This window comes from Sphingomonas immobilis (assembly GCF_030580995.1).
GTDB lineage: Bacteria > Pseudomonadota > Alphaproteobacteria > Sphingomonadales > Sphingomonadaceae > Sphingomonas > Sphingomonas immobilis.
The window spans coordinates 1-230,105 of sequence record NZ_JAUQSZ010000001.1 but is presented as its reverse complement, the minus strand read 5'-3'; the positions used below and the strand labels follow the sequence as shown (position 1 = coordinate 230,105).

203 protein-coding genes, 2 tRNA genes and 1 pseudogene (1 of these 206 running past the window's edge) are annotated in these 230,105 nt (G+C 66.8%); 116 read left to right on the top strand and 90 right to left on the bottom strand.

The window, feature by feature from the left end:
• On the bottom strand, positions 1-43 hold the start of the coding sequence (locus Q5H94_RS01030) for a DUF805 domain-containing protein (protein ID WP_304559220.1). 398 nt of this gene lie to the left of the window's left edge; only the first 43 of its 441 coding nucleotides appear in the window; the start codon lies at positions 41-43; its stop codon lies off the left edge, out of view.
• Between the two features lie 83 nt (positions 44-126).
• Positions 127-1,635, bottom strand: a complete 1,509-nt coding sequence (locus Q5H94_RS01025; protein WP_304559218.1) for a YifB family Mg chelatase-like AAA ATPase — start codon at positions 1,633-1,635, stop codon at positions 127-129.
• 245 nt (positions 1,636-1,880) lie between these two features.
• Between Q5H94_RS01025 and rpmH the strand changes: the two genes are divergently transcribed.
• The 5 genes from rpmH (at position 1,881) to yihA (ending at position 5,090) form a co-directional block, all read left to right on the top strand.
• Complete coding sequence (rpmH, locus tag Q5H94_RS01020) at positions 1,881-2,015, top strand: 50S ribosomal protein L34 (protein WP_083224946.1); 135 nt, start codon at positions 1,881-1,883, stop codon at positions 2,013-2,015.
• The gene (gene rnpA / locus Q5H94_RS01015) at positions 2,015-2,341 is read left to right on the top strand and encodes a ribonuclease P protein component (RefSeq protein ID WP_304559740.1); all 327 of its coding nucleotides are present in this window, start codon (positions 2,015-2,017) and stop codon (positions 2,339-2,341) included. Before rpmH ends, rnpA begins: the two co-directional genes overlap by 1 nt.
• Positions 2,342-2,450: 109 nt before the next feature.
• Positions 2,451-2,663 (top strand): membrane protein insertion efficiency factor YidD, encoded by a 213-nt coding sequence (gene yidD / locus Q5H94_RS01010; RefSeq protein WP_304559216.1) that lies wholly within the window; start codon positions 2,451-2,453, stop codon positions 2,661-2,663.
• 31 nt (positions 2,664-2,694) lie between these two features.
• On the top strand, positions 2,695-4,452 hold the full coding sequence (yidC, locus tag Q5H94_RS01005) for a membrane protein insertase YidC (RefSeq protein WP_304559214.1): 1,758 nt from the start codon (positions 2,695-2,697) through the stop codon (positions 4,450-4,452).
• Positions 4,449-5,090 carry a ribosome biogenesis GTP-binding protein YihA/YsxC gene (yihA, locus tag Q5H94_RS01000; RefSeq protein ID WP_304559212.1) on the top strand — a complete coding sequence of 214 codons (642 nt, stop codon included), beginning with the start codon at positions 4,449-4,451 and terminating at the stop codon, positions 5,088-5,090. Before yidC ends, yihA begins: the two co-directional genes overlap by 4 nt.
• 420 nt (positions 5,091-5,510) lie before the next feature.
• Here the strand turns inward: yihA and Q5H94_RS00995 are convergent, their stop codons facing one another.
• Positions 5,511-5,921 (bottom strand): hypothetical protein, encoded by a 411-nt coding sequence (locus Q5H94_RS00995; protein WP_304559210.1) that lies wholly within the window; start codon positions 5,919-5,921, stop codon positions 5,511-5,513.
• Positions 5,918-6,496 carry a peptidoglycan recognition protein family protein gene (locus tag Q5H94_RS00990; RefSeq protein WP_304559208.1) on the bottom strand — a complete coding sequence of 193 codons (579 nt, stop codon included), beginning with the start codon at positions 6,494-6,496 and terminating at the stop codon, positions 5,918-5,920. The genes Q5H94_RS00995 and Q5H94_RS00990 overlap by 4 nt, the downstream gene beginning before the upstream one ends.
• Before the next feature lie 95 nt (positions 6,497-6,591).
• Here Q5H94_RS00990 and Q5H94_RS00985 point away from each other — a divergent pair, with 95 nt between their 5' ends.
• Positions 6,592-7,254 carry a glutathione S-transferase family protein gene (locus tag Q5H94_RS00985; RefSeq protein WP_304559206.1) on the top strand — a complete coding sequence of 221 codons (663 nt, stop codon included), beginning with the start codon at positions 6,592-6,594 and terminating at the stop codon, positions 7,252-7,254.
• Positions 7,255-7,343: 89 nt separating this feature from the next.
• On the opposite strand, the gene rdgB is transcribed toward Q5H94_RS00985, so the two are convergent.
• Together rdgB and rph are read right to left on the bottom strand one after the other, a co-directional pair.
• The gene (rdgB, locus tag Q5H94_RS00980) at positions 7,344-7,964 is read right to left on the bottom strand and encodes an RdgB/HAM1 family non-canonical purine NTP pyrophosphatase (RefSeq protein ID WP_304559204.1); all 621 of its coding nucleotides are present in this window, start codon (positions 7,962-7,964) and stop codon (positions 7,344-7,346) included.
• Complete coding sequence (gene rph, locus Q5H94_RS00975) at positions 7,961-8,677, bottom strand: ribonuclease PH (protein WP_304559202.1); 717 nt, start codon at positions 8,675-8,677, stop codon at positions 7,961-7,963. Before rph ends, rdgB begins: the two co-directional genes overlap by 4 nt.
• 122 nt (positions 8,678-8,799) lie before the next feature.
• On the opposite strand from rph, the gene hrcA reads away from it, so the two are divergent.
• Genes hrcA through Q5H94_RS00955 form a run of 4 tightly spaced genes read left to right on the top strand, consistent with a single transcriptional unit; the run spans position 8,800 to position 12,020 of the window.
• Positions 8,800-9,843, top strand: a complete 1,044-nt coding sequence (hrcA, locus tag Q5H94_RS00970; protein WP_304559739.1) for a heat-inducible transcriptional repressor HrcA — start codon at positions 8,800-8,802, stop codon at positions 9,841-9,843.
• 18 nt (positions 9,844-9,861) lie between these two features.
• Positions 9,862-10,401 (top strand): nucleotide exchange factor GrpE, encoded by a 540-nt coding sequence (locus Q5H94_RS00965; protein WP_431312126.1) that lies wholly within the window; start codon positions 9,862-9,864, stop codon positions 10,399-10,401.
• A gap of 49 nt (positions 10,402-10,450) precedes the next feature.
• Complete coding sequence (locus Q5H94_RS00960; protein ID WP_304559198.1) at positions 10,451-10,786, top strand: hypothetical protein; 336 nt, start codon at positions 10,451-10,453, stop codon at positions 10,784-10,786.
• A gap of 4 nt (positions 10,787-10,790) precedes the next feature.
• Complete coding sequence (locus tag Q5H94_RS00955) at positions 10,791-12,020, top strand: threonine synthase (protein ID WP_304559196.1); 1,230 nt, start codon at positions 10,791-10,793, stop codon at positions 12,018-12,020.
• Between the two features lie 108 nt (positions 12,021-12,128).
• Here Q5H94_RS00955 and Q5H94_RS00950 read toward each other — a convergent pair whose 3' ends face one another.
• Complete coding sequence (locus Q5H94_RS00950; protein ID WP_304559194.1) at positions 12,129-12,743, bottom strand: PH domain-containing protein; 615 nt, start codon at positions 12,741-12,743, stop codon at positions 12,129-12,131.
• On the opposite strand from Q5H94_RS00950, the gene Q5H94_RS00945 reads away from it, so the two are divergent.
• Both Q5H94_RS00945 and Q5H94_RS00940 read left to right on the top strand, forming a co-directional pair.
• Entirely contained in the window at positions 12,707-16,045 is a 3,339-nt protein-coding gene (locus Q5H94_RS00945) for a PAS domain S-box protein (protein ID WP_304559192.1), read from the top strand. The genes Q5H94_RS00950 and Q5H94_RS00945 overlap by 37 nt on opposite strands.
• 86 nt (positions 16,046-16,131) lie before the next feature.
• Entirely contained in the window at positions 16,132-16,527 is a 396-nt protein-coding gene (locus tag Q5H94_RS00940) for a DoxX family protein (RefSeq protein ID WP_304559190.1), read from the top strand.
• On the opposite strand, the gene dapE is transcribed toward Q5H94_RS00940, so the two are convergent.
• The gene (gene dapE / locus Q5H94_RS00935; protein ID WP_304559188.1) at positions 16,524-17,660 is read right to left on the bottom strand and encodes a succinyl-diaminopimelate desuccinylase; all 1,137 of its coding nucleotides are present in this window, start codon (positions 17,658-17,660) and stop codon (positions 16,524-16,526) included. The genes Q5H94_RS00940 and dapE overlap by 4 nt on opposite strands.
• Positions 17,661-17,671: 11 nt before the next feature.
• On the opposite strand from dapE, the gene Q5H94_RS00930 reads away from it, so the two are divergent.
• On the top strand, positions 17,672-18,121 hold the full coding sequence (locus Q5H94_RS00930; RefSeq protein ID WP_304559186.1) for a cupin domain-containing protein: 450 nt from the start codon (positions 17,672-17,674) through the stop codon (positions 18,119-18,121).
• Here Q5H94_RS00930 and Q5H94_RS00925 read toward each other — a convergent pair.
• Entirely contained in the window at positions 18,118-18,675 is a 558-nt protein-coding gene (locus Q5H94_RS00925) for a CAP domain-containing protein (RefSeq protein WP_304559184.1), read from the bottom strand. The genes Q5H94_RS00930 and Q5H94_RS00925 overlap by 4 nt on opposite strands.
• 55 nt (positions 18,676-18,730) lie before the next feature.
• Here Q5H94_RS00925 and hemW point away from each other — a divergent pair, with 55 nt between their 5' ends.
• Positions 18,731-19,897, top strand: coding sequence for a radical SAM family heme chaperone HemW (gene hemW, locus Q5H94_RS00920; protein ID WP_304559182.1), 1,167 nt, complete (start codon positions 18,731-18,733; stop codon positions 19,895-19,897).
• A gap of 97 nt (positions 19,898-19,994) precedes the next feature.
• Here hemW and Q5H94_RS00915 read toward each other — a convergent pair whose 3' ends face one another.
• The gene (locus tag Q5H94_RS00915; protein ID WP_304559180.1) at positions 19,995-21,188 is read right to left on the bottom strand and encodes a penicillin-binding protein activator; all 1,194 of its coding nucleotides are present in this window, start codon (positions 21,186-21,188) and stop codon (positions 19,995-19,997) included.
• Positions 21,189-21,199: 11 nt separating this feature from the next.
• Here Q5H94_RS00915 and rsmI point away from each other — a divergent pair, with 11 nt between their 5' ends.
• The 9 genes from rsmI to Q5H94_RS00870 all read left to right on the top strand — a co-directional run bounded on the left by rsmI (position 21,200) and on the right by Q5H94_RS00870 (position 25,953).
• Positions 21,200-22,036, top strand: a complete 837-nt coding sequence (rsmI, locus tag Q5H94_RS00910; RefSeq protein ID WP_304559178.1) for a 16S rRNA (cytidine(1402)-2'-O)-methyltransferase — start codon at positions 21,200-21,202, stop codon at positions 22,034-22,036.
• Positions 22,037-22,087: 51 nt separating this feature from the next.
• Positions 22,088-22,360: a type II toxin-antitoxin system ParD family antitoxin gene (locus Q5H94_RS00905; RefSeq protein WP_304559177.1), complete on the top strand. Its 273-nt coding sequence runs from the start codon at positions 22,088-22,090 to the stop codon at positions 22,358-22,360.
• Positions 22,357-22,641: a type II toxin-antitoxin system RelE/ParE family toxin gene (locus Q5H94_RS00900; RefSeq protein ID WP_304559175.1), complete on the top strand. Its 285-nt coding sequence runs from the start codon at positions 22,357-22,359 to the stop codon at positions 22,639-22,641. Before Q5H94_RS00905 ends, Q5H94_RS00900 begins: the two co-directional genes overlap by 4 nt.
• Positions 22,642-22,661: 20 nt before the next feature.
• Complete coding sequence (locus tag Q5H94_RS00895; RefSeq protein WP_304559173.1) at positions 22,662-23,054, top strand: YraN family protein; 393 nt, start codon at positions 22,662-22,664, stop codon at positions 23,052-23,054.
• Between the two features lie 215 nt (positions 23,055-23,269).
• The gene (gene gshB, locus Q5H94_RS00890) at positions 23,270-24,226 is read left to right on the top strand and encodes a glutathione synthase (RefSeq protein WP_304559171.1); all 957 of its coding nucleotides are present in this window, start codon (positions 23,270-23,272) and stop codon (positions 24,224-24,226) included.
• A gap of 29 nt (positions 24,227-24,255) precedes the next feature.
• Positions 24,256-24,525, top strand: a complete 270-nt coding sequence (locus tag Q5H94_RS00885) for a CopG family ribbon-helix-helix protein (RefSeq protein WP_304559169.1) — start codon at positions 24,256-24,258, stop codon at positions 24,523-24,525.
• On the top strand, positions 24,522-24,809 hold the full coding sequence (locus Q5H94_RS00880) for a type II toxin-antitoxin system RelE/ParE family toxin (RefSeq protein WP_304559167.1): 288 nt from the start codon (positions 24,522-24,524) through the stop codon (positions 24,807-24,809). Before Q5H94_RS00885 ends, Q5H94_RS00880 begins: the two co-directional genes overlap by 4 nt.
• Positions 24,806-25,405: a DedA family protein gene (locus Q5H94_RS00875; RefSeq protein WP_304559165.1), complete on the top strand. Its 600-nt coding sequence runs from the start codon at positions 24,806-24,808 to the stop codon at positions 25,403-25,405. Before Q5H94_RS00880 ends, Q5H94_RS00875 begins: the two co-directional genes overlap by 4 nt.
• A gap of 8 nt (positions 25,406-25,413) precedes the next feature.
• A complete protein-coding gene (locus tag Q5H94_RS00870; RefSeq protein WP_304559163.1) occupies positions 25,414-25,953 on the top strand; it encodes an O-acetyl-ADP-ribose deacetylase in 540 nt (179 codons plus the stop codon).
• On the opposite strand, the gene Q5H94_RS00865 is transcribed toward Q5H94_RS00870, so the two are convergent.
• Both Q5H94_RS00865 and Q5H94_RS00860 read right to left on the bottom strand, forming a co-directional pair.
• Positions 25,950-26,816 carry a tyrosine recombinase XerC gene (locus Q5H94_RS00865; RefSeq protein WP_304559162.1) on the bottom strand — a complete coding sequence of 289 codons (867 nt, stop codon included), beginning with the start codon at positions 26,814-26,816 and terminating at the stop codon, positions 25,950-25,952. The two genes, Q5H94_RS00870 and Q5H94_RS00865, sit on opposite strands and share 4 nt — an antisense overlap.
• Before the next feature lie 109 nt (positions 26,817-26,925).
• Positions 26,926-27,369: a hypothetical protein gene (locus tag Q5H94_RS00860; protein ID WP_304559160.1), complete on the bottom strand. Its 444-nt coding sequence runs from the start codon at positions 27,367-27,369 to the stop codon at positions 26,926-26,928.
• 41 nt (positions 27,370-27,410) lie between these two features.
• On the opposite strand from Q5H94_RS00860, the gene Q5H94_RS00855 reads away from it, so the two are divergent.
• From Q5H94_RS00855 to Q5H94_RS00845, 3 genes are all read left to right on the top strand, one after another.
• Positions 27,411-29,579, top strand: coding sequence for a primosomal protein N' (locus Q5H94_RS00855; protein ID WP_304559158.1), 2,169 nt, complete (start codon positions 27,411-27,413; stop codon positions 29,577-29,579).
• A gap of 70 nt (positions 29,580-29,649) precedes the next feature.
• On the top strand, positions 29,650-31,227 hold the full coding sequence (locus Q5H94_RS00850; RefSeq protein ID WP_304559156.1) for a hypothetical protein: 1,578 nt from the start codon (positions 29,650-29,652) through the stop codon (positions 31,225-31,227).
• Positions 31,228-31,305: 78 nt separating this feature from the next.
• Positions 31,306-32,883: a S1C family serine protease gene (locus Q5H94_RS00845; RefSeq protein WP_304559154.1), complete on the top strand. Its 1,578-nt coding sequence runs from the start codon at positions 31,306-31,308 to the stop codon at positions 32,881-32,883.
• 66 nt (positions 32,884-32,949) lie between these two features.
• On the opposite strand, the gene Q5H94_RS00840 is transcribed toward Q5H94_RS00845, so the two are convergent.
• Both Q5H94_RS00840 and ada read right to left on the bottom strand, forming a co-directional pair.
• Positions 32,950-33,420 carry a DUF1203 domain-containing protein gene (locus Q5H94_RS00840; RefSeq protein ID WP_304559152.1) on the bottom strand — a complete coding sequence of 157 codons (471 nt, stop codon included), beginning with the start codon at positions 33,418-33,420 and terminating at the stop codon, positions 32,950-32,952.
• Positions 33,417-34,463 (bottom strand): bifunctional DNA-binding transcriptional regulator/O6-methylguanine-DNA methyltransferase Ada, encoded by a 1,047-nt coding sequence (ada, locus tag Q5H94_RS00835; RefSeq protein ID WP_304559150.1) that lies wholly within the window; start codon positions 34,461-34,463, stop codon positions 33,417-33,419. Before ada ends, Q5H94_RS00840 begins: the two co-directional genes overlap by 4 nt.
• A gap of 247 nt (positions 34,464-34,710) precedes the next feature.
• Between ada and Q5H94_RS00830 the strand changes: the two genes are divergently transcribed.
• From Q5H94_RS00830 to Q5H94_RS00790, 9 genes are all read left to right on the top strand, one after another.
• Positions 34,711-35,367 (top strand): hypothetical protein, encoded by a 657-nt coding sequence (locus Q5H94_RS00830; RefSeq protein WP_304559148.1) that lies wholly within the window; start codon positions 34,711-34,713, stop codon positions 35,365-35,367.
• A gap of 131 nt (positions 35,368-35,498) precedes the next feature.
• Positions 35,499-36,053 (top strand): F0F1 ATP synthase subunit delta, encoded by a 555-nt coding sequence (locus Q5H94_RS00825; protein WP_304559146.1) that lies wholly within the window; start codon positions 35,499-35,501, stop codon positions 36,051-36,053.
• 2 nt (positions 36,054-36,055) lie between these two features.
• Complete coding sequence (atpA, locus tag Q5H94_RS00820) at positions 36,056-37,585, top strand: F0F1 ATP synthase subunit alpha (protein ID WP_304559144.1); 1,530 nt, start codon at positions 36,056-36,058, stop codon at positions 37,583-37,585.
• A 10-nt stretch (positions 37,586-37,595) separates the two neighbouring features.
• Complete coding sequence (locus Q5H94_RS00815) at positions 37,596-38,480, top strand: F0F1 ATP synthase subunit gamma (protein WP_304559142.1); 885 nt, start codon at positions 37,596-37,598, stop codon at positions 38,478-38,480.
• A gap of 24 nt (positions 38,481-38,504) precedes the next feature.
• Positions 38,505-39,965, top strand: a complete 1,461-nt coding sequence (atpD, locus tag Q5H94_RS00810) for a F0F1 ATP synthase subunit beta (RefSeq protein WP_304559140.1) — start codon at positions 38,505-38,507, stop codon at positions 39,963-39,965.
• A 126-nt stretch (positions 39,966-40,091) separates the two neighbouring features.
• Positions 40,092-40,343: an ATP synthase F1 subunit epsilon gene (locus Q5H94_RS00805; protein ID WP_304559138.1), complete on the top strand. Its 252-nt coding sequence runs from the start codon at positions 40,092-40,094 to the stop codon at positions 40,341-40,343.
• 17 nt (positions 40,344-40,360) lie between these two features.
• Positions 40,361-41,854, top strand: coding sequence for a hypothetical protein (locus tag Q5H94_RS00800; protein WP_304559136.1), 1,494 nt, complete (start codon positions 40,361-40,363; stop codon positions 41,852-41,854).
• An 87-nt stretch (positions 41,855-41,941) separates the two neighbouring features.
• Positions 41,942-43,456, top strand: coding sequence for a CpaF family protein (locus Q5H94_RS00795; RefSeq protein WP_304559134.1), 1,515 nt, complete (start codon positions 41,942-41,944; stop codon positions 43,454-43,456).
• 17 nt (positions 43,457-43,473) lie between these two features.
• A complete protein-coding gene (locus Q5H94_RS00790; protein ID WP_304559132.1) occupies positions 43,474-44,631 on the top strand; it encodes a retropepsin-like aspartic protease in 1,158 nt (385 codons plus the stop codon).
• Between the two features lie 18 nt (positions 44,632-44,649).
• On the opposite strand, the gene phaR is transcribed toward Q5H94_RS00790, so the two are convergent.
• The gene (phaR, locus tag Q5H94_RS00785; RefSeq protein ID WP_304559130.1) at positions 44,650-45,210 is read right to left on the bottom strand and encodes a polyhydroxyalkanoate synthesis repressor PhaR; all 561 of its coding nucleotides are present in this window, start codon (positions 45,208-45,210) and stop codon (positions 44,650-44,652) included.
• A 97-nt stretch (positions 45,211-45,307) separates the two neighbouring features.
• Here phaR and Q5H94_RS00780 point away from each other — a divergent pair, with 97 nt between their 5' ends.
• The gene (locus Q5H94_RS00780; protein ID WP_304559128.1) at positions 45,308-46,300 is read left to right on the top strand and encodes an alpha/beta fold hydrolase; all 993 of its coding nucleotides are present in this window, start codon (positions 45,308-45,310) and stop codon (positions 46,298-46,300) included.
• A gap of 56 nt (positions 46,301-46,356) precedes the next feature.
• On the opposite strand, the gene alr is transcribed toward Q5H94_RS00780, so the two are convergent.
• Genes alr through Q5H94_RS00765 form a run of 3 tightly spaced genes read right to left on the bottom strand, consistent with a single transcriptional unit; the run spans position 46,357 to position 51,222 of the window.
• Entirely contained in the window at positions 46,357-47,391 is a 1,035-nt protein-coding gene (gene alr / locus Q5H94_RS00775) for an alanine racemase (RefSeq protein WP_304559126.1), read from the bottom strand.
• Between the two features lie 44 nt (positions 47,392-47,435).
• A complete protein-coding gene (locus Q5H94_RS00770) occupies positions 47,436-48,635 on the bottom strand; it encodes a histidine-type phosphatase (RefSeq protein ID WP_304559124.1) in 1,200 nt (399 codons plus the stop codon).
• 13 nt (positions 48,636-48,648) lie between these two features.
• The gene (locus tag Q5H94_RS00765) at positions 48,649-51,222 is read right to left on the bottom strand and encodes a TonB-dependent receptor (RefSeq protein ID WP_304559122.1); all 2,574 of its coding nucleotides are present in this window, start codon (positions 51,220-51,222) and stop codon (positions 48,649-48,651) included.
• A 191-nt stretch (positions 51,223-51,413) separates the two neighbouring features.
• Here Q5H94_RS00765 and Q5H94_RS00760 point away from each other — a divergent pair, with 191 nt between their 5' ends.
• Positions 51,414-53,789, top strand: coding sequence for an HAD family hydrolase (locus Q5H94_RS00760; RefSeq protein ID WP_304559120.1), 2,376 nt, complete (start codon positions 51,414-51,416; stop codon positions 53,787-53,789).
• On the opposite strand, the gene Q5H94_RS00755 is transcribed toward Q5H94_RS00760, so the two are convergent.
• On the bottom strand, positions 53,786-54,433 hold the full coding sequence (locus Q5H94_RS00755) for a murein L,D-transpeptidase catalytic domain family protein (RefSeq protein WP_304559118.1): 648 nt from the start codon (positions 54,431-54,433) through the stop codon (positions 53,786-53,788). The genes Q5H94_RS00760 and Q5H94_RS00755 overlap by 4 nt on opposite strands.
• A gap of 247 nt (positions 54,434-54,680) precedes the next feature.
• On the opposite strand from Q5H94_RS00755, the gene Q5H94_RS00750 reads away from it, so the two are divergent.
• The 5 genes from Q5H94_RS00750 (at position 54,681) to Q5H94_RS00730 (ending at position 59,835) form a co-directional block, all read left to right on the top strand.
• Positions 54,681-55,292 carry a L,D-transpeptidase family protein gene (locus tag Q5H94_RS00750; protein ID WP_304559116.1) on the top strand — a complete coding sequence of 204 codons (612 nt, stop codon included), beginning with the start codon at positions 54,681-54,683 and terminating at the stop codon, positions 55,290-55,292.
• Positions 55,293-55,458: 166 nt separating this feature from the next.
• Complete coding sequence (locus Q5H94_RS00745; RefSeq protein WP_304559114.1) at positions 55,459-57,645, top strand: TonB-dependent siderophore receptor; 2,187 nt, start codon at positions 55,459-55,461, stop codon at positions 57,643-57,645.
• 38 nt (positions 57,646-57,683) lie between these two features.
• Entirely contained in the window at positions 57,684-57,998 is a 315-nt protein-coding gene (locus tag Q5H94_RS00740; protein ID WP_304559112.1) for a hypothetical protein, read from the top strand.
• Entirely contained in the window at positions 57,995-59,554 is a 1,560-nt protein-coding gene (locus Q5H94_RS00735) for a PepSY-associated TM helix domain-containing protein (RefSeq protein ID WP_304559110.1), read from the top strand. Before Q5H94_RS00740 ends, Q5H94_RS00735 begins: the two co-directional genes overlap by 4 nt.
• The gene (locus Q5H94_RS00730; RefSeq protein ID WP_304559108.1) at positions 59,551-59,835 is read left to right on the top strand and encodes a DUF3325 family protein; all 285 of its coding nucleotides are present in this window, start codon (positions 59,551-59,553) and stop codon (positions 59,833-59,835) included. Before Q5H94_RS00735 ends, Q5H94_RS00730 begins: the two co-directional genes overlap by 4 nt.
• A gap of 29 nt (positions 59,836-59,864) precedes the next feature.
• Here Q5H94_RS00730 and Q5H94_RS00725 read toward each other — a convergent pair whose 3' ends face one another.
• The 3 genes from Q5H94_RS00725 to Q5H94_RS00715 are packed head-to-tail and all read right to left on the bottom strand — an operon-like array spanning position 59,865 to position 63,668.
• Positions 59,865-60,758: an SMP-30/gluconolactonase/LRE family protein gene (locus tag Q5H94_RS00725; RefSeq protein WP_304559106.1), complete on the bottom strand. Its 894-nt coding sequence runs from the start codon at positions 60,756-60,758 to the stop codon at positions 59,865-59,867.
• Position 60,759: 1 nt separating this feature from the next.
• Positions 60,760-62,559 carry an IlvD/Edd family dehydratase gene (locus Q5H94_RS00720; protein WP_304559104.1) on the bottom strand — a complete coding sequence of 600 codons (1,800 nt, stop codon included), beginning with the start codon at positions 62,557-62,559 and terminating at the stop codon, positions 60,760-60,762.
• Positions 62,560-62,573: 14 nt separating this feature from the next.
• A complete protein-coding gene (locus tag Q5H94_RS00715) occupies positions 62,574-63,668 on the bottom strand; it encodes an aldose epimerase family protein (protein WP_304559102.1) in 1,095 nt (364 codons plus the stop codon).
• A 191-nt stretch (positions 63,669-63,859) separates the two neighbouring features.
• Between Q5H94_RS00715 and Q5H94_RS00710 the strand changes: the two genes are divergently transcribed.
• Positions 63,860-65,170, top strand: coding sequence for a sugar MFS transporter (locus Q5H94_RS00710; protein WP_304559100.1), 1,311 nt, complete (start codon positions 63,860-63,862; stop codon positions 65,168-65,170).
• 141 nt (positions 65,171-65,311) lie between these two features.
• Here the strand turns inward: Q5H94_RS00710 and Q5H94_RS00705 are convergent, their stop codons facing one another.
• Complete coding sequence (locus tag Q5H94_RS00705; RefSeq protein WP_304559098.1) at positions 65,312-66,070, bottom strand: FadR/GntR family transcriptional regulator; 759 nt, start codon at positions 66,068-66,070, stop codon at positions 65,312-65,314.
• 102 nt (positions 66,071-66,172) lie between these two features.
• Between Q5H94_RS00705 and Q5H94_RS00700 the strand changes: the two genes are divergently transcribed.
• The 9 genes and pseudogenes from Q5H94_RS00700 (at position 66,173) to Q5H94_RS00660 (ending at position 79,642) form a co-directional block, all read left to right on the top strand.
• Positions 66,173-67,678 carry an aldehyde dehydrogenase (NADP(+)) gene (locus Q5H94_RS00700; RefSeq protein ID WP_304559096.1) on the top strand — a complete coding sequence of 502 codons (1,506 nt, stop codon included), beginning with the start codon at positions 66,173-66,175 and terminating at the stop codon, positions 67,676-67,678.
• Positions 67,679-67,733: 55 nt separating this feature from the next.
• Positions 67,734-68,726: an AraD1 family protein gene (araD1, locus tag Q5H94_RS00695; protein WP_304559094.1), complete on the top strand. Its 993-nt coding sequence runs from the start codon at positions 67,734-67,736 to the stop codon at positions 68,724-68,726.
• 1 nt (position 68,727) lies between these two features.
• On the top strand, positions 68,728-69,654 hold the full coding sequence (locus Q5H94_RS00690) for a Gfo/Idh/MocA family protein (protein WP_304559092.1): 927 nt from the start codon (positions 68,728-68,730) through the stop codon (positions 69,652-69,654).
• 14 nt (positions 69,655-69,668) lie between these two features.
• Positions 69,669-71,228, top strand: a complete 1,560-nt coding sequence (locus tag Q5H94_RS00685) for an alpha-N-arabinofuranosidase (protein ID WP_431312125.1) — start codon at positions 69,669-69,671, stop codon at positions 71,226-71,228.
• A complete protein-coding gene (locus Q5H94_RS00680; RefSeq protein ID WP_304559090.1) occupies positions 71,225-72,211 on the top strand; it encodes an arabinan endo-1,5-alpha-L-arabinosidase in 987 nt (328 codons plus the stop codon). The genes Q5H94_RS00685 and Q5H94_RS00680 overlap by 4 nt, the downstream gene beginning before the upstream one ends.
• 2 nt (positions 72,212-72,213) lie before the next feature.
• Positions 72,214-73,245, top strand: a pseudogene (locus Q5H94_RS00675) (glycoside hydrolase family 43 protein); the annotation flags it as partial.
• Between the two features lie 2 nt (positions 73,246-73,247).
• A complete protein-coding gene (locus Q5H94_RS00670; protein WP_431312124.1) occupies positions 73,248-74,597 on the top strand; it encodes a glycoside hydrolase family 27 protein in 1,350 nt (449 codons plus the stop codon).
• 178 nt (positions 74,598-74,775) lie between these two features.
• Entirely contained in the window at positions 74,776-77,574 is a 2,799-nt protein-coding gene (locus Q5H94_RS00665) for a TonB-dependent receptor (RefSeq protein WP_304559086.1), read from the top strand.
• 103 nt (positions 77,575-77,677) lie between these two features.
• Positions 77,678-79,642, top strand: a complete 1,965-nt coding sequence (locus Q5H94_RS00660) for an MGH1-like glycoside hydrolase domain-containing protein (RefSeq protein WP_304559083.1) — start codon at positions 77,678-77,680, stop codon at positions 79,640-79,642.
• A gap of 49 nt (positions 79,643-79,691) precedes the next feature.
• Here Q5H94_RS00660 and Q5H94_RS00655 read toward each other — a convergent pair.
• Positions 79,692-79,767, bottom strand: a tRNA-Ala gene (locus tag Q5H94_RS00655).
• A gap of 247 nt (positions 79,768-80,014) precedes the next feature.
• On the opposite strand from Q5H94_RS00655, the gene Q5H94_RS00650 reads away from it, so the two are divergent.
• Together Q5H94_RS00650 and Q5H94_RS00645 are read left to right on the top strand one after the other, a co-directional pair.
• The gene (locus tag Q5H94_RS00650; protein ID WP_304559081.1) at positions 80,015-81,010 is read left to right on the top strand and encodes a DUF2171 domain-containing protein; all 996 of its coding nucleotides are present in this window, start codon (positions 80,015-80,017) and stop codon (positions 81,008-81,010) included.
• A 417-nt stretch (positions 81,011-81,427) separates the two neighbouring features.
• A complete protein-coding gene (locus tag Q5H94_RS00645) occupies positions 81,428-81,985 on the top strand; it encodes a hypothetical protein (protein ID WP_304559079.1) in 558 nt (185 codons plus the stop codon).
• Between the two features lie 176 nt (positions 81,986-82,161).
• Here the strand turns inward: Q5H94_RS00645 and ypfJ are convergent, their stop codons facing one another.
• Positions 82,162-83,079 carry a KPN_02809 family neutral zinc metallopeptidase gene (gene ypfJ / locus Q5H94_RS00640; RefSeq protein WP_304559077.1) on the bottom strand — a complete coding sequence of 306 codons (918 nt, stop codon included), beginning with the start codon at positions 83,077-83,079 and terminating at the stop codon, positions 82,162-82,164.
• 143 nt (positions 83,080-83,222) lie between these two features.
• On the opposite strand from ypfJ, the gene Q5H94_RS00635 reads away from it, so the two are divergent.
• From Q5H94_RS00635 to Q5H94_RS00620, 4 genes are all read left to right on the top strand, one after another.
• Entirely contained in the window at positions 83,223-84,380 is a 1,158-nt protein-coding gene (locus Q5H94_RS00635) for a patatin-like phospholipase family protein (protein ID WP_304559076.1), read from the top strand.
• A 14-nt stretch (positions 84,381-84,394) separates the two neighbouring features.
• A complete protein-coding gene (locus Q5H94_RS00630) occupies positions 84,395-85,180 on the top strand; it encodes a 3-hydroxybutyrate dehydrogenase (RefSeq protein ID WP_304559074.1) in 786 nt (261 codons plus the stop codon).
• Between the two features lie 79 nt (positions 85,181-85,259).
• Positions 85,260-85,916, top strand: coding sequence for a DUF4893 domain-containing protein (locus Q5H94_RS00625; protein ID WP_304559072.1), 657 nt, complete (start codon positions 85,260-85,262; stop codon positions 85,914-85,916).
• A gap of 76 nt (positions 85,917-85,992) precedes the next feature.
• Positions 85,993-86,742: a hypothetical protein gene (locus tag Q5H94_RS00620; RefSeq protein WP_304559070.1), complete on the top strand. Its 750-nt coding sequence runs from the start codon at positions 85,993-85,995 to the stop codon at positions 86,740-86,742.
• A gap of 1 nt (position 86,743) precedes the next feature.
• Here the strand turns inward: Q5H94_RS00620 and Q5H94_RS00615 are convergent, their stop codons facing one another.
• Positions 86,744-87,691: a cation diffusion facilitator family transporter gene (locus Q5H94_RS00615; protein WP_304559068.1), complete on the bottom strand. Its 948-nt coding sequence runs from the start codon at positions 87,689-87,691 to the stop codon at positions 86,744-86,746.
• A gap of 93 nt (positions 87,692-87,784) precedes the next feature.
• Entirely contained in the window at positions 87,785-89,224 is a 1,440-nt protein-coding gene (locus tag Q5H94_RS00610) for an amino acid permease (protein ID WP_304559066.1), read from the bottom strand.
• A gap of 57 nt (positions 89,225-89,281) precedes the next feature.
• Between Q5H94_RS00610 and Q5H94_RS00605 the strand changes: the two genes are divergently transcribed.
• The 3 genes from Q5H94_RS00605 to Q5H94_RS00595 are packed head-to-tail and all read left to right on the top strand — an operon-like array spanning position 89,282 to position 92,258.
• Positions 89,282-90,403 (top strand): 8-amino-7-oxononanoate synthase, encoded by a 1,122-nt coding sequence (locus tag Q5H94_RS00605; RefSeq protein WP_304559064.1) that lies wholly within the window; start codon positions 89,282-89,284, stop codon positions 90,401-90,403.
• Positions 90,400-91,014: a dethiobiotin synthase gene (gene bioD, locus Q5H94_RS00600; protein WP_304559062.1), complete on the top strand. Its 615-nt coding sequence runs from the start codon at positions 90,400-90,402 to the stop codon at positions 91,012-91,014. The genes Q5H94_RS00605 and bioD overlap by 4 nt, the downstream gene beginning before the upstream one ends.
• Positions 91,011-92,258, top strand: coding sequence for an adenosylmethionine--8-amino-7-oxononanoate transaminase (locus tag Q5H94_RS00595; protein WP_304559060.1), 1,248 nt, complete (start codon positions 91,011-91,013; stop codon positions 92,256-92,258). Before bioD ends, Q5H94_RS00595 begins: the two co-directional genes overlap by 4 nt.
• A gap of 113 nt (positions 92,259-92,371) precedes the next feature.
• Here the strand turns inward: Q5H94_RS00595 and Q5H94_RS00590 are convergent, their stop codons facing one another.
• Complete coding sequence (locus tag Q5H94_RS00590; protein WP_304559058.1) at positions 92,372-93,241, bottom strand: aldo/keto reductase family oxidoreductase; 870 nt, start codon at positions 93,239-93,241, stop codon at positions 92,372-92,374.
• Between the two features lie 92 nt (positions 93,242-93,333).
• Between Q5H94_RS00590 and Q5H94_RS00585 the strand changes: the two genes are divergently transcribed.
• Complete coding sequence (locus Q5H94_RS00585) at positions 93,334-94,233, top strand: LysR family transcriptional regulator (protein WP_304559056.1); 900 nt, start codon at positions 93,334-93,336, stop codon at positions 94,231-94,233.
• Between the two features lie 7 nt (positions 94,234-94,240).
• On the opposite strand, the gene Q5H94_RS00580 is transcribed toward Q5H94_RS00585, so the two are convergent.
• Positions 94,241-96,613 (bottom strand): TonB-dependent receptor, encoded by a 2,373-nt coding sequence (locus tag Q5H94_RS00580; protein ID WP_304559054.1) that lies wholly within the window; start codon positions 96,611-96,613, stop codon positions 94,241-94,243.
• 228 nt (positions 96,614-96,841) lie between these two features.
• The gene (locus Q5H94_RS00575) at positions 96,842-97,330 is read right to left on the bottom strand and encodes a MarR family transcriptional regulator (RefSeq protein WP_304559052.1); all 489 of its coding nucleotides are present in this window, start codon (positions 97,328-97,330) and stop codon (positions 96,842-96,844) included.
• Positions 97,331-97,401: 71 nt separating this feature from the next.
• Between Q5H94_RS00575 and Q5H94_RS00570 the strand changes: the two genes are divergently transcribed.
• Together Q5H94_RS00570 and Q5H94_RS00565 are read left to right on the top strand one after the other, a co-directional pair.
• Positions 97,402-98,517 carry a branched-chain amino acid aminotransferase gene (locus tag Q5H94_RS00570; RefSeq protein ID WP_304559050.1) on the top strand — a complete coding sequence of 372 codons (1,116 nt, stop codon included), beginning with the start codon at positions 97,402-97,404 and terminating at the stop codon, positions 98,515-98,517.
• A 46-nt stretch (positions 98,518-98,563) separates the two neighbouring features.
• Positions 98,564-98,638: transfer RNA gene (locus tag Q5H94_RS00565), tRNA-Gln, on the top strand.
• Between the two features lie 168 nt (positions 98,639-98,806).
• Here Q5H94_RS00565 and Q5H94_RS00560 read toward each other — a convergent pair.
• Positions 98,807-99,730 carry a LysR family transcriptional regulator gene (locus Q5H94_RS00560; RefSeq protein WP_304559048.1) on the bottom strand — a complete coding sequence of 308 codons (924 nt, stop codon included), beginning with the start codon at positions 99,728-99,730 and terminating at the stop codon, positions 98,807-98,809.
• Positions 99,731-99,858: 128 nt separating this feature from the next.
• On the opposite strand from Q5H94_RS00560, the gene Q5H94_RS00555 reads away from it, so the two are divergent.
• The 3 genes from Q5H94_RS00555 (at position 99,859) to Q5H94_RS00545 (ending at position 101,672) form a co-directional block, all read left to right on the top strand.
• Positions 99,859-100,551 carry an SDR family oxidoreductase gene (locus Q5H94_RS00555; protein ID WP_304559046.1) on the top strand — a complete coding sequence of 231 codons (693 nt, stop codon included), beginning with the start codon at positions 99,859-99,861 and terminating at the stop codon, positions 100,549-100,551.
• A gap of 85 nt (positions 100,552-100,636) precedes the next feature.
• Entirely contained in the window at positions 100,637-101,410 is a 774-nt protein-coding gene (locus Q5H94_RS00550; RefSeq protein WP_304559043.1) for an alpha/beta fold hydrolase, read from the top strand.
• 22 nt (positions 101,411-101,432) lie between these two features.
• Positions 101,433-101,672, top strand: a complete 240-nt coding sequence (locus Q5H94_RS00545) for a hypothetical protein (RefSeq protein WP_304559041.1) — start codon at positions 101,433-101,435, stop codon at positions 101,670-101,672.
• A 62-nt stretch (positions 101,673-101,734) separates the two neighbouring features.
• Here the strand turns inward: Q5H94_RS00545 and Q5H94_RS00540 are convergent, their stop codons facing one another.
• On the bottom strand, positions 101,735-102,847 hold the full coding sequence (locus Q5H94_RS00540) for an S-(hydroxymethyl)glutathione dehydrogenase/class III alcohol dehydrogenase (RefSeq protein WP_304559039.1): 1,113 nt from the start codon (positions 102,845-102,847) through the stop codon (positions 101,735-101,737).
• Between the two features lie 101 nt (positions 102,848-102,948).
• Positions 102,949-105,261, bottom strand: coding sequence for a TonB-dependent receptor (locus tag Q5H94_RS00535; RefSeq protein ID WP_304559036.1), 2,313 nt, complete (start codon positions 105,259-105,261; stop codon positions 102,949-102,951).
• Between the two features lie 273 nt (positions 105,262-105,534).
• On the opposite strand from Q5H94_RS00535, the gene Q5H94_RS00530 reads away from it, so the two are divergent.
• The 4 genes from Q5H94_RS00530 to Q5H94_RS00515 all read left to right on the top strand — a co-directional run bounded on the left by Q5H94_RS00530 (position 105,535) and on the right by Q5H94_RS00515 (position 110,205).
• Positions 105,535-106,779: an FAD-dependent monooxygenase gene (locus Q5H94_RS00530; RefSeq protein WP_304559034.1), complete on the top strand. Its 1,245-nt coding sequence runs from the start codon at positions 105,535-105,537 to the stop codon at positions 106,777-106,779.
• Between the two features lie 8 nt (positions 106,780-106,787).
• A complete protein-coding gene (locus Q5H94_RS00525) occupies positions 106,788-108,095 on the top strand; it encodes an MFS transporter (RefSeq protein WP_304559032.1) in 1,308 nt (435 codons plus the stop codon).
• A gap of 89 nt (positions 108,096-108,184) precedes the next feature.
• Positions 108,185-109,138, top strand: a complete 954-nt coding sequence (locus Q5H94_RS00520) for an amidohydrolase family protein (protein WP_341850077.1) — start codon at positions 108,185-108,187, stop codon at positions 109,136-109,138.
• A 26-nt stretch (positions 109,139-109,164) separates the two neighbouring features.
• Complete coding sequence (locus tag Q5H94_RS00515; protein ID WP_304559031.1) at positions 109,165-110,205, top strand: aromatic ring-hydroxylating dioxygenase subunit alpha; 1,041 nt, start codon at positions 109,165-109,167, stop codon at positions 110,203-110,205.
• Positions 110,206-110,214: 9 nt separating this feature from the next.
• Here Q5H94_RS00515 and Q5H94_RS00510 read toward each other — a convergent pair whose 3' ends face one another.
• Genes Q5H94_RS00510 through Q5H94_RS00500 form a run of 3 tightly spaced genes read right to left on the bottom strand, consistent with a single transcriptional unit; the run spans position 110,215 to position 112,996 of the window.
• Positions 110,215-111,801, bottom strand: coding sequence for a GMC family oxidoreductase (locus Q5H94_RS00510; RefSeq protein ID WP_304559029.1), 1,587 nt, complete (start codon positions 111,799-111,801; stop codon positions 110,215-110,217).
• Entirely contained in the window at positions 111,798-112,235 is a 438-nt protein-coding gene (locus Q5H94_RS00505; protein WP_304559027.1) for a GlcG/HbpS family heme-binding protein, read from the bottom strand. The genes Q5H94_RS00510 and Q5H94_RS00505 overlap by 4 nt, the downstream gene beginning before the upstream one ends.
• Complete coding sequence (locus tag Q5H94_RS00500; RefSeq protein WP_304559024.1) at positions 112,232-112,996, bottom strand: SDR family NAD(P)-dependent oxidoreductase; 765 nt, start codon at positions 112,994-112,996, stop codon at positions 112,232-112,234. Before Q5H94_RS00500 ends, Q5H94_RS00505 begins: the two co-directional genes overlap by 4 nt.
• A gap of 126 nt (positions 112,997-113,122) precedes the next feature.
• Here Q5H94_RS00500 and Q5H94_RS00495 point away from each other — a divergent pair, with 126 nt between their 5' ends.
• The 11 genes from Q5H94_RS00495 to Q5H94_RS00445 all read left to right on the top strand — a co-directional run bounded on the left by Q5H94_RS00495 (position 113,123) and on the right by Q5H94_RS00445 (position 123,514).
• A complete protein-coding gene (locus Q5H94_RS00495; RefSeq protein WP_304559022.1) occupies positions 113,123-114,832 on the top strand; it encodes a thiamine pyrophosphate-dependent enzyme in 1,710 nt (569 codons plus the stop codon).
• On the top strand, positions 114,832-116,325 hold the full coding sequence (locus Q5H94_RS00490) for an aldehyde dehydrogenase family protein (protein WP_304559020.1): 1,494 nt from the start codon (positions 114,832-114,834) through the stop codon (positions 116,323-116,325). Before Q5H94_RS00495 ends, Q5H94_RS00490 begins: the two co-directional genes overlap by 1 nt.
• Before the next feature lie 73 nt (positions 116,326-116,398).
• The gene (locus Q5H94_RS00485; protein ID WP_304559018.1) at positions 116,399-117,145 is read left to right on the top strand and encodes an IclR family transcriptional regulator; all 747 of its coding nucleotides are present in this window, start codon (positions 116,399-116,401) and stop codon (positions 117,143-117,145) included.
• A gap of 127 nt (positions 117,146-117,272) precedes the next feature.
• Complete coding sequence (locus Q5H94_RS00480; RefSeq protein WP_304559735.1) at positions 117,273-117,674, top strand: MarR family winged helix-turn-helix transcriptional regulator; 402 nt, start codon at positions 117,273-117,275, stop codon at positions 117,672-117,674.
• Positions 117,675-117,753: 79 nt separating this feature from the next.
• Positions 117,754-118,086, top strand: a complete 333-nt coding sequence (locus tag Q5H94_RS00475) for a cupin domain-containing protein (RefSeq protein ID WP_304559016.1) — start codon at positions 117,754-117,756, stop codon at positions 118,084-118,086.
• Positions 118,086-119,066, top strand: a complete 981-nt coding sequence (locus Q5H94_RS00470; protein ID WP_304559014.1) for a 3-hydroxyacyl-CoA dehydrogenase family protein — start codon at positions 118,086-118,088, stop codon at positions 119,064-119,066. The genes Q5H94_RS00475 and Q5H94_RS00470 overlap by 1 nt, the downstream gene beginning before the upstream one ends.
• Positions 119,063-119,950, top strand: a complete 888-nt coding sequence (locus Q5H94_RS00465) for a fumarylacetoacetate hydrolase family protein (RefSeq protein ID WP_304559012.1) — start codon at positions 119,063-119,065, stop codon at positions 119,948-119,950. The genes Q5H94_RS00470 and Q5H94_RS00465 overlap by 4 nt, the downstream gene beginning before the upstream one ends.
• An 8-nt stretch (positions 119,951-119,958) precedes the next feature.
• Positions 119,959-120,726 (top strand): SDR family NAD(P)-dependent oxidoreductase, encoded by a 768-nt coding sequence (locus Q5H94_RS00460; RefSeq protein ID WP_304559010.1) that lies wholly within the window; start codon positions 119,959-119,961, stop codon positions 120,724-120,726.
• A gap of 15 nt (positions 120,727-120,741) precedes the next feature.
• Positions 120,742-121,581, top strand: a complete 840-nt coding sequence (locus tag Q5H94_RS00455) for an enoyl-CoA hydratase/isomerase family protein (protein WP_304559008.1) — start codon at positions 120,742-120,744, stop codon at positions 121,579-121,581.
• 91 nt (positions 121,582-121,672) lie between these two features.
• Positions 121,673-122,611 carry a LysR family transcriptional regulator gene (locus tag Q5H94_RS00450; RefSeq protein ID WP_304559006.1) on the top strand — a complete coding sequence of 313 codons (939 nt, stop codon included), beginning with the start codon at positions 121,673-121,675 and terminating at the stop codon, positions 122,609-122,611.
• Between the two features lie 60 nt (positions 122,612-122,671).
• The gene (locus Q5H94_RS00445; RefSeq protein WP_304559003.1) at positions 122,672-123,514 is read left to right on the top strand and encodes a phytanoyl-CoA dioxygenase family protein; all 843 of its coding nucleotides are present in this window, start codon (positions 122,672-122,674) and stop codon (positions 123,512-123,514) included.
• 34 nt (positions 123,515-123,548) lie between these two features.
• On the opposite strand, the gene maiA is transcribed toward Q5H94_RS00445, so the two are convergent.
• The 4 genes from maiA to Q5H94_RS00425 all read right to left on the bottom strand — a co-directional run bounded on the left by maiA (position 123,549) and on the right by Q5H94_RS00425 (position 127,625).
• Entirely contained in the window at positions 123,549-124,196 is a 648-nt protein-coding gene (gene maiA, locus Q5H94_RS00440) for a maleylacetoacetate isomerase (protein WP_304559002.1), read from the bottom strand.
• Positions 124,193-125,491 carry a fumarylacetoacetase gene (gene fahA / locus Q5H94_RS00435; RefSeq protein WP_304559001.1) on the bottom strand — a complete coding sequence of 433 codons (1,299 nt, stop codon included), beginning with the start codon at positions 125,489-125,491 and terminating at the stop codon, positions 124,193-124,195. Before fahA ends, maiA begins: the two co-directional genes overlap by 4 nt.
• Complete coding sequence (gene hmgA / locus Q5H94_RS00430; protein WP_304559000.1) at positions 125,488-126,813, bottom strand: homogentisate 1,2-dioxygenase; 1,326 nt, start codon at positions 126,811-126,813, stop codon at positions 125,488-125,490. Before hmgA ends, fahA begins: the two co-directional genes overlap by 4 nt.
• Before the next feature lie 158 nt (positions 126,814-126,971).
• Positions 126,972-127,625 (bottom strand): TetR/AcrR family transcriptional regulator, encoded by a 654-nt coding sequence (locus Q5H94_RS00425; RefSeq protein WP_304558999.1) that lies wholly within the window; start codon positions 127,623-127,625, stop codon positions 126,972-126,974.
• Positions 127,626-127,735: 110 nt separating this feature from the next.
• Here Q5H94_RS00425 and Q5H94_RS00420 point away from each other — a divergent pair, with 110 nt between their 5' ends.
• Together Q5H94_RS00420 and Q5H94_RS00415 are read left to right on the top strand one after the other, a co-directional pair.
• On the top strand, positions 127,736-128,806 hold the full coding sequence (locus Q5H94_RS00420) for a DUF7064 domain-containing protein (protein WP_304558998.1): 1,071 nt from the start codon (positions 127,736-127,738) through the stop codon (positions 128,804-128,806).
• 28 nt (positions 128,807-128,834) lie between these two features.
• Entirely contained in the window at positions 128,835-129,977 is a 1,143-nt protein-coding gene (locus tag Q5H94_RS00415; protein ID WP_304558996.1) for a sulfotransferase family protein, read from the top strand.
• Positions 129,978-130,058: 81 nt separating this feature from the next.
• Here Q5H94_RS00415 and Q5H94_RS00410 read toward each other — a convergent pair whose 3' ends face one another.
• Both Q5H94_RS00410 and Q5H94_RS00405 read right to left on the bottom strand, forming a co-directional pair.
• Entirely contained in the window at positions 130,059-131,660 is a 1,602-nt protein-coding gene (locus Q5H94_RS00410) for a GMC family oxidoreductase (RefSeq protein ID WP_304558994.1), read from the bottom strand.
• A 407-nt stretch (positions 131,661-132,067) separates the two neighbouring features.
• The gene (locus Q5H94_RS00405) at positions 132,068-132,853 is read right to left on the bottom strand and encodes a FadR/GntR family transcriptional regulator (RefSeq protein WP_304558993.1); all 786 of its coding nucleotides are present in this window, start codon (positions 132,851-132,853) and stop codon (positions 132,068-132,070) included.
• Positions 132,854-133,059: 206 nt separating this feature from the next.
• Between Q5H94_RS00405 and Q5H94_RS00400 the strand changes: the two genes are divergently transcribed.
• Genes Q5H94_RS00400 through Q5H94_RS00385 form a run of 4 tightly spaced genes read left to right on the top strand, consistent with a single transcriptional unit; the run spans position 133,060 to position 139,327 of the window.
• Positions 133,060-135,372, top strand: a complete 2,313-nt coding sequence (locus Q5H94_RS00400; protein WP_304558991.1) for a TonB-dependent receptor — start codon at positions 133,060-133,062, stop codon at positions 135,370-135,372.
• 18 nt (positions 135,373-135,390) lie between these two features.
• On the top strand, positions 135,391-136,956 hold the full coding sequence (locus tag Q5H94_RS00395) for an AMP-binding protein (protein WP_304558989.1): 1,566 nt from the start codon (positions 135,391-135,393) through the stop codon (positions 136,954-136,956).
• A 41-nt stretch (positions 136,957-136,997) separates the two neighbouring features.
• A complete protein-coding gene (locus tag Q5H94_RS00390) occupies positions 136,998-138,230 on the top strand; it encodes a spinster family MFS transporter (RefSeq protein ID WP_304558988.1) in 1,233 nt (410 codons plus the stop codon).
• Positions 138,227-139,327: a CaiB/BaiF CoA transferase family protein gene (locus Q5H94_RS00385; protein ID WP_304558986.1), complete on the top strand. Its 1,101-nt coding sequence runs from the start codon at positions 138,227-138,229 to the stop codon at positions 139,325-139,327. The genes Q5H94_RS00390 and Q5H94_RS00385 overlap by 4 nt, the downstream gene beginning before the upstream one ends.
• 66 nt (positions 139,328-139,393) lie before the next feature.
• Here the strand turns inward: Q5H94_RS00385 and Q5H94_RS00380 are convergent, their stop codons facing one another.
• From Q5H94_RS00380 to Q5H94_RS00370, 3 genes are read right to left on the bottom strand one after another with little or no spacing between them, the layout of a single operon-like run.
• The gene (locus tag Q5H94_RS00380; RefSeq protein ID WP_304558985.1) at positions 139,394-140,020 is read right to left on the bottom strand and encodes a 2-dehydro-3-deoxy-6-phosphogalactonate aldolase; all 627 of its coding nucleotides are present in this window, start codon (positions 140,018-140,020) and stop codon (positions 139,394-139,396) included.
• Positions 140,010-140,897, bottom strand: a complete 888-nt coding sequence (locus Q5H94_RS00375) for a 2-dehydro-3-deoxygalactonokinase (RefSeq protein ID WP_304558984.1) — start codon at positions 140,895-140,897, stop codon at positions 140,010-140,012. The genes Q5H94_RS00380 and Q5H94_RS00375 overlap by 11 nt, the downstream gene beginning before the upstream one ends.
• A complete protein-coding gene (locus Q5H94_RS00370; RefSeq protein WP_304558982.1) occupies positions 140,888-142,465 on the bottom strand; it encodes a sodium/sugar symporter in 1,578 nt (525 codons plus the stop codon). The genes Q5H94_RS00375 and Q5H94_RS00370 overlap by 10 nt, the downstream gene beginning before the upstream one ends.
• A gap of 107 nt (positions 142,466-142,572) precedes the next feature.
• On the opposite strand from Q5H94_RS00370, the gene Q5H94_RS00365 reads away from it, so the two are divergent.
• On the top strand, positions 142,573-143,295 hold the full coding sequence (locus Q5H94_RS00365; protein ID WP_304558981.1) for a FadR/GntR family transcriptional regulator: 723 nt from the start codon (positions 142,573-142,575) through the stop codon (positions 143,293-143,295).
• Between the two features lie 58 nt (positions 143,296-143,353).
• Here the strand turns inward: Q5H94_RS00365 and Q5H94_RS00360 are convergent, their stop codons facing one another.
• From Q5H94_RS00360 to Q5H94_RS00340, 5 genes are all read right to left on the bottom strand, one after another.
• Positions 143,354-146,152, bottom strand: coding sequence for a TonB-dependent receptor (locus Q5H94_RS00360; protein WP_304558980.1), 2,799 nt, complete (start codon positions 146,150-146,152; stop codon positions 143,354-143,356).
• Positions 146,153-146,302: 150 nt separating this feature from the next.
• Complete coding sequence (locus tag Q5H94_RS00355) at positions 146,303-147,439, bottom strand: glycoside hydrolase 5 family protein (protein WP_304558979.1); 1,137 nt, start codon at positions 147,437-147,439, stop codon at positions 146,303-146,305.
• A gap of 19 nt (positions 147,440-147,458) precedes the next feature.
• Complete coding sequence (locus Q5H94_RS00350) at positions 147,459-148,607, bottom strand: aldose epimerase family protein (RefSeq protein ID WP_304558977.1); 1,149 nt, start codon at positions 148,605-148,607, stop codon at positions 147,459-147,461.
• Positions 148,604-149,467, bottom strand: a complete 864-nt coding sequence (locus Q5H94_RS00345) for an SMP-30/gluconolactonase/LRE family protein (protein ID WP_304558975.1) — start codon at positions 149,465-149,467, stop codon at positions 148,604-148,606. The genes Q5H94_RS00350 and Q5H94_RS00345 overlap by 4 nt, the downstream gene beginning before the upstream one ends.
• Positions 149,464-151,254, bottom strand: a complete 1,791-nt coding sequence (locus tag Q5H94_RS00340; RefSeq protein ID WP_304558973.1) for an IlvD/Edd family dehydratase — start codon at positions 151,252-151,254, stop codon at positions 149,464-149,466. The genes Q5H94_RS00345 and Q5H94_RS00340 overlap by 4 nt, the downstream gene beginning before the upstream one ends.
• A gap of 157 nt (positions 151,255-151,411) precedes the next feature.
• Here Q5H94_RS00340 and Q5H94_RS00335 point away from each other — a divergent pair, with 157 nt between their 5' ends.
• The 3 genes from Q5H94_RS00335 to Q5H94_RS00325 all read left to right on the top strand — a co-directional run bounded on the left by Q5H94_RS00335 (position 151,412) and on the right by Q5H94_RS00325 (position 154,480).
• Positions 151,412-152,356, top strand: coding sequence for a Gfo/Idh/MocA family protein (locus Q5H94_RS00335; RefSeq protein WP_304558971.1), 945 nt, complete (start codon positions 151,412-151,414; stop codon positions 152,354-152,356).
• Positions 152,357-152,421: 65 nt separating this feature from the next.
• Positions 152,422-153,453: a glycoside hydrolase family protein gene (locus Q5H94_RS00330; RefSeq protein ID WP_304558970.1), complete on the top strand. Its 1,032-nt coding sequence runs from the start codon at positions 152,422-152,424 to the stop codon at positions 153,451-153,453.
• Between the two features lie 10 nt (positions 153,454-153,463).
• Positions 153,464-154,480, top strand: a complete 1,017-nt coding sequence (locus Q5H94_RS00325; RefSeq protein WP_431312123.1) for a glycoside hydrolase family 43 protein — start codon at positions 153,464-153,466, stop codon at positions 154,478-154,480.
• On the opposite strand, the gene Q5H94_RS00320 is transcribed toward Q5H94_RS00325, so the two are convergent.
• The 4 genes from Q5H94_RS00320 to Q5H94_RS00305 all read right to left on the bottom strand — a co-directional run bounded on the left by Q5H94_RS00320 (position 154,477) and on the right by Q5H94_RS00305 (position 161,011).
• On the bottom strand, positions 154,477-155,313 hold the full coding sequence (locus tag Q5H94_RS00320) for a hypothetical protein (protein ID WP_304558968.1): 837 nt from the start codon (positions 155,311-155,313) through the stop codon (positions 154,477-154,479). The two genes, Q5H94_RS00325 and Q5H94_RS00320, sit on opposite strands and share 4 nt — an antisense overlap.
• Positions 155,313-157,880, bottom strand: a complete 2,568-nt coding sequence (locus Q5H94_RS00315) for a TonB-dependent receptor (RefSeq protein WP_304558967.1) — start codon at positions 157,878-157,880, stop codon at positions 155,313-155,315. Before Q5H94_RS00315 ends, Q5H94_RS00320 begins: the two co-directional genes overlap by 1 nt.
• 145 nt (positions 157,881-158,025) lie before the next feature.
• Positions 158,026-159,573: an alkaline phosphatase D family protein gene (locus Q5H94_RS00310; protein WP_304558966.1), complete on the bottom strand. Its 1,548-nt coding sequence runs from the start codon at positions 159,571-159,573 to the stop codon at positions 158,026-158,028.
• A gap of 73 nt (positions 159,574-159,646) precedes the next feature.
• Positions 159,647-161,011, bottom strand: a complete 1,365-nt coding sequence (locus Q5H94_RS00305; protein ID WP_304558964.1) for an MATE family efflux transporter — start codon at positions 161,009-161,011, stop codon at positions 159,647-159,649.
• A gap of 306 nt (positions 161,012-161,317) precedes the next feature.
• Here Q5H94_RS00305 and Q5H94_RS00300 point away from each other — a divergent pair, with 306 nt between their 5' ends.
• Positions 161,318-162,601: an Hsp70 family protein gene (locus tag Q5H94_RS00300; protein ID WP_304558962.1), complete on the top strand. Its 1,284-nt coding sequence runs from the start codon at positions 161,318-161,320 to the stop codon at positions 162,599-162,601.
• 187 nt (positions 162,602-162,788) lie between these two features.
• On the opposite strand, the gene Q5H94_RS00295 is transcribed toward Q5H94_RS00300, so the two are convergent.
• Positions 162,789-164,117, bottom strand: a complete 1,329-nt coding sequence (locus Q5H94_RS00295) for an MFS transporter (RefSeq protein WP_304558959.1) — start codon at positions 164,115-164,117, stop codon at positions 162,789-162,791.
• 149 nt (positions 164,118-164,266) lie between these two features.
• Between Q5H94_RS00295 and cyoA the strand changes: the two genes are divergently transcribed.
• Genes cyoA through Q5H94_RS00260 form a run of 7 tightly spaced genes read left to right on the top strand, consistent with a single transcriptional unit; the run spans position 164,267 to position 170,856 of the window.
• Positions 164,267-165,415 (top strand): ubiquinol oxidase subunit II, encoded by a 1,149-nt coding sequence (cyoA, locus tag Q5H94_RS00290; RefSeq protein WP_304558957.1) that lies wholly within the window; start codon positions 164,267-164,269, stop codon positions 165,413-165,415.
• 11 nt (positions 165,416-165,426) lie between these two features.
• Entirely contained in the window at positions 165,427-167,403 is a 1,977-nt protein-coding gene (gene cyoB, locus Q5H94_RS00285; protein WP_304558956.1) for a cytochrome o ubiquinol oxidase subunit I, read from the top strand.
• A gap of 1 nt (position 167,404) precedes the next feature.
• Positions 167,405-168,031: a cytochrome o ubiquinol oxidase subunit III gene (gene cyoC, locus Q5H94_RS00280; protein WP_304558954.1), complete on the top strand. Its 627-nt coding sequence runs from the start codon at positions 167,405-167,407 to the stop codon at positions 168,029-168,031.
• The gene (gene cyoD, locus Q5H94_RS00275) at positions 168,028-168,387 is read left to right on the top strand and encodes a cytochrome o ubiquinol oxidase subunit IV (RefSeq protein ID WP_304558953.1); all 360 of its coding nucleotides are present in this window, start codon (positions 168,028-168,030) and stop codon (positions 168,385-168,387) included. The genes cyoC and cyoD overlap by 4 nt, the downstream gene beginning before the upstream one ends.
• Positions 168,384-169,025: an SURF1 family protein gene (locus Q5H94_RS00270; RefSeq protein ID WP_304558951.1), complete on the top strand. Its 642-nt coding sequence runs from the start codon at positions 168,384-168,386 to the stop codon at positions 169,023-169,025. The genes cyoD and Q5H94_RS00270 overlap by 4 nt, the downstream gene beginning before the upstream one ends.
• Positions 169,025-170,323 (top strand): ATP-binding protein, encoded by a 1,299-nt coding sequence (locus tag Q5H94_RS00265; RefSeq protein WP_304558950.1) that lies wholly within the window; start codon positions 169,025-169,027, stop codon positions 170,321-170,323. Before Q5H94_RS00270 ends, Q5H94_RS00265 begins: the two co-directional genes overlap by 1 nt.
• The gene (locus Q5H94_RS00260; protein ID WP_304558948.1) at positions 170,323-170,856 is read left to right on the top strand and encodes a response regulator transcription factor; all 534 of its coding nucleotides are present in this window, start codon (positions 170,323-170,325) and stop codon (positions 170,854-170,856) included. The genes Q5H94_RS00265 and Q5H94_RS00260 overlap by 1 nt, the downstream gene beginning before the upstream one ends.
• On the opposite strand, the gene Q5H94_RS00255 is transcribed toward Q5H94_RS00260, so the two are convergent.
• Positions 170,849-172,066 carry a flavin monoamine oxidase family protein gene (locus tag Q5H94_RS00255; protein ID WP_304558947.1) on the bottom strand — a complete coding sequence of 406 codons (1,218 nt, stop codon included), beginning with the start codon at positions 172,064-172,066 and terminating at the stop codon, positions 170,849-170,851. The two genes, Q5H94_RS00260 and Q5H94_RS00255, sit on opposite strands and share 8 nt — an antisense overlap.
• Before the next feature lie 65 nt (positions 172,067-172,131).
• Between Q5H94_RS00255 and Q5H94_RS00250 the strand changes: the two genes are divergently transcribed.
• Positions 172,132-173,670 carry a cation:proton antiporter gene (locus Q5H94_RS00250; RefSeq protein WP_304558945.1) on the top strand — a complete coding sequence of 513 codons (1,539 nt, stop codon included), beginning with the start codon at positions 172,132-172,134 and terminating at the stop codon, positions 173,668-173,670.
• Here Q5H94_RS00250 and Q5H94_RS00245 read toward each other — a convergent pair.
• Entirely contained in the window at positions 173,667-173,876 is a 210-nt protein-coding gene (locus Q5H94_RS00245; protein WP_304558943.1) for a hypothetical protein, read from the bottom strand. The two genes, Q5H94_RS00250 and Q5H94_RS00245, sit on opposite strands and share 4 nt — an antisense overlap.
• A gap of 48 nt (positions 173,877-173,924) precedes the next feature.
• Here Q5H94_RS00245 and Q5H94_RS00240 point away from each other — a divergent pair, with 48 nt between their 5' ends.
• Entirely contained in the window at positions 173,925-174,668 is a 744-nt protein-coding gene (locus tag Q5H94_RS00240) for a class I SAM-dependent methyltransferase (RefSeq protein ID WP_304558941.1), read from the top strand.
• 52 nt (positions 174,669-174,720) lie between these two features.
• A complete protein-coding gene (locus tag Q5H94_RS00235) occupies positions 174,721-176,022 on the top strand; it encodes a chymotrypsin family serine protease (protein ID WP_431312122.1) in 1,302 nt (433 codons plus the stop codon).
• A gap of 7 nt (positions 176,023-176,029) precedes the next feature.
• On the opposite strand, the gene Q5H94_RS00230 is transcribed toward Q5H94_RS00235, so the two are convergent.
• Positions 176,030-177,613 carry a hypothetical protein gene (locus Q5H94_RS00230; protein WP_304559734.1) on the bottom strand — a complete coding sequence of 528 codons (1,584 nt, stop codon included), beginning with the start codon at positions 177,611-177,613 and terminating at the stop codon, positions 176,030-176,032.
• A 181-nt stretch (positions 177,614-177,794) separates the two neighbouring features.
• Between Q5H94_RS00230 and Q5H94_RS00225 the strand changes: the two genes are divergently transcribed.
• Complete coding sequence (locus Q5H94_RS00225) at positions 177,795-180,185, top strand: serine/threonine-protein kinase (protein ID WP_304558938.1); 2,391 nt, start codon at positions 177,795-177,797, stop codon at positions 180,183-180,185.
• Here the strand turns inward: Q5H94_RS00225 and Q5H94_RS00220 are convergent.
• The 7 genes from Q5H94_RS00220 to Q5H94_RS00190 form a co-directional block, all read right to left on the bottom strand.
• Positions 180,182-180,679 carry an ECF-type sigma factor gene (locus Q5H94_RS00220; RefSeq protein ID WP_304558936.1) on the bottom strand — a complete coding sequence of 166 codons (498 nt, stop codon included), beginning with the start codon at positions 180,677-180,679 and terminating at the stop codon, positions 180,182-180,184. The two genes, Q5H94_RS00225 and Q5H94_RS00220, sit on opposite strands and share 4 nt — an antisense overlap.
• A gap of 72 nt (positions 180,680-180,751) precedes the next feature.
• The gene (locus Q5H94_RS00215; RefSeq protein ID WP_304558934.1) at positions 180,752-181,588 is read right to left on the bottom strand and encodes a PhzF family phenazine biosynthesis protein; all 837 of its coding nucleotides are present in this window, start codon (positions 181,586-181,588) and stop codon (positions 180,752-180,754) included.
• Positions 181,585-182,259, bottom strand: coding sequence for a cytochrome b/b6 domain-containing protein (locus Q5H94_RS00210; RefSeq protein ID WP_304558933.1), 675 nt, complete (start codon positions 182,257-182,259; stop codon positions 181,585-181,587). Before Q5H94_RS00210 ends, Q5H94_RS00215 begins: the two co-directional genes overlap by 4 nt.
• Positions 182,259-182,732 (bottom strand): c-type cytochrome, encoded by a 474-nt coding sequence (locus Q5H94_RS00205; RefSeq protein WP_304558932.1) that lies wholly within the window; start codon positions 182,730-182,732, stop codon positions 182,259-182,261. The genes Q5H94_RS00210 and Q5H94_RS00205 overlap by 1 nt, the downstream gene beginning before the upstream one ends.
• 5 nt (positions 182,733-182,737) lie before the next feature.
• Positions 182,738-184,090 (bottom strand): ankyrin repeat domain-containing protein, encoded by a 1,353-nt coding sequence (locus Q5H94_RS00200; protein ID WP_304558930.1) that lies wholly within the window; start codon positions 184,088-184,090, stop codon positions 182,738-182,740.
• Complete coding sequence (locus tag Q5H94_RS00195; RefSeq protein WP_304558928.1) at positions 184,083-185,423, bottom strand: DUF1552 domain-containing protein; 1,341 nt, start codon at positions 185,421-185,423, stop codon at positions 184,083-184,085. Before Q5H94_RS00195 ends, Q5H94_RS00200 begins: the two co-directional genes overlap by 8 nt.
• A complete protein-coding gene (locus tag Q5H94_RS00190; protein WP_304559733.1) occupies positions 185,420-187,804 on the bottom strand; it encodes a DUF1592 domain-containing protein in 2,385 nt (794 codons plus the stop codon). Before Q5H94_RS00190 ends, Q5H94_RS00195 begins: the two co-directional genes overlap by 4 nt.
• 270 nt (positions 187,805-188,074) lie before the next feature.
• Here Q5H94_RS00190 and Q5H94_RS00185 point away from each other — a divergent pair, with 270 nt between their 5' ends.
• The gene (locus Q5H94_RS00185) at positions 188,075-189,577 is read left to right on the top strand and encodes an adenosine deaminase family protein (RefSeq protein ID WP_304558926.1); all 1,503 of its coding nucleotides are present in this window, start codon (positions 188,075-188,077) and stop codon (positions 189,575-189,577) included.
• A gap of 154 nt (positions 189,578-189,731) precedes the next feature.
• Positions 189,732-191,024, top strand: a complete 1,293-nt coding sequence (locus Q5H94_RS00180) for a glycoside hydrolase family 130 protein (RefSeq protein ID WP_304558925.1) — start codon at positions 189,732-189,734, stop codon at positions 191,022-191,024.
• A gap of 154 nt (positions 191,025-191,178) precedes the next feature.
• On the opposite strand, the gene Q5H94_RS00175 is transcribed toward Q5H94_RS00180, so the two are convergent.
• From Q5H94_RS00175 to Q5H94_RS00155, 5 genes are all read right to left on the bottom strand, one after another.
• Entirely contained in the window at positions 191,179-191,634 is a 456-nt protein-coding gene (locus tag Q5H94_RS00175) for a hypothetical protein (protein ID WP_304558924.1), read from the bottom strand.
• Positions 191,635-191,931: 297 nt separating this feature from the next.
• Positions 191,932-193,323 carry a nucleobase:cation symporter-2 family protein gene (locus Q5H94_RS00170; protein ID WP_304558923.1) on the bottom strand — a complete coding sequence of 464 codons (1,392 nt, stop codon included), beginning with the start codon at positions 193,321-193,323 and terminating at the stop codon, positions 191,932-191,934.
• Positions 193,323-194,672, bottom strand: a complete 1,350-nt coding sequence (locus Q5H94_RS00165; RefSeq protein ID WP_304558922.1) for an 8-oxoguanine deaminase — start codon at positions 194,670-194,672, stop codon at positions 193,323-193,325. Before Q5H94_RS00165 ends, Q5H94_RS00170 begins: the two co-directional genes overlap by 1 nt.
• A 93-nt stretch (positions 194,673-194,765) precedes the next feature.
• Positions 194,766-195,863, bottom strand: coding sequence for a purine nucleoside permease (locus Q5H94_RS00160; protein ID WP_304558921.1), 1,098 nt, complete (start codon positions 195,861-195,863; stop codon positions 194,766-194,768).
• Between the two features lie 55 nt (positions 195,864-195,918).
• Complete coding sequence (locus Q5H94_RS00155) at positions 195,919-198,411, bottom strand: TonB-dependent siderophore receptor (RefSeq protein ID WP_304558919.1); 2,493 nt, start codon at positions 198,409-198,411, stop codon at positions 195,919-195,921.
• 298 nt (positions 198,412-198,709) lie between these two features.
• Here Q5H94_RS00155 and Q5H94_RS00150 point away from each other — a divergent pair, with 298 nt between their 5' ends.
• Together Q5H94_RS00150 and Q5H94_RS00145 are read left to right on the top strand one after the other, a co-directional pair.
• A complete protein-coding gene (locus Q5H94_RS00150) occupies positions 198,710-199,642 on the top strand; it encodes a LysR family transcriptional regulator (protein WP_304558918.1) in 933 nt (310 codons plus the stop codon).
• A gap of 74 nt (positions 199,643-199,716) precedes the next feature.
• Complete coding sequence (locus tag Q5H94_RS00145; protein WP_304558916.1) at positions 199,717-200,244, top strand: phosphoribosyltransferase; 528 nt, start codon at positions 199,717-199,719, stop codon at positions 200,242-200,244.
• On the opposite strand, the gene Q5H94_RS00140 is transcribed toward Q5H94_RS00145, so the two are convergent.
• The 17 genes from Q5H94_RS00140 to Q5H94_RS00060 all read right to left on the bottom strand — a co-directional run bounded on the left by Q5H94_RS00140 (position 200,241) and on the right by Q5H94_RS00060 (position 217,408).
• Complete coding sequence (locus Q5H94_RS00140) at positions 200,241-200,936, bottom strand: HAD family hydrolase (RefSeq protein ID WP_304558915.1); 696 nt, start codon at positions 200,934-200,936, stop codon at positions 200,241-200,243. The genes Q5H94_RS00145 and Q5H94_RS00140 overlap by 4 nt on opposite strands.
• Positions 200,937-200,943: 7 nt before the next feature.
• The gene (locus Q5H94_RS00135; protein WP_304558914.1) at positions 200,944-202,071 is read right to left on the bottom strand and encodes a nucleoside hydrolase; all 1,128 of its coding nucleotides are present in this window, start codon (positions 202,069-202,071) and stop codon (positions 200,944-200,946) included.
• A complete protein-coding gene (guaD, locus tag Q5H94_RS00130; protein ID WP_304558913.1) occupies positions 202,068-203,345 on the bottom strand; it encodes a guanine deaminase in 1,278 nt (425 codons plus the stop codon). The genes Q5H94_RS00135 and guaD overlap by 4 nt, the downstream gene beginning before the upstream one ends.
• A gap of 115 nt (positions 203,346-203,460) precedes the next feature.
• Positions 203,461-204,510, bottom strand: a complete 1,050-nt coding sequence (locus Q5H94_RS00125; protein ID WP_304558912.1) for an aromatic ring-hydroxylating oxygenase subunit alpha — start codon at positions 204,508-204,510, stop codon at positions 203,461-203,463.
• 101 nt (positions 204,511-204,611) lie between these two features.
• Entirely contained in the window at positions 204,612-204,938 is a 327-nt protein-coding gene (gene uraH, locus Q5H94_RS00120; RefSeq protein ID WP_304558911.1) for a hydroxyisourate hydrolase, read from the bottom strand.
• The gene (locus Q5H94_RS00115; RefSeq protein ID WP_304558910.1) at positions 204,935-206,341 is read right to left on the bottom strand and encodes an FAD/NAD(P)-binding protein; all 1,407 of its coding nucleotides are present in this window, start codon (positions 206,339-206,341) and stop codon (positions 204,935-204,937) included. The genes uraH and Q5H94_RS00115 overlap by 4 nt, the downstream gene beginning before the upstream one ends.
• Positions 206,338-206,796 (bottom strand): 2-oxo-4-hydroxy-4-carboxy-5-ureidoimidazoline decarboxylase, encoded by a 459-nt coding sequence (uraD, locus tag Q5H94_RS00110; RefSeq protein WP_304558908.1) that lies wholly within the window; start codon positions 206,794-206,796, stop codon positions 206,338-206,340. Before uraD ends, Q5H94_RS00115 begins: the two co-directional genes overlap by 4 nt.
• Entirely contained in the window at positions 206,793-207,173 is a 381-nt protein-coding gene (hpxZ, locus tag Q5H94_RS00105) for an oxalurate catabolism protein HpxZ (protein WP_304558906.1), read from the bottom strand. The genes uraD and hpxZ overlap by 4 nt, the downstream gene beginning before the upstream one ends.
• A complete protein-coding gene (gene puuE, locus Q5H94_RS00100; RefSeq protein ID WP_304558905.1) occupies positions 207,170-208,045 on the bottom strand; it encodes an allantoinase PuuE in 876 nt (291 codons plus the stop codon). The genes hpxZ and puuE overlap by 4 nt, the downstream gene beginning before the upstream one ends.
• 100 nt (positions 208,046-208,145) lie before the next feature.
• Entirely contained in the window at positions 208,146-209,327 is a 1,182-nt protein-coding gene (locus tag Q5H94_RS00095) for a pyridoxal-phosphate-dependent aminotransferase family protein (protein ID WP_304559732.1), read from the bottom strand.
• 43 nt (positions 209,328-209,370) lie between these two features.
• Positions 209,371-210,663: a Zn-dependent hydrolase gene (locus Q5H94_RS00090; protein WP_431312121.1), complete on the bottom strand. Its 1,293-nt coding sequence runs from the start codon at positions 210,661-210,663 to the stop codon at positions 209,371-209,373.
• A gap of 14 nt (positions 210,664-210,677) precedes the next feature.
• A complete protein-coding gene (locus tag Q5H94_RS00085; RefSeq protein ID WP_304558903.1) occupies positions 210,678-212,264 on the bottom strand; it encodes a gamma-glutamyltransferase family protein in 1,587 nt (528 codons plus the stop codon).
• Between the two features lies 1 nt (position 212,265).
• Positions 212,266-213,615, bottom strand: coding sequence for an NCS2 family permease (locus tag Q5H94_RS00080; RefSeq protein WP_304558902.1), 1,350 nt, complete (start codon positions 213,613-213,615; stop codon positions 212,266-212,268).
• The gene (locus tag Q5H94_RS00075; protein WP_304558901.1) at positions 213,612-214,940 is read right to left on the bottom strand and encodes an AtzE family amidohydrolase; all 1,329 of its coding nucleotides are present in this window, start codon (positions 214,938-214,940) and stop codon (positions 213,612-213,614) included. Before Q5H94_RS00075 ends, Q5H94_RS00080 begins: the two co-directional genes overlap by 4 nt.
• On the bottom strand, positions 214,937-216,076 hold the full coding sequence (locus Q5H94_RS00070; RefSeq protein WP_304558900.1) for a bile acid:sodium symporter family protein: 1,140 nt from the start codon (positions 216,074-216,076) through the stop codon (positions 214,937-214,939). Before Q5H94_RS00070 ends, Q5H94_RS00075 begins: the two co-directional genes overlap by 4 nt.
• A gap of 82 nt (positions 216,077-216,158) precedes the next feature.
• Positions 216,159-216,947, bottom strand: a complete 789-nt coding sequence (locus tag Q5H94_RS00065; RefSeq protein WP_304559731.1) for a ferredoxin--NADP reductase — start codon at positions 216,945-216,947, stop codon at positions 216,159-216,161.
• Positions 216,948-216,958: 11 nt separating this feature from the next.
• The gene (locus tag Q5H94_RS00060; protein ID WP_304558899.1) at positions 216,959-217,408 is read right to left on the bottom strand and encodes a hypothetical protein; all 450 of its coding nucleotides are present in this window, start codon (positions 217,406-217,408) and stop codon (positions 216,959-216,961) included.
• Between the two features lie 171 nt (positions 217,409-217,579).
• Between Q5H94_RS00060 and Q5H94_RS00055 the strand changes: the two genes are divergently transcribed.
• Both Q5H94_RS00055 and Q5H94_RS00050 read left to right on the top strand, forming a co-directional pair.
• Complete coding sequence (locus Q5H94_RS00055; protein ID WP_304558897.1) at positions 217,580-219,835, top strand: TonB-dependent hemoglobin/transferrin/lactoferrin family receptor; 2,256 nt, start codon at positions 217,580-217,582, stop codon at positions 219,833-219,835.
• A 17-nt stretch (positions 219,836-219,852) separates the two neighbouring features.
• Positions 219,853-220,827 carry a DUF6607 family protein gene (locus tag Q5H94_RS00050; RefSeq protein WP_304558895.1) on the top strand — a complete coding sequence of 325 codons (975 nt, stop codon included), beginning with the start codon at positions 219,853-219,855 and terminating at the stop codon, positions 220,825-220,827.
• Between the two features lie 103 nt (positions 220,828-220,930).
• Here the strand turns inward: Q5H94_RS00050 and Q5H94_RS00045 are convergent, their stop codons facing one another.
• A complete protein-coding gene (locus tag Q5H94_RS00045) occupies positions 220,931-221,203 on the bottom strand; it encodes a hypothetical protein (protein ID WP_304558894.1) in 273 nt (90 codons plus the stop codon).
• 201 nt (positions 221,204-221,404) lie between these two features.
• Between Q5H94_RS00045 and Q5H94_RS00040 the strand changes: the two genes are divergently transcribed.
• From Q5H94_RS00040 to Q5H94_RS00015, 6 genes are all read left to right on the top strand, one after another.
• Positions 221,405-222,115: a response regulator transcription factor gene (locus Q5H94_RS00040; protein ID WP_304558893.1), complete on the top strand. Its 711-nt coding sequence runs from the start codon at positions 221,405-221,407 to the stop codon at positions 222,113-222,115.
• 14 nt (positions 222,116-222,129) lie between these two features.
• Positions 222,130-223,425 carry an ATP-binding protein gene (locus Q5H94_RS00035; protein WP_304558891.1) on the top strand — a complete coding sequence of 432 codons (1,296 nt, stop codon included), beginning with the start codon at positions 222,130-222,132 and terminating at the stop codon, positions 223,423-223,425.
• Positions 223,426-223,434: 9 nt separating this feature from the next.
• Complete coding sequence (locus Q5H94_RS00030; RefSeq protein ID WP_341850076.1) at positions 223,435-224,787, top strand: glycosyltransferase; 1,353 nt, start codon at positions 223,435-223,437, stop codon at positions 224,785-224,787.
• Between the two features lie 394 nt (positions 224,788-225,181).
• A complete protein-coding gene (locus tag Q5H94_RS00025; RefSeq protein WP_304558888.1) occupies positions 225,182-225,877 on the top strand; it encodes a carbonic anhydrase in 696 nt (231 codons plus the stop codon).
• A complete protein-coding gene (locus Q5H94_RS00020) occupies positions 225,874-227,394 on the top strand; it encodes a SulP family inorganic anion transporter (protein ID WP_304558887.1) in 1,521 nt (506 codons plus the stop codon). The genes Q5H94_RS00025 and Q5H94_RS00020 overlap by 4 nt, the downstream gene beginning before the upstream one ends.
• Positions 227,395-227,647: 253 nt before the next feature.
• Positions 227,648-228,478: a TorF family putative porin gene (locus Q5H94_RS00015; RefSeq protein WP_304558885.1), complete on the top strand. Its 831-nt coding sequence runs from the start codon at positions 227,648-227,650 to the stop codon at positions 228,476-228,478.
• A 37-nt stretch (positions 228,479-228,515) separates the two neighbouring features.
• Here Q5H94_RS00015 and Q5H94_RS00010 read toward each other — a convergent pair whose 3' ends face one another.
• Positions 228,516-229,370 carry a helix-turn-helix domain-containing protein gene (locus Q5H94_RS00010; protein WP_304558884.1) on the bottom strand — a complete coding sequence of 285 codons (855 nt, stop codon included), beginning with the start codon at positions 229,368-229,370 and terminating at the stop codon, positions 228,516-228,518.
• 160 nt (positions 229,371-229,530) lie between these two features.
• Positions 229,531-230,105: FG-GAP repeat domain-containing protein (locus Q5H94_RS00005; RefSeq protein ID WP_304558882.1), on the bottom strand; the 575-nt coding region annotated here is incomplete at its 5' end.

Sequence of the window (230,105 nt, the reverse complement as noted above, 5' to 3'; positions counted from 1 at the left end):
CGAAATCGGCGTAACGCTTCAACGGCATCAACATATATTCCATCGGACGTCTCCCCCAAAAATCAGGCCGTGCGACTCGTATATTTTGGCGCGATAGTCCGCGAATTGGGCCCCAGCGGCAAGCGATCAATTGCGCGGCGGCTGGCGGCGATAGCTGAGCGCTTCGGCGACGTGAATGCGCCCCACGCCCTCGCTCCCGGCCAGATCGGCGATCGTCCGCGCGACGCGCAGGATACGGGTATAGCCGCGCGCCGACAGCCGCATCGCCTCCGATGCCTGCGCCAGCAGCGCCCGCCCCGCCTCATCCGGCGTCGCCACCGCGTCGAGCAGGCCGCCATCGGCCTCGGCGTTGGTGCGCACCGGGTGATCCTCGTACCGCGCAGCCTGCACGCCCCGCGCCGCCGCGACGCGCGCCCGCACCTCCGCCGATCCCTCGGCCGCCGGCGGCAGGACGAGATCGGCGGCGGACAAGGCCTGCACCTCGACGTGCAGGTCGATGCGGTCGAGCAATGGCCCGGAGACCTTCGCCTGATAATCCGCCGCGCATTTGGGCGCGCGCGAACACGCCAGCGCCGCGTCGCCGAGATGCCCGCAGCGGCACGGGTTCATCGCCGCGACGAGCTGCACCCGCGCCGGAAAGGTGACGTGCGCGTTGGCCCGCGCGACGCTGACCGTGCCCGTCTCCAGCGGCTGGCGCAGCGAATCGAGCACCGCGCGCTGGAATTCGGGCAGCTCGTCGAGGAACAGCACGCCGAGATGCGCGAGGCTCACCTCGCCCGGCTTCACCTTCAGCCCGCCGCCGGTCAGCGCCGCCATCGAGGCCGAATGGTGCGGCGCGCGGAACGGCCGCGTGCGCGTCAGCCGGCCGCCGTTCAGCGTGCCCGCCACACTCGCCACCATCGACACCTCCAGCGCCTCGGCGGCGTCGAGCGGCGGCAATATGCCGGGCAAACACGCCGCCATCAGCGACTTGCCCGCGCCCGGCGGCCCGACCATCATGAGATTGTGGCCACCGGCGGCGGCGATCTCCAGCGCGCGCTTGGCGGTCTCCTGCCCCTTCACCTGCCGCAGATCGGGGCCGTGCGCGCCGTCCTCCGCCTCGCCGGGCGCGGGCGCGCCGATCAGGCCGTGCCCCTTGAAGTGATTGACGAGGCTGAGGATATCCGGCGCGGCCAGCACGCCGATCGATCCTGCCCACGCAGCTTCCGCCCCTTGCGCCGCCGGGCAGATCAGCCCCTTGCCCAGCTCCGACGCATGCAGCGCCGCCAGCAGCACCCCCGGCGACGGCGCGATCCGCGCGTCGAGCCCGAGCTCCCCCACCACGACATAATCGGCGAGCTGCTCGGCATCGACCACCCCCATCGCCGCCAGCAGGCCGAGCGCGATCGGCAGGTCGAAATGCGACCCCTCCTTGGGCAGATCGGCGGGCGACATATTGACGACGATGCGCTTGGGCGGCAGCGCCAGCCCCATCGACGCGATCGCCCCGCGCACGCGCTCGCGGCTTTCCCCCACCGCCTTGTCGGCGAGGCCCACCACGTTGAAATTGGGAAGGCCGGGAATGAGCTGCACCTGCACCTCGACCGCGCGCGCCTCGAGCCCGAGATACGCCACCGTCGATACGCTCGCGACCATTCGATACCCCCCCGGTTGGGAGAACGCTTAGCGAACGGTTATGGGTTGGGGAAGCCTCTTCTCCCCTCCCTGGAAGGGAGAGGAACTTTGTGTCTTGCACACCCAAGACACCTTCCTATCTCCCTCCGCGATGCCGCCCCGCGCCAATCTTCGAATTGACTTCCACGCCACTCCCGCCTATGCGCACCCGCTGCAAGGCCGCCCCTGTGGTGGCCCTTTTCTATTCGACGATCAGGGAATGACTCATGAAGCGGACCTTTCAGCCGAGCAATCTGGTGCGGGCACGCCGGCACGGGTTCCGTGCGCGGATGGAGACGCCGGGCGGCCGCAACGTGATTCGCGCCCGCCGTGCGCGCGGTCGCAAGAAGCTGTCGGCGTAATTGCGACTCTGACTCGCCGCGCGGATTTCCTCGCGGCGAACAGCGGGCGGCGCGCGCCGATGCCGGGCTTCGTCCTGCTGATGCGCCCCCGCGACGATGGCGATCCCATGATGCGGATCGGCTATACCGTCACCAAGAAGATCGGCAACGCGGTGATCCGCAACCGGCTGAAGCGCCGCCTGCGCGCGCTCGCCCGCGCCGCGCTGCCCGAAAGCGGCGTGCGCGGTGCCGATCACGTCCTGATCGGGCGCGGCGACGGCCTGACCCGCGATTTCGCGCAATTGCAGGCCGATCTCGGCAAGGCGCTGGCGAAGGTCGCGCGGTGAGCGAATCGCGCAGCCCGTTCGTGCTGAGCGAAGTCGAAGCACATGCCCCGGCGTTGCCACATGTCCTTCGACTTCGCTCAGGACGAACGGAAGTTGGGGGCATGACCCGATGCTGACCCGCCTCCTCATCGCGCTCGTCCGCGCGTGGCAGATCGGCCCTTCCGCCGTCCTGCCGCCCTCGTGCCGCTTCCAGCCCTCGTGTTCCGCCTATGCAATCACGGCGCTTCGCCGCTATGGCGCGCTGAAGGGCGGCTGGCTCGCGGCAAAGCGGATCGGGCGCTGTCATCCCTGGGGCGGTTTCGGCCCCGACCCGGTGCCGTAAGCACCCACAGACTCACGAACGGGATTTCCTGGTGAAAGACGAAGGCAAGAATTTCCTCCTGTTCGCGGTGTTCGCGGCGCTGATCCTGTTCGGCTGGCAGATCATCGGTGCCAAGTTCTTCCCCACCGCGAACCCGCCCGCGACCAAGATCGTGGACGGCAAGAGCAAGCCCGTCGATACCACCGCCGGCCCGGCCGGTCCTGCCGCCAACAGGCCCGGCCAGATTCGCGACCGCGAGAAGGTGATCGCCGAGAGCCCGCGCGTCCGTATCCAGACGCCGCGCCTCGCCGGCTCGATCAACCTCAAGGGCGCGCGCATCGACGATCTCGTGCTGAGCAAGTACAAGGAAACGATCGCCAAGGATTCCAAGTCGATCCGGCTGTTTTCGCCTTCCGGCGCACAACATGCCTATTTCGCCGGCTTCGGCTGGTCGGGCGACGGCGTGACGACGCCGAACGCCGACACGGTGTTTGCAGCCAGCGCGCCGGTCCTCACCCCGGCGCAGCCCGTCACGCTCGCCTGGACCAATCCGCAGGGCATGCGCTTCGCGATCCGCATCGCGATCGACGAACGCTATATGTTCACCGTCCGCCAGACCGTGACCAACCCGACCGCAGCCCCCGTCACGCTGCGCCCCTATGCGCTCATCTCGCGCACCGGCGTCTCGCCCGATCCCGATACCTGGACCGATCACGTCGGCCCGATCGGCGTGTTCACCAACGGCGCGACCTACGACATCACCTACGGCAACCTGCAGGGGCATGAGGCGACGTTCTTCGGAAAGATCTTCGGCAATATCGGCAAGCCCGGCGACAACACCTTCGATTCGAAGGGCGGCTGGTTCGGCTTCGGCGACAAATACTGGCTCGCCGCGCTGATCCCCGATTCGGGCGCGAAGATGCACGGCGGCTTCCGCGCCGCCGTCGGCGATACCTTCCAGGCCGATTTCGCGCTGGATCCGAAGGTCGTCGCGCCCGGCAAGGCGCTGGTTTCGTCGGTGAAGGTTTTCGCCGGCGCGAAGGAAACCAACACGCTCGACGGCTATGAGGACAAGCTCGGCGTCCACCTGTTCGGCAAGGCGATCGACTGGGGCTGGTTCGAGGTCGTCGAAAAGCCGATCTTCAAATATCTCGACTTCCTGTTCCGCGCGATCGGCAATTTCGGCGTCGCGATCATCGCGCTGACGCTGACGATCCGCGCTTTGCTCTTCCCGATCGCCCAGCGCCAGTTCGCCTCGATGGCGAAGATGCGCGTGATCCAGCCGAAGATGAAGGCGCTGCAGGAACGCTACAAGGACGACAAGGCGCGCGCGCAGCAGGAGGTGATGGCGCTCTACAAGGCGGAGGGTGTCAATCCGCTCGCCGGATGCCTCCCCACCTTCCTGCAGATCCCGATCCTCTATGCACTCTACAAGGTGCTGCTGCTGACGATCGAGATGCGGCACCAGCCGTTCGTGCTGTGGATTCACGATCTGTCGGCACCCGATCCCGCAACGGTGCTCAACCTGTTCGGCTATCTGCCGTTCCAGTTGCCCGCCTTCCTGGCGATCGGTGTGGTGCCGGTGTTCCTCGGCATCTCGATGTACTTCCAGTTCAAGCTCAACCCGCAGCCGATGGACGAGGCGCAGGCGCAGGTCTTCAAGATCATGCCCTGGGTGCTGATGTTCGTGATGGCGCCGTTCGCGGTCGGCCTGCAGGTCTACTGGATCACGTCGAACTGCCTGACGATCCTGCAGCAGCGCCTGCTCTACGCCCGCCATCCCGAGCTCAAGGTGCCGGTGGCGAAGTGAGCGATCCGTTCGAACCAGAAGCGATCGAGGCCGCGCGAAAGACCTTCGCGGGCCCCGTCGCCTTCCTCAAATCGGCGCCTTCGCTCGACTTCATCCCGGACGCGGTGGTGCCCGAAGTGGCGTTCGCGGGGCGTTCGAACGTCGGCAAGTCGTCGCTGCTCAATGCGCTGACCGGCCGCAACGCGCTCGCCCGCACGTCGAACACGCCGGGGCGTACGCAGGAACTCAACTTCTTCGACGTGGGCACCCCGCTCGCCTTCCGGCTGGTCGACATGCCCGGCTACGGCTTCGCGAAGGCGCCCAAGGATATCGTCAAGAAATGGCGTTTCCTGGTGAACGACTTCCTGCGCGGCCGCGACGTGCTGAAGCGCGCGCTGGTGCTGATCGACGCGCGCCACGGCATCAAGGAGGTCGATCGCGAGATCCTGGAGATGCTCGACAAGGCGGCGGTGAGCTACCGCATCGTCCTCACCAAGGCCGACAAGATCAAGCCGACCGAACTCGCCGAAGTGACGGAGGCGACCGCCGCCGAAATCCGCAAGCACCCGGCCGCCCACCCCGATATCCTCGCGACCTCGTCGGAAACCGGCCTGGGCATCCCCGAACTGCGCGCCGCGGTGATCGAGGCGATCGGTTAGCACGAACACGCTGTCATCCCGGACGCTTGCGGTGCTCAGCTTCTCGAAACATGTGTTCCCCGGCGAAGGCCGGGGTCCAGTCGGGAAGGCCCCGGCGACTGGAGCGCGGCGCACTTTACCGGGACATCCGCAACTGGACCCCGGCCTGCGCCGGGGATCCCCCCAAGATGACTGAACGACGAGCGCATGTTAGGCTGTCCTACACGCTGCCGATCTGCGACAGTCGCCACGCTCTTTCTTATCGTCGGCCCGCCCTCACCGATCCCCACACGAGGGGTCCGCGCCAAACCGGCGGATCAGTGTGACCTCAGTGTGACTTTCCGCGCCCGATTGGTGCAATTTTGGAAACGATCGCCCCTTACATTTTCGATTCAGGTGTCAATCTGTCAAGCCAGCTATCACTCTAGCGCGCGGGCAGGTTCACCCGATGAACGGTTCCCCGGCATCGGGCGCATAGAGCAAAAGGCTGCGCTTGCCGATCGTCAGGCGGCCGACCTTATATTGCTCGATCCGCCACTTGCCGGTCTGCCCGTTGGCGAAGGTCACGCGCCCCGCGACATAGCAGGGCGAGCGATCGAGCGTCGCGTCCGCCGCCTGCGGGTTCACCCGCCGTGCGTCGCGGAAATAGCGCCGCACTTCCGGCGCGCTCAGTCGGAAGCTGGAGCAGTCGAGCCGCTCGTCATCCTCGATATGGTCGCCCTTGCCCGATCGCTCGACGATCACCGCGCGGATCGCGGGGATGTTCGCCGGGCACAGCGGCGGCACTTCCTCCGTGCCCTCGGTGCAGGAAGGATGCGCGCCCGCAAGCGCCAGCAGGAGAAATGCACTCACCATGTCGCCGTACTCGCCTCGGTTGCGTTCTTGCGCGAAAGCTGCGGATGCCGGAACACCTCGGTCATCGGCACGTGAAAGGTCATCGCCAGCTCGCTCACCAGCCATTTGAGCGATGCGTTCTGCTCCGCGGTCACATCGACATAGGTGTCGGTGCCGGCCTTCACCTCGCCGACCAGCTCGATGCCGATACTGTCCTTGTTGCCGGGATAGCGATCCGGCGCCGACTTGGCCGATTCGAGCTTGTTCTCGAGGGTCGGGTTGAACTTGGCATAGGTCTTCATCTCGACCGGCGTGCAGCGATGCTCCGCCACGCAGCGCGCACGCAGCTTGCCGACGTGCGAGGTGTAATAGAGCAGCGACGCCGTCTGGTAGATTGTCCCGTCCTTGTCGATCAGGAAATGCGTGCCGTACGGCCGGGCGACATAGCCCGAAAAGGCCGACTGCGCGGTGCTGCCGCCGGTCTGGTGGACGACGATCCCGTTCACGGTGCCGAGCGGTCCCTTGCCCAAAGTCGATACGATATGCTGGGTAATACGGCCGCTGGTGATCAGGCCGTCCTTGTCGATGGTCAACAAAGTGTCTCTCCCGGTCAGGCCCCCGCCCTTTTCCCAAGTAAAGCCTTATCCGGCAGTTGTGGCAATGCGGCGACATGACTAACGCTTCGCCCATGAAACTCATCATCGGCAACAAGGCCTATTCGTCCTGGAGCTTGCGCGGCTGGCTGGCCTGCAAGCAATCCGGCCTTCCCTTCGAGGAAGTGGTGGTGCCGCTTTACGATCAGGACTGGGACAAGCGCCGCGAGGGCGACGAATTTGCCCCTTCCTCCGGCAAGGTGCCGATCCTGTGGGACGGCGACGCCGTGGTGTGGGACAGCCTCGCGATCGTCGAATATCTGGCGGAAAAGACCAGCCGCGACCTGTTCTGGCCCGCCGACCCCGCCGCCCGCGCGATGGCGCGGTCGATGTCGGCGGAAATGCACTCCAGCTTCACCGCGCTGCGCAAGAAGCACAGCATGAACGTCCGCCAGGTCTTCCCGCCAAAGACCCCCGACGACGACGTCGTCGCCGATCTCACCCGCATCATGGAGCTATGGGCGCAGGCACGCGCGCGCTTCGGCGGCGACGGGGAATTCCTGTTCGGCGCGTTTGGCGCGGCCGACATCATGTTCGCGCCGGTGGTGACGCGCATCGTCACCTACAGCCTGCCGATCGCGCGCTTCGCCGGACCCTATATGGACGCGGTGCTGACGCATCCGTTTATGCAGGATTGGATCGCGTCCGCGCAGGAAGAGGAATGGGTGATCGAGCAGTTCGAGCAGCCGGTGGGGTGACACCCTAAATCCGTTCGTGCTGAGCGAAGTCGAAGCACATGGGCAACCCGTGCCCTTCGACTTCGCTCAGGGCGAACGGAGTGCGGGCTCTAGAACACCGCCGCGACCATCTGCCGGAACGCCTCGGCACGGTGGCTGATCGCCTTCTTGGCATCGGGGATTTCCGCAAAGGTCAGCTCGCTGCCGAGTGGCTGGAAGATCGGGTTATAGCCGAACCCGCCCGTCCCGCGCGGCGGCCAGACGAGCGTGCCGTCGACCCGCCCCTCGAACCATTCGACATGGCCGTCGGGCCACGCCAGCGCCAGCACGCAGACGAAATGCGCGTCGCGGCTCGCATCCGGCCCCTTCACCTCGATCGCCTCGTTGACGAGCCGCATCGCCAGCCCGAAATCCTTCTCCGGCCCCGCCCAGCGCGCCGAGAAGATGCCGGGATCGCCGCCCAGCGCATCGACGCACAGCCCGCTGTCGTCGGCGAGCGCGGGCAGCCCGGTGAGGTCCGCCGCCGCGCGCGCCTTCAGCTCGGCATTGGCGAGGAAGGTGGTGCCGGTCTCCTCCGGCTCGGGCAGGTCGAGGTCCGCCGCCGACACAGGTTCCACCCCGTAAGGCCCGAGCATCTCGAGGATTTCCTTGACCTTGCCCTGATTATGGCTGGCGATGACGAGCTTGCCCTTGCCGAGCTTGCGGATCGCCTGCGGCGGCACTTCGCTCACCGACCCACGGCCTTGGCTTGCGCCGCGAAGATATCCGCGCACCCGATCCGCGCGAGGCGAAGCAGACGCAGCAGCGCCTCCTCGTCATAGGTCGCACCCTCGGCGGTGGCCTGCGCCTCGGCGATGTTGCCGTTTTCGAGCAGCACGAAATTGGCGTCGGCATCGGCGTTCGAATCCTCGTCGTAATCGAGATCGAGCACCGGCGTGCCGTTGAAGATGCCGCAGGAGATCGCCGCGACCTTCTGCGTCAGCGGGTCCGCGGTCAGCTTGCCCGATGCGATGAGCCCATCGATCGCGAGCCGCAGCGCCACCCACGCGCCCGAGATCGAGGCGGTACGCGTGCCGCCGTCGGCCTGGATCACGTCGCAATCGAGCACGATCTGGCGCTCGCCGAGCAGCTTCAGGTCTGTGACGGCACGCAAGCTGCGCCCGATAAGCCGCTGGATTTCCTGCGTCCGCCCCGACTGCTTGCCCTTGGCCGCCTCACGCGACCCGCGCGTATGCGTGGCACGCGGAAGCATGCCGTATTCCGCCGTCACCCAGCCCTCGCCACGCCCGCGCATGAACGGCGGCACCTTCTCCTCGACCGACGCCGTCACCAGCACCTTGGTATGGCCGAAGGCGATCAGCACCGATCCTTCGGCGTGCTTGGTGAAATTCGGCGTGATGGTGATTTCGCGCATCTGATCGGGGGTGCGGCCGGATGGGCGCATGGGGTATTCTCCTCGTGAAGTGGCCGCCGCCCTATCCTTGCGGGTGGGTGCTGTCACCCCTTCACACCCAACGCGTGACAATCCCGGTTGAGCCGCGCAAAGTCGCTCCCCACATGACCGTGATGCACGCCCCACCCGTCTCCGAACTCAACGATCGCGCGCGCGACGTGTTTCGCGTGGTGGTGGAATCGTATCTCAACACCGGCGCGCCGATCGGGTCGCGCACGATCGCGCACCTTTCCGGCCTCAACCTCTCGCCCGCCTCGATCCGCAACGTCATGCAGGATCTCGAGGAGCTCGGCCTGCTCGCCGCCCCGCACACCAGCGCCGGGCGGATGCCGACCGAGACGGGCCTGCGCCTGTTCGTCGATGGCATGATGCACGCGCTGGAACCCTCCCCCGCAGAGCGCGCCGCGATCGAATCGCAGGTGCAGCAGGTCGGCCCGGTCGAAGAGGCGCTGGCGGCGACCACGCTCGCACTCTCCGGCCTCTCGGCCTGCGCGGGGCTGGTGATGGTGCCCAAGCGCGAACTGGTGCTGCGCCAGATGAGCTTCGTGCCGCTCTCGGCCGACAAGGCGCTGGCCGTGCTGGTCGCGCAGGACGGATCGGTCGAGAACCGCGTCGTCGATCTGCCCGCCGGCGTGCCGCCCTCCGCCCTCATCGAGGCGGGCAATTACATGACGGCGATGCTCGGCGGCCTCACGCTCGGCCAGGCGCGCGCGCGGCTGGAGCGCGAGATGGCGGAGGAACGCGCCCTCGTCGACGTCACCGCCCGCACCCTCGTCGAACGCGGCCTCGCGGTGTGGAGCGAGGACAGCGACCGCCGCCCCGTCCTCATCGTGCGCGGCCAGGGCCGCCTGCTCGACGCGGCCGCCGCCGCCGATCTCGATAGGATCAGCGATCTGCTCGACGACCTTGAAGGGAAGCAGGAGATCGCCCACTTGCTCGACAGCGCGAGCGCCGGCGACGCTACGCGGATCTTCATCGGCGCGGAGAACAAATTGTTCTCGCTGTCGGGATCGTCCGTCATCGCCAAGCCCTTCCGCGGGACGGACGGGCGCGTGGTCGGCGTGGTGGGGGTGATCGGCCCGACGCGGTTGAACTATGCGCGCGTTGTGCCAATGGTCGATTTCACTGCCGCGACGCTCGCGCGGCTCATGGGTTAAGATTACCGGGACGGAATGATGAACGAAGACAATACCGAAGCCGCCGACCTGCGCGAGGAAACCGCCGAGGCCGCCCCCGAAGTCGCGGAAGCAGACCGCACCGCGAAGCTCGAGGCCGAGCTGGAGGAAGCCAAGAAGGCCGTCCTCTACGCCCATGCCGAGGGCCAGAACATCCGCCGCCGTGCCGAGAAGGAAGCCGCCGATGCGCGCGCCTATGCCGCGACCAGCTTCGCGCGCGACCTGCTCTCGGTCGCCGACAATCTCTCGCGCGGGCTCGACGCGATCCCCGCGGAGCTGCGTGCCGACGACAAGTTCAAGGGCCTTGTCGCAGGGCTGGAAGCGACCGGCCGCGAGCTCGACGCGGTCTTCACGCGCCACGGCATCTCCAAGATCGTGGCGCTCGGCGCCAAGCTCGATCCCAATTTTCACCAGGCGATGCTGGAAATGCCGAGCGACAAGGAGCCGGGCACCGTCGTGCAGGAAATGCAGGTCGGCTACATGATCAAGGACCGCCTGCTGCGGCCCGCGCTGGTGGCGGTGGCCAAGAAAGCCGACTGACCCGCCCGCTTTCGCTTGCGCCCGCGACGGGCGGTTGGGATAGGGTGGCATGCCCGCTTTCCTCTCCATCCTCCTCTTCCTGATCGCGGCGACGGTGCTGGAGGTAAGCGGCGACGCTATCGTTCGCATGGGAATCGCACGCGATGGACTCGTCCGCGGCGGCTTCTTCGCGGCCGGCGCCGTCCTCCTGTTCGCCTATGGCCTGCTGCTCAATCTCGCGCCTTTGCCATTCGAGCGGGTGGTGGGGATCTATATCGCGACTCTGTTCATCGTCTGGCAGGTGATCGCATACATCACCTTCCGGCATGTGCCCGGTGTGCCGGTCTATGTCGGGGGTGCGCTGATCGTCGCGGGCGGACTGACGGTCGCGTTCTGGAAAGGCTGACGGCATGTCCCTGAACCCCAACCTCACCGCCGAACGCCCGACGTTCGTCACGCATCTCGAATGTTCGATGACGGGCGAGCGGTATGAGGCCGATCAGCTTCACGGGCTCTCCAGCGTAGGCCGCCCGCTGCTCGTGCGCTACGATCTCGACGGCGTGCGGGCGATGGCGCCGCGCGCGATGATCGAGGCACGGCCGACCGATCTGTGGCGCTGGCGCGAGTTGCTGCCGGTGCGGCGCACCGCCGACATCGTCAGCCTCGGCGAGATCGAGACGCCGCTGGTGCCGATCCCGAAATCGGGCGGCCCCAACGTGCTGGTGAAGGACGAAGGACGCCTGCCGACCGGCAGCTTCAAGGCGCGCGGTCTCGTCATGGCGGTGGCGATGGCGAAGGCGCTCGGCGTCACGAAGATCGCGATGCCGACCAACGGCAACGCCGGCGCGGCGCTGGCTGCCTACGCGACGCGCTGCGGGATCGAAACGATCGTGCTCTGCCCCGAAGAAACGCCCGAGGTTAACGTCCGCGAGATCGCCGCGCAGGGCGCGCGCGTCTACCGCGTCAATGGCCAGATCGACGATTGCGGCGCGATCGTCGGGCGCGGTGCGGCGGAGGGCCGCTGGTTCGATTTCTCGACCCTCAAGGAGCCGTACCGGATCGAGGGCAAGAAGACGATGGGCCTGGAGCTGGCGGCGCAGTTCCGCTGGAAGCTGCCGCAGGCGATCTTCTACCCGACCGGCGGCGGCACCGGCCTGATCGGCATGTGGAAGGCGTTCGCCGAGATGGAGACGCTCGGCTGGATCGGGCCCGAACGGCCGAAGATGTTCGCGGTGCAGGCAAGCGGCTGCGCCCCCATCGTCCGCGCGTTCGAGGCGGGCGAAGAACACGCCGAGCGCTGGGAGGATGCCGCGACGGTGGCGGCGGGCATCCGCGTGCCCAAGGCAGTCGGCGATTTCCTGATCCTGCGCGCGGTGCGCGAATCGGGCGGCACGGCGATGGCGGTCGGCGATCCCGCGATCCTCAAGGCCGTCGATGATTGCGCACGGCAGGACGGCCTGCTTATGTGCCCCGAGGGCGGCGCGACGCTTGCGGCCTACCGCGAAGCGCTGCGTACCGGCCTCGTCGACGAGGACGACCGCGTGGTGCTGTTCAACTGCGCGACGGGGCTGAAATACCCCATGCCGGAAGCAGGCATAGCGCTCGACCGGCATGGCGAGATCGATCTGGGCGGGCTGTAAACCTTCTCCGTTCGGGCTGAGCTTGTCGAAGCCCTGCCCTTTCTTCGTGCCAAGAAGTGCAGCCCCCTTCGCTCAGGACAGGCTTCGAAAAGCTCAGGGCGAACGGGGTCAAGTCAGGTTCGCCTCCTGCACCATGTCGAACTCGCGCACGCCCCGCGCCCGGCGGGCTGCGTTCACCAGGTCGCGCAGTTCCTCGCGCCGTGCCTGCGCCTTCTCCACGTCGCGGATCGCGAAGGGTTTGCCGGCGGTCGTCTCGTCGCTCGACAAAAGCGTGATCGTGCCGATCCCTGCCCATTGGTTGATCAGGCTGAAATCGATGCGGATGTCTTTGATCCGGTAGAGCTCGATCTCGTCGATCGATTTGCTGAAGATGCCGCGATGCAAGACCAGCCGGTCCTCGGTCACTTCGTATGTCGTGCCGAGATTGGCGATCCACTTCAGCAGGATGATCACGAAACCGACGCCCACCAGGCACAGCAGCAGCGTGCCCCACCCGGCGAGCGTGCCACGCAGCCAGCCCCAGGTCGATGAACGAAACCGGTCGAGCGTCTTGGACATGGCACCCCTTTTCCCGCGCCATTCTATCGGCCCCGCGCCTGCTTCGCCAGCGCGGCTTTTCAAGCGGTTGACACTGCCCCCGCCGTTCCGCAGGCTCGCCTGCGCAACCGCAAGCGAGAACAGCGCCGATGGCGTCCGCGCCAGATACCCCGGAATCGCCCGCAACGCTGCGTTTCCTCGACGGTGGCGGGGAGATGGGCGCGCGGATGCGCGCGTTCGATTGGGCGGCGCATCCGCTTGGGCCGGCGGAGCACTGGCCGCTGGTCCTCAAGATCACCGTCAGCCTGTGTCTGCACTCCAGTATCCCGACCGCGATCTACTGGGGCCCGGATTTCCGGCTGTTATACAACGATGCGTGGATCCCGGTCGGCCGCGGCCATCCCGCTACGCTCGGTGAGACCGGTGCGGTGGCGCGGGCCGATATATGGCCGATATTGGGCCCGCAGCTCGAACGGATCATGACATCGGGCGAAGGCGTCTCCCTGGAGCGGCAGCGGTTGATGTGCGAGCGCGGCGATAGGATCGAGGAAGCGTTCTACACCTACAGCAGCCTGCCGATCCGCGACGAGAGCGGCATGCGTCTGGGCGTGCTCAACACCGGCAACGAGGTCACGTCGCAGGTCCGCGCCGAACAGTCCGTGCGCGCCAGCGAGGAGCGCCTGCAGATGGCGCTCGATGCATCGGGGAATGTCGGCACCTGGGACTGGGATCCGGTGACCAATCATATCATCGCCGATGAACGCGCCGCCCGCCTGTACGGGGTCGATCCGGCGGCCGCGCGGCGGGGCGCACCCGCCGATTTCTACCGCGCCAACGTCCATCCCGATGACATCGGGCGCGTGTCCGCGCTGCAGAAGGCGGTGTTCGGAAAAGGCGGCGAATATTCTGTCGAAGCCCGCATCCTCCCTGCCGAGGGCGCCGAACGTTGGCTCCTGTCGCAGGGCCGCGCTACTCACGAAGCGGGCGTGTTGACGCGCTTTTCCGGCATCGTCCTCGACGTGACCGACGCGCGTCGGCGCGAGGAGGAGTTGCGCCACGCGCGCGACGAACGCGAGTTCCTGCTGATGCTGACCGAGCGGCAACGCGCGCTCTCGTCCTCCGATGATATCATGCAGATGACCGCAACCGCGCTCGGCGAACGGCTCGCGGTCAGCGCTGCCGGATTCTACCGGGTCCACGGCGATGCGCTGCTCCACTACGGCGCGTGCTGGACAGACGGCAGCGTGCCGCCGCTGACCGGGGAGATGCCGGTCGCCGACTTCGGCCCGGAAATCGATGCCATGATGCGCACCGAACGCACGCTCGTCTTCACGGGCGGCGCCGACGACCCCGGCCCGGTGCCGGAAACCGTCCACGGACGCGCCACGCGCGCCGCGATCAGCGTACCGCTGGTGCGCGACGGGCGCTGGCAGGCAGGCTTCTACCTCAGCAATCTGCATCCCCGGTCCTGGTCCCCCGGCGAGGTTGCGCTGGTCGAGGAGGTCGCCGAACTCAGTTGGGATTCGGTCGCGCGGACCGAGGCGATCGCACGGCTGCGCGTGATGAACGACAGCCTGGTCGATCAGGTTGCCGACCGCACCGCCGAACGCGACCGCATCTGGGAGGCGAGCCGCGATCTGCTCGGCATCGCCGATCTCGAGGGCCGCTGGATCAACGTGAACCCGGCGTGGGAGCGGGTGCTGGGCTGGCCGCGCCACATGATCCTGGGGCGCGATTCAAGCTGGCTGCGCCATTCCGACGACCATGAGATCAGCGCACCGCTGCTCGACGAACTCAACGTCAAGGAAAGCCTGTCGGGTTTCGAGACCCGCTATCGCACCAGCGCCGGCGACTATCGCCGCCTCGCCTGGCAAGGCACGCGCATCAACGACCGCGTCTACACCATCGCGCGCGACGTGACCGAGGAGCGCCAGCAGCAGGCCGCGCTGCTCGCCGCCGAGGAACGCACGCGCCTCGTGCTGGAGGCGATGGAGGGCGTCGGTGTGTGGACCTACGACATCGCCGCCGACCGCTTCAGGAGCGACCCCGGCTTCGCGGCGCTGCTCGGCTTCGACGCGGCGACCGATGCGGGCGGCGTGTCGATGATGGAGGTCGCGCAGCGCATTCACCCCGACGATCTGCCGAAGATGCGGATGCTCCGCGATATCCAGCGCGGCCTGTGGGAGGACGGCGAAAGCGAATATCGTATCATCCGTCCCGACGGCGGAATCCGTTGGATCATGGTGCGCAACCGCGTGCTGCAAGACGCGGCGGGCAAGGCGGAATCGATCATGGGCGTCGGCGTCGATCTCACCCGCCAGCGCGAACTGGAGGAGCGCCTGCGCCAGAGCCAGAAGATGGAGGCCGTGGGCCAGCTCACCGGCGGATTGGCACATGATTTCAACAATCTGCTGACCGGTATTTCCGGCGCGTTGGAGATCATGGCAATGCGCCTGAAGCAGGGCCGGATCGACGATCTGCCGCGCTATATCGGCGCTGCGCAGACCGCATCGGGCCGCGCCGCCGCGCTCACGCACCGCCTGCTCGCCTTCTCGCGCAAGCAGCCGCTCGATCCGCGCCCGACCGACGTCGCACGCCTGATCGCCGGGATGGAGGATCTCGTGCGCGGCACGGTCGGGCCCAATATCGCGCTCGGCTTCGATATCGCGGAGGGTGCGTGGCCGGTGCTGGTCGATCCCAACCAGCTCGAAAATGCGCTGCTAAACCTTTGTATCAACGCGCGCGATGCCATGCCCGACGGCGGCAGCCTGACCATCTCCGCGCAGAACCGCGATCTCGATGCGCGCGAGGCGGCGGAGCGCGATGTCGCGCCCGGCGCCTATCTCGTGCTGCTGGTGATCGACACCGGCACCGGCATGAGCGCCGACGTCGTCGCCCGCGCGTTCGATCCGTTCTTCACCACCAAGCCGATGGGCCAGGGCACCGGCCTTGGCCTGTCGATGATCTACGGCTTCGCGCGGCAATCGGGCGGCCAGGTGAAGATCGAGTCGCGCCTCGGCCACGGCACGACGATGGCGCTCTACCTCCCCCGCCACCACGGCGACGTCGCCGCCGACGAAGCGGGTGGAGGCGGCGCACTCGCCCTGCCCGAAGCGCGCGGCGAGCGCGTGCTGGTCGTCGATGACGAGGCCGTGGTGCGGATGCTCGTCGTCGATGTGCTGGAGGAACTCGGCTACGAACCGATCGAGGCGAGCGACGGCGCCGAGGCCGTCGCCGCGCTCGAGGCCGAGGGTCGCATCGACCTGCTCGTCACCGACGTCGGCCTGCCCGGCGGCATGAACGGCCGGCAGGTGGCGGATGCCGCTCGCGCGCTGCGGCCCGACATCCCCGTCCTTTTCATCACCGGCTTCGCGGAGAACGCCGTGGTCGGCGACGGCCCGCTCGATCCGGGGATGCAGCTCGTCGCCAAACCCTTCGCCATCGATGCGCTGGCGGTGCGGATCCGGGATATGGTGACAGGACGGTAACGGGGCCGAAACGGTCCGTTGCCGGACCGCGCCTTCCGCGCGAACGCCATCCGCCCTACCTTCCAGCCACTGTAGAGGAGACGGGAATGACCTTTCTTTCGCGCTGGAGCCCGCAGTTCCTGAGTGTCCTGCGTATCGTCGCGGCGCTGTTGTTTATGGAACACGGGTTGATGAAGCTGTTTCACTTCCCCGTGCCGCAGCCGGGCGCGCCCGATCCGCTGCCTGCGATGCTGATGGTAGCGGCGCTGATCGAGGTGGCCGGCGGTACGTTGCTGGCGCTCGGACTGTTCACCCGCGTCGCGGCGTTCGTCTGCGCGGGACAGATGGCCTTCGCCTATTTCATCGCGCACGCCCCGGTCAGCTTCTGGCCCGCCGTCAACATGGGCGAGGCCGCGGTGCTGTTCTGCTTCATCTTCCTGTATCTGGCGGCCGCCGGCGGCGGTGCGTGGAGCCTCGACGCGGCGCTGCGAAAGAAGGCCTAAAGCTGCGCGATCCGCGCGATGATCTCCGCATAGACCCCGGCAAGCGCGGGCAGATCGGCCACCGCCACCGCCTCGTCGAGCTTGTGCATCGTCGCGTTGCACAGGCCGAACTCGACCACCGGGCACAGCGCCGAGAGGAAGCGCGCGTCCGACGTGCCGCCCGTTGTCGACAATTCCGGCCGCAGCCCGAGCCGCGCCGCGATCGCGTCGCCGATCAGCGTCGAGAACGCCCCTGGCCGCGTCAGGAACGCCTCGCCCGAGATGCGCGCGGTCAGCGTCGCGGTCGGGTCGTGGCGCGCGACGATGCCCCGCATCCGCTCGACCAGATCAGCGCCCGTATGCAGGTCGTTGAAGCGTATCGAGAGCCTTGCGGAGGCGTGCCCCGGAATCACGTTGGTCGCGGGGTTGCCCACCGTGATGTCGGTCGCCTCGATGTTGGACGCCTGAAACCAGTCATTTCCCTCGTCCAGCACGACCGCGTCGATCTCGGCCAGCATCGCCACCAGCTTGGGGATCGGATTGTCGGCAAGATGCGGATAGCCGACATGGCCCTGCCTGCCCGTCACCTCGATCCAGATATTGACCGATCCGCGCCGCCCGATCTTGATCATGTCGCCCAGCCGCGCGACCGAGGTGGGCTCGCCGACGAGGCACAGGTCGGGCCGCACCCCGCGTTCGGCCATACGCTGCATCAGCGCCTTGGTGCCGTAGGTCGCCGGGCCTTCCTCGTCGCCGGTGATGATCAGGCTGAGCGGGATCGTCGGCTCGTCGGGGATCGCCGCGACGAAGGCGGCGATCGCCCCCTTCATGTCGACCGCGCCGCGCCCGTGGAGCAGCCCGCCGCGCTTCTCGGGCACGAAGGCGTCGCTCGCCCAGCCCGCGCCCGGCGGCACGACATCAAGATGCCCCGCGAAGGCGAAATGCTGGCCCTGCCCCCCGCGCGTCGCCAGCAGATTCTCGACCGGCCCGTCCGGCGCCTCGCCCTCCACGAAGCGTTCGACGGTGAAACCGCGCTCGACCAGCGCTTGCTCCAGCACGTCGAACACGGCACCGCGCGCGGGCGTCACGCTCTCGCACGCGATCAGCGCCTTGGTGAGGCCGAGGATCTGGGGCAGGTTCGCTGTGTCAGTCATGGGAGGCGGCATTGCCCAAGCTCGATCTCGATACAATCCCGCAGGTCAATCTCACCGACTACCCGCCGCAATTCGCGCATGTCGTCGCGGGCCGCTGGTATCGCCGCCTCGGCCCGCCCTCGGGCCTCACGCACATGGGCGTCAGTCAGGTCACGCTGAAGCCCGGCGCGCAATCGTCGCAACGCCACTGGCACGCGGCGGAGGACGAGTTCGTCGTGATGCTGTCGGGCGCGGCGGTGCTGATCGACGACGACGGCGAATATCCGATGCGCCCCGGCGACTGCGCGAGCTTCCCCGGCGGCGTGCGCAACGGCCATGTCCTAGTCAATCGCAGCGCGGAGGACTGCGTCTTCATCGCGGTCGGCGCGGGGCCGGACACGGGCGGCGGCTATTCGGATATCGACATGCTGTGGAGGGCGGACGGTCGCTACACGACCAAGACCGGCGAGGAATATCGTTAGAAAGCCGCCTGCCCCACCACGTTTCCGGCCGGGCTGTAGCGACAGACGAGCGTATCGTCGCGGTCGTTGCTGGCGAGTGCGCAACCGACGCGCGTCGTGCCGCGCCACACGATCTGCGTGTAATGCGCGACATCCTGCCACTGCCCGCTCGTGCTGAAGTACGGGGTCGGGCGGTTCACGAACATCCGTTTCTCCGCCACGAAGCTGCCGACCATCTCGTCATAGCGATAGGCGTCGCGCGTGCCCGTCCAGAGGTTTTCGCCCTCGCGCGACGGCCCCATCGGCTGGTGGGCATGTTCGAAGCGGTGTTCGGCGGCGAGCGTGCAGGCATAGGCGAGCGCGTGATCGGCCAGCGTATCGTCCCACGCAAGCGGGGGCAGGCCGACCTCGGCGCGCGCGGCGGCATGGGCGCTCAGCATCGCCCGTTGCAGCAGGCTGGCTCCGCGCGGCGCGGGCCTGTCGCTCGTCCGCAGCTCGACGGATCGCAGCGGCGGCATCACCCGTGGCGCGGGTTCGGTCGGCGCGGGCGTACAACCGAGCAACAGGAGCGCCAAGAACAGTATCCGCATCTTCCCTAGCTCCGCCACGCGGCGCATAGCCGCCCGCATCATGTATGCGTCCTCACCTCCACCGCTAGCCCTCCCCCCGCTAGCGCTCTACGTCCACTGGCCGTTCTGCGTCTCGAAATGCCCCTATTGCGATTTCAACAGCCATGTTCGCGAGAGCGTCGATCAGGCCGCGTGGCGGGCGGCGCTGCTCGCCGATCTCGCCTATGAGGCGGCGGCCTTGCCCGACCGGCAACTGGGCTCGATCTTCTTCGGCGGCGGAACGCCCTCGCTGATGCCGCCCGAGACGGTCGCGGCAGTGATCGCAGCGGCAACCGAAGCCTGGGCGCCGACCGACGATATCGAGATCACGCTGGAGGCCAATCCCAGTTCCGTCGAAGCGGCACGTTTCGCGGACATCGCCGCGGCAGGCGTCAACCGCGTTTCGCTCGGCCTGCAGGCGCTCGATGACGAGGCCTTGCGCTTCCTCGGCCGCGCGCATGGCGTCGCCGAGGGGCTGGCCGCGCTCGACACCGCGCAGGCGTGCTTTGATCGCGTCAGCTTCGACCTGATCTACGCCCGCCCCGGCCAGAGCCTCGCCGACTGGCACGGCGAACTCACCCGCGCGCTGTCGTTCGGCACCGAGCATCTCTCGCTCTACCAACTCACCGTCGAGCAGGGCACGCGCTTCGCCACCGAGGAGCGCGAGGGGCGGCTCACCCTGCCCGATCCCGACTATGCCGCCGACCTGTTCGAACTGACCCGCGAGACGACCGCGCGCGCGGGGCTGCCGGCCTACGAAATCTCCAACCACGCGCGGCCGGGCGCGGAGAGCCGCCACAACCTCGTCTACTGGCGCTACCAGGATTACGCCGGCGTCGGCCCGGGCGCGCATGGCAGGCGCGGCGGCCTCGCGACGGCGCGCCACAAGAAACCCGAGAACTGGATCACGGCGGTGGAGCGCAACGGCCACGGCGCGCAGATCGAGGAAACACTTACCCCGGCGGAGCGCGCGAAGGAGGTGCTGCTGATGGGGCTGCGGTTGCGTGAGGGCGTGGACCTGTCGCGCATCTCGACGCTGGGCGAAGCGCCGGTCGCCGACCTGATCGATGAAGCCGCCACCACCCGCCTCGCCGCGCAGGGCCTGCTCACCCGCGACGGCGACCACCTCGCAGTCGCGGATAGCGGGATGCTCCTGCTGGATGCGATCCTGCCTGAGGTGGTTCGCTAATTCCCGTCGCCCCGGCGGAGGCCGGGGCCGCTAGGTTGCGTGGCGAAGGCAGTGCCACAAACTCGGCGGCCCCGGCCTCCGCCGGGGCGACGTCAGGTTACTCGAACCCCGTCGGCGCCGCCGACACCGTCACCGTCGTTCCGCCCCGTATCTCCTGCACCTCCAGCGCCCGCTCCGCAATGCCGTCGCCGCGGAAGCGGAACGCGCCGTCGATGCCCGCGAAGCCGCCGCGATCGTGCAGCCGCTCCTCCGGGAATGGCGTCCCCACCCGCCAGTCGCGCGCGATGCGGATCGTCAGCAGCACCGCGTCATAGCCGAGGCTCGACAGCCGGAACGGTGCCGCGCCGAAGCGCGCGCGGTATTTGGCGGCGTACTGGCGATACAGATTGTCCGAAACGCTGGCGAACCACGCGCCGTTCAGCGCCGGTTTGGTGGCGATCGCGCTCTCCGAATTCCACAATTCGGTGCCGAGCACGCGCGCCCCGCCATTGCCGATCCGCCGCATCACCGGCACCGCATTGGCGGCGGTATTGCCGCCATCGGCGATCAGCAGCGCCTGATAGGGCGAATCCTTCGCCATGCGCGTCAGCGCCGCCGTGATCGATCCCGGCACGCGCTGATAGGTCTGCAGCGAAACCACCTGCCCGCGCGCATTCTCCACCGCGCGAAGGTACGCGGTCGAGGCGCGCTCGCCGTAGGTGCCGTTGGGGATCAGCCCCGCGAAGCTCGTGATGCCCTGCGCCTTGGCATAATCGACCACGCGCTGGATCGACTGGCCCGGCGCATAGCCCATCAGATACGCGCCCTGCCCGACGGCGGCGGTATCGTTCGAGAAGGACACCACCGGCACGCGCGCCGCGCGCGCGATCGGCGTCACCGCGCGCACGTCCTCGCCGAGCAGCGGCCCCAGGATCAGCCGGTTGCCGTCCGCGATCGCGCGCTGCGCCGCAGCCGACGCGCCGGTCGCGGTGTCATAGGTGGTGATGCGCACGCGCTCGCTGCGCGAATCGAGCAGGGCGAGCTGCGTCGCATTGGCGAGGCTTTGCCCCACGCCCGCATTCGGGCCCGACAGCGGCACCAGCAGCGCGACGCGGTGGCGCTCGGTATCGGTCGGAATACCCGGCTCGACCTGCGGCTGGGTGATGCGCGGAGGGGGCGGCGGCGGCGCAGGGCCACGCGGCACGACCGTGTCGCAGCCCGCGAGAAACAGCGCGCCAAGAACGACGAAAGCCCGGCGCAACCCCCTGCCCCCCAGGATGCCTGGTTGCGGTATCGATGCGGCGTCTGCCATGAACCTCTCCAATGAACGAAACCGATCTCGCGCCCGGCCTCTATATCGTCGCAACCCCGATCGGCAATCTCGGCGATCTCTCGCCGCGCGCCGCGCACATCCTCTCCCACGCCGGCGTCATCGCGGTCGAGGACTCGCGGGTGACGGCCGGGCTGCTCCGCCATATCGGCATCAAGCGACCGATGACACCCTATCACGATCACAATGCGGAGGGCGTGCGACCGGGCCTGATCGCGCGCATGGCGACCGAGGCGGTGGCGCTGGTGTCGGACGCCGGCACGCCGCTCATCTCGGACCCCGGCTTCAAACTCGTCCGCGATGCGCGCGCGGCAGGGCATCTGGTGGTGACGATTCCCGGACCCTGCGCGGCGGTGGCGGCGTTGACGCTGGCGGGTCTGCCGACCGACCGTTTCCTGTTCGTCGGCTTCCTGCCGCCCAAGGCGGGAGCGCGCGCCGCCGCCATCGCCGAAGTGGCGGGCATCCGCGCGACGCTGGTGCTCTACGAATCCGGCCCGCGCCTCGCCGCGACGCTGGCCGCGCTCGCGGAAGGACTGGGAGACCGCGAGGCGGCGGTGACGCGCGAGATCACCAAGCGTTTCGAGGAAGCGGTGACGGGCACGCTGACGTCGCTCGCCGCCCGCTACGCCGACGCCCCGCCCAAAGGCGAGATCGTGGTCGTGGTGGCGCCCCCCGGCGACCCCGAAGCGGCCAGCGACGCCGACGCCGACACTGCGCTCGCCGAAGCCCTCACCCGCCTCTCGACCGGACAGGCGGCAAGTGAGGTCGCCAAGAAACTCGGCCTCGACCGCAAGGCGCTCTATGCCCGCGCGCTGGAGATGAAGGGTTGAGAGTAGGCGGATGAAGTAGTATTTTATACTACTCTCATTGAGGTGCCGATCATGCAAGCCGCCGAAAAACTCTCCATCACCCTCCCCGCCGAAATGGTCCGCGTCATCCGCGCCAAGGTCGAGAGCGGCGGCTATGGCTCCAACAGCGAAGTCATCCGCGAGGCGATGCGCGGCTGGATGGAACGCGAACGCCACTTCGCCACGCTGGAGGCGGCGGTGGAGCGCGGGATCGCCGATGCCGAAGCGGGCCGCGTGTATACCTCCGAAGAGGTGCGCGGATGGCTTCTCGAACAGCTTGAGAATGATCGGCGCTCAGCTTCGTGAAGACGGTGTGGACGCAGGCCGCACGATCCGACCTCAGGGACATCAGCCGCTATATCGGGTCCGACAATCCACAGCGGGCAGTCTCCTTCGTCGATGAGATCGTCAGCGCCGGGGAGAGCATCCTGGACATGCCTCTCGGTTTCCCGCTCGCGCACCGGCTGGAACACTTGGCGATCCGTCGTCGCGTCCATGGATCCTATCTGATCCTTTACCGCGTATTGCCCGAGGCCGTGGAAATCCTCCACGTCGTGCATACGGCTCGTGATATGTCCGCCTCCTGAATCCTGATGCCTGAGCCTGCATGCGCCATTTGAGGCCGAAGCGCCCCAAACCCCTCCCCTCGCCAAAACGCCAGGCCGCCGAGGCCGCAGGCCGGCGCGGCGAGCGGATCGCGGGGTGGTGGCTGCGGCTCAAGGGCTGGCGCATCCTCGCCCGGCGCGTGCGCACGCCGGCCGGCGAGGTCGATATCGTCGCGCGCAAGGGCACCCTCGTCGCCTTCGTCGAGGTCAAGGCGCGGCGCACCGCCGCCGAACTCGACTTCGCGATCGACGAACGCCGCCTCGCCCGCGTCGCGGCGGCGGCGGAATATCTGATGCCGACCTACGCCGGGCCGGGCGACGACATCCGCGTCGACGTCATCCTGCTCGCGCCCGGCACGACTCCTCGGCATATCGAGAACGCTTGGATCGGGTGAGGCGCAGGCGCGTCAACGTGCCGGTGCGCCGAAGGCGCAGCGCCTTACCCGGCCCGCGGGTCGCGCAGCGAACCCGACGGACGACGCGGCTTTGCCGCGGCGTGACTTTGCGCGCCCGCGCCCCTAAATCCCCGTTCGTGCTGAGCGAAGTCGAAGCACGTGCCCAGCACACGCCCTTCGACTTCGCTCAGGGCGAACGGAAGGTTTGAACCCGAATGCCCCTCACCATAGCCGTCCAGATGGACCCGCTCGATGGTATCAACATCGGCGGCGATTCGACCTTCGCGCTGATGCTCTCGGCGCAGGCGCGCGGGCACAGGCTGTTCCACTATCTTGCCGAGGATCTGAACTATTCGGACGGCCGCGTCTGGGCGAAGGCGCACCCGGTCACGGTGCAGCGCGTCCCCGGCGATCACTTCGCGTTCGGCGAGTCCGTCAATCTCGATCTCGGCAACGAGGCCGACGTCGTGCTGATGCGGCAGGATCCGCCGTTCGATCTCGGCTACATCACCGCCACGCACCTGCTCGAACGGATCGCGCACCAGACGCTCATCGTCAACGATCCGGCCTCCGTCCGCAACGCGCCGGAAAAGGTGTTCGTGCTCGATTACGCGCATTTCATGCCGCCGACGCTCGTCACGCGCAGCCTCGACGAAGCACGCGCCTTCCTCGCCAAGCACGGCGAGATCGTCATCAAGCCGCTCCACGGCAACGGTGGCAAGGCGATCTTCAAGGTCGGCAGCGACGGCGCCAACCTCTCCGCGCTGATGGAAGTGTTCAACATGACCTGGCGCGAGCCGCACATGGTACAGGCCTTCCTCCCCGACGTGGCGAAGGGCGACAAGCGCATCGTGCTCGTCGACGGCGAGGTCGCCGGCGCGATCAACCGCCTGCCCGGCGAAGGCGAGATCCGCTCCAACCTCGCGGTCGGCGGCTCCGCGCAACAGACCGTGCTCACCCCCGAGGAAAAGGCGATCTGCGCCGAGCTCGGCCCCGAACTCAAGAAGCGCGGCCTGCTGTTCGTCGGCATCGACGTGATCGGCGGCAAATGGCTGACCGAGATCAACGTGACTTCCCCCACCGGCATCGTCGCGATCGAGAAATTCGACGGCACCGACGTGGCCGCGCTGATCTGGCAGGCGATCGAGGGCAAGGTGGCGGCGCGATTGTGAGCGCGGCGCAAAAAGCGTAGGATCGCACCATGACCGCGCCGACCAAAGCCCTGACCGCCCATGTGCCGCTCGATCTGGCGGATCAGGTCGATGCCCTGGCATCGCGACAGAAGCGGTCTCGGGAATGGGTGATCGAACAGGCGCTCGCGGCCTGGATCGAACGCGAAGAAGAGTGGCACCGCATGACGCTGGAAGGACTGGCGGATGTCGATGCCGGCCGCACTATCGACCATGAGCGCGTCAAGGCCTGGGCCGCCAGCCTTTCCACGGATAACCCGCTGCCGCTGCCGACAGTGTGAGAATTCTCTGGTCGAATGAAGCGTTGGCGGATCTCGCGCGCCTGAGCGCTTTTCTCGAGCCGGTGGCACCAGACACCGCGCTCCGCGTGGTGGAGCGACTTACGAGCGCACCCGATCGTCTGAGCGACTTTCCCCGTCTCGGCGAAAAGCTCGACGACTATGCGCCGCGCGAAGTCCGTCGCCTCCGTGTCGACGCCTATGAAATGCGGTACGAGATCACGAGCGACGCTATCTTCATCGTGAGGGTCTGGCATCATCGTGAGGAACGCTCCTCCGCCCCATGACCCAGTTCATCCTCGATCTCGTCGCCTGGGGCGGCTATTTCGGCATCTTCCTGCTGATGGCGTTCGAGAACGTCTTTCCGCCTTTCCCGTCGGAGGTGGTGATGGGCCTCGGTGGCATTGCCGTCGCGCGCGGGACGATGACGATGGTGCCGCTGATCGTGGCCGGCACGCTCGGCACGACGGCGGGCAATTACTTCTGGTACGCGATCGGCCGCCGCTTCGGCTACGAGCCGCTCAAGCCTTTCGTGGATCGCTGGAGCCGCTGGCTGACGATCGAGTGGCGCGATGTCGAGCGGCTCCACACCTTTTTCCTGCGCCACGGCCAGTGGGTGGTATTCGTGTTCCGCTTCATGCCCGCCTTCCGCACGATGGTGTCGCTGCCGGCGGGCATGGCGGGGATGCCGCGCGGTCGCTTCCTCGTGTGGACGGCGGCGGGCGCGGCGATCTGGAACACCTTCCTCGCCTGGGCCGGCTGGTATCTCGGCGCGAACTTCCGCCAGCTCGATGCGTATTTCGGGCCGGTGACGGTGGTGCTGATCGTCGCGATGGTCGTCTGTTACATCTGGCGCGTCGTCACCTGGAAACCGCGAGGATGATGCCGAAAATGATATTGGGCCGGACTGTTTGGGACGTCATCAAGGGCGATATCAGCGTCCTCGATGTGGATGCGATCGTCAACGCCGCCAATTCGTCACTACTCGGTGGTGGCGGCGTGGATGGCGCCATTCACCGCGCGGCGGGCCCGGATCTGGTTCACGAATGCCGGTTGCTGGGCGGCTGCAAGACCGGCCAGGCAAAGATCACCAAAGGCTATCGCCTCAAGGCGCGGCACATCATCCACACCGTCGGCCCGGTCTGGCGCGGCGGCGAGCATGACGAGCGCGATTTGCTGGCAAGCTGCTATTCCGCGTCCTTCGATCTGGCGGTTCGTCACGGCCTTCGCAGCCTCGCCTTTCCCGCAATCTCGACGGGAATCTTCCGGTTCCCGATCGCCGAAGCCGCGCGCATCGCCTCCCGAACGATCGCCGATCGCATCGTCTTCAAGCCGGAGGCGCTCGACCGGATAGTTTTCGTTTGCTTCGACGCCAATGCGGAAGAAGTCTTTGCCGCCGCGGTCGCCGAGTGTCTGGAAAGCCGCGGCTAAGCCCGGGGATGCGCATTCCGGTACACGTCGAGCAGATGCGCCGCATCGACCGCCGTATAGATCTGCGTCGACCCAAGGCTCGCATGCCCCAGCAATTCCTGCAGCGCACGCAGGTCCGCCCCGCGCCCCAGCAGATGCGTCGCGAAGCTGTGCCGCAGCGCATGCGGAGTCGTCCGCTCCGGCAGGCCGAGCCGCACCCGCGCCGCCTGCACTGCGCGACGGATGATCGCGTCCGATAGCGGCCCGCCCTTCGCGCCGCGAAACAACGCCGCGTCGCGCGCGGTGCCGTACGGCGAGAGGCGCACATAGTCCTCCACCGCCGCGCGCACCTGCGGCAGCAGCGGCACGATCCGCGTCTTGCCGCGCTTGCCCGTCACCGACAGCGTCTCGCCGAGCGGCAGGATCGCACCGGTCAGCCCGGTCGCCTCGCCGATGCGCAGGCCGCTGCCGTAGAGCAGCAGCAGCACCGCGAGATCGCGCGCGCCGATCCACGCCTCGTCGCGGCTCTCCGCCACCTCGTCCGCCAGCGCGACCGCCTCGTCGGGCGAGACCGGGCGCGGCACGCCCTTCTTCACGCGCGGCCCCTTCAGCGCGGGCACGGCGACGCCCGCGAAGCCGAGGAACGCCCGCACCGCCGACAGCTCCCGCGCCGCCGATGCATTGCCGATCCCATCCCCCCGCCGCAGCGCCAGGAACGCGCGCAGATCGGCCGCCGTCAGCTTGTCCAGCGCAGGCTCCCCGCCATGATGCCCGCGCAGGAACGCCACGAGCCGTTCCGCCGTCGCCTGATAGGCCCGCACCGTATGCGCCGACCGCCGCCGGTCGCGGGAGAGGTGATCGGCGAAGGCCTGGGGGTTGGTCATGGCTATCGCCTACCCCAAATCGTCGCCCCGGCGAAGGCCGGGGCCGCAGTGTTTGTGGCACGGGCCTCGCCAAATTACCCAACGGCCCCGGCCTCCGCCGGGGCGACGTTTATGCCCGTCGCGGCCGTTGCTTCGCCGACACCGACTGGATCACCAGCCGCCCCTCCCCGGCCGGATCGATCGGCACCCGCACGTTCGCCGCCGCCGCGTCGAGCAGCGCGTGGACGCGCGCATCGTCCACCAGCGCAGGCGTCAGCTTGATGTGCCGCATCGTCGCGCCCTGCCCTTCCATCAGCCCGTCCGGGTCAGCAAGGTCCGGCCCGTTCGCAAGAAATAGGCTCGCCCAGCGCGGATAGAGCGCCACCGAGCATACCGCCTGGCTCGCCTTGCCGCTGGCCGAGAAGGCGATCGCGAGCGCATTGTAATTGTCGTAGACCAGCACCGTCGCCCCCGGCAGCCGCGCCATCACCATCGCCACCGCCGCCCGCGCAACGCCCGCCACCTCCGGCGTGAAGCGATCGATCATCGCGTCGAGCTGCGCTTGCGGGTTCACAGGGTTCCTCTCGGGGGCCTTCCTATATTAGAGCCACGACCATGTCCCGCGCCCGCGTCCTCGTCATGAACTCCGCACTCGGCCCGCTCGACTACCGCGTGCCGCACGGCATGGTCGTCGAGCCCGGCTCGGTCGTCGTGGCGCCTTTGGGCCCGCGCCAGTTGCTCGGCATCGTGTGGGAGCCCGAACGGATGCCGTCCGATGCGGAGGTCGGCGACAATCGCCTGCGCAATCTGATGGGCGTGCTGCCGGTGCCGCCGCTCGCCGATCCGCTGCGACGGCTGATCGAGTGGACGGCGGATTACTACCTCGCCCCGCCCGCCGCCGTCGCGCGGATGGCGCTCGCCTCCACCTCGGCGCTGGAGGGGGCGAAGCTCGTCACCGAATATCGCGCGACCGGCGAGGTGCCCCCGCGCCTCACCCCGCAGCGCGAGCAGGCGCTGGAGCGCATCGGCATCCACCAGGGCCTCATCCGCGAGCTCGCGACGATCGGCGGCGTGTCCGACGCGGTGGTGCGCGGGCTCGTCAAGGCGGGCGCGTTCGAGGCGGTGGAGGTCGATATCGACGCACCCTTCCCGCTGCCCGATCCCGCGCACGGCGTGCCCGCCCTCTCCGCCGACCAGCGCGCCGCCGCCGCCGCGCTCGTCCGCGACGTCGAGGCCGAGGCGTTCCAGCCGACCCTGCTCGACGGCGTCACCGGATCGGGCAAGACCGAGGTCTATTTCGAGGCGATCGCCGCCGCCATTCGCGCCGGCAAGCAGAGCCTCGTCCTGCTCCCCGAAATCGCGCTGACCGAGCCCTTCCTGAAACGCTTCGCCGCCCGCTTCGGCTGCGCGCCGGTCGCCTGGCACTCGGGCCTGCGCCAGTCGCAACGCAGGCGCGCGTGGCGGCAGATCGCCGAGGGGCAGGCGCTCGTCACGGTCGGCGCGCGCTCCTCGCTGTTCCTGCCCTATCGCGACCTCGGCCTGATCGTCGTCGACGAGGCGCACGAAACCAGCTTCAAGCAGGAGGAGGGCGTCCACTACCACGCCCGCGACGTCGCAGTGATGCGCGGCAAGTTCGAGGGCTGCCCGGTCATCCTCGCCTCCGCCACCCCCGCCATCGAAACGCGCCAGCAGGTCGCCAACGGCCGCTATGCCGAGCTCAAGCTGCCCGGCCGCTGGGGCGCCGCCGAGATGCCCGCGATCCAGCCGATCGACCTCATCGCCGAACCGCCCGAACGCGGCCGCTGGATCGCGCCGCGCCTCGTCACCGCCATCGAGGAGACGCTGGAGCGCAAGGAACAGGTGCTGCTCTTCCTCAACCGCCGCGGCTACGCCCCGCTCACGCTCTGCCGCACCTGCGGGCACCGCTTCCAATGCCCCAATTGCACGTCGTGGATGGTCGAGCATCGCCTGACGCGCCGCCTCGCCTGCCACCATTGCGGCCATGTCGAACCGATCCCGCGCGCCTGCCCGGAATGCGGCGCGGAGAACACGCTGGTGCCCGTCGGTCCCGGCGTCGAACGCATCGCCGACGAGGTGAAGCTGCTCTTTCCCGAGGCGAAGGTCGCGGTCGTCACCTCCGACACGATCTGGTCCCCCGCCAAGGCCGCCGAGTTCGTGGCGCGGATGGAGGCGCACGATATCGACATCATCGTCGGCACGCAACTCGTGACGAAGGGCTATCATTTCCCAAATCTCACGCTCGTCGGGGTGATCGACGCCGATCTCGGCCTCGAAGGCGGCGATCTCCGCGCGTCCGAGCGCACTTTCCAGCAGATCATGCAGGTCGCCGGCCGCGCCGGGCGCGGCGCGAAACCCGGCCATGTCTACCTCCAGACGCACAGCCCGAACGCCGCCGTCATGCGCGCGCTCGTCACCGGCGACGCCGATGCCTTCTACGCCGCCGAGACCGAGAGCCGCCGCGAGGCCGGTGCCCCGCCCTTCGGCCGCTTCGCCGCGATCGTCGTGTCGAGCGAAGACCTGAACGCCGCGCAGGACACGGCCAAGGCCATCGGCCGCGCCGCCCCCGAGATCGAGGCGATGCACGTCTACGGCCCCGCCCCCGCCCCGCTCGCCATGCTGCGTGGCCGCCACCGCTTCCGCCTGCTCGTCCACGCGCGTCGCGCGCTCGACGTGCAGGACGTCATCCGCGACTGGCTCGGCCGCCTGGACTGGCCGTCAAAGGTTCGCGTGGTGGTCGACGTCGATCCCTACAGCTTCCTGTAGAGGAACGCTTTTTCGCTTGCGACACCCCCGCAAGCGCATAGTCTGCCCGCGTGACACAAAGGGGGCTTTCGTGATCCGCAAGATTCTGGCGCTGTACCTGGCCGCGATGCCAGTCGCCGCGCAGGCCGAATGGTATCAGGCCGATTCGAAGCATTTCGTCGTCCTCTCCAACGACGATCCGAAGCATCTGCAAGGCTATGCCGAACAGCTCGAACGCTTCGACAAGGCGATGCGGCTGCTGCGCGGCATCGAGGACCGGCCGATCGCGCCCGTCGCTCGCGTCACCGTTTACATCGTCCGCGACGTCGCCGAGATCGAGAGCCTGTCCGGCCCCGGAATCGCAGGCTTTTATAGGGCGCCGGTCAGCGGCCCTGTCGCGTTTGTGCCGAAGATCGACGATGGGCAATCGCACATTCGCGGTTCACGATTGTTCATCGGCACGACCGGCGGAACCTACGACCTCGACGGCAATTCGGTGCTCCGCCACGAATATTCGCACCATTTCATGTTCGACAATTATCCGCGAACCGCACTGCCTTTCTGGTTCGTGGAGGGTTTTGCGGAATTCCACGCGACCGCGACGTTCGGCGCGGACGGCTCGGTCACGTTCGGGGCCAACCCGGCTTACCGCGCCAGCGCATTGGTCGATCGCAACACGCTGTCCGTCCGTCAGGTACTGACTGCCGATACCCGGCGCCTCACCGGCCCGGAGTGGGAGGAGATGTATGGCCATGGCTGGCTGCTGATCCACTATCTTACCTTCGAGCCGAGCCGGCAGGGCCAGCTCAAAGCCTATCTTCAGGCGCTCAACGAAGGCAAATCGCCGATGGAGGCGGCAAGCGTGTTCGGCGATCTCGATGCGTTCCAGCGCGATATTTCGCGCCAGATCCTGAAGCCGAAGATCGACGTGCTGCCCATTCTCGGCAAGGCGATCACGATCGATCCGGTCACGGTGCGCAAGCTCGCGCCCGGTGAGGCCGCGATCATGCCCGCCCGCATCCGCAGCAAGGCGGGGGTCGACACGTCGGAGGCGCCGCGCGTGCTGGCAATGGCGCGGAAAGTCGCCGAGAAGTTTCCCGAAGATCTCGCCGTACAGCTCGAACTCGCCGAGGCTGCGATCGATGCCAGGGACAATGCGACCGCGTCGGCCGCCGCCGAAAAGGCAATCGCGCTCTCGCCGAACGCCGAGAAGGCCTACATCTTCAAGGCGCGCGCGCGAATGGCGATGGCCAAGGCCGCCAAGGTCACGGACGGGGCGACCTGGTCCGATATCCGCCGCACCTTCGTCAGGGCGAACCGGCTGGAAAACGGCGATGCCGAGCCGCTTATGTACAATTACCTCACTTACGAAAGTGCAGGCCAGGCACCAACCGCCAATGCCAAGGCCGGACTCTACACCGCGCTGGATTTGTTGCCCGACGACCCGAAGCTGCGCATCGCCGTCATCCTGCAACGCGTGGCCGACAACGAATATGCCGAAGCCAAGGTGGCGCTGCGCCCGCTCGCCTTCGCGCCAAGCAAGGCCAACAAACTCGCGCAAGCCTCGGCCGACCTGATCGATGCGCTCGACGCCAAAGACAAGACCAGGATCGACGCCGCCATCGCCCTCATCAAGACCGAGCGCTCGAAAATCGAAAAGGGCAGTTGAGCCGTCGTCCGCTGATTTTCAGCAGCCTGTCTCATTCCCTCTGTCCCGCGGTGCGCAGCACTGGCAGGGTCGCCAGCAATGACTGAGCGCCCTTCCGTCCACCGCACCCCCCGTAGCCACTCGGTTCGTCGCATTTTCGCGCGGACGTCGCGTCACCTCCTCCTCGCGATCCTCGCCGCCTTCGCCCTCGCGACTCCGGCGGGGGCGGACGACATTTCCGCCACCGCGCGCGGCGTCGTGCGCGTCGTCACGATCGCGATGGTCGATAACGAGGTGGTCGGCTTCGGCCACGGCAGCGGCTTCGCGGTCGCGCCCAACCGCATCGTCACCAACGCCCACGTCGTCGAACTGGCGGCGCGCTACCCGCGCAACGTCGTCGTCGGCATCGTCCCGTCGGAGGGGGACAAGAGCTATCAGGGCAAGGTGATCGCGATCGACGCCGTCCACGATCTCGCGCTGATCGAGATCACCGGCGCCAGCGTCCCGCCGGTCGCGCTCTACAGCGGCCCGCTCGACGAGGGCGGGCCGGTCACCGCGCTCGGCTATCCCGGTAACGTCGATCTCGCGACCGCGCGCTCGGCCGCCGACTACATCCACCCGCTCACCCCGATCCGCTCGGAAGGCGTGTTCTCCGGCCGCCGCGCGATGTCGGGGACGCAGGTGCTGCTGCACACGGCCGGCATCGCGCGCGGCAATTCGGGCGGGCCCTTGCTCGATCCGTGCGGGCGCGTGATCGGCGTCAATTCGGCGATCACGCGCGGCGAGGACGGCGATTCGAGCTTCGGCTTCGCCATCGCCGACAGCGAGCTGACCGCCTTCCTCGCCGCCGCCAAACAGCCCTATACGGCGGTCGGCCTGCCCTGCACGAGCATCGCCGAACGCATCAAGCAGGACAGCGACGCCGACGCGCAGACCAGCGCGAAGGCCGCCGCCGCGAAGCAGGACGCCGCCGCCCGCGCCGCCGCCGCGCGCGAGATCGCGCTCGCCAAGGCCCGCGCCGAGATCGAGAAGAACCGCGACGACGTGATGGCGCTCGCCACGCTGATGCTGGTGCTGGGCTCGCTCGCGGTCAGCGGCGGCGGCTTCCTGGAACTGCGCGACGAACGCCGCTGGGCGATCGTCGCGGCCGGCGCGGGCGTGCTGCTGATGGGCGGCGCGGTCGCGGTCTATCTCAACCGCCCATTGCAGGAGCCGGTGCTGCCGCCCGCGATCGTCACGTCCGCGCCGCAGCCGATCGCGCCTGCCGCCGCGCTCGGCAAGCTCGTCTGCACGATCGTGCCGGAGCGCAGCCGCATCGTCTCCTCGACGACCGGCGACGTGACGCTCGACTGGGGTGCCGGCGGCTGCGCGAGCGGCCACGACCAGTTCGCCGAGAGCGGCCCCGAATGGGAGCGCGTGCTGATCCCCGAAAACGAGCAGACCGTATCGGTGACGCGCTTCGATCCCGCGACCAAGACGTACACGGCCTTGCGCTATTTCCTCGGCGCCGCGCAGATGGATACGCTGCGCAAGGGCGCCCAGCAAAAGCCCGCCGCCTGCACCGCCAACCCTGCCCAGCTCACCGCCCTCGCCGCGCGCCAGTCCACCATCCGCGCGACCCTGCCGCCCTACCCGAACGAGAAGTTGGTCTACGCCTGTACGGCAGCGTCCAAATAACAGTCCTGCACGGCCGCACCCAAAACCGTTCGTGCTGAGCGAAGTCGAAGCACGAACGGAAATGGCCTAAGCCCGATCCACCCGCCCCGCGAAACACCCCGGCTTGGCATTGTGGACGTGCAGATACGCCACCGCCGGATCGCCGAACATCCGCGCGATCAGCGGCTCCAGCGCCCGCCCGTCCACCACGTCGGCATCGCGCATCATGCCCGCCGCATCGAACGCCCGCACCGACAGCAGCCGCCGCGCGAACTGCGCGGGCACCGCATCCTCATAGCGCGCGGCCACCTCCGCCCCCTCGCGCACGAAGATCGCATGGGCGGAGCGATACGGCGTCGCGACCGGCAGATGCTCGTAATTGACGAGCAGCAGATCCTCGCCCGGCTCGGCATCCTCCAGCGTGATGCGGCAGGGGAAACCCGGCGTCGCATCGGCGCGCATCCGCACCGCGCCCGCCGCTGCAAGCTCGGCATCGCTCGCGCCATACAGGTGGCGGAACGGCGCGGGATCGAGCCCGGCGATGACGAAGCCGCTCACGCCACGCCCTCCCGCTTCAGAAGCGCCAACTTGCGGTCGACGCCCCACGCATAGCCCCCCATCGATCCGTCCGCCCGCTTCGCGCGGTGGCACGGCACGACGACGCCGACCGGGTTCGCCCCGCACGCGCTGCCCACCGCGCGCACCGCGCCGGGCTTGCCCGTCGCCGCCGCGATCTCGCCGTAACTGCGCGTCTCGCCCGCCGGGATCTCGCGCAGCGCCTGCCACACCGCTTCCTGAAAGGCGGTGCCCTGCACGTCGAGCGGCAGATGCTGGTCGCGCTCCGGCGATTCGACCGACGCCACCACCCGCGCCGCCAGATCGGCCAGCGCCGCCCCGCCCGAGACGATCTCGGCCTTGGGGAAGCGCACCCGCAGCGCATCGTCGTCCTCGTCGAACGCCACGCGGCACAGCCCCTTGTCGGTGGCCGCGACCAGCAGGGCTCCGAGGCTGGTGTCGGCCACGGTCCAGCGGATCGTCACCCCCGCCCCGCCTTTCCGCCAAGCGCTCGGGCTCATGCCCAGCCGCCGCGCGCCATGTTCGTAGAAACGGCTCGGCGCCGAATAGCCCGCCTCGTAGATCGCCTCGGTCACGCTGCCCTCCTCACTCAAAGCCTGTGCCGCCCGCCGCGCCTTCAGTCCGCGCGCGTAAGCGGCCGGCGTCACCCCGGTCGCGCGCTTGAACAGGCGGTGAAAATGATGCGGCGCGTAATCGACCCGCGCCGCCAGCTCTTCCAAACCGATCGGCTCCCCACCTTCTTTGGCGCCCGCCTCCAGCAAGGCCACCGCCCGCGCCACCGCGATCCGGTCGCGCCCCGCCTCGTCGGGCTTGCAGCGCAGGCAGGCGCGAAACCCCGCCGCCCGCGCCTCCGCCCCGTCGCGGTAGAAGGAGATGTTCTCGCGCTTGGGGTGCCGCGCCGGGCAGCTCGGCTTGCAATAGATGCCGGTGGTGTGGACCCCGACGATGAAGCGCCCGTCATGCGCCCGGTCGCGCGCTTCGAAAGCGGCCCAGGCGGCGTCGGCGTCGATGGCGTGCTGTGTCATGCCCTCGATATAAGCGAACGCACCCGCCCCCACATCCCGCGCTTTGCGTTCAAAGCCATGCAATACTCCCCCGCCAGGGGGAGGTGGCGCGCAGCGCCGGAGGGGGCGGACTGGCTGCTCTCCGTAGTGGAGCGAGTCGCTTACCTCCCCCTCCGTCGCCTTCGGCGCCACCTCCCCTTGGCGGGGGAGGATTTTGCCGGACGCGCCCAGACTTTCGCACACGCACAATCGCCGCTAGGACGCCCGCGTGCCGGCGCTTCCTCCCCCCGCTCCCCCGCCGACGATCGCCGCACCCGCCGCGATCGAATGGCCCGACACGCCGGTCGCGCGGTTGCAGGCGCTGGCGATGCTGCAGGCGCTCGAACTCGCGCTGGTGACGCAGGACAGCGCCACGCTCGTGCTCGACGATTGGTGCGCGAAGCATCACCTCGCCCCGCCCGGCAGCAAGGTAATCGCCGAACGCCAGCCCGGCGCGGAGAAACCCGCCCCCGCCGATGTCCGCGCAAGCCTTCACGTCGGCGCGGACGAGCCGATCCGCCATCGCCTCGTCGCGCTGCGCTGCGGCGGCCACACGCTGTCGATCGCCGACAATTGGTACGTGCCCTCCCGCCTCACGCCCGAGATGAACCGCCAGCTCGATTCGAGCGATATCTCGTTCGGCCGCATCGTCCGCCCGCTCGATTTCCGGCGCACCACGCTCAGCTCGCAGATCCTGTGGAAGCCGCTGCCCGACGACTGGGACAGCACCGCGCCGTCGCCGCGTGATACCCGCGCAAAGCTCGCGATTCCGCCGCGCGTCATCGAAAACCGCGCCGTACTCGTGCTGCCCGACGGCACGCCCTTCAGCCACGTCGTCGAAAACTATACGGGCGAGGTGCTGGCGGTCGCGCCACCGGCACGATGAAGCTGGGCCTTTGGTGTGCTTGCACATTCGCGAACCCGATGCTAACCGCCCGCCAACCCATCTGAAGGCGCTTTATTCGCCTTCTTTTCGCATGGGGCCATTCGTTAGACCTTCAAGAGGATTTCAATCGCGTGGAGACATCCGGCGGTATTCAAGCGAGCTTAAGCGGGCGCTACGCCACCGCGCTTTTCGAGCTTGCCCGCGACACGAAGTCGATCGACGCGGTCGAGGCGAGCCTCACCACGGTGCGCCAGGCGCTGGACGAATCGGATGATTTCACGCGCCTGACGCAGAGCCCGCTGCTCGGCCGCAAGGACGCCGCAAAGGCGATCGCGGCGACCGCCGATGCGCTCGGCGTCGATGGCACCACGAAGAATTTTCTCGGCGTCCTCGCCGAAAACCGCCGCCTGTCGCAGCTTCCTGCGATCATGCGCGCCTTCCGCAGCCTCGCCGCGCATCACCGCGGCGAGACGACGGCGGAAGTGGCCTCGGCCCACCCCCTCTCGCCCGATCAGGTCGATGCGCTCAAGCAGCAGCTTCGCACCCGCATCGGCCGTGACGTCGCCGTCGATCTGACGGTGGATCCCTCGCTGCTTGGCGGGCTGGTCGTGAAGATCGGCAGCCAGATGATCGATTCGTCGATCAAGACCCGACTGAACTCCCTCGCGCATGCGATGAAAGGCTGATTATGGACATCCGCGCCGCTGAAATCTCGAAGGTCATCAAGGACCAGATCGCTTCGTTCGGCACCGAAGCAGAAGTCTCCGAAACCGGCTCGGTGCTGTCGGTCGGCGACGGCATCGCGCGCATCCACGGCCTCGACAACGTCCAGGCCGGCGAGATGGTCGAATTCTCGAACGGCGTGCAGGGCATGGCGCTCAACCTGGAGGCCGATAACGTCGGCGTCGTGATCTTCGGCTCGGACAGCCAGATCAAGGAAGGCGACGTCGTCAAGCGGACCGGCACGATCGTCGACGTGCCGATCGGCAAGGGCCTGCTCGGCCGCGTCGTGGACGGCCTCGGCAATCCGATCGACGGCAAGGGCCCGATCGTCAGCGACCAGCGCAGCCGCGTCGAGGTCAAGGCCCCCGGCATCATCCCGCGCACCTCGGTTCACGAGCCCGTGCAGACCGGCCTCAAGGCGATCGACGCGCTCGTCCCCGTCGGCCGCGGCCAGCGCGAGCTCATCATCGGCGATCGCCAGACCGGCAAGTCCGCCGTCGCGATCGACACCTTCATCAACCAGAAGGCCGCCCACCAGGGTGATGACGAAACTCAGAAGCTCTACTGCATCTACGTCGCCGTCGGCCAGAAGCGCTCGACCGTCGCGCAGCTCGTCCGCACGCTGACCGAGAACGGCGCGATGGATTATTCGATCGTCGTCGCCGCGACCGCGTCGGACCCTGCCCCGCTGCAGTTCCTCGCGCCCTACACCGGCACCGCGATGGGCGAATATTTCCGCGACAACGGTATGCACGCGCTGATCGTGTTCGACGATCTCTCCAAGCAGGCAGTCGCCTACCGCCAGATGTCGCTGCTGCTGCGCCGCCCGCCGGGCCGCGAAGCCTATCCCGGCGACGTGTTCTATCTCCACTCGCGCCTGCTTGAGCGCGCCGCGAAGATGAACAAGGACAACGGCTCGGGCTCGCTCACCGCGCTGCCGATCATCGAGACGCAGGCGGGCGACGTGTCGGCCTACATCCCGACCAACGTGATCTCGATCACCGACGGCCAGATATTCCTTGAGACCGACCTGTTCTTCGCGGGCATCCGCCCCGCCATCAACGTCGGCCTGTCGGTGTCGCGCGTCGGCTCGGCCGCGCAGACCAAGGCGATGAAGAAGGTCGCCGGCTCGATCAAGCTGGAGCTCGCGCAGTACCGCGAGATGGCCGCCTTCGCGCAGTTCGGCTCGGATCTCGACGCCTCGACGCAGAAGCTGCTCAACCGCGGCGCACGCCTGACGGAGCTGCTCAAGCAGGCCCAGTTCTCGCCGCTGCCGTTCGAGGAACAAACCGCGTCGATCTTCGCCGGAACCAACGGCTATCTCGATACGGTCGCGGTGCAGGACGTGGTCCGCTACGAAGCGGCGATGCTCGCCGATCTGCGTGCGAACCATGCCGGCGTGCTCACCAAGATCCGCGAGACCAAGGATCTCGGCGACGAAGCCAAGGCCGGCCTCAAGGCCGCGCTCGACAGCTTCGCCAAGACCTTCGCGTAAGGCGTAGACCGTGGCGAGCCTCAAAGCCCTCAAGATCCGCATCAACTCGGTGAAGTCGACGCAGAAGATCACCAAGGCGATGAAGATGGTCGCCGCCGCCAAGTTGCGCCGTGCGCAGGAGGCTGCCATCGCCGCGCGCCCCTACGCGCTGCGTCTGGAGCGCGTGATGGCGAGTCTCGCTTCGAAGGTGACCGTCAGCGAATCCTCGCCGAAGCTGCTCGCCGGCACCGGTAAGGATCAGGTCCACCTGCTGATCGTGGCGACGTCGGAGCGCGGCCTCGCGGGCGCGTTCAACTCGAACATCGTCCGCGCCGCGCGCAAGAAGGCCGAGAGCCTGGAGGCCGCCGGCAAGACCGTGAAGATCTACATTGCCGGCAAGAAGGGCCGCGTGATCCGCCGCTTCTACCCCAGCCAGATCGCGCACGATCACGAGATGGGCCACATCAAATACGTCGCCTTCGCAGATGCCAAGGCGATCACCGACGATATCATCGCGCGCTACGAAGCGGGCGAGTTCGATGTCGCCCACCTGTTCTACGCGCGCTTCCAGTCGGCGCTGGTGCAGGAGCCGATCGGCCGCCAGATCATTCCCGTCGCCCTGCCCGCCAATGACGATGCGCCTGTCAGCGACGGCGGTGCAGCCGTGGAATACGAGCCCGACGAGGAATCGATCCTCGCCGATCTCCTGCCGCGCAACATCGCCATCCAGATCTTCGGCGCGCTGCTGGAAAATGCCGCGTCCGAACAGGGCAGCCGCATGACCGCAATGGACAATGCCACGCGCAACGCCGGCGACATGATCAAGCGTCTCAGCACGCAATACAACCGAGCCCGCCAGGCCGCGATCACGACCGAACTGGTGGAAATCATTTCCGGCGCGGAAGCGCTGAAGTAACCGTAAGAAGGTAGGAACGAACCGATGGCAACCGCCCCCGCAGCAGTCTCCAACAACACCGGCCGCATCAGCCAGGTGATCGGCGCCGTCGTCGACGTTTCGTTCGATCAGGGCACGCTCCCGGCGATCCTGAACGCGCTCGAGACCACCAACAACGGCGCACGCCTCGTCCTCGAGGTCGCCCAGCATCTCGGCGAGAACACCGTCCGCACGATCGCGATGGACGCGACCGAGGGCCTGACGCGCGGCCAGACCGTGACCGACACCGGTACGCAGATTTCGGTGCCGGTCGGCCCCGCGACGCTCGGCCGCATCCTCAACGTCATCGGTGAGCCGATCGACGAGCGCGGCCCGGTTCAGACCGAGCTGCGGTCGCCGATCCACGCAGCCGCGCCGCTGTTCGTCGATCAGTCGACCGACAACGCCATCCTCGTGACCGGCATCAAGGTCATCGATCTGCTCGCCCCTTACGCGAAGGGCGGCAAGATCGGCCTGTTCGGCGGCGCCGGCGTCGGCAAGACCGTGCTCATCCAGGAGTTGATCAACAACATCGCCAAGGGCCACGGCGGCACCTCGGTGTTCGCCGGCGTCGGCGAGCGTACCCGCGAGGGCAACGATCTCTATCACGAGTTCCTCGACGCCAACGTCATCGCCAAGGATGCCGATGGCAACGCCATCAGCGAGGGTTCGAAGGTCGCGCTGGTGTACGGCCAGATGAACGAGCCGCCCGGCGCGCGCGCCCGCGTCGCGCTCTCGGGCCTGACGATCGCCGAATATTTCCGCGATGTCGAAGGCCAGGACGTGCTGTTCTTCGTCGACAACATCTTCCGCTTCACGCAGGCGGGCGCGGAAGTGTCGGCGCTGCTTGGCCGTATTCCTTCGGCCGTGGGCTACCAGCCGACGCTGTCGACCGACATGGGCGCGCTGCAGGAGCGCATCACCTCGACCAACAAGGGCTCGATCACCTCGGTGCAGGCCGTGTACGTCCCGGCCGACGATCTCACCGATCCGGCGCCGGCCACGTCGTTCGCTCACTTGGACGCGACGACCGTGCTCAACCGCGCGATCTCGGAGCTGGGCATCTACCCGGCGGTCGATCCGCTGGACTCCACCTCGCGCGTGCTCGAACCGCGCGTCGTCGGCCAGGATCACTACGAAACCGCCCGCGCCGTGCAGTCGACGCTGCAGAAGTACAAGTCGCTGCAGGACATCATCGCCATCCTCGGCATGGACGAGCTTTCCGAAGAGGATAAGCTCACCGTCAGCCGCGCGCGGAAGATCCAGAAGTTCCTGTCGCAGCCGTTCCACGTCGCCGAGGTCTTCACCGGCATCAGCGGCAAGTTCGTGCAGATCGAGGATACGGTGAAGTCGTTCAAGGCCGTCGTCGAAGGCGAATACGATCACCTGCCCGAGAACGCCTTCTACATGGTCGGCGGCATCGACGACGTGATCGCCAAGGCCGAAAAGCTGGCGCAGGAGGCGTAAGCCATCCTTCTAGCCCCTCCCCTTCAGGGGAGGGGTTGGGGGTGGGGCTGAGTCTCACCGAGACCGTCGCCCGCGGCCCCCACCCCAACCCCTCCCCTGAAGGGGAGGGGCTAAGAGAGAAAAGAAATGCTGCACTTCGAACTCGTCACGCCTGAAAAGCTCATCCGCTCGGAGGAGGTCTATATGGTCGTCGTCCCCGGCACCGAGGGCGATTTCGGCGTGCTCGAAGGGCATGCGCCGGTCATGTCAACGATCCGCGACGGCGCGATCGAGGTCTACGCCACGCAGGGCGCGGTGCCGGAGCACATCATTGTCAGCGGCGGTTTCGCCGAGGTCAACGCGAGCGGCCTGACTGTCCTCGCCGAGCAGGCCGGCTGACACCGCCTACCGCACCCGTGCGCGGGCCCCTCGCGCGCGTTTCCCCCATATCCCTGATCGCCGTCGTCTCCGGCGGCGCTGCGCTCGACCAGATCCTGCTGTGGCGCTTTCTCGGCCTGACCGGCAATGCCGTGACGGCGCTCCTCGCCGCAGCTCTTCTCGCCGCCACCGCCTGGCTGATCGTCCGCGCCCAGCGTAACGCCGCCGCCGGCGTCGGCCTCCGCACACTCGCCGCCGCTACCGCCATAGCCCTCCTGCTCTGCATCCTCGGCGGCGAAGGACGGCTGCTCTACGCGACGACCGACTGGCAGGTGCGCGGTGCGGTGCTGCGCGACCTGACGCTCTATCCCTGGCCGTTCGTCTATGACGAACCCGGCGGGCCGTGGCTGCTGCGCGCGCCGCTCGGCATGTATCTGACGCCGGCGCTGATCGGCAAGGCAGCGGGCGGCGTCCGCGCCGCCGAGTTCGCCCTTCTCGCGCAGAACACCGCAACGCTCGCCTGCCTGTTCGGCCTCGGCGCCTTGCTGTTCGAAGGTGCGAAGGCACGGATCGGCGCGCTCGCGATCTTCGCGGGCTTCAGCGGGATGGACGCGATCGGCCAGCTTCTCGCCGGCCAGCCGCTGACGATGAACGCCGAGCGCTGGAACCTCGCGGTCTATTCCGCGCATCTCGATCAGCTCTACTGGGTGCCGCAGCACGCACTGGTAGGCTGGGGCGGCGCGGTGCTCTACCTGCTGTGGCGCGCGGGCAAGCTGCCGCTGGCGGCCGCGCTCGCGCCGCTACCACTGCTCGCGCTCTGGTCGCCGCTGGCGCTGCTGGGCACCCTTCCCTTCGCCGCGCATGCCGCGATCGCCACGCTCGTCCGGCGAGACATCCGCGCCATCGACCTCCTGCTCCCCACCGCGACAGCGCTCTTCGCGCTGCCCGGCCTGCTCTATCTCGCCTCCGGCAGCGATGCGGTCGGCGGCGGCCTCACGCCGCTCCCGTTCCACCAATATGCTGCCTTCGAAGTGCTGGAGGTCGGCCCGTATCTGCTCGGCCTGTGGTTCCTCGGGCGCAGCACGGCGTTCGCCGGCACGACCTTCGCGATCCTCGCCGCGACGCTGCTGCTGATCCCCTACGGACAGGTCGGCACATCGACCGATTTCACGATGCGCGCCTCGATCCCCGCGCTCGCCATCCTCGCGCTCGGCGTCGCCAGCGTACTACTCAGCCCGCGCCAGCCCGGTGAAGGCCTGTGGCGGGGCGTGCTGACGGTGGCGCTCGCCATCGGCCTCGTAACGCCCGTCATGGAGACATGGCACGCCGTCAGCCTGCCGCGCGCACCCCGCATCCTGTGCAGCTATTTCGGCGTCGTCCCCGGTGGGTTCCCCACCTATGTCGCGCCGCTCGCCCGCGTCTCACCCACAATCGCGCCGCGAGATCCCGCGCGAATCGCACCAGAGCATCTGGCGAAATGCTGGGACGGCCCGTGGCCCGAACCGCTGCTCTACATGGATCAGTTGCACTGAGCCGAACCTCGCCAAGCCTCTTTCGCGGTTAGCAAATTATAAAAACTTAGCCGCTAATCCAATCCTCGACATGAAGGATTGCCTGAAATGAGTGCATTTGGCCGTCGCCCCGGAGCTGCTGGACCGGGTAATCGCCCCGCGTTCGGTGTCGCGCGTCCGATGCAGGGCGGCGCGCGTCCGGCAACCGAAGCCGAATCGAATGCCGAACAGTTCCCGCCGGTCGCCGACATGCCGATGCCCGGCGAATCGGAAGCCCCCGCCACGCAGCAGGACGCGATGCAGCGCCTTGCCGAGCGTCAGTCCGCGTCCGCCGATTCGGGTAGCAGCCGAGTCGAGGGTTTCGAATCCTCGATTCACAAGATCAAGGAGCAGGTGCTTCCGCGCCTGCTCGAGCGCGTCGATCCCGAAGCCGCCGCCACGCTCAACAAGGACGAGCTGGCCGAGGAATTCCGCCCGATCATCGGCGAGGTGCTCGCCGAGCTGAAGCTGACACTCAACCGCCGCGAACAGTTCGCGCTCGAAAAGGTGCTGGTCGACGAGTTGCTCGGCCTCGGGCCGCTCGAAGAGCTGCTCAACGATCCGAACATCTCGGACATCATGGTCAACGGCCCCGACCAGACCTTCATCGAACGCAAGGGCAAGCTCGAGCTCGCGCAGATCCAGTTCCGCGACGAGGAACATCTGTTCCAGATCGCGCAGCGCATCTGCAACTCGGTCGGCCGCCGCGTCGATCAGACCACGCCGCTCGCCGACGCCCGCCTCAAGGACGGCAGCCGCGTCAACGTGATCGTGCCGCCGCTGAGCCTCAAGGGCACGGCGATCTCGATCCGTAAATTCTCCGACAAGCCGATCACGCTCGACATGATGGCGGGCTTCGGCTCGATGTCGGTCAAGATGGCGACCGCGCTGAAGATCGCCGGCGCATGCCGCTTCAACATCGTCATCTCGGGCGGTACGGGCTCGGGCAAGACGACGATGCTCAACGCCCTGTCGAAGATGATCGACCCCGGCGAACGCGTGCTGACGATCGAGGACGCGGCCGAACTCCGCCTGCAGCAGCCGCACTGGCTGCCGCTGGAAACGCGCCCGGCCAACCTCGAAGGCCAGGGCGAAATCAGCATCCGCGATCTGGTCAAGAACTCGCTGCGTATGCGCCCGGATCGCATCATCCTCGGCGAAATTCGTGGCAGCGAGTGTTTCGATCTGCTCGCCGCCATGAACACCGGCCATGACGGCTCGATGTGTACGCTCCACTCCAACTCCCCGCGCGAGTGCCTCGGGCGTATGGAGAACATGGTGATGATGGGCGACATCAAGATGCCCAAGGAAGCCATCAGCCGCCAGATCGCCGATTCGGTCGACATGGTCGTGCAGGTGAAGCGCCTCCGCGACGGTTCGCGCCGCGTGACCAACATCACCGAGGTGATCGGCATGGAAGGCCCGGTGATCGTCACGCAGGAGCTCTTCAAGTTCGAATATATGGACGAGAGCGCCGACGGTAAGATCCTGGGCGAGTATCGCTCGATGGGCCTGCGCCCCTACACGCTCGAAAAGGCGCGGCAGTTCGGGTTCGACCAAGCCTATCTGGAGGCCTGCCTCTAATCTCGCTATCGAGGGCGATGCTTTTCGCTCTGTTCCTGCTGCTCGCGGCACCCGGCACCCCTCCCGCCGCCGCGCCGCCTGTGCTCGCCGCCGATGCCGAAGGACGGTGGGTGCCGTTCGAACTGACATCGGCCAACCAGATTCGCTTCACCGCGCTGGTCAACGGCAGGCGGGTCGTCGCCATCCTGGACACCGGCGTCACCACGTCCGCCGTCTCGCGCCGCTTCGCCAACGCTGCGAAGCTCGTGATGCAGCCTGGCGGCGACGCGCTGACTGTCGGGGGCAGCGTCGCCGCGGGCTGGGCGGAAGCGGCATCGCTTGCCTTCGGCCCTGTCGCGCGCGGGGCGACGCGATTCGCCGTTGCCGATTTCGCCACCGCCGCGACAGGCGGAGCGCCAGTCGATCTGCTGATCGGTGCCGATCTCACGGCACCTTTCGCGCTCGATCTCGATTTCGACAACCGCCGCTTCCGCTTGTTGCGCTCCGGCCGCCTGCCCTTCGCCGGCGCGTCGTCGCGGTTGCGGATCGGAACCGACTGGCCGTTCTACGTTACCGAAGTTTCCATCGGAGACGACAAGATCGACCGGATCGTCATTGATACCGGCGACGGCACCGCGCTCACCCTCGCACAGGACGCCGCCGCGCGCCTGCCCGGCCTGGCACCCGCCACCTCGACGCTCGACTATTCGATCGCGGGCGCCACCGTCGCGGATCTGATCATGCTGCCCGAACTCCACAGCGGCACCACCGCCATCCGCGACGTCGAAATGCGGATCGAAAGCGCGGGCGGCTTTTCAACAAAGACGGGCATGTCCGGGCGAATCGGATCGGGTCTGCTGCGGGGGTATCGCGTGCTGCTCGATCCCGGTGCCGGGCGGATGGTGCTTGCCCCCGGCCGCACCGCCAACACGCCTGCGGTACGCTCGACCAGCGGGTTGCAGTTGGAGGCGCTGCCCGATCGCCTGCGCGTACTGCACGTCATGCGCGGTGGCCCGGCCGAAGCGGCGGGATGGCACGCGGGCGACACGATCTGCGCGGTCGATGGCATGCCCGTCGATGCGCGATACGCCGCCAGCGCCCGTGCGCGCTGGCCGATCGGAGCGGCCGGCCGCTCCGTCGATCTCAGCGATTGCAGCGGCACTTCGCATCCGCTCGTGCTGCGCAACTTCTACTGACGGCGCACGGCCGCCCCGTTAGTCGCCGAGCTTCTCGATCTTCTCGTTGAGGCGGCCGAGTTCGGCCTTCAGCGCGGCGATCTCGTCGTCCTTGCTGCTTGGCGTCGCGGCCGCAGCATCGGCGGGCTTCGCCGCACCCGGCTTGAACGCCTGCGTCGCCGCCTCGAACATAGCCATGTTCTGCTTGGCGAGCTCCGCGAAGGGCGAATTGGCGAACGCACCCTCGACCGCCGATTTGAACTGCAACTGGTTGCGGCGGAAGCTGTCCATCGACGCCTCCAGATAGCCCGGCACCATCGCCCCCATCGAATCGCCATACATCGAGATTAGCTGCCGCAGGAAGTTGACCGGCAGCATTGTCTCGCCGCGCGATTCCTCCTCCATGATGATCTGCGTCAGGATATTGTGGGTGATGTCTTCCTCGGACTTGGCGTCCACCACCTTGAAATCGCGGCCTTCGCGCGTCATCGCGGCGAGGTGCTCCAGCGTGATGTACGAAGAAGTCTCGGTGTTATAGAGACGGCGGTTCGCGTACTTCTTGATGATGGCAGGGCCATCGCCCGCATTGTGCTTCTTCATGCGATAAAGGCTCCGCCCCCCAGTGACTGACCCGCGTCTACCACCTTTCGATACCGCACCGCAACACGGTCCCCGCCCCTTGCCGCTGTTCCTTGAAATGCTGCAAAGCGAAACTGCGGAATCGCCGGATCGCCGCGCTGCGGCACTTGCAGGTCTGCGCGCCTTCCAGACTGCGCCACGCGGACGGATGCGGCGGCTCGGCCCGGTGCGCTTCCGCAAAGGGCGTGTCCGCATTCGCGACTATGGCGGGGATGGCCGGCCGGTGATCTTCGTGCCCTCCCTGATCAATTCCGCCCATATCCTCGACCTCGCGCCCGATGTGTCCTTGCTGCGCTGGCTGAGCGAAAAGGGCGTGCGTCCGCTACTGGTCGATTGGGGCAGTCCCGTGCCCTCCGACCGCGACCTCGACATAACCGCGCATGTCGAACAACTGCTGCTGCCTCTGATCGCGACCGTCACGGCACGGCTCGGCAGGCCGCCGGTGCTGGCGGGCTATTGCCTCGGCGGGACGATGGCGCTTGCCGCCGCCTGCGCCGCGCCGGTGGCGGGGCTGGCGATGATCGCAGCACCTTGGCATTTTGCCGGCTTTGGCCTGTCGCGCGCCGATATCGGCGCGTTGTGGCAAGCGGGCAAACCGGCGTGCGAGGCGATGGGCCTCGTGCCACTCGAACTTCTGCAGACCGGCTTCTGGAAGCTCGATCCCGCCCGCACGATCGCCAAATACGAAGCGTTCGCGCGCATGAAGCCGGCCAGTGCGGCATGGAAATCCTTCATAGCGCTGGAGGATTGGGCGAATACCGGTGCCCCCCTGCCCTATGCGGCCGGCCGGCAACTGATGGAGGAGTTCGTCGCCGAGGATACGCCGGGCCGCGGCGCGTGGAGGATCGGCCGGATCGCGGTCGATCCTGCACGGCTCGCCTGCCCCGCTATCGATTTCGTCTCGCGCCACGACAAGATCGTCCCCGCGGACAGCGCCGCCAACCTCCCCGATCGCCATGACCTGGCGGCCGGACACGTCGGCATGATCGTCGGCGGTTCGCGCCACGTGCAATTGTGGGAACCACTGGCACGGTGGCTGGCGGCGTTATGACGACCTGATTCGCCGAGACCTAGTGTGCGATGTTACTATACCAGTAAAAGATTATATCAGTCGAACCAGCAACGCGCGAACCGCGCGCCCAGCCCCGTCAGCAGCTCGTACTGCGACATGCCCGATGCCGCCGCCGCTTTCGGCAAGGCATAGTCGAGCGCGACCCAGTCGCCCTCTGCCAGCTCCGGCGCGGCATCGACCGCGATCGCGGTCAGATCCATCGACACGCGCCCTAGCACAGGCAGGCGCGCGCCGTCGTGCAGCGCAGCGCCCTTCCCGCCCGAAAAGCCACGCCAATAGCCGTCGGCATAACCGATATTGAGGATCGCCACCTCGACATCGCGATCGGCAATATAGGTCGCGTTATAGCCGATCGTGTCGCCCGCGCGCAGCACGCGCCGTTGCAGGATCTGCGCCTCGGGCGTCACCACCGGCCGGATCACGCCCGCCAATGCCGCGCATGGCACGCCGCCGTACAGCGCCAGCCCCGGCCGCGTCAGGTCGAAGGCATAGTCCGCACCCAGCGCGATCCCGGCCGAATTGGCGAGGCTCATCCGCGCCGCGCCGGTCCGTCCGGCGAGGCTTGCGAAGGCATCGCGCTGGCGGCGGTTCATCGGGCTGTCTTCTTCCGCGCAGGCGAGGTGACTCATCAGCGTACCGATCTCCAATCCGTCGAGCACGCCCTCGCCCACCGCCTCCGCCGACAGGCCGAGCCGGTTCATGCCGGTGTCGATCATCACGTCGCAGCGCCCGCCGCCCGCCGCCCGCCAGCGCGCGACCTGCGCGGGCGTGCTGAGCACCGGCCAGCCGATCCCGGCCTTCGCCGCCGCGACATCCTCCTCGCGTACCCCGTGCAGCACCGCGACCGGCAGACCGAGCGGCGCCAGTGCGTCAGCCTCGGCCCAGCTCGACACGAAGACGTCGCGGCACCCCGCGTCCGCGAGCCGCCGTGCGACCTCGATCGCGCCCAGCCCATAGCCATCGGCCTTCACCGCCGCGCCGCACGCGGCGGCCCCGCTCAGCTTCGCCAGCGCGCGCCAATTGGCGACAAGAGCGGCGGTATCGAGGCGCAGGCGGTGCGGGGCAATCATGCCGCCAGCGGTTAGCCGCCCCGCCCGCCCGGCGCTAGTGCGGCCTATTTCGTGCCCAGCAACGCCGCGAACCGCTCCGCCGGGCAGAGCGTGACCGGCTTGGGCGTGCCGCAACCCGCGATCGTCATCGGCTGCTCGAACGTCCCCGCCCCGCCGGCACGCAGGCGACCGAGCGGCTGCGCACGATATTTCACCCGCACGAAGGCCGCGCCCTTCGCATCGCGCACCCGCTCGATCACGATCGCGCCGCCGGGCGCGGGATCGTCCTCGGCGAAGCCAGGCACGTGCCAGTGCCCGCCGATCAGCCCGCCGAAATTGGCGATCTGCGTGTCGTGCGCGGAAATCATGGTCACGAGCGCGCCGTCCGCAGCATTGAGCGCAGCATCGATCTTGCGGTTGAGCAGCGCCATGTTCGCCCGCGCCACTGGCAGCGGCCGCGCGAGCAGGCGAAATTCGAGCGCGTGGAACTCCGACAGCGCGGTCACGTCGGCGGCGCTCGCGCGGCCCCAGCCGATCTCCGACAGCGGCTTGCCGTCGGCATATTCGAGCAGCAGGATCTGCGCGGCCGTCGATGCCGTATCGAGCGCACCGTCGATCTTCGGCCGACTAGTAGGCGTCGCCGGGACGAGAGTCGTTGGCTCCCCGCTCACGCCGCAACCGGCGCGCGGCTTCCCGCACAGGATCGTGTCGAGCCGCTTCAGCAGCGGCGCATATTTCCGGTCGGCGGCGGCAAGTCCACCCGGCCCGATCGCCGCCTTCACCGCAGCATTTGCGGCATCCGCATCGATCGTCGCGCCATTGCCGAGCGGCCCGAACAAGGGATCGTCCTCGCCCTGCGGCTTCTGCTCACGCGAAGCGGCGCAGCCCGGCGCGACGCCCTTCAGCCAGGCGTCGGCGGTGGCGATGGTGCGCTGGTCGCTATCGGCGATGATCGCGATCGTCCCCGGTTTCGGGCATCCGCCGACCGCCAGCAGGCCGCTGCGCGTCAGCCCGGCACGGTCCGCCACGCCGAGCGCCGTCACCGCGTCCGCGCCATGCGGCGTCAGATATCCTGGTGCGACCGGCCACTCCGGCCAACGCTCGGGCGTCACGCGCGCCGGCATGGCCGGCGCCTTGGTCGGCGGGCGCACGCCGTGCCGCATCAGCAGCACGACGCGCTCCACCGTCAGTTTCGGCGGCGCGGGCGGTTGCGCGTCCGCGGCCCCCGCCAGCAGCACCGCCGCGATCAGACCCGAACGCCACATCGCGCTTGCTCCCTTAGAAATGCACCTGCACACCGCCACGCAGCGAATAGCTGTAGCGCTCGCGCTCGACCAGTTGATCCTTGTTGCCGATGAAGCGCCGCCACGGCGCATCGGTCAGGTTGGTGGCGTCGCCGAACACCGTCACCTGCGGCAAAATCTGGTAGCTGGCATGGAGGTCGAGCTGGCCGTTGTCGTCGGTATATTGGTCGGTCGCCGCGCTCGTGCCGAGCAGATCGAGATATTTCGAACGATAGCTGTAGGCGACGCGCAACGCGAAGCCGTACTTCTCGTAGAACACCTGCGCGGTGCCGCTGTCGCGCGACTGGAAAGCGAGCGGCAGATTGCCCGCGCGGATGCCCGGCGCATTGGCATGGCCCGAGACGTGGGTGTAGTTCACCGACACGCCGAACCCGCCGAAGAAGCCTGGCAGCTGCGTGAACTGATATTGCGCGTTGAACTCGACGCCGGTCAGCGTCTCGTCCTGCGCATTGATCGACTGCGTGACGCTGGCATTGGTGTAGGCCACGTTGCCGAACGTGCCGTTCACCCCGAGCGTCTGGGAAATGTAGATCGGGTTGTCGATCTGCTTCCAGAACACGCCTGCCGAAAACACCGCTTCCGGCGTCGGATAATATTCGATCGATGCGTCGAGGTTGACCGCCTTGTACGGTTTCAGCGCCGGGTTGCCGATCGTGATGAGCGGCGTCGCCGGGGTGCTGGTATCCGTAATCACGTACGGCGCGAGATCGGGATAATTCGGCCGGCCGATCGCGGTCGTCACGGCACCGCGCAGCAGCAGCTCGCGGCTGAACTCGTATTTCGCGTTCAGGCCCGGAAACACGTCGGTGTAGCTCTTCTCGCCGAAGCTGTTGAAGTCGGTCGCGGTGGTCGAGCTGCCGTTGACGATCTTCGCCTTGGTCTTGTCCTGCGTATGCTCGACGCGGATGCCGGGGATCAGCGTCAGCCCGCCGAACTTGAGCGTCGCCATCGCGTAGCCCGAGACGATGCTCTCGCGCACGTCATAGTCGCTCGCCAGCGTGTCGGAGATCGTGCTGGCGGTGGTGATCGAAGCGACGCCGGGATTCGCGGCGAGATAAGCGCGCGCCTTATCGTAGTCTATGCGCGGCCCGAAGGTATAGCGGCCGTCATAGAAATTGGTGTCGGACACGTAGCTGACCGACGGCAACTGGAAGCTCGCCGACCCGGCCGCGCCAGAGACCGTGCCGTAATTCACGCGGTCCTGATTGTTGGTCTTGTGCCGGTCGAGATACTTGCCGCCGATCTTGATGCTCGAACCGTCGCCGATCGCGATCGGGTGGGTGTAGTCGGCGCGAAACTGCCAGAGATCCTCCGCCGCCTGCCGCGTCTCGATGTTCAGCGAGTTGAAGATGTATTTGGTGAGGTCGCTGCCGACGAACGGATTGAAGATATAGGGCTGGTCCGTGGTCAGATCATAGCTACCGGCGACGGCGTTGTTGCCCGTGCGGAAACGGAATTCGGAACGCAGCGGATCGAGCTTCACCGCCCGCGTCCAGCCGCCCGACGCTTCGAGCCGCCCGCCCAACAGATCGGTATCGACGCCCGCCGTCACCGACTTCGTGTTGTCGTCCTCCTGCCGCCGGCGGATCAGCACCGCGCCGCGCCCGGTGAAGGTGCCGGTCGCCGCGCCGGTGAAGGTGATCGCGTCGAGCCGGTTCTGGTCGCGATACTCGTTGTCGGTGAACTTCGAATAGCTCGAGCGGATATAGACCTTGGTGTGGTCGTTCGGCCGCCAATCGAAATTGCCGACGATGCCGAGCCGGGTGCGTACGAGGTTATAGTCGCGCAGGCCGCCCTGGTCGGGCCGGGCCACGCCGCCCACGACGGTATAGGCCGTGGTCGCCTGGAAATTCTCGGACTCGATCGGGCGGCGCGAGTAATTGGCCGAGATCACCGCGCCGAACTGATCCTCCGCGCCGAAACGGCCACCGATCTGGCCGTCGATCTCCCAGGGCGTCTTGCCGTTGAGGTTCGAATAGCCCGCCGACGCGCGCGCATCGAGGAAAAGGCGCTGCTTCCGGTCGAACGCGGTCAGCGTGTTGATGTTGACCTCGCCGCCGATCGCATTGGCGTCCTGGCTGGCGAGCAGGGATTTCGAGACGACGACCGACTGGATCATCGCCGAGGGCAGATCGTCGAGCTTGACCTGACGGCCGCTCGGCTCGGGCGCGGGCAGCGTCTGGCCGTTGAGCGTGACGTTGATGAGATTGGGATCGATGCCGCGAATGATGACGTAGCGGCCCTCGCCCTGATCGTTGGCGACCGTCAGGCCCGGCAGGCGCCGCACCGCTTCCGCGACGTTCTGGTCGGGCAGCTTGCCGACATCGTTGGCATAGAGCGCCTCGACGGTGTTGTCGGCGGTGTGCTTCTCGTTGACCGCCTTGCGCTGGCCCATGCGCGTGCCGGTCACGACGACATCGGTGGACGCGGGTTCCTCGACAGCCGGCGCATCAGCCTGCGCGAACGCCGGAACGGTCGAGAACAGCATACCCGCGGCCAGCGCACAGGTCGCGGCACGCGCCAGCAGCGCGGTTGTCGTCGCTCGCATTGAAAACCCCCAATCTTCGTGAACAGGGGTCGCGCTAGGCGCGGATTGCGACATTTCGGTTGCGCGAGCGTTACGACAGCGTGTCACCGGAAATATTACGTTACACTTGGGCGCGCCGCGTCCGCCCGCGCATTAACCTCTCCTCAACCCATTAAATTTACCCCTGGTTCAGCATAATCCGGGGGACTTTCATGCAATTCGAAGTGCGCGCCTATGAACTGGAGACGCTGCTCGACCGGCTTCCGGCGGGCGTCGAAGTGCTGTCGCTCGACTGTTTCGACACGATCATCTGGCGCACCACGCATGCGCCGATCGACGTTTTCGCCGGCCTCGAATTGCCCGGCAGCGCGATGGACGCGCGCATCATGGCCGAGTCGGCCGCCCGCCGCCACGCCTTCCTCAATGACGGCGCGAAGGAAATCGGCCTCGCCGACGTCTACCGCTATCTCTACCCCGCCGCCGACGATGCGACGCGCGCCGATGCGATCGCGCACGAGCTCGCGCTGGAGGCCCGCCACGCGGTCGCCTTCGCCCCCGCCGTCCGCCTGATCGAGGCCGCGCGCCGCCGCGGTCTGCGCGTTGTCATCGTCTCCGATATGTACCTCACCGAGGAACAGCTCCGCGCGCATATCGCCGCCGCCGCCGGTCCCGAGCTGCTGGCGCAGATCGAACACGTCTTCGTCTCCTCCGCCTACGGCAAGGGCAAGTGCGACGGGCTGTTCGACCATGTCCTCGAAACCCTCGGTATCGCGCCGGACAAGATCCTGCACGTCGGCGACAACCGTTCGGCCGATTATGTCTCCGCCGCGAAGCACGGCCTCCACGCCGTCCATCTCAAGCAGTTCGATCAGGAGAGCGAGCAGCGCCTCCGCCTTGAGGCGACCGCCGCGACCCTGCTCGGCTCGGATCAGGGTGGGCGCATCTTCTGCCAGCCGCACCGCGCGCAGGTTGCGCTGCGCCGCCCGTCCGATGCCGCGTCCGCGCTCGGCCATGACGTGATCGGCCCGGTCATGCACAGCTTCGCGCTATGGCTGAAGGGCGAGCTCGACGAGGCTTCCGCCCGCCTCGGACGCACCGTCAAGCCGCTGTTCGTGATGCGCGACGGCCACCTGCCCTTCCGCGTGTTCGACGCGATGTTTCCCGAGGCGCAAGCCGCGAAGGTCGAACTCAGCCGCTTCGTCGCCTTCCGCGCGTCGATCAAGGATGCCGAGACGCTCGATTTCTACATGGCCGACTGGGCGCACCGTCTGCCGATCGCGATGATCGCGCGCCAGCTCATGCTGTTCGAGCATGAATGGGCGAAGCTCGTGAAGGGCGGCACCGCCGAGGAACAGCGCCTGCGTTTCGTCCGCGCTGTGCGCTCGCGCGACATGCAGGCCAAGATCATCAAGCGCTGCCGCGCCTTCACAGACAAGCTGGTGAAGCACCTCGCCACTGCCGGCGTGGCGGACGGCGACGCGGTGATGCTGGTCGATATCGGCTATAACGGCACCGTCCAGAACGTGCTGACGCCGGTGCTGCGCGAGCGGCTGAATCTCGATGTCTCGGGCCGCTACCTGTTCCTGCGCGAAGGCCAGATCACCGGGCTCGACAAGCGCGGCATGATCGACGGGCGCAACTACGATTTCCGCGCGATCCACGCCATGTCGACCGCTGTCGTGGTAATCGAACAGCTCTGCAACGTGGCCCAGGGCTCGACCATCGACTTTACCGCCGACGGCGCTCCGGTGCGCGAGACGATCGACGCGAAGGGCGCCAACAGCGCCACGCGCGACGCCGTGCAAACCGCGTGCCTGACCTATGTTCATGAGGCCGGTATCGGCATGCTGCGCGTGCCCGGGGCCGTCACGCTCGATGCGCGCTGCCGCGCCGCCGCCGCGTCGCTCGCGCGCCTGTTCTTCCTGCCCAACGCGGCCGAGGTCGATCTGTTCGCGAACTTCGATTTCGACATGAACATGGGCTCGGCCGCGAGCGCGCGGCTGGTCGATCAGGACAAGACCGACGAGGCGCTGCGCCGCTACGGTCTCGGCTTCGGTGCGGATCGCGAACAGACCAGCTTTCTCTCCGCCGAACTTCAGCGGCTCGGCCTGCCGACCGGCCTCGGCATGTTCGCCGCAACGCGCTTCGGCCTCGACCTGCGCGTCAGCGATTATCAGAGCGGCGGCATCGACGTGCCCGTCCTGACGATGACCGCGACCGGCCATGTCGGCAGCACCGAGAGCGCGTGGCAGACGATCGACGGCTATCACCGTCTGCAGATCCCCATCCCGTCGCAGCGCGCGAGCATCGGCATCCAGTTGGGCCAGATCTGCGAATGGGTGCAGGTCGATCACCTCGAAGTCACGCCGATCGCCGATCTCGCGAGCGACGCCGATCAGCGCCGCACCGTTACGGTGAACGCGATCGCCGACGGCATGGAGGAAATGTCCGCCGGTCTCTACCGCGCCGCGCCCGCCGGCCTGCTGTTCGTGCCGCCGACCGCCTTCGCCGAGCCGGTGCTGCTGTCGCTGGTGTTCCGCCCGATCAAGCGGCGCGGGGAAATCGTCGAGCTGCGCGCCGCCGCCTAGATCTTGGCGGAGTAGATCATCCGGCCCTGACCGAGCCGGGCGAACACCTGCTCTAGGTCGCGCTCGCCGACCGCGAAACACCCCTGGCTGCGCCCGAGCTGACCGTGGGTGCGCAGCATATCGGGGTTGGCATACCAGGCCGCATGGACGACCAGCGCGCGCGACAGGGCATTGCTGTTGGTCGGATCGAGCCCGATCAGTCGCTGCGACTTGCCATGCTTGCCGATGTAATAATCCGACGCGAGGAAGGCGCCTTCGCTCGATGCGTTGGAGCCCTGCGCGTTCGAAAAGCGTTGCAGAAAGCCGGTATGCGCCGGATCGCTGCCGCTGCCATGCGCGACCAGCAGCGTCGTCGCCATCCCGCTCGCCATGTCGATCAGGAAGAAGCGCGGCCGCGCGGACGATAGCGCGAAGTCGGCGATGGCGATGCGATCATGCCGCGGAATCCGCCCGCCATGCCGCTGCAGCGCAGCCAGTGCCGCCCGCAACAATTCCGGCCGCACCACCCTGCTCGATGCCAGCGGCTGCACCGTGGCGGGCGCGGTCGCCGCGCGCACCGGCGGCGGCACGGTCGCGACCGCGGCGAGCGCGAGCCCGGCCTTAGCAAAAGAGCGTCGCGACAGCGTGATGTCCCCGTGGTCCATATCCGAATCGATACCCCGTAAAAACGTGCAGAGTCGTTCTAGCGTCCGACGATGAGCGGCTCCTGACCGAAACCGCATCGGTTCCGTGCCGGTCGGGCGCTTGTCCGGCGCCTGGCTCGCTCTATCGCAACGGCTGCGCCCATGCCGATTATCGGATCGAAAATCAAGGCTTTGCGTTCATCACCTCAGACAAGGGCCGGATTCCTGCCACGGCGCGATCCGGCAATGAACGTCGAAAGGTACGCACATGGCTTCGCTGCTGTTGCGCCGTGGCGGATGCGCCGCGGCGGCCATTCTCCTGTCGTCTCTCCCGTTCGCGGCGCACGCCCGCAATGCGGAGCCGACCGCCGAGGCCGTCGCGATGCTGAGCGCGGGCGATTTCGTCTGGAACGCCGCCCACACCATTCCGGCCAAGCCTGCCGCCATGCGCATCGTCATCAGCATCGCCGATCAGAAGCTCTACCTCTATCAGGGCGCGACATTGCTCGCCGTCTCCGCGGTTTCGACCGGCAAGCCCGGCCACGACACCCCGACCGGCGATTTCAAGATCCTGCAGAAGCAGGTCGATCACAAATCCAGCCTCTATGACGATGCGCCGATGCCCTACATGCAGCGGCTCACCTGGGACGGGGTTGCGATCCACGCCGGACGCGATCCCGGCTTCGCCGACTCTCACGGCTGCGTGCGCGTGCCGCTGGCCTTCGCGAAGAAGCTGTTCGCCGTCACCCGGATCGGGGCGCGGGTTTCCGTCGTCGATGAAAGTCTCGCAACCGAGCCCGATCCGCAGATGCCGGATGATCCGCTGGCGCTCGGGCTGGAGGCGCCCGCTCCCGAGGATATTTCGGCCCTGCAACCCTAAACCGTTCGGGCGCGCGCCCGCCGTCTACGCAGAACGACGCCTGTCCACTCTCCTCAAATGCAACATTTTGTTGCTGGATCGACAATTTTCGCACTGCACGCGGCATTGCTATTGATAATGCTTCGCAAATGCCTCAAGGGCGGCCCCGCATAAAAAGGGACCGTTCATGAAGCACTATTTCCTCACCGCCACCATGCTGAGCGCAGCCGTTTTCGCGAGCCCCGCGATCGCCGCGCCGCTGCCGGAAACGGCCCCGGCTGATGCAGCGGCGGCCGCCGCCGACGACCAGTCGGGCGACGACGACAATGTCGTGACCGTCACCGGCGCGCGCCCGCGCACGGAATCCGCCGCCGGCACCAAGATGGCCGCCCCCCTCGCCGAAACGCCGCAGTCGATCAGCGTGATCAGCTCGGCCGATCTCGCCAACCTCGGCCTCGCCAATCTCAACCAGGCGCTGCGCTTCGTGGCCGGCGTCACCACCGAACAGCGCGGTTCGAGCGCCGAGCTCTACGATCAGTTCAAGCTGCGCGGCTTCAACGCGCCGCAGTTCCTCGATGGGCTGAGGATCACCGGCGGCGCGAGCTATCTGACGCCGCAGGTCGATGTGTCGCGCATCGAGCGGATCGAGGTCGTGAAGGGTCCGGCCTCGGTGCTTTATGGCCAGTCGGGTCCGGGCGGTCTCGTCGCCATCTCCAGCAAATTGCCGCTCGATGAGGATTTCTACGGAGCGGTCTCGGCCACCTACGGCACCTACAATCTCTACCGCGTCGATGCCGATGTCGGCGGCCGCGCGGGGGACTCGATCCGCTGGCGCGTCTATGGCAGCGTCAACGGCGCGCATACGCAGCAGACCTTCAGTGGTCGCGAGCGCCAGACGATCTCGGGCGCCGTCACCTTCGATCTCGATCACGCGACGCAACTGACGCTGCTCGGCGCCTATTCGCACGATCCGCAGAACGGCAGCTACGGCGTGTTTCCGGCATCGGGCACCTTCATCGCCAACCCCAACGGCCAGATCCCGACTGACCGCGACTTCGGCGAGCCCGACAATTTCTACATGCGCGATCAGGCGGCGGGCACGTACATCCTGACGCACCAGCTCAATCCCGACTGGAGCATCCGCGCATCGGGCCGCTACCAGCACGGCACCTCGCGCCTCGGCATCATCTATGCCGCCGGTCCGCTCGCGCCTGCGGCCAGCAACCCCGCTTCCACTCTCTTCAACCGCGCCTCCTATTCGACGCGCGAACGCGCCGACGCCTGGGTGTTCGACAATCAGGTTCGCGGCAGCTTCAAGACCGGCGACATCAAGCACGACGTACTGTTCGGCGTGGATTACCAGACCAGCAACGCCAGCGCGACGAGTGCGTTCGGCACCGCGACGCCGCTCAACGGCTATGCGCCGGTCTACGGTACGATGGTCGTGCCGCAGCAGCCCGAACAGGTGACGGGCGCGACCGCGACTACCGCGTTGCCGCGCTTCCATCAGGCCGGCATCTACGCGCAGGACATGATCTCGGCGGGCGGCCTGCGCCTGCTGCTCAGCGCGCGCCAGGATTGGGCGAGCAACCGCTCGAGCCCGACCGTCGCTGCGGTCAGTTCGGAGGCGTTCACCTACCGCGTCGGCCTGCTCTACACGACCTCGTTCGGCCTCGCGCCCTATGCCAGCTATTCGACCTCGTTCGAGCCCAACGGCACCTACCGCGCCGTGCTCAACGGCCCGCTGATCGTCGCCAAGCCGAGCAGCGGTCGCCAGATCGAGGGCGGTGTGAAATTCAGCGTGCCGGGCACCAAGGTGCTGATCACCGGTGCCTATTTCCAGATCGACCAGAGCAACCTCGTGGTATCCAATCCCGTCACCAATATCTCGACGCAGGGCGGCGTGTTCCGCTCGGAAGGCTTCGAGATCGAGGCCAATGCGCCGCTGCCCTACGGCTTCAACGCGCGCGTCGCCTATAGCCGCCAGAAGGTGCAGAAGATCGCCGACGACAATCCGGCCAACATCGGCGTCGGCATTCTCGGCGTCGGGCGCGGCGGCGTTTCCGCCAACCTCGAATGGGCACCGCGCGACGGCGGGCTGAAGGGCTTCGCGATCGGCGGCGCGGTGCGTCACGTCGACAGCATCTATGCCAGCACGGTCACGCGCATCAGCACGCCGGGCTTCACGGTGTTCGACGGTCTGCTGCGCTACGATCTCGGCGGCCTGTCGGACCGTCTGCGGGGCCTGTCGCTGGGGATCAACGCGCAGAACATCCTCGACAAGAAATATGTCACCACCTGCTATCTCGATTTCCAATGGTGCTGGTACGGCAACCGCCGCACCGTGCAGGGCACGATCGGCTGGAAGTTCTGAGCAATGACGCATCGCCTCGCCATCTCCCGGACGATATCGTGAGCCGCACGGTGGCGGGGCGACGCGATGCGTGGCTGCGGCGCGGCGACAATGCGCTGCGCATCCTTGTCGCCATGCCGGGCGGCTATGCCGTCGCGAGCCTGTGGGCGATGGCGCTCGCCCGCATCCTGCCCGGCGGGCCCGCCAATGCGACGATCGCGGCGACGCTCGTCGCCTTCGCGATCTGCGCCGTCACCGCGATGTGGGCGTTCGCCGCGCGCAGCGGCTGGCGCGCGTTCTGGACAATGCTGCTGGCGGGCGCGGCGGCGGGCGCGATCACCGCAATCTCGATTCAGTTGACCGGACGGATATGAGCAAGAGTTTCCGCCAGAGCCAGGCGACGCTTCACACCTGGTCGGGCCTGCTGGTCGGCTGGGTGCTGTTCATCGTCTTCGTCTCGGGCACGACGGCCTATTGGCGCGAGGCGCTCAACCGCTGGGCGCAACCCGAACTGCCGCGCGTCGAGGATCCGGCGCGCGTCGTGCGCGGCTCGCAGGCGTTCCTCGCGAAGAAAGCGCCGGACGCAAAGACGTGGTTCATCACCGCCCCCAGTGACCGCTCGGCGGCGGGCAGCGTGTTCTGGGTGCCCGCCAAGGGCGGCGGACGCGGCCACGGTCGCCGCGACACATCCGCGACGATCGACGCCGAGGGCCAGCCGGTGACGGCGCGGGCGACGCGCGGCGGCGACTTCTTCTACCGCTTCCATTTCGACCTGTTCTACATGCCGGTGATCTGGGCGCGCTGGATCGTCAGCATCTGCGCGATGTTCATGCTCGTCGCGATCCTCAGCGGCATCGTCACGCACAAGAAGATCTTCCGCGATTTCTTCACCTTCCGTGGCGGCAAGGGACAGCGCTCGTGGCTCGACGGGCACAATGCCGTCGCCGTCCTCGGCCTGCCCTTCCACCTGATGATCACCTACACCGGTCTCGTCACGCTGATGGCGATGCTGATGCCGTGGGCGGTGGTCGCCAATTACGCCAAGCCCGGTGCGTTCTTCGATCTCACCTTCCCGCAGGCCCCGCCCGCCGAGCGCGCCGACCGGCCGGCACCGCTCGTCGATATCGCCAGCCTGTGGCGCGACGGCGCGCGGCGGCTGGGCACGCCCGTTGATTTCATCGCGGTGACGAACCCCGGCGATGCCGCCGCGCGCGTCACCATGTCGGCGAGCAACCGCGCAATGCTGTCAAGTTACACGCCGTCGATCACCTATGACGGCGTCACCGGCAAAGTGATCTGGGCCTCACCGCCGAGCGGTGGCGCACAGGTGACGGCGGGCGCGATGATCGGCCTGCACGCGGGCCGCTTCGGCGACTACCCGATGCGCTGGCTCTATTTCCTCTGCGGGATCGGTGGGTCGCTGATGGTGGCGAGCGGGCTCGTACTGTGGACCGTCAAGCGCCGCGAGAAATTGCCCGATCCCGAGCGCCCGCATTTCGGCTTTCATTTGGTCGAGCGGCTCAACGTCGGCGTCGTCGGCGGCTACCCGCTGGCGATCGCGGGGTTCCTGTGGGCCAATCGCCTGCTGCCCGTCGGCCTGGCCGACCGCGCCAATGCCGAGGTCAACACGATGTTCGCGCTGTGGGGCGCGGTGCTGCTGTTCGCCTTTGTCCGCAAGCCGGTGCGCGCCTGGGCGGAACTGCTCGGGCTGACGGGCGCGCTGCTCGTCGCGCTGCCGGTGTTCGACATGATCGCGACGCCCAAGGGCCTGCCCGCGACGATCGCCGCCGGCGACTGGGTGCTGGCCGCAGCCGACCTGACGCTGCTCGCGCTGGGCTTGTGCTTCGGCTGGGCGGCGAACCGCGTGCGCCGCCACCGCCCCTATGTGCGTCGCGCGCGCGACGCCGAGCGCGTGGCGATGACGGTATGATAACGCTCTGCCTGATCGTGGCGGTCGCCGCCTTTGCCTGCTTCGCGCTGGCGACCGACCCGCATCATCGCAAGCGCATCGGTGGCCCGTGCCCGAAGCCGCGCGTAAAGGCGTTGCGCGCGGCCGCCTGGGGCCTGCTCGGCATCGGTTTCGTGCTGGCGATGCTCGCCTGGGGCCCGGTGTTCGGCGCGATCGGCTGGGCCGGGGCGATCATGGCCGGGGCCGCCGCGACCTTCCTGTTCCTCAATTTCGGGCCAGCCTGGAAAATCGGGCCACACTGAGGCACGCTCGGTCCGCGCCGGCTGGCCGCTTACGAGGCCGCCATCGCCCCTCGCGATAGCGGCTCGGCACCGTACAAACCGGGCGGCGTCCCCCGGACACCGGCGTCTATCTCGAACACCGCGCCATCCTCCGCACGCGCATCGTCCAGGCCGATCGCCGCGGACGTGGCGAAAAGCCGGTCGAGCGTCTCCCCGCAAAAGGCGACGTTGGTGATCTGGCGCGCGGGCAGCGGCACGGCGCGGTCGAGCGTGCCGTCGGGTGCGAAGCGGCTGACGCGCCCGCCGCCCCAATGCGCGATCCAGAGATAGCCTTCGCTGTCGGTCGTCATGCCGTCGGGATGACCGTCGGCCTCGGCGAAGCGGATGAAGGGGGCGCGCGCGCCGAGCGACCCGTCCGGCTTGCGGGCAAAGCGAAACACCGTCCGCCGCGCCGTGTCGCTATGATAGAGCCACGCACCGTCGGGCGAGAAAGCGGGACCGTTCGGCACGCGGTAGCCCTCATCCATCCGCTCCCACGCGAAGCCGGGGCCGAGGCGGTAGAGCGCGCCGCAATCGGCCTCCTCCGCCATGTCCATCGTCCCGCACCAGATGTGGCCGGAGGCGTCCGCCTTGCCATCGTTCATGCGGCTGCCGGGCAGGTGCGGCTCGGGGTCGGCGATGTGGCGGATCGCGAACGGGTCGAGCGACAGTTCGGCGAACCCGCTCTGCAACCCGCAAATGAAGCCGCCCTCCGCCCGCTCGACCAGCCAGCCCACCGGCTCGGGCATGGCCCACCGATCGATCCTGCCGTCCGCGAACGACAGCCGGTTGACGGCGGGCGCGAGGATATCGACCCAGAACAGCGCGTCGTAGCGTGCGGACCAGAGCGTACCCTCGCCGAGGGTATCGCGCGTCTCGCGCGCGACGATGCGCCAGTCCGTCATCTCAGTGGTTGTCGCGCGGCAGACCGGCGGTCTGGGCGATGCGCTGGTATTTCTCGGCACCTTCCAGGATCGCGCCGGTTTCCATCTGGCCGACCACCGCGCGCTGCATCTCCTGCCACGGCGTCTGCGATTTGGGATACGGATAGCCGCCCGCCTCGGTCAGCGCGGCGCGGCGCTCCATCAGTTCGGCCTCCGGCAGTTGCACGTCGACCGTCCCCTTGCGCAGATCGATCCGCACGCGGTCGCCGGTGCGGAGCAGCGCGAGCCCGCCCATCGCCGCCGCTTCGGGGCTGGCGTTGAGGATCGACGGCGATCCCGACGTGCCCGATTGCCGCCCGTCGCCGACACACGGCAGCGCATGGACGCCCTCGCGGATCAGATAGGCTGGCGGCCGCATGTTGACGACTTCGGCCGCGCCCGGATAGCCGATCGGCCCCGCCCCGCGCATGAACAACAGGGTGCGGTCGGTGATGCCGAGCGCGGGATCGTCGATGCGGTGGTGGTAATCCTCCGGCCCGTCGAACACCACCGCCGGCCCCTCGAACGCCTCGGGATCTTCCGGGTTGGACAGGTAACGGTCGCGGAACTCGGGGCTGATCACGCTGGTCTTCATGATCGCTGAATCGAACAGATTGCCGCGCAGCACGATGAAGCCGGCCTCTTCCTTCAGCGGCGCGTCGAACGGCTTGATGACGTTCCCGTCCTCGATCGTCGCATCGCGGCAATTGTCGCCGATGCTCTTGCCGTTGGCGGTGATAGCATCCTCACGGATCAGGCCCTGCTTCATCAGCTCGGCCACCACGGCGGGCACGCCGCCCGCCCGGTAATAATCCTCGCCCAGATATTCGCCCGCCGGTTGCAGGTTCACCATCAGCGGCACCTTGTGGCCATAGTCCTGCCAGTCGTCGAGCGACAGCTCCGCGCCGATATGGCGGGCGATGGCGGCAAGGTGGATCGGCGCGTTGGTCGATCCGCCGATCGCCGAATTGACGACGATCGCGTTGAGGAAGGCATCGCGCGTCAGGATGTCCGAGGGCTTCAGATCCTCATGCACCATTTCTACAATGCGGCGGCCGGTCCAATAGGCCGATTCCTGCCGGTCGCGGTACGGCGCGGGGATCGCGGCATTGCCGGGCAGCGACATGCCGAGCGCCTCGGCAAGGCTGTTCATCGTCGTCGCCGTGCCCATCGTATTGCAATAGCCGGTCGACGGCGCGGAGCTCGCGACGAGCTTGATGAAGCCCGCCTCGTCGATCTCCCCCGCCGCCAGCAGCTCGCGCGCCTTCCACACGATCGTGCCGGAACCAGTACGCTCGCCCTTGTGCCAGCCGTTGAGCATCGGGCCGACCGACAGCGCGATCGCCGGGATGTTGACGGTCGCCGCCGCCATCAGGCAGGCGGGCGTCGTCTTGTCGCAGCCGATCGTGAGCACCACGCCGTCGAGCGGATAGCCGTACAGCACCTCGACCAGCGCCAGATACGACAGGTTGCGGTCGAGCCCGGCGGTCGGGCGCTTGCCCGTCTCCTGGATCGGATGGACCGGGAATTCGAGCGGCACGCCGCCCATCTCGCGGATGCCGTCGCGCACGCGCTCGGCCAGCACGAGGTGATGGCGGTTGCAGGGGCTCAGGTCGCTGCCGGTCTGGGCGATGCCGATGATCGGCCGGCCCGAACGCAATTCTTCCAGGCTGATGCCGAAGTTCAGATACCGCTCCAGATAGAGCGAGGTCATGTCGATATTGGCGGGGTTGTCGAACCAGGCGCGGCTGCGCAGCTTCGGCGTCGGCGAAGTGTCGGTCATCGAGAGTCCTTGGTTCAGCCGGTCGTCGACAGGCGGAAGATCATGCGGTGATGATAGGGATGCGCCGGATCGACCCGCGCGGAGCCGAACGCGGGTTGGTTGGGCGTATCCGGGAAAAGCTGCGGCTCGAGCGCGATGCCGTCGCCCATGCGGTAGAGGTGGCCCTGCTTGCCGATCAGCGTGCCGTCGAGGAAATTGCCGGTGTAGACCTGCACGCCGGGCTGATCGCTCCACACCTCCAGCACGCGGCCCGATGCCGGATCCTCCAGTCGTGCGGCGAGCTTGGGCTCTTTGGTCGCCCCGGCATCGAGCGCGAAATTGTGATCGACGCCGCGTCCCGCGACGATCTGCGGATCGCGCCCGTCGCGCAAAGACCCCTCGATGATCTTGCCCTTCGTGAAATCGAACACCGTGCCCGCGACCGGCTTCAGCTCGCCGGTCGGGATCAGCGCGGCATCGACCGGCGTGTAGCGGCTGGCGGGGATCGTCAGCCGGTGACCGCCCACGCCGCCCGGCGCGCCCTCGCCCGCCAGATTGAAGATGGCGTGATTGGTCAGGTTGACGATCGTCGCCGCGTCGCTGGTCGCGCCGTAATCGATCGTCAGGTCGCCCGCGTCGTTCAGCGCATAGGTCGCCGTCACCTTGAGCGTGCCGGGATAGCCCTGGTCGCCCGCCTCGCTGGTCAGCGCCAGTGTGACGCTCGCCTGTGCGCCCGATTTCACCGCCACGATCCGCCAGTTGCGCTTGTCGAAGCCCTTCGCGCCGCCGTGCAGCGAATTGGCCTTGTCGTTCTGCGACAGTTGATACGCCTTCCCGTCGAGCGTGAACTTGCCGCCGGCGATACGGTTCGCGTAGCGGCCCACGCTCGCGCCCCAGTAATTGGGATGATCGGCATAGCTCTGGATATCGTCATAACCGAGCTCGATATCGGCGAGCCTGCCCTCGCGATCGGGCGTCATCAGGCTTTGCAGAGTGGCACCGAAACTGATGATCCGAGCCGAAACGCCCTTGCCGTTGGAGAGAGTGACGGCCTCGATCGCGGTGCCGTCCTTCAGCGTGCCCGCCGTCTCGCGCTTCGCCTCGGCCGCGTGCGCCCTCGCCGTCGTCATTCCCGCAATCCCTGCAACCATCGCCACAATCGCGCCCGAGCGCATCGTTCCCCGCATATCCTCGATCCTTGCGTATATGCACGCCCGTTGACGCGTGCTTGCCAGTTATATAGTCCGACAAATGAAAGCAGAGCAAGCCATCTATGTGAGGCTGGAAAATCTGCCATGATGGGTAGCGACAGGAGAATGGGATGGCCGGGCCAGTGAATGTAGCGACGGCGGTGGCCGCGGAACCGCCTGCGCCGGGCACCAATTATCGCCCCGCGCTGACGCTGCTCGCCAGCCTGTTCTTCATGTGGGGGTTCATCACCGTCATCAACAACACGCTGCTGCCGCACCTGCGCAGCGTGTTCGATCTCAACTACACCCAGACGACGTTCATCGAATCGGTGTGGTTCATCGCCTATTTCGTGGCGGCGATCCCCTCCGCCTTTCTGATCCGGCGGATCGGCTACCAGAAGTCGCTGGTCGTCGGCCTGCTGACGATGGCGGCGGGTGCGCTCGGCATGACGCTGGCGGCGAGCATCCCCTCCTACGGCGTCACGCTGACGATGCTGTTCGTCATCGCCAGCGGCATCACCTTGCTGCAGGTCGCCGCCAACCCGTATGTCGCCGTCGTCGGCAGCCCGGAGACGGCGTCGGCGCGGCTCAACCTCGTGCAGGCGCTCAATTCGGCGGGGACGATGCTCGCGCCCGGCTTCGGCGCCTATCTGATCCTCGGTCGCTCCAAGAGCGGCACCGCGCTCGCCGGCACCGTGCTGACCCCGGCCGAACGGCTCGCCGATGCGCAATCGGTGATTCTGCCGTACATCCTGGTGGCCGCCGTGCTGATCGTCCTGGCGGTCGTCATCGCGCGCTTCCCGCTGCCGGCAATGGGCGCCGCCGCGAACCGCGCGACGGCGGCCGAGCGCAAAAATTACTCGCTGCTACGCCATCGCAACCTGGTGTTCGGCGTGCCCGCGATCTTCATCTATCTCATCGCGGAGATCGGCGTCGCGAACCTGTTCGTGAACTTCGTCAGCCAGCCCGACATCGCCAATCTGACGCACGAGCAGGCGGGCCGCTACCTCACCTTCCTGTGGGGCGGAATGATGGTCGGGCGTTTCGCCGGCGCGTTCGTGATGCAGCGGATCGAGGCCGAAAAGGTACTCGCCGTCGCGGCAGTGGGCGCATTCGTGGTGATGACGATCACCACCTTCACGCACGGCGAAGTGGCGATGTGGGCGCTGATTTCGGTCGGGTTGTTCCACTCGATCATGTTCCCGACGATCTTCACGCTCGGTGTCCGCGGCCTCGGCCCGCTGACCGAGGCGGGGTCAGGCCTGCTCATCATGGCAATCGCGGGCGGCGCGCTCGTGATCGTGCAGGGTTGGCTGGCCGACAAGTTCGGCCTGCAGATGTCGTTCCTGCTGACGGTCGCATGCGAACTCTACGTGCTGTTCTACGCTTTGTGGGGATCGAAGCCGACCGGCGAACTCCCGCCGCCAGAGGTGGTGAAGTAACGAGCGACCCCCTCACCGTTCGGGCTGAGCCTGTCGAAGCCCTGCCCTTTCTTCGTGCCAAGAAGTGCAGCTCCCTTCGGCTGGCTGGCAAAGCCAGCTCAGGACAGGCTTCGACAAGCTCATGGCGAACGGTAAGTAGCCTTACTCCGGCATCGCGAAGCGCGTGTCCTCGAACGCCAGGTCGACCAGCACGCGCATCGCGGCGTCGGCCGCGTCGCCGTCACCCGCGGCGATCGCGTCATAGACCTTCGCGTGATCGGGGATCGGGTTGCGCGGCAGGGCGCGAGCGCGCTGCTTGTACTGGGTCGTCCAGCTCACCGCAGCGCCGATGCTCGCACTGAGCACGATCATCGCCTCGTTACGGGTCGCGCGGAGGATGGCGTCGTGGAAATCGCGGTCGGCGGCGCGGCCCGCCTCGGTCGCGAGCGTGTGGCGGCGCATCGCGGCGAGCGAATCCTTCATGATGCGCAATTCCTCGCGGTCGCGCCGTTCCGCCGCGAAGCGCGCCGCGGCCGGCTCCACGACGGCGCGCAATTCGAACAGGTTGCGCACGAAGCCCTTGTCGGGCTCGCCGGCGAAAGCCCAGGCCAGCACGTCGGGATCGAGCAGGTTCCAGCGCAGCCGCGGCAGCACGCGCGTGCCCGCCTTCGGCCGGCTTTCGACCAGCCCCTTGGCGGCGAGCACCTGGATCGCCTCGCGATAGGCGCCGCGCGAGACATCGAGCGCTTCCGAGAAATCGACCTCGCTCGACAGGATATCGCCCGGTGCATATTCGCCCGAGACGATCGCCGTGCCGAGCTTGTGCGCGATCGCGCCGTGCAAGCGCCGGCCCGTGCCGCGCGGCGTGCGCGGCGTCGCCGCCGCCTTGCCGTCCGCACCCGTGTCGCCCCGATCGGTCATCTGCATCCTCCCATGCCGTCCTATCCTTCGTCGCACAACGGTGGAACGAAAGATTGCGTTTCGCATCTGCGCCTATTAAGTCGGAGTAATAAGGAGAAGGCAATGACCGTCGACAGCATCATCGCACCAGAACTGGAAATCCCCGGCGATGGTGCCCCGCTTTCGGTCGAGGACGCCTGCGCGGCGGCCGAATCCGCCTTCGAACCCTACCGCAACACCACCCGCGAGGCGCGCGCCGCGTTTGTCGAGCGAATCGGGCAGGAGATTGTCGCCATCGGCGAACCGCTGATCGAAGCGGCGATGCGCGAATCGGGTCTGCCCCGCGCCCGGCTCGAAGGCGAGCGCGGCCGCACCGTGAGCCAGCTCCAGATGTTCGCCGACGTCGTGCGGCGCGGCGAATGGCTCGGCCTGCGTCACGATCCCGCCCTGCCGGATCGCGCACCCCTGCCCCGCCCCGACCTGCGCCTGCGCATGATCCCGCTCGGCCCCGTCGCGGTGTTCGGCGCGTCCAACTTTCCGCTCGCCTTCTCCACCGCGGGCGGCGACACGGCCTCCGCGCTCGCCGCCGGTTGCCCGGTGGTGGTGAAGGGCCATCCCGCGCATCCCGACACCGGCGCCCTGGTGGCCGGCGCGATCGGCCGCGCGGTCGCGGCATCAGGCCTGCCCGAGGGCGTGTTCCAGCATGTCACCGGCGCGGGCAATGAGATCGGCGCCGCTCTGGTGCAGGATCCGCGCATCACGGCGGTCGGCTTCACCGGATCGCGCGGCGGCGGGCTCGCCCTGCTCAAGCTCGCGCAGAATCGTACCGTCCCGATCCCGGTCTATGCCGAGATGTCGAGCATCAATCCCGTCGTGCTGATGCCCGCCGCGCTCGCCGCGCGCGCCGACGCGCTGGGCATGGCATTCGTCGGTTCGCTGACGATGGGCGCGGGGCAGTTCTGCACCAACCCCGGTCTGCTGCTCGCGATCGAGGGCGACGGACTCGACGCCTTCGTCGCCGCCGCCGGCGCGGCATTGTCGGCCAGCGCCGCCGCACCGATGCTGACCGATGGCATCCACGCCGCCTATGAGAAGGGCGTCGCGACGCTCGCCGAACAGGGCGACGTCGCCCTCGTCGCGCGCGGCCTCGCGGGCGGCACGGCTTGCGGCCAGGCCGCGTTCTTCTCGACCGATGCCGCGACCTTCCTCGCCAACGAGAAGCTCGGCCACGAGGTGTTCGGCGCGTCGGCGATCCTCGTGCGCTGCCGCGACGAGGTCGAACTGGCCGACGTGCTCAAAGCCACCGAGGGCCAGCTCACCGCCACACTGCACATGGACGCGGCGGACGAGCCGTTCGCCGCGCGCCTGCTGCCGATTCTCGAGCGCAAGGCCGGGCGCATCCTCGCCAACGGCTGGCCCACCGGGGTCGAGGTGACGCATGCGATGGTGCATGGCGGCCCCTATCCCGCGACCTCGGACGGGCGGACGACCTCGGTCGGCAGCCTTGCGATCGACCGCTTCCTGCGGCCGGTATCCTACCAGAATATCGCGCAGGGCCTGCTGCCCGCCGACCTGCGCGACGATGCGCTTGCTGCGACCCCGCACCTCACCGACGGCAAGCGCGGCTGACATCAACGGACTGCGCGCGGCCGTAACAGCGGCGCGCTTGAAAGGAGTGGACTGAATGGCTTTGCGCCTGCTGCAGCATCGTGACACCTCCGGCGCGCGCGCCGTCATTGCCGCGTTCGACGGATCGGCCGCTTTCGTGAACGGCGTTTCTTCCGTGCGCGAACTGGCGATGCGGGCGATCGAGGCCGGCACCGATCTCGTCACCGCCGTCGCGGCGTGCGGCACGGGCGACAGCGTGTTGCTCGCCACCGAATATGAGGCCGGACACATCATCGCCCCGATCGACCATGACGACCCGGCACACCTGATCCTCGCGGGCACCGGCCTGACGCATCTCGGCTCCGCGGAAGGGCGCGACAAGATGCACCGCGCCGCCACCGAAGCCACCGCGCAGACCGATTCGATGCGGATGTTCCTGGAAGGCGTCGCGGGCGGCAAGCCCGCCGAGGGTGAGACCGGGCAGCAGCCGGAGTGGTTCTACAAGGGCGACGGATCGGCACTCGTCGCCCCCGGCGCGCCGCTCGCCATGCCGAGCTTTGCCGAGGATGGCGGCGAGGAGCCCGAGCTTGCCGGCATCTACCTCATCGGCCCGGACGGCACGCCCTTCCGGCTCGGCATCTGCCTCGCCAACGAATTCAGCGATCACGTCACCGAGCGGCACAACTACCTCTGGCTCGCCCATTCCAAGCTGCGCCAGGCGGCACTCGGTCCCGAATTGCTGACCGGCGCATTGCCCGATCATGTCGAGGGCGTCAGTCGCATCCGGCGCGGCAACGAGACGGTGTGGGAAAAGCCCTTCCTGTCGGGCGAGGCGAATATGTCGCACAGCTTCGCCAACCTCGAACAGCATCACTTCAAATACGATCTGTTCCGCCGGCCCGGCGACATCCACGTCCACTTCTTCGGCACCGCGACGCTGTCCTTCGCCGACGGCATCCGCACGCAGGAAGGCGACGTGTTCGAGATCGAGGCGGCACCGTTCACGCTGCCGCTGCGCAACTCGCTGGTGCGCGACGTGGCGAAGCCCGTCATCGTGAAGGCGCTGTAGGTTGGACCCGATCCGCATCGCCGTGGTCGGCATGGGCAAGATCGCCCGCGACCAGCATCTGCCCGCCATCGCCGGCGACACCGCCTTCAGCCTCGCCGCGACCGTCAGTCCGCATGACAAGGGCATCGACGGCGTGCCGCACCTCGAAAGCCTTGAGGATCTGCTCGCCAAGGGGCCGGCGGTCGATGCCGTCGCGCTCTGCACCCCGCCGCAGGTGCGCTACGATCTCGCCAAGATGGCGCTGACGCGCGGCGTCCACGTGTTTCTCGAAAAGCCGCCCGGCGCGACGCTCTCGGAAGTCGACGCGCTGACCGAGCGCGCACGGCGCGCGGGCGCGTCGCTGTTCGCGGCGTGGCACTCGCGCTTCGCGGCGGGCGTCGCCCCGGCGCGCGCATGGCTCGCCGATCGCCACGTCACCTCGGTCGCGATCGTCTGGCGCGAGGACGTGCGCGTCTGGCACCCCGGACAGGCGTGGATCTGGGAACCCGGCGGCCTCGGCGTATTCGATCCCGGCATCAACGCGCTGTCGATCGCGACGCATATCCTGCCCCGCCCCTTCTTCCTGCGGCGCGGCGTGCTGCAGCGGCCCGAGAACCGCTCGGCCCCGATCGCCGCCGATCTCGTATTCTGCGACACGGCCGGCACGAAGATCACGATGGATCTCGACTGGCGCCAGACCGGCCCGCAGAGCTGGGACATCACGGTCGAGACCGACGCCGGCACACTCAAGCTGTCGCGCGGCGGCTCCGTGCTGACGCTGCCGAGCGGCACCGAACATAGCGAGGACCGCGAATATGCCGGCCTCTATGCACGCTTCGCCACGCTGATCCGCACGGGCAGGAGCGATGTCGATACCAGCCCGCTGAAGCTGGTCGCCGACGCTTTCCTGCGCGCCAAGCGGGAAATCGTCGAGCCGTTCAACGAATAAAGGGAGAGACGCACGTGAGGAAAGCTCTGGCAGGATTCGCGGCGGCATGGCTGCTGTCCGGTACGGCGATGGCGCAGACGGCCCCCGCTTCCACCCCGGCCGAGGGTGCGGCGACCGCCACGCTGCACGCCGACAAGCCCGGCGCGACGTACGACCGGCGCATCTTCACGCAGTTCGCCGAGCATCTGGGCAACGGCATCTACGGCGGCCTGTGGGTCGGCAAGGGATCGAAGATCCCCAATACACGCGGCTTCCGCAACGACGTGGTCGGCGCGCTGAAGGAATTGGGCGTGCCCGTCGTGCGCTGGCCCGGCGGCTGCTTCGCCGACGAATATCACTGGCGCGAGGGGATCGGCGCGAACCGCCCGGTCAAGATCAACACCCACTGGGGCGGCGTGACCGAACCCAACGCCGTCGGCACGCACGAGTTCATGGATCTGATGGATCAGCTCGGGTCGGAGGCCTATATCGCCGGCAACGTCGGCAACGGCACCCCGCGCGAGATGGCGGAGTGGGTCGAATATATGACCTCGCCCGCCGGCAGCCTTGCCGAGGAGCGCGCGAAGAACGGCCACAAGGCACCGTGGGCGGTCCCCTATTTCGGCGTCGGCAACGAGCTGTGGGGGTGCGGCGGCAACATGCGCCCGGAATTCGCAGCGGACGAGACGCGCCGCTACGCGACCTTCATCAAGGCGCCGAAGGATACGAAGATCCTCAAGATCGCCTCGGGCGCGAACGTCGACGATTACAAATGGACCGAGACGATGATCCGCGAGGCGGCGGATCAGGTCGACGGCCTGTCGCTCCATTACTACACGATTCCGGGAAGCTGGCCGCCGCGCGCCTCCGCCACGCAGTTCGACGAGAGCGGCTGGGCGGAAACGCTGTCCGAGGCGAACCGCATGGACGACCTGATCACGAAGCACAGCGCGATCATGGACAAATACGATCCCAAGAAGCGCATCTTCCTCGCGGTCGACGAATGGGGCACCTGGTATGCCGGCGATCCCGGCACCAACCCCGGCTTCCTGCGCCAGCAGAACACGCTGCGCGACGCTCTGGTCGCGGCGATCCACCTCAACATCTTCGCCAAGCACGCCGACCGGGTGAAGATGTCGGCCATCGCGCAGATGGTCAACGTCCTGCAGGCGATGATCCTGACCGACGGCGCGAAGATGGTGAAAACGCCGACCTATTGGGTGTTCGATCTCTACAAGCCGTGGATGGACGCGACGGTGCTGCCGATCGACGTGCAGTCGCCCGGCTACGGCGCCGGCAAATGGTCGATGCCGGCGGTCAGCGCGTCGGCTGTGCGCGACAAGGCGGGGGTGGCGCACGTCGCGCTCGCCAATCTCGACCCGAACCGCGCCAACACCGTCCGCATCGCGCTCGACGGGATCACGGCGGCGACCGTGTCGGGCAAAGTGCTGACGGCGGGCGCGATGAACGCGCTCAACGATTTCGGCGCGCCCGATGCCGTGAAGCCAGCCGCGTTCGACGGCGCGCGGATCGACGGCGGTGCGCTGGTCGTCACCCTCCCCGCCAAGTCGGTCGTGATGCTCGACCTCAAATGAAGCGCCTCGCCGCCCTCGCCGCGCTGTTGCTGAGCGTCTCCGCCGCTTCGGGGGAGACGCTCAACGACCGGCTGGCGGGCGACATCACCCCCGTCCACGATCCCGTCATCGCGCGCGAGGGCGGCACCTATTATGTATTCACCACCGGCGGCGGCGTTCGCACCTCGCCCGATCTCGTCTACTGGAGCGCTGCGCCAAAGGTGATCGAGATGCTTCCCGCCTGGACCAAGCAGGCGGTGCCGGGCAGCGGCGATTATTGGGCGCCCGACATATCTTTCGTGAACGGGCGCTGGCGGCTTTACTATGCCGTCTCGACCTTCGGATCGAACCGCTCGGCGATCGGACTGCTGACCAGTCCGACACTCGACCCCAAGGCGCCCGGCTACGGCTGGCGCGACGACGGGCTCGTGCTGATGTCGACCAAAGAGAGCGATTTCAACGCGATCGATCCCAATCTGATCGTCGATCGCCAAGGCCGCCAATGGCTGTCGCTCGGCAGCTTCTGGAGCGGACTGAAGCTGTTCCGGCTCGATCCCGCAACGGGCAAGCCGCTCGATCCCAAGGCCGCGCCGATTTCCATCGCGCGGCGCCCCGCCCCCGCCGGAGCCCCCGCCCCGGTCGAGGCGCCCTTCATCGTCGATCACGGCGGCTATTACTGGCTGATCGCCTCCTACGACTATTGCTGCAAGGGCGCGCAGAGCACCTATTATACCGTTATCGGCCGTTCGAAGGCGATTACCGGGCCCTATCTCGGCAAGGACGGCAGCAGCATGATGGCTGGCGGCGGCAGCGTGTTCCTGCGCGCCGATCTGCCCGAGAAGGATCGCTTTCGCGGCCCCGGCCACGCCGGCTGGCTGCACGATACGGACGGCACCGATTACGTCGTCTACCATGCCTACGACAAGGACAACAAAGGTACGCCGACGCTCCGCATCGCCCGTGTGCGGTGGGGCGCGGACGGCTGGCCGACAGCGGAGGATTGAGCATGACCGATTTCACCAGACGCGCTTTCGTCGCCGGCGCCACGGCGCTCGCCGCCACCCCCGCGCTCGCGAAAAAGGGCGCGGCCGTACCCGCCATCGTCAACCCGGTGGTGCGTCAGCGCGCCGACGCGCAGGTGTTCCGCCATACCGACGGCTGGTATTACATGACCGGCTCCGTGCCCGAATACGACCGGCTCGTGCTGCGCCGTTCGAAGACGCTCGAGGGGCTCTCCACCGCCACCGAGCGCGTGCTGTGGCGGCACGAGAAATCCGGCCCGATGTCGGGCTTCCTCTGGGCGCCTGAACTGCATCTGATCGACGGGCGCTGGATCATGTACTTCGCGGCGGGGCCGAGCGGCGGCGGCGAGGATGTGTTCCGCATCCGCACCTATGCGGTCGCCTGCGACGGCAAGGATCCGATGACCGGGGCCTGGTCGGTGCTCGGCCAGTTGCAGACGGCGTGGGACAGCTTCACGCTCGACAGCACCAGCTTCGTCCACAAGGGCACACGCTATCTCGCCTGGGCGCAGCGCGAGCCGGGCATCGAGACCAATTCGAATCTCTATCTCGCCCCGCTCGCGACGCCGCTGACGCTGGCGGCAAAGCAGGTGCGCCTCACCGTGCCGACGCTCGACTGGGAAGTGCGCGGCTTCAAGGTCGCAGAGGCACCCGCCGTGCTCGAACGCAACGGCCGCCTGTTCATGACCTATTCGGCGAGCGCGACCGACGATCGCTATTGCATGGGCATGCTGACCGCGCCCGCCGACGGCGACATCATGGATGCCGCCAACTGGACGAAGTCGCCGGTGCCGGTGTTCCAGTCGTCGCCCGCGCATAAAGTGTTCGGCCCCGGCCACAACAGCTTCACCACCGACGAGCGTGGCCGCGACGTGCTGGTCTATCATGCACGCGATTATGCCAAGATCAGCGGCGATCCGCTGTTCGATCCCAACCGCCACACGCGGATGCAGCGCTTCCGCTACGCCGCCGACGGCACGCCCGTATTCGGCGAGCCCGTCGCCAACGGCCGCCTGCTTTGAGCGGCATCGACCGCCGCACGCTGCTCGCAGCGGGCGCGGCAGGCGCGGTGTTGCCCGCGCTTGCCGGCGCGAAAGTCCCTGCGACGGCCGCGCTCGCGCCGACGCCGCCGATGGGCTGGAACAGCTGGAACAGCTTCGCGGTGACGATCACCGAGGCGCAGGCGATCGAGACCGCGCGCATCATGGCGGAAAAGCTGCTGCCGGCGGGCTATTCGATCTTCACGGTCGATCATCAATGGTACGATCCGCGCGCCAAGGGTTATGATTACAACGCCGATATCGTGCCGGTGATGGACGCTTTCGGGCGCTTCCAGCCCGATCCGGTGCGCTTTCCGTCGAGCGCAGGCGGCAAGGGCTTCGCGCCGCTCGCAGCCCAGGTCCACGCGCTGGGATTGAAATTCGGCATCCACCGCATGCGCGGCATCCCGCGCGCGGCGGTCGCCGCCAACCTGCCGCTCGCCGGCACGTCCTACCGCGCGCGCGACATCGCCGACACGAACAGCATCTGCTCGTGGAACGTCGATATGTACGGCGTCGATATGCGCAAGCCCGGCGCGCAGGCCTATTACGACGGCGTGTTCGCCGAATATGCGCGCTGGGGCGTGGATTTCGTCAAGGTCGACGACATGAGCCGCCCCTATGACGCGCACGCGGCGGAGATCGAGGCCATCGCGCTGGCGATCCGCCGCTGCGGCCGGCCGATGATCCTCAGCCTGTCGCCCGGCGAGACGCCGGTCGTGCGCGCCGATCATGTCCGCCGCCATGCCGAGATGTGGCGCATCTCCGACGATTTCTGGGACGACTGGAAACTGCTGGAGGCGCAGTTCACGCGGCTGGAGAACTGGAGCCCGCACATCGGCGGCGGGCACTGGCCCGATGCCGACATGCTGCCGCTCGGCCGCATCGCGATGGGCGCGCGCGACACGAAATTCACGCCCGACGAACAGCGTACGCTGATGACCCTGTGGGCGATCGCCCGGTCGCCGCTGATCATGGGCGGCGATCTGCGCCATCTCGACGCGGCGACACTCGCGCTGCTGACCAACCGCGCGGTGATCTCGGTCAACCAGGCGAGCAGCGGCAACCGCCCGCATTTCGTCGCGGACGGCACGCGCGTGTGGTCTGCGCGGGCCGAGGATGCGGACCGTTATGTCGCCCTCTTCAACACGAGCGACACTATCCGGCGGGTGGCGCTGCCGCTGCGGGAAATCGGGATGCCCGCGTCCGCATCGGCGCGCGATCTGTGGACCGGCGGGCCCGCGATGACGATGCGGGATACCGTCGCGCGCGATCTGCCCCCGCACGGTACGGCGCTGCTGAAGATCACGCCTGAGGTCGCTCTATAACTCTTACTTGTTCAGTGATGATCTGTGCCTTTCTGGCATCGCTCGGCACGAATTTCTGCCAATGCCCGCGCGAACACGGCGGTATCGGCTTGACGCATCGCAGACTCGATGCCAAAGCTGCATTTGATTTGTAGGACTAATAGCCGCACACGAACGGCTAGGAATGGGGATGTTTCTAATGGCGATGAAGCCCGTAATCCTGTGCTCGGTTTCCCTGCTGTCGCTGCTCGCGGCGGCACCGGCGATGGCGCAATCGACTCCTCCGCAGACGGCGGAATCCACCGACGACAACGCGCCGGACATTGTCGTCCACGGCGTCCGCGCCTCGATCGTCGGCGCGCTCAACGTCCGCAAGGATTCGACGCAGATCATCGATTCGATCGTCGCGGAAGACGTCGGCAAGCTGCCCGACAACAACGTCATCGAGGCGCTCCAGCGCGTCACCGGCATCCAGGTGACAAACCGCAGCGGCGGCGAAGCGGCGGGCATCTCGATCCGCGGCCTGCCCGACGCGCTCACCACGCTCAACGGCCGCAACATCTTCACCGCGGCGGGCCAGTCCTTCTCGCTGCAGGATATCTCGGCGAACCTCATCAAGCAGGTCGACGTCTACAAGACGCGCTCGGCCGACCAGATCGAAACCGGCCTCGCCGGCCAGGTCGACGTCAAGACGCGCCGCCCATTCGATTTCAAGGGCTTCGCCATCTCCGGCCTCGCGCGCGGCATCTACAACCAGCAGGCGGATACCTTCAATCCGAACGCCGCCCTGCTCGTCAGCGACCGCTGGGAAACCGGGATCGGCGATATCGGCATCCTGGTGAACGGCAGCTACAGCAAGACCAACTACCGCGACATGACGACGACGGCGGGCGCGCTCGTACCGTTCGCGACGCTGAACCCGCCCGCCGGATCGGGCCTCGCCCCGTTCGAGCGCATCTTCCCTGACGGCAAGAGCCCGCCCAACTGGCAGGTCGGCCTCGATCGCGGCCTGCCGACGGCGGCTGGCTCGACGCTCATCAACAATGGCGTCGCCACGCCCTATTATCTTTCGCGCGACGCGGTGTTCAGCTCGGATCTGTACGGCGAGCGCGTGCGCCCCTCGTTCAACGTCGCCCTGCAATGGGCACCCAACAGCAGCAGCGTCTACACCGCCGAAGTGTTCTACTCGGGCTTCCGCGGCAACACCTTCAACAGCCTGCAGTTCAGCTTCGTCGATTTCTGGGCGAACGCGCAGCAGCCGACGCTGTACGACGGCACCAACATCGTGAAGTCGCGCGTCGCCAACAGCGTGTACGGCTTCAACAGCGGCGACTATACGCAGAACAAGACCGACAGCTTCGTCTACGCGCTGAACGGCAAATGGGACGTCGGCACGCACGGCAAGATCGTCGCCGATCTCGCCTACCAGACCAGCACCTACAATACGTCGTTCATCGCGATGCGTACCGACCGTGTGGCGGACACGATCAACGTCGATTTCAACGCCGGCGGCGGCATCCCCTCCTATCACTTCGCCAACGACGCGCTGCTGGCGGACCCGAGCGTGTGGAACGTCGCCCAGCTCTACGACAACGCCCAGCGCGACAAGGGCAGCGCGATCACCGGCACGATCGACGGCGAATATACGTGGGACGACGGCTTCCTGCGCCGCATCAAGGGCGGCTTCCGCTTCGATGACCGCAAGGCCTCGACGGCGGTACGGTCGCAGGATGCCGGCAACCTCGGCGTCAGCCTCGCCTCGCTCGGTGCGGATGCGGCCTTCACCAACAAGGGCTTCTTCGATGGCCGCGCCGATATCCCGACGAGCTGGGTGCTCGCCAACGGCTATTGGGTCTATGCCAATGCCGACAAGGTGCGCACGCTCTACGGCCTCAAGACCTCGGACCAGCTCACGCTCGGCACGGTGTTCGACATCGATGAGATCACGCTGTCGGCCTATGTGCAGGCCGATGCCGAGATCTCGCTGTTCGGCCGCCCGTTGCAGATGGAGGGCGGCGTGCGCTTCGTGACGGTCGACACCAATTCGAAGTTCTTCGATCGCTACAACAATTTCGCGCAGACCAACGCCTCGAACGGCGCGGAGAAGTTCCTGCCGAGCTTCACCGCCCGCTACGCCATCACCGACAAGCTGCGGCTGCGCTTCAACTACGGCGAGACGCTGCGCCGCCCGAACTTCACCGACGTCAACCCGAACTACACGCTGACGGGCGATCTCACCAACGTCGGCTACGGCAGCGGTTCGGCGGGCACCGGCAACCTCAAACCGACGACGTCGCGCAACTTCGACATCGCGGCAGAATGGTATTTCGACCGCGACAGCGCGATCACGGTGACGGGCTTCCGTCGCGAGATCAACGGGCTGGTCGTGCCGGTCACGCGGCTGGAGACCATCCCCAACAACGGCATCGTCGCGGGCGCCACCAACACCTTCGCGATCACGCGCCCGCTCAACGCATCCAACGGCGTGCTGAAGGGCATCGAGGTCGGCGTCACCTACTTCCCGCATTACCTGCCGAGCCTGCTCGACGGCCTCGGCTTCGTGGGCAGCGCGACCTTCCTCGATTCGAGCCAGAACATCCCGCAGTTCGACTCCGCCGGCAATCTCACCGGGCAGTTCCAGTCGGCGTTCTTCGGCGTCTCCAACTTCTCGTACAATGCCACGCTGGCGTACGATAAGGGCCCGGTCGGCGCGCGCGTCTCCTACGTCTGGCGCAAGGAATTTCTCGCCAACAACGAGGCACGGCTGTTCGCCAATCCGATCGGCGTGTGGCGCGCGCCGGAAAGCAGCCTCGACGTACAGTTGACGTACAACGTCACCGATCGGCTCGGCATCACCTTCGATGCGGTCAACCTGCTTCAGTCGACGCAGCAGACCTATTACAAGTTCGACGATGTCGGCGGGCCGGAGCGCTTCAACCTCGGCACCACCCTCCTCGCCCGGACCTTCGCGATCGGCGTGCGCTACGGCTTCCGCTGATGCTGTTTCCTCGTCCGGCCCCGCTGCTCCTCCCCTTGTGAGCGGACCCGGACACCTCTTGCGGGCGCTGCGCACTCTCCTGTTGTGCGCGGCGCCCGTTTTTTTGGCCGCCGCGGCGCCCGCGCCGCCGACGCGCCTCGACGCGCCGAAGATCCTCGCCGAACGCTACGGCAGCGACGCGGCCTGGTACGTCGACAACATCCCGCTGTTCGAAAGCTCGGACCCGCTGCTCGACCGGGTCTATTACTACCGCTGGCAGGTGTTCCGCGCGCACCAGCGCGATCTCGGCGCGAAGGGCTATATCACCACCGAGTTCCTCGACGATGTCGGCTGGCAGCGCGAGCCCTACGCCAGCCTCAACGACGCGACCGGTTTCCACCTCTACGAAGGACGCTGGTTGCGCGACCGGCGCTTCGCCGACGATTACATCAATTTCCTCTATGACGAAGGCGGCAACGACCGGCATTTCAGCGAGGCCATCGCCGACGCCGTCTGGGCACGCTATCTCGTCGATCACGACCGCGCAGGCGCGCTGCGGCACCTCGGCGCGATGCGGCACGTCTACGGCCTGTGGGACGATCATTTCGACGTCGCGAAGGGCCTCTACTGGATCGAGCCGCTGCTCGACGCGACCGAATATACCGTCTCCTCGATCGACGCCTCGGGCGGCAAGGACGGGTTTCGCGGCGGCGATGCGTTTCGCCCGTCGATCAACAGCTACATGGCGGCCAACGCCCGCGCCATCGCCCGGATCGCGGCGCTGGCCGGCGAAGATGCCGTGGCCGCCGATTATGCCGGCCGCGCGGAGCGGCTGAAGGCGCGGATGCTTGCCGATCTGTGGAGCGCTCCGCTCGGCCATTTCGTCGATCGCTACAAGGTCGGCAACGAGCACGTCCGCTCTTGGGAGCCGATCCGCGCGCGCGAACTTGTCGGCTATCTGCCCTGGACCTTCGGGCTGGTCGACGATCCCCGCTACACCGCCGCGTGGAAACATCTGCTCTCGCCGCGGGGTTTCGCGGGGGCGGCCGGGATGCGCACGGTCGAACCCTCCTACCAATATTACATGCGGCAGTATCGCTACGACAAGGATAGCGGCGGGCGCGAGTGCCAGTGGAACGGGCCCGTCTGGCCGTTCCAGACGACGCAGGTGCTGATGGGCATGGCGAACCTGCTCCACGATGCGCCGCAGGGGGCCGTCACCCGCGCGGACTACATGCGCCTGCTGCGCCAATATGCCCGGCTCCACCTGCAGGGCGACCGGCTCGATCTCGAAGAGGATTACGATCCCGAAACCGGCAAGCCGATCGTCGGGCTGGCGCGCAGCCACCATTATTTCCACAGCGGCTTCGACGATCTGGTGATCACCGGGCTGGTGGGCTTGCGGCCTTCGGACGGCGACGACCTCACCGTCGACCCGCTGATCGCCACTGAGGGCAAGGACCGCATCCGCCACTTCGCGCTGCAGGACGTGCCCTATCACGGGCGGCTGGTATCGGTGTTCTATGACGAGGACGGCAGCCGCTACGGCGCCGGCAGGGGCCTGCGGCTCTATGTGGATGGCGTCCTGGCGGGCCAGCGCGAAACGCCCGGCCGCCTGACCGTCACGGTGCAGCCGCGCACCAATCGCGCGATCGAACGCCCGGTGGATCTGGCGGTGAACCTGGTCCGGTCCGATTTTCCCCGCGCCGATGCGTCGAGCGGGAGAGACCCGGAGAAACTCCATGACGCCATCGACGGACGCCTCTGGTCCTTCCCCGAAAGCCCCAATGGCTGGGACTCCACCGCGAAGGGCGCGACCGAATGGTTCTCGCTCGATCTCGGCAAATCCGTATCGCTGCGCAGCGCGGAACTGTCGTTCTTCGCGGGTGGAACGTTCGCACCACCGAGCGCGTACCGGCTGCAATATTGGGCAAAGGAAGGATGGATCGACCTGTCCTCCACCAGCCTGCGCCACACCGTGACGACATCGGCAAGCGCCTGGCAACCGGTCTCGGCACAGCGGCTTCGCGTCGTGTTCACGAAACGGCCGGGCACGCAGATCAGGCTTTCGGAAGTGAAGCTCTTCTGACAGGTCCGGATGCCGGTCGTAAGATACGGATTTCAGGAGATAAAGTGGCTGGTGGAGCTGAGGGGAATCGAACCCCTGACCTCTGCAGTGCGATTGCAGCGCTCTCCCATCTGAGCTACAGCCCCGCGCCAGCCGCGCGTGCGGGAAGACGCCTGTAACCGCGCTTTTTTCCCGATGCAACCACGCCGCCGCGCTTGCCCGCCATTGCCGCGTTTTTTCCGCTGCGACGGGCCGCTCCGAAGGCGCGGCGACCTGCCAGGTGTGACAGCCAAGTCACGGAACAAACGTCTCTTTCATTCCTTCTTTTCGGGCAATGACCGGGCGAGCGCTCGTGCCGCCGGCATTGCATGACCGTCTCAGGAGGACGCCATCATGGGCTATGAACGCTATCCCCAGAACAGCAATCTGGGCGATTACTACAACCGTCAGGAGCCGCAGGATTACGGTCGCGATTACGGATCGGGCCGCGACTATTCCTATTCCAGCGCGCGCGACTATCAGGCCGCGGGCGCGTATGATCGCGACCGCAACCGTCGCGACATCGGCTACGGCAACGACGGGCGCGGCGGCTATGGCAGCGACTATCGCGCCGGCTACGGCAGTGATCGCAGCTTCAATCAGGAGCGCGGCTACGGACAGCAGGGCTATGGTCGCGATTATTACGGCAGCTATGCCAGCGACGGCCACCGTTTCACCGAGACGGGCCGCAACCGCGACGCCGATCGCGACCGTGGCTACGGCCGCCAGCCACAGGGCTATGATTACGACGATCGCGGCTTCTTCAATCGCGCCGGCGACGAGGTCCGCTCATGGTTCGGCGACGAGGATGCCCAGCGCCGCCGCGAACGCGACGCGCGCGAGGACGAGCGCTACTACCGCCAGCAGGATCGCTTCGGCCGCGACGACGATTACCACCAGTGGCGCCGCACGCAGATCGACGCGCTCGACCGCGACTATGACGAATATCGCCGCGAGAACCATTCGAAGTTCTCGAACGAATTTGGCACGTGGCGCACCGAGCGGCAGGGCCAGCGCGGCTCGCTGTCGCGCGTGAAGGAGCATCAGGACGTGGTCGGCTCCGACGGCCAGCATGTCGGCACGGTCGACAAGGTGCGCGGCGACCGCATCATCCTGACCAAGAACGACGCCGAGGCCGGCGGCCGCCATCACTCGATCCCGTCGCGCTGGATCGAGACGGTCGACGACAATCAGGTCAAGATCCGCAAGACCGCGGATGAGGCCCATGCGCACTGGCGCGACGAGGAACGCAACCAGGCGTTCTTCGGCGAAGATCAGGCACGCGGTGCGGGCAATGCCGACAGCAACGGCCCGCACGTGCTGAACCGCAGCTTCTCGGGAACCTACTGAACACAAAGGTTCTCCCCAAAGTTCTCCCCAAAGTTCTCCCTCGTGTCCGTGCTTCGGCGCGGGCACGGTCGCCCCACCGGGTGATGGGCGGGCGTTCCCCCGGGAACGCCCGCTCTTTTGTTTGGGCGAAGGCGCGGCGACGCCCGCGCCGGTGCGCAAAGCGCATCGCCCGAACCGGCCGGCGGGTCAGGCAGCGCCTGATTCCGGCCGACGGCTTTGCCGTCGGCGCGCTAACTGCCCCGATTACACGACGCTTTCCAAATCAATTCACTCAACATTCCCAATCCGTTACTTGCGCCAACTGCTATGGCCAGCGTCACCGCAAGCTCTCGACTCCCCATCCCGTAACGAAAAATTGCTGTGCAAGTCCGCAGACAGTGTGCGATCAGTCCGCATCCTCTCTCTGGTCGCGCGCGCATGCAGACTCGCAAGTCAACTGACGTACTGGTCCCCGGACGCGACTGCGGTGCCTGCACCGCCTGCTGCACCGATCTTACCATCATGGAAGGCGGCATCGACAAACCCGCCGGTTTAGCTTGCGAACATTGCATCGTCGGCGGCGGCTGCGCGATCTATGAGACCCGTTTTAGCATCTGCCGGGACTATCACTGTGTCTGGCGCAGTATGCCGGGGCTCGACGACAGTTGGCGGCCCGATCGCAGCGGCGTGCTGATCGTGTGGGGCACGCCGCCCTACGGCTACAAGCACGCGGTCGATCTGCTGCTGATCGGGCCGCCGGAGACGCTGGAGAGCGAGCGCTTCATCGGCCTGGCGGCGGCCTTCGTCGAACGCGGCATCCTCGCCGTACTGGCGCTCCCGCGCGGGCCGGGCCTGCTGACGACGAGCGTGCCGATCAACGATCTGCTGCGCCCTGCCATAGAGGCGCGCAACCTGACGCTGGCACAAGACCTGCTGCGTTCGGCCCACGATCAGATGCTCGCGATGCCGGCGGAGGCCGATCCGCGCTACGCTTGAGCAGTAACGTCGCGCGGACTTCTTGCTGTCCTACACGCCACGAACCTGCGAAAGTCGCACCTGCTCTTTCCCATCGTTGGCATTGGTGCATTTTTGGAAACGATCGACCCGGATATTTTCGATTCAGGTGTCAATCTGTCAAGCAAGCTATCACTCTAGCGTCGCATCACCGTCGCCTAGATCGCCCCGCTGAAGGTATCGCACTGGGCGGGATCACCGCTGTCGAGGCCCTTCTGCAACCAGCGCATGCGCTGCGCAGAGGTGCCGTGGGTGAAGCTGTCGGGCACCACGCGGCCCTGCGACTGCTGCTGCAGCGTATCGTCGCCGATCGCGTGCGCGGCGGTCATGCCCTCCTGCACGTCGCCGGGTTCCAGCCGGTCGCGGTTCTGCGCCGCCCAGACGCCGGCATAGCAATCCGCCTGCAGCTCGAGCCGGACGGAGGCGGCATTGCCCTCCACCTGGCTGCCCGAACGCTGGATCTGGTGGACCTTGTCCGACGCGCCGAGCAGATTCTGGATGTGATGGCCGAATTCGTGCGCGATCACGTAATCCTGCGCGAAATCGCCCTTCGCCCCGAAGCGGTTGGCGAGCTCGTCGAAGAAGCTCGTGTCGAGGTAGATGCCCTGGTCGGTCGGGCAGTAGAACGGCCCCATCGCGCTCTGTGCGGCGCCGCAGCCGGAGCGGCCGCTACCGCCGTAGAACACCAGCTTGGGCTTCACGAAACGCTCGCCCGATCGCTGGAACAACGCCGCCCAGGTCCGGTCGGCGGAGCTGAAGGCGTTGCATGCGGACTTGCTGGCCGCATCGACCGTGCAGCTCGATTTGACGTCGGTGCCGCTGCGCTGCGGCTGGCCGATCTGCGTCGGCGCACCGGTCTGCACGCCGCCGCCGCCGAGCCCACCCAGCCCGCCGAACACCGCCATGACGAGCAGCAGCACGACCACGCCGCCGCAGCCGAAACGGCTCATCACCAGCGGCAGCAGCCCGAACAGCAACCCGCCGCCCCCGCCCCCACCGCCGAAACCGAATCCGCCGCCGCCCTGCCCGCGCTGGTCCTCGACATTGATGTTGTCGTCGAAATCGTCGAGGCGCATCGCGTGGGTTCCGGCGTCGTTACGGGTTCCGTCTGAATGCGCGGGCGCACGCGGTGTTGCAAGCCACCGCGATTTTCCGGCGATGACGCCATTTTCATCAAACTGTCGTTGATCGCTGCGCTGCAGCAGCCCATGTCAGGCGCATGGCCGATTCCGCTCCCCGCAATCCCCCCAAGCGCCACGCCAAGGCGCTCCCCCTTCCCGATACCGTCGCGCTGGTCCTGCAGGGCGGCGGCGCGCTCGGCAGTTTTCAGGCCGGGGTTATCGAAGGGCTGGAGGCCGCCGCGATCGAGGTCGATTGGGTCGCGGGCATCTCGATCGGGGCGGCCAATGCCGCCATCGTCGCCGGCAACCCGCCGGAGAAGCGCGTCGCGCAACTGCGCGCCTTCTGGGCCTTGCTGACGAGCGGCCTGCCCAGCTTCCCGATCTATCCCGACGATCGCATCCGCGAATTCCTGCACGAATGGTCGGCCGGCGTGGTTATGGCGGCGGGCGTGCCGGGGTTCTTCCGCCCGCGCCTGCTCTCGCCGCTGTTCGCGATACCGGGCAGTGCCGAGGCGCTCAGCTTCTACGACACCAGCCAGTTCGCCGAGACGCTCGATTCGTTCATCGACTGGGATCTGCTCAATTCCGGCAAGGTCCGCCTCTCGGTCGGCGCGGTCGATATCGAGAGCGGGAATTTCCGCTTCTTCGATACCACGGCGGAACGGATCGATGTGCGTCACATCATGGCCTCCGGTGCGCTGCCGCCGGGGCTGCCGCCGGTCGAGATCGGCGGGAAATTGTGGTGGGACGGCGGCCTCGTCTCGAACACCCCGCTCAGCCATGTCCTCGACAACCAGTTCGCGGAAATGCTGGTGTTCCAGGTCGATCTCTTCTCCTCGGCCGCCGACCGGCCCAAGACGATCATGGACGTCATGGCGCGCGAGAAGGAGATCCGCTTCTCCAGCCGCACCCGCCAGATCTCCGATCAGTTGCTGCGCGTGCGCAAGGACAAGGAACTGGCGCGCAAGGTGCTCGCCAAGCTGCCGCCCGAAGCGCTCGGCGATCCCGACGTCGTCGCGTTCACCGCCCGCGTGCAGGAGGAGGCGGTCAACCTCGTGCAGCTCATCTACCGCGCCAACGCATGGGAAGGCGGCAGCCGCGACTTCGAATTTTCCGCGCGCACCATGAACGAACATTGGCACGCCGGCCTGCAGGCGGTGCGGGAAACGATGGCCAACGCGCAACTCGTCGCCGCCAATATCGAGACCGGCAAGACCGCCGCCTTCGACCTCACCGTCCATCCTTCCAAAGCTTAGAACGGAGACATCCCATGTTCCTGAAGGGCAAGAGCGCCATCATCACCGGCTCCACCTCGGGCATCGGCCTCGCTTATGCCAAGGCCTTCGCGAGCGAGGGGGCCTCGGTCGTCATCAACGGCTTCGGCGATGCCGCCGACATCGAGACGGAGCGTAGCGGCCTGGAGGCGACGAGCGGCGCGAAGGCGCTCTACGATGCCGCCGACATGACCAAGCCCGACGAGATCGCGGCGATGATCAAGCGTTGCCACGACGAGCTCGGCGGCCCGGACATCATCGTCAACAATGCCGGCATCCAGTTCGTCTCGCCGATCGACGAGTTCCCGGCCGAGAAATGGGACGCGATCATCGCGATCAACCTCACCTCCGCCTTCCACATGATGCACCATGCCGTGCCGCTGATGAAGGAGAAGAAATGGGGCCGGATCATCTCGACCGCGTCGGCGCACTCGCTGGTCGCCAGTCCCAACAAGGCGGCCTATGTCGCCGCCAAGCACGGCATCGCGGGCCTGTCCAAGACGGCTGCGCTGGAAACGGCGACCTTCGGCATCACGGTCAACTGCATCTCGCCGGGCTATGTCTGGACCCCGCTGGTCGAGAAGCAGATTCCCGACACGATGAAGGCGCGGAACATGACGCGGGAGCAGGTGATGAACGACGTCCTGCTCGACGCGCAGCCGACCAAGCAGTTCGTGACGGTGGAACAGGTCGCGGCACTGGCGCTATTCCTGTGCCGCGACGAGGCGGCGTCGATCACCGGCGCAAACTATTCGATGGACGGGGGCTGGACCGCCGCCTGAGCGCGCCGCGTCGAAATCGCATCGCCTTGGCAACCCGAATCCCCCGTGGTTAGTTAGACCGCAAAAGGGGTTCGTCAGCTTGAAAACCGTATCGTTCGTTGCTGCCGCCGGGATCGGCCTCGCGCTTGCCGGTTGCGGGCACAAGGCGCCCGCGCCGGAGATCAGCGCGGGGCCGGCGGCGGGCACCAACCTGCCGCGCGTCGCGGACTGGCGGCAGGTTGCGACCGACGACGACCGCGACCGTATCCGCGGCTGGCGCAACAGCTGGACGGCGGCGGTTGCGAAAGCCCGCGCCGGCGGGCGCGGGCCGGCGATCGACGCGCTCGGCCTGCTCGCCGATCCCGACCGTGCGCTCGATGAACCGACGCCCCCGCCCGGCGCCTATCGCTGCCGCACCTACAAGATCGGCGCGAACGGCACCGCAATGGCGGATTTCACCAGCTATCCGGCGACCGAATGCCATATCGAGAACGAGGGCGAGGTCTCCAGCCTCTACAATGTCGGCGGCGCGCAGCGCCCGGTCGGGCTCATCTTCCCCGATACGGTCGCCCGCGCGGTATTCCTCGGCACATTGGTGCTGGGCGACGAAACAAAATCGCTGCAATACGGCAAGGATCCGCGTCGCGACATGGCAGGCTATGTCGAGCGGATCGGTGAGCGGCGCTGGCGGCTCGTGCTGCCCAGTCCGCGCTTCGAATCCTTGCTCGACATCGTCGAGATCACACCGGCGCGCTGATGCGGAAGCGGTCGGTCAGCCAGCAGTCAGGTTAGGCGGAATATTGCGGCACGGGAAAAGGGACTAGGGAAACGGAATGACGACGCGCGGGCTTTCGATCTTGGCCTCGATGCTGCTTGCTGCGGGACTGGCCGGTTGCGCGACAACGCCCCCGGCGGTTCTGCCGCCGCCCGTCGTGGCGACGATCGCGCCGCCCCCGCCAGTGATCCCCTATGGGGGTTATGTCGGAATGGAGATTCCCAAGAAGCGGCCCGACGGCACCTACCCCAATCCGAACCTCAACATGACCGATCAGGCGGCCGTGTGGCATCTGCGCAATGCGCTCAACGTCGCGGCGCTCGGCTGCGACAAGGTCGGCGGTGGCATCGCCGCGCCGTACAACGCCTGGCTCGCCGCGCATGGCCCCGCGCTTGAGGCCTATTACAAACGCTATCTCGCGGAATGGGAGATTACGGGCTGGGGCGACTGGCAGGCCGCGTACGACAACAACCAGACGCGCATCTACAATTTCTACAGCCAGACGACGATGCGCGAGGCCTTCTGCACCGCCGCGCGCGCCGAAGTGAGCAATGTCGCCGTGGTCGCCGATGCGGATCTGCCGGTGTTCGCGCGCGCCGCGCTCGCCCGGCTCGACAAGCCGTTCCTCGATTTCTACCGCGATTACGACGCCTGGCGCGACTATTATCATCCCAAGCCGCCGCCCGTCGTGCCGACCTTGCCGACGACGCCCGCCGCCCCGATCGCGGTGGCGACCCCGAGCCCGGAAGTCGCGATGTCGGGCGCGAAGCCCGAAGCGCCGGAAGACCCTGCCCAGCCGGCGCGCTGAACTACGGCGCGCGCGGCGGGATCGTCGCGGCGTCCTCGCGCTTTTCGGGGCGGATGTAGATCGAGGACAGCATCGGCAGCCGTGTCTTGAGGTCGGTCTCGATCCCTTCGATCACCGTCTCGGCCTCGCCCATTGTCAGCGCGTCGCGGAAATCGGCGCTGATCGCTACGAACACGCTCTGCGGCGCAGTGTGGATGGTGCGGACGTGATTGACGCCGGTGATGTCGGGATGCTTGTCGACGATCGCGCGCACCTCCGCGACGATGGCGGGGTCCGCACCCTCGCCGATCAGCAGACCCTTGGATTCGCGCGCCAGCACCATCGCCACCGCGGCGAGGATGATGCCGATCGCGATCGAGGCGACACCATCGATCCGCGCATCGCCATAGGCATGGCTCGCCCAGACGCCGATGCCGGCGATGACGAGGCCCGCCAGCGCCGCCGAATCCTCGAACAGTACGACGAACCCGGCCGGATCCTTCGATTGCCGGAACGCCTGCCACCAACTCGTGCCGCGATTGTCCGCCGCGAACTCGCGCATCGCCAGGAACCACGATCCGCCCTCCATCGCAAACGCGACGCCCAGGACGATGTAATTGACCAATGGATTGCGCAGTTCCTCGGGGTGGATGATATGCTCCCACCCCTCGTAGACCGACACGCCCGCGCCGACCGCGAAGATCAGGATCGCGACGACGAACGACCAGAAATACAGCTCACGCCCGTAGCCGAAGGGATGATCGTGATCGGGCGGCTTCTTCCCCTGATGCTGGCCGTAGAGCAGCAGCACCTGGTTTAGGCTATCGATCACCGAGTGGAACCCCTCGGTCAGCATCGACGACGAGCCGGTGATCCCCGCCGCGATGAACTTGGCGACCGCGATGCCGAGATTTGCGGCAAGCGCAGCCAGAATGACGAGATTAGATTCGCCCTGTTTGGCAGATGACATGAGGCAGTGTTCCCGGTTGCGCCCTCCGCGATAGCCGATGCGCGGTTGTTGTCCACCGTCACGCGCCTCTGTGAGGCATGCTGATGTCGAAGCCTAGGCGACCTTCGCGCGCGAGCGGGCGTAGGCGAAGTAGACGGCCAGCCCCACGGCGTTCCACGCCAGGAAGGAGACCTGCGTCACGGTCTGCAGGCTGCCGAAGAGATACAGGCAGCCGAGGATCGCTACCGGCACGACCGCCCAGACGAGCGGCGTGCGGAACGGCCGCTTCGCATTCGGATCGCGCCTGCGGGACACGAAGACGCAGGCCGCGACGGCGATGAAGGCGCACAACGTGCCGGCATTGGCGAGGCTCGCGATGACGTCGAGCGGGGTCAGCGCCGCGATCACCGACACGAACACCGCCGTGACGGCCGTGATCCGCGCCGGCGTGCCACGCGCCGAAACCTGCGCCAGCGCCGGCGGCAGGAAGCCGTCGCGCGCCATCACCAGGAAAATGCGACTTTGCCCATAGAGAAAGCCGAGGATCACGGTCGGCAAGGCGATGGCCGCCGCCGCCGCGACGATCGTCGCGATCCCGCCCTGGCCGAGCTGGCGAAGGATCAGCGCCAGCGGCTCCGCGCTCTTGCCGAAGACCGTAAAGGACGTTGCGCCGATCGCCGTTGCCGCGACCACCATATAGATGACGGTGCATGCCGCCATCGATCCGATGATGCCGATCGCCAGATCGCGTTCCGGCCGCTTGGTTTCCTCGGCCGCCGTGGAGATGGCATCGAAGCCGTAGAAGGCGAAGAAGATGATCGCCGCCGCGCCCATCATGCCGTGCTTCACGCCGCACGCGCCGGCGACGCTGCCGTAGCCGAACGGCGCGAACGGTTTCAGGTTCGCCGCATCGAAATGCGGGAGCGCGACGGCGACGAACAGCGCCAGCGTCGCGATCTTGAGCAGAACGAGCATGGTGTTGATCCGCGCGCTTTCCCGCGTGCCGAGCGACAGGAGCGTCGCCACCACCGCGATGATGAGCACGGCCGGCAGGTTGACGCCGAAGCTCGCCGCCTGCGCGGTGCCGTCGCACGCCGTGCCGGCAAGCGTCGGGCCGTGCGTCATCCAGCCGGGCAAATCGATGCCGAGCCCGTGCAGGAAGCCGGTCGCATAGCCCGACCACCCAACGGCGACGGTCGCGACCACCAGCGAATATTCGAGGATCAGGCTCCAACCGACCACCCACGCGATCACCTCGCCCAGCACCGCATAGCTGTAGGTATAGGCGCTGCCCGATGCCGGGATCATCGTCGCCATCTCCGCATAGCAGAGCGCGGCGCACGCGCAGATCGCCCCCGCCACGGCGAAGCTCAGCAGTACCGACGGCCCTGCCCGATCGGCCCCCACGCCGATCAGCGTGAGGATGCCCGTCCCGACGATGGCGCCGACGCCGAGCGCGACGAGGTGCGGCCACGACAGCGTGCGCGCCAGCCGGTGTTCGGGCGGCTGATCCTCGCCGGTGACGATGATCTTCTTGCGGAGGAGGCTCGACATGCGCGCGAGCTTAACGGCGATTGCGCGCCCGGCAAGCGCGCCCTAACGAACCCTGCGATGCCGATACTGGATACGCACGCCGCCGACCTTGCCGATCTCGCCTCGCGCGACCGCCTGCGCGCGCTGACGCCGCGGCGCGGACTGGATTTCTCTTCGAACGACTATCTCGGCCTCGCGACTTCGCCGCGTCTGCGCGACGCCGTGGCCGAGGCGCTGGCGCGGGGCGTTCCGCTCGGATCGGGCGGCTCCCGCCTGCTGCGCGGCAACGATCCCGAGCATGACGTGCTGGAGGCGGAGGCGGCGGCGTTCTTCGGGTGCGAGAGCAGCCTGTGGTTCTCGAGCGGGTTCGCCGCCAATTCGGCCTTGCTGAGCACCTTGCCGCAGCGCGGCGACCTCATCGTCCACGACGAACTCGTCCACGCATCCGCGCACGAGGGCATGCGGATCGGGCGCGCCGAACGGGCCTCGGCGCGGCACAGCGACCCGCAGGCGTTCGACGATGCGATCACGGACTGGCGCGCGCGCGGCGGCACCGGCCGCGTGTGGATCGCCTTCGAGAGCCTCTACAGCATGGATGGCGACCGCGCGCCGATCTCCGAACTGGCGCAGGTCGCTGCGCGGCACGAGGCTTTCCTGTTGATCGACGAGGCGCATGCGACCGGAGTGTTCGGGCCCCAGGGGCGCGGGCTGGCCAGCGAGCTCGACGGCGCGGAGAACGTCATCACGCTGCGAACCTGCGGCAAGGCGATGGGGTGCGAGGGCGCGCTGGTCTGCGCGCCCACCGTCGTCCGCGACTTCATCGTCAATCGCGGGCGCGGCTTCATCTTCTCGACCGCGCCGTCGCCGCTGATGGCGAGCGCGGTGCGTGCCGCCCTGCGCATCCTCGCCGACGAACCCGAGCGGCGCGAACGGCTGCACGCGCTCGCCGCCTATGCCGGGACGGTGCTGTCACCGCACGGCGCGGTCGCGTCGGGGTCGCAGATCCTGCCGCTGATTCTCGGCGACGATGCCACGACGATGCGCGTCGCGGGCGCGGTGCAGGCGGCGGGCTTCGACGTGCGCGGTATTCGCCCACCGACGGTGCCGGCGGGCACGTCGCGGCTGCGCATCTCGATCACGCTCAACATCGGCGAGGCGGAGATCGACGGGCTCGCCGCGGTGATCGGGAAAGCGCTGTGAGCGCGATCGTCGTCACCGGCACAGATACCGACATCGGCAAGACGGTGTTCGCCGCCGGGCTCGCGGGGGCGCTCGGCGCGACATACTGGAAGCCGGTGCAGGCGGGCCTCGACGACGGCTCCGATGCGCAGCGCGTCGCGGTGCTCGGCGTGGAACGGGTGCTGCCCGAGGCTTACCGGCTGACCACGCCCTGTTCCCCGCACCGTGCCGCCGAGATCGACGGCGTCGTCATCGATCCGGCCCGGCTCGCACTGCCCGACGTCGACGGTCCGCTGGTGGTCGAGGGTGCGGGCGGCGTGCTCGTGCCCGTCACGCGCGAATTGCTCTACGCCGATCTGTTCGCGCGCTGGGGCGCGCCGGTCGTGCTGGTGGCGCGAACCGCGCTTGGCACGATCAACCACAGCCTGTTGTCGATCGAGGCGTTGCGCGCGCGCGGCGTGCCGATCCTCGGCGTAGCGTTCATCGGCGACGCGGTCGAGGACAGCGAGGCGACGATCTGCGCGATCGGGCGGGTGAAGCGGCTGGGGCGGTTGCCGAGGCTGGAGCCCCTCGATGCGCGGAGTCTTGGCGAAGCGTTCGCCCGCAATTTCAATTTGGACGATTTCCGATGACCTCCCCCATCTGGCATCCCTTTACGCAGCACGGTCTCGGCGAGCCGATTCCGCGCATCATCCACAACGAGGGTGCGGCGCTGTTCACCGACGACGGGCGGCGGATCATCGATGCGATCTCGTCCTGGTGGGTAACGACGCACGGCCACCGCCACCCGCGCATCATGGCCGCGATCGCCGCGCAGACCGCCAAGCTCGACCAGATCATCTTCGCCGGATATTCGCACGAAGCGGCGGAAGACGTGGCGCGCGGGCTGCTCGAGATCCTGCCGCCGGCGCTGACGCGCGTGTTCTTCTCGGATTCCGGCTCGACCGCGGTCGAGGTCGCGCTGAAGATGGCGCTCGGCTTCTGGGACAATCGGGCTGAGGATCGCAGCCGCATTCTGGTGATGGAGCACAGCTATCACGGCGACACGATCGGCGCGATGTCGGTCGGCGCGCGCGGCGTGTACAACCGCGCCTATTCCCCGCTGCTGTTCGACGTCGGCACGATCCCCTACCCCTCCGACGCGCAGGTCACGCTCGACGCGCTGGAGGCGGCGTGCCGCGAGCATCCGGCCGCGTTCATCGTCGAGCCGCTGGTGCTCGGCGCGGGCGGGATGCTGATCTATCCGGCGAGCGTGCTGGCCGAGATGCGGGCGATCTGCGCGCGATACGACGTGCTGTTCATCGCCGATGAGGTGATGACCGGCTGGGGCCGCACCGGCACGCTGCTGGCCTGCGAGCAGGCGGGCGTCGTGCCCGATATCCTCTGCCTGTCGAAGGGGCTGACCGGGGGCTCCGTGCCGCTCGCGGTGACGCTGGCGAGCGAGCCGATCTACGCGGCGCATCTGTCCGACGACCGGGCGAGGATGTTCTTCCACTCGTCGAGCTACACCGCCAATCCGATCGCCTGCGCGGCCGCTGCCGCCAATCTCGAGATCTGGCGCGAGGAGCCGGTGGCCGCGCGGATCGCCGATCTGTCGGCGCGGCAGGCGGCACGGCTGGCGGCTCTGGATCACCCGCGCGTCGTGGGCAAGCGCCAGCTCGGTACGATCGCCGCGCTCGATATCGCGGTCGAGGACGAAGGGTATCTCTCCGCGCTCGGCCCGCGCCTTTCGGCGAGTTTCCGCGCAGCGAACGTGCTGCTGCGCCCGCTCGGCAACACGATCTACGTCATGCCGCCCTATTGCATCGACGACGCCGATCTCGACGCCGTTTGGGCGGCGATTGCGGCGGCGTGCGACATCGGAAAGTCACACTAAGGTCACACTGCCGAGCCCGTCCCGACCGACCGATTCTCGCGATAGCGGACCCGCATCGGCGATATCCGGGAGCGTTCGCAGCCCTGCCAGATACCCCCGGTGTAGGACAGCGATTATGCGCCGCCGATCGCGTCGAGGGTCGCCACCGCATCGTCGGGCAGTTCGAGCGACGCCGCCGCCAGATTCTCCTCCAGATGCGCGACCGAGGACGTGCCGGGAATGAGCAGGATGTTGGGCGCGCGTCGCAGCAGCCACGCCAGCGCGACCTGCATCGGCGTCGCCCCCAGCGTCCTCGCGACCTCGGTCAGGGCATCCGACTGGAGCGGGCTGAAGCCGCCGAGCGGGAAGAACGGCACATAGGCGATGCCCTGTTCGGCGAGCGCATCGACCAGCGCGTCATCCTCGCGGTGGGCGATATTGTACATATTCTGCACGCAGACGATCTCGGCGATGCCCTGCCCTTCCTTAACCTGCGTGGCGGTTACGTTGCTGAGGCCGATGTGGCTCACCAGCCCCTGCCGCTGGAGATCGGCGATGGCCGTGAGCGGTTCGGCGATCGACCCCTCCGCCGGGCCATGAATGCCGAACATCGCGCGAAAATTGACGACGTCGAGCGCGTCGATGCCGAGGTTGCGGAGATTGTCCTCGACCGCGCGCTTGAGATCGTCCGCGCCGAAGGCCGGGTTCCACGAGGCGTCGTCGCCGCGCGTCGCGCCGATCTTGCTGACGATCAGCAGGTCGTCCGGGAATGGCGACAGCGCCTCGCGGATGATCTGGTTGGTGACGTGGGGGCCGTAGAAATCGCTGGTGTCGATATGGTTGACGCCCGCCGCCACCGCCGCGCGCAGCACCGCGACGGCAGCATCGCGATCCTTCGGCGGGCCGAACACGCCGGGCCCGGCAAGCTGCATCGCGCCGTAGCCGAGCCGGTTCACGCTGCGGCCCGCGAAGTGGAAAGTGCCTGCCTTTTCGATCGTCTGCATGTCGCGTCTCCTTCGGATGACCTACAGATAGGCATTGCGGCGGGTGCCGATAATTCCGCATAATCGGGATAGGCTGTGCGGATATCCGAACAATGAAAACCGATCTCGGCGATCTCAACGCGTTCCTCGCGGTCGCCCGCGCGCGCGGCTTTCGCGAGGCGGCGCGCACCGGCGGCGCGAGCCCGTCGGCGCTGAGCGAGGCGGTGCGGCGGCTGGAGGCGCAGCTCGGCGTGCGCCTGCTCCATCGCACCACGCGCAGCGTCACGCCGACCGAGGCCGGGGCGCGGTTGATCGAGCGGCTCACCCCGGCGCTCGGCGAGGTGGAGACGGCGCTCGACGCGGTCGGCGCGTTTCGCGATTCCCCGGCGGGCAAGCTGCGCCTCAACGTACCGGTCAGCGCGGCGCGGCTGGTGCTGCCCGCGATCCTGCCCGGCTTCCTCGCCGCCTATCCCGACATCAAGCTGGAGATCATCGCCGAGGACGGTTTCGTCGACGTGCTCGCCTCGGGCTGCGACGCGGGCATCCGCTACGAGGAGCGGCTGGAGCAGGACATGATCGCGATGCCGATCGGTCCGCGCATACAGCGCATGGCGACCGCCGCCGCGCCCGCCTATCTCGACCGGCGCGGCCGCCCGCAGCATCCGCGCGACCTGCTCGGCCACGCCTGCCTGCTCGGCCGCTTCGACAGCGGCGCGCTGACCAGCCCGTGGGAGTTCGAGCGCGACGGCGAGATCGTGCGGGTCGAGCCGCAGGGGCCGCTCATCACGCGCGTGACCGCGATCGACCTTGCCATCCACGTGGCGATCGCGGGCGGCGGGATCATCCACATCTTCGAGGACTGGGTGCGCCCGCATCTGGAAAGCGGCGCGCTCGTGCCCATCCTGCCCGACTGGTGGCAGAGTTTTTCCGGCCCGTTCGTCTATTATTCCGGCCGCCGTCTCGTGCCACCGCCGCTTCGCGCTTTCCTCGATTACGTGAAGGCGGCGGGATAGCGCGGGATCAGAACGCCACGCTCAGCGTCCCGAAGAATTGCCGCGGGGCCGAGGAGTGGAAGACGATGATCGTGCCGGTCGGATCGGTCGGCGCGAACACGCTGTTGTCGAAGTTCGACGCATACCGCAGGTTCGTCAGGTTGGTGACGTTGAGCGACAGCTTCGCCGACTTGAGCGGGCCGATGTTGCCGACATCGTAGCTCAGCCCGAGATCCATCGTGAAATAGCCCGGAAAGCCCTGATCGTTGGTGTAGGTGTAGAAGCGTTCACCCGTGTACTTGCCCGACAGCGAGCCGGTGAAGCCCGCGTATTTCGCGGTCAGCACGCTCGACGCCAGCCACTTGGGCGTATCGACCTGCTGCTTGCCCGCGGTCGGATAGAGGATGCACGTCGCGGTGCAGAAGTTGAGATCCTCGTTGTACGTCGACTCATTGTACGAGACCGAATTGTACCACGTCACGAACGGCAGCGGCTTCCACAGCACGCCGAGTTCGACGCCCTTGCTGGTGACGCTGCCGGCGTTGTGGAACGAGTTGCCGCAGCCCGGATTCTGCTGCTGCGCGGTCGGGCACGGGTTGTATTGCAGCAGGCGGTTGTTGAAATCGACCCAATAGCCGGTCAGCGAGACCTGCAGGCCGCGGCTGACGAAGCGATAGCCGCCTTCGAAGCTGCGCGAGGTTTCGGGCTTCAGCGTCTTGCCCTGCACGTCCCACACCGCCTGCGAGACCGACTGCGGCCCGAGCTTGAAGCCGCCCTGATACATGGCGATATTCTCGGCGTAGCTGGCAAACAGCTCATGGCCCTGCGCGACTTCCCAGCGGATGCCGGCCTCGGGCAGGAAATAATCCTCCGCCACCAGCGATCCGGTCGCGAACTGGGTCGAGGCCGGGGGTGCCGCCTTGGCGACGCCCGGAATGGCGCGCGCGTCGGAGCGCGAATAGGTGCCCTTGAAGCCGAAATCGACGCTCAGCGTGTCGTTGAGGAACTTCATCGTGTCCTGAACGAAGAACTGGCGCGTGGTCCACTGGGTTTCCTGCACCCACTGCGCGGTGGCGGGCTGGCCCTGCAGGAACTGGCCGAGATCGATCGGGCCGGTCACGTCGGTGCGGATGTAGCGGGCCGCGCTGCTGGTGTTTTCCTCGACCCAGAAGCCGGCCTCGAAATGGTTGAAGCCGACGTGCCAGCTCACATTGCCGAGCGCGCCGGTGCGATCGATCGTGTAGCGCGTGTCGCGGATCTGCACCGGCAGATCGTCTGCGGTCGAGGCCGTGCCCTGGTTCGACAGGCCGGTGATGAAGTTGTTGCCGGCACCCCCGTCGGTGTGGCGATAGACCTGTGCGCGGGCGCTGAGCGCCTCGGTGATCTTGAAGTCGGCGGCGATGTAGAAGAGATCGTCGCTGCGCAGGATCTGGCCGTTGGTGTAGGTGACGTCGCCGATCTTCTCCGGCAGCGTCGATGGCACGCACGCGACCGGCGTGGTCGTCACGGTGCAGGCGTTGCGCTGCAGGTACGAGGTCCAGTCCGGCGCGTAGCCGCCGAGATCGTAGCCGCGACGCCCGAGGATCTCCTTCGAGATATAGGCGTCGTCCGCCTGGTTGGTGCGCGAGATGTCGGCATAGGCCGTCAGCGTGAAGCCTTCGTTCTCGTACTTGATCTTGGCGTTGATCTGCTCGCCGGTGGAGGTCTTGCCCGTACCCTGGTTCACGAACAGATCCTGCTTCGTATACTGGCCGGAGATATAGGCGGAGAGGCCGCCCATGTCGCCGGTGTCGAGCCGGGCATAGGTGCGCAGGCTGTTCTCGCTGCCGACCGTCTGGCTGACGCGCAGGCCGACTTCCTTGCTCGGGTCGCTGCTGGTGTAGATCACCGCGCCGCCGAGGTTGCTGGTCGAGGCGATGGCGAGCCCGGCGATGCCCGTCGCGAGATCGGCGCGGCCGAGGTTTTCGGAGATCAGCGCGCGGCTGATCGTGAGGCCGTTGTAATTGTTGTACGCGCCGTCGCCGAGCGGCATCCCGTCGAGCGTGTAGCCGAGGTGCGTGGTGTTGAAGCCGCGCACCTGCAGCGACAGCGACTGTTCGTTGACGCCGAGCGCGTCGATCGACTGCGCCATGACGCCGGGCAGGAAATTGAGCGCCTTCTGCACGCTGGTGCCCGGCGGCAGCACGTCGAGGTTCTGCGGCAGCAGCGTCTGCACCGATCGCGTCTCGCCGCTGCCGACGACGACGATGTCCTGGCTCTGGTCGGTGACGTCCGCATCCGCCGGTGCGGCGGCGTCGGCGGGCGCAGGCGCCGCGTGCGCGACGCTCGCGATCAGGCTGGTCGAAAGCAGCAACGCGCCGCCGAGCCGCGACGCGACCCGCGCCGAGAACGAAATTTTCATGTGGAATCTGCCCCTTGGATTGCCCGAACCTGCGCGCGGCATGGCCGCTTGCGGGGCTGTCTCCCGCGCCGATCTGAACCGATCGCCCTGCCCCGAACCGGGGCCGTAAGCGGGTTATGCGTCGCAACAGTTACAGATCGGCAACGATTTCGTTACACTCTGGCAATGTACCTAGAGCTTGTGGCGGCGACGCCACAGCGCGCCCGGAGCGGCCCTTTACGCGGCCGTTCAGTCTCCCAGCCGCGCCATCAGCTTGCGCTCTTCCTCGGGAATCAGCCCCTCCAGCACCGCCCAGAAGCCGCCGACCGCCGCCTGCCCGGCGCTCGCATAGGCGGCCGACAGGCGTTCGCGCAGGGCATCGAACAGCTCGCCCTCCAGCCCCTGCCCCGCCGCGCTCAACCGCAACAGCCGCTGGCGGCGATCGCGCTCCCCCGGCCGCATCTCGACAAGGCCGCGTTCGATCAGCTCGTTGAGCACGCGTCCCAGCGATTGCTTGGTGATCGCCAACAGGGCGAGCAACTGGCTGACCGTCAGATCGGGCTGGCGCGCGATGAAATAGAGCGCGCGGTGGTGCGCCCGGCCCAGCCCCTGATCGTGCAGCCCCTGATCGATGCTGCGCGTGAGGTTGCTGTTCCCGAAATACAACAATTCCAGCCCGCGGCGCAGTTCGGCTTCGCGGAGAAAAAGTGGGGAGGCGGCTGTGGCTTGGCCCGGCATGTTGACCGGAATTGAACCCAACCCTATCAGGGTTCAACCCCCAAATTGTATCAAAATGTACGAAGGTCGCGATGCCCGATACGCTTGCCCGTGAAGCCGATTTGCCGCTGACCTTCGCGTTCGAGCAATCGGCGGCACCGATCGATACCGTCGAGCGCGCGCGCCTGCTCGCCAATCCCGGCTTCGGGCGGGTGTTCACCGATCACATGGCAATCGTGCGCTATAACGAGCAGCAGGGCTGGCACGACGCGAAGATCTGCCCCCGCGCCGCCTTCCAGATGGATGGCGCGTCGGCGGTGCTGCATTACGCGCAGGAGATTTTCGAGGGGCTGAAGGCGTACCGCCTCGCCGACGGCGGCACCGCGCTGTTCCGGCCCGAGGCCAATGCGAAGCGCTTCGCCGAGTCCGCCAGGCGCATGGCGATGGTGCCGCTGCCGGAAGCGATCTTCCTCGATTCCATCCGCGAGCTGGTGCGTGTCGAGAAGGACTGGATCCCGGAGATCGAGGGCGGCTCGCTCTATCTGCGGCCGTTCATGATCGCGAGCGAGGTGTTCCTCGGCGTGAAGCCGTCGTCGGAATATATCTACGCCGTCATCGCCTCCTCGGTCGGGGCTTATTTCAAGGCCGGCGCGGGCGCGGTGACGCTCTGGGTCTCGCAGGATTACACGCGCGCGGCGCCGGGCGGCACCGGTGCGGCCAAGTGCGGCGGCAACTACGCCTCCAGCCTCGTCGCGCAGGCCGAGGCGACGCGGCAGGGCTGCGACCAGGTGCTGTTCCTCGACGCGGTCGAACGCAAGTGGATCGAAGAGTTGGGCGGCATGAACATCTTCTTCGTGATGGACGACGGCAGCCTCGTCACGCCGCCGCTGACCGGCACGATCCTGCCCGGCATCACGCGCGATTCGATCCTGACGATGGCGCGCGCGCAGGGCCTGACCGTGCGCGAGGAGCCCTATGCGATCGACCAGTGCCGTGCCGACGCCGCCTCCGGCCGGCTGGTCGAGGCGTTCGCCTGCGGCACCGCCGCGGTCGTGGCACCGATCGCCGAGATGAAGATGAAGGACGGCGCCTTCACGATCGGCAGCGGCGGCCCCGGCCAGACGACGGTACGCATCCGCGACGCGCTGACCGGCATCCAGTTCGGCAAACTGCCCGATCCGCAGGGCTGGCTCGAACGGCTGGATTAAGTCTTTTCAGGTCGCGAAGCGGCGTCTAAACGCCCGCCTTCGCTGTTGGGGCGTCGCCAAGTGGTAAGGCAGCGGCTTTTGGTGCCGCCATTCGCAGGTTCGAATCCTGCCGCCCCAGCCAGCAAAATCAATTTTGCACGATCGACCGCGGCGACATGTGCTGGAACCCGTCGAGAGTACGCATCCACTTCAGATCGTCCGAAGCGTGGGCGTCTGCGGTATTTGCGTCGGCAAGCTCGGGACGACGAAGTACCGTTTTGGGCAGCGGCTCGGCAAACCGTCGATTGTTCTACAGATAAGCGCGTCTGCACACCGAGGCGAACGTCTCTCTCAGCCAACGATGGGCAGGATCCGCATCGACGCGCGGATGCCACATCGCGCAGACGGTGATGTCAGGGGTCTCGACGGGCAGGTCGAAACCGACCAGCCCGGCCGCCGCCGCCGGCATGCCCGTCGGCGCGTTTCCGAGGCAGGCTTTCGTGATCAGCGCGACCAAGTCCGATTGCTGCGCGACGCGCATCGCGTCCGGAAAGCCCGGCACGACGACGCGGATGGTGCGCCGCAGCTGGCGCTTCCCCAGAGCATCGTCGACCGGCCCGCGAAAGCTGTTCGTGCGGGATGACACGACATGATCGAAGGCGGCGTAGCGTTCCGCCGTCACCGTACCAGACAACAGGGGATGGCCTTCGCGAACCGCGCCGACAAACCGGTCATGGAACAGCGTGGTGGTACGCACTTCGGGGCCAGAATGACCCAGCAGCCCGATATCGAGGTCGATATGGCCTTCGCGCAGCGGCAGCGGATCGGCATTCGGCTTTGGAACGAAATGGAGGCAGATGCGGGGCGCTTCGCGGATCATCGCGGCGGTCAGGTGCGCGGCGAACAGATCGACAAACCCCTCGTTGGCCCGCACGACGAAGGTCCGATCGAGTGTCGTCAGATCGAGTGCCCTGACGACGGGGCGCAAGACGGCGCGCGCGTCGCGGGCGAGATGGTGGACCCGGTCGCGCAATTCGAGTGCTCGGGGCGTCGCGGCCAGTTCCCGTCCGGCGCGGACCAGCAGCGGATCGCCCGTCGCCGCGCGCAGGCGCGCCAGCGTGCGGCTCATCGCCGAGGCGCTCAGCCCGAGGCGGCGCGCGGCACGGGTCACGCTGCCTTCGTCGAGCAACGCATCGAGCGCGACCAACAGGTTCAGATCGACATCGTTCGTCACGCTCGAGCTCTCCGACCCGCCAGCCAGACATGGCGCTTCGTGCAACGTCATAGTGCATGCGATGCGTCTGGCGCCATGTCGAGAGCAGCCCATATGGCGTCCCTGTCCATCATGGAAGGGTTCACGTCATGTCACAGAACACCATTTTGCTCATCGGTGCGTCGCGCGGCCTCGGCTATGCGATGGCGGCCGAATTCCTGAAACGCGGATGGCGCGTCGTCGGCACCGTGCAGGGAACAAGGCGTACCGAACTGCACGATCTGGCGGACCGCAATCCGCAGCTCGAGATCGAGACCGTCGATATCACCGAGCCGGCGCAGATCGCCGCGCTCCGCGACCGTCTGACGGGTCGCAGTTTTGACATCCTGTTCTCGAACGCCGGCACCGCCGACAAAAATCAGAACCAGACGATCGGCGAGGTTTCGACCGAGGAGTTCGTCCATGTCATGACGACCAATGCGCTCGGGCCGATGCGGGTGATCGAGACGCTGCAGGATCTGGTGCCGGCGGACGGCCTGATCGGCATCATGTCGTCGGGACAGGGCAGTATCAGCCAGAACGACAATGGCGGCCATGAAGTCTACCGTGGCAGCAAATCGGCGCTCAACCAGTATATGCGCAGCTACGCGGCACGCCATGCAAACGGACAGCGCGCGCTGGCGCTGATCGCGCCGGGCTGGGTACGGACTGAACTGGGTGGGCCGGACGCGCCCTTGGGCATCGAGGACAGCATTCCCGCGGTAGTCGATACGTTGCTCGCCAAACGTGGGCGGCCCGGTCTCGAATATCTCGATCGCAAGGGCCAGACGGTGCCGTGGTGACCCCCGTCCCCCTGCTATGATGCAACCCGAGGACCGCTTCCGCGTCCTCGTCATTGACGCTTGGTCCAAGACTTTGGAGATCATTATGGAACTGGATCGCCGTACATTCTCCTCCGCGCTGCTGGCGAGCGGTGTGGCCCTGTCCGTGCCGCAAGCGCGGGCGGTCACGCCCGCCGTACCGCGTGCCGACAACGTCGTGCTGGTCCACGGCCTGTTTGCGGACGGCTCGTCGTGGCTCGACGTCATTCCCCATCTGCAGGCGCGCGGCCTGACCGTCACCTCGGTGCAGAATCCGCTGACCAGCCTGCCCGAGGCCGCTGCTGCCTGCACCAGCGTGCTCGATCGGCAGACCGGGCCGACCGTGCTGGTCGGCCATTCCTTTTCGGGCATGATCGTGAGCGAGGCCGGTATTCATCCGAACGTGTCGGCCCTGGTCTATGTCGCCGCCCGCGCGCCTGATGCCGGTGAGGACTACACCGCGCTGGCGGCCCGCTACCCCAAGCCGCCGGCATCCGCCGGGATCGTGTTCGATGGCGATGAAGGCCGGCTGAGCGAAGCGGCATTTCTGCACGACTTCGCGCCCGATCTTCCGCCTGCGAAAGCGCGCGCGCTCTATGCCGCACAGTGGCCGTTCAGGAGGACGCTGACGTCCGAAAAGACCGGCAACGCGGCTTGGCGATCGAAGCAGAGCTTCTACGCGGTCTCGACGCGAGATCGCGTCATCGACCCCGAGCTCCAGCGCTTCATGGCGAAACGCATGAACGCGACGACGATCGAACTGGCCTCCAGCCACGTGTCGCTGCTGTCGCATCCGCAGGAAATTGCCCGGCTCATCATCCAGGCCACCGGGCGAAGCTAGTCCCCAAGCGAAGGAACGAGCGATGCGACTGATCGGCATCGAGGAACACTATCTGACCGAGGAGGTGCGCAACGCCTGGACCGCGATCGCGCTCGAAGCGGCCGATCCGATGGTCGCCGCGCACTCGGCCGATGTCGAGCGGCGCCTCCTCGATCTGGCGGGCGAACGGCTGGCGCTGATGGACGAGACCGGCCTCGACGTGCAGGCCCTGTCGCTGACGACGCCCGCATTGCACGACCTGGGATCCATACATGCTTCTTAGGGGCTGAATGTCACCTGCCGATTTTGCCAGCCGTTTGACTAGATCCGTCTCGATTTGAGGAACTAATAGACGACGACGCTGCGGATACTCTCACCCGCGTGCATCAGGTCGAAGCCCTTGTTGATGTCTTCGAGCGCGAGGACGTGGGTGATCATCGGATCGATCTCGATCTTGCCGTTCATATACCAGTCGACGATCTTCGGCACGTCGGTGCGGCCCTTCGCGCCGCCGAACGCCGTGCCGCGCCAGTTGCGGCCGGTAACGAGTTGGAACGGCCGCGTGGCGATCTCCTTGCCGGCTTCCGCCACGCCGATGATGATCGAGGTGCCCCAGCCGCGATGGCACGCCTCGAGCGCGGTGCGCATCACCTCGGTATTGCCGGTGCAGTCGAACGTATAGTCCGCGCCGCCATCGGTCAGCGCCAGCACGGCGGCGACGGTATCCTCGCGCGACTGGCCGCGCGCGTCGATGAAGTCGGTCATGCCGAAGCGGCGGCCCCATGCCTCGCGGTCGGGATTGATGTCGACGCCGATGATCTTGTTCGCGCCCGCCATCCGCGCGCCCTGCAGCACGTTGAGGCCGATGCCGCCGAGGCCGAACACGACGATATTGTCGCCGACCTGCACCCTGGCGGTGTTGACCACCGCGCCGACGCCCGTCGTCACGCCGCAGCCGACGTAGCATGAAGTCTTGAACGGCGCGTCCTCGCGGATTTTCGCGACCGCGATCTCGGGCAGGACGGTGAAGTTCGAGAAGGTCGAACAGCCCATGTAGTGGAAGATCGGCTGGCCCTTGTACGAGAAGCGCGTGGTCCCGTCGGGCATCAGCCCCTTGCCCTGCGTGGCGCGGATCGCGGTGCAGAGGTTGGTCTTGCCGCTGAGACACGACTTACACTGGCGACATTCGGGGGTGTAGAGCGGGATGACGTGATCGCCGGGTTTCACCGAGGTGACGCCCGCGCCGACCTCGCGCACGATGCCCGCACCTTCGTGACCCAGCACGCTGGGGAACAGCCCCTCGCTGTCGAGGCCGTCGAGCGTGTAGGCGTCGGTGTGGCAGATGCCCGTCGCCATGATCTCGACCAGCACCTCGCCCGCCTTGGGCCCGTCGAGGTCGAGCTCGACGATTTCGAGCGGCTGCTTCGCCTCGAACGCGACGGCGGCGCGGGTTTTCATTCTAACTCCCTCTGAAACAACGATAGATTGGGACGCGAGAGCAGCCGATACGAACCGGCGCGTTCGCATGAGCTGATCGAAATCGGCAACCCGTATCTCCTCTAGAATTTATACTGCACCTGGCCCCCGAAGGTGCGCGGTGGAGCGATGGAGCCCCAAAGCGCGCCGGTCGTCGGCTCACGATCGCCGCCGTTTCCAGAACCGCTCAGCATGTTCGCGGCATTGGCAACGTTGCGGATATATGCCGTAACCGACCAACGGTCGCCCCGGGGACTGTAGGTAAGATCGAGGTCGGCGGTGTTGCGCGCGCCGAGCCTGCTGCCCGGAACGTTATGCGACGGCCCCGTCCACGTCGGCCCCAGATACCGCCAGCGCACGGCACCCGTTATGTTCGCCCCATTCCCAAGCGGAATACGCTGTTCGAGAGCGGCGCTGGCCTGCGTCGCCGGGATGTTGGCGAGACGATTGCCCTTGGCGTTCAACGCGGCATTCAATGGCGAGATGGCGAAGTCCTGATACTCGCTCTTGTTGAGATAGAGGTTTCCGCTGAACGTGGTGGTCGGCGTGATACGCGCCAGCACGTCGATGTCGGCACCGTAGATATAGGCCCGGCCAGCATTGTAGGTGACCAACGCGATGGTCGAGCCGGCCGGCGTCGGCGGATTCGTCGGTACGGCCCCGCAACTGGCGCAATTCACGAAGCCACGCGTCGTGAACAAGAGGTTCTGATACTTCCAGTAGAAAAGCTCGGCGTTGATTTGCAGCCGGTTGCCGAAGAAGCGGTTTTTCGAGCCGATCGCGAATGCGGTCAGCGTCTCGGGATCATAATGGGAGATATAGGGGCCCGTCGGATCGCCCGGAGCGAGACCGCCGGCATGATAACCGCTGCTCACGGACGCATAAATCAGATTGCGAGGGCTGGCATCGAGCTCGACCGCGGCACGATAGTTGACCTTGCTGAAGGTTGCCTGGTTGGCCACCTTCAACGCCGTCGCGTCGGGATACAGACCCTCGACCGGCTGGTTCTGCGTCGCCAGGCCCGTAAAGGCCTTTTCGTCGTGCGAATAGCGCACGCCGCCGGTCACGCGCAGATTGTCGAGCAGCGAATAGGTCGCTTGCCCGAAAACGCCGTAGGACGTGGCGGTGTTGTTGGGCTTGTTGGTCGCGCTGTAGAGCGCCGTGTTGAGTTCGGCCCAGTCAATCTGCGAGCCCGATTCGTTGAAATAATAGAAACCGGCGACCCAGGTGAGCGGGCTGCTGCCATTGGACGCCAGCCGCGTTTCGACGGTCTTTTCCGTGACGTGGCCGATCGTGCGGACGCTGTCCCACCGGAAGAAGTAGCGATAATTGTCATCGCTCTCGCGGATGTTGGCGAGCGTTGTCCATTTTACAGGCCCGAAATCGACCTGCAGGTTGCCCCCGACGGCCCAGGTCTTCTGACGAACGAAGCCCGAGCAGGCCGCGCCGATCGCGACGGGCGACCTGCTCAGGCCGGCCACGGCGGTGCGGACCTGATCGCTGCACGGATCGAGCCAGGGATCGTTGTTGACGAACCCGGCAATATTGACCGCACCGGCAGCCGCACTGTTGGTAGGTCCGTTAATGAGATAGCCCGGCCCGCGGCCCCGGTTCTGCGCATAATCGGCGTTCAATATCAGCCGAACGGCGGAACTCGGCTGCCACAGAAGCTTCACGCGACCCGCCGTCGTATCCTCGTCATTCGCGTGGCTGGACGGCTCGGGTTGCTGCGTGAAGGTGCCGTGATCCAGATAGCCGTCGTGAGTCACGCGGTTGGCGGCGATGCGAATGGCCACGGTCGATGACAGCGGCAGGTTCAACGCACCTTCTGCCTTCACCGCATTGTAATTGCCGTAACCGAGAATTCCGTATCCGCCGATCGCACCAAGGCTCGGGTCACGCGTCAGCAGATTGACGGCGCCGCCAACAGCGTTGCGCCCATAAAGCGTGCCCTGCGGGCCCTTGAGCACCTCGACCCGGTCGACGTCGAAGAACAGCGCGTCCGGGGACGCGCGGCTGTTGAGCGCGATGCCGTCGAGGGTGAAGACGTTCGAAGGGTCCGAACCGATCGTGCGATTCTCGGTGCCGACGCCACGAATGAAGATTGCGACGCCAGCGGTGTTCTGACGAAGCTCAAGACCCGGAATGACGCCGGTCAAGTCGCGCGCGTTGGTAATGCCGGCCTTGGTGAGCGCGCCGCCGTTGATGGCGGTGATGGCGATCGGGGTACGCTGGATGGTCGATTCGCGACGTTCCGCGGTGACGACGATGTCGGCAATGCCGGCATCCGCCTTCGACGGGGCGGCTGGTGCCGCAGCGGGCGCGGCCGATTGCGCGTGCAGCGACGCGGGCCACGCGGTTCCTGCAGCGAGGCTCGCAAGCGCGAGCGCCCTCAATGATTTCTCCCTCCGGTTGACCATCTCTCTCTCCCCTGGGCTCAAAGGCCTCGTTTATTTCCACCCTGATTGAGATCGATTGATATCAATTTCCAGCACGCCGTCGAAATTCCGCCCATGCGGAACCGCCGCTCCGTCGCCCATGCCCCCGTCAAAAAGGCGGTTACAGATTGCGCGGCCGCGATCGCTCAGCTTAATATCGTTTGATACAGATGGTTACGCTCGACACGCATGTCATGCGGGAAATCGAAGCGCCACTCGGGGAGGATCAGGATGGCACGGCTGTTGATTGCGGGCGCGGGGATCGCCGGCCTGACAACGGCGATCGCCGCGCGCCGGTCCGGTCACGAGGTGATCGTCCTGGAGCGTGCGCCGCAGTTGCTGGAGCTTGGCGCGGGTCTTCAGCTCGCCCCGAACGGCACGCGCGTGCTGCTGCACCTGGGTCTCGAAGAGCGGATCCGGCGCGTCGCGTCTGAGACCGACGGCAAGGTCATCCGTCTCTGGAGCACCGGACAGACCTGGAAGCTGTTCGACCTCGGAGCGCAATCGCGCGAGCTGTACGGTGCGCCTTACTGGATGATCCATCGCGGCGATCTCCATCGCGTGCTGCTTGAGGCTGCGGTCGAGTCGGGAGTCGAGATCCGCACGAGCACCGAGGTCTGCGGCGTCGATCAGTCCCCTTCCGGTGTGCGGGTGCATGTCGCGGGAGGAGAAATCGTAGAGGGCGATGCGGCGGTCGGCGCCGACGGCATTCATTCGATCTTTCGCGCCGCCAGGTTCGTCGCCGACGCACCGCGGTTCACAGGGATCCTGGCATGGCGCGGTGTTGCCGAGGCGAGCAAGCTGCCGGCAAGCCTGACCGAGAATGTGGGAACCAACTGGGTCGGCCCAGGCAAGCATGTCATCAGCTATCCGCTGCGCGGTGGCACTCTGGTCAATTTCGTCGGCGTGGTCGAACGCGACGACTGGCTGGTGGAATCCTGGACCGACCGGGGTGATCGCAGCGAATGCCTGGCCGACTTCGCCGGCTGGCATCCCGACGTGCGGGCGCTGATCGAGGGCATCGACGAGCATTTCAAATGGGCGTTGCTGGCGCGCGAGCCGCTGCAGCGCTGCGCCGACGGCAGGATTCTGGTTCTCGGTGACGCCTGCCATCCCACACTCCCCTTCCTGGCCCAGGGTGCGAACATGGCAATCGAGGACGCGCTCGTCGCGGTGCGTTGTCTCGATCGCCACGCGGACCCCGTCACCGCGTTTCGAGCCTTCGAGGAGATGCGGCTCGAGCGGACGGGCCGCATCGTGCAGGGCTCCAGCGATCAGGCCAAGATTTTCCACAACGCCGCCTATGCGGAAGCGGAGACCGCAGCGGCCATCATCGACCGTGAATGGCGGCCTGACAAAGTTCAGATGCGCTACGACTGGTTGTTCCGCTACGATGCGGTGAACGAGACCATTCCCTCCATCCCCGGCGCGCGGGCGGGAGAGCGAACGGCCGGACGGGCTGACGCCCGAAACTAGGATTGAGGATGAGGAAAAACCAGGCGCAAGCCATCGCACCCGCCGATCGCTGGACCAAGATGCAGATGCTCTTCGGGGGGCTGGCGGCTCTCGCGATTCTGGTCGACGGGTACGACAGCCAGCTGATCGCGCTCTGTCTACCCGCGATCGCGCGCGATTGGCACATCGACAAGAGCGCGTTCGCCGGCGTGCTGGCGCTCGGGACGGTCGGGGTCGCGTGTGGTGCCGCCCTCGCCGGGATCGCGCTAGACCGGATCGGCCGGCGGTTGAGCCTGATCGCCACCTTGTCGATCGTCGCCATCGGGAGCATCTCGGTAAGCCAGGCATCCAATCTGATCACTTTCGGCGTGGCGCGCTTCGTCGTGGGGGCGGGCATCGGCGGTGCGCTGGCGGCCGCCACCACCTGCCTCGCCGAATTCACACCGCCACACCGGCGCAGTGCGATGGTGTCGTTCGGCATATTGTGCATGCCGCTCGGCGGGGTGTGCGCAAGCACCAGTTGCGCCGCATTGCTCGACACGTTCGGCTGGCGGACGATGTTCGTTATCGGCGGCGTCGGCCCCGCGCTGCTGGTGGTGGTGCTGGCGCTCGTCTTTCCGGAAACACCGGCCTTTTTGAGCGGACAGGCCAATCGCCGGGAGGAGCTCGAACGTGTGATGGCCCGGACGGGGGCCGGCGCCTGGGCGGTTGACGTGGGCGCGAAAAAGGCGGGCCGGGCGAAACTGAGCGAACTTTTCAACGCGGCTTACCGGCGCGATACGATTCTCATCTGGATCGCGTTGTTCGGTACGCTCTGCACGACCTACCTTGCGGTTTCCTGGATACCGTCGCTGTTCGCCAGCGCCCATGGCTCCTTCAAGCAATCGTCTGCCGCGCTGGCCGCGAACGGCATCGGCGCCATCATCGGCGCGGCCGCCACCGTGCTGATCGTGCAATGGTTCGGCACGAGAAAGCCGATCCTGTTCATCGGGCTGACCGGTGCGGCGGGGCTCCTCGTCCTGTCGATCATGTTCAGCGTCGGCGCTTCTACGCCGATGCTCTTCGCGCTGCTCGCGATCACGTCGGTTGCGGTCGGCTCCACGCAGAGTCTTCTCTATGTGGTCGTCTCCCAGATCTACCCTTCCGAGATGCGCGGGACAGGCGTGGGCTTCGGCATGGCTATCGGAAGAGTGGGGGCCGTCAGCGCAGCCTTCATCGGCGGCTGGGCCCTGCATCTGGGCGGGCAGGCGTTCTTCGTGATCGACGCCGCCATGCTCCTGATCACCACCGTCGCCGGTTTTCTCGTCGGCAGACAGGCTCTGCACTCGAAGCGGTGATTTTTCCGACTTGGCGGAAACGACGCCTCGTCATTGATCGGCGGCGAGAGCCGATCCAGTTGCCGGGGTGATATCAGAGAGTCGAATTCATGCGTAAGATCGCGCTCGAAGAGCATTTCTCATTGCCCTGGTTGCCGAACGACATCGAGGCGATGGAAAGCCGGCTCGATCCGGGTTTCTTTGCGCACATTCACGCACGGATGGGCGAGATCGGCGAGCACCGGCTGGCCGAAATGGATCGCGCGGGGATCGAACGCATGGTCCTGTCGCTCACCGCGCCGGGTGCCCAGTCCGCCATCGGCGCGGACGCCGCGATCGAACTCGCCCGGCGCGCAAACGACGATCTGGCGGCGCACATCGCCTTTGCGCCGGATCGCTTCCTGGGTTTCGCACACCTGCCGATGCAATCGCCGGGTGCCGCGATCCGCGAACTCGACAGAACGATCGGCGATCTCGGATTCCGCGGCGCCCTCGTCAACGGGCATACGCAAGGACGCTATCTGGATGCGGCGGAATACCGCCCCTTCTGGGCGCGGGTGCAGCACCTCGGCTATCCGATATATATTCACCCGGGCGACATGCTCGGCACGCCCGCGGTCTTCGAAGGCTATCCCTGGATGAAAGGGGCGAGCTGGGGCTGGATGAACGAGACGGGCGGCCACGCCCTGCGACTGGTCTACGGCGGCGTGTTCGAGGAATTTCCGGGCCTTACCGTCATTCTCGGCCATATGGGCGAAGCACTGCCCTTCCTGCTGTCCCGGCTTGACAGCCGGTACGCGGTTCGACCCGGCACGCAGCGATTGCCGCTGACGCCGTCCGAATACATTCGCCGCAACATCATGGTGACGACATCGGGGGTCAACGCGCATCCGCCGCTGGTGTGTTCGATCGACTCGATGGGCGCCGACCGCGTGATGTTCTCGGTGGATTACCCGTTCGAGTCTTCGGAACGTTCGGCCGAATTCCTGGAGACGGCCCCGATCGGGGAAAGCGTCAAAAGAGCGGTCGCGTATGAAAATGCCGCCCGGATCCTGAAGCTGTAATGGGCCACTTGGCCCCGGAGATGCCGATGACTTTCCTGTTGCACCGTTGGTACGCGGCGGCCTGGAACGACGAAATTCTGGCCGGCGAGCCGCTCTACCGGCGCATTCTCGGCCACGCCGTCATGCTGTTGCGGGACGCTGATGACACGGTGACGGCGCTGCCCAATCGCTGCCCGCATCGCTTTGCCCCGTTCGATCGCGGCGTCGTGAAGGACGGCACGATTCAGTGTGGCTATCACGGCCTCGAATTCGACTATGCCGGGCGCTGTATCTTCAACCCCCACGGCGACGGCAAGATCGCGCCGAACGCGCACCTCAAACCCTGGCCGCTTGCCGAGCGCTTTGGCATGCAATGGATCTGGATGGGCGATCCGGCGCTGGCCGACCCCTCGCTGATCCCCGACTATGGCAATGTGTTCAATCCCGAGCTGAAGACCATTCGCCGGTACTTGCACACGGAATCCAATTACGAGCTGGTCGCGGACAATCTGCTCGATCTCGGGCACACCGCCTACCTCCATGGCTCCTCGCTGGGCAGTCGCGCGATTATCCAGTCGGAAAGGAAGGTCAAACGCATCGGGGATGACGTTGTCTATGAACTGGACGCTCCCGGCGGTGAAGCACCGCCGCTGTTTCAGGAGGTCATGCCCTGGTACAGGAACGCCAAGGTCGATCACTGGATGACGAGCATCTGGCGCGCACCAGGCCAGATCCAGCAGCAGATCGCGTTCGCGACGGCCGGCGCCAATCGCGAAAACGCCGACATCCTGGAAGGCCTGCACCTCCTGACGCCGGAGACGGAGAAGAGCACGCACTATTTCACCGCGCTCAGCCGTGCCTTTCGCAAGGACGACGAAACGGTGGATCGCACGCTGTACGAGGGCGGCAAGAAGGCCTTTACCGAGGAAGACTTTCCGATGGTCGAAGCCATTCAGCGCGAAATCGGCGATCGGGATTTCTGGGAAATGCGGCCGCTCATCCTTTCCGTGGATGCCGGTGCCGTCATGGCCCGCCGCATTCTCAAGCGGAAGCTCGACGAGGAGCGCGGCGCGACTGAGGCCGCCTAGCCGCTGCGGTCAACCGCCTGCCTTGATCAGGTCGGCACCGCGCTCCGCGATCATCAGCACCGCCGCGTTGATGTTGCCGCCGACGAGATCGGGCATGACGGACGCGTCGATCACCCGCAAATTCTCGGCACCGATAACCCGGAGCGAGGAGTCCACCACCTTGCCGATCGCGCAGGTGCAGGCCGGATGATCGAGCGCGAATGCGGTGCGGCGCAGGAAGGCGTTCATATCCTCGCGGCTCTCCGGTCGAGCCGCGGGCAGGATGCGATCGCCGCGGAAGGGCGCAAGCTCCGGGGCTTCGCAAAGGTCCAGAACTGCCGAAACGCCGCGGCCGAGCGTCTCCATTTCCCAGTCGTGGGCAAAGGCTTTCAACTGGATGCGCGGCTTGCTGGAGGGATCGGCGTCGCGCAGCAGGATGCGGCCGGTCGTTTCCGGGCGCAGGAGCACCGCCCTCATCGAGAACGTGTCGCGGAAGGCATGGCGGAACGGCGGCAACCAGGGCGCCGCATCGAACGAAGTGGGCGAATAGAGGATCTGAACGTCGGGAACCCCCTGCCCCGCCGTGCTGATGAAACCGGAAATGCCGCCCGGAATCGCCGCTGCCGGGCCCGTCCCGAACAACATGGCACGGGCCATCGCCGGCGCGAGACGATCGAGCCTCATGAGTGCCTGGAACGGCCCCGGTTTCGCACGGACATAGCGCACCCCCGCGGAGGGATGATCGCGCAGGTTTCGCCCAACCTCCGGCGCATCGATCTGCGGCGAAATGCCGATGGCGCGAAGGTCGTCGGCGTCGCCGACGCCGGAGCGCAACAGGAGTTGGGGCGAAGCGATCGCGCCAGCCGAGACGATGATTTCCCTGTTGGCCGAGGCCGTTATCTCAGCACCGCGATGGCGGAAACGGACGCCGGTCGCGCGGCGCCCGTCGAAGCAGATCCGCTCGACCAGCACTCCGGTGCGGATTTCGAGGTTCGGCCGTTTTCGGGCAGGCAAGAGCCAGGCCGTCGCGGCGCTCTGCCGCCGTCCTCCGGCAAGGGACAATTGCTGGACCGAGAAGCCCCGCTGTTCGGCGCCGTTGAAATCGGGCGTCGACGGGTATCCGAGGCGCGCCGCGGCTTCGAACACAGCGTCATTCAGCGGATCGCGCCATTTGGACCGCGTGACGCGAAGAGGCCCGGAACCGCCGCGCCACGCATCGCCGCCATCTTCGAAGCTCTCAAGCTTTCGGAAATAGGGAAGGACGTCGGCGAAGCTCCACCCCTCGGCGCCGCTGGCTGCCCAGCGATCGAAGTCGCTATGATGACCTCGCACGAAATTCATGGCGTTGGTTGATGATGAGCCACCAACGACCTTTCCGCGCTGCACCGGCGTTACGCGCCCCTCGAGCGCCGGGTCCGGCTCGCTGTCATATCCCCAATCGTGCTTGCGTGCGCCATGGAGCATGCCGAAGCCCAATGGCAGACGGATCATCGGATCGCGGTCCCAGGCTCCGGCTTCGAGCAGCAGGACACGAACGTCCGCGTCCTCGCTGAGACGAGCGGCAAGGACGCAGCCGGCCGACCCTGCGCCGACGATCACATAGTCCCATGCGCTCACGCCGAACCGCCGGTCGCCGCCGCAAATCCCGCCGCTTCGATGCCCCCGAGCGCGGCCGCCTCGTCCCGGTCGCCGAGATCCCCCGAGACGCCGATCGCACCGGCCACGCGGCCTTCCGCGTCGAGCACCAGCACGCCGCCGGGCGACGGAAAGAGTTCCCCGTCGATCGCAGCGATCATGTTGGCGACGACCTGGGGATTTCGGGCGCTTTGTTCGGCGAAGAAGCGCGTTCCCTTGCCGAAGCCGAGCGCGCCGAAGGCTTTCGCATGCGCCATCTGGTGCCGGAGGAAGCCGGCGCCATCCTCTCGTTTGAGAACGAGGTAATGGGCCCCCGCGTCGAGAATCACGACGGTGAGCGGCTGCAGCCCAAGCTCCCGCGCCTTCGCGATACAGCCATCGGCAATCCGGTCGGCGTCGTTCAGCGTCAGCGTCATAAAAATGATCCTCCGTTGTCGACGAGCAGTTCCTGGCCGGTGATCGCATCGCTCCGCGGCGAGGCGAGAAACAGCAGCACGTCTGCGATCTGGGATGCGGTGATATGCTCGTGAATCGATCTGCCGCCGAGGAGCCCGGCCTCCATTTCGGCGGACATGCGCTCCAGATTGAACGCCGTTCCGGGCAGTCCGGGCGTCAGCGTGTTCACCCGGATACCGTCTCCGCCAAGTTCGCGCGCCATGCTGCGGGTCATGGCGTGAATGGCACCTTTGGTAGCGGCATAGTGGAGTCGCATCGCGGCACCCGTGATCCGCATGGGAGAGCCGAGGTTGACGATCTTGCCATAGCCTTGCCTGGCCATGATGGGCGCGACCGCCCGAACGGCGAGCATCGTGCCGCGTACGTTCACGGCCATCATCTGATCCCAAAGCTCGATGGGAATATCCCCCATGCCGACAGGTGGGATGTTCGATCCGAGGGCAGCGTTGTTGACCAGAATATCGACGCGGCCGAAGTGCCGGACGGCCGCGTTCGCCGCGTCGATCGCGGCCGACGGTTCGGCCAGATCGCAGCGATAGCCTTCCGCCGATCCCCCGCCCTCCTTGATCGATGCGACCGTGGGCTCCACGTCCAAGCGGTCAACGACGAGCACGGAAGCGCCGGCCGCGGCCAGAGTTCGCGCGAAGGTTGCGCCCAGCGCAGCCTTGGGGCCGTCGGCCGCCCCGGTGACGATTGCGCATTTGCCTGCGAAGTCGGACATCATTTGCCTCCCGCAAAACCGTTAGACGCGGCGCCTTCCCCGGCCCAAGCGTGAACGGAACTTCCGCGACAACGGAATAATGTTCGCGCGGTGGAGCCGTTCGCCGCGACGGCCTAGACAGCTTTCATGGAGACTATCACAGACCACGGCACCGGCCGCCGCGCCGATGGCGGAGAGGCCCTCCTTTGCGCTTTCGAGCGGCTTGGTATCGATCTCATGCTCTCGTCGCCCGGCTCCGAATGGAGCGCCTTGTGGGAGGCACTGGCGCGCCGCGCGGAAGAAGGGCGCGACGCCCCGCGCCTTCTCGACGTCTGGCACGAGACGCTGGCCGTCGATATCGCGATGGGACATACGTTGCAGTCGGGCCAGCTGAACGCGGTGCTGCTCCACTCCACGGTCGGCGTCCTCCAGGGCAGTCTGGGACTGATGACCGCCGTGCAGATGGAGGTGCCGATGGTCGTGGCATCCGGCGAGTCGGTCAGCTTCGGCGAGGATCCCGGGATTGCGGTGGAACCGCAATGGTACGGCTATCTCTCGGGCAGCCCGGAACGCATCGCGGCGCCCTTCGTGAAACTGTCGCGCAGCGTGGCGAGCGCGGCGACCTTGACGGGCGCGCTGCTGCGGGCGGGCGAACTGGCGCGGTCGACACCGCAGGGGCCGGTATTCCTCGGATTGCCTGTCGAACATCTCCACGCCAGCCATGATCTCGATGCCGCTGGCGGCACGGTGCCGCCACCATCGCCGGTGCGGCCGGGCGACGCGGCCATCGCCGCGGTCGCGGCGATGCTCGCGGAAGCCCGCAATCCGGTGCTCGTCGTCGAAAGCTCCGGCCGGCACATCGGGGCGTGGGACGCCCTCATCCGCCTTGCCGAAGCGCAGGCGATGCCGGTGCTGATGGGCCGCAGCGCCACATATGCGAACTTTCCGACCGCTCACCCGCTCTATCAGGGTGGTTTCGGCGACTATTCGGCGCTGGCGGATGCCGATCTGGTGCTCCTCGTATCTCCACGCACGCCCTGGTCGCCGCCGCATAAACGCCCGGCCAAGGCGAAGATCGTCGCGATCGGCGAGGCGCTTCACAAGCCGGCGATGAACTATCAGCGCCTCCATGCCGATCTGCACCTGGAGGGGGACGTCGCGCTGACGCTCGACGCATTGACCGCCGCCGCCGAAAAACCGGCCGATCGCGATGCACGCGCCGCGCGTTGGGCGAAGGTCCACCGCGAACGGGAAGACCGGCTCGCCACCGAGCGCGATGAGGCGGTGCGATCAGGCGACCTGACGGCTTTGTCGATCGCGGCGGCGCTGCGGGAGATCGCGACGCCCGACACCATCTGGATCGACGAGACGGTCACCCATTACGGAACGCTCCGGCATCATCTGCCGATCGGGTCGGCGCTCAGCTTTCAGCGTGCGCCGGGCGGGCTCGGCCAGGGAATGGGCCTGGCGATCGGGGCCAAGCTCGCCCGGCCCGGCCAACCCGTCGTGTGCCTGATGGGTGACGGCGGTTTCCTCTACAATCCGGTGGTTCAGGCGCTGGGCGCAGCGCGCGATCTCGATGCGCCCGTACTCTTCGTCGTTTTCGACAACGCCGGATACCGGGCGATGCGCGGCGGCGTGACCAACTTCCACTATCCGCACGGCGCGCTTGCCAGGACCGGTGCAGGCTTCGGCAACGCGATCGCGGGATTCGAATATCACGGCCTGGCCGGGCTGTTCGGAATGACCGGCCTTTCCGTTCGGGAACTTCCGGATCTGCTGCCTGCGCTCAGGGCTGGCCTGGCGAGTTGTCGCGACGGCCGTTCCGCCATCCTGCATCTGACCCTGGAGAAATAATGTCCGCAGCGCCCTCGGTCGACGGCCTGAAGGCCAGTCTCGCTTCCCGCACGTTCGAACTCTACATCGACGGCGCGTGGGTGACGTCGGACGGCAACGAGACGATCACGGTCGATGACCCGTCCACCGGCGAGCCCTTGACGACGATCGCGGCGGCGAGCGCGGCCGATGTCGATCGCGCCGTCGCCGCTGCACGGCGCGCCTTTCGTGCCGGACCCTGGCCGGCCATGCCGGCCGCCCGCCGCGCCGGACTGCTTCATGCCTTCGCCGCCGCGATCGAGGCCGAGATCGATACGCTGGCGCTGCTGGAATCGCTCGACACCGGCAACACGCTCGCTTCGGTAAGGAACGGCGACATCGCCATGGCGCAGCAATTTCTGCGCGAGAATGCCGGCTGGGCCACCAAGCTGGAGGGCGGCGTGCCGATGACCACGAGCGGCACGCAGGGGCTCGGCTACTGGACACGCGAACCCGTCGGCGTCGTCGGCGTGATCACGCCGTGGAATGCGCCCTTCCTGATGATGGTCCAGAAACTGTCGCCGGCACTTGCCGCCGGCTGCACCGTCGTGGTCAAGCCCGCGGAACTGGCGCCGCTTACGGCGCTGCGCCTGGGTGAGATCGCCAAGCAGGTCGGCTTCCCCGACGGCGTCGTCAATATCGTGACGGGGCATGGCCATATCGCAGGCCAGGCGCTGGCGGATCATCCCGACGTCAATATGATCAGCTTCACAGGGTCCACGGCGGTCGGCAAGGCGATCCTCCAGGCTTCGGGCAAGACCAATCTCAAGCGCGTGATTCTGGAGCTTGGCGGCAAATCGCCCATCGTGGTGTTCGCGGATGCCGATCTCGACAAGGCGGCGGCATCGATCACCCGGGAAATCCTCTTCAAGAGCGGGCAATATTGCGCCGCCGGAACCCGGCTGTTCGTACAGGCTTCGGTCTTTGACCCGCTCCTCGTCCGTATCCGCGATCTGATGGATCATGCCAGGCTCGGGCCGGGGCATGATCCCGCGACCGCGATGGGCCCGATGATCTCCGAAAAGCAGCGGCTGCGTGCGGAGAGCATCGTCGATGACAGCGTGGCGCAGGGCGCGCGCGTCATCCGCGGTGCCGCGCGGTGCCAGGGGAAGGGTTTTTTCTACGAACCCACGCTCCTTGCGGACGTGAGCCTCGATATGCGGGTGATGCAGGAAGAGGTGTTCGCGCCGGTGATCGCCGCGCAGGCCTTCGCCGAGGATATCGCGCTGGACGATCTGGCGGCACTCCTCAACGATACGAGCTACGGCCTCTCGTCCAAGATCTGGAGCACTGACCTGGGAACCGTCCACCGTCTTTCGCGCAAGATCGAGGCGGGCCTGGTGGTGGTGAACGGCGGCGGCGGAGAAGGTCCGATGCCGTTCGGCGGCTACAAACAGTCCGGATACGGGCGCGAGAACGGCCGGGTCGGCGTCGAAGCGTTCACCGAGATCAAGCAGATCAGAATGGGCTTCTAAAATCGTTATCATTTGATACAGTATCGGGTACAGGAGCAGCGGCCAACGAAGTGTGGCGCTGGGGAGGTGTCCGATGAAGGAATCAACTGCCAAATCGGCTTTGCGCGTGTTCGCGATTCTGGAACTCTTTCAGATCCGGCAAGAGCCCCTGACGCTCAAGGATCTGGTCGCCGCGCTGGAAATCCCCACGTCGAGCGCCGAAGAACTGCTGAAGTGCCTGTGCCGCGAGGGGTATCTGTGTTTCGACACGGTGACGCGAACCTATATGCCGACCCCCAAAGTGACTCATCTGGGGTCGTGGGTGCCCGATGCGATGCTCATGCATGGCCGGTTGCAGGAATGCGCGCAGCGCCTCGGCATGCTTACCGGCGAGATGATCGCGGTCGCCACGGCCAACGAGCTGTTCATGCAGAATATCGCGTTCATCCCGCCGACGAAGGTTGTCGACATCCGGTTTTCCGAAGACCGGGTCTACCCGCTGGTGACGTCGGCGATGGGCGTGGTCTGGCTGTCGGACAAGGACGAGGCCCGGATCGAACGCCTCTACCGCCTCTCCATTGCGCGTGGGCTGGTGGACCGGACGAATCTTCCGCTCAATCGCCTGCTCTGCCGTGTCGAGGCTGTGCGCGGGCGAGACGTCGCAGTCATCGAATCGTCGCAGCACAGCAGCGCGACCATGGTCGCGGTCGCCGTTCCGGTTTCGGAGGCACGCAGGCGGGTGATCTTGAGCATCGGCGGCCCGTCCCAGCGGGTTCACGGTGATTTGAGCCGTATCAAGGATGCGCTGGCGCAGGAGCGGGAATGGCTGCTTGCCGCCTGATCGATCCCTTTGTCTTGTCCGTTTGAGGTGACGATTGGCGAAGCGGGCAATACCCCCCAATAATACGGACGATGGCATCCGGCTGGCGGATTACGTGCCGTACCGTCTGTCGACAGTTGCCGAATATATGAGCCGAACGCTGGCGCGACGATATCGTCAGCGGCACGGATTGCGGCGCCCGGAATGGAGAGTCATGCACATCCTTCATGAAGGGGGCGTCATGACCACGCAGCAGGTGATCGAGCGGACCAGCCTCGACCGGCTGCGTGTGAGCCGCGCCGCGATCAAGCTCGAGGATCGCGGCCTCATCGCGAGGGTCACGCGGCCGGACGATGCGCGAGGTCATCTGATGCAGTTGACGCCGCGCGGCCAGGGAATGGTGGCGGAGATCCTGCCCGAAGCCCGGGACTTTCAACGCTATCTGCGCGAAATCCTTACGGAGCAGGAATGGCAGGGCCTTGATGGCGCCCTCACGAAGCTCACTGCGGCTTTGTCCCCCGAAGACGGCGCGGCCGACGACGACGACTAGCTTCCGCCATAGCGGAACCACCGCCGATTGATGGAACGGCGTGCGCGCCCCTTCTACCGGAGGAGGCGGAGGCACAATCATGCATGTAACGCGCGCTGGATCGGCTCCAGCATATCAGGCGGTCGCGCATCACGGCGTAGAGGCTTTCCGCCTGCATGGCCGCGACGTCACGCCGCTGAAGGAATTCTGGGTCGGCCTTTCGGACTTTGCGCCGGGTGGCGGCGCGGAAAAGGGTTCGAGCCCGACCGCCAAGGTCTATATCGTCGTCGAAGGCGCGATCACGGTCGTGACCGCGAACGAGACCATAGAGCTGGGGCCGCTCGATTCCTGCCTTATCGAGGCCGATGAGGAGCGCATCGTCGAGAACCGCGGCGGCGCGCACGCGCGCATGCTGGTCGTGTCGCCGTCCTGATGCGCGCGGAGGAAACCCCGTCGGACTGGTCGAATGCGGTGCGCCGCGTTGGTGTCATCGGGGCCGGAACGATGGGCGAAGGCATCGCCCAGGGCTTTGCCGAAGCAGGCATCGCGGTGACGCTCTGCGACACCTCGGGCGCGCAATTGCGCCGCTGCACCGGGGCCATCGCCCGCAACGTCGCGCTGGCGCGGTCCTGCGGGTTGGACGAACGGGAGCCCGCGGCCGTCGCGCGAAATATCGACCCGGTAGAAACCGATGCGCCGGAGCTGGCGCTGGCAGGCTGCGCGCTGGTCATCGAGACGGTGCCGGAGCTGCCCGATCTGAAGCGCCGCATTTTCGCGAGCCTCGCTACGCTGCCGGGCGACGTTCTGATCGCGTCGAACACCAGTTCGATGACGATGGACGCGATCACGGACGGTCTGCTCAGCAGGGAGCGGATGCTCGGCGTCCACTATTTCAATCCGGCCCATCTCATACCCGCAGTCGAATTGCATCGCTGTGCGGAAACCAGCGCCGCCACGGTCGCGAAGGTCCGCGCATTGCTCGATCGCATCGGCAAGGTGCCGCTCGTGATCGAGAAGTCCGTTCCGGGCCTGGTCATCAACCGTCTGACCGCCGCCTTGATGCGCGAGATCGGCTATCTCCTCGACGAAGGCGTCGTCAGTCCGCGCGATCTGGATGCGGGCGTCAAGGCGTCGATCGGGTTCCGCATGGCATGGGTTGGTCCGATGGAGGGATCGGACTTCACCGGGCTCGATACGGGCGCGCGCGTCCAGTCGGCTCTGCTGCCGACTCTTTCCAACCGCGCCGGGCCATTCCAGCAACTGCTCGACCGCGTGGCGCGGGGCGATCTCGGCATCAAGACCGGCCGCGGCTGGTACGATTATACGCCCGACCAGGCCGCATCGATCACGGAGGCGCGCGATCGCGGCCTCATCCAGCAGATGAAACTGTTTCGGGGTGCCAGAAATCCATGAAGCTCGTGACCTATTCTTCGACAAAGGGGGGTATCCCGTCGATCGGTGTCATGGTCGGCGATGGCATCGTCGATCTGCCCGAGGCATCGGGACATCGCCTGCCCGCGACCATGCTGGCGTTCCTCGAAGGCGGCGACGCCTTCATGGACATGGCGCGCGCGGCGGTAGCGGCGGCTGCCCCCCGTCCGCTCGCGGAGATCAGACTGCATGCACCGTTGCCGCGCCCGCAATCGATCCGCGACACGATCAGCTTCGAAGGACACATGCGCTTCTTCAAGGAGCGTACCGGGCGTCCGGTGCCGGATGTCTGGTTCGAACGCCCGATCTATTACAAAGGCAATCCGGCGACGGTGATCGGTCCAGATGACGATATCCGGTGGCCGAACTTCTCCGAAAAGCTCGATTATGAGCTCGAATTCGGGGTTATCATCGGCACGCGCGGATCGGATATCCCGATCGAGAAGGCGCTCGATCACGTGGCCGGCTACGTCATCTTCAACGATATGTCGGCGCGTGAGACGATCACGTACGAAACCGGCGGCAACCTGGGGCCCGCCAAGGGCAAGGATTTCGACACCGGCAACGTCATGGGGCCCTGGCTCGTGACCCGCGACGAGATCGACCCGTCCGACCTGGCACTCGAAGCGCGCATCAACGGCGAGGTCTGGTCGCGCGGACGCAGCTCCGACATGCGCTGGAGCTTCGCGCAGATCATTTCCTTCATTTCCCAGTCGGAAACGCTCCACCCCGGCGACTTCATCGGCTCTGGAACCTGCGAAAAGGGATGCGGCGCCGAACTCGACCGATGGCTCAAGCCGGGCGACGTGATCGAACTCGCCGTCGAAGGGCTCGGCGTGCTCCGCAACACGGTGACGCGAGCATGAGCGCCATGATGGATACGCGCGCGCTTTTCGACCTTTCCGGCAAGTCCGCGCTCGTCACGGGTGCCTCGGGAGCCTTCGGCGCTGCCGCGGCGCGTGCCCTGGCCGCGGCAGGCGCGCACGTCACGCTGAGCGGCGCGAACGAAGCCGCACTCCGCGTGATCGGCGATGAACTGGGCGACCGCGCCTCCATTGCGATTGGCCGCCCGGCGGACGAAGCATCCGCGGGCGCTCTCGTCGCCGCGGCGGCGGAGGCGCGCGGTCTCGATATCCTCGTGGCGGCCAGCGGCACGTCCGTCGTGGCACCGGCGCTGGATCTGACGGTCGAACAGTTCGACCGCGTTCAGGATGCCAACGTCCGGCAATCCTGGCTGATCGCCAGAGCCGCGGGCCGCGTCATGATCGCCCAGGGCCGGGGCGGCCGGATCCTGTTCGTGTCGTCGGTTCGCGCGGCTTTCGCCAGCCCGGCGGGGACGACCGCTTATGGAGCATCGAAGGCGGCCGTCGACATGCTCACGCGCTCGTTCGCGGCGGAATGGGGCAAGCACGGCATCACCGCGAACGCGATCGCGCCCACGATCTTCCGCTCGGAGCTGACCGCCTGGATGTTCAGCGAGGCGGGGGCGCCGCGCCGCGAGAAGGCGCTCGAACGCATCCCGCTCGGGCGTCTGGCCGAACCCGAAGATTTCGCCGGCGCGGTGATTTTCCTCAGCGCCAAGGCCGGCGCGTACGTGACCGGCGAGGTTCTGCGCGTCGACGGCGGTTTCAGCGCGAATTAAACAAGGGACGATTCAATGGCTATCAACACCTACGCCCACGTCGAGACGCTCGAGGAATATGCGAAACGCTTCGCGGAATTTTTCACCTTCCGTCGCGAGAACGGGATTCTCGAGCTGAAGATGCACACGAACGGCGGCCCGGTACATTGGTCCTACCAGTTCCACCACGCCCTCGCGGAGGTGTGGACCGCGATCGGCCACGACAAGGAAAACGAGTGCCTCATCATCACCTCCACCAATCCCTACTGGATCGCGCAGTGGGACACGGAGAGTTTCAAGGAAGTTGAAGACTCCGCCGACGCCGACCAACGCTACAATGTGCAGATCTACGACACGCTCAAGGTCGTGGAGAATTTCCTGAACGACATCGAGATCCCCACGATCGCGGCGGTCAACGGCCGCGGCACGCATTGGGAAACGGCCGTGATGAGCGACATCACGCTGATTTCGCCCGATTTCGTCCTGAAGGACAATCACTATGCGATGGCGAACGGCCATGTTCCGGGCGACGGCATGGGCCTTTCGCTACAGCATCTGCTCGGCCCCAAGCGCGGCAACTACGTTATGATGACCGGAACGGAACTGCCGGCCGAAGAACTCATCAAGCTCGGCATGGCGAACGAGATCGTCGAGAAGGACAAGCTGCTCGACCGCGCCTGGGAGCTTGCCCACTACGTCATGAGCAAGAACCGCTCGTGCCGCCGGTTGACGCACAAGCTCTGCGTCAGGCCGTGGAAGGCGCTCGTCGAACGCGACTTCCGTCTCCACGTCATGGCCGAGATGTATTCGTTCAACCTTTCGGCCTCCAATCATGATTTCAACGCCATCAAATGGAAGAAGGCGGATGAAGGCTGACGCGGGGGAAACGGATTGATGCCCCACGGCGCCGAGCGTGCGTTTAGTGGCGGGCCGCGCGCAGGCGCGGTCGGCACCGTGCGAGCCTAAGGTGCATCTTCGCGGCCTCAATCTGAACCTGCTCGTTGCGTTCGATGCGCTCGCCGGTGCTCCGACGCTCACCGAGGCCGCTCAGCGCCTGTCGCTGACCCAGTCCGCTCTGTCGGGCGCGCTGAAACAGCTGCGGCAGCACTACAACGATCCGCTGATCCTGTTTTCGGCCGCGGGGCCGCGTCTCACGCCCCTCGGCGAGCGGCTGCGACCGATCATTCGGAACATCCTCGTCATTGCCGAGGATACGTCCAAACTCTCGTCGGAATTCGACCCGGCCTCAAGCGCCGCAATATTCGATCTGCGCGCCGCGGACTGGATAGAGCTGATTTTCCTCAAGGACGTGCTTGGCGACATCGCGGCCAAGGCACCCGGCGTGTCGGTGTCGGTTCAGTCAACCGCACCGCGACCCGCCAAAGACATTTTCGCCGAAAACGCCGATCTGGTGCTTACTTCAGAGGCTTTCCTCGATCCGGACCGGCCCAGCGAATATCTCTTCGAGGACGCGTTCGCGTGCATCGCCTGGACCGGAAATACGCACGTGGCAGCCGGCCTCGATGCCGGCACGTTCGAACACTTGTATCACGTCGGCGTCGTGACCGGTGCGGAAGGAGTCAGTGCGGTCGACGAGATGCTCCGGCGTCATTCCGTACGGCGGAATTTGACCGTGCGGACGTCTGCCCACGCCATACTGCCGCAGGTCATCATCGGAACCGATCTGCTCGCGGTGACCTCAAGACGGTTCGCGATGCAGATCGCACCGTCGCTGCCGGTCGCGGTTTTCGATCTTCCCTTCGCGGTGGGCCCCCTGAGGATCGCGATGCAATGGCAAGCCTATAGAGAGAGCGATCCGGCGATGCTCTGGCTGCGAGAGCAGGTCGCCGCGCGCGCGCGCATCATGCCCGCATTGCCGGAATCGATCGGCACATCGGTGCAATAGATTGGAAAAATCAGGCTCTGCGCTGCACATCGAGCGCCGAAAATCATAAGGATGCTCCCTATGGCGACCGCCACGATCGAGAACGACACCTTCCTCTCCGGCCTTGTCAGCCAGGCGGATCTCGACTTCTTTCGCGCGAAAGGGGCGATCTGCATCCGGGGCGTCGTTGACCTGCATACGGTCGAACGGGCGCGCGCGGCATCGGCGGAGGTTATCGAGGCCCGACTCGCGGCGCTGGAGGCACAGGGCCAGCCGCGTCACGCCGGCCCGCAATTTCATCACATGATCCGTGTCGCCGACGAACACCCGGTCCTTCACGACATCCTCGTCAACTCGAAACTTCCGTTGGTCGCGCGCGACCTCATGCAATCGCGCAAGGTCATCGTCTTCGGCGATTCCCTGTTCGACAAGGAGCCGGGCGCGCTGACGAAGACGCCGTGGCACCATGATCAGCCTTACTGGCCCGTCCGCGGTGAACAGGTGTGCTCGACCTGGCTGGCTCTCGACGCCGTGACGCGGGAGAATGGCGGCCTCGAATATGTCGCGGGCTCCCATCGCTGGAATCGCTGGTTCCGCCCGAAGTTCTTCAACGGCACCGAATCATCGGATACCCGGTTTGAAACGATTCCCGATTTCGACGCCGATCGTGACGACTATGAAATCCTGCACTGGGAGCTCGAACCGGGCGACGTGCTCATTCATCAGGGCCTCACCGTTCATGGCGCTGGTGAGAACACGCGCCTCGAATTGAGCCGGCGCGCTTATGCCCCGCGTTATGTCGGCGAGGAAACGTGGTGGGATCCCGAATTCCATTCGAGCAAAGGAAACCCCAAGGCTTCGGTGCTTGAAAAGGGCGATCCGTTGGATCGACACGGCATTCATGAGGTCGCGCTCGAGGTCTAGATCCAGCGGCATTCTCAAGCAGGACGGTGCGCCGTTATCGCTTTGGAGGAGTATCGGCATCCGGCTGGATCGAAGGATCGGCGCGCGCGAATGAATCCAGCGCTGAAGCTCTTGCCACCGCTGCAAGAATGTTGGGAAAGGCTTCTACCGGCACATCGAAGCGTCTGGCAGAATACATCTGGGGTACGAGGTAGACGTCGGCGATGGTCGGCGTCTCCCCGAAAGCAAAACCCCGGCCGTGGCGGCCGACGAGCGCTTCGATCGCTTCGAAACCTTCGGTTACCCAACGGCATATCCATCTGTCGATTTGCGCTTTCGACGCATGAAGCTCATCGCGCAGCTCGTTCAGCACGCGAAGGTTGTTGAGCGGATGGATGTCGCATCCGATGATCGCCGCCATGCCGCGAACGATCGCCCTGCCCGCTGCGTCGGTGGGCAAGAGTGGCGGCGTTGGGTAGCGCTCCTCCAGCCATTCTATGATGGCCGGCGATTGAAACAGCGCTTCGCCGCCAGCTTCGAGCGTCGGCACAAGGCCCTGAGCATTGAGCCTGCGATACGGCGTTGCGGCCTGTTCGCCCTTGCGAAGATCGACCGAGACCTGCTCGAAGGCGATGCCCTTGAGGTTCAGCGCAATCCTGGTGCGATAGGCAGCGGTTGATCGCCAATAGCCGTGCAGTTTCATGACGCCCTCGAAGGCAATATCCGCGCTTTGGCATGGCCGAAGCCTAGTGCAACCCGGCCCGGAGCCATCGCGCGGGCCGTCAATATAATCTCGTCCCCGTCCTCGAGAAACGTTCGCGTCTCGTCGCCCGGCAATGCGATCGGCATCGCGCCTCCCCTCGAGAGTTCCATCAGGCTTCCATAACCTCCTGGATCGGGGGCGGAGATCGTGCCGGTGCCAAGCAGATCACCGGGCTGCAGATCGCAACCGTTTGAGCTGTGATGAGTCACCATCTGGGCGATCGTCCAATACATATTGCTCGCCGAGCCGGTGCTCAGCCGGTGGGGGTCCAGGCCCGATGCACGCATGTGCGCCGTTGTGAGCGATACTTCCAGGTCAATTGCCAACGCGCCTCGAGCTTGGTCCTCCGAATCCAGCAGATAGGGCAGCGGATCGGGATCGCCCGGCGCGCGCCGCGGCTGCGCAATGCGATAGGGAGCAAGCGCTTCCGCGGTGATCACCCATGGCGATACGGTCGTATGGAAATTCTTGGCGAGGAAGGGCCCGAGCGGCTGATATTCCCAAGCCTGGAGGTCACGCGCCGACCAGTCATTGAGAAGGCAGAGCCCAACTATATGCTCGGGTGCCTCGGCAATCGAGATTGGTTCTCCCAACAGATTGCCGCGCCCGATCCAGACCCCCAGCTCCAATTCATAGTCGAGACGCCGGCTGGGGCCGTAGCTTGGGCTTTCCTCGTCGGCGGATTTTCTCTGGCCTTTGGGCCGCACGACGTCGATGCCCGACACGCGTATCGAAGAGGCCCGGCCGTGATAGCCGATCGGGATATGCTTATAATTCGGCAGGAGCGGATTATCGGGGCGGAACTGCTTGCCGATATTGGTCGCGTGATGAATGCCGACATAGAAATCTGTATAGTCGCCGATTGCTGCGGGCGGATGCATCACGCAGTCCACCGTCGCAAGCAGCGCCGGTTCTATTGTGGCGCTGTACTCCGTCCTGGACAACAGGCGTGAGAGGACGTGGCGCAAGGCGCGCCGTTCCGTCGCGGGCAGAGCAAACAAGGCGTTGAGGGTGGAGCCGTCCAGCGTTCGCGCAGCCACAGCGGGAAGCAGGTTGGCGATCTTCTGAAGATCGAGGATGAAGTCGCCGATCGCGACGCCTGGCCGCGGGCGACCGTCCGGCGACGAAAAGATACCAAGCGGAAGGTTCTGGATAGGGAAATCCAAATGACCGTTGGCACTCTCGATCCAGCTCCGAAGCGCGGCATCGTGCGTCTCGTCGATTAAAAACGTCACAGGCTCGGCACCTGGGCCTTGATGAAGTCGTTCCAGCAATCGTCATAGTCGTGCTGCAGCAGGGGCGTATCGCCAGCCCAGCGCGTGGAGCGCAAGACATGGCGGCTCTCGAACATGAAGGCCATGGTATCCTCGATCTTGTGGGGCTTGAGATCGACCGCGACCGCTGCCTCGTAGCTCGCGCGATCGGGGCCGTGGCCCGACATCTGGTTATGCAGCGAAGCGCCGCCCGGCGCGAAGCCGCCGGCCTTGGCGTCGTAGACGCCGCTGATCAGCCCCATGAATTCGCTCATCACGTTCCGGTGAAACCAGGGCGGACGGAATGTATCTTCCGCCACCATCCAGCGCGGCGGAAAGATCACGAAATCGCAATTTGCGGTGCCGGGGGTATCGCTGGGCGAGGTCAGAACCGTGAAGATCGAGGGGTCAGGGTGATCGAAGCTCACCGTGTTGATCGTGTTGAACCGGCGCAGATCGTAACGGCACGGCGCAAGGTTGCCATGCCACGCGACGACATCGAACGGCGAATGATCGAGTTGCGTACTCCATAATCCGCCCTGGAATTTCTGGATGACTTCGCAGCCGGTATCCCGATCGACAAACCACGCCACCGGTGTTTCGAAATCTCGCGCACTGGCCAGTCCGTTAGACCCGATCGGGCCGAGATCCGGCAATCGGAATGGGGCGCCATAATTCTCGCAGAAATAGCCGCGCGCCGTGCCATCAGCCGGATCAACGCGAAAGCGCACGCCACGCGGAATCAGCGCGATTTGAAGCGGCGAGACGTCCATCAACCCAAATTCGGTGGTGAGACGAAGGCTGCCCTGCTGGGGAACAAGCAACAGTTCGCCGTCTGCGTTCTGGAAGGCACGGTCGTGCATCGGGCGGTTAAGCGCGTAAAGATGGACGCCGATGCCGCTGCCCGTCCCGGCATCGCCGTTGCCGCAATAGGTGGTGATGCCATCGACAAAATCAGTCGGCTCGACGGGTATGGGCAGTGGATTCCACCGCATGCGATTCGGCGAAGGCGGCACCTCCTCGAATGGGCCGGAGCGCATCAGCGTTGCGCGCGGATACGGCTTGAAGCGCGCGTGGCTGGCGGTGGGGCGCAGGCGGTAGAGCCAGCTCCGTCGGTTCTCGGCTCTGGGCGCGGTGAATGCAGTGCCGGAAAGTTGCTCCGCATAGAGGCCGAAAGGAACGCGCTGCGGGTTATTTCGCCCGACCGGCAAGGAACCGGGCACCGCTTCGGACGAGAGGTGGTTCAGCAAACCCGTCAGGTAGGAGCACTGGTCACGGGGTGGGACGATCATTTCGGGCTCCATCGGTGTCTCATCGACCTTCCCGGTCGAAGGAGATCATCTCAGGTGATACGGTCTCACTTTCGACGCTAGGTCTGGAGATGATTTCCGGTGTCGCGGATTTGGAACGCGTCTGCTTTCGTCGTCGCGATGGCGTCACCAGGCAGATGAGTTTGGGTTGCTCAGGTGATTTTCAGCAGTCGCAGGATCGCGCCCGGCACGGCTTCCAGCGGAGCAAGAACATTGGCGAGACGCGCGCGGATGAGCGCGCCGGCCAAGACATGATCGACGAGATCTGCAAGCCAATCCGCATCGTCGGCCATGTTCCGTTTTGCCAGAACCGCCTGGACCGATGCCCTTATCCGGGCCGCATGTTCCAGTTGATGCGCCCGCATCGTCTCTCGGATACCGTCGGGAACAGCGACCCCCAACGCCATGTTGAACGTTCCGAGAACGCCGCCATATTCCTCCAGCAACAGCCGCTGCGACGTCACGAACCAATCGAGATGCGCCTTGAACATGGACTCCACGTCGCCATCGCCGGAATATATCTGGCTTATGTCCGACCAGTTGGCGGCCCACACCCGTTCAAGCGTTTCCGCCGCGATCGCCTCTTTCGACGGGAAAGCGTGATACAGACTGCTCTTGCTGACCTTGGCGGCCTTGCAAATCGCATCGGTCGAGACGGCGTGATATCCGTGATGCCAGAACAATTCGGTCGCGGCCTTGATGATGCGATCGCGAGCCGACGCCCGATCGTTTGTTCCGGTCATTCGTCGATCTTCCTTTCCTGCAAATCTTAGCGCCTCTGCCCGCGCATCACCCTGCGCAAGCACTGGACCGATCGGTTCAAAAGAGTCTACAAGGCTATAGAGATCAGAGTCCCACAGAAAAGAATGGGAGCCTGACGCACAAGGTTTTCGGACGATGGAGAGGAAGCGGAACGATGACGCAGCTCGACCTGACCGGCGGCTATGACCCGGAATTCGACTGGCCCTTGCAGAGCCGCCCGGAAAATCCCGAGATGCGGGAAAGTGTTTCCTTCTGGGTGTCGGACAACGCGGGCCGGTTCGGCTTTCCGCGAATGTGCATCGAGGTCGTCGCAAAGACCTGGGAGGATCGCGGCATCGAGGCCAATATCGCCTTCCCGGACGGGCGCGTTCTGATCGGCTCCAACGGATATCCGGCCCGGGAGGCCAAATCGGCGAATGGCAGGATTGTCGAGCTCAACGCAGGGCCGCTGAGCTTCGAACTGGTCGAGCCGCTGAAACACTGGCGGATGGTCTTCGACGGGCCGGCCTACGAAAGCACGGTCGCGCGCTCCATCAACGCACACACGGGCGGTCCGTCCAGAAACGTGCGTATATATGTGGATGCCATCGCCGCGGTCCCGGCCTGGTCGCCGGGCGAACTGGCTGCGCGCAGCGGCGACAAGTCGACGGAGCTGGCGATGGGCGCGGTTGGCGGCCACCGTCACGAGCAACTGTTTCGCTGCACGGGCACCTTCAGCATCGAAGGCGAAACCGAACAGCGGTTCGAAGGGACCGGGCTGAAAATTCGGCGGACGGGCGTGCGCGATATCGGCGCGTTCCCCGGCCATTGCTGGATGTCGGCGGTGTTCCCAAGCGGGAAGGCTTTCGGCATTCAATCCTTCCCGGAACGAGCCGATGGCACGCCTGCCTATAGCGAAGGCTTCGTCTTCGACGGCCAGGAGAAGATCTATGTGAAGGTGCTGCAGATTCCGTGGATGGAGTCGTTCACGCCCCACGGCGGCGATGTCGGCATCGTACTTCAGACCGACGACGGCGAGACGATACGGATCGATGGCAAGACCCACGATTCCACATTTATCGCCTTGGGCAATCCGATGTTCGGAAACTGGCTCCAGCCGCAAGGCGAACCCCCGCACGGCGTTCCGCTGCCGTTTCATCAGGGGGGAGCCCGTTACACCTGGGACGGAGAAACCACCTACGGCATGATCGAGCGATCTTACCCCGCCGACAAGATCAAGGGCTGAAAAAGCCAATCCGAAGGGGGAGGATAAGATGACGAGCGAGAAGGCTCTGCTGGACCGCGCCATCAAGGCGACCGGTCTGTCCGATTTTGGCGATGATGGTTTTCGTGTCGGGCTGCGCGTGCTGTTGCGCTCGCTTGCATCTTCCGGCGTGCCCGCGACGCAGAGCGACGCCATGCTGGCGGCCTGGCAGCGCAATCTCGAAACCCGGTTGAAGCTGGTTGACCACCGCAATCGCCATCCGGAAATCGCCTTTCAGGAGATCGACGGGCCACTCGTCGTGATGGGCTTGCCGCGAACCGGAACGACGGCGCTGGTGGATCTTCTGGCGCAGGATCCCGCAGCCAGGGCCCCGCTCCAGTGGGAAACGGCAAACCTGTTTCCTCTCGCGGAGAGAGCGACGTGGGCGGACGATCCACGGATCGAGGCGCTGGAAGCACGGTTCCGCGCGGAGGCTCCGACGAGCCCGATCGTGGCATCCGGAATGCACATCTTCGGCGCCCGTTTGCCGGACGAATGCAATAGCTTCCTCGGCCTGGATTTCTGGAGTCCCAATCTCGCTGTTGGAACGCTGCTTCCCGAATATGTCGAGTGGTTACGCTTCACGCGGCCAGAGAGGCCTTATCACTTTCATAAATCGATATTGCAGCATCTACAGACGGGCGGGCCGGCGGGCCGGTGGGTTCTTAAATCTCCATTTCACTGTTTCGCAACGGCCGGGCTGGTGGCGGAATATCCCAACGCCATGTTGGTGCAAACGCATCGTGACCCCGTCGAGCAACTGGCGTCGAATGCGGGCATCGTTTCGCTGATCCGGGGCTATGGACCGGATGATCCGAGGCGTGCCGCGACGGGACGCGAGCAAGCCGCGCAATGGGGCACCGGCATGCAGCGCTGCCTGGCAGACCGTGCCGATCCCGTCCTCAACGCACGTATTCTGGATCTCTCGCATCGCGAACTGTTCCGCGATCCGTTGGCCGCGATGCAAAAGGTCTACGATCATTTCGGCCTGCCCTTCACCGCCGAGGCCGAGCAGGCGGCGCGCGCCTGGCTCTCGAACCCGGCGCAACACAAGTCCAGCATTCGCTTCACGCTTGCGGATTTCGGACTGACGGAAGACGAAGTCGATGCGGCTTTCGGACCCTACCGGGAACGCTTTGCCGAATATTTCTAGGAAAGACACCCAACATATATCGCCGAAGCACAGAACCCCTCGGCGGGATTCACGTCCTCATTCGTCAGCAAGCCATGCAGTTCAGCGGTCTTTCCGTATCATCATCGCGACGTTGCGGCCGGCCGCCATCGCCGGGGCGTTGGTGTTGCCCGAGGGCAGCTCGGGGAAGATAGAGGTATCGACGACGCGCAGGCCGGAGACGCCCCGCACCCGCGCCAGAGGATCAACGACGGATGCCGCATCGGATCCCATGCGGCAGGTGCCGGCGACGTGATATGCAGTGCCGCCCCGCGCAAGGTAATCGGCGAGGATCTCGTCGTCGGTTTGGACCGCGCGGCCCGGCATCATTTCCTCGATCATCAACTCCGCGAGGGCCGGCTGAGAGGCGATCTTGCGAATGTAGCGCACCAGCCGCACCGCCGTTGCCTGATCCTCCGGGTCGGTCAGATAATTGGCGAGGATATACGGCGCGGCATCGGGATCGGCCGAGACGATGTGCATCTCGCCCAGCGAGACGGGATGCATCGGATAGCCGCCGATCGTGAGGCCGGGTTCCTTGTCCAGTTCCAGACCCTTGGGGCCCAGTCCCATCGAATATAGCCCCACGCCGATCTGGCAGTCCGGCCGCGAGAGTGCAGGCTCCGTCTTGACGTAGCCGATCAGCTCCTGCGCGGCGTGGGTCATCGGACCGCTGCTGGCGATCACGTACCGCAACACGTTCCACAACAGGCGTGGCCCGGCGAATTCGTGGTTCAGGCTGCCGCGCTTCACCCGGTATTTGGTCTGCAGATAAAAATGCTCGCGCAGGTTGCGCCCGACCTGCGGCTGATCGTGGACCACCGCGATGCCGAGATCCTGCAGCAGCCGGGCCGGGCCGATCCCGGAAAGCTGAAGCAGCTTCGGCGACTGGATCGCGCCCGCCGACACGATGATCTCGCGACGGGCATCGATCCTGCGAACCCCGCTCGCATCGCGGACTTCGACGCCAGAGGCGCGCTGCCCGTCGAAGAGGATACGCAGCACGTCCGTATCGGAAATCACCGTCAGGTTCTTGCGCGCCAGCGCAGGACGCAGGAATGCCTTTGCTGCGCTCTGGCGCTTGCCCTTCCAGATCGTCCGGGCCTGATAGCCGATCCCGCCCTGCGGACTGGCGTTGGTGTCGGCGACGCGCGGCGTGCCGGCCTCCGCGGCCGCGTCGATCACCGCCTCGCACAATTCGTCGCCCGCGACCTTGCGCGGATGTGTGCTGATCCGCAGCGGCCCGCCAACGCCGCGCTCGGGTGTCTCCCCGAGCTCGTGGTCTTCCATGGCCTTGAAGTGCGGCACCATGTCCGCCCAGCCCCAGCCGGTGCAACCTAGCTCGGCCCAGCGATCATAGTCCGAAGCAAAACCGCGCGCGTAGATCATGCCGTTGACGCTGCTCGATCCGCCGATCGCACGGCCTTTGACCCACTTCTCGGTCCCGCGATTGCCGGCTTTTGTGACGTCGTACGACCAGATGTGCGGGTTGCCAGGCGCCATCAGCTTGCCGACGCCACGCGGCATGTCGATCAGGAAATGCCTGTCCGCTGGGCCGCTTTCGACCAGCAGTACGTTGTTGCTGGGATCGCTGGACAATTCCGCGGCGAGGACGCAGCCGGCTGACCCTGCCCCAACGATAATATAGTCTGCGGTGTCGATCACTTCGGCTCCTCGCGTGGGCGGGCCACGGAATAGTGTTGGTTTCGGCCCTGCGTGGCAACCGCATGGCGCGATGTCACCACTCCAGGTGGAGTGCCTCCAGCGCCATGATGTTGCCACCGCGAGTCTCGATATGCCGAATTGATGTCATCCGAAAGGGCGGCATACGATGCAGCCATTCCCGCAGAAATTCCTCGGCAGCACCTCGAATCTGGTGGCGATTTCCTCCGAAGCCGCTGCTGATCTCGCGGATGCTCGGCGAGATGCCACATGACACTGCATTCTTCGCGCGACAGGATGTTGAGACGAAGCGTGTTTGTGAACGAGGTCCAATGGCGACCGCTACCGTAAACCCCAAGACATCGTGATTTGCGACAGTTGTTGGCGACTGTCGCAATGTTGCAGCACGCCTAGCCGCCGTCCCGCGGATAAGCCTCGATCGCATAGTCGCGGCCCACGACGTTGATGAGCCGCCGCAGATACACGCGAATATATACGCGCCACGCTCGCTCCGCACGCAGCACCTCGCCGTCCGCCATCAGCCGCACGAGCAGATGCTTGGCGCGCACCCCGTCCTCCAGGTGCGCGCGTTCATATTCCGGCGTCGGCAGCCATCGCGAGATGTTCTCCATATGCCGGTTGAACACGTCATCTACCATCAGCCCGATTGCGCGGATCACGAGATTGTCGGCATGTTCTATCAACGCGCGACGAAAAATCCGCTCCTGCTCGTTGAATTTGGGGCGATTGCCGATGCTGAACTCCTGCGATGCGGCGCATCGCGCGAGGTGTTCGAGCGCATCGTGATCGCGGCGCGCGGCAATGCCCGCCGCGATCGACGGTTCGTACGTCAGCCTTGCCTCGAAAAGCTGCACCATCGAGATGCTCCGCGTCTGCAGATAGACCCCGAAATGGCTGGTGATCGGATCCATTGAAGGCGTGAGGACGCGCGCCCCGCCGCCGACCCCGCGTTTGACTTCGACCAGTCCTTCCGCCTCGAGCAAGCGGATCGCCTCGCGGTAACTCGGCCGCGAAACGGAATGTTGCGCCATGATCTCCACTTCGGATGGCAGACTGCTTCCGCGGGGCAGGCGGCCGGTGGCGATGTCGCCACGCAGCGCGTCGGCCAGGCGCTCGGCTTTGCTTGCCCCGGCAGCGAAGGCGGAGGGCATCGCCTCGGGATCGTTCGTCGTCATCGAGCCTTGCGTGTTCCTCTCTCGCATCGCGATGCGGTCCCCTCTGTCGATAGGAGGACTCTCGCGGCAACGGAAACATTCTATATTGTTTATAATGCTTGTTCTATAGATTTATATGTATTAGCTCAACCGGACAAGCCGATCGAAGAATCGGATTGGGACGCGCGGAATACATTCGTGCGGCCAAGGGATGAGGAGGAGAGGTTATGGCTGTACAATGGCGGGCCGTAGGGGTTGCCGCACCTATTCTGCTGGCAGCGATGATGCACCCGGCGGCGGCGTTGGCAGCGACACCCCCCGAAGACCCAGCGCCAGAGGGCTCGACGGCTGGCGACCAGTCACCGGCGCCAGATATCGTCGTTACCGCGCGTCGTCGCGCGGAATCGATCCAGACGGTGCCGCTCAGCATCCAGGCGTTCGACAGCACGACGCTTCAGGAGCGACAGATCCTGCGCGTGTCCGATCTCACGCAGGTCGTGCCCGGCTTGACCGCGCAAGCCTCGCCATTCGGCAATTCGGCACTGACGCTGGCGATCCGCGGGCAGCGGCAGGGGCTCGCCAACATCGCCTATGATCCCGCCGTCTCCGTCTATTCGGACGAAGTTGTGCAGGCCCGTTCGCAAGGCCTCAACGATGCCTTCTTCGATTTGGCGAGCGTGCAGGTGCTGAAAGGTCCGCAGGGCACGTTGTTCGGACGCAACACCACCGGCGGCGCAATTCTCATCACGTCGCAGGCACCCAAGGACAGCTTCGGCGGCTATGCGGACGTGACGCTCGGCAACTACGACATGTTCCGCGCCGAGGGTGCGATCAATCTGCCGATCACCCGCTCGCTCTCGCTGCGTTTGGCGGGGGTGCGGACGCGGCGCAGCGGCTATCTCGCCAATCCGCCGAGTGGACGTGCGGTCGATGATCAGCGTACCGAAAGCTGGCGCGCCTCGCTGCGTTTTGCGCCTGCCGGCATCGGTTTCGAAAACCGCCTCGTCGTCAGCGGCTTCAACGAGGCCGACAGCGGCGTCGCCTACAAGCTGATCGAATTGAACCCCGCGAGCTTGACCGCGCCCGCACAGCCGGACCTCGATTTCTACAAGACAGCCGATTTCTACACGACCAACGCAATCGTCCCGGCACAGGGTACGCGGATCAGGACACTGTCCGTTTCCAACATCTCCACGATCGAAGCGGGCGGCATCACGATCAAGAACATCTTCGGTTTCCGCAAGGTCGATTCATCGATCTTCTTCGACCTTGACGGTGCCAGCCCCCTGATCGCGCAGAGCGAGCAAACGACACACGAGCACCAATGGAGCAACGAGACTCAGGTGCTCGGCAGTGCCTTCGAAAAGCAGCTCGACTATGTCTTCGGCGCATATTTCTTCCGCGAGGACGGTGACGAGCAGCAGTCGGTTGCGCTGCTAAACGCGACCAGCGGAACCAACACGCTGACCGATTACAGTATCACCAGCGAGACGGCCGCCGCCTACGGCCAGGCAACCTACAAGCCAGACTTCCTGCCGCATGTCTCGTTCACCGGCGGGTTGCGCTACACTGCGGATCACAGGGATTTTGCGACGCGCTCGCGGCTTTTCAACGGCACCTGCCGGCTCATCAGCGCCGATGTCGGCGGCGTGCCGCTCAATCCCTGCTTTGCCTCGCGTTCGATCGGCTTTGACAAGCTGACGTACACCGCGAGCGCCGACTGGGCATTTGCACCTAACAACCTGCTCTACGTCACGCGCCGTTTTGGCTATCAGGCGGGCGGCTTCACCAATTCGGCGCTGCGCCCGGCCGACTTCGCGCCCTATCGCCCGCAAACGGTGCAGGACTGGGAGGTCGGGCTCAAGACGCGCTGGAAAGCCGGCTTCGTCAGCGGTCGCGCCAACATCGCGCTGTTTCAGGGTGATTATAAGGACATTCAGCGCCTGTTGCGCTTCACGACGACCAACCCGTCGGGTCTCCCGTTTCCGCAGAACTCGATCCTAAACGCGGCGTCGGCGACGACGCGCGGCATCGAGTTCGACGGCACGCTCCGGTTCGGCGCCTGGGTCGAGATAAGCGCCGCCTACACGTATCTCAGCGCCAAATACGACAAATACATCGTCGCCAATGGCGGGACGACGCAGGATTATACCAACTCGCTGTTCGCCGGCTCGCCCGAACATTCGATCAGCGGCGCGGTCCGCGTGAAACTGCCGGTGCCGGAGAGCTTCGCGCGCACGCACATCCAGCTCGACGGCGCATACCAGACCAAGACCGTGTCCGACGATACCACGAATTTCGATCCGGTCACGCAGACGGTGATCCCGCGGGCGATCCTGCCCGGGTTCGGCACGATCAACATGCGGCTCGATCTCGACGAGGTCGGCGGGCGCCCGCTCAAGCTGTCGGTCTTCGTCAAGAACCTGACCAAGGAACGCTATTACACCGCCGGGATCGATAGCTACACCAGCATCGGCGACGTGGTGCGGCTGCTTGGTGCGCCGCGCACTTTCGGCGTCAATGCCCGCTACGAATTCTGATCAGGAGCGTTTGACCGCATGACCGACGCAACGCTGCATCCGTACCGCCACGCGATAGACCACCCCGACCGGCCCGCCTTCGTCGTGGCGGACACCGGCGCGGTGTTGACCTATCGCGCGCTCGACGAAGCGTCGAACCGGGCGGCACAGCTGTTTCGTTCGCTCGGGCTGCGACCTGGCGACCGGATCGGGCTGTTGCTGCGCAATGGCCCCGATTTCCCGATCGCCTATTGGGGCGCGCAGCGCGCCGGGTTGATGACCGCGCCACTATCCACGCATCTCAAGCCCGAAGAGGCCGCGTACATCCTGAAGGATTGCAACGCCCGCGTGCTCGTTACCGGGCGCGACGTCGGCGACAGCGCGGTGGCGCTGGCCGCGGCGCATGCAAGCGGAGAGCTCGGCGTCGACGCGGTGTTCGACGTCTGCGCGCCACCGATGGCGGGCGCGCAGAACTGGCAGGACGCGCTGGCCGCGCAGCCGGCGACGCCGATCGACGACGAGACGGCGGGCTATTACCTCGTCTATTCGAGCGGCACGACGGGTCGACCCAAAGGGATCATCCTCCCTTTCACGCCTGGTCCGATCGGGCAGCTCGGCCAAACCGAACAAGCATCGATCGCCCGGCTGCAGGGGTTCGATCCGCTCGTCACCTTCAACGGTGCGCCGCTGTATCACGCCGCACCGCTTGTCTCGATGATCGTGACGCACCGCGCCGGCGGCACAGCGGTCGTGCTGCGCAAGTTCGGTGCGGAAGCTGCCTTGCGCGCGATCGACCAATGGAAGGTCAAGTCGGCTCAGTTCGTGCCCACTATGTTCGTGCGGATGCTGGCGCTGCCCGACGAGGTTCGCGCCCGCTACGACGTGACTTCCCTCGAAATGGTCGTCCACGCGGCCGCGCCGTGCCCGGTCGATGTAAAGCGCCGGATGATGGACTGGTTCGGTCCGATCATTCACGAATATTACAGCGGCTCGGAAGCGGTAGGACAATGCTATATCACGCCTGAGGAATGGCTGCGAAAGCCCGGTTCGGTCGGACGCGCGGTCTGGGGCATCCTCCACATTTGCGACGATAGCGGAGACGAGGTGCCGACGGGCGAGGATGGCCTCGTCTACTTCGAGAGCGACCGCCCGTTCGAATATCTCAATGATCCCGAAAAGACGGCGAAGTCGCGCCATCCACGCCACCCGACCTGGATCGCGCTTGGCGATATCGGGCACGTCGATGCCGACGGTTATCTGTTCCTGACCGATCGCAAGGATTTCATGATCATATCGGGCGGGGTGAATATCTATCCCCAGGCGGCCGAGAACCGGCTTATCGACCACCCGGATGTCGCCGACGCAGCGGTGATCGGCATCCCCGATCCTGAATATGGAGAGGGTGTACTCGGTATCGTTCAGCCGGCGCCGGGCGTCGAGGCCGGGCCGGCGCTCGAACGTCGCCTTATCGATCACTGCCGCGCCGCAATCTCCAACATCGCGTGCCCGCGCACGATCCGCTTCGTCGAAGAACTCCCGCGGTTGCCGACCGGCAAGCTCGCCAAACACGAACTCCGCCGCCGCTTTTCGACGGTTGATGCATGATCGAGACGACCACCACGATACCGTCGAGGGGCCGGTGGGGGGTGTTGGCGCTGTTGGTTCTGATCACCACCATCAACCTGATGGACCGGCAATTGCCGTTCATCATGGCGGAACCGATCCGCAAGGAATTCGGTCTGAACGATACGCAGCTCGGGCTGCTCGGCGGATTCGCTTTCTCGCTGGTCTATGCGCTCGGCGCGCTGCCGCTGGCGCGGCTTGCCGATCGCACGTCGCGGCGGACGGTCCTGTCGGCCTGCCTCGCGGTGTGGAGTCTGTTTACGGGGCTTGGCGCGCTTGCCACCGGCTTCGGGTTTCTGATGGCGACCCGCGCCGGCGTCGCGATCGGCGAGGCGGGTGCGGCACCGTCGTCGCACTCGATGATCGCCGATCTCTTCCCGGATCGCCGCCGCGCGCTGGCGATGGCTCTCAATACCGCGGGGATACCGCTTGGCGTTCTGTTCGGCATGGCGATCGGCGGCTTCCTGTTGACCAATTTCACCTGGCGGCAGGTGCTCGTGATGGCGGCGGTTCCCGGACTGCTGCTGGCGCTCGTCCTGATGGCGTTCGTGCGTGAGCCCCAGCGGATCGGCGCGGTTGCGGGCGTGGCGGGGCCGGGCTTTGCCGCATCGGTCAGGATTCTGGCTGGCCAGCCGTCGTTTCGCTGGCTGTGCGCAGGCGCGACGCTGGGCGCCTTCTCGACGTCGGCGGGCGCTGCGTTCGGGCCCGCCTTCCTGATCCGCGCGCATGGTCTTTCGATCGGGCAGGCCGGCCTTGCCTTCGGTCTCATGCTTGGTGCGGGCGGCGTAGCCGGGGGCATTTCGGCCGGGTTGCTCGCCAGCCGGATCGCGGCGAAGGATCCGCGCTGGTTGATGCGGATTCCGGCGATCGGCGCGGCGATCCAGATGCCGCTCTATTGCGCGTCCTGGCTGATCCCCGATCTTCGCCTGATGATCGTCATCCAGGCGGCGGGATGGTTGATCGGCAGCAGCTATCTGTCGCTGAGCTATACCGCGACGCAGGCGATCGCCGCGCCCAGGATGCGCGCTTTCTCGTCCGCCGCGATCCAGTTGGTGCTCAATCTTCTCGGCAACGTGCTCGGCCCGATCGTCGCGGGAATGTTAAGCGATCGCATCACTATCGGGCCGGGCGGCGGACTGGGTATCGCGCTATCGGTTTGCGGGCTGGGAATGGGGCTCGCCTGTCTGTCGTTCTGGCGCGCGTCGCGACTGATCGGCGGGGATATCGTTGCGGCCAGGGCGCTGGCGGCAGCATGAGCGGGCCGCTTGCCGGCGTGCGCGTGCTGGAGTTTACCGGCATCGGTCCGGGGCCGTTCGCGACGATGCTGCTCTCCGATCTCGGTTGCGAGGTAACGCGCATCGACCGGCCGGGCGGCGATCCGCGCCTGCCGGTCGATATCACGTCGCGCGGCCGGGTGTCCGTGGAGCTGGACCTCAAGGATGCGAACGCGGTTGCCTTCGCGCTCGACGCGATCGCGCGGGCTGATGTCCTGATCGAAGGCTATCGGCCCGGCGTGATGGAACGGCTCGGCCTTGGCCCCGAAGTCGCCTTGGCCCGAAACCCGCGCCTCGTTTATGGCCGTGTCACTGGCTGGGGGCAGACCGGACCGCTCGCAAACGCCGCCGGACACGATATCAATTACATCGCGCTGACGGGCGCTTTGCACGCCTTGGGCAATCCTGGCACGCCCCCCCCTCCCCCGCTCAACCTGGTAGGGGATTTTGGCGGCGGCGCGCTCTACCTGGCGCTCGGCGTGGTCGCCGCCCTTTACGAGCGCGACCGGTCCGGTCGTGGGCAGGTGATCGACGCGGCGATCGTCGACGGCGTCGCGTCGCTGACGGCGATCCTGCACAGTCTCGCCGCGAGCTTTCCCGGATCGACCGAGCGCGGGCGCCTCGGGCTGGCGGGAGGTGCACCCAACTACCGCTGCTATGAATGTGCCGACGGCGAATATATCGCGGTCGGCGCGCTGGAGCCGCAGTTCCACGCGCTGCTGCTCGAAAGTGTCGGTGTCGGCCTCGACGTACGCGACCGCGAACCCGGAGAGACCGCGGGCTGGGCGGAAGAGATCGCCGCGCTCGACGCAGCCTTTCGTCGCCGGACACGCGACGAATGGGCTGCGCTGCTGGAAAGGAGCGATGCGTGCGTGCAACCAGTATTAGCTCTAGCGGATGCGGCGCAGCACCCGCACCTGGCCGCGCGCCAGACGTACACAGAGGTCGAGGGCGTCACCCAGCCCGCGCCCGCGCCCCGCTTTTCCCGCACGCCGGGCCGCGTCGGTTCGTCAGCGCCGCAGCCCGGTGAGGGCGGCCTCGCCCGGCTCCGTGAGTGGGGCGTTTTGCGCGATCTTTAAGCCGTCAGCCAAAAGATCGGTCATCTCCATCGCCCGGCAAACCTGCCGAGGCGAGATTGCGTTTGCTCAGGCGGTCAGCGCCGATACGAAGGCTTGCGCGCGCCGTCCGGTTTCCGCGGCGTCCATACCCGCACTGTAGAGCGCGGAGCCGAGGCCGAAGCCCTCGCACGCGCCGCGCCAGTCCGCCATCGTCTCGGGCGTGACGCCGCCCACGGCGAGGATCGGCACCGAGCGTGGGATGACCGCGCGCTGCGCCTTCAGGATTTTGGGCGAAGCGGCCTCCGCCGGAAACAGCTTCAGCGCGTGCGCGCCAGCCTTGATCGCGGCGAACGCCTCGCTCGGGGTGAAATAGCCGGGCAACGAGACGAGGCCGAGCCGCGCCGTCTCACCGATCACCTCGACGTCGACATTGGGGGAAATGACGAGCTGCGCGCCCGTTTCCGCGACGCGGCGCGCATCGGCTGCCGACAGGACCGTGCCCGCGCCGATCAGCGCGTCGCCGCCGAAGCGGCCCACCAGCCGTTCGATGCTGTCGAAAGGATCGGGCGAATTGAGCGGCACCTCGATGATATGGATGCCGCCCGCGATCACCGCCTCCGCAATGGCCTCCGCCTCGTCGGGTTTCACCCCGCGCAGGATGGCGACGAGCGGGCAGCGCGCGAACGCATCGGTGAAGCGGGTTTCAGCGGTCATGGATCTTGTCCCAGATTGCGGTGATGCCGGCCAGGAAGGCGGCGTGACTGTCGATGACGATGGGCTGTGCGGCCATCGCCGCGACGGCGCTTGCATAGAGTTGCCCCAGCGCCGGGTCGGCGAGGATGTGGACCGGCTCGCCCGGCCGCAGCGCCTGTTCGCGCACGTCGCTGCCGATCAGCAGGCCACTCACGCGCGAGGCGACGTCGGCCGCGTCGCGCCGCCCCGTCAGCACGGCCGCGCGCTCCCCGAACAGATCCGAGAGCAGGGTGTTCTCGCCCGCCATCGCCACGCCGTCGCGGAACGCCGGCCCGTCGACGACATCCCCCTTCAGGAAATCTCCCAGCAGGCTGTGGTGGCGCAGCAGCGCAAAGACCTCGCCGGTCATGGTCGTGCGGAAATCGGCGATGCGGCCGCCCTCCATCCGCGCCCATTTGCAATGCGTGCCCGGCTGGCAGAGCAGCGCGTCGGGCGGCGCCAGGCCAGCCGCGACCGCGCCGAGCAACTGCACCTCCTCGCCGCGCATCACGTCGGAGCGCGCGCCCCCGGCGGAGACACCCGGCACGATCGCGGTGCGGCCCGGTTCGACCCACAGCGTCTTCGCGACCAGATCGTCGATGCCCGCCGGGCAGGGCACATAGGGCACCTCGGCCCAGCCGCGCGTCGAGCCGACCATGCCCGCGCACAGCACCGGCACGTCGCCCAGCCGCGCGCGCATCGCCGCCACTTCGCCGGCATAGGCATCACGCGCAACGCTCAGCACGCCGTTCGCGTCGCGCACCGTCTCGATCACGCCGCCGTCGTGGCCGATCGCGTAGGCGCGGCGGTTGGTCGTGCCCCAGTCGACGACGATGAAGGCAGCTGCGCTCACCACCATGTCACGTACAGCGCGATGAGGATCAGGACCACGGCGACGGCGCCGACGTTGAAAGTGCTATCGGTGGCGTAGCTGACCGATCTGGTATCGATCGTATCGGTATCGGCGCGCGAGCGCGTCACCAGCGAGACGATCACCGCCAGCGCGAGCGCGATCAGGAACACCAGGCCCATGCGGTTCATGAACGGGATCGTCGGCAACCACGCCTTGAACGCCCAGGACAGGATCACCGAGGCCGCCGCCGCCGTCAGCGCGCCCGCCTCGTTCGCGCGTTTCCAGAACAGGCCGAGCAGGAAGATCACGGTGATGCCGGGCGTGAAGAAGCCGGTGAATTCCTGAATGAACTGGAACGCCTGTTCCGAACTGCCGACGAGCGGCCGCGCGGTCACGATCGCGAGCAGGATCGCGACGACGGCGGCAGCCCGGCCGACGAAGACCAGATGTTTTTCGCGAGCCGCGCCGTCCTCACCGCCGCGACGTTTCGCATAGAGATCGAGCGTGAAGATCGTCGCGATCGAATTGATCTTGGAGGCGGTCGACGCGACGATCGCCGCGATCAGCGCCGCGAAGACGAGGCCGAGCAGCCCGCTCGGCAACAGCCGCATCATCGTCGGATAGGCCTCGTCGGGCTTGGCGAGATCGGGCGCGAGCACCACCGCCGCGATCCCCGGCAGGACGATGACGAGCGGCATCAGCAGCTTCAGGAAGGCCGCGAAGATGATACCCTTCTGCGCCTCCCCGACGCTCTTGGCCGCCAGCGCGCGCTGGATGATATACTGGTTGAACCCCCAATAGCTGAGGTTCGCGATCCACATGCCGCCGATCAGCACCGAAAGGCCCGGCAGATCCATGTAATGCGGATCGCCCGGCTTCAGGATCATGTGGAAATGGTCGGGAATCGCCGCCGTCAGGCGGTGGAAGCCGGCGACCAGCCCGGCGCCCTCGCCGAGTTTCCCGAGCGTCAGCGCGGCGATGATGAGCCCGCCCAGCACCAGCAACGTCACCTGCACGATGTCGGTCAGCGCGACCGCCTTCAGCCCGCCGCGAATCTGGTAGAGCAAGGCGAACGCGCCGAGCAGTACCAGCGCGAGATCCTGGTTGATCCCGGCGACCTTCGTCACCGCGATCGAGCCGAGCCAGATGATCGAGGTCAGGTTCACGAAGACGTACAGCGCCAGCCAGAACACCGCCATCAGCGTGCGGATCGACGGCCCGTACCGCCGCTCCAGGAACTGCGGCATCGTGTAGATTTCGTTCTTCAGGAAGATCGGCAGGAAATATTTGCCGACCAGCAGCAGCGTCAGCGCCGCCATCCATTCGTACGACGCGATCGCGAGGCCGATGGCATAGCCCGAGCCCGACATGCCGACGATCTGTTCCGCCGAGATGTTCGCCGCGATCAGCGACGCGCCGATCGCCCACCAGGGCAGGTTCTTCGAGGCGAGGAAATAGTCGGTGGTGTTCTTCGGGCCAGCGCCCACCCGGTCGCGCGAGACATATTGCGCGAGCCCGAAAATGCAGACGAAATACGTCGCGACCACGACGATATCGATTGTGGCGAGCTGCATCGATGGACCCTTCCCCATGCAAGGCTTGAGCGCTAGGACAGACCTAGCGACTTGCCTATTTATATGATCTATTAGACCTACCAGTTTATCCGCGGGGAGTGCAAGCGATGTCTACCGATCCGAGCGAAATCAGGGTCTCGCTGGGCCGGAACCTGACCTACGGATTGCTCGATCATCTCGGCAAGACGATCGTCACCGGCGGCTATGCCGACCGCCCCTTCCCGACCGAGGCCGAACTGTCGAAACAGCACGGCGTCAGCCGCTCGGTCACGCGCGAGGCGGTCAAGATGCTGACGACCAAGGGCCTGCTCAGCGCGCGGCCGCGGCAGGGCACGATCGTCCAGCCCGACAGCACGTGGAACCTGTTCGATCCCGACGTGCTTCGCTGGCTGCTCGACCGCAAATTCTCGATCGAGTTGCTGCGCGAGTTCAACCAGTTGCGTGTCGCGATTGAGCCCGCTGCCGCATCGCTCGCGGCGCGCTTCGCCGACGAACAGGGGCTCGCGCTGATCCGCGCCGGTTTCGGCCGTATGCAGGTGGCCGATAACGGCGGCGACGATACGCTGGAGGCCGACATCGCCTTTCACGTCGCGATCCTGCGCGCCTCGACCAACCCGTTCTTCGCGCAATTCTGCGACGTGGTGGCGACGGCGCTGCGCACCTCGATCCGCTTCACCAACCGCATCCAGGGCCGCACTGCCGATCTCGCCGCGCATGAAGCCGTGATGCACGCCATCGAAGCACGCGACCCGGAGGCGGCGCGCACGGCGATGATGAACATCATCGACGAGGTGATGGAGCTGATCGTGAAGTCCAGCGCCAGCGAATAAAAAACGGACGTGGCCGGGAAAGGCCACGTCCGCGAAAGGCTTCCGGGAGGAGGAAGCGTCAGAAGCGCATCGCCACGCCGATCGAGTAGGACGAATCGTCGAAGCGGGTGTCGCGCGGCAGCGCGGAGTCGCCGTAGTAGCTCTTGTACTTCGCGTGCGTCAGGTTGGTGCCGTCGATCGAGATCGTCACGCCCTTCTGGAACTCGTAGCCGATGCTGGCGTCGAGGCGTCCGTTCGGGCGCACCTGGTTGAGGATCAGCGTCTGACCGACCGGCCGCACGTTGGTGCCGCCGTAATTCTCGTCATAATAGCCCGAGCGATAGGTGTAGACGACGCGGCCGGTCAGGCCGTTCTTGTCGTACAGGCCGCCGATGTTGTAATTGTACTTCGACACGCCCTGGATGGACTGGCCGAACAGCGGATCGCCAACCGTGTTCACCTTGCTGTCGGCAAGCGTGAAGTTGCCGAACACGCCGAACCCGCTCCACGCGCCGGGCAGGAAATCGAAGAACGTCTGCGCGCTCACCTCGATGCCCTTGAGCGTCACCGCGCCGACGTTGCGCGGGCGCGTGATGTTATAGTCGAAGCCGTTGATCGTCTCGACCTGGCTCTGGCTGATCACGCGGTCCTTGATGTCCTTGTAATAGCCGCCGATCGCGATGAAGCCGTTGCGCGAGAAGTAATATTCCAGCGTGGCGTCGAACGAGTCGGACTTCTGCGGGCGCAGATTGGGGTTGCCGCCCGATCCCGCCGGCAGGATCAGACTGTTTGTCGAGATCAGATAGCTGAGACCGGGGTTGAGATCACCGAAGCTCGGCCGGGCGATCGCGCGCGCATAGGTGAAGCGCGCCTGCAGGCCGCCGCCGAACTTGAGGCGGGCGCTCGCGTTGGGCAGGAAGTTGTCATCGGTCGTTTTGGCGCCGAACGGCGTGAGCACCGCCGCTGGATTGGGCACTGCGGTCGTGGGTGCCGGGGTAACGTATGCCGCGCCGCTGATGGTGCGCTCGGTGTGCGTGAAGCGCCCGCCGATCTGACCGTCGAGTTCGATCGAACCACCGAACGGGATTTTGTAACCCGCCTGCAGATACCCCGAATAGGTTTTCTCACCCGCAGCGAAGGCGCGGTCGGGCGTGAATTCCGGCCAACCGGCCGACAAACCGTACAGCTTGCGCAACTGGTCCTGGATGGCGGGATCACGCAATTGATCCTGGTTCGGCACGATCACGCCGAAATTACCGTTCACGCTCGGAATGCCCGACGAATGGACCAGAAAATCTGCGGGAAGGAACGAGACATTGGAAATCAGCGTGCCGCGCACGCCGTCAGGATTGACGCCGCCGAGCGACTGCTGGTGCGTCGCGCTGTGATCGGCATAGCGCAGGCCGAACTGGATATTGTCGAGGATCGTGCCGACCCGGTAGGTGCCATCGACCTTCGCCGCGAACTCCTTGCCGATGTCGCGGATATTGTCCTGGTTGAGCGGCGACAGCGCGAAGTTGGCGGGATCCCCCAGGCCGTTGGCGGTATCGACGAAATTCGTGCCGCCGTTGACGTTTGTCTGCACGTTGGTCGTGATGCCGTTGCCGGCCTTGAAGATATCCAGAATGAAGTTCTGGTTGCGCACACGCGAATGCTGGTACGAAACGTCCGCCGCCAGATCGAGCGCGCCTGACGTCCACTTCGCGCCGCCCGAGATGATATAGACCTGCGTGCGGTCGAAATGCGCCTGCGTGCTGGTGAAGCCACCGTGGTTGTTCGATGTGAAGCCCGATGCCGTGCAGAGGTTCTGCCGGAACGACGGGATCGGTGTGCCGTCGGGCCTGAATTTCCCCGGCTCCTGATAAAAACCGTCAGAGCCGACGTTATAATCCTGGCACTGGCTGGTCTTGGTCACGTTGCTGAACGACGTGCCGCCGAAGACGTCGTCGATCAGGAAGTTGCTCGCCCAGCGGCTGACATATTCGGTGTAGAGTCCGTTGGCGTAGATCTCGAGGCCCGGCGCCGCCTTCCACTGCAGCGCGAGGTTGCCCTGCTTGCGCTCGTACGTGCCTTCCTGGCTGACGCCGCCGACGCAGGTCGGCGCGATCACGCCGGCCGCACCCGGGGGGCCCTGCGTGCCGCTGCGGAAGTCGCAGTTGAACGCGACCGGCCGGTCGAAGCGGTTGCGGGCGTAGGAGATGTCGCCGAGGATGCCGATCTCGCCGATGCCCGTATCAAAGCGGTCCGACACGAGCAGGCCGAGCACCGGGTTCACTTCCTGGGTGTTGGCGGTGTAGATCGCACGGCCGTTGGCGGCGAGCGTGAAGCCCTTGAAATCGAACGGCTTGTGCAGGCGCAGGTTGATGACGCCGGCGACGCCGCCTTCGATCAGTTCGGCCGACGTCGATTTGTAGACGTCCGCCCCCGCCAGCGCCTCGGCCGGCAGATCCTGATAGGCGAAGCCGCGGCCGGTGCCGGTGAAGATCTCGCGCCCGTCGAGCGTGGTGAGAATGTCGGGCAGGCCGCGCACGATCGGGCCGACGATCTCGTTATTGTCACCCACCGTCACCTGCACGCCCGGCACGCGCTGCAGCGCAGCGGCGACGGTGCGATCGGGGAGCTTGCCGATATCGTCGGCGACGATCGAATCGACCACGTTCAGCGAGTTGCGCTTGATGTCGGCCGCCTTGGCGAGCGAGGCGCGGAAGCCCGTGACGACGACATCCTCGGGCGCACTTTCCTCGACGGCGGATGTGGCGGGAGCCTGGGCCTGATCTTGCGCGGCGGGTGCCGGATCGGCAGCGGCGCAAGCGGGCGTCGCACCGATCAGCATGGCGACCAGCGACACCGACGACAGCACTGCGAATTTCGAAACCATTCAACCCCTCCTGAAAGATCGCGCCGACTTTTCCATTCGACTGATCACGCTGCCTACAGCGCCGGTTGGTATACGACAAGTATTATTTGTCAGACCACGTGAAATGATGGAGCGATGCCGGCGCGAACCATCGGCACCGCCAGTCGTCCCCTATTGCAGCGGCACCACCGATTTCGGCGCGGCCGACAGCCGCCGGATCAGCGCCGCCTCCGCCGGGCGGTACGGCGTGCCGTCGGCGCGGAACACCTCGTGGAACCAGAGCGTCGGCTCATCGACCACATAGGGCTTCTTCCAGCTGTCCCACGGCAGCCGCGTCTGCGTCTTGCCGTCGACGAAGCCCCAGTTGATCATCGCGACATTGTATTTCTTGCCGATCGGCAGCGATCCGTCGAAGGTCGATCCGTTGCCGCGCGCCATGAATTCGGTGCACAGGATCGGGCGGCCATAGCCCTGGAGCTGCTTCACGCGCCCCTCGAACTGCTCGGGCCAGCCGTAATCGTGGAACGAGATCACGTCCGACTGGCTGAGCTGCAGCTTCTCCATCGGCGTCAGCTTGCCCGGCGTCGCCCAGTCGTCGTGCCACCACACGCCGCTGGTCAGCGGCTGCGACGGATCGGCGGCGCGCGCCCATTCGAACACCTGCGCCAGCAGCGCGCGGACCAGCGGCTCCTTGCCGTCCTGGTCCTTATACTGGTCGGCGGGGTTGTCGGGCTCGTTCCACAGATCCCAGCCCATGATCCGGTCGTCCTTGGCGAACGCGCCGATCACGCCTTCGACATAGGCGCGGTACTTGGGATAGCGCGCCTTGTCGCGCAGCCCCGGCAGGCCCGGCGACTGCACCCAGCCCGAATTGTGGACGCCCGGAATCGGCGGGTGCTGCGGCCCGAGCACCGGGTTCGGATCCCAGCAACTGTCGAACAGGACGAACAGCGGCTTGATCTTGTGCTTCGCCGCGATCGTCAGGAACTGGTCCATCCGTTGCTTGAAGCCCTCCGGGTCTTGCTCCCACAATTGATCGTGCAGGAACACGCGCATCGTGTTCATGCCGATGCCCTCGGCCAGCCCCAGCTCATGATCGATCTGCGCCGGGTTCCAGGTCGCGGCCTGCCACATCTCGAGCTGGTTGATGGCGGAGGCCGGCGCGTAATTCGATCCGACCAGCCACGGCTGCCGCCCGTACCAGGCGTTCGCCTGCTTGGCCGTCCAGCGGTCGCGCGCTTCGGCGGGGGTGCCGGCCAGCGTCGCGATCATCGCCGTGCCGAGCAGCAAGGTGCTGAATGTCTTCATGTTTTCTCTCCCGGAAGCCTTAGCGCTTCGCGCCGGTGGTGAATTTGTAGACGATCACGTTGCGATAGGTCTGGCCGGGATCGAGCCGCGCCGAGGGGAATTTCGGCTGGTTCGGCGCATCGGGGAAAAGCTGCGGCTCCATCACGATCGCGTCGCCCATGCGGTAGATCTGCCCGCCCTTGCCGACGACGGTGCCGTCGAAGAAATTGCCCGAATAGAATTGCAGACCCGGCTGGTTCGACCATAGCTCGAACCCCCGGCCGGATACCGGCTCGGTCACCTTGGCCATCAGATGCGTCTGCGCGGTCACGGCGGTGCCGATCACCCAATTGTGATCGTACCCGCGGCCATAGACGATCTGCATGTCGCGCCCGTCGCGCACCCGCGCGCCGACAGCATGGGGGGTACGGAAGTCGAACACCGTGCCCGCCACGCTCGGCAGCGCGCCGGTCGGGATCGCGGTGGCGTCGGTCGGGGTGTAGCGATCCGCCGGGATGGTGACGACATGCCCCATCGCGCCGCCCGCGAAGCCGGGCCCGCCGAGGTTCCAATAGGCATGGTTCGATATGTTGACGAGCGTCGGCTTGTCGGTGGTCGCACGGTATTCGATCGACAGTTCGTTCTTCTCGTTGAGCGCATAGGTCGCGAACGTCGTCAGCGTCCCCGGATAGCCCATGTCGCCGTCCGGGCTGACGTAGCGCAGCGTCACCGACGCGGTCGGGCCGCTCTTGGTCTCGACCACCTCCCACAGCACCTTGTCGAAGCCCTTGGTGCCGCCGTGCAGCGAATTGGGGCCGTTGTTGACCGGCGTCTCATAGGCACGGCCGTCGAACGTGTAGCGTCCCTTGGCGATGCGATTGGCGACGCGGCCGACCGTCGCCCCGAAGAACTCGGGCTTGGTCGCATAACCGTCGAGCGTGTCGTAACCGACCGCGATATCGACGGCCTTGCCGTCCCGGCCCGGCAGCATCATCGACTGGATCGCAGCACCCAGCGCGATGATCCGCGCGGAAACGCCGTGGCCGTTGGTCAGCGTCACCGCCGCCACCGCACGGCCGTCGGGCAGCGTGCCGAACGTCGCCTGCTTCGCCTCGCCCGCGACGGCGGGGGCCGCCAGCATCAGGGCCAGCGCGCTGCCTGCCAGCGCAAGGCCGTTTGCTCGTGTCATCCTGCTCTCCTCATTCGCGATAGGTGGGTCGGCGTGCCGGTGCAGCCGGGATCGATCTCGAACAGCGCGCCCGCCTCGGGCTCGTCGACACCGTCCGATGCCGATGTCACGAACATCCGGTCGAGCGCCTCGCCCGCGAAGATGCAATTGCTGATCTGCGAGGCCGGCAGCGCGATCGATCGGTCGCGCGCGCCCTCGGGCGTGAAGCGCGTGACGCAGCCCGCGCCCCAGCACGCGATCCACAGGCCCCCTTCGGCGTCGAGCGTCATCCCGTCCGGGTCGCCCCAACCGTCCTCGAAACGGATGAACACCTCGCGCGCGCCGAGGCTGCCGTCCGCCGCCACCGCGAAGCGATAGACGATGCGTTCGCCGCTGTCGGTGTGGAAGACCGTGCGGCCATCCTCGGCAATCGCGGGGCCGTTGGCGATGCGATAGCCCGCGTCGACCCGCGCGACGCCGCCGTCGCGATCGAGCCGGTAGAACGCCCCGCTCGGCCGCGCGCCGTCGAGCGCCATCGTGCCGAACCAGATGCGACCGGCGGCATCGGCCTTGGCGTCGTTCATGCGGTTGCCGTCGCGATCGGGGTCGGCGATCGTCTCGATCGTCAGCGGATCGAGCGTGAGCGCGACGACGCGGCGATCGAGCCCGGCGACGAAGCCCGGCGCGTCCGCACGCTCGATCACCCAGCCGATCGTGCCGGGCACCTCCCAGCTATCGACCCGCCCGTCCGCCAGCCGCAGCCGGTTGACGCGCCGGCCCAGGATGTCGGTCCAATAGACCGCATTCTCGCGCGCCGACCACAACAGTCCTTCGCCAAGCACGTCGCGTCGTTCGCGCGGAATGGCGCGCGGCGGCGTCAATGGCTGTCCCGCGGCAGTCCCCGCTGGGCGATCCGCTGATATTTGACCGCAGGCTCCAGCACGGCGCCGGTATCGAACTGGCCGACGATGCCGCGCTGGATTTCCTGCCACGGCGTCTGCGACGGCGGCGCGAGCGTCTGCTCGACCGCCGCGAGTTCGGCCTGACGGTTTGCCATCTCCTCGTCGGACACCAACAGGTCGACGCGGCGCGTGTTGAGGTCGATGCGGATACGGTCGCCGGTGCGCGCGACCGCTAGCCCGCCGCCGACCGCCGCCTCGGGCGCCGCGTTCAGGATCGAGGGCGAGCCGGACGTGCCCGATTGCCGCCCGTCGCCGATGCACGGCAGCGCATGGACGCCCGCGCGGATCAGCGCGGTCGGCGGGCGCATGTTCACCACCTCCGCGCCGCCGGGATAGCCGACCGGCCCCGCCCCGCGCATGATCAGCACGGTATTCTCGTCGATGCCGAGCGCGGCGTCGTCGATGCGGCGGTGATAATCCTCGGGGCCGTCGAACACGACCACCTTGCCCTCGAACGCATCGGGATCGTTCGGATTGCGCAGATAGCGGTCACGGAATTCGTCGGAGATGACGCTCAGCTTCATCACCGCCCCGCCGAACAGATTGCCGCTGAACACCGACAGGCCCGCCGCATGTTTCAGCGGATCGGCGAGCGGGCGGATCACGTCGGCATCCTCGGTCGCCTTGCCGCCGACGTTGTCGGCGACCGTGCGGCCGTTGCAGGTGATCGCGGAGCCGTCGATCTGCCCCGCCTCCAGCAACATGCCCATCACCGCGGGCACGCCGCCCGCGCGGTAGTAGTCCTCGCCGAGATAGGTGCCGGCGGGCTGCAGGTTGACGATCAGCGGCACGTCCGCGCCGGTCTCTTCCCAGTCCGCCAGCGTCAGCTCGACGCCGATATGCCGCGCGATCGCGTTGAGGTGGATCGGCGCATTGGTCGATCCGCCGATCGCTGAATTGACCTTGATCGCGTTAAGGAAGGCAGAGCGCGTCAGGATGTCGGAGGGCTTGCGGTCGGCGCGCACCATCTCGACGATGCGGCGGCCCGTTTCCCACGCGCATTGCTGCCGGTCGCGGTACGGTGCCGGGATCGCCGCCGAACCCGGCAGCGACATGCCGAGCGCCTCGGTCAGCGAGTTCATCGTCGTCGCGGTGCCCATCGTGTTGCAGAAACCGGTCGACGGCGCCGACGAGGCGACCAGCTCGATGAAGCCCTTATAGTCGATCTCCCCGGCGGCGAGCATCTCGCGCGCTTTCCACACGATCGTGCCCGAACCCGTCCGCTCGCCCTTGTGCCAGCCGTTGAGCATCGGCCCGACCGACAGCGCGATCGCCGGGATGTTGACGGTCGCCGCCGCCATCAGCGCGGCGGGCGTGGTCTTGTCGCAGCCGATCGTGAGCACCACGCCGTCGAGCGGATAGCCGAACAGCACCTCGACGAGGCTGAGATACGCGAGGTTGCGGTCGAGCCCGGCGGTCGGGCGCTTGCCGGTTTCCTGCAACGGATGCGTCGGAAATTCGATCGGGATGCCGCCCGCCTCGCGGATTCCGTCGCGCACGCGCTCGGCAAGCACGAGGTGATGGCGGTTGCACGGCACGAGGTCCGATCCCGATTGCGCGATGCCGATGATCGGCCGGTCCGACTGGAGCTCCTCCAGGCTGAGGCCGTAATTCAGATAGCGCTCGATATAGAGCGCGGTCATGTCGGGATTCTCGGGATTGTCGAACCAGGCGCGCGACCGCAAATTCCGTTTCTGATCGGCCACTATGCGACGCCCCGCGCCGTGTGGATGCTGTGCGCGACCATGAACCCCTCCATCTGCCTGCGTGCCGAACCGTCGGCCGAGCTTTCGCGGTTGATAGCGCAGCGACCAATCGATAGAAAGCTTATTTATCAGATAAACGAAAATCGAGGATGCCGCCGTGCCCCAATCTCCCGAAACGCCCCTGCGCCTCGGCATCGTCGGCATCGGCAAGATCGCCCGCGATCAACACCTGCCCTCGATCGCGGCATCGCCCGATTTCACGCTGGTCGCCGCCGCCAGCCGCCACGCCACGGTCGACGGCTGCGCGAACTTCCCGACGATCGAGGCGATGCTGGCTGACGGCCCGACAATCGACGCGGTGTCGATCTGCACCCCGCCGCACGGTCGCGACCGCATGGTGCGCGCGGCGCTGGCGGCGGGAAAGCACGTCATGATCGAGAAGCCCCCCGGCGCCACCGTCGCCGAGATCGCACCGCTACGGCATCACGCAGAGGCGGCCGGCCTGACCCTGTTCGCAAGCTGGCACTCGCGCGAGGCCGCCGGTGTCGATGCCGCCCGCGCATGGTTGGCGGATCGCACCATCCGCCGCGCCGCGATCACCTGGCGCGAGGACATCCGCGTCTGGCATCCCGGACAGGACTGGATCCTCGAAGCCGGCGGCTTCGGCGTGTTCGATCCCGGCATCAACGCGCTGTCGATCGCGACGGCGATCCTGCCGCTCGACCTGTGCGTCGATGGCGGCACGATCGCGGTGCCCGAGAACCGCGCCTCCCCCATCGCCGCGCGGATCGCGATGCGATTGCCCGGCGGCGCGCCGGTCTCGCTCGATCTCGATTTCCTGCAAACCGGCCAGCAAAGCTGGAACATCGAGGTCGAGACCGACGCCGGCACGCTGGTGCTGACCGAAGGCGGCAAGCGCCTGTTCGTCGACGGGGCCGAACAGGCGACCGGCCCCGATGCTGGCGAATACCCACGCCTCTATCGCCGCTTCGCCACGCTCATCCGAGGCGGCCGAAGCGACGTAGATCTGCGCCCGCTACAACTCGTCGCCGATGCCTTCCTCGTATCCCGGCAGGAGCGTGTCGCACCGTTCGATTTCTGATCGACTCACTAGACTTCGCCGATTTTATCGTATTTGTATGATCTAACGATAAGAGGAGGCGGATGATGGCATTGGTTCGATCGATCTTGGGCATAGGCGCGGCGATCGGGCTGGCGCTCGGCACCGCATCATCGGCGCAGGTCGCGCCCGGCGGCCCGGTCACGCCCTATGTGAACCCGGCCAAGGCCTATCTCTTCCTGCACATGATGAAGGGCCATTACGGCGTCCTCTATTACACCGTCAGCCTCGACGGGCTGCACTGGCGGCAGGTCAACGGCGGCAAGCCGGTGTCGGACGATTACCACGGCCATGCCTCGGTCGCGCGCGGCGGCGACGGACGCTACTATCTGGTGGGCAACAAGGGCGACGACGATCCGCTGATCCGCTTCTGGGTGTCGGACGATCTCGTGCGCTGGACGCCCTACGGCACCTATCAGCCCGATCTGAAGGCGGTGCCGGGCTATCCGAACCCGCTTCAGCGGATCGGCGCGCCGAAGCTGTTCTTCGACAAGCCCTCGGGCCAGTTCCTCCTCACCTGGCACACGCCGAGCCTCGAGGGATCGAAGGAGGATCCCGAACGCTATTGGGGCAGCCAGCGCACGCTCTACGTCCAGTCGAAGGATCTCAAGACCTTCGTCGCGCCGCCGAAGCGCCTCTTCGCCTGGAACATGGCGACGATCGACACCATCATCCAGCCCAACCCCAAGGGCGGCTATTGCGCGATCATCAAGGACGAACGCTACCCGTCCTACGCCTGGACGACGGGCAAGACGGTGCGGATCAGCTGCGCCGCCAGGCTGCTGGGCCCCTATCCGCAGCCCGGACCGTCGCTCAGCCCCAATTTCCGCGAAGCGCCGACGATCATCCGCTCGCCCGACGACAAGGACTGGATGCTTTATTACGAGCAATATGCCGGCACGAGCTACGGCCTGTCGATGGCGCCCAAGCTGGAGGGGCCGTGGTTCCAGGTATCGGGCAACAGCGGCGTGCCCGAATGGAACCGCTACGAAATGCCCGAGGGGCTCCGCCACGGATCGATGATCGGCATCACGCGCGCGCAATACGACGCGATCGTCGCCGCCTATCCCGACAAGTGACGTGGGGCGAATGGCTATGATCTCCCGGCTCGCCCTGGCGCTTGCCGTCGTCCTCGGAGCGTCGGCGGCGGTCGCCGACGTTCCGACAACGACCTTCACCAACCCGCTGCTGCCGTCCGGGCCCGATCCGTGGATCGCGCGCTCGGGCGACACCTATTTCTACATGAACACGCTCGGCGACCGGCTCGCGATCCGCAAGACGAAGGATCTCGCGCGGCTGTCCGAAGCGCCCGAGATCACCGTGTGGACCCCGCCCGCCACCGGTCCCAACGCGCAATCGATCTGGGCGCCCGAGCTCCACCGCATCGGCGACGCCTGGTACATCTATTACACCGCCGCCGAGAGCGGCCACGACGACGATGCGCACCGCGGCATCTTCGTGCTGGAGAACACGAACGACGATCCCACAATCGGCACATGGGTCGATCGCGGGCGGCTCAACACCGCGCATACCGGCATCGACGGCACCACGTTCGAACATCGCGGCAAACGCTATTTCGTCTATTCGCCCTATGTCGGCCCGGACAGCGACCTCGCCATTGCCGAGATGGCGAACCCGTGGACCCTCACCGGCCGCGAAGTCATCCTCGCGCGGCCCGACCGCGACTGGGAGCGTCGCGGCGGCCGCCAGATCCTCGAAGGGCCAGAGTTTCTCGCCGGGCCCCGGGGCGATCTCTTCCTCAGCTATTCCGCCAGCGCCTGCTGGTCGGACGATTACGCCATCGGCCTCCTGCACGCGAGGCCGGGCAGCGATCCGCTCGATCCAAAGGCCTGGACGAAGGCACCCCGCCCGGTCCTCGCCAAAGCGCCCGAACAGGGCGTCTACGCGCCCGGCCACAACGGCTTCTTCACCTCGCCGGGCGGGCAGGAGACCTGGATCGTCTATCACGCCAATCCGGGGCCGGACATGAAATGCACCGCCAAACGCTCGCCGCGCATCCAGAAAGTGACGTGGTCGGCGCGCGGCCTGCCGGTATTCGCGAAACCGGCGGGAACGCGAACGGCGCTGCGTCCGCCCGCGCGCTAGCGGACCGCGACCGGCGGGATGCGGCTTTCCACGACGTTGCGCGTCTGCCGGTCGAGCGACCACAGGATGCGCGGCCGCGCGCGGTCCCACGCGAACGCCTGTCCCCCCGTCGGCAGCGGGATCGTCGCGACATGCTCCAGCACTGTCCCCGCCTCGGGCAGGCGCAGCGCGTAGAGCTCGGGCCGGTCATGGCCGGTGACGTAGAGCAGCCCGTCGTCGCCCCACGATCCACCCGAATTGCTCATCGGCGCAAACTGCGCGAGCACGCTGTCGGGGAAGTGCCACGATCCAGTCGGGCGAAATTCGGCATCCAGCCGCACCAGCGTGGTCCAGCGATGGTCATGCCCGGCCTCCCCACCATGATCGGCCGGATAATTGGCGAGGCCCGCCCACCAGTCGTTGCCGCGCCGCTCGATCCAGGTCAGCGATCCCGGCAGCGGCGGCAGCGCGACGCTGCGCAGGTGCTTCAGCGTGGCGGTGTCGAAGATCTCGACCGCGCTCGCCATCGGCACGCGCGGATAGTTGGAGGCGGCGCAGACCAGCTCGCGGGCCACGACGATGCACGAATTCATGTGCGGATAGAGCGCGCGCGGCCCCTCCCACTGCGCCACCCGCTTGCCCGTCGCCTTGTCGTACTTGCCGATGCGGTTGTTGCTCATCGGATAGAAATAGCGCGCGTCGACCGCGACGCCCTGCCGCGCCTCCTCCGCCGTCCAGCGCGCGACGACGGTGGCGGGCGCGAGCTGCGGCACCGCCGGCAGCGGCGCCGCGGCCGGCTCCTGCGCGGACGCCGCCACGGTGGCCAGCACGCCTGCGAGGAGCCACATCCGCATCAGAATTTCGCCGATACGCCCGCGTAGAAGGTGCGGCCGTAGCGTTCGTTCTGAATGAGCCAGTTGGTGTTGCCACCCTGATACTGGCGCGTCGGCTCGTCGGTCAGGTTCTGCGCCTCGAAGAAGATGCGCACCTCCTTCAGGATGCCGAAGCTCGCCTTGGCGTCGAGGCGGCGGAGATCGTCGTTATACTGGTCGTTATAGGCCGGATCGCCCACCGCGAGCAGCGCCTTGCCGGTATTGTGATAGGCGATCGACGCCTCGACCGGGCCCTTCTGATAGAACAGCTCGGCCCCGTAGAGGTAGCGCGACTGATACGGGAAGGTCGAGGTCCGCCCGCTCGGCAGCCGCAGCGACGAGTCGGTCAGCGTGCCCGTCAGCTGGATGCCGAAGCCCGACCAGAAGCCCGGCAGGAACGTGAAGAGCTGCTGGTACTGCGCCTCGATGCCGACGATGTCGCCCTTGTCGGCGTTGAACGGCTGCGCCAGGTTGAAGGTCGGATAGACCGTGCCGCCGTAGCTGTAGTTGGTCACAACCGTCGTGCGCGTGAAGATCGGGTTGCGGATGAACTTCCCGAACACGCCGATCGACAGCAGGCCGCCCTTGGCGAAATACCATTCGGCCGTCGCATCGAGATTGTCGGCGCGGTACGGCTTCAGGTTCGGGTTGCCGAACGACGCGGCGAGGTTGATCGTGTCGACCGATCCGCCGGGATTGAGGCTGGCATATTCGGGCCGGCCGACGCTGCGCGAATAGGCGAGCCGGAACACGGTCTGCGACGACGGCTCGATCCGCACGATCAACGACGGCAGGAAATCGTCGTAGCTGCCCCTGCCCGACTGCGGCACCACCGTCGTCCCGTTCTGCAGCGCGAAGCCGGTGACGCGCGTGTCGGTATGTTCGTAGCGGAGGCCCGGCGTGATCGTCACCACCCCGAACTTCACGTTCGCCATCGCATAGCCGGCGTAGATCTTCTCGTTCAGGCTGAAATCCGACAGCGTCTCGTTGAGCAGCGTCGTCGCGGTGTTGAGCTTGAAGAACGCCGGGTTGTTGAGGTTGGCGGCGGTGAAGGCCAGGCTCGCCGCCGGATCGAGCGACGGGCTGTTGAAATAGCATTGGCCGGTGTTGTTGCTGTTCGGATAGACGCACACGCCCGGCGCGGACACGCCCGCGCTGCCCGCGCTCCACGCGGTCGATCCCACGCCCCAGGTCGGGTTGCTGGCGTCGAAGCCCTGGTCCGTCGTCTGGTATTTCGCGCCGATCTTGATGAAGCCGCGGTCGCCCAGCGCGTAGGTGCCGTCGATCTTGCCCTGCCAGATGTCCTGCTTCGCGACCTGGCGCGAGGCGGTGTAGGAATTGAACGAAAGCTGGTTGGCGGTGCATTCCGTCACCGGCGCGGCCGAATAGACCTTGTCGGTGAAATCGAAGTTCACCTTCCCCGGATTGCAGCGATATTGCCAGATCGGGAATGTATCGAGCAGCTCGTTGTGGCTGTAGCTGCCCTGGTAATTCAGCTTCACCGCATCGAAATCGGTCTCGCCGCCGACGATGCCGGTCGAGAACCACTTCGACTTGTAGTCGAGCCGCAGATCCTCGCGGCGCTGCGTGCCGCTGTTGACGCTGCCGGTCAGGCCGTCGGGGTTGATGACGAAGCCGTTGGCGGCGTTGTTCACGATCGCCGCCGTCGCGAAATCGAGGCGGTAGCGCGGGCGGATCTCGTCCTCGGTGAACTTCGAATAGATGCCGCGCACGAAGAAGGTCTGGCGGTCGCTCGCCTTCCAATCGAACGATCCGGTATAGCCCTGCCGCTGGCGGCGCAGGCTGTACTGCGTGTATTTGATGTTGTCGGGCACGCCGCCGCGCGCGAAGCGGGCGTCGGGGCGCCAGTTGTCGGGGTAGAAGCCTTGCGAATAGAAATCGCGGTCCGAATAGCTGCCGCCGAGCACGATGCCGAACTGCTGGTCCGGGCCGAAGCGCGCCGCCACCGACAGGTCGCCCTGGATCGGCACCTTCTTGTTGAGCTCCTGATAGCCCGCCTGGAACCGGCCCGAGACGTTGAACGCCTTGGGGAAATCGAACGCCGTCATCGTGACGAGGTTGATGTTACCGCCGATGCCCTGCCCGTCCATGTCGGCGGTCTTGACCTTGGCCACCTCGACGCGGGCGAGCAACTGGCCGGAGATGATGTCGAGCGGCAGCGCGCGCGTCGTGCCGTCGGTATTGCCGATCTGCATGCCGTCGAACGTGTAGCCGTTGAGTGCGGAGGGCACGCCGCGGATCGCGACATAGCGGCCCTCGCCCTGATCGTAGGTGACGCCGACACCGGCGAGATGCTCGACCACCTCGGCAACGTTGCGGTCCGGCAGGCGGCCGATGTCGTCGGATGCGGAGACGTCGACCACGCCGATCGCGTCGCGCTTCGCATCGATCGACTTGATCTGGCTGGCGCGCTGGCCGGTGACGACGACCTCGGCCGCATCCGGCGCGTCCTGTGCCTGTGCCGCAGCCGCCACACCCAGCGCCACGAGCGAAACGCCGGCGCGCGCGAAAAACCGAGTCCGAATCATGCGATGCCCCCTGTGTGGCGAAGCGAAATCACGAGGGCCGCCGCTTTTGCGAGCCCGCTTCCTCGTGTTCCTTCGCGAAGGGCTCCCTGACGCTATTTCGTGACCGGCAGGTGACGTGGCGGCTACAGGTCGATGACGGCGCGGGTCACGCCGTCACCAGTCCGGCCTTGCCCGCCTCCACCACGAAGCGCCCGATATCGGCGATGCTCGATCGTTCGTCGCGCGCATCCGCCAGCCCCCGGTACGTCACCTCGCACCGGTCGCGCGTCAGGTCGATGCGGCCGTATCCGCGCTGTTCGATGTTCGAATAGCGGAAGCCCGGATTGATCGCGCTCGGGCTCTGCGGATAGGGCGCGTGGTTGAGCGAGGTGATCGATCCGCCGACGAATTCCGACGCGACGATGCGCTCCGGCCGGTCGGGATCGGCATGGTCGCCCGCGACGAAGGCGTGGATGTCGCCCGACAGGATCACCGGGTTGGGCGTCCTGGCGTCACGCATATGGCGCAAGATGCGCGCGCGCGTCGCCGGGAATCCGTCCCAGCGATCGGTATTGTAGAGCGTCAGCGGCAGGTCCGGCTTGTCGTCGGGGCTGCGCAGCAGCGGCAGCATCAGCGTCTGCTGCGTGAGGAAATTCCACCGCGCCCGCGTCGTCCGCAACCGCCCGGCCAGCCAGTCCTCCTGCTGCCACCCGAGCATCGAGCGGCTGGCGAGATTGCGCTCCGGGCAATCGGGCGCGGCATCGGGCACCGCGAGATGCCGTGCGGTCGCGCCCGGTGCCTGGCACGGCGGGCTGGTGCGATACTGGCGGTCGTCGATCACCTGCAACTGCGCGAGATCGCCCCAGCCGATCGTGCGATAGAGCCGGGCGTGCGATCCGACCGGCCGCGCCGCGCGGCGCACCGGCATATGCTCGTAATAGGCCTTGTAGGCCGCCGCGCGCAGCTTCAGGAAAACCGCGCGGTCGTCGTTATGCTCGCTGAAATCGCCGGTGTAATTGTTCTCGACCTCGTGATCGTCCCAGGTCGACACCCACGGCGCCGCCGCATGCGCCGCCTGCAGCCACGGGTCGAGCTTGTACGTCGCATAGCGCACGCGGTAGCCGGCAAGATCGCGCGGCTTCGCGTTCAGGTGCTTGCGCACGCCCTTGTCGGTCGGATCGCCCTCGTAGATATAATCGCCGAGAAAGACGATCAGATCGGGATCCTCCGCCGCCGCGTGCCGCCACGCCGCATAATATCCAGCCTCGTATTTCTGGCACGATCCGAAGCACAGCCGCAGCCGTTCGGGGCTGGTGCCGGATGCTGGCGCGGTACGGGTGCGGCCGACCGGGCTCACCACGCCGTCGGCGATGAAGCGATACCAATAGGGGCGCCCCGGCCGCAGCCCGGTCAGCTCGACATGCACCGAATGGCCCCAGGCGGGCTCGGCCATCGCCGTGCCGCTGCGGACCGGCGCGAAATGCTCGCTCTCGGAAATCTCCCACCGCACCGGCACCGCCCGCGCGGGCATGCCGCCGTCGGGCGACAGCGGCTCGGGCGCGAGGCGGGTCCACAGCACCATGCCGTCCGGCCAGGGATCGCCCGATGCGACGCCGAGGCTGAACGGGTCGCGCCCCGCCCCGCTCGCCCGCGCGGCCGTCAAGCCGACCAGCACGACGCCGCCCGCAATCGCTTCCCGCCGTGTCAGTATCATCGTCTCTCGCCTTCGATCGGGACCGTCCGGGCAACCATAGCCACCGCTTCGTGTCGGCTCCGTGACGGCGGGATTACGACAGGCGCGTCCGCATCCCCCAGCGTGCCACCATCAGCACCGCCACCGTGCCCAGCCCGGCGGCAAGCCCGATCCACACGCCCACGCCGCCCCAGTGCAGCCAGAACGCCAGCACCACCGCCGTGCCGAGCCCGACCACCCAATAGCCCACCAGCGCGAGCAGCATCGGCACGAACGTATCGTGCAGCCCGCGCAGCATCCCCGCGCCGACCGCCTGCGCGCCGTCGAAGAACTGGAACAGCGCCGCCACCACCAGGAACGACAGCGCCAGCGCCACGACATGCGCCTCCGCCGGCGTGGTGCTGGCGAGGAACAGCGCGACCAACTGGTGCCGGAACAGGGTCAGGATCGTCGCGGTGCAGGCCATCACCGCCATCGTGATGCCCAGCGCCGCGCGCCCGGCGTGCGACACCCCCGCCGCATCGCCGCGCCCGTAGGCGAGGCCGACGCGCACCGTCGCCGCCTGCGCGAGGCCGAGCGGGATCATGAAGCACAAGGCCGCAAGCTGGATCGCCACCGCATGCGCCGCCAGCTCCGCCGCGCCGAGCAGCCCCATCAGGAACACCGCGCAGTTGAAGATCGTCACCTCCAGCCCGATCGTCACCGCGATCGGCAGGCCCAGCCGCCAGATCGCCGCATAGCGCTGCCAGTCGCTCCGCCACCAGTTTCCGAACAGCCGGTAACGGCGGAAGCGGCGGTGCCGCGTCACGACGACGGCCATCCCCACGAACATGAACAGGTTCGACAGCGCACTCCCCAGCCCCGCCCCGAACAGCCCGAGCGCGGGCAGCCCGAAATGCCCGAAGATGAGACCGAAATTGAGCACCGCATTGAGCAGCACCGCAATCACCCCGACGACGAACGCCCAGACCGGCCGCTCCAGCGCCGACACGAACGAGCGCAGCACGTAATAGCCGAGCAGCGGCAGCAGCCCGAACATCATCGGATGCACCAGCCGCACCGCCGCATGCGCCAGTGCCGGCTCCTGCCCGAACAGCAGCAGGATCGGCTCGGCCTGCCACAGCAGCAGCCACATCGGCACGCACAGCGTCGCCGCGACCCACAGCGACTGCCGCACGGTGCGCTGCACGTCGCGCACCGCGTGGCTGCGCTCGCCGAGCGCGCGGGCGATCATCGGCGCGGCGGCGGTGACGAGGCCGGTGCCGAAGAACACGCAGGCGGTGAACAGGTTGACGCCCAGCGCCGCCGCCGCGAGCTTGTCCGCCCCCGCCCAGCCGAGCAGCACCACGTCTGTCGTCGCGATCAGCGCCTGCGCGAGGTTGGTCAGCACGAGCGGATAGGCGAGCGCGACCATCGCGCGCACCTCCGGCCACCACCAATGCTGTGTTTCGCGCCCCATCGCCCGCCGATGGACGGGAGGACGGTTCACGGCAAGGGCAAGTTGCGGCCCGTTCGACTCTCTTCTTCGTCATCCCGGATGTTAGGCTTTCCCCAAAAACCGTCAGGTTTTTGGCTGGAAAGCCTTGCAGTCCGGGATCCATATCTCCGCAGGCGCCTGCCTCGCGATGGATCCCGGACAGCTCGATTTTCTATTCAAATCATAGATTTGAAGAAAATCGGCTTCCGGGATGACGGGTGGCGAGGATGCCGTACTGTCTACCGACCATAGCCCCCCGCACGCGTTTACGGCATAGGCGCGCGTCCCATGTCCGCGACTCAGCCTCCCGCGATCGGTCTCGACTTCGGCACCACCAATTCGGTGGCCGCCGTTGCGCACGCCGACACCGCCGATCTCGTGATGCTTGATGCGCCCGGCGGCACCGACGCGGTGTTCCGCTCGGCCTTGTGCTTCTGGGAGGAGGACGGCATCGCCAGCGAGGCGGGGCCGTGGGCGGTCGAGGAATATCTCGCCTTCCCGCAAGGGTCCCGCTTCCTGCAATCGTTCAAGTCGGTCGCCGCCAATGCGACGTTCGAACATGCCAGCGTGTTCGAACGTCGCTACCGTTTCGAGGAGATCGGGCGGCTGTTCCTGTCGAAACTGGTCGCCCGCTCGCGCGGGACGCTCGCCGGAAGGGCGAAGCGCCTGATCGTCGGCCGCCCCGTCGAATTCGCCGGCAGTCGCCCCGACGAGACGCTCGCCAGGACACGCTACGACGCGATGTTCGGCGCGCTCGCCGAAGAGATCCACTATGTCTACGAACCGATCGGCGCGGCGTTCAGCTACGCCTCACGGATCAGCGATCCCGCGACGATCCTCGTCGCCGATTTCGGCGGCGGCACCAGCGACTTCTCGGTGGTGCGGATCGCCGAGCCGGGTGCCGCGCGCCGCTGCGTCCCGCTCGGCACGGCGGGCGTCGGTATCGCCGGTGATCGCTTCGACGCGCGCATCGTCGACCGGCTCGTCCTGCCGATGCTCGGCAAGGGCGGTTCCTACCGCTCGTTCGACAAAGTCCTCGATATTCCCGGTGGTTACTTCAGCGACTTCGCGGACTGGTCGAAGCTGGCGTTGATGCGCAACCGCAAGACGCTCGCCGATCTCGAGAAGCTGCGCCGCGCCGCGCTCGATCCCGATGCCATCGCGCGGATGATTGCGGTGATCGATCAGGAACTTGGCTATCAGCTCTACGACGCGGTGGGAAAGCTGAAGCGCGCGCTGTCGGCAGCCGAGGGGGCGCATTTCCACTTCGCCGGCGCGGGTTTCGGCATCGAGGCGGACGTGCGCCGCGCCGATTTCGAGGAGTGGATCGCGCCCGACGTCGCGCGTATCGAGGCGGCGGTCGACCGCGCGCTCGCCGCGGCGGAGGTCGCGCCCGCCGCCATCGATCGTGTATTCCTCACCGGCGGCACGTCGCTCACCCCACGCCTGCGCCGCCTCTTCACCGAGCGTTTCGGGGAGGACCGCATCGCCTCGGGCGGCGAGCTCACTTCGATCGCCCACGGCCTCGCGCTGATCGGTGCGCAGGACGACGTCTCGAGCTGGACGGCCTGAATATCGTCTGTCCTACACGCCACCGATCTGCGACAGTCGGTGCCGCTCTTTCCCATCGTCGGCTGCTTCAGGAAAAGGCGGAATCGCGCGATCGCTAAGACCTTCGACGCCCGATCGGTGCAAATTTGGAAACGATCGCGCCTTACATTTTCGATTCAGGCGTCAATCTGTCAAGCGAGCTATCACTCTAGTCCGTCTGCCGCGCCCATTCGCGATTGATGCCGAGCGCGCCGAGCGTGCAGATCACGCCGGAGAGCAAATACAGCCCGACCGACCACAGCCCGACATGGCTGGCGAGGAACAACGCCGCCAGCGGCGCGAAGCCCGCGCCGATCAGCCACGCCGAATTGGCGACGATCGCCGCCCCGGTATAGCGCGTCTGCGGCGGGAAGCGGTCGTTCACCACCCCCGACGACTGGCCGAAGGCGAGGCCGAGCAGCGCGAAGCCCGAGATCATGTAGAGCGACTCGCCCACCCCGCCCGCACCCAGCAACTGCGGCGCGAAGCCGCTATACGCGCCGATCATCACCGCCGACACGCCCAGCACCGCACGCCGCCCGACGCGGTCGGCGATCATCCCCGACGCCAGCATCGCCAGCACGCAGACCAGCGTCCCGCCCGCCTCGATGATGAGGAAGCGCACCGGCTCCTCATGCGCATAGAGCGTCACCCAGGAGAGGGGGAACACCGTGACGAGGTGGAACAAGGCGAAGCTCGCCAGCGGCGCGAACGCCCCCAGCGCGATCGTCCGCCATTCCGTGAAGAGAGTCGCGAAGGCCGGTGACGGCTGCAGCTCGCGGCTTTCGAACAGCTTTTCGAACTCCGGCGTCGCGATCATCCGCAACCGCGCGAACAGCGCGACGACGTTGATCGCCAGCACCACGAAGAACGGATAGCGCCAGCCCCAGCTCAGGAAATCGGCGGGCGACAGGATGCCGAGGAAATAGGCGAACAGCGACGCCGCCACCAGCAGGCCGAGCGGTGCGCCGAGCTGCGGGATCATCGCATACCAGCCGCGCTGCTTCTTGGGGGCGTTGAGCGAGAGGAGCGCCGGCATCCCGTCCCACGCGCCGCCCAGCGCCATGCCCTGCCCGAAGCGGAACAGGCCGAGCATCACCGCCGACCACGTGCCGATCTGTTCGTATCCCGGCAGCAGCGCCATCGCCATCGTCGATCCGCCGAGCAGGAACAGCGCGATCGTCAGCTTCACGCCGCGCCCGTGATTGCGGTCGATCCACATGAAAATGAGCGTACCGAACGGCCGCCCGACAAAGGCGAGCGCGAACAGCGCAAAGGAATAGAGCGTGCCCGTCAGCGCATCGACGTAGGGAAAGACGACGGCCGGAAACACCAGCACCGAGGCGATGGCATAGACGAAGAAGTCGAAAAATTCGGACGTCCGCCCGACGATCACGCCGATCGCAATCTCGCCGGGTGCGACATGGCCGTCGGCGTGCAGCGCGCGGGCGTCGCGCTCCAACTGAGTCGAATCGGGTGTGGCGGTCGATGCGGTCATGCCGTCCATGCTCCTGCGGGCAATCCCGCCGTCCAGTAACCCGGCCCGGAAGCGGGCCGCCATAGTGCCTTGTGCCTAGTATGCGCCGGTTGTGGGATTGGACAAAATGTCCAATGTAGCACCACGCGTAAACGGCCTAGGCGACACTCATGCGCGACCATACGCCCTTCGTTCGAACCGCCGGCCTCGCCGCCGTCGCCCTCTCGCTGGCCGGATGCGGCCACGCGGTGCTCGATCCCGCCGGCGACGTCGCGCTGCAGCAACGCGACATCATCTTCATCTCCACCGGCCTGATGCTGCTCATCATCGTGCCGGTGATGATCCTGATCGTGCTGTTCGCCTGGCGCTATCGCAAGGGCAACGACGCGGCGACCTACGATCCGCATTTCGAACATTCGACCTCGCTGGAACTGGTGATCTGGTCAGCCCCGCTCGCCATCATCATCGCGCTGGGGGCGCTCACCTGGTCGAGCACCCACCTGCTCGATCCGTTCCGCCCGCTCGATCGCGTCTCGGCAGGCAAGCCGGTCGATCACGCGCAAAAACCGCTCCATATCCAGGTCGTCGCGCTCGACTGGAAATGGTTGTTCATTTACCCCGAACAGGGCATCGCGACGGTCAACGAACTGGCGCTGCCGGTCGATCGCCAGGTCCGCTTCGACATCACCTCGTCGAACATGATGAACAGCTTCTACGCCCCCACGCTGGCCGGCATGGTCTATGCGATGCCCGGCATGCAGAGCACGCTCCACGCCGTGCTCAACAAGCCCGGCACCTACGAGGGCATGTCCGCCAATTACAGCGGCGCGGGCTTCTCAGACATGCGTTTCAAGCTGCGCGGATTAAGCGACAAGGATTTCGAAGCCTGGGTCGCGCGCGTGAAGACCAGCAACCGCACCCTCGCCGCCGCCGATTATCTCAAGCTCGAAAAGCCGAGCGAGAAGGTCGCGCCAATCGGCTTCACCAGCGTGCAGGCCGATCTGTTCGACCGCGTCGTCAACCGCTGCGTCGCGCCGGACACGCCCTGCATGCGTGATATCATGGCGCATGACCGCATGGCCGAGGGTCAGTCGCCGCACGCCATGCCCCCGATGCTTCCAATGCCCGCCGCCGGCCACGACACCCCGCCCCCGCCGGGCGGCAAGCCCAAGGGCGCGCTGTTCAAGAACAAGGACGAGATCGCCCCCCAACCCAATATCGACAAACCGCGCGGGCCCGCCCCCGGCAAGACCGATCCCGATTCGCCGCGCAACCGCGATATGTCCCTCCTCCTGCCCGCCGCACCCGCGCGCGGCTGATCGGAAGACCCATGCTCACCACGATCTTCGGCCGCCTCTCGCTCGAGAGTTTCCCGATCCACGAGCCGATCGTGCTCGGCACCTTCATCGGCGTCGCCATCCTCGGCGTCGCGCTGCTCGGTGCCGTCACCTACTTCAGGCTCTGGGGCTATCTCTGGAGCGAGTGGTTCACGAGTGTGGATCACAAGAAGATCGGGATCATGTACATGATCCTCGGCATCGTCATGCTGCTGCGCGGCTTCGCCGACGCGCTGATGATGCGCCTGCAGCAGGCGATCGCCTTCGGCGGCAGCGACGGATATCTCAACGCGCACCACTACGATCAAATTTTCAGCGCGCACGGCACGATCATGATCTTCTTCGTGGCGATTCCGTTGGTCGTTGGCATTATCAATTACGTTATGCCGCTGCAGATCGGTGCGCGCGACGTGGCGTTTCCGTTTCTCAACAACCTCAGCTTCTGGTTGACGGTGGCGGGTGCGGCGCTGGTGATGGTGTCGCTGTTCGTCGGCGAGTTCAGCCGCGCGGGCTGGCTCAACTACGTGCCGGTCGCGAATCTGCAGAACAGCCCCGATACGGGCCCCGACTATTACCTGTGGGCGCTGCAGATAGCGGGCATCGGCACCTTGCTGTCGGGCATCAACATGGTCGTCACGCTGCTGAAGATGCGTGCCCCCGGCATGTCGATGATGAAGATGCCGGTGTTCTGCTGGACGGCCTTGTGCAGCAACGTGCTGGTCATCGCGATCTTCCCGGTGCTGACCGCCGCCTTCGCGATGCTGATGCTCGATCGCTACGTCGGCACCGATTTCTTCACCAACGATCTCGGCGGCAACCCGATGATGTACTGGAACCTGGTGTGGATCTGGGGCCACCCGGAGGTCTATGTCCTCGTCCTGCCGGTGTTCGGCATCTTCTCCGAAATCACCTCGACCTTCTCGGGCAAGCCGCTCTTCGGCTATTCGTCGATGGTCTATGCGACGGTGGTCATCACCATCCTGTCGTTCCTGGTGTGGCTGCACCATTTCTTCACGATGGGATCGGGCGCGAGCGTCAATTCCTTCTTCGGCATCGCGACGATGGTGATCTCGATCCCGACGGGCGCGAAGATCTTCAACTGGCTGTTCACGATGTACCGCGGCCGCATCCGCTTCGAACTGCCGATGATGTGGGTCGTCGCCTTCCTGCTGACCTTCACCGTAGGCGGGATGACCGGCGTGCTGCTGGCGGTGCCGCCGGCCGACTTCGTGCTGCACAACTCGCTGTTCCTGGTCGCGCATTTCCACAACGTCATCATCGGCGGCGTGGTGTTCGGCCTGTTCGCGGGCATGACCTACTGGTTCCCCAAGGCCTTCGGCTTCCGGCTCGATCCGTTCTGGGGCAAGGTCAGCTTCTGGGGCTGGGTGATCGGATACTGGGTCGCGTGGACGCCGATCTACGTCGTCGGCCTGATGGGGACGACGCGCCGCGTACGCCACTTCGACGACCCGAGCCTGCAGATCTGGTTCGTGATCGCGCTGATCGGCGCGGCGATCATCCTGGTCGGCATCCTCGCCTTCATCATCCAGATCGCCGTCAGCATCAAAAACCGCGAGGCGCTGCGCGACACGACCGGCGATCCGTGGGACGCCCGCACGCTGGAATGGTCGATCTCCTCGCCGCCGCCGGCCTATAATTTCGCCTTCACGCCGATCGTCCACACGCTCGATACGTGGCACGACATGAAGGAGCGCGGGGCAAAGACTCCGGCGAGCGGCTACCGCGCGATCCACATGCCGCGCAACACCGGCGCGGGTGTGATCCTGTCCGGCCTCGCGCTCGCGCTCGGCTTCGCGATGGTGTGGTATATCTGGTGGCTGGCGGCGGTGAGCGCGGTCGGGCTGTTCGTCGTCGCGATCGGCCATACCTTCAACTACAACCGCGACTATCACATCCCGGCCGACGAGGTCGCCGCAGGCGAGGCCGCACGGCTGGCGGTGGAGGGCTGACATGACCACGCACGCCGACACCGACATCGACCGCGACGCCTTCTACGTCACCGAGGAAGAGCATCACGACGCCGACGGGGCGACCGCGCTCGGCTTCTGGATATACCTGATGAGCGACGCGCTCATCTTCGCGACGCTGTTCGCGGCGTACGGCGTGCTTGGCACCAGCTATGCCGGCGGGCCCGCCCCGCGCCAGATCTTCGAGCTGCCGCTCGTCGCGCTCAACACGACGTTCCTGCTGCTCTCCTCGATCACCTTCGGCATGGCGGCGATCGACTCGCACGCGGGCAAGGTGCGGTCGACGCAGGTCTGGCTGGTCATCACCGCGCTGTTCGGCATCGCCTTCGTCGGCGTGGAGCTGCACGAGTTCGCCGGGCTGATCGCCGAAGGCGCAACACCGCAGCGCAGCGCCTTCCTCTCGGCCTTCTTCACGCTCGTCGGTACGCACGGCCTGCACGTCTCGTTCGGCCTCGTCTGGATCGCGGTGATGCTGGTGCAGATCGGCCAGCGCGGGCTGATCCCCGCCAACAAACGCCGGCTGATGTGCCTCGGCATGTTCTGGCACCTGCTCGATGTCGTGTGGATCGGCGTCTTTACCTTCGTCTACCTGCTGGGAGTCGTGCGATGAGCGCATCCGAAACCACGCATGACCATGCCGATCACGGCACGCGCCGCGGCTATCTGATCGGCTTCCTGCTGTCGGCAGTGCTGACGGCGATCCCGTTCTGGCTGGTGATGAACCACGTCATCGCCGACGCGCAAGCGACCGCGCTCGCCATCTTCGCCTTCGCGTTCGTGCAGATCATCGTCCACACGATCTTCTTCCTGCACGTCAACACACGCTCGGAGGGCGGATGGACGCTGATGGCGCTGATCTTCACGGTGGTGATCATCGCCATCGTCATCAGCGGGTCGCTGTGGATCATGTACCACCTCAACAGCAACATGATGCCGATGACCGCCGGGGACATGACCGGCCATTGAAACGCTTGGGGTTCGCCGCGCTCTGCATCCTGCTGGCGGCGGGGTTCGCGGGGCTCGGCGTGTGGCAGGTCGAGCGGCGGGCGTGGAAGCACGACCTGATCGCGGCGGTGAACGCCCGCGTCCACGCCCCGCCCCGCGCGCTGAGGAACGACGCCCCCGCCTACACCCGCGTCCGCCTGCGCGGCACCTTCCGGCCGGGCAGCGAGACCTTCGTGCAGGCCGTCACCGATCTCGGCCCCGGCTGGTGGGTGCTGACCCCGCTCGACACCGATAGCGGCACCGTGCTGGTCAATCGCGGCTTCGCCCCGGAGCGCACGCACTTCCGCGTCGCCGGGCCTGTCACCGTCACCGGCCTCGTCCGTGCGAGCGAGCCCGGCGGCGCGTTCCTGCGCAGCAACGATCCCGCGCACGACCGCTGGTATTCGCGCGACGTCGCCGCCATCGCCAACGCGCGTCACCTCGGCACGGTCGCCCCCGTCTTCGTCGATGCCGACGCCACCGCCAATCCCGGCGGTCTCCCCGTCGGCGGGCTGACGGTGATCGCTTTTTCCGACAATCACCTGATATATGCCCTCACCTGGTTCGCGCTCGCCGGGCTTTCGGCGTTCGGCGCGGTGATGGTGTTGCGGAGGCGTTGATGGACCGGCCGTTGCTCGCGCTGACCCGGCGGACGGTGGCCGACGCGACCGTCGCGAGCGAGAACATGCGCCAGCTCGTCCAGCTCCGCTGGCTGGCCGTCGGCGGGCAGCTCGTCACGATCCTCGGCGTCGCCTTCGGGCTCGGCGTGGCCTTGCCGCTCGTGCCGATGCTCGGCGTGGTCGCGCTGCTGGTACTCGCCAATCTCGCAGTGATCGCCGCCCTCCCGCGCCACGCCATCGTCAACGGCGAGATCATGCTCGCGCTGCTGCTCGACATGGCGGCGCTGACCGTGCAGCTCTATCTGAGCGGCGGCGCGAGCAACCCGTTCATCTCCTTCTACCTGCTGCAGGTCGTGCTCGGCGCGATCCTGCTGGAGCGCTGGTCGGCCTGGGTGCTCGTCGCCGTTGCGAGCCTCTGTTACGCGGGGCTGACGATGTGGCGGGTGCCGCTCGCCTATCCGCCGCTGCTGCTGCCCGATATCGTCATGCTCTACACGCTCGGCGGGTGGATCAGCTTCGCGCTGACCGGCATCCTGCTGGCGCAGTTCATCACCCGCATCACGCGCAATCTGCGCGCGCGCGACCGCCACCTCGCCGACCTGCGCCACCGCGCGGCGGAGGAGGACGGCATCGTCCGCATGGGCCTGTTCGCGAGCGGCGCGGCGCACGAGCTGGGCACCCCCCTCGCCTCGCTGTCGGTGATCCTCGGCGACTGGCGGCGCATGCCGCAGCTCGCCGGCGACCCCGAACTGGCCGGCGAACTCGAGGACATGCGCGCCGAGGTCGAGCGCTGCAAGACGATCGTGTCCGACATCCTGCACAGCGCCGGCGAGCCGCGCGGCGAGGCGATGGAGCGCGCGCGGGTGCGCGCCTTCGTCGACGATGTCGTCGGCGAATGGGCACCGACGCATAGCGGCGTGGCCGTAGACTATGCCTGCGAGATCCCCGCGGAGGCCGCCTTCGTCACCGGCCCGTCGCTGCGCCAGGCGATCTGGAACCTGCTCGACAATGCGGCCGAGGCGTCACCCGGCGGCATCGCCTTGCGCGCTACCCGCACCGGAGAGGGCGTGGTGCTGGCGGTCAGCGACGAAGGTGCGGGCTTCCTGCCCGAACAGCTTCCCGCGATCGGCAAGCCCTATGCCTCCAGCAAGGGCGCGGGCCACGGCGTCGGCCTGTTCCTTGCCAGCAACGTCGCGCGGCGGCTCGGCGGGCGGCTGGAGGCGGCCAACCGGGCGGAGGGCGGTGCCGAGGTGCGCCTCATCCTGCCGCTCGCCCCCGACAGCACCGGGAAGCCATGATGGACGATCAACCCCGCCTGATCCTTGTCGAGGACGATGCGACCTTCGCGCGCACGCTGCAGCGCTCGTTCGAGCGGCGCGGCTACCGCGTCTGGACCGCCGCCAGCGCGGAAGAGATGGACGCGCTGCTCGACGAGGCGAAGCCCGGCTTCGCGGTGGTCGATCTCAAGCTCGGCGCGGCCTCCGGCCTGCCCTGTGTCCAGCGGCTCAACGCATATGATCCGGCGATGCTGATCGTCGTCCTCACCGGCTTCGCGAGCATCGCCACCGCGGTAGAGGCGATCAAGCTCGGCGCGTGCCATTATCTCGCCAAGCCCTCCAACACCGACGATATCGAGGCCGCCTTCAGCCGCGCGGGCGGCGACGCGGCGGTGCCCGTCACCACGCGCACGACCTCGATCAAGACGCTGGAATGGGAGACGATCAACCAGGCGCTGGCCGACAACGACTTCAACATTTCGGAGACCGCGCGGCGGCTGGGGATGCACCGCCGCACGCTGGCGCGCAAACTGCTCAAGCAGCCGATCAAATAAGCGCGAGCGCTTCCCCGGCCGCGCGCGCGCCGCTCTCCCAGGCGCCGTGGGCGGTGGAGAAATCGGTGGCGTGCGTCGCCTCGCCCGCGAAGAAGATGCGCTCCGCGACCGGCCGGGCGAGGATTGCGCGCGCCGCGGCGTGGCCCGGCAGCGCGTGGCTGTACGATCCGCGGATCCAGTCGGTGCGGCACCATGCCGAGGCGACGAGCGGGCGGACATGGCGGCGAACGCCGCTGCCGAGCAGCGCGACCAATTCGTCGAGCGCGAAGGCGAAGGCCGCCGCCGGGCCGGCATCCTCGACCGAGACCGCGCCGGGCCCGCCGAAGAACCCCTCGATCACCGGCCGGCCGAGCGCCATGATGTAGTAGCTGCCCGTCCCCGCATTGCGCGGATTGCCGAGCAGGTGCGTCTCGGGCTCGAACCCGTGATCGCCGTGGAGTTCGAAGAACAATTTGTCGGCGAGCCCGAGCGGAAGCTGGCTCGCGGCATGGAGATGATCGTCCGCGCCTGCGATGGCGATCGCCCCGCTCGCCAGCACGTTGGTGGAGGCGGTGACGATCACCGCGCGCGCCTCGACGGGGCCGCGATCGGTGTCGAGGCGCACGCCTTGGCCGCTTTGCGCGACCTTCCGCACCGGGCACGACAGCAGCAGCCGCACGTCGGGCAGGCTCGCGGCGAGCAGGCTGCCATAGCCCTCCCGCACGCGCCAGTTCGCGTCGGTCGCGGCATTGTCGTAGGCGAGGAAGTCGGCGACCGAGAGGCGGTCGAGCGACGCGCCGTTCATATATCCGCTCAGCGACTGGCAGAAGGCGTTCCAGTCGCCGCCGGGGGTCAGCGCGTCCGCCGCGCGGTCGCTGGCGGGCGGATCGGTGTTGAGGCGCTCCGACAGCGCCTCCCACGCGGCCATCGCCGCATCCTGATCCTCGCGCGGGAAGCCGAGATCGCGCCACTGGGCGCGCCACGCGGTATCGCCGCCGACCACGTCGAATCCGCCCGCCAGCGCGACGCCCACCAGCGGATTGCGCTCCGCCGAGTGCAGCCAGCCGCAGCCCATGTCGAGCGGCATGCCGCCCATGCCCAGCGTCCAGCCGCGCCCGCCGGCGCGGTCGCTCGCCTCGATCAGGAGCACCGACCGGCCCGCCGCGCGCAGTGTCCGCGCGGCGGAAATCCCGGCGGCACCCGCGCCGATGATCGCGATATCGCAGTCCATTGCCGCCTCCTGTACCCGATCACGAAAAGCTGCAACGCCCCGGAACCGCTGCTAAGCTCACGCGCGTGACATTCTTCGAAAGCCTCGTCGCGCTGATGGCGGTCGCGATCCTGCTGCTGCAGGTGACGCGCCGCCTGCGGATTCCCTATCCCGGCATCCTCGCGGCGGCGGGCGTGGGCGTGGCGATGCTGCCGGGGGCGCCCGACATCCCGATCGACCCGACGACGGTGCTGGCGCTGTTCATCGCGCCGGTGCTGGTCGATTCGGCCTATGACTTCCCGATCGGCACTGCGCGGCGGATGGCCTTGCCGCTGTTCTTCTACGCGGTGGTCGCGGTGCTGGCGACGACGGGCGTGGTCGTCGGCATCAGCGCGGTGACGATCGCGCTGCCGTTGACCGCTGCGATCATCCTCGGCGCGATCGTCGCGCCGCCCGATGCCGCCGCCGCCACCGCCGTGCTGTCCGGCCTGCCGGTCTCACGCCGCGTCGATGCGCTGCTGAAGGGCGAGAGCCTGTTCAACGATGCGACGGCGCTGCTGCTGTTCAGCGCCGCGCTGACGGTCCACGCGCATGGCGGCTTCAATACGGGGACGGTGATCCAGCTCTCGCTCGCCGCGCCGGGCGGCATCCTGTTCGGGATCGCCTTCGGCTATGCGATGACGCGGCTGCGCCCGGTGACGGAAAATTCGGTCGGCGGCACGCTGCTGCAGTTCGTCTACTGCTTTGCGACCTGGCTTATCGCCGAGCGGCTGCATCTCTCCGCCGTCCTCGCCACGGTCGCCAGCGCGATGACGATCGCGACGCTCGCGCGGATCGGCGACAGCCCGCGGATGCGCGTCCACTCGTTCGCGGTGTGGACGACGGTGGTGTTCCTGTCGAACGTGCTCGCCTTCCTGCTGATGGGGCTGCAGGCGCGGCGGATCGTCGATGCCATGTCGGCCGCGCAGTTCGAGCGCGCCGCCTGGTTCGCGGCGATCGTCGTCGTCGGGGTGATCGTCACGCGGCTGGCGATCGCCTTCGTGCTGCGCGGGTTCCTCGTGCTGCGATACCGGCGCGGCAAGGGCCTCGCGCCCTTCCTGCCGGGTGAGACCTTGCTGGTCGGCTGGTCGGGGATGCGCGGGCTGGTGACGCTGGCGACGGCGCTGGCGCTGCCCGCCGACTTCCCGGAGCGCGACCTGCTGGTGCTGACCGCCTTCGCCGTCGTGCTGGCGACTTTGGTGATCCAGGGCGCGACGCTGGCGCCGCTCATCTGGTGGCTCAAGCTCAACCGCGAGGACGAGGCGGCGGAGGAGCTGGAGGCGGCGCATCTCTCGCTCGCCGAGGCCGCGCTCGAACGGCTCGCGGACGAGGACGGCGCGGAGGCCGAGGGCGTGCGGCAGATCTACCGCGAGATCTGCGACGGCACGCGCGACCCGGACCAGGCCTATCCGCTCAATCGTCGCCGCGGTCTCTCGCTCGCCGCCGTACTGGCGCAGCGCGAGCGGCTGGAGGTGCTGCGCGACGACAATAGGATCGGGCCGGACCATTATCTGGAGCTGCAGGAGAAGCTCGACTGGAAGCAGCTCGCGGTCGACGCCGACGACGAACGGCTGGCGGAAAACTAATCGTCCCGGCCGCCGTCCTCGATATCGAGATAGGCGACGACGTCGTTCTCCGTCGCCAGCCACAGATTGTCCTGCACCGCCTCGCTCTGCTGCCGCGCGACCGCCAGCGCCGCGTCGAGCGGGCCGTAGAACAGCGTCTCGGCGGCGGCATCGGCGTCGCTCAGGTGATAGAGCCGAACGCTGGCATTGGCGGATACGGTGCGCATAAGAACGGCATGGGCTGAGTTTTGGCCGCAATCAACGAGGAACCGCGGATGACGACCAACTGGTTCGCGGGCGGCGGCTCCAACTACGCGCTCTACCGTCCCGATTGCCCGCAGGCGCTGGCGGACTTTCTGGCGGAGATTTCGCCCGACACGCGGCTCGCGGTCGACGTCGGGTGCGGCAACGGCCAGTTCACCGGCCAGCTCGCGCGCCATTTCGAGCGCGTCATTGGCGTCGATCCCAGTACCGACCAGATCGCCAATGCCGTCCCGCACGACCACGTCCGCTATGTCGTCGCGCCAGCCGAGGCGCTGCCGCTCGAAGCCGGCACGGCCAGCCTGATCACCGCCGCGCAGGCCGCGCACTGGTTCGATCTGCCGCGCTTCTACGCCGAGGTTCGACGGATTGCCGCGCCCGGAGCCTTAGTGGCGCTGGTCAGCTACGGCGTGCCGCGCTTCGACGCCGACATCGCCGCGCGCTTCGACCGTTTCTATTACGACGAGATCGGCACCTACTGGCCGCCCGAGCGCAAATTGGTCGAATCGGGCTATGCCGACATCGATTTTCCCTTTCCCGAACGCCCCTATCCGGCACTGGAAATCCGCCGCGACTGGGATCTCGACGCCTTCCTCGGCTATCTCTCGACCTGGTCCGCGATCCGGCGGCTGGAACAGGCCGGCCGCGACGATATCCGCGCGGCGTTCGTGCGCGATATCGCGGCCCTGTGGGGCAATGCAGAGACGAAGCGGCTCGTATCGTGGCCGGTCAGCCTGCGGCTGGGGACGACCCCGTAATCCTCCGGGCGTTGATCTCCCGCGCCGTCTTCGTCATCCTGGCACGGTGCTGTTGCGTAACCTGACCGCCTGTTTCCTCGCCGCGATGTTGGCGATCCTGCCCGCCGCCGCGCGCGCCGATGCCGGCCCGCCGCTCGCCGCGCTGCAGACGCCCGACGACGCCATCGCTCAGGACGCCGCCGAATATGCCAGGCAATTCGACGTTCCGCTCGCGGAAGCGATCCTGCGCCTCCATGCGCAGGAGGCGAGCGTTCCCGTCACCGATCGCATCGCCGCGCTGTACGAGGACAGGCTCGCCGGCATCTCGATCGAGCATAAGCCCGCGTACCGCATCCAGGTCTATCTGACCGGCGACGATCCAGTGCCGACGCAATATGTCGATGCGGGGCCGTTGCACGTGCCGGTGGTGTTCAAGACCGGCGCGAAGGCGACGCGCGACCGCATCATCTGGGCGATGGCCTATCACCAGACCGAGATCCGCGCCGCGCTCCCGCTGGCACCCAGCATCGGCCTCGATCCGCGCACCGGCGAGATGGTCATCACCGTGCCGCGTCGCATCGCCGACAGCGACGGCGACACGTTGAAGGCCAAGTTCGAGGCACTGACCGGCGTGCCGGTGCAACTGCGCGTGCTCGATCGCAAGGAGGTCAACCTCGCGCCCGAAGGCGGCTCGCGCGTCGTCGGGCCCGATCCTTCCAACGGCAAGAATTATTACTGCACGACCGGCTTCACCGTCACCGACGGCGCGCGCCAGGGCGTGACCACCGCCGCGCATTGCCCCGATACGCTGACCTACCGCGATCCGCAGAGCGGCAACGCGCCGCTCACCTATCTCGGTCAATGGGGCTGGGGCTATCAGGACGTGCAGATCAATCTCAGCAGCGACGCGCTGCCGCCGACCTTCTATGTCGACAAGGATCGCAAGACGGCGCGCGCGGTGACGGCGCAACGCGGCCGCATCTCGACCCGCAGCGGCGATTTCGTCTGCCACCGCGGCGAGCGCACCGGCTATAGCTGCGCGGTCGTCGAACTCACCGATTTCGCGCCCGCAGGCGATCTGTGCGGCGGCGCGTGCCTGCCCAATTGGGTGACGGTCGCGGGCCCCACCTGCAAGGGCGGCGACAGCGGCGCGCCGGTGTTCAGCGGCGGCGTCGCCTTCGGCATCCTCAAGGGCGGAAGCTATCGTCCCGACGGATCGTGCGCCTTCTATTTCTATATGTCGGTCGATTACCTGCCGCCGGGCTGGACGCTGCTGCGCGAGGCTCCGCCGATCGTCGCGGCCAAGCCGGTACGCGGCAAGCGGACCACGCGGTCGCGCGCATCGTCGCGTCCGGGCAAGGCGCGCGCGACCTAGCGCTTTCTCACAAAACGCGGGTCCACGGCTGCGGCTGCTCCATGTCGAGCCGGCAGACGTGGCTGAGCCCGTGCCGCACCGCATAGGCCGCGACGCGCGCGTCGTAATCCCCCGCGCGCGGGTTCGCGAACACCCAGTCGCGCGGCGTGAAGGTCGAATAGCCATTGAGCGTCGGCACCCGCCAGAATTGCGCGAGCAGCATCGCATCGACATTGTGCGGGTACATGCCGTGGCGCGCGGCATCGACATAGACCGGCTCGTGCCGCCGCGCGGTGACGACGTAGAAGCTCTGACACTCCCTGGGCGGCGCGGGCACGGCGGCGAGCGCGGCACCGTCCCTGCTGCGGCTGAGCGCCACCGGCACGTCGCTGCCGATCTGCTCGGCGACCAGGAACAGCACGACGCCCGCCAGCAGCAACGGCCGCGTCCGCGCCCAGTGCGCCGCGCGCGCGTGATGTGCCGCGACGACGACCAGCAGCAGCGGCAGGATCAGGAACAACTGGAAGCGCGCGACGACGCGCAGTCCCTTCGCGCCCGGAACGAGATGATAGACGAGCGCCCAGCCCGAATATTCCCCCACCCGCAGCGTCAGCAGCCAGCACAGGATGACGGCGAGCGCGAAGGCGCGCAGCGGCGGGCTCCCGCGTGCGACGCATCGCCACAATGCCGTCACCCCCAGCGCAAACATCAGCAGGGGGAAGCCGGTGACATGCTCGCCGGTCAGCAACACGCTCGGGAAGGACCGGATCAGCCAGCCCCAGACGTAATTCGATGCGCCCACGTTGATCGCGTCGATCGGGAACAGCAGGTAGTAATAGATCTCGTTCAGCGCCTGCCCGCCGGTCTCGCGCATCTTCGGCAGATAGACGGCGAAGAACGGCACCAGCGCGATCAGGAACGGCAGCGCACCCGCCTCGACGGTGCGGTGGTGCCGCGCGAACAGCCGCATCGCCCTGCGCGGCCGCCAGTTCCCGCTCGTCACCAGCCAGCAACCCGCCATCACGCAGCCGAAGAAGATCGTGAACCACGCCATGTAGAAAGCGGTGAACAGCCACGCCGCCATCAGCAGCCCGAGCGCCGCCGATGCCACGCAGGCCGCCCGCACGCTCCCCGCGCGCACAACCGCCACCGCCAGCAGCATCGCCACCGGCAGCAGCGCGACGCTCTGCAACTGTGCATGGCCGGCCTGGATCATCAGCCCGTTGGCGTCGGTGAACACGAACGCGACGAACAGCGCCGCACCGCGCCCCCAGCGCAGCGTGCGCGCGACCAGCATGTAGGCCGCGAAGAAACCGATCGACTTGAAGGTCGCGAGGTTGAGCGTGTCGGCGAGCAACGGATCGGCAAACAGCCGCCAGAAAGTATAGCTCAGCCCATAGAGGAAATAGCCGTCGTTATAGCCGAGCGTCCCCGGATACGGATGGAAATAGCCGGTCACGTTCCACGCCGCGGCACCCGACCAGACGTTCCGCCAATGTTCGAGGATCGCGACCTCGATGATGCCGTCGGCGCGGTCGCTGAAGCCCTGGTCGAATCCGCTCAGGATATGTTTGCGGAAGAACAGCGCCATCGCCGCCAGCCAGACAAGCATCGCCAAGAAGCGCCCGCGCATCCTGTCTTGATCGAGCCGCTCGCGCATCGCGCACCGGAGAAGCATGATGCGAAAAGCCGCACAAGCCCCAGTTTTCCCGCCACCCGTGACCCGTTTCGGCGACGGATGGCGCCTTGGTCTTTTGGCGGATAGCATCGCCCGAGGGAGGGACCGCGCGCATATGTCGTTCGAAGGCGAAGCACTGGCGATCGTCGAAGCCGCGCTCGATATCGAGGATTCGGCCGCGCGCGCCGCCTTCGTCGCCGAACGCTGCGGCGGCGACGCCGCGCTGCAGGCCCGCGTCGAACAGTTGCTCGCGCTCGACACCGCCGATTTCAAGCTGTTGCCGACCGAGAGCTTCGCCCGGCCGCTCGGCGTGGTCGATCTCATCCCGCCGCGTATCGGCCCCTGGCGCGTCACCCGCGAGATCGCGCGCGGCGGCATGGGCGCGGTGGTGATGGCGGAGCGCGACGACGGCGTGTTCAATCAGGTCGTCGCGATCAAGCTGATCCGCGGCGACCTCGCCAGCGACCGTGCCAAGGCGCGTTTTGCCGAGGAACGCCGCATCCTCGCGCGGCTGCGCCACCCCGATATCGTCCGCATCCTCGACGGCGGCGATGCCGACGGCAGGCCGTGGCTGGCGATGGACTATGTCGATGGCGAGGCGGTAACGCACGCGCTCGACCGGCGCGGGGCGGCGCTGCCCGAACGGCTCGCCGCGTTCGAGGCGGTGTGCGAGGCCGTCGCCTTCGCGCACCGCAGCCTCGTCATCCACGCCGACATCAAGCCCAGCAACGTGCTGATGAGCAAGGACGGCGCCGTCCACCTGCTCGATTTCGGGATCGCCCGGCTGATCGTCGATCTCGACGTCGAGGAAACCGGCGACCCCTATCCGTTGACCAAGGGCTATGCCGCGCCCGAACGCGGCGTTGGCGTCGCGCCGACGATCGCCAGCGACGTGTTCAGCCTCGGGGTGCTGCTGCTGGCGATGCTCGGCAAGGCGACGCCCGAGGGGAACCTGCCCTTCGTGGCCGGAACGCGGCTGCCCGCGGGCCAGCTCGACGGCGACCTCGCCGCCATCGCCGCCAAGGCACTCGCGGAGGATCCGGCCGCGCGCTACCCCGACGTCGCCGCGCTGATCGCCGATCTCGTGCGGATGCGCGAACATCGCCCGGTCGCCGCGCGCGCGCATCCGGCGCGCACCTACCTCATCTCGCGCTTCGTCCAGCGCCATCGCCGCGGCCTCGCGTTGACCGGCGTCGCCGCGCTGGTGCTGATCGGCGCGACCGTGTTCAGCACGGTCAGCTATGTCCGCGCCGAACGCGCGCGGATCGAGGCCGACCGGCGCTTCGTCGAGCTGCGCGGGCTCGCCCGTTTCATGCTGTTCGAACTGAGCGACCGGCTCGACGACGCGCCCGGATCGGTGATGGCGCGCGCGCGGCTGGCGGAGGTCGCGAGCCGCTATCTCGACCGGCTGCGCGCCGCCAGCGGTGCGCCGGTCGACCTCCGCCTCGATACCGCGCGCGGCTATCGCCGGCTGGCGAGCATCCTCGGCCTGTCGGGCACGGCCAGCCTCGGCCGCCCGGTCGAGGCGGCGAAAGCGCTCGACGCGGCGCAGGCGATCCTCGACGGCCTCGCGCGCGAGCGGCCGAACGATGCCGGCGTCATCGAGGAACGCGGCTGGGTGGCGGAGACGCGCTGGGTTCTCGCAGGGGCGGGCGGCCCGGCGATCAGCGACCGCGCCGCCGCGCTGTTCGACCGCGCGCTGGCGATCGATCCAACGGCACGCGGCGCGCGTCTCGGGCGCATCATGGTCGATCGCGATCGCGGCTTCGATCTGGTGGCGAACGACAGGCCCGGCGTCGCGCTCCCGCTGCTACGGGCCGCGCTCAAGCGACTGCGCGCCCTCCCGCCCGCACCGGAATGGCGGCGGCGCGACCGGCTGGTCGAGATCGGCATCCTCGCCAAGATCGGCGACGCCACCTATTATCTCGGCGACAAGCCCGGCGCGCTCGCCCCGTACCGCGAGGCCGACGCCATCGTCCGCGCCGAACTCGCGCGCGCGCCCTCGGCACGCTGGACCGAGAAGCTGGGCGAAACGGCGTTCGACATCTCCAGCACGCTCGGCGAGATCGGCGGCCGCGATGCCGAGGCGCTCGCCATCGCCGATGCCGCACTCTCCGATCTGCAGAAGGTGCTGGCCTTCGGTCCCGACGCCGGCATCGAGATCCGCGTCGCCGTGCTGCAGGGCCAACGTTCGCTGTTGCTCGACGCGCTCGGCCGCACGCCCGAAGCGATGGCGGCGTCGCGCGCAGGCATCCTGGTGCGTGAGGCACGGCTCGCGCGCGTCCCCGGTGACCCGAACCGCCAGCGCGACGTCGCGGTCGCGCTCGCCAACCATGCCGCCGTCCTCGCCAAGGGTGGCGCGCGGCAGGAGGCCTGCGCGACCGCCCGCCGTGGCCGCGACCTGTGGCTCGGCCTGCGTGCGAGCGGGGAGCTCAACGCGCGCGACGCCCGGACGGAGCTCGCGCCGATGGAAGCGGCCATCGTCGTCAATTGCGGCCCGCGCTAGGCCGGCTCCGCCAGCTCGCTCGCGAGCCACAGCCGCGCGGTGCGCCAGCGGCGCTTGATCGTCGATTCGGACGATTCCAGCGCAATCGCGATATCGTCCACGCTCAGCCCGACGAAGAAGCGCAGCTCCACGATCCGCGCGAGATCGGGCGAAACCCCCTCCAGCTTGGTCAGCGCCGCGTCGAGCGCCTCGATCTCGATATCGCCGCCGTCCTCGCCGGTCAGGAACACCTCGGGCGCCTGCCGCTTCGCGCGCCTGCGGCTGCGCACCGCGTCGAGCATCGCCTGCCGCATGATCGTCGCGCAGGTGGCGAAGAAATGCTGCCGGTCGTTCCAGGTCATGCGGTCGAGCCGGACGATGCGCAGCGCCGCCTCGTTGGCGAGTTCGGTCGGCTGCAACGTCAGCGCGGGCGCATCCCGGCGCAGCATGCGCGCGGCGGCGGCGCGCATCTCGTCGTACAGCTCGCTGAGCATCGCATCGCGATCGGCCTGCATCCGCACCCCCCGTCCCCGGCGCGGACGATGCCATGACGGCCCGGTCGCGCCAAGACCGGTCTGCGTGTCCTTTCAGGACGATCCGGCGAACAGCGTGAGGGTGCGCCCGCCGACCCAGACCTGCCCGTCCGGCGCCTGCGACACCCGCACGCGCCCGGTACGGCCGAGCCGCGTGCCCTGCGCAGCGATGTAGCTGCCCTGCGCCCGCCCGCTCGCGAACAGCCATTGCCCGACCGAGGCGTTGAGGCTGCCCGTCACCGGATCCTCGATCAGCCCGCCGCCGGGCACGGAGAAGATCGCGCGGATTTCGAACGCCGTCTCGCCGCCCGGCGAATGGGGCCCGACGATGCCGATATCGATCTGCCGTGTGTGATGCCGCGCCGGCTCGACCGCCAGCACCGCCTCCGCCGACGCCAGCATGACGCCGATCCAGCCCGGCCCGTTATCGACCCATTCCGCCGCGACGATTTCGGCACGGTCGATGCGCAGCACCTCGGCGACCTCTACGATCTCGTCCTCGCTTGGCGGACCGCTGCGGATCAGCTTCGGGGCCGCGAAGGCGAGCCCGTCCGCGCCCTGCCGCACCGCGACCAGCCCCGCGCCGCATTCCTGCATCACAATGCCCGCCTGTTTCGGCACGCCGCCCGCCTCCAGCCAGGCGTGGCAGGTGCCGAGCGTCGGATGCCCCGCGAACGGCAGCTCATGCGCCAGCGTGAAGATGCGCACGCGGTAATCCGCCTGCGGGTCCGTCGGCGGCAGCAGGAAGGTCGTCTCGGAAAGATTGAGCCAGCGCGTGATGCGCTGCATCTCCTCGGTCGACAGAGCCTCGCCATCGGCGATCACCGCCAGCGGATTGCCGGTGAAGGGATCCGTGCCGAACACGTCGACCAGCTTAAAAGCGTGCGTCACCGGAACCGGAACCCCTTCGAAATCGCCCAGGCGATGGCGGCCGCGATCACCACGCCCACGCCCGCCTTCCACCACGACGCCCCGAGCGGTGCAGCCTGTTCCTCACCCGCCAGCGTGCGACGCCCGTGGATCATCGGCCCGATCAGGTTCTTCCGCCGCACCAGATAGACGAGGATCGCAACCACATGCAGCGCGACCAGCGCCAGCAGCGCATTGAACGCGAGGTGATGCACCTCCGCCGCCGTCCGCCCGGCATCGAAGCTCACGTAGTCCGACAGCGGCCCCGATTCGAGCCCGTCGACGTCGACCGCGAACAGCCCGGTGCCGACCATCACCGTCAGCGTCGCCAGCAGCGCCAGCACGCTCCACCCGCCGACCGGATTGTGCCCCGGTGCCGCCGTGTAGCGTCCGCGTACATAGTCCAAGGCGGCGCGCGGCCCCTTCACGAACTGCGCGAAGCGCGCCGTCCGCCCGCCCGCGAAGCCCCAGTAGACGCGGAAGATCAGCAGGCCGACGATCGCATAGCCCGACAGCCGGTGCCAATCCATCTCATGCTGCTCGCCGCTCCACCACGAAAAGCCGAGTAGCCCGACCAGCAGCCAGTGGAACAGCCGCACGGGCAGATCCCACAGCCATGCGACGCGCCGTGCGGGCGGCGGTAGGCTCGCCATTACTGCTCGGCGCGGAACTGGCGATGGCACGCGCCGCAGGTGCCGCCGGTCGCCTTGAACTGGGCGCCGATGGCCGCGGCGTCACCGCCGTTCGCCACCGTCACCAGCTTGCCCGATTCGACGATGAACTTCTGCATCGCCGCGTCGAACGCCGCGCGGTCGCTCCACACCGAGGGCAGGGCATCGTTCTTGACGCCCGACGATGCGCCGCTGCCGGCCGGGAACAGCTTCGCCTGCTCCTTCGCCCCGGCGGCGACGGTCTGCGCAGCCGCGACCATCGTCGCCTTCACCGGCGCACCGCTGGCGAGCTGATCCTTCAGCACCTTCATCGCGCCACCGATCTTCTTGAAGCCCGCCTGCCGCGCCGCGACGATCGCGGCGGGCGACGGCGCGGCTGCGGGCGCGGCGATGGCGCACCCCACCGACAGGAGCACGGCGATATGGATGGGCCGGAAGGCTCGTGTCGGAATCATGCTGCTCACCTCGTTGCTATCCGTACCGGTTTCCCTTGTGCGCCGGCGAGCGAAACGCCAGCCTTTTGCGGGAATGTCTCGAGAAATATCGCCTTGACCTCACCCAGGCCACCATCGGCGAGCTTGGCGGCGGTAAAGCCGTGCTTCTCCTTCAGATCGGTGCGCGCGCCGTGCGCGGCGAGGACGTGCAGCATCGCCGGCAGTTCGGGATACATCCCCCCGCCCACCAGCATGTGCAGCGCCGTGACCCCGTCTGGGGTCGCTACATTCACGTCGGGCGCGAGCGTCAGCGCCAGCTCCAGCGCCTCCGGGCTATGCCCCTGCGCCGCCGCCAGCACGACATTCTCGCCATTGGCCGCGACGAAATGCGGGTTCGCACCCGCCGCCAGCAGCAGCTTCATCGCCGCCGTCTGGCCCTTCTCGGCGGCGACGAGCAACGGCGACAGCGGTGGCACGACGGGGGGCGGGCGGCCGAAATTGGCCTCCGTCACCCAGGTGATCTTCGACGCGCCCGTCAGGGCATTGGCATCCGCCCCCTTCGCCAGCAGCGCGGCAACCAGCGCCGTGTCCCCGGCCTCGGCGGCGACGTGGAGCAATTGCCGTCCCTCGCGGTCGCGCTCGGTCAGGTCCGCGCCGCGCGACACCAGCAGCAGCGCGGCGGGATAATTCTTCTGGTACGCCGCGAGCTGCGCCGCGCTGGTATTCTCTGGCCCGCGATAGTCCGCCTTCGCCCCGGCGGAGAGCAAGGCCTCGGTCGCCGCGGGCACATTGCTCTTGATCGCGAAGAACAGCGGCGTGAACCCCGCCTTCGACACGCGATTGACGTCAGCCCCCGCCTTCACCAGCAGCGCGATCGCCTCGGTCCGGCCCGATGCCGCCGCCCACATCAGCGGCGTCTGGCCCCGGCTGTCGACGCTGTCGGCGGCGGCCCCGCCCGCCAGCATCCGCGCCACCGCATCGGCCGGGCCGTAGCGCGCGCAGATCGCCAGCGGCGTCACCCCGTCGGGCGCGGCCTTGCGGACATCGGCATGTGCGGCGAGCAGATGCGCGACGATCGCGCCGTTGCCGAGCTCGCACGCCAGCGCGAGCGGCGTCACCCTTTCCGCATCGGCGACGTTGGGCTTCGCCCCGTGCGCGAGCAACGCCGCGACGATCCCCGCATCCTGTGCCTGCACCGCCCAGCCGAGCGGCGTCGCCCCGAAGGCGAGCTTTGCATTGGCATCGGCGTGGCCCGCCAGCGCCGCCTGCACCGCCTCCCCGTCTCCGGCGCGGATCGCGCGCGGCAGCGCATCCGGGTCGCGCGCCTGCGCTCCGCTCGCGCACAGCAGCAGGGCGAGGGCGGCGATCCGCTTACGCACGCACCAGCTCCTTCAGCGGCGCGTCGCTGTCGCCGAACTTCGTATCGGGCACGCCCAGCACGTTCAGCGACGCCAGCAGCAGGTTCGACATCGTCGTCCCCTTCGCCACCGCCACGCTGCGGTTGCCCTTGGTCAGCCCGCCCGCGACGATCACCGGCAAATCCATGTGATCGTGGACGTTGGGATCGCCGAATGCCGAGCCCCGAATGACGAGCGTGCGGTCGAGCAGTGATCCCTCGCCATCCTTCGTCTCGCGCATCTTCTTCAGATAATAAGCGAAGAATTCCATATGATAGCGGTTGATCTTCGCCAGCTTCGCCATCTTGTCGGGGTTATTGCCGTGGTGGCTCAGCATGTGGTGCGAATCCGCGACGCCGATCTCGGGATAGGTCCGGTTGCAGATCTCGCGGCCGATCATGAAGCTGCCGACGCGGGTGATGTCGGCCTGCATCGCCAGCACCTGCAGGTCGATCATCAGCTTCACATGCTCGTCGAAAGCGTCGGGGATGCCGGCGGGCCGCTGCATGTCGGTCGCCTGCGCGGACGGGCCTGTCGCCATCGCCTTCTGGATGCGCTTCTCGATATCGCGCGTCGCCTCCAGATACTCGTCGAGCTTGCGCCGATCCTCCATGCCGAGCTGGCCCGACAGCCGCTGCGTGTCGTCGGCGACGAAATCGAGGATGCTCGACTGGCGGCGGAGCTGCGCGAGGCGGCTCTTGGCGTCGAGCGCGTCGCCGTCGCCGAACAGCCGCTCGAACACGTCACCGGGGTTGGACGCGACCGGCAGCGGCACCGTCGCGCTGCGCCACGAAATGCCGTTGGTATAGGCGCAACTATAATTGATGTCGCAACTGCCGAGCAGGCTCGCCTGATCGATGCCGAGCTCCAGCGAACTAAGCTGCGTCGCATCGCCGAGGTGATTGGCATAGACCTGATCGACCGAGATGCCGCAGCGGATATCGGTGCCCTCGGTCTGCTTCACATGCACGCCGGTCAGAAACGCCGGGCAAGATCGCCCGTGTCCAGCGGGGAAATCCCCAAACGCTGCCGCCTGCGGATGGCCGAGCCCGCTGAACACGCTGATCTGGTCCCTGAACGATGCGAGCGGCTCCAGGCTAGACGGCAGCGCGAAGCCCTCGCCCTGCGTCGCCGGGCGGAAGCCGTCCATCATCATGCCATTGGGCGTGTAGAACACCTGCAACCGCTTCGGCCGCGCGGCGAGATCGGCGGCCTTCGCGGACGGCGTCATCGCCTCCAGGAACGGCAACGCCATCAGCGCCCCGGCCCCGCGCAGCATCGTCCGGCGGCTCAGCGGTTCGCGGATCACCTTCATTTCGGGGGTGTCTTTCGCAGGGTGAACGGGTCGCTCATCGCGATGCCCTTGATGATCGTCTGAATACGGTATTGGTCCGCCGCCGCCGCACCCGAAACCTTGCGCACCGCCGGCATGTCGTGCGCGCTCAGCCCGCGGGCGAGCGCATAGGTCAGCAGCCGCTCGGTGAAGGCGGCGGTGAACTCGTCCTTGCGCGCCAGCAATATCTGCTGGAGCCCGCTGATCCCGGCGAACTTCGTCCCGTCGGGCAGCACCGCCGATGCGTCGATGGGCTGGCCGACGTCCTTCTGGCGATAGGCCCCCACCCCGTCGAAATTCTCCAGGCTGAAGCCGAGCGGGTCCATCTTCACATGGCACGATGCGCAGGCCGGGTTGGTACGGTGCAGCTCGAGCTGCTCGCGCGCGGTCAGCAACCGGCCGCCATGCGCCGTCTGCAACGCCGGGATATCGGGCGGCGGCGGCGGAGGTGCTGCGGCGAGCATGTTCTCGAGGATCCACTTGCCGCGCTTCACCACCGACGTATGATTGCCGTAGGACGTGACCGTCAGGATGCTCGCCTGCCCCAGCAGGCCGCCGCGGTGCCACGCCGGATCGAGGCGCACCTTGCGGAAGCTCGTGCCGGAGACGCCGCCGATCCCGTAATGCTCGGCCAGCCGCTGGTTGAGGAAGGTGTAATCCGCCGCGATGAAATCGAGCACGCTGCGGTTGTTCGCGACGACATGGCCAAAGAACATCTCGGTCTCGCGCGCCATCGCCCGCCGCAGCCGCGTGTCGAACTCCGGGAATACGGTGATGTCCGGCCGCTGCTGGTCGAGGTTGCGCAGGTACAGCCATTGCCCCGCGAAATTCTTCGTGAGCGCATCGGCGCGCGGATCGGCGAGCATCCGCGTCACCTGCGCCTCGACCATGCCGGGCTTGCCCAGCTCGCCCTTCTCCGCCGCCGCCAGCAGCGTCTCGTCGGGCAGGCTCGACCACAGGAAGAACGACAGGCGCGAGGCCAGCTCCAGATCGCTCACCCGGTGGACGCTGCCCGGCGCGCTGCCCGCAGGATCGCTCTCGATCAGGAACAGGAAGTGCGGCGAGACCAGGATACCCTCGATCGCCGCCTCGACGCCGTGCTCGAAGTCGGAATCCGCGCGTTCGGCCGCATAGATCTTCATCAGCGGCGCGATGTCGCCCTCGCCGACCGGACGGCGATACGCCCGCCGCGCCAACGCCGCGACGATCCGCCGCGCACACGCCGTCTCGGCCGATGCGCCCCTCGGCCGGCACAGGAAGATGCGCTTGCGGCTCGGCGTGTCGCCCGCGCCCTTGCCCGCATCGAACGGGCCCGCGACGTCGATCTGCAGCACGTCGCGCGGGAAATTCTGCTGCGAGTACCGGTCCGACATCCGGTACGACGGCACCTGAATCTGCTTCACCACCGCCCCGTCGACCGACACGTCGAGCGGCAGCAGCTTCGGCTTGTCGGTCGGCAGCGGCACCTTGTCGGTGTCGTTGCGCAGCGTCTGCACGGTCTCGTCGGGCGCCAGCACGCGGCGGAACGAGAGGCCGATCATGTGCGCCCCCGCCTTCAACGGCACGCGCACGCCGACGCGGTCCTCCTTCTGGCGGTCGGTCTCGTTGTTGGTGTTGGCGTTGAGCCAGCCCGCGATCTCGTAGATGCCGTCGTGCCGCGCATAATATTTGAACGCCCCGCCCCCGCGCGAGCCGAGCGGCAGGTCGTCGCTCGCCCGCTCGTTATAGGCCGGCCGCCCGGAATTGCGCACCGACCCGTCCTTCGGCACCTCGTACGACGTCACCGCCTCGCGCGAGGAGGACAGGCCTGTCGCCATCCGCGAGACCTTGCCCGCCACCGCGACATAACGGTCCATCAGCGTCGGCGACACGCTCAGCACGTCGGCGATATTGTCGAAGCCGTAGCCCGAATTGTCCTGCGGCAGCTCGCGGGTGAAATCCACGTCGAGCGCCAGCAGGTCGCGCACCGCATTGGCATATTCGACGCGGTTGAGCCGGCGGATCGTCGCCCGGCCGGGATCGGGATGCGCGGCCGCATAGCTGTCGAGCGCGCCGCGCAGCCACGCGACGAACATCGCCTTCGCGGCGGGATCGGGCTGCGGCTTGCTCGCGGGCGGCATCTCGCCCAGCGACGTGCGGCGCAGGATCTTCTCCCACTCGTCGGCATGGCGGCCGAGCAGCGCATCGTCGCCGCGCAGATCGTCGATCGAGAAACGCCCGATCTGATCCTGATCGTTGTGGCAGCGCGAGCAATATTGGTCGAGCATCGTGCTCGCCGTCCTGGTCGGATCGGGCGCGGCGGCGGGTGCCTGCGCCGCGCCCCGGTCGGAATGGACCGCGACGGCAAGGCCGAAGGCCAGCATGCTCACCGCGAGCGCGCATCCTCGCAGGCTCGGGCGCCAGCGCATTCTCTTGGCTTCCGATTTTCCGGTCACAAATACCCCGACCCACCCGCGTTCATTCGGGCCTAGGGGTGGCACCTGCACACGTCCATTGCCGATTGCGGCACGATGACGACGAAAAATTAGAGCAGGCAACGATCCCGAGGCGCACGCTTTTCTGCAACGCGCCATCCATATCATGGCGATTGAACAGAACGGGCCGGTTCGCGAGAGGACGGTCAGGGGGACGTTATGCGCAAGACCATGATCACGATGATGCTGCTGCTCGGCACCGGAGCGACCGCCGCCCCGCGCACGCCGCAGTCCCCCGCCGCGCGCACCGCCGCAACGCTCGATCGCATCGCCGACAGCCCGCCGCGCCTGCGCATCTTCCTGAACGCGATGCCGAAGGGCGGCGATCTCCACAATCACAACGGCGGCTCGATCTATGCCGAGGATTTCCTGCGCTGGGCGGCGGCCGGCGGCCTGTGCATCGCCACCGACACGTGGCGCGTGGTCGATCCGCCGTGCGACAAGCCCGGCCGCATCCCCGCCGCCGGTCTGGAGAAGGATTACGCCAGCTACAGCCGCGCGATCGACGCCTTCTCGACGCGCGGCTTCGAAAGCGGCGTCGGCGATCCGATGGTCTCGGGCTACAACCGTTTCTTCGCGACCTTCGATGCGTTCGGCGTCGCCTCGCGCGGCAACAACGCCGCCTCCTTCGCGCTCACCCGCGATCAGGCCGCCGCCGATCATGTCGCTTACGTCGAACTCGGCTCGGGATCGCATCAGGTGCGCAAGGTCGTCGAGGCGCTCGGCACCACCGACTCGCTCGATTTCGATCAGCTCTACGCGAAGATCGCCCCCGCCATCCCGACCGCCGTCGCCGCCGCGCGCAAGGACTATGACGGCTATGAGGCCGATGCGCTCAGCCTCGCCACCTGCGCCACGCCCGAAAAGCCCGATTGCGGCGTGGCGATGCGCTACCTTCCCACCGCGATCCGCACCGTGGCGCCGCAGCAGGTGTTCGCGCAACTCGCTTTCAACTTCGCTTTGGTCGAGGCCGATCCGCGCTTCGTCGGCGTCAACATCGCCGCACCCGAGCACGATCCCATCGCGGTGCGCGACTATGCCCTGCACATGCGCATGATCGCCTGGCTGAAGGCACGCCATCCCACGGTCAAGCTGTCGCTCCACGCCGGCGAACTGACGCTCGGCCTCGTCCCCCCGCGCGACCTCGCCTTCCACATCCGCGAGGCGGTCGAGGTGGCGGGCGCGAAGCGCATCGGCCACGGCATCGACATCTCCTACGAAAAGGACGCGCCCGCGCTGCTGAAGCGCATGGCGCGCGACCGGATCGACGTCGAGATCAACCTCACCAGCAACGCCGTCATCCTCGGCGTGAAGGGCAAGGCGCACCCGCTTTCGCTCTACCGCGAATACGGCGTGCCGGTGACGCTCTCGACCGACGACGAGGGCGTCTCGCGCAGCGACATGACCAACGAATATGTCCGCGCCGTCACCGAACAGGGCCTGCGTTACCTCGATCTCAAGGCGATGGTACGCGACAGCCTCCAGTACAGTTTCCTGCCGGGCGCGAGCCTGTGGGCCGATCGTAGCGGCGGCGCGAGGGCGAGCGCCTGCTCCGCAATGGAGTCGCCCGCCTGCGCCACCTTCCTCGCCGCCAGTCCCAAGGCCGCGAAACAGGCGCAACTGGAGCGCGACTTCGCGACGTTCGAGGCCGCGCCGCACTGACCCCTCACCCGCCGATGGCACCGTTTGGCCTGCGAAACGTTCGGACCGGGAATTGCCACCGTCGCGTCGGCCGTGCTTGCCGTGTGACATCCACATACCGCCGGGCTTGACGGTAACGACAGCTCGATCCCCGACCAGCACGGAGCCGTATCGCATGAGTGACACGCTATTCGACTTTTCGAGCCTGCACCTGCGCCCCGATCCGGCCCGCACGGTCATCAAGCCCTTCAGCGTCGAATATCCCGAACCGTTTCAGGATGCCGCGCATCCCCGCATGCGAAAGGTCATCGAACGCGTGCTGTCGCTCGATGCGGATGCCTGCCGCTCGGAAAGCGACGCCGCCATCGCCTCGCTGTCGGAGCGGCACCGCAACGTCGAGACGATGCTGCTCCGGCGGTACGAAGAGGTCATCGATTCCCTCCCCGAAAACGTGACTGCCGAGCCGGACCAGCAATTGCTGATCGGCGCCTATCTCAGCGCGGAATATTCGTTCGAGGCCGCCGCCCTGTTCAATCCCAGCATCGTCCTGCGGATGAACCAGGATGGCGCGCCGAAGGACGGGATCAACTTCATCCTCTCGCTGCGCGGCATCGGCGAAGGCCACGTCTCCTCGGTCACGTTCCGCACCGGCAGCTGGTGCGCCGCGGGCGGTTTCCAGGTCGATGACGCGAGCAAATGGATCACCTCGCCGCGCATCGAAGGCCCGGACGAAAGCGGCGAGGCCGGCACGACGCGCGTCATCTGCGAAGGCAGCGAGGAGCCGTCGGAGAGCGTGCTGTTCCCCGTGACCGCGACCCAGCGCCAGGGCATCGAGGATCTGCGCATGGTCCGCTTCACCGAAGACGACGGCTCGCCCAGCTTCCTCGGCACCTATACTGCCTTCGACGGCCGCAACGCCCGGTGCGAGCTGTTCCGCGGCACCGGCATCAACACCTTCGAGATGACCGCGCTCAAGGGGTCGGTTCCCGCCAGCAAGGGCATGGCGCTCTTCCCGCGCCGGCTCGACGGCCGCTTCGCCATGATCGGCCGCCAGGACAATGAGAATCTGTGGCTGATCGATTCGGACGACATCACCACCTGGAACGGCGGCACCAAGCTCATCGGCCCGCGCTACCCCTGGGAATTCGTGCAGATGGGCAATTGCGGCTCGCCGATCGAACTCGACGAGGGCTGGCTCGTCATCACCCACGGCGTCGGCATGATGCGCAATTATTGCATGGGCGCCTGCCTGCTCGACAAGGCCGATCCCGGCAAGCTGCTGGCGCGCACCCCCGAACCGATCCTGCGGCCGAGCCCTACCGAGCGCAGCGGCTATGTCCCGAACGTCGTCTATAGCTGCGGCGCGATCGTCCACGATCGCACCCTGCTGCTGCCCTTCGGCGTCGCCGACAATTTCGCGAGCTTCGCAAGCTGCAGCGTGGACGCCCTGCTCGAACGGATGAGCTGAACCGCGCGGTGTGCCGACGCCGCCTTCGCCCTCTCGACGTCACTCGGGCTTGCAGCCGGGGTCCAGCTTTTTCGTCGCCAATGTCCGCTATCGAGCCTTAGCGGACATTTGCAGCGCGATGGCGGACGTCAGGCATCGCCCGGTTGTGATCGTCCTAAGGTTCTACCGGATGAAACGCCAAAGTAACTTCGCGAGCGAATATGACGCCGTCGAAGCCCACGCAGCTATCCCAAGCCACTTCGAAATCACCCGCCTCTGGACCGGACCCCGTATGCCAACCGTTCGGTTTCACCGAAAGACGGCGCATCCCCAAATCTGAGATGATCACGCCGGATTCGCCCTCCAGCTGAATTCCGGTCACGCCCGATAAGCGCAGCGTGACCAGCGCATGTTTATCAAGCACAAAATACCCCTTCGAATCGACCTGACTGGTCATCCGAAAAGCCCTAATAACAAGGGAGACCGCGTCATTTGTGAGCTCTAGCTTCTCCAAGGTCGCATCATGAAATGAGGGAATGAGCTCAAACCAATCAGCGATCTCCCGCCCGCCGGGCACACTCAAAAAGACGCTATCGTCTGTCCTCCAGTGAGTCTCATCGGTTGTAGGCATGTCAGCCCGTCTACCACACCGTTATGGAATTTGAACGGCTTCCCGCCATTCCCGGCCGCCCTGCCAACGTCCGCTTTCCACCCATAGCGGACATCCGTCGCGGCTAGGAGGCGCCCGCAACGCGGCCTCTGTCCTACACGCCCCGAATCTGCGACAGTCATCGCCGCTCTTTGAAATCGCGAAGAAGTATCAGTTCAGTTTCGGAAACGATCGGCCCGGACAGTTTCCAATCAGGTGTCAATCGTGTCAACCGGCCGTTACCTTCGCCGGGCCCGAAAAGGCCGCACCAGTGTGACCTTAGTGTGACCTTCCGCGCCCCGGCACCACCAGGTTCAGCACCACCGCGATCAGCGCGGCGGGCAGTACGCCCGATGTCGCGATGATCTTCAGCGTCTCGGGCAGGTGCGCGACCGAGGCCGGTTCCAGCTCCAGCCCGACGCTCACCGACAGCGCCACGCCGAAGATCAGCATGTTGCGCTGGCTCCACTCCACCCCCGACAGGATAGAGACCGCCGCCGACGCCACCATTCCGAACATCACGATTACGCCGCCGCCCAGCACCTCGATCGGGATCGTCGTGATCAGCGCGCCGACCTTGGGCAGCAGCCCGCACAGGATCAGGAACACCGCGCCCACCGTCACGACATGGCGGCTCATCACGCCGGTGATCGCGATCAGCCCGATGTTCTGCGAAAACGAGGTGTTGGGCATCGCCCCGAAGGTCGCGGCGAGCGCCGTTCCCACCCCGTCCGCGCAGGTCGCGCCGATCAGCTCGCGGTCGGTCGCGGAGCGGCCCGCGGTGTTCTCGCAGATCGCCGAGACGCCGCCGATCGACTCGATCGCCGAGATGAAGCCCATCATCACGAAGCCCAGGATCGCCGCCACCGACACCGAGAAGCCGAAGTGGAACGGCGTCGGCACCACCACCCATCCGGCCCCCGCGACCGCGCCGAGCGACACCTTGCCCATCGCCGCCGCGACGACATAGCCCGCGACCAGCCCGAGCAGCACCGCCGCCGTCGACCAGATGCCGCGCGCGAAAAAGCTCAGCAGCAGCGTGACGACGACGACCACGCCCGCCAGCAGCCAGCTCGTCCCCGCGCCGTATGCCGCCGTCCCCTGCGCCGGCACGCCCCCGGCGGCATAGACCACGCCGATCCTCATGAGGGAAAGCCCGATCATCACCACCACCAGCCCCGTCACCATCGGCGGCAGCGCGAAGCGGATGCGCCCGACGAAGAAGCTGAGCGCCGTATGGAACAGCCCGCCGAAGATCGCCGCCGTCGTCAGCTCCGCCATCGCCGCGACACCGTGCCCCGCGACGATCGGGATCATGACGGGCAGGAAGGCGAAGCTCGTCCCCTGCACGATCGGCAGCCGCGCGCCGATCGGCCCGAGCCCGATCGTCTGGAGCAAGGTCGCGATCCCGGCGAAGATCATCGACATCTGGATCATGTAGATCAGCGCCGAAGGATCGGGCGATCCGAAGCCGAACCCGGCCGCCCCCGCGACGATGATCGGCGGCGTCAGGTTCGACACGAACATCGCCAGCACATGCTGGATGCCGAGCGGCACCGCCACCGCGAAGCCGGGGAAGTAATCCGGATCGCGTGCCTGCTCCGGCGTCATCAGCCCGGCATGGCTCGGCGGATTGTCCTCCCCGGTCGCAGGGAAATGCGTGACGGCCATCAGATCGCCTCCTTCAACCGCGCCAGCGAGCGGTCGGCGGCCGCGACGATCTCGCCGCGTTTCGTCTGCACCAGATCACCATCCCGCACGACGCCGCGTCCCTCGACGAACAGGTCGCGCACGCCGCCGGGCGGGCTCAGCACGAGCCCGGCCACCCTATCCCACGCCCCCGCCGAGGACAGTGCCGCCATGTCCCAGATCGCGAGATCGGCGCGCTTGCCCGGCTCCAGCGATCCGCAATCGTGCCGCCCGAGCATCTCCGCCCCGCCGCGCGTCGCGATCCACAGCGCGTCGCGCGGATCGAATGCCCCCGCCCCGCCGACCGCGCGCTGCAACAGCACCGCCTGCCGCGCCTCGTTCAGCAGATGCCCGCTGTCGTTCGACGCCGACCCGTCGACGCCGATCCCGAGCGGCACGCCCGCCGCGAACATCGCCCTCAGCGGCGCGATGCCCGAGCCGAGCCGGCAGTTCGAGCACGGGCAATGCGCGACCCCCGTCCCGGTCCGCGCGAACAGGTCGATCTCCGACGCGTCGAGCTGGACGCAGTGTGCATGCCACACGTCGCGCCCGACCCAGCCCAGCTCCTCGGCATATTGCCCCGGCCGGCATCCGAAGCGTTCGAGCGAAAACGCCACGTCGTCGGCATCCTCGGCCAGATGCGTGTGGAGCATCACGCCCTTGTCGCGCGCCAGCAGCGCCGCGTCGCGCATCAGCTCGCGGCTCACCGAAAACGGCGAGCACGGCGCGACGCCGACGCGCACCATCGCGCCCGGCCCGGCATCGTGGAACCGGTCGATCACGCGGATCGTGTCGGCCAGGATCGCCGCCTCATCCTCGACCAGCGTGTCGGGCGGCAACCCGCCCGCGCTCTCCCCCACACTCATGCTGCCGCGCGTCGGGTAGAAGCGGATGCCGATCCCCGCCGCCGCATGGATCGTATCGTCGAGCGTCACGCCGTTCGGGAAGAGGTACAGATGATCGGTGCTCAGCGAACAGCCCGACAGCGCCAGCTCGGCGAGCCCGAGCTGCGTCGCCGCGAACACGTCCTCCGGCGTATAGCGCGCCCAGATCGGATAGAGCGTCTTGAGCCAGCCGAACAGCGAGGCGTTCACCGCCAGCCCGCGCGTCAGGCTCTGGTAGAGGTGGTGATGCGTGTTGACGAGGCCGGGTGTGACGACGCATCCGGCCGCGTCGATCACGTCATCGGCAACCAGCGCCGCCAGCTCGCCGGCGGTCCCCACCGCCGCGATCACGCCATCCCGAAATGCCACCGCCCCGCCCGCAATCTCGCGGCGTGCGTCGTCCATCGTCACGACGACATCGGCATTGGTGACGAGGGTGAGAGTCACCCCATCACCGTTCGTGCTGAGCGAAGTCGAAGCACGTGCCCGGAACGCGCCCTTCGACTTCGCTCAGGGCGAACGGTGATGGAATATGCTCCATCACTTCGGCGGCGCCTTCTCGTACCGCTCCCAATGGCCGGTAATCTCGTCGACCACCTTCGCGCCGACGACGTACAGGCTCTCCAGCGCCGCGCGCATGCCGGAATAACCCTCGTTCTCGCGCTTGAGATTGTCGGCGGCGCTCAGCCCGGGCGGCTGCATCGTGTAGTTGCTGCCCGCGCGCAGCACCATGAAGCGGTCCTTGTCCGCCCGCCCGATGCGGTCGAGATAGAGGATCGACTGGTAGCTGCCCGTCTCCTCCATCGCCGACGTGACGAACTCGCCCTTCCCCTGCGTCCAATATGCCGTCCAGTCGCGCGCCCATTCGGTCAGCAGCTTGCCATGCCAGAAGGTCATCGCCGCGACGTGATCACCCTTCAGCACGAAGGGCGGGCGCTGCGCCATCGGCGTGTCGGTATAGCGCGCCCGCTCGGCCTGGATGCCGGGATCGTCGGGCAGCTTTATGTCCTTGGTCAGCGCGAACGCCCAGTCGCGCAGGGCGCCGTTGATCTCGAACACCTCGCCGTCGATCACCGGCGGCGCACCCGGTTTGATGCCGTGATTGTGCAGCGGGAAATAGCCCGATTTCCAGTCCTTCGGAATCTCGCGCGCGTCGATCTCATGCGCGAGATCGCCGTCGACCAGATAGCGCGCCCACGCCGCCGACCCGACCGAACCCTTGGCCGGATCGATCCCGGCGATCCCCGCCACCAGCCAGTAGGCGCGGCGCAGATCGAAGCGCTGGTCGAGCCCCAGCGCCAGCGTCGCCGTCGCCGATTTGATGCTGCCCATGCCCGTCACCATGCCGAGCGTCTGCGTCTTGGGATCGTACCAGAGGTCGTGGTGCGATTGGGGGAAGGCGATCCGCGTGTCGAGGTGACGGCGCTCCTTCCAGTACTGGAACTCGCCGGGCGCATCGCCGGTATCCTTGCCCACTTCGAACATCGTGACGATCACGACGCGCACCGGCAGCGGGTGCGCGCATGGCCCGCCTGGCACGCACGCCGCGATCGCGTTCACATCCGGCACCGCGGCCTGTGCCGGAAGCACGACCAGCGCCGCCGCCACGAGCATGAAGGCGCGTGTCAGCAGGCGCATGTCGTTTCCTTCGCAAAGACAGGGCGCCGGCTCGCTGGCCAGCGCCCCTTCGTCATCAGAACTTGTACTGCAGCGTCGCCTGGAAGCTGGTGGGCTTCTCCGGCAGGACGATCGTGCTGCCGAACAGCTCGGTGAAGTTTGCGCGGAAGTAGCGCGCGTTGGTGGCGTTCTTCACGACGACGCGGAACAGGAACGGTCCGGTCTCGTACGACGCGCCGAGATCGAGCGTCGTGTACGCCGGCAACTTCACTGCGCGCGACTGGCCAGAGAAGACCGAGTCGACGTGGACGAGGCTGCCGCTGAGCGCGATGCCGTTGTCGAACTTGTACGTGCCGGTGAACGAGAACAGATTCTCCGGGATGCCCGCGCGGCGTGCCGCCTCGGCATTGGGGATCGGCACGAGACCGCCGACCTGGCCGCCGAGCGTCAGCGCCGGGTTGGCGACGTTCACGAGATCCGCGATGCCGAAGAAGCTGAAGGTCGATCCCGCATCGAGGAAGGTCAGGTTATAGACCTTGGTCAGCGTGTACGCGCCCGTCAGCAGCAGATGCTTGTCGACCGCCCAGCGGAACTCCGCCTCCAGGCCATCGGTCTTGACCGACTGGTTGACGGTCGAGGACTGGATGTTGTGGTCGGTCCGCTCCTGCGTGTAGACCGACAGCGCGGCGTAGAGCCGGCCGCCGAGCCAGCTGCCCTTGATGCCGCCCTCGTACATCTTCGATGCGGTGATGAAGGTCTTGGTGTTGGCGGTGACGGGGTCGATTTCGGAGCCTTGGCCGGCGATGATCGTCGACTGGTGCGATGCGGTCGCATAGGGGATCAGGCCGAACGGCATCTTGTACGATGCGCTGGCCGTCCACGACCAGCCGCCCGCGCTGCCCGATCCGTTCACGACCGCTGGCGCAACGCGCATCTTGCTCGGCACGAACGACGACGTGACGTCGACCTGATCGTAGCGCGCGCCGAGGATCAGATCGAGGCCGAAGTCGAAATCGAGATCGGCTAGACCGGCAAAGCCGTAATCGGTGCTGCTGCCCTTGATATAGTTGGAATAATCGCAGCCGCATTCGTTCGACAGCAGACGGTCCGACAGCGGCGTGTAGCCCACCGACAGATCGACGCGGTGGAAATATTCGAAGTTGAAATCGTCCCCGTGCAGGAAGTCGGTGTAACGGATCGACGGCGAGAGCTGGAACGAGAATTTGCCGATATCGCTCTTGAACGTCTTGGAAACGACGATCTTGTCCTCGATCACGTACGAATCGTGGAATTGCGAGAAGCCGTAGGCGTTGTTGTTGACGTTGTCGGTGCCGTCGTAAAACAGCTGGTTCTTGATCTCGAGATCGTCGCCCGGCGTAAAGATCACGTCGAAATACGCCGTCTTTTGCTTGTTCTTGAGGATGTCGTTGGGGCCGGTCAGCACGTTCTTGCTGCTCAGCGTCGTGGTGCCGACGTTGGTCAGCGCCAGATACGGATAGCTCGCGTTGAGGCAGGCGTCGGTGAAGTTGGCGGCCGACGTGCCCGGCGTCGCCGTTCCCGCCGCGCAGCCGAACGTGCCGAACGGGTTGAAATTGCCGATCGCGAGAAATTCGGAAGGTGCAACCTGACCGTCGCCGTTCGAATCGACCGGCTTGGCCGATCCGGTGATGTACGTCCCGTTGTCGACCAACGCCTGCGTCAGGCGGTTCCAGCCGCCGTTCTGCTGGCCGTCGTACTTCTGGTACATCGCACCGAATTCGACGCGCAGGCTGTCGGTGATCTGGTTGTCGAACGCCGCCTGCAGCACGACGTTACGGGTCGACATATTGTTGTAATAGCTGCCCGAATCCTCGATCTCGCCGTAGAGGCTGTAGCCGAATTCGGTGCCGCCGAAGCGCAGCGGCCCGCGCACTTGCGCCTTGACGTCATTGTACGACCAGCTCCCGCCGGTGTAGCTCACCGAGCCCTCGGCATGATCGAGCAGCGCACCGCCCGCAACGCGCGCCGATTTCGGCACGAAGTTCATATAGCCGCCGGTCTTGGACGGGCCGTAGATCGGCGACGAGGGGCCGCGCACGATGTCGATCCGGTCGGCCGCGGCGATCGGCGTGGGATAATTGCCCGGGTTATCGAGCCGGCGGACGCCGCGGAAATAGACTTCGCCCGGCGTGCCGCGAATGTCGAGTGCGCCGCCGACGCCGAAGAACGAGTTGGTGAATGTTCCCGGCGACTGCGCGACGAGATCGTAGATGTCGGTTACGCCGTAGCGTTCCATCTGCTCGGCCGAGATCGTCGAGACCGAACGCGGCGTCTCCACCACGGTCTTGCCGAAACCGAACACCGAGCTGACGTCCTTGTTCGGCAATGCATCGAGCGAGCCGGTGACGACGACGTCCTGCGGTTCGTCGGCAGGCGCCGACTCGGCTGGCTTGGCGTCATCGGCCCAAGCCGGCGTGGCGAGCGCGGTGCATGATAGGAGCGCAACGACAAGCGCGGTGAGCGGCTTGCGAATACGATTGTGCTGCGTCGCGGTATCGTTATCCGCGCCGAGAGTCCGAGCGTATGCCATCGTAGATTTTGCCCCCTGATGCCGACGACGAGCCCCTGATGCCCATCGCCGCGCGATGATTTCCCCGCCTCTCCCATTTTGCCTGGAAAAATGCCGCGCCAGCCCTTGTGCCGCGCGAGCTTCCCCCTGTTATCGTCCGCGGCGTCGTTGGCCTTTTGCCAATCGCAACCGGTTCCCACCTGCCTGTCCCGGCGCTGCGCCTTGAACGATTTTGGACGTTTGCAAGGCGTAGGGGCTTGACGTGACCCTATCAAACGCAATGATCTCTACGCTGCGTTGCAAAAAATAGAGTGGGTCCATGCCAGCCTTTTCACGTTTCCTGCGCTACTTCATGGCGGTCGGGCGGCTCGGGTCGATCCGCAAGGCGGCCGACGAGCTCAATGTGTCGGCCTCGGCGATCGACCGGCAGATCCTCAACGTCGAGGCGGATTTGGGTATGCCGCTGTTCGAGCGTCTTCCCACCGGCCTCAGGCTGACGGCGGCGGGCGAGATCATGATGTCGGCCGGCATCCGCTGGCGAAAGGACATGAGCGACGTCCGCGCCCAGATCGAGGATCTGCGCGGCCTGAAACGCGGCCATGTCGAGATCGCGGTGATCGACGCGCTCGCCAAGGGCTATATCCCCGCCATGATCCAGTCGTTGCAGCAGCGCTATCCCGGCATCACCATCGGCGTGCGCGTGCTGAACAACGATGCCGTGCGGCAGGCGATCATGAACGGAGAGGTGGATTGCGGCATCTTCTTCGATCCGCAGAGCTTTCGCGGCCTGACCGCTCGCGCCTTCGTCGATGTCGTGCTCGGCTTCCTCACCACGCCCGGCCATGCCTTCGACGGCCTGCGCGAGGTGCGCTTTTCCGCCTGCAACGGTTCGGCGCTGATCGTCCCCTCGGAACCGCTGGCGGTATCGCACCAGATCGCCGTGCTGGAGGGGACGACCGGCGTCGTGCTCGACAAGATGGTGACGTCGGACAATATCCAGATGGTCACATCGCTGGTGCTGCAGGGGGTCGGCATCGGCATCCTCACCTCGATCGACGTGAGCACCGAGGTGCGGCGCGGGTTGCTGTCATTCACCCGCATCTCCGACCCGATCCTGCGGCCGATGACGCTCGCTCTGTGTACCGCCTCGGCGCGCACGCCCTCCTATGCGGCGGGCATCGTGCTGGCGGAGATCGAGCACGGTTTCGGCCAGCTCGGCTACCCCGCCTCGATCGAGGCGGCCCCAGCCTGATTGCCGGCCCAATTGCCGAACGCCTGCGCAGCCGGTAACCGGGCCGCTTTATCGATTCCCGACTGGATTCGCGCATGAGCAACGACGCCCCGCAGCTCCACTACATCACCTCGGAAGATTTCGTCGCCGATGTGCGCCTCGTGGGGCAGAAGATCGCGGCCGATACATGGAAGCCCGATTTCGTCGTCGGCGTGGGGCGCGGCGGGCTGGTGCCGGCGGTCTACATCTCGCACCAGCTGGCGCTGCCGATGCTGTCGGTCGATCACTCCTCCAAGGTCGAGGAATTCGCCGACGAGCTGCTCCGCAAGGTCGCGGTCAAGAGCGCCGCCGGCGAGCGGCTCCTCTTCGTGGACGACATCAACGACACCGGGGGCACCATCACCTATATCCGCGAGCTGCTGGCCGAGAGCGGCTGCAAGGAGGACAACCTCCGCTTCGCCGTGGTGCTCAACAATCAGCGCTCCAAGACCGCGGTCGATTACTGGGCGAACATGATCGACCGCGCCGAGGACAAGCGCTGGTTCGTCTTCCCGTGGGAAGCGATGGGCAAGGGCACCGCGATCGTGGAAGAGGCGCTGTCGGTGCCGGAGCGGCTGGCCTAACCAATCGCGTCGATCAGCGCCGGCAATTCCGACAGCCGCGCAAGCTGCCGGAACCGCGCATTTTTCTCCGGCGCCGCCGCAGTCTCATGCGCCCACGCTCCGTCTTGCGGGATATAGGCCGCCCAGGCCCCCGCCTCGAGCGCCGGGCGGATATCCGATCGCATCGAATCCCCCGCCATGATCGCCGCCTCCGCCATCACCCCGTACCGCGCGAAGATGCGTTCGAACGTGGCGGCCGTCTTGTCGCTGACGATCTCGATCCCGCCGAACAGATCGCCGAGCCCCGACGCGGCCAGCTTGGTCTCCTGATGCAGCAGGTCGCCCTTGGTGACGAGCACCAGCCGCCCGCGCGCGGCAAGCTGCGCCAGCGTATCGGCCACCCCGTCGAACAGTTCGACCGGATGCGCCAGCAGCGCCCGCCCCGCCTCCAATATCCCCGCGATCAGCTCCCGCGACAGCGCGTCGCCCGCCAGCTCCGCCGCCGTCTCGATCATCGACAGCGTGAAGCCCTTTGCGCCGTAGCCGTAATGCGGCAGGTTGCGTGTCTCACATGCGATCAGCGCCTCGCGCGCGATCTCGGTCTCGGCGAACGGCGCCAGCATCGCGACAAGCGCGTTCTCGGTCGCGTTGAAGAAGCGCATATTGTGCCACAGGGTATCGTCGGCATCGACGCAGATGAGCTCGATCGGCATGGTCCCGCTATGGCGCAGCCGCGGCCCGCGATAAAGCCGCGTCGCGCTTCGCCCCGGCCGCCATCACCCGCACCATCAGCGCCTCCAGCTTCGCCGGAGCGACCGCGCGCACCACCTCGGCCGCCTGCTCGCCGACGCCCGGCTGATAGCTCGCACGCCATGACAGCATATCACCGTAACCGGGCCCGAACTGCGTGTTATAATCGACGAACACCGTCTCGCGGTCAGTGACGATCGACGGATCGAGCCACACCCCGGCGGCGATCTCGTCCCACAGGGGAAAACCCGGCTCCATCTCCTTGATGAATTTGGCGATATCGGGGATTGTGACCTTCGCCATCCGCGCCAGCAGCGCCTTGCTCCGCTGCGTCGCGGTGGAGGGATCTACCGGAACGATGATGATCTTCCGCCAAGGGCTACGCGATACGATGCTCGCCGCCTCGGGATCGAAGCGCGCGTTGAACTCGCGGCGCGGCGTGTTGCCGTATTCGCGCGCGAAATCGGCCGCCGAACGATCGCTCAGCACCCGATGCGGGTTGAGGCTTCCGCCCATATAGACCAGCTCCTTCGCCAGCCCCGCGAACGCCGGATCGAGCCGCTGCGCCAGCGCGAGGTTGGTCAGCGGTCCCGCCGCCAGGATCGTCACCTCGCCCGGATATTTGTGTACCATGCGGATCAGGAAATTGGCCGCAATCTCGTCGCTTGGCTTGATCTTCGCATTGCCGCCGGGAAGATCGACCGGATCGGTCGGCCCGAAATAGGGCGGCGTGCTCTGCTGCGTGGGCTCGACCCACGCCTTCATCCACGCGCCCTTCCACGTCAGCTTGCCGTACAGCGCCTCCCACCGGTCGGTCAGCGCCTCCGAGTTGAGCAGCGGGAAGGTCGCGCCCTGCACCACCGGCACGTCGGTGCGGTGCGCAATCTCCAGCCCCTTCAGCACCATCGCCGTCGCACGGTTGGCCCAAGCGTTGCCGGAGACCGTAGTGATGCCGATCACGTCGATATCGGGATCCTCAAGCAGCATCAGGTGCATCAGGTGCATCAGCGCGAAGCCCTCGTCATCGATGATGACCTTGCGCCGCTCGGCCTGCGCGGGGGCCGCGACCAGCAGCAGAAGCAGAAACAACCACCTCAAGCGCCCCGCTCCCACGCGCAGTCTCCGAGAATGTAGGTCCGCCGGATCGCCCGGTCGTCGCCCAGAATCTGCAGCGCGAACAGCCGCTCGGCCAGGCTCGCCTCCGCCGTCCGCCGCGCCAGCAGCGGCGTCGCGGCATCGTCCAGCACCACGAAATCCGCCTCCTGCCCGACCTCCAGCGCGCCCACCCGGTCGCCGATATGCAGCAGCGCCGCGCTCCCCGCCGTCGCCAGATACAGCGCGCGGAACGGATCGAGCCGGTCGCCCCGCGCCAGCGCCGCCTGATAGGCAAGGCCGGCGGTATGCAGCATCGAGAAACTCGTCCCCGCCCCCACATCGGTGCCGAGCCCGGTGCGGAAACCGTGCCGGTCCGCCTGCCCGAAATCGAAGAAGCCCGAGCCGAGGAACAGGTTCGAGCTCGGACACACCGCCACTCCCGCCCCGCTCTCCTCCAGTCGCACGCAGGAGCGGTCGGTCAGATGCACGCCATGGGCGAACACCGATCGCGCCGTCACCAGCCCGAAGCGATCATAGGCGTCGAGATAATCGCACGAAAAGCGGTCGGTCACCGCCTCGCATTCGCGGACATTCTCGGCGAGGTGCGTGTGCATCAGCACGTCGGGATGCTCCGCCACCAGCGCGCCCGCCACGGCCAGCTGCGCGTCCGACGACGTCAGCGCGAAGCGCGGCGTCACCGCGTACCCGAGCCGCCCGCGCCCGCGCCACCGCGCGATCAGCGCCTCGCTCTCGCCCCGCGCCGTCTCCGCCGTATCCGCGAGCCCCTCGGGCCCCAGGTCCATCAGCACCTTGCCCGACACGATCCGCATCCGCCGCGCGAGCGCCGCCTCGAACAGTGCGTCGACCGACTGCGCGTGGACGGTCGGGAACACCAAAGCACTGGTCGTCCCGTTGCGCAGCAGCTCGCCCAAAAACGCCTCTGCCACAGCATCGGCATGCGCGCGGTCGGCAAAGGCCTTCTCCGCCGGGAAGATATGCCGGTCGAGCCAGTCGAGCAGTTGTTCGCCGTGCGAGGCGATCCGGTCCATCTGCGGATAATGGACATGCGAATCGACGAAGCCCGGCACGATCAGGCCGGGCAATGCCTCCACCGCCATGCCCGCGAACCGCTCGGCCAGATCGCTGTAAGCGCCGCGCGCGACGACGATCCCGTCCTCGACCACGAGCAGCCCATCGGCCTCATGCCGCACGGCCCCGGCATCGCCACGCGGATCGCGCGCGACCGACAGCAATTCCCCGCGAAAGGCCCGGATCATCGAACCGCCTTCATATCCCCGTTCGTGCTGAGCGACGTCGAAGCGCGTGTTCTGGACGCGCCCTTTGACAGGCTCAGGACGAACCGCGTGGGGAGGATATGTTCAGGCGACACGACTACGATGTGAAAAACCTACTGAGCCCCATGTCGCGCAGCCCGCGCCGATACGCCATCGAACTCATGTCAGCCGGGATATGCGCCTCGTCCATCGGGTCGAGCGGCAGGCATTCGGGCATCTGCGCCTCCACGATCGCCTTGTCTTCCTGGAACACGCGCTCATTGAAGTCATAAACGTCCTGGATCGGCAGGTCCGTGTCGAAATTGCGCGCCATCGGCGCGAACAGCCGGGTCACCTTGGCCGATACCGGCGATGCCGCGTTCATGATCACCAGCCGGTCGCTGCCCGGAAAATGAATCTCCAGCGTCGCGGTGAAGGGCAGCGAGCAGCGGAAGTGCCGCAGCCATTTGAAATCAGGCACGCCGCGCTGGCTGACGCCGATCGGATAATTGCCGACCGTGCTCCAATATTCCGCGTCGAAGCCATAATCGGTGCGCTTCACCTGATAGGCCGGCACCTCGGCATTGTTGGCGTCGCCGAAGGTCGCGGTGTGGACGAACGCGAAGTGCGCGACGTCGAGGAACCCCTCCATCTGCCGTCCCGCGAACCCGAAGATATCGATCCACGGGCAGACGATCTGCTGGAACTCGGGCTCGTCCCAATGCGGCATGTCGGGCAGCGCATTGCCCGCCGACAGCGGATCGTCGGGCCGCAGGCACGTCCATACGAGGCCGTAGCGTTCGACGCTCGGAAAGGTCTGCGCGCGCATCCGGTCCGGGATGTTGCGGTCGGGATGCGCCGGGATGTGGTTGCACTTGCCGCCCGCACCGAAACGCAGGCCGTGATAGGCGCAGGTCACGCCATGCTCGCCCTGCGTGCCGAGGCTGAGCGGCACGCCGCGATGCGGGCAGATATCGGCCGCGACGACGATCTCGCCATCCGCCTTGTAGACGACGATCGGCTGGTCGAGCAGATGCGTGCCGAGCGGCTTCTCGCCGATCTCGCGGACCAGCGCGACCGGATACCAGTGCCGCGCAAGGATCAGCCAGTCGTCGGCATCGAAGGTGCAGTTTCGCGGAAGGGCTATTTCCGCAGCGTGTGTCGCCATGTCGCGTGCTTTTCCCGCAAGTGATGGGAAATGCGTGCGGGAATTATCCCGCGCGATCAAACGCATTGATTTCCACGCGCCGTTGCAAAAAAGCGCGCGCGTCAGCTTCCGCGATAGGTCGAGTAGCTGAACGGCGAAACCAGCAGCGGCACATGATAGTGGCCGGCATCGGCGATACCGAAGTCGATGCCTACCAGATCCAGGAAAGGCGGGTCCGGCAGCGCCACGCCTGCCGCCCGGAAATAGTCGCCGGCGGCAAAATCCAACCGATATCTACCAGGCTCAAGCGGAGGCATACCCGGACAGCGGCCGTCCGCGTTGGTTTCGCCTTCGAACAGCACGCCGCCGGGCCCGGTCAGCCGCACGGCGACGCCTGCCGCCGGGCGGCCGTGCATCGTGTCGAGGACATGCGTCGACAGGCTGCTCATTCCGCCGCCTCCCGCGCACGCGGCCATTCGCCGAGGAACTCCGCCTCGTCATAGGCGATCAGATCGGCGACCAGCGCTTCGCGATCGTCGAGGAACAGTTGATCGGTGATCCCACGCAGCACACGCGGCAGCGCCGTCTGCAGCCCCGACAGCGCCGACGCCGACAAGCCAAGGCTGATGAGCGCCGAATAATTGAACGCGAACAGCCCGTGCAGCGCGCCCGCATCCGCGCCGTCGCGTGGCAGCAGCTCGAAACCCGCCCCGAGATAGGGATGCGCGTCGATCAGCGCGTTGGCTTCGCCCGGCGGCGGCGTATAGCGATCGGCCCAGCGCGCGATGTGATCCGCCACCAGCCGCAATTCGGGGCGCAGGCCGGGGTCGCTCATCAGTCCGGTCGACAGCACGACGAAATCGAAGTCATGCTCGCCCTGCGGCGTCGTCACGCGCACCGCGCCGCCCTCCTCGCGCACCGCGAGCCACGGCGCGCCGAGGTGCAGTTCGAACCCCGGCCAGGCGGCCGCGCGCGCGAACGTGTCGTTGGTCGGCGGCTGGTTGTGGCCGAGGAAGCTCGCCATCACCGCATATTTGGTCGCATCGTCGAGCGCCGGGAAGCGCCCGGTGAAGCCCACCCGCTCCATGAAGCGAATGGGATTGATGCGCGGCAGACGTTCGCGGCGGATGAAGACATGCGCCGCGCCCACCCCGAGCGTCAGCGCGGCATTGGCATTGTCGAACGCCGAGGCCCCGCCGCCGAGGATGCCGATCCGCCTGCCCGCGAGTCTCTCATAGTCGATCGCCGCGCTGGTGTGCGCATAGAGGTGCGGCGGCAGCGCGTCGGCGATCATCGGCGGCACATGCCATTCGCCGCCGCCCTGGATGCCCGTCGCCAGCACGACCTTCCGCGCGAGGATCGGCTCGGCCCCCGCGATGTGCAATTTGTGGAGGCCCCCGCCGATCGGTTCGATCAGGTCGAGCTTCGCGTCGTTGCGCACCGGCAGGTCGAGCACGCGGCGATACCAGCGCAGATACGCCATCCAGTCGCCGCGCGCGATCTTGTCGACCGCCGCCCATCCATCCGCGCCGTGCTGCGCCTCCCACCACGCGCGGTACGTCAGCGCGGGCACGCCGAAATCGATCGGCGTGAGCTCCTTGGGCGTGCGCAGCGTGATCATCCGCGCATAGGTTTCCCAAGGCCCTTCGAACCCCTCGGGGCTCTCGTCGATCACCAGAATGTTCGACACCCGCTCGCGCAACAGCCCGAACGCCGTCGCCAGCCCGCTCTGCCCCCCACCGACGATCACCACGTCGTAGGCGCCGGCACGCGGCCGGGTCCAGTCCGCGCCGCCATGCCCGATCAGCGCCAGCTGCCGCGCCAGATCGGCCTCGAGCTCCGCCAGACTCATACCGCCGCCTCCAGTCCCAAGTCCTTCAAACGAAGCCGCACGATCTCGCCGATCTGCGCCAGCGCCGTCGCGATCTCGGTGTCACGGTCGTTCGCCAGCCGCGCCTCCATGGCCGCGAGGATCCCCGCCTTGTCAGTCAGCCGCACGCAGATGATGAAAGGGAAGTCGAACCGCGCGCGGTACGCCGCATTGAGCGCGTGAAATGCCGCGAACTCCTCCGCCGTCAGCCGGTCGAGCCCCGCCGAGGCCTGTTCGGCGGCGGAGGCATCGGTCAGCGTCCGGTCGATCGCCGCCTTGCCCGCCAGCTCCGGGTGGGCGCGGATCAACGCGAGTTGCTCCTCCGGCGTTGCCGCGTGCAGCACTGCCATCAGGTCTGCGTGCCGGTCGCCAGACGACGGCGCGGCGTCGGCGCGTTCCTCGACCCAAGGCGAGTGTTCGAACAGAGCAGCGCTCAATGCGTGCTCCCCTCCAGGCTGACGTGCGCCGAGACGACCTTCCAGCCGTCGGCAAACTTGACCCAGGCCTGCGTCTGCCGCCCGCGCCGGTCGCTGTTCTCGCGGAAAAACTCGGCGTCGGCGGTGGCGAAAGCGTCTCCGTAGACGGTGATCGCGACCTTCCCGAGCCTGCGCTGCGGCGATCCGCCCCGGCCTTTGCGGAACTCCCGGATCTCCTCGATCCCGTACAGCACCTCGCCGACGCCGTAGCGGTTGGTGGTCGGCGCATCGTGGAACAACGCATCCATCGCCGGCACGTCATCGGCCATCAGCGCGCGTTCGTATGCGTGGAACGCGGCGGTCACCTCAGCGAGCAGCACGGGATCGTCGATCGTCATTGCGGGTGAACCTCCATCCAGTGGCGGGCGATATCGATGCGGCGCGCGACCCAGGCGTCGCCGCTCGCGATGACATGATCGAGGAACCGCGCCAGCGCCCGCGCCCGCGCGGGCTTGCCGGCGATGCGGCCGTGCAGCCCCACCGACATCATCCGGCCGCCTTCCTCGCGCAACTGATCGAACGTGTCGCGCAGGTAGCGGAAGAACGCCTCACCCTCGTCGAAACCGTTCAGAGCCACGAACTTCATGTCGTTCACGTCGAGCGTGTAGGGCACGATCAACTGCGTCCCCGCCCAATAGGGCAGGTCGTCCGCATAGCTGTCGGCATCGTAGAGGAAGCCACCCTCTTCGGCGACCAGCCGCGCGGTGTTGGGCGAAGTGCGGCCCTGATACCAGCCGAGCGGTCGGCTCCCCGTCAGCCGCGTATGCAGCGCGATGGCGTCGGCGATATGCGCACGCTCGGTCTCTTCGGCGACATATTGATAATCGATCCAGCGCAGGCCGTGGCTGGCGATTTCCCACTCCGCCGCCAGCATCGCCGCGACGGCCTCAGGGTTCGCCTCCATCGCCTTGGCGACGCCGAACACCGTGACGGGCAGGCCGCGCGCGGTGAACAGCCGGTGCAGCCGCCAGAACCCCGCGCGGCTGCCATATTCGTAGAGGCTCTCCATCGCCATCGCCCGCGCGGGATGGCTCGCCGCGCCGACCATCTCTGACAGGAACGCCTCCGATCCGGCATCGCCGTTGAGGACGCTGTTCTCGGCCCCCTCCTCGTAATTGACGACGAACTGCACCGCCACGCGCGCGCCGCCGGGCCAGCGCGGATCGGGCGGGCTTGCGCCATAGCCGACGAGGTCGCGGCTTCCACTCACAGCCGAAATCCCGTTCGTGCTGAGCGAAGTCGAAGCACATGCCCCGACCTCACCGCATGCCCTTCGACTTCGCTCAGGGCGAACGGAGGTGGGGACGCCCTCATGCGTCCCACGTAGCGATCGCCGCCGTCACCGCCTCGCCCGCCGGGAGGCTGAAACCTTCGCTGCGCAGGCACGCCTCCAGCGCGCTCAGCGTCAGCAGCACCTTATGCTTGGCGGCATTGTATCCCATCGCCCCGATCCGCCAGATCCTGCCCTGCAGCGGCCCGAAGGCGCTGCCGATCTCGATCTCGAAATGCTCACGCATCGCGGTGCGGACGCGCTCACCGTCCACGCCTTCGGGGATCAGCACGCCTGTGACGTTGGTCATGCGGTAACGGTCGTCGCCATAGACGGTGAGGCCCATCGCGCGCAGCCCCGCCGTCATCGCCCGGCCCGCCGCCGCATGACGGGCGTAGCGCGCCGCCAGCCCCTCCCCCAGCATCACGCGCGCGCATTCCCGCGCGGCGTAGAGCATCGAGGTCGCCTCGGTATGGTGGTTGAGCCGCTTCTCCGACCAGTAATCCATGATCATCGCGAGATCGAAATAGTTGGAGCCGATCCGCACGCCGTTGCCGTCGCGGATATCGTCGCGGCGGATGCCCCGTTCGACATGGCGGCGCGCGGAGATGTGCGCGGCCGCGGCGTCCGAAATCGTGATGGGCGCGGAGCCCGAGGGCCCGCCGAGGCACTTTTGCAAACCCCCGGTGACGATATCCGCGCCCCAGCGGTCGCTCGCGATCTCCATCCCTCCGATCGTCGCGGTCGCATCGACATAGAGCAACGCGCCCGCAGCCCGGCACAGGTCGCCGAGCCCGTCGAGCGGCTGCGCCATCGTCGTCGAGGTGTCGCCGTGGATCGTCGCGACCACCTTCGGCTGCACGCGCGCGATCGCCTCCGCGATCGCCTCGAGCGGCACGGTCTCGCCCCACGGCGCCTCGACCGTTTCGATCACCGCGCCGATCCGCCCCAGGATCTCGGTCAGCAGCAGGCCGAAGCGCCCGAAATTCACCACCAGCACGCGGTCGCCGGGTGCCGTCAGCGACACCAGCGCCGCCTCGATCCCGGCGCGCGCGGTGCCGTCGATCAGCATCGTCCACTGGTTCTGCGTGCCGAAGATCGGGCGATAGAGCGCCATCACCTGGTTCATGTACCCGGTCATCTCCGGATCGAACTGGCCGAGCAGATCGGCCGACATCGCGCGCAGCACGCGCGGATGCGCGTTGACGGGGCCGGGGCCCATCAGCAGCCGCTGCGGCGGATCGATCTCTCCGAAGAACGGCGGTTCAGGCGTTGCCAAAGCGAGCTCCCAGTCTCTCGATGAAGCCGAGCATCACCTGCAGCGCGATCTCGGCGTCGGCCGGCTCGACATGCTCGGCCGGATTGTGGCTGATCCCGCCGCGGCAGCGGACGAACAGCATCGCGGTGGGACACAGCGCCGCCATCACCATCGCGTCGTGCCCCGCCCCCGATACGAGCCGGCGCGGTTTCCACCCGGTCGCGGCGACGGCCTCGTCCATCAGGTCCATCAGCGCCGGGTCGCAGGGGCTTGCGGGCAGATCGTGGATGCGTTCGATGGCGATATCCAGCCCGCGCGTCTCGGCGATCGCGGCGATCTTCTGCTGGATGATCCCCGCCGCGCGGTCGCGCCGCGCCGCGTCGCCGGAGCGCACGTCGATGGTGAAGCGCACCTCGCCGGGGATGACGTTGGGCGCACCCGGCAGCGCCTCGATCCGCCCGACCGTCGCGACGAGATCCGAGAGGTCTTCGCGCGCCACCGCCTCGATCGCCAGCATCATCTCCGCCGCCCCCGCCAGCGCGTCGCGGCGCAGCGTCATCGTCGCGGTGCCGGCATGGCCCGCCACCCCCTTCACCACCACCTGATAGCGCAGTTGCGCCGCGATCCCCGTCACGGTGCCGATCGCCAGCCCTTCGGCCTCCAGCACCGGCCCCTGCTCGATATGCGCCTCGAGATAGGCGAGCGTTGTGCCGGGTGCGCGCGCGGCCCCCAAATATCCGTTCGTGCTGAGCGCAGTCGAAGCACGTATCCCGGACGCAGCATTCGCGGCACGTCCTTCGACTTCGCTCAGGACGAACGGTGGGTGTGCGGAAAGCGCCGCTTCCAGCGTCACGCCCTCACGATCGGCCATCTCGAAGGGCACCGCATCCAGCGTTCCCGCCACCGCACGGCTGGTCAGCATGGCAGCCGGAAAGCGCGAGCCTTCCTCGTCGCCGAACGCGATCACCTCGATCGGAAACGGCATTCGTCTGCCCGCATCGGAAAGCGCCGCGACGGCTTCCACCCCGAGCATGATGCCGAGCGGCCCGTCATAGCGCCCGCCGTCGCGCACACTGTCGAGATGGCTGCCGATCAGCAGCGCGGGAGACGCCGGATCATCGCCCTCATAGCGGCCGATGAGGTTGGCAGCGGGATCAAGCCGCACCGCCATCCCGGCCTCCGCCATCCACTCCCCGAGCGCCGACTGCGCCGCACCGTAAGCAGGCGTGAGGTAGCCGCGATACAGACCGCCCGCCATGTCGCTGTACGGCGCCACGCCCAGCGCGTCGCAGCGCGCCACCGCCCTTTCCCCGCCTACCACGCGGCGACCCCGCCATCGCTGCGCGGGTCGGTCGCGCCCTCCAGTGCGCCGTCGCCGTGGCGCACGATCGCGCCGGCATGGCCCATCGTCGCGGTCAGCGGCCCGACGCGCTCGACATCGTGCCCCGCCTCGGCAAGCGCCGCGTAGAGCTCGGGCGCGAAGCCGTCCTCGATCTTGAGCGTCGTCGATTGCTCGCCCCATGTCCGCCCGAGCAGCCAGCGCGGACGGCTGATCGCCTCCTGCAGATCGACGCCGAACTTCGCGTAGCGGGTGAACACCGCCGCCTGCGTCTGCGGCTGCCCCTCGCCGCCCATCGTGCCGTACGCCATCACCCGGCCATCATCGAACTCCGCCAGCGCGGGGTTGAGCGTGTGAAAGGGTTTCCGCCCCGGTTTCAGCGCGTTCCAGCCATCGGCGGCGATGCGGAACGAACTCCCCCGGTTCTGCCAGACGATGCCGGTCTTCGGCAGGACGAGCCCCGACCCGAACTCGAAATAGGTCGACTGGATGCAGCTGACGACGCGGCCCTCGCCATCGGCAGCGGCGAACCAGCAGGTGTCGCCCCATTGCGGCGGCTGCGGCCAGGGGAGCGCGCGCTCACCGTTCATGGCTTGCACCATCGAACGGATCGCACCCGGATCGTCCAGCAACGCTTGCGGATCGAGCGACATATATGCCGGATCGCCGACGTGCTGATCGCGGACGATGAAGGCTTGTTTTGTCGCCTCGACCATCAGATGCACGTATTGCCAGCTTTCCGGCACGACACCAATTTGCTGAGAAATCAGCAGAATGAGCAGCGAAGCGAGCCCCTGTGTGGGGGGTGTCGTATTATAAAGAGTGCCGCCGAGCCAAGGCGCCTTGAGCGGCTCCGGCCGCGTCGCGGCATGCGCGGCGAGGTCGTCCCAGGTCACCGGGCTGCCGAGTTCTTCGAGATCGGCCGCGATCGCCTCCGCCAGCGGCCCGCGATAGAAACCGTCGAGCCCGTCCGTCGCCAGCGCCCGCAACGTCTCCGCCAGCGCCGGCTGGCGCAGCAGATCGCCCTTCGCAAGCGGCCGCCCCTCGGGCTCGAACACCTTGGCATAATCACCCGGCTGGTCGCGCAGTTCGCCGCCCTTCGCCGCCGCGATCGCCGCTCCGGCCGCCGTCACCGTCACACCGCTTTCCGCATGCCTGATCGCATCGCGCAGCAGGCGTTCCAGCGGCAGGCTCCCGCCCGTCTCCGCCAGCGCGCGTTCCCAGCCCGAGATCGTCCCGGCCACCGTGCAGGCCGCCAGCGGCCCGCGCGTCGGCATCGCCGTCAGCCCGACATAGCGCGACAGGTTTGCCGCCGCCCCGCCGCAGCCATGCACCGAATGTACCCGGCCCCGAGAGTTTTTGGCCGGCTCGCGGATCACCCAGAAACCGTCGCCGCCGATGCCCGTCATGTGCGGATAGACCGCCGCCAGCGCAGCCGCGACCGCGACGCACGCCTCCACCGCATTGCCACCGTCGCGCAGCACGCTTAAGCCCGCCTCCGCCGCGAGGAAGTGCGGCGCGGTCACCATGCCGTGCCGGCCGCGAACGGTCGCAAGGCTCATGTCAGGCCGCCGCGCTCATCCACGCGAAGCGCAGCACGAACAGCCCCGCCAGCACGAACAGGAACCAGTCGCCCAGCTTGGCCTTGCCGCGCAGCAGCGTCAGCACCGCATGGGCGGTGATGCCGAAGGCCAGGCCGTTGGCGATCGAGAAGGTCAGCGGGATCATCGCCACCGTCAGGAAGGCGGGGATCGCTGCCATCGGATCCTCCCACTCCACCTCGGTCAGCGGCAGCAGCATCAGCCCGCCGACGATGATGAGCGCGGGCGCCGTCGCCGCCAGCGGCACGATCTGCGCATAGGGCGCCACGAACATCGTGAGCAGGAACAGCGCGCCCGTCACCACCGCCGTCAGCCCGGTGCGGCCGCCAGCCTGCACGCCCGCCGCGCTCTCGACATAGCTCGTCACCGTGCTGGTCCCCGCGACCGACCCCACCATCGTCGCCACCGCATCGGTGACGAGGATGCGGTTGAGCCCCGGTATCCGCCCCTCCTTGTCCATCAGCCCGGCGCGCTTCGTCACCGCCACCAACGTGCCGATATTGTCGAACAGGTCGACGAACAGGAACACGAACAGGATCTCGACCAGCCCGCCGCTCAGCTTGAAAACGCCCGCCAGATCGAGCTTGAACGCCGTGCCCGTCAGCGCCGACAGGCTGTACGGCTCGGGCGAAATCTTGACGAGGCCGAACACCCAAGCCGCCACCGTCGTCGCGACGATGCCGATCAGCATCGCCCCGCGCACTTTCCACACGGAGAGCGCGCCGATCACCACCAGCCCGAACAGCGCCAGTTCCGCCCCCGGCGATTTCATGTCGCCCAGCGCCACGAAGGTCGCCGGATTGGCGGCGACCAGCCCGGCGTTCTTCAGCCCGATGAAGCCGATGAACAGGCCGATGCCGCCTGCCACCGCCGCGAACAGATAGGTCGGGATGGCGGTCACGATCAGCTGCCGCACGCCCGTCAGCGTCAGGATCAGGAAGCAGATGCCCGAGATCATCACGCAACCGAGCGCGACCGGCCACGGCACGCCCATCCCCTGCACGACGGTGAAGCTGAAGTAAGCGTTCAGCCCCATGCCCGGCGCCAGCGCGAGCGGCGTGTTGGCGACGAACCCCATCAGGATCGAGGCGAAGGCGGCGGCGAAGCACGTCGCGGCGGCGACCGCGGCGACCGGCATCCCCGCCTGCCCCAGGATCGCGGGATTGACGAGGACGATATACGCCATCGTCAGGAAGGTCGTGAACCCGGCCAGCACCTCGGTCCGCGTCGACGTGCCGCGCTCACCGAGCTTGAAATATCGGTCGAGCCAGGTGGCTGCCTCTGGCGGAGCCTCTACCGCGACATCCGTCATACCATTTCCCCCTGATAGACCCCCGGCGGCGGCGAGAAGCCGACCACCCCCTTTTCCTCGATCGCGCGCGCGAAGGCGAACAATGCCCCCTCGCCCCCCGGCCTGCCGATCAGTTGCAACCCCAGCGGCAGCCTGCCCGGCCGCCGCAGCGGCACCGACAGCGCGGGCAGGCCGAGGAAGCTGATCGGCTGCGTATGGATGCCGAGATCGGCGCGCGCCGGCGACAATGCGCCGTCGATCACGATGCGCGGATCGGCGATCTCCGGCGCTGTCGTCGGCGTGGCGGGCGCGAGCAGCACGTCATAGTCCGCCAACATCGCCGCGATGCGCGCCTTGAACGCCGCGCGGAACGCCTGCGCCTCATCGTAGAGCCCGCGCGGAATCAAGGCCCCTGCCAGGAGGCGGTCGCGCGTCGCCGGATCGAACGCCATCGCATCGCGCGCCAGCGCCGCGCGGTGAAAGGTGCCCCCCTCCGAAGCCGTGATGACAAACGCCGCCGATCGCGCGCGCGCGATATCGGGCAGTTCGATCACCGGCGCGTCCGGCGCGATCTCCGCCATCGCGGCGAGCGCATCGGGATCGGCGTTCTCCCGAAACCGCCCGCCGAGGATCGCGATGCGCAGGCCCGACCCGTCGATCGCCGCGCCGCCCAGCACCTCGCAAACCAGCTTCAAAGCCGCCGCCGAACGCGCGAACGGGCCAATATCGTCGAAACTGTCGGCGAACGGGAAAACCCCCGCCATCGGCAGGCTCCCGTGCGCTGGCTTGAGGCCGTAGACGCCGGTCAGGCTCGCCGGCACGCGGATCGACCCGTTCGTGTCCGATCCCAGCGAAAACGGTAGCACCCCCACCGCGACGATCGCCGCCGATCCGCCCGATGATCCCCCCGCCAGCCGGCTCGGGTCGTGCGGGTTGCGCGTGGTGCCATAGGTCGCGTTGATCGTCGCGAAGCCATAGGCGAACTCGTCCATGTTAAGCGTCGCGACGAGCACCGCGCCAGCTGCCCGCAGCCGCCGGATCGCCTCGGCATCCCCGCTTGCGGGCGGCGCACCGGCATAGAGCGTCGATCCGGCGTGCGTCGGCAGACCCGCGACGTCGAACAGATCCTTCACGCCGTAAGGCACGCCCGCCAGCGGCCCCGGATCGCCGCCAGCCGCGACGGTCGCGTCGACCGCCGCCGCCTCCGCGCGCGCGCGGTCGGCCAGCACGCGCGTCACCGCGACGAGATCGTCCCGCACCAGCGCCGCGAGCGCCTCCTCGACGATCTGCAGAGCGCGCACGCGCCCGCCGCGCACATCCGCCGCAATCTCGATCGCGCCCCTCATCCGCGCAGGTTTCCGGCGTGCTTGTCGAGCAACGCCATGTTGGCGACGACACCTGGCATGCACGCCTCGGGAATCGTCATGCCCACGGCCGCCGCCGCCGCGCCGATCTCGGCCTCGCTGCGCGGCAAGCCGACCGCAGCCTCCGCCGCAATTGCCGCGCGCTGGAACCGCCCCGCCAGCACCGCGCAGACGAACAACTGCAACTGGTGGAAGATCATCAGCGGCAGCACGATCAGCCCGACATGCGCAGGCGCGAACAGCGCCCCCGCCATCGGCACGCCCGACGCGAGGCTCTTCTTCGATCCGCAGAACAGCAGCACGATGAAATCCTCGCGCGACAGGCTCGCCATCCGCGCGACGATCAGATTGGCCCCCATCACCAGCGCGAGGATAACCCCGCTCAGCGCCACCAGCCCGAGCAGATCGCCGATGCCGACCTGTGTCCAGATGCCGCCCACCACCGCCGCGCTGAACGCCGAATAGACGACCAGCAGGATCGATCCGCGATCGACCGGCTGCAGGATCTTCTTGTTACGATCGACGAAGCCGCCGATCAGCGGGCGCAGGAAATGCCCGGCCAGGAACGGCAGCAGCAATTGCACCGTGATCGTCCAGATCGAATGCCACGACGATCCGGCGCTCCCGCCGCCGACGCCGCCATCGGCCTTCATCAACAGCGCGACCAGCAGGGGCGTCACGAAAATGCCGAGCAGGTTGGACAGCGACGCGCTGCACACCGCAGCCGCGACATTGCCGCGCGCGATCGCGGTGAAGGCGATCGAAGACTGCACCGTCGAGGGCAACAGGCACAGGAACAGCAGGCCCGACAGCAGCCACGGGTTGCTCCAGCCCTGCAGCAGCGCGATCAGCGCCAGCCCGATCGCGGGAAACAGCACATAGGTCGAGCCAAGCACCAGCGCGTGCAGCCGCCAGTTGCCCATGCCCTGCACGATCGCCGCGCGCGACAGCTTCGCGCCGTGCAGGAAGAACAGCAGCGCGACGGCAAGATCGGCGGCGAGATCGACCCAACCCGCCGCCACGCCGCGCACCGGCAGCAATGATGCCGCCGCGACGACCGCGATCAGGCACAGCAGGAAGGGATCGATCGAGAAGGAAGGTTTCGGGAACTTCGCCATTGTCGGCGACTATGCCCGGTCTCCCCCTACCGATCCAACACAATGACAACGATGCTGCGTTGCAAAAATGCGCGCAGGGTGGTCATCCGACGAAGGCACGCTCGATCACATAATGGCCCGGCGCGGCATTCGATCCTTCGGTGAAGCCCAGCGCGTCGAGCGCGGCGGCCTGTTCCTTGATCATCGCCATGCTGCCGCACAACATGATGCGGTCGTGCTCGGGATCGAACTGGCGCGGTCCCGCGACGGGCGGCGCGAACAGCGCGCCGTTCTCGACCAGCGTGCCGATCCGGTGGCTGGTGTGGAACGGCTCGCGCGTCACGGTCGGCACATAATGGAACTGCAGCAGCGCCTGGTCCTGCACCAGCGGGTCGCCCGCGAGCTGCGCCTGCAACGTGTCGTGGAACGCGAGATCGCTCACGCGCCGCACCGAATGGACAAGCACGATCTGCGAGAAGCGATCGTAGATGTCCGGGTCGCGGATCAGGCTGAGGAACGGCGCAAGCCCGGTGCCGGTCGACAGCAGATACAGCCGCCGCCCCGGCAGCAGCGCGTCGGCGACGAGCGTGCCGGTGGGCTTGCGGCCGAGGAACATCGGATCGCCGACCTTGATCCCCTGCAACCGCGAGGTCAGCGGGCCGTCGGGCACCTTGATCGACAGGAACTCCAATTCCTCGTCATACGCCGGGCTCGCGATCGAATAGGCGCGCAACAGCGGACGCTGGCCATCGGGCAACCCGAGCATTACGAACTCGCCCGACCGGAAGCGGAAGCTCGCGGGCCGCGTGATCGCGAACGTGAAGAGATGCTCGTTCCAGTGATGGACGCGCGTCACCGTCTCGACGCTGAGCGAATTGGTCGCGGTAAGCATTTGATGGTCGCTCACAAAATTTCCCCGGCAGGGTTACGGTCCAGCCCGTCCGGCGCGAGCCCCGCTTCGGCAAGAGCGGAAGCAGCAGCATCGAACAGGCGCGCGGCGGTGTCGGCGCGCGTATCGAGCAATTGCACCAGCGTTGCATCGCGGCGCGGGCGGGCGCTAGCATCGAGACTGTCGCGCCACAAGGCCAGAAGTACCGCTTCGTCCGCGCCGATCCGACGCTGATCGATCTGCGCGACCTCCACGGCCAAGCGCGAATGGCAATTTAGCACAACCATGCCCAGGTGGAACGGGCTCAACGCATCAAGTGCTCCCATGCCCTGAAACGATGGCGACAGCGCATGTGGCGGACAGGTGTGGGCCTCGCGCGCACTGGTCCAGCGGCGCATTGCCCACAAGACGAAACGGCTGCCTTGCGAGAGCGAATCCACGGGGCGATCAACGAAGGAATACATGGGGTCTCCGGAGAGTCTATGTCGCTCCGAGGCGACTATCGATAATGCGATTAATTCGCAACAGTCTTTTGAAATCGAAACGCCGCTGCAACGAACCTCGATTGACGCACCCTCGCCCGCCTCCTAATCGCAATCGCGAATCACTCGCATTAGCATACGGGAAGGGACATGATGACAGATCAACCGCGGAACGAAGGCGTTCGCCGCCTTGCCTTGCTGCTAGCAGGCACGGCGACCGCCATCGCCGCAGCACCGGCTTTCGCGGCCCCGGCAACGGACGCGGCGGCACCCGCCCTCTCCTTCGCCGACGACGAGAACAAGGATCCCGTCGTCGTCACCGGTACGCGCATCCCCACCCCGGCCAGCGAAGTGCCCGCCACCGTGTCGGTCATCACTGCGGAGGACATCGCCAACAACCTCGCCATCGACATCAAGGATCTGATCCGCTTCGAACCCGGCGTCAGCGTGCGTCGCGCGCCGACCCGCTTCGGCGCGGCGCTCGGCGTCACCGGTCGCGACGGCGACGCCGGCTTCAACATCCGTGGGCTGGAGGGCAACCGCGTGCTGATCCAGGTCGATGGCGTGCGCGTGCCCGATGGCTTCGAATTCGGCGCGCAATCGGCCGGGCGCGGCGACTATGTCGATCTCGGCATCATCAAGTCGGTCGAGATCCTGCGCGGCCCCGCGTCCGCGCTCTACGGATCGGACGGCCTCGCCGGCGCGGTCAGCTTCGTCACCAGCGATCCGGTCGATTTTCTCAAGGACGGCAATGCTTACGGCGGCCTGCTGCGCGCCGGCTACGATTCCTCCAGCAACCAGTTCGCCGAGACCGCGATCCTCGCCGGCCGCTCGGGCGACTGGTCGGCGGTCGTGTCCTACACCCGCCGCGACGGCCACGAGTATGAGAATGCCGGGACGATCGACACGCCCAATGCGCTGCGTACCAAGGCGAACCCGCAGAACACGCGCTCCAACGCCGTGCTCGGCAAGATCGTCTGGGAGCCCAACGATCACCACCGCATCCGCCTGACGCTCGATCATTACGACGCTTACGCCTTCACCAACGTGCTTAGCGGCGTCGCTGCGGTGCCCACGGCCGCGACCAGCGTGATCGGCCTCACCGCCGAGGATACGATCAAGCGCGACCGCATCAGCCTCGACTGGCGCTACACCGGCGAAGGCGCGATCGACTTCGCGCAGGTCACCGGCTGGTATCAGAAGGGCAAGAACCGCCAGTTCACTGCCGAGGATCGCAACACCGCCGCCGACCGCATTCGCATCAGCACTTTCGACAATCAGGTCTGGGGCGTCAGTGTCGAGGCGCGCAGCAGCTTCGATATCGGCGGCATCGGCAACAAGCTCGCGTTCGGCGGAGACGTCAGCGTCACCCGGCAGGAGGGCATCCGCGACGGTACTCTCCCGACCGCGCCCGACGTCTTCCCGACGCGCGCCTTCCCGATCACCGACTACGTGCTGGCCGGCGGCTATCTCGCCGATACGATCAGCCTGTTCGAAGGGCGTTTCCAGCTTTTCCCGGCGCTGCGCCTCGACTATTACAAGCTCACCCCGAAGATCGACGCGCTCATTCCCGGCGCATCGACCACGCCGAGCGGCCAGGACGGATCGCGCCTCTCGCCCAAGATCGGCGCGCTGGTGAAAATCCCCGGCGGCGGCAATATCTTCGTCAACTATGCGCGCGGTTTCAAGGCGCCCTCGCCGACGCAGGTGAACCAGTTCTTCGACAATCCCAACGGCGTCGGCTTCGCCTATCGCTCGATCCCCAACCCCAACCTCCGCCCCGAAACGAGCGAGACCTGGGAGGCCGGCATCCGCGTGGGCAGCGGCCCGGTGCGGCTCTCGGGCACGGCCTTCACCGGCGGCTATTCCAACTTCATCAGTCAGGAGATGGTCGGCGGCACCGGCACGGTCGCGAACCCGGTGATCTACCAGTTCGTCAATCTCAACCGCGTCCGCATCAAGGGCGCGGAAGGGTCGCTCGCGCTGAGTTCGCCCAATGGCCTCAGCGCGCGCGTCGCGATCAGCTACGCGATCGGCACCGTCACCGGCGCGGGCGGCGCGAAGTCCCCTCTCTCGACAATCGATCCGCTCAAGCTGGTGATGGGCCTCGGCTATGACGATCCCGGCAAGCGCTTCGGCGGCCAGATCATCATGACGCATTCGGCACAGAAGGAACTCGAGGCCGCACCCGCAGGCGCATACCGCCCCGGCGATTTCACCATCCTCGACGCGACCGCCTATGTCCGCATCGCCGATTTCGCAACGCTGCGCGCGGGCGTCTTCAATCTGCTCGACACAAAATACGCCTGGTGGAGCGACGTGCGCGGCCTCGCCGACACGTCGACGGTGAAAGATGCCTATACCCAACCGGGCCGCAATGCGTCTATCTCGCTTTCGCTCCGATTCTGATAATGAGGATCACTCGCATGAAACTCCGTATTGCCCTTCTCGCCGCCGCCTTCGCGCTGACGCCGGCGATGCCCGCCCTCGCCGACGGTCCCGTCACCGCCAAGTCCGCCACCGATCAGAAGGCCGCGTTCGACGCCGACCGCGCCTCGATCCTGGCGATGGCGGGCACTTTCAAGGTCACGTTCGACATGAAGGAGACGACGCCGTGGCGCGAAGGCTACACGCCGATCCCTGCCAAGATCTCCGGCGGGCATGAGGTCGTCCGCGCGATCGTCGATACCGGCCGCACGATCGTCCTCCAGCATCTGCTCGTCGTCACCGACGACGCGAAAAAGACCTTCGTCATCAAGCATTGGCGGCAGGATTGGGTCTACGAGCCCGCCACCGTCCTGACCTATGCCGGCCAGGGCACTTGGAGACTGGAGGACGTGCCCGCCGCGATGCGTGCCGGCCGCTGGTCGCAGACCGTGTGGCAGACCGACGACAGCCCTCGTTACGGCGGCTGGGGCCAGTGGACCGAGGAGGGCGGCGTGCGACGCTGGCGCTCGAACTGGACGTGGCGCCCGCTCGCCCGGCGCGACGCAGTGCGGCATCCGCCCTACGACCGCTATCTCGGCATCAACCGCCACTCCCCCTCGCCCGCCGGCTGGATCCACTGGCAGGACAATATCAAGGAAGGGCTGGTCGACGGAAAGCTGGTGCCGTTCGTGCAGGAAAGCGTGCTCAACACCTACGTGAAGGACAGCGCCTTCGACGTCGCGTCGGCCGATACATATTGGAAGGCGACGAAGGACTATTGGGCGGCCGTCCGCGCCGACTGGGACGCGGCGATCACGCGCGGCAAGGGCGTCAAGGTCGCCGAAGTCGCGGAGACGGGCTCGGCGTCGGGCTCGCGTCTGATGGGTTTCGCGGATGACGTACAGGCCGGAAAGCTCAAGACAGCCGACGCGGTCGCAAAGGCCAGGGCGGTGATCGCAGAGGTCACGAAATAAGGGGGGGCGGGCGGGTCTCCCCGGGCCCGCCCGCTTATTTCACGGCAAACCGGCCCGCCGCGGCACGAGGACGCGCTTCACGACGGGCCGGGCCGGGGGGGGCTCAGTTGCCGGCGACCTCGACCTTGGCGGTCTTGGCCTTGGCAAAATCGGCACTGCAATCCTGCTTGGCGTGCGGCGCGTACTGCGACTTGCCGCTCAGGTGCATCGGCGCGGCATTGGTGGTGCAGCCATTGCCGCGGATCTGGTGATGCGTCACAATGGGCAGCTTGCCCGCCTGGTTCCAGCGCTGCGTGTGCGTGTCGGTCAGCGACTGCGCCGCGACCGGGGCGGCAATGAGAGCGAGCGGGAGCGCTGCGAATTTCAGGAAAGACATTGCATACCTCTTCATCAGGATCGATGATCGAGAAATATGTCTGCCTCTTTGCGCGCGCCTGTCGCGATTGTGAGGAAGCATGTCCGCGAAATGGCTGTATAATTGCCTTACCGTGACAAATCATTGCTCGACCTCTTGAACCCCGAACCGGGCAGCAACAGACGGTTGATCGCATCCGCGACGGGGCCTACGTCCGCGTTCATGAGCGAAACTTCCATCGTCCTTGTCGAAGACGACCCGCCCCTGCGTACCCTTACCGCCCGCGCCCTCCGCGAGAATGGATATTCCGTTCGCCAGGCCGCGACCGCGCCCGAAATGTGGATCGCGTTCGAAGGCGGGCCGGTCGATCTCGTCGTGCTCGACATCATGTTGCCGGGCACCAACGGCATCGATCTCTGCCGCCAGATCCGCCGCAAGAGCGACGTGCCGATCATCTTCGTCAGCGCGCGCGGCAGCGAGGCCGACCGCGTCATGGGGCTCGAGCTTGGCGCCGACGACTATCTCCCCAAACCCTTCGGCACGCGCGAGCTCGTCGCTCGTGTCCGCGCCGTGCTGCGCCGCCGTTCGAGCGACGGCATGGTCGCGGCGGATCGCCAGGACGAGGCGGAGTTCGACGGCTTCGTCGTCAACTTCCCCAGGCGCGAGCTGCGCGCGCAGAGCGGCGCCACCATCGATCTGACGGGCGCCGAGTTCGATCTGCTCGCCACCTTCGTCGCCCAGCCACAGCGCGTTATCGCGCGCGAACGGCTGATCGAGCTGTCCCGCACCCGCCTCGCCGACAGTTCGGATCGCAGCATCGACGTGCTGGTCAGCCGCCTGCGCCGCAAGCTGTCGGCGTCGGGCAAGGAAGCGCCGATCATCACCGTCCGCGGCATCGGATACATGCTGAAGGCCGAGGTGACGCGATCCTGACGCACATCAAGAATGTGTCGTTGGGGCTGCTCGGTCGGCTCCTCATCATCCTGTTGCTGACGGTCGTCGTCGAATTCAGCGCAAGCACGCTACTCTACGAACGCGCCTCCGAACTATCGCTGCAGGAGGACGAGGCGCACCGCCTCGCCGAGCATCTCGTCGTCGCGCGCAAACTGCTCGACGAACGCCCGCCGCCGGAGCGCCCCCGCATCGCGCGCGAGCTCGTCACCGATCGCTACGTCGTCGGCTGGACCGTCACCCCGCCGAGCCGCTCCTCCTTCCGCCCGCAACTGGCGAGCATGCAGCGCCAGATCGTCGCGTGGGAACCCGATCTCGCTCGCTCTAAGCTGCAACTTCGTCTCCCGCCGCTGCAGGACGGCTCCAGCGTCCACGGTGCGCTGCGGCTCGCCGATGGCAGCTGGCTGACCTTTCAGATGAAGGAAGCACTCGACGGCGGCTGGAAACTCTCGGTCGGCCGCGTCCTGCGCGCCTTCGTGCCCGCATTGCTGCTGCTGGTGTTCAGCGGCCTCCTCATCCGCTCCACCATCGCCCCCTTGCGCACGCTGATGCGCGCGGCGCGGCTGGTCGGGCTCGGCACGCGCGTGCCTGTCAAGGAGGCCGGCTCGCCCGAGGTCCGCAGCCTGATTCACGCCTTCAACGAGATGCAGGACCGGATTCACGATCTGCTCGAAAGCCGCACCCAGGCCCTGGCGTCGGTCAGCCACGATCTGCGCACGCCGCTCGCGCGGTTGCAGTTGCGCATCGACGAGGTCGCCGATGATGCATTGCGCGAGGAACTGGTCGACGACGTCGCCGAGATGAACGACATGATCACCTCGCTGCTCGCGTTCTACGGCGGGCAGGCTGATCCCGAAAAGCCGGCGCTGACCGACCTCGCCGTGCTGACCTCGACGTTGGTCGAACGCTGTGCCGATCGCGGCTTCGACGCGACCTATCGCGGGCCCGATCACCTCGAAATGACATTGCGGTCCTCGGCAATCCGCCGCGCGATCTCCAACCTGATCGAGAACGCGCTCCACTATGGCGGCTGTGCGCACGTGACGCTCGACAAGACCGCGACCGAGATCGTGCTCCGCGTCGAGGACAACGGCCCCGGCATCCCCGAGGACAAGCTCGCCGACGTGCTGGAACCCTTCACCCGCCTCGACGATGCCCGCGCGCGCAACACCGGCGGCCTCGGCCTCGGCCTTGCCATCGTCGCCCGCGTCGTGGGAGCCGAAAAAGGCGTACTGACCCTCGCCAATCGCCCCGAAGGGGGCTTGCGCGCGACGATCACGCTGAACGCTTAGCCCCGCGGGATGCGGTTTCGCCGTTCGACGGCGTCGATCAGATATGATGGAAAAGCGAACGACCTCAGTTGCCGACGGCGAAACCCCGCATGCTTGCGGGAGGCGGCCCGCCGACACTCGTCTGCACAAAAGCAATCGATAATGCCGCTTCGATCGGATACCCGGCGGCCCATGAGAATTCTAACCTTCATCCACGGCTTCGAGCCTGGAGGCGTGGAGAAAGTCGCGCTCAGGCTGGTCTCCGCCTGGAGGGACTCGGGTGCTGCGGTGAGCATCATCGTCGGCAAGGACAACGCGGACTACCGCGCCGCCGCGCCTGCCCTTCCCTACGCTTTTCTTCCCGAAAGCCGCTGGATACCCGGCAAATCCCTGAAAATGCTGCGTTGGTTGCCCGGCCTGATACGACGGCATCGGCCAGACGTCATTTTCGTGGGCGGCAATACCTACACGATCTTCGCCGTCCTGCTGAAATTGCTGCTAGGGCGTAGCTGCCCTCCCATCGTCGCAAAAGTCAGCAACGATCTGGGCCGCGATGACATGGGGCCATTGTCGCGATTTTTCTATCGAAAATGGTTGCGTATCCAGGGTCGGCACATCGATCATCTCGTGGGGATGGCGGATGCCAACCGTGCCGAGATCGTCGCTGCTTTCGATGTCGCGACAGAGCGTGTCTCGATCGTCCCCGATCCTGCTCTATCGGCGGCGCAACTCGATTTGCTCAGTTCCAGGGGTCCGCTGCGGATCGACAGATCGCATAGCGGCCAAACCTTCCTCGCCGTCGGACGGCTCGTTCAACAAAAGAACTTCGCCCTCTTGATCGAAGCCTTCGCTGACATTGCGCGGGCGGACGACAGGCTGGTCATCCTGGGCGAAGGCGTCCAGCGGGGGAAACTCGAACGGCTGGTCGCCGAACTGCATCTGGAAAGCCAGGTTTCCTTGCCCGGTCATGGCAGTGCGGACGACTGGCTCGCCCGAGCAGACACGTTCGTCCTCTCCTCCGATTACGAAGGCGTGCCCGCAGTCGTGATAGAAGCGCTGGCCGCCGGCCTGCCGATCGTTGCGACGCAATGCAGCGTCGCCATGTCCGAACTCCTCGGCAACGGTCGTTTGGGCACGCTCGTCCCGACCGGGGATCGCGAGGCGTTCGGCCATGCCATGCGGCAGGCAAATGCATCCCCCATCAGCCTACCGGACATGAAACGTCAGGCCGCCCGTTTCACGATCGAGAAAGGCGCGCCGGACTATCTGGACATTTTCAGGCGGGTGCTGGAATCGCCCGGTCTCGACGGGCAAGCGCCGGATCGGATGCGCGACAATCGCGCAAGCGTCGCGCGGGAGGTGCTGGCGGCGGATCGGCTCTAGTTCGACGGCCTTTTTGCGGGGCGGATAGTCGCCCTGTCCTACACGCCGTGTATCTGCGATAGTCGCTGCCGCTCTTTCCCATCGTCGGCCGCTCAAGAACGCTGTGCAGCAGCACATCCTCACCGGGCTCCGTCGCGCGATACACACGCGACACTGTCGCCTCAGTGTGATTTTCCGCGTTCGATTGGCACGATTTTGGAAACAATCGCGGCTTACAGTTTCGATTCAGGTGTCAATCTGTCAAGCAAGGTATCACTTTGCGTGTCGACGAAGCTGCGTTTCCGGGCCCCTCCCGCCGCCGCTGCGCATAGCAACACTTCGTCACTTCCGCGCCGCGCCGCAGCAAAACTGATGGTTTAAATCCGGGCATTCCAGCGTACCAAAGGAATGCCAGATGAACGAGTTGATCGGACGGATCTTCAGCTTCGAGCGGAATGTCTTCCCCAACCAGAGCGATCTCTTCGCCAAACTGGTCCGTGACGGCCAGAGCCCCAAGGCGCTGATGATCTCCTGCGCCGATTCGCGCATCGTCCCCGAACATATCCTGGCCGCCGCCCCCGGCGACCTGTTCGTGTGCCGCAATGCAGGCAACATCGTACCGCCCTACGCCACGCAGAACGGCGGCGTCACCTCGACCGTCGAATATGCCGTCCTCGCGCTCGGCATCCGCGACATCATCGTCTGCGGCCATTCGGACTGCGGCGCGATGAAGGCAGTCGCCAACCCGGCCCCGCTCGCCACCATGCCCAACGTCGCCGCATGGCTGCGCCACAGCTCGGCGGCGGCAAGCGTGGTCGACAGCGGTTACGGCGAACTGGAGCCGGCCGAGCGCGTCCACGCCATCTCGCTCGAGAACGTCGTCGCCCAGCTCGCCAACCTGCGCACGCACCCGTCGGTCGCGGCCGGCATCGCGCGTGGCGAGATTTCGCTGCACGGCTGGTTCGTCGATATCCACGCCGGTCAGATCCTCGCGCTCGACGGCGTGAGCGGCCGCTTCGAGACGGTGCGTGAAGGCACGCCGCTGCCGGTCGCACACCCCGCCGGTCAGCGCTTCGCCGCGTCGTTCGCCTGGCCGGAGGCGGCGGAATGAGCACGCCCGTCACCAGTGCCGAAAAGCCTCAGGGCTGGATGGTCAAGGATCTCGCGGCCTCGGTCGTGGTCTTCCTCGTCGCGATGCCGCTCTGCATGGGCATCGCGATCGCCTCGGGCGTCCCGCCCGAGAAAGGCCTGGTGACGGGCATCATCGGCGGCCTCGTCGTCGGCTTCCTCGCCGGATCGCCGCTGCAGGTCAGCGGCCCGGCGGCCGGCCTCGCCGTCATCGTTTTCGAACTGGTGCGCGATCACGGCATCTCCGCGCTCGGCCCGATCCTGCTACTCGCCGGTGCGCTGCAGTTGATCGCGGGCGTTCTGAAGCTCGGCGGCTGGTTCCGCGCGATCTCGCCCGCCGTCGTCCACGGCATGCTCGCAGGTATCGGCGCTCTGATCGTCGTCGGGCAGTTCCATACCCTGTTCGACGCCAAGCCGCTGTCGAACGGGCTCGAGAACCTCGCCGCGATGCCGGGCCGGGTCATGGGCCTGGAGCCGAATAACATCGCCTCGACCGAGCTGGCGCTGATCGTCGGCCTCCTCACCATCGCGCTGATGCTGAGCTGGGACAAGTTCCGTCCGGTTGCGCTGAAGCTCGTGCCCGGCGCGCTGATCGGCGTGGTCGGCGCGACCTTGTTCGCCTTCTTCTTCGGCCTCGATGTCGTGCGCGTGAACGTGCCCGAATCGATCATCTCGGCGGTCGAGACGCCCGGTGCCGGGTTCCTGAGCCCGCTCGGCAACCCGGCTGTGCTGATGACGGCGCTCGCCATCGCCTTCATCGCCTCGGCGGAAACCCTGCTCTCGGCGGCGGCGGTCGATCGCATGCACGACGGCGTGCGCACCGACTATAACAAGGAACTGCGCGCGCAGGGCATCGGCAACATGCTGTGCGGTGCGGCCGGCGCGCTTCCCATGACGGGCGTCATCGTGCGCTCGTCGGCCAACGTGCAGGCGGGTGCCGTGACGCGCATGTCCACGATCCTGCACGGCGCGTGGATCCTCGGCTTCGTGGCACTGCTCCCCTGGCTGCTGCGCGAGATCCCGATGGCCGCGCTCGGCGGCGTGCTGGTCGTCACTGGCGCGCGGCTCGTCAGCCTCAAGCATGTCACGCACCTCTTCTCGCACTACGGCCTGCTGCCCGCCGCGATCTGGGTGGTGACCTTCGCGCTGGTGGTGACGACCGATCTGCTGACTGGCGTGCTGGCCGGCCTCGCGCTCTCGCTGGTCGAACTGGTGCCGCACGTCCGAAGCCTGCGCCTCAAGGTCGATAGCGATCACGGAGCGGAACGCAGCCACGTCCGCCTCACCGGCTCCGCAACCTTTATCAGCGTGCCCAAGCTCAACACCGCGTTCGATGCGGTGCCCGACGGCAAGCCAGTGACGCTCGATCTGCACCAGGTGCCGGCGATCGATCACAGCTGCGCCGAGTTGCTGCGCGAGTGGCTGCAACGCGCGGCCAAGCGCGGCAACGAGGTCGAACTGCTGGGATCGCCGTACCAGCTCAAGCGGCTGGCGGTATGATGGAATGAAGGCGTCGGCCTGCCCAACAATGGGCGGGCCGACACTATAAAGGGGACGTTGCAAATATGCCGCACCGCAACACGAAGCGGTCGTAGCAATGTTTTGACACCGTCGGGCAACGGTTGAGACAAGCCCGGGTGTCAGGAGAGGAGCATCGCGGTGGATGCGAGCCGGGCCGACGACCTCCGGCACAGAGTTCGCACCACCGCGGGCCCGTAGGCGGGGACATTCACCTAAAAGGGGATGGTCTCCAATGAAGAAGTCTTTCGTTTCGGCAGCCACTGCGCTCGCATTCGGGTTCGCGTTCGCCACGCCCGCTTTCGCTCAGGAAGAAGCGCCGCCCAAGCCGATCACCTTTTCCGGCAGCGCCACGATCGTCAGCGACTATCGCTTTCGTGGCGTCTCGCAGTCCGACAAGCACATGGCTTTCCAGGCGGGCATCACCGCCACGCACGAAAGCGGCTTCTACGCCGGCGCATGGGGCTCGAACCTCGCCGGCTGGGGCCAGTTCGGCGGTTCCAATACCGAACTCGATCTGATCGCGGGCTACAAGCGGTCGCTCGGTGGCGGTGTCTCGGTCGATGTCGGCCTTACCTGGTATATGTATCCGGGCGGTGCCGATAAGACCGATTTCGCAGAGCCTTATGTGAAGGTGAGCGGCACCGCCGGTCCGGTGAACCTTCTCGTCGGCGTCGCTTATGCACCCGAGCAGCAGGCGCTCGGTAACTGGAGCAACACGCCGGAAAGCCGCATCGGCGACACCGAGGACAATTTCTACATCTGGGGCGACGCCAGCACCGCCATCCCCAGCACGCCCGTCACCGTCAAGGCGCACCTCGGCTATTCGAAGGGCAATCCCGGCCTCGGCCCGAACGGCACCAGCGTGACGCCGACCGGCAGCTATATCGACTATATGGTCGGCGCGGACATCACCTTCTCGCCGGTGACGTTCGGCGTGTCGTTCGTCGGCACCGATATCAGTACCGCCAAGTCGCTTTATCTGCAGCCGAACTTCTCGAGCACCAAGGACGGCTCCTCGATCGCATCGGGCAAGGTGCTGTTCTCGGCGACCGCAGCCTTCTGATCGTTCATGCGGCGCGGGCCTTCGGGTCCGCGCCGCTTTATGTGATGACGGTGGAGCGCTGCATCGGGTTGTTGCGCTCGAGCTCGATCCGCTTGGCGATCTGCTGGTTGAGGACGGTCGGCTCACCCGCGAACGCAGCCGGGGTCATGCCGGTGAAATGCTTCAGCTCGCGAATGAAGTGCGACTGGTCGTAAAACCCCTCCGCCAGGATATCATCGAGATCGCCATCCTTGTGCGTCAGCGCGATTGCCGCACGCAAAGCCCTGTATTTACGCGCAAGCAGCTTGGGCGGCGACCCGAAATAGCGCTTGCACCCGCGCTGCACCTGGCTCGCCGAAAGCCCCGTCCGTTCCGCCAGCTCGTTGACGTCCGGCGTGACGGAATCCACCAGCCATTGATTCACCGCCGCCACGAAATCGTGATATCCCGCCTTGCGGTCGGCCATCAGGCCGGTGAGAAGCGCCTCGAAGATCTTCACGCGCGCGTCAAAATCCGTTGTGGCTAGAAGTCGATCGCGCGTTTCGGTGACCGCGGGGCCAAGCAGATCGTCGGCATCGAACAGCCGGTTCGCAGCCGCCGAAGCGTCCATCGGCACCAGCGCGGCCCAGCCCGCCGGCATCAGGCCCACACCGATCACATCGGCATCCCCCGTCCCGGTGATCAGCGTATTACCGGTGGTCGGCCCCTGGATGTAGATGTCGGGCATGTCCTGAACCGTGCCATCCACGAACTGGCACCGGCCATCGCCGCGCAGGATGAAGCGGAGCTGCGCGAAATCGGCGCGATCGACCATCTCGAAGACTTCGTCGCCCTGCTGGAAATGGTAGAAAAACGAAAAATGATCCGCGAAGGCCGGGCTCGGTTGCCGAAAATCGAGTGTCAGTTCCGTCATGCCTGACTTTTCAGACATCGCGGCGCGACGAACAAGCAATTTCAACGGTTTTCGTCAAAATCAGCGACATAATCGTGCGTAGATGGCACGTTCAGGCAACTACCTTGGCGGTGCCGTCATATAAATTGATTTGCCTCAAGCCAAATCCAGGGCGATCATTTCACCAGAAATGATCGCCCTGGATTTTCCAGGCATTGTCCAGATTGCGATTGATCGCGTTGCTGTCGGCAAAACCAGACCCGTTGGAGAGCCACGAACTCACAAGTCCGCTGTCATTGCGCCAAACGATATCGGCGCGCCCGTCGCCGTTGAGATCGGAGACCGTCTGGACGTGCCAGCCAGCGCCCGGATCCTTCATGGCGGCGGCGTTGTCGATGAATCCACTGCCGTTCGAAAGCCAGTCGGTAACCATGCCGCTGTCGTTCTGCCAGAGGATGTCATCCTTGCCGTCGCCGTTGAAATCGCCCGTCCCGGCCACGTGCCAGTCGTTGCCCAGACTGCGGGTCGTGCCGCTCTCGTCGAACGACGTTCCGTTCGACAGCCAGGTCGTGACCGAACCGTCGGCGTGACGCCACAGGATATCGGCCTTGCCGTCGCCGTTGAAGTCGCCGGTCCCGGCAAGATGCCAGTCGTTGCTTTGCTGCTTGGGCAATGCCGGATTGTCGGAGAAGCCGGTGCCGTTCGACAGCCAGTCGATCACCTGACCGTTCGCGTTGCGCCAGAGGATATCGTCCC

Excerpts from the sequence above, each read along its gene's own strand:
- Q5H94_RS01025 (WP_304559218.1), bottom strand. The coding sequence starts at position 1,635 with ATGGTCGCGAGCGTATCGACGGTGGCGTATCTCGGGCTCGAGGCGCGC.
- rpmH (WP_083224946.1), top strand. The coding sequence starts at position 1,881 with ATGAAGCGGACCTTTCAGCCGAGCAATCTGGTGCGGGCACGCCGGCAC.
- yidD (WP_304559216.1), top strand. The coding sequence starts at position 2,451 with ATGCTGACCCGCCTCCTCATCGCGCTCGTCCGCGCGTGGCAGATCGGC.
- Q5H94_RS00985 (WP_304559206.1), top strand. The coding sequence starts at position 6,592 with ATGAAACTCATCATCGGCAACAAGGCCTATTCGTCCTGGAGCTTGCGC.
- rph (WP_304559202.1), bottom strand. The coding sequence starts at position 8,677 with ATGCGCCCATCCGGCCGCACCCCCGATCAGATGCGCGAAATCACCATC.
- hrcA (WP_304559739.1), top strand. The coding sequence starts at position 8,800 with ATGCACGCCCCACCCGTCTCCGAACTCAACGATCGCGCGCGCGACGTG.
- Q5H94_RS00965 (WP_431312126.1), top strand. The coding sequence starts at position 9,862 with ATGAACGAAGACAATACCGAAGCCGCCGACCTGCGCGAGGAAACCGCC.
- Q5H94_RS00960 (WP_304559198.1), top strand. The coding sequence starts at position 10,451 with ATGCCCGCTTTCCTCTCCATCCTCCTCTTCCTGATCGCGGCGACGGTG.
- Q5H94_RS00955 (WP_304559196.1), top strand. The coding sequence starts at position 10,791 with ATGTCCCTGAACCCCAACCTCACCGCCGAACGCCCGACGTTCGTCACG.
- Q5H94_RS00945 (WP_304559192.1), top strand. The coding sequence starts at position 12,707 with ATGGCGTCCGCGCCAGATACCCCGGAATCGCCCGCAACGCTGCGTTTC.
- Q5H94_RS00940 (WP_304559190.1), top strand. The coding sequence starts at position 16,132 with ATGACCTTTCTTTCGCGCTGGAGCCCGCAGTTCCTGAGTGTCCTGCGT.
- dapE (WP_304559188.1), bottom strand. The coding sequence starts at position 17,660 with ATGACTGACACAGCGAACCTGCCCCAGATCCTCGGCCTCACCAAGGCG.
- hemW (WP_304559182.1), top strand. The coding sequence starts at position 18,731 with ATGTATGCGTCCTCACCTCCACCGCTAGCCCTCCCCCCGCTAGCGCTC.
- Q5H94_RS00915 (WP_304559180.1), bottom strand. The coding sequence starts at position 21,188 with ATGGCAGACGCCGCATCGATACCGCAACCAGGCATCCTGGGGGGCAGG.
- rsmI (WP_304559178.1), top strand. The coding sequence starts at position 21,200 with ATGAACGAAACCGATCTCGCGCCCGGCCTCTATATCGTCGCAACCCCG.
- Q5H94_RS00905 (WP_304559177.1), top strand. The coding sequence starts at position 22,088 with ATGCAAGCCGCCGAAAAACTCTCCATCACCCTCCCCGCCGAAATGGTC.
- Q5H94_RS00895 (WP_304559173.1), top strand. The coding sequence starts at position 22,662 with ATGCGCCATTTGAGGCCGAAGCGCCCCAAACCCCTCCCCTCGCCAAAA.
- gshB (WP_304559171.1), top strand. The coding sequence starts at position 23,270 with ATGCCCCTCACCATAGCCGTCCAGATGGACCCGCTCGATGGTATCAAC.
- Q5H94_RS00885 (WP_304559169.1), top strand. The coding sequence starts at position 24,256 with ATGACCGCGCCGACCAAAGCCCTGACCGCCCATGTGCCGCTCGATCTG.
- Q5H94_RS00875 (WP_304559165.1), top strand. The coding sequence starts at position 24,806 with ATGACCCAGTTCATCCTCGATCTCGTCGCCTGGGGCGGCTATTTCGGC.
- Q5H94_RS00870 (WP_304559163.1), top strand. The coding sequence starts at position 25,414 with ATGATATTGGGCCGGACTGTTTGGGACGTCATCAAGGGCGATATCAGC.
- Q5H94_RS00865 (WP_304559162.1), bottom strand. The coding sequence starts at position 26,816 with ATGACCAACCCCCAGGCCTTCGCCGATCACCTCTCCCGCGACCGGCGG.
- Q5H94_RS00855 (WP_304559158.1), top strand. The coding sequence starts at position 27,411 with ATGTCCCGCGCCCGCGTCCTCGTCATGAACTCCGCACTCGGCCCGCTC.
- Q5H94_RS00845 (WP_304559154.1), top strand. The coding sequence starts at position 31,306 with ATGACTGAGCGCCCTTCCGTCCACCGCACCCCCCGTAGCCACTCGGTT.
- ada (WP_304559150.1), bottom strand. The coding sequence starts at position 34,463 with ATGACACAGCACGCCATCGACGCCGACGCCGCCTGGGCCGCTTTCGAA.
- atpA (WP_304559144.1), top strand. The coding sequence starts at position 36,056 with ATGGACATCCGCGCCGCTGAAATCTCGAAGGTCATCAAGGACCAGATC.
- atpD (WP_304559140.1), top strand. The coding sequence starts at position 38,505 with ATGGCAACCGCCCCCGCAGCAGTCTCCAACAACACCGGCCGCATCAGC.
- Q5H94_RS00805 (WP_304559138.1), top strand. The coding sequence starts at position 40,092 with ATGCTGCACTTCGAACTCGTCACGCCTGAAAAGCTCATCCGCTCGGAG.
- Q5H94_RS00795 (WP_304559134.1), top strand. The coding sequence starts at position 41,942 with ATGAGTGCATTTGGCCGTCGCCCCGGAGCTGCTGGACCGGGTAATCGC.
- Q5H94_RS00790 (WP_304559132.1), top strand. The coding sequence starts at position 43,474 with ATGCTTTTCGCTCTGTTCCTGCTGCTCGCGGCACCCGGCACCCCTCCC.
- phaR (WP_304559130.1), bottom strand. The coding sequence starts at position 45,210 with ATGAAGAAGCACAATGCGGGCGATGGCCCTGCCATCATCAAGAAGTAC.
- Q5H94_RS00780 (WP_304559128.1), top strand. The coding sequence starts at position 45,308 with ATGCTGCAAAGCGAAACTGCGGAATCGCCGGATCGCCGCGCTGCGGCA.
- alr (WP_304559126.1), bottom strand. The coding sequence starts at position 47,391 with ATGATTGCCCCGCACCGCCTGCGCCTCGATACCGCCGCTCTTGTCGCC.
- Q5H94_RS00770 (WP_304559124.1), bottom strand. The coding sequence starts at position 48,635 with ATGTGGCGTTCGGGTCTGATCGCGGCGGTGCTGCTGGCGGGGGCCGCG.
- Q5H94_RS00765 (WP_304559122.1), bottom strand. The coding sequence starts at position 51,222 with ATGCGAGCGACGACAACCGCGCTGCTGGCGCGTGCCGCGACCTGTGCG.
- Q5H94_RS00760 (WP_304559120.1), top strand. The coding sequence starts at position 51,414 with ATGCAATTCGAAGTGCGCGCCTATGAACTGGAGACGCTGCTCGACCGG.
- Q5H94_RS00755 (WP_304559118.1), bottom strand. The coding sequence starts at position 54,433 with ATGGACCACGGGGACATCACGCTGTCGCGACGCTCTTTTGCTAAGGCC.
- Q5H94_RS00750 (WP_304559116.1), top strand. The coding sequence starts at position 54,681 with ATGGCTTCGCTGCTGTTGCGCCGTGGCGGATGCGCCGCGGCGGCCATT.
- Q5H94_RS00745 (WP_304559114.1), top strand. The coding sequence starts at position 55,459 with ATGAAGCACTATTTCCTCACCGCCACCATGCTGAGCGCAGCCGTTTTC.
- Q5H94_RS00735 (WP_304559110.1), top strand. The coding sequence starts at position 57,995 with ATGAGCAAGAGTTTCCGCCAGAGCCAGGCGACGCTTCACACCTGGTCG.
- Q5H94_RS00730 (WP_304559108.1), top strand. The coding sequence starts at position 59,551 with ATGATAACGCTCTGCCTGATCGTGGCGGTCGCCGCCTTTGCCTGCTTC.
- Q5H94_RS00725 (WP_304559106.1), bottom strand. The coding sequence starts at position 60,758 with ATGACGGACTGGCGCATCGTCGCGCGCGAGACGCGCGATACCCTCGGC.
- Q5H94_RS00720 (WP_304559104.1), bottom strand. The coding sequence starts at position 62,559 with ATGACCGACACTTCGCCGACGCCGAAGCTGCGCAGCCGCGCCTGGTTC.
- Q5H94_RS00715 (WP_304559102.1), bottom strand. The coding sequence starts at position 63,668 with ATGACGACGGCGAGGGCGCACGCGGCCGAGGCGAAGCGCGAGACGGCG.
- Q5H94_RS00710 (WP_304559100.1), top strand. The coding sequence starts at position 63,860 with ATGGCCGGGCCAGTGAATGTAGCGACGGCGGTGGCCGCGGAACCGCCT.
- Q5H94_RS00705 (WP_304559098.1), bottom strand. The coding sequence starts at position 66,070 with ATGACCGATCGGGGCGACACGGGTGCGGACGGCAAGGCGGCGGCGACG.
- Q5H94_RS00700 (WP_304559096.1), top strand. The coding sequence starts at position 66,173 with ATGACCGTCGACAGCATCATCGCACCAGAACTGGAAATCCCCGGCGAT.
- araD1 (WP_304559094.1), top strand. The coding sequence starts at position 67,734 with ATGGCTTTGCGCCTGCTGCAGCATCGTGACACCTCCGGCGCGCGCGCC.
- Q5H94_RS00680 (WP_304559090.1), top strand. The coding sequence starts at position 71,225 with ATGAAGCGCCTCGCCGCCCTCGCCGCGCTGTTGCTGAGCGTCTCCGCC.
- Q5H94_RS00665 (WP_304559086.1), top strand. The coding sequence starts at position 74,776 with ATGGCGATGAAGCCCGTAATCCTGTGCTCGGTTTCCCTGCTGTCGCTG.
- Q5H94_RS00650 (WP_304559081.1), top strand. The coding sequence starts at position 80,015 with ATGGGCTATGAACGCTATCCCCAGAACAGCAATCTGGGCGATTACTAC.
- Q5H94_RS00645 (WP_304559079.1), top strand. The coding sequence starts at position 81,428 with ATGCAGACTCGCAAGTCAACTGACGTACTGGTCCCCGGACGCGACTGC.
- ypfJ (WP_304559077.1), bottom strand. The coding sequence starts at position 83,079 with ATGCGCCTCGACGATTTCGACGACAACATCAATGTCGAGGACCAGCGC.
- Q5H94_RS00635 (WP_304559076.1), top strand. The coding sequence starts at position 83,223 with ATGGCCGATTCCGCTCCCCGCAATCCCCCCAAGCGCCACGCCAAGGCG.
- Q5H94_RS00630 (WP_304559074.1), top strand. The coding sequence starts at position 84,395 with ATGTTCCTGAAGGGCAAGAGCGCCATCATCACCGGCTCCACCTCGGGC.
- Q5H94_RS00620 (WP_304559070.1), top strand. The coding sequence starts at position 85,993 with ATGACGACGCGCGGGCTTTCGATCTTGGCCTCGATGCTGCTTGCTGCG.
- Q5H94_RS00615 (WP_304559068.1), bottom strand. The coding sequence starts at position 87,691 with ATGTCATCTGCCAAACAGGGCGAATCTAATCTCGTCATTCTGGCTGCG.
- Q5H94_RS00610 (WP_304559066.1), bottom strand. The coding sequence starts at position 89,224 with ATGTCGAGCCTCCTCCGCAAGAAGATCATCGTCACCGGCGAGGATCAG.
- Q5H94_RS00605 (WP_304559064.1), top strand. The coding sequence starts at position 89,282 with ATGCCGATACTGGATACGCACGCCGCCGACCTTGCCGATCTCGCCTCG.
- Q5H94_RS00595 (WP_304559060.1), top strand. The coding sequence starts at position 91,011 with ATGACCTCCCCCATCTGGCATCCCTTTACGCAGCACGGTCTCGGCGAG.
- Q5H94_RS00590 (WP_304559058.1), bottom strand. The coding sequence starts at position 93,241 with ATGCAGACGATCGAAAAGGCAGGCACTTTCCACTTCGCGGGCCGCAGC.
- Q5H94_RS00585 (WP_304559056.1), top strand. The coding sequence starts at position 93,334 with ATGAAAACCGATCTCGGCGATCTCAACGCGTTCCTCGCGGTCGCCCGC.
- Q5H94_RS00580 (WP_304559054.1), bottom strand. The coding sequence starts at position 96,613 with ATGAAAATTTCGTTCTCGGCGCGGGTCGCGTCGCGGCTCGGCGGCGCG.
- Q5H94_RS00575 (WP_304559052.1), bottom strand. The coding sequence starts at position 97,330 with ATGCCGGGCCAAGCCACAGCCGCCTCCCCACTTTTTCTCCGCGAAGCC.
- Q5H94_RS00570 (WP_304559050.1), top strand. The coding sequence starts at position 97,402 with ATGCCCGATACGCTTGCCCGTGAAGCCGATTTGCCGCTGACCTTCGCG.
- Q5H94_RS00555 (WP_304559046.1), top strand. The coding sequence starts at position 99,859 with ATGTCACAGAACACCATTTTGCTCATCGGTGCGTCGCGCGGCCTCGGC.
- Q5H94_RS00550 (WP_304559043.1), top strand. The coding sequence starts at position 100,637 with ATGGAACTGGATCGCCGTACATTCTCCTCCGCGCTGCTGGCGAGCGGT.
- Q5H94_RS00545 (WP_304559041.1), top strand. The coding sequence starts at position 101,433 with ATGCGACTGATCGGCATCGAGGAACACTATCTGACCGAGGAGGTGCGC.
- Q5H94_RS00540 (WP_304559039.1), bottom strand. The coding sequence starts at position 102,847 with ATGAAAACCCGCGCCGCCGTCGCGTTCGAGGCGAAGCAGCCGCTCGAA.
- Q5H94_RS00530 (WP_304559034.1), top strand. The coding sequence starts at position 105,535 with ATGGCACGGCTGTTGATTGCGGGCGCGGGGATCGCCGGCCTGACAACG.
- Q5H94_RS00525 (WP_304559032.1), top strand. The coding sequence starts at position 106,788 with ATGAGGAAAAACCAGGCGCAAGCCATCGCACCCGCCGATCGCTGGACC.
- Q5H94_RS00520 (WP_341850077.1), top strand. The coding sequence starts at position 108,185 with ATGCGTAAGATCGCGCTCGAAGAGCATTTCTCATTGCCCTGGTTGCCG.
- Q5H94_RS00515 (WP_304559031.1), top strand. The coding sequence starts at position 109,165 with ATGACTTTCCTGTTGCACCGTTGGTACGCGGCGGCCTGGAACGACGAA.
- Q5H94_RS00505 (WP_304559027.1), bottom strand. The coding sequence starts at position 112,235 with ATGACGCTGACGCTGAACGACGCCGACCGGATTGCCGATGGCTGTATC.
- Q5H94_RS00500 (WP_304559024.1), bottom strand. The coding sequence starts at position 112,996 with ATGTCCGACTTCGCAGGCAAATGCGCAATCGTCACCGGGGCGGCCGAC.
- Q5H94_RS00495 (WP_304559022.1), top strand. The coding sequence starts at position 113,123 with ATGGAGACTATCACAGACCACGGCACCGGCCGCCGCGCCGATGGCGGA.
- Q5H94_RS00490 (WP_304559020.1), top strand. The coding sequence starts at position 114,832 with ATGTCCGCAGCGCCCTCGGTCGACGGCCTGAAGGCCAGTCTCGCTTCC.
- Q5H94_RS00485 (WP_304559018.1), top strand. The coding sequence starts at position 116,399 with ATGAAGGAATCAACTGCCAAATCGGCTTTGCGCGTGTTCGCGATTCTG.
- Q5H94_RS00480 (WP_304559735.1), top strand. The coding sequence starts at position 117,273 with ATGAGCCGAACGCTGGCGCGACGATATCGTCAGCGGCACGGATTGCGG.
- Q5H94_RS00475 (WP_304559016.1), top strand. The coding sequence starts at position 117,754 with ATGCATGTAACGCGCGCTGGATCGGCTCCAGCATATCAGGCGGTCGCG.
- Q5H94_RS00470 (WP_304559014.1), top strand. The coding sequence starts at position 118,086 with ATGCGCGCGGAGGAAACCCCGTCGGACTGGTCGAATGCGGTGCGCCGC.
- Q5H94_RS00465 (WP_304559012.1), top strand. The coding sequence starts at position 119,063 with ATGAAGCTCGTGACCTATTCTTCGACAAAGGGGGGTATCCCGTCGATC.
- Q5H94_RS00460 (WP_304559010.1), top strand. The coding sequence starts at position 119,959 with ATGGATACGCGCGCGCTTTTCGACCTTTCCGGCAAGTCCGCGCTCGTC.
- Q5H94_RS00455 (WP_304559008.1), top strand. The coding sequence starts at position 120,742 with ATGGCTATCAACACCTACGCCCACGTCGAGACGCTCGAGGAATATGCG.
- Q5H94_RS00445 (WP_304559003.1), top strand. The coding sequence starts at position 122,672 with ATGGCGACCGCCACGATCGAGAACGACACCTTCCTCTCCGGCCTTGTC.
- maiA (WP_304559002.1), bottom strand. The coding sequence starts at position 124,196 with ATGAAACTGCACGGCTATTGGCGATCAACCGCTGCCTATCGCACCAGG.
- hmgA (WP_304559000.1), bottom strand. The coding sequence starts at position 126,813 with ATGGAGCCCGAAATGATCGTCCCACCCCGTGACCAGTGCTCCTACCTG.
- Q5H94_RS00420 (WP_304558998.1), top strand. The coding sequence starts at position 127,736 with ATGACGCAGCTCGACCTGACCGGCGGCTATGACCCGGAATTCGACTGG.
- Q5H94_RS00415 (WP_304558996.1), top strand. The coding sequence starts at position 128,835 with ATGACGAGCGAGAAGGCTCTGCTGGACCGCGCCATCAAGGCGACCGGT.
- Q5H94_RS00405 (WP_304558993.1), bottom strand. The coding sequence starts at position 132,853 with ATGACGACGAACGATCCCGAGGCGATGCCCTCCGCCTTCGCTGCCGGG.
- Q5H94_RS00400 (WP_304558991.1), top strand. The coding sequence starts at position 133,060 with ATGGCTGTACAATGGCGGGCCGTAGGGGTTGCCGCACCTATTCTGCTG.
- Q5H94_RS00395 (WP_304558989.1), top strand. The coding sequence starts at position 135,391 with ATGACCGACGCAACGCTGCATCCGTACCGCCACGCGATAGACCACCCC.
- Q5H94_RS00385 (WP_304558986.1), top strand. The coding sequence starts at position 138,227 with ATGAGCGGGCCGCTTGCCGGCGTGCGCGTGCTGGAGTTTACCGGCATC.
- Q5H94_RS00380 (WP_304558985.1), bottom strand. The coding sequence starts at position 140,020 with ATGACCGCTGAAACCCGCTTCACCGATGCGTTCGCGCGCTGCCCGCTC.
- Q5H94_RS00375 (WP_304558984.1), bottom strand. The coding sequence starts at position 140,897 with ATGGTGGTGAGCGCAGCTGCCTTCATCGTCGTCGACTGGGGCACGACC.
- Q5H94_RS00370 (WP_304558982.1), bottom strand. The coding sequence starts at position 142,465 with ATGCAGCTCGCCACAATCGATATCGTCGTGGTCGCGACGTATTTCGTC.
- Q5H94_RS00365 (WP_304558981.1), top strand. The coding sequence starts at position 142,573 with ATGTCTACCGATCCGAGCGAAATCAGGGTCTCGCTGGGCCGGAACCTG.
- Q5H94_RS00360 (WP_304558980.1), bottom strand. The coding sequence starts at position 146,152 with ATGGTTTCGAAATTCGCAGTGCTGTCGTCGGTGTCGCTGGTCGCCATG.
- Q5H94_RS00355 (WP_304558979.1), bottom strand. The coding sequence starts at position 147,439 with ATGAAGACATTCAGCACCTTGCTGCTCGGCACGGCGATGATCGCGACG.
- Q5H94_RS00350 (WP_304558977.1), bottom strand. The coding sequence starts at position 148,607 with ATGACACGAGCAAACGGCCTTGCGCTGGCAGGCAGCGCGCTGGCCCTG.
- Q5H94_RS00330 (WP_304558970.1), top strand. The coding sequence starts at position 152,422 with ATGGCATTGGTTCGATCGATCTTGGGCATAGGCGCGGCGATCGGGCTG.
- Q5H94_RS00325 (WP_431312123.1), top strand. The coding sequence starts at position 153,464 with ATGGCTATGATCTCCCGGCTCGCCCTGGCGCTTGCCGTCGTCCTCGGA.
- Q5H94_RS00320 (WP_304558968.1), bottom strand. The coding sequence starts at position 155,313 with ATGCGGATGTGGCTCCTCGCAGGCGTGCTGGCCACCGTGGCGGCGTCC.
- Q5H94_RS00315 (WP_304558967.1), bottom strand. The coding sequence starts at position 157,880 with ATGATTCGGACTCGGTTTTTCGCGCGCGCCGGCGTTTCGCTCGTGGCG.
- Q5H94_RS00310 (WP_304558966.1), bottom strand. The coding sequence starts at position 159,573 with ATGATACTGACACGGCGGGAAGCGATTGCGGGCGGCGTCGTGCTGGTC.
- Q5H94_RS00305 (WP_304558964.1), bottom strand. The coding sequence starts at position 161,011 with ATGGGGCGCGAAACACAGCATTGGTGGTGGCCGGAGGTGCGCGCGATG.
- Q5H94_RS00300 (WP_304558962.1), top strand. The coding sequence starts at position 161,318 with ATGTCCGCGACTCAGCCTCCCGCGATCGGTCTCGACTTCGGCACCACC.
- Q5H94_RS00295 (WP_304558959.1), bottom strand. The coding sequence starts at position 164,117 with ATGACCGCATCGACCGCCACACCCGATTCGACTCAGTTGGAGCGCGAC.
- cyoA (WP_304558957.1), top strand. The coding sequence starts at position 164,267 with ATGCGCGACCATACGCCCTTCGTTCGAACCGCCGGCCTCGCCGCCGTC.
- cyoB (WP_304558956.1), top strand. The coding sequence starts at position 165,427 with ATGCTCACCACGATCTTCGGCCGCCTCTCGCTCGAGAGTTTCCCGATC.
- cyoC (WP_304558954.1), top strand. The coding sequence starts at position 167,405 with ATGACCACGCACGCCGACACCGACATCGACCGCGACGCCTTCTACGTC.
- cyoD (WP_304558953.1), top strand. The coding sequence starts at position 168,028 with ATGAGCGCATCCGAAACCACGCATGACCATGCCGATCACGGCACGCGC.
- Q5H94_RS00265 (WP_304558950.1), top strand. The coding sequence starts at position 169,025 with ATGGACCGGCCGTTGCTCGCGCTGACCCGGCGGACGGTGGCCGACGCG.
- Q5H94_RS00260 (WP_304558948.1), top strand. The coding sequence starts at position 170,323 with ATGGACGATCAACCCCGCCTGATCCTTGTCGAGGACGATGCGACCTTC.
- Q5H94_RS00255 (WP_304558947.1), bottom strand. The coding sequence starts at position 172,066 with ATGGACTGCGATATCGCGATCATCGGCGCGGGTGCCGCCGGGATTTCC.
- Q5H94_RS00245 (WP_304558943.1), bottom strand. The coding sequence starts at position 173,876 with ATGCGCACCGTATCCGCCAATGCCAGCGTTCGGCTCTATCACCTGAGC.
- Q5H94_RS00240 (WP_304558941.1), top strand. The coding sequence starts at position 173,925 with ATGACGACCAACTGGTTCGCGGGCGGCGGCTCCAACTACGCGCTCTAC.
- Q5H94_RS00230 (WP_304559734.1), bottom strand. The coding sequence starts at position 177,613 with ATGCTTGTCTGGCTGGCGGCGATGGCGCTGTTCTTCCGCAAACATATC.
- Q5H94_RS00225 (WP_304558938.1), top strand. The coding sequence starts at position 177,795 with ATGTCGTTCGAAGGCGAAGCACTGGCGATCGTCGAAGCCGCGCTCGAT.
- Q5H94_RS00220 (WP_304558936.1), bottom strand. The coding sequence starts at position 180,679 with ATGCAGGCCGATCGCGATGCGATGCTCAGCGAGCTGTACGACGAGATG.
- Q5H94_RS00210 (WP_304558933.1), bottom strand. The coding sequence starts at position 182,259 with ATGGCGAGCCTACCGCCGCCCGCACGGCGCGTCGCATGGCTGTGGGAT.
- Q5H94_RS00205 (WP_304558932.1), bottom strand. The coding sequence starts at position 182,732 with ATGATTCCGACACGAGCCTTCCGGCCCATCCATATCGCCGTGCTCCTG.
- Q5H94_RS00195 (WP_304558928.1), bottom strand. The coding sequence starts at position 185,423 with ATGAAGGTGATCCGCGAACCGCTGAGCCGCCGGACGATGCTGCGCGGG.
- Q5H94_RS00190 (WP_304559733.1), bottom strand. The coding sequence starts at position 187,804 with ATGCTGGCCTTCGGCCTTGCCGTCGCGGTCCATTCCGACCGGGGCGCG.
- Q5H94_RS00185 (WP_304558926.1), top strand. The coding sequence starts at position 188,075 with ATGCGCAAGACCATGATCACGATGATGCTGCTGCTCGGCACCGGAGCG.
- Q5H94_RS00180 (WP_304558925.1), top strand. The coding sequence starts at position 189,732 with ATGAGTGACACGCTATTCGACTTTTCGAGCCTGCACCTGCGCCCCGAT.
- Q5H94_RS00175 (WP_304558924.1), bottom strand. The coding sequence starts at position 191,634 with ATGCCTACAACCGATGAGACTCACTGGAGGACAGACGATAGCGTCTTT.
- Q5H94_RS00170 (WP_304558923.1), bottom strand. The coding sequence starts at position 193,323 with ATGGCCGTCACGCATTTCCCTGCGACCGGGGAGGACAATCCGCCGAGC.
- Q5H94_RS00160 (WP_304558921.1), bottom strand. The coding sequence starts at position 195,863 with ATGCGCCTGCTGACACGCGCCTTCATGCTCGTGGCGGCGGCGCTGGTC.
- Q5H94_RS00155 (WP_304558919.1), bottom strand. The coding sequence starts at position 198,411 with ATGGCATACGCTCGGACTCTCGGCGCGGATAACGATACCGCGACGCAG.
- Q5H94_RS00150 (WP_304558918.1), top strand. The coding sequence starts at position 198,710 with ATGCCAGCCTTTTCACGTTTCCTGCGCTACTTCATGGCGGTCGGGCGG.
- Q5H94_RS00145 (WP_304558916.1), top strand. The coding sequence starts at position 199,717 with ATGAGCAACGACGCCCCGCAGCTCCACTACATCACCTCGGAAGATTTC.
- Q5H94_RS00140 (WP_304558915.1), bottom strand. The coding sequence starts at position 200,936 with ATGCCGATCGAGCTCATCTGCGTCGATGCCGACGATACCCTGTGGCAC.
- guaD (WP_304558913.1), bottom strand. The coding sequence starts at position 203,345 with ATGATCCGGGCCTTTCGCGGGGAATTGCTGTCGGTCGCGCGCGATCCG.
- Q5H94_RS00125 (WP_304558912.1), bottom strand. The coding sequence starts at position 204,510 with ATGGCGACACACGCTGCGGAAATAGCCCTTCCGCGAAACTGCACCTTC.
- uraH (WP_304558911.1), bottom strand. The coding sequence starts at position 204,938 with ATGAGCAGCCTGTCGACGCATGTCCTCGACACGATGCACGGCCGCCCG.
- Q5H94_RS00115 (WP_304558910.1), bottom strand. The coding sequence starts at position 206,341 with ATGAGTCTGGCGGAGCTCGAGGCCGATCTGGCGCGGCAGCTGGCGCTG.
- hpxZ (WP_304558906.1), bottom strand. The coding sequence starts at position 207,173 with ATGACGATCGACGATCCCGTGCTGCTCGCTGAGGTGACCGCCGCGTTC.
- Q5H94_RS00095 (WP_304559732.1), bottom strand. The coding sequence starts at position 209,327 with ATGGGCCCCGGCCCCGTCAACGCGCATCCGCGCGTGCTGCGCGCGATG.
- Q5H94_RS00085 (WP_304558903.1), bottom strand. The coding sequence starts at position 212,264 with ATGAGCCTTGCGACCGTTCGCGGCCGGCACGGCATGGTGACCGCGCCG.
- Q5H94_RS00080 (WP_304558902.1), bottom strand. The coding sequence starts at position 213,615 with ATGACGGATGTCGCGGTAGAGGCTCCGCCAGAGGCAGCCACCTGGCTC.
- Q5H94_RS00075 (WP_304558901.1), bottom strand. The coding sequence starts at position 214,940 with ATGAGGGGCGCGATCGAGATTGCGGCGGATGTGCGCGGCGGGCGCGTG.
- Q5H94_RS00070 (WP_304558900.1), bottom strand. The coding sequence starts at position 216,076 with ATGGCGAAGTTCCCGAAACCTTCCTTCTCGATCGATCCCTTCCTGCTG.
- Q5H94_RS00065 (WP_304559731.1), bottom strand. The coding sequence starts at position 216,947 with ATGCTTACCGCGACCAATTCGCTCAGCGTCGAGACGGTGACGCGCGTC.
- Q5H94_RS00060 (WP_304558899.1), bottom strand. The coding sequence starts at position 217,408 with ATGTATTCCTTCGTTGATCGCCCCGTGGATTCGCTCTCGCAAGGCAGC.
- Q5H94_RS00055 (WP_304558897.1), top strand. The coding sequence starts at position 217,580 with ATGACAGATCAACCGCGGAACGAAGGCGTTCGCCGCCTTGCCTTGCTG.
- Q5H94_RS00050 (WP_304558895.1), top strand. The coding sequence starts at position 219,853 with ATGAAACTCCGTATTGCCCTTCTCGCCGCCGCCTTCGCGCTGACGCCG.
- Q5H94_RS00045 (WP_304558894.1), bottom strand. The coding sequence starts at position 221,203 with ATGTCTTTCCTGAAATTCGCAGCGCTCCCGCTCGCTCTCATTGCCGCC.
- Q5H94_RS00040 (WP_304558893.1), top strand. The coding sequence starts at position 221,405 with ATGAGCGAAACTTCCATCGTCCTTGTCGAAGACGACCCGCCCCTGCGT.
- Q5H94_RS00030 (WP_341850076.1), top strand. The coding sequence starts at position 223,435 with ATGCGGTTTCGCCGTTCGACGGCGTCGATCAGATATGATGGAAAAGCG.
- Q5H94_RS00025 (WP_304558888.1), top strand. The coding sequence starts at position 225,182 with ATGAACGAGTTGATCGGACGGATCTTCAGCTTCGAGCGGAATGTCTTC.
- Q5H94_RS00020 (WP_304558887.1), top strand. The coding sequence starts at position 225,874 with ATGAGCACGCCCGTCACCAGTGCCGAAAAGCCTCAGGGCTGGATGGTC.
- Q5H94_RS00015 (WP_304558885.1), top strand. The coding sequence starts at position 227,648 with ATGAAGAAGTCTTTCGTTTCGGCAGCCACTGCGCTCGCATTCGGGTTC.
- Q5H94_RS00010 (WP_304558884.1), bottom strand. The coding sequence starts at position 229,370 with ATGACGGAACTGACACTCGATTTTCGGCAACCGAGCCCGGCCTTCGCG.